The organism is Methylogaea oryzae (genome assembly GCF_019669985.1).
Lineage (GTDB): Bacteria > Pseudomonadota > Gammaproteobacteria > Methylococcales > Methylococcaceae > Methylogaea > Methylogaea oryzae.
The window spans coordinates 2,937,619-3,162,152 of sequence record NZ_AP019782.1 but is presented as its reverse complement, the minus strand read 5'-3'; the positions used below and the strand labels follow the sequence as shown (position 1 = coordinate 3,162,152).

The following is a 224,534-nucleotide window of genomic DNA, read 5'->3' as shown; positions in this document are numbered from 1 at the left end:
CGCAGGCTGCGGAATCTGCCGCTTCCCCGGTTACAATGTCGCCCCGCTGCACTACCCACGATTTTCGAGCTGAACGATGGATGCCACGATTCCCGTTGATTTGACCCTATTCCCCACCACCCTGGACTTGCTGCACGTGAGCCTGGCCGGTTTGTCTTTGCTGCTGCTGTTGATCGTGCCGGCGCTGTTGATGGCGGTGCGCAAGGCCAAGCAGGCGCCGGTGGCGGTGGCCGAGCCGGTGCGCCACGCGCCGCCGCCGGTGATCATCAAGGAGGCCGGTCCCGATGCGGCGCTGCAGCTGCTGGGACTGCTGCAAAGCGAGGCGCGCCTTATCGATTTCCTCCAGGAAGACATCGCCGGCTATGGCGATGCGGATATCGGCGCCGCCGTGCGGGTGGTGCACGAGGGTTGCCGCAAGGTGCTGAAAAGCCACTTCCAACTGGAGCCCATCCGCAGCGAGACCGAAGGCGAGCGGGTGACCTTGCCCAAGGGCTTCGACGCTTCCGCCGTGCGGCTGACCGGTAATATCGTCGGCGAAGCGCCGTTCAGCGGCACCCTGGTGCACCGGGGCTGGCGCGCCGCCGGCGTGTCCCTGCCGAAGATGGCGGAAGGCCATGACCTGAAGATCGTCGCGCCGGCGGAGGTCGAACTGTGACCGAAACCGTCCGTTATGCCGTCGGCATCGACTTGGGCACTACCAACAGCGTGCTGTCCTACGTGGAGCTGGCCGGGGGCGATGCCGAGCCGCGCGTGTTGCCCATTCCGCAGTTGTCCACGCCCGGCGTGGTGGCGGAAAAGCCGCAGCTGCCGTCGTTTTTGTATCAGGCCCACGAGGCGGAGCTGAACCACGCCGATTTGATCCTGCCCTGGACCGGCAAGCCGGCCGCCCTGGCGGGCGAGGTGGCGCGCCATCTGGGGGCGAAGACGCCGATCCGCCTGGTGGCCAGCGCCAAGAGCTGGCTGTGCCATAGCGGCGTGGACTGCCGTTCGGCCTTTCTGCCGGTGCAGGCGCCGGAGGAAGTGGCGCGCATTTCTCCCTTGCAGGCCTCCATCCACTATTTGGAGCATTTGCGCGATGCCTGGGACGCGGCCCATCCGGACGCTTTTTTGTCCGCCCAGCCGCTCACCATCACCGTGCCGGCGTCCTTCGACCCGGCAGCGCGGGAGTTGACCGTGGAAGCCGCCCGCGCCGTGGGCCTGGGCCACGCGGCACTGCTGGAAGAGCCGCAAGCGGCGCTGTACAGCTGGATCGACGCCTGCGGCGATTGGCGCGAACAGGTGAAAATGGGCGACATCATCCTGGTGGTGGACGTGGGCGGCGGCACCACCGACCTGTCCCTTATTGCCGTGGATGAGGAAGACGGCAACCTGGCCCTGAAGCGCATCGCTATCGGCGACCACATCCTGCTGGGCGGCGACAATATGGACCTGGCCCTGGCCTATACCCTCAAGGCCAAGCTGGAAGGGGAGGGCCGTCGCCTGGAGAACTGGCAGGTGCAGGCGCTGACCCACGGTTGCCGCGACGCCAAGGAGAAACTGCTGGCCGACCCCAATCTGGGCGAAGTCGCCGTCGTTGTGCCCAGCCGCGGATCGCAGCTGATCGGCGGCATCCTGCGCACGGCCTTGACCCGCGCGGAAGTCGAAAAGGTGTTGATGGAAGGCTTCTTCCCGCCGGTCGCCATCGATCAAAAACCCCTGGCGCAACCCCGCGCCGGCTTGACCACCCTCAGCTTGCCTTACGCCCACGATGCCCGCATCACCTGCCACTTGGCGGCTTTCCTCAGCCGGCAGGTGGACGCTGCGAATGCCCCCTCTCCCACAAGCGGGAGAGGGGAGCAGCAAGCCCCTCTCCCCACGGGGGAGAGCGAAGCGAGGGGCCGGGGTTGGGGAGAGGGGCGTGGCGATGGCCAACATCGTTTCATCCGCCCCTCCGCCGTCCTCCTCAACGGCGGCGTATTCAAGTCCGGCATGCTGGCCGAGCGCCTCATGGCGGTGCTCAACCGCTGGCTGCAGGCGGACGGCGGCGAGCCGGCCCGGTTGCTGCACGGCGCCGATTTGGACCTGGCGGTGGCGCGCGGCGCCGCTTATTACGGCTACGTGCGCCAGGGCCACGGCGTGCGTATTCGCGGCGGCGCGGCGGCGGCCTATTACGTCGGCGTGGAAAGCGCCATGCCGGCGGTGCCCGGCTTCGCCCCGCCGCTGCAGGCTTTGTGCATCGCACCGTTCGGCATGGAAGAAGGCAGTTCGGCCGCACTGCCGCCCTACGAATTCGGCTTGGTGGTGGGCGAACCGGTGCGCTTCCGCTTCTTCGCCTCCACCACCCGCCGCGAGGATGCCGTCGGCACCTTGCTGGAGCACTGGCGCGACGGCGAGCTGGAGGAACTGGACGAAATCGAAATCGTCCTGCCGCCGGATCAGCGCCGCGCCGGCGAAGTGGTGCCGGTCAACCTGGCGGCCAGCTATACGGAAGTGGGCACCCTGCAAATGGACGCCGTCGCCGTGGGCGGGGAAGGGCGCTGGAAGGTGGAGTTGAGCGTGCGGGGGCAGGAGGTCGCCGGGCGCGGCTAGTTTTCTTTGCGCTCCAAGCGTTTGTACACGTCATCGTCGTTACGCTTGCCGATCAGCGGTATGCGCAGTTCGTCTTCTTGGACGCTGTAAACGATGCGGTACTCGCCGATGTCCACCCGGCGATAGGAATAGCCTTTTAACGGCTGGGAATCGTGAGGTTCCGGGAGCTCCAGCAGCTTGAAGAGCGTGCCGACCACTTGTTTGTACTGCTTGCCGGGCAAGGACTTCAGGAAGTCCAACGCATCGCGTGACAGGTTAAGCTTCAGCATCGCCCGTTCGTTCCCGAAGCTGGCGTAGCGTTTCTTCGGCGCCGGCATAGCCCGAGGCTTCGGCTTTCTTCGCCATCTCGCCCCAGTAACGGTCTTCCAGGGCGCAAAGCCGTTCGTATTCGGCGATGGATAGCAGCACCGCCGACGGACGGCCGGATTTCTCGATGAACACCGGTTCGGTTTTGGCGCTGTCCAGGTATTGTCCCAAGCGTTGCTTGACTTCGGTGGCGGGTACAGTAGACATGGGATGTCCTTCGAAAGAATCTATTTTGTCCATTATAGATATTTTAGATGGGTGGCGGGTAATCTCAGCCCACCCCAGTTCCGAATATAATTAGCCATGCGTTCTCGTTCATCCTTCGACTTCTCCCCCCGCTACCTGGTCGGCATCGACCTAGGCACCACCCACACCGCCGTCGCTTACGCCGATTTGAGCCAGGGCGCCCAACCGGCTGTACAGCTGTTCCCCATCGAGCAGCTGGTCGGTCCCGGCGCCACGGCGCAGCGGCCGTTGCTGCCGTCGGTGCGCTATCACCCGGCGGCGGACGAGCTGTCGGCGCACGATTGCGCTTTGCCTTGGAGTGGCTCCCCTCACCCCAACCCTCTCCCTGAGGGAGAGGGGGAACAAGGCCGCTGCGCTTTTTTTAACGATCCCGTGCCCAACGCCGTGCTGGGCGAGTGGGCTCGCGCCCTGGGCGCCAAGACCCACGGCCGGCTGGTGGCCAGCGCCAAGAGCTGGCTGTCCCACGGCGCCGCCGACCGGGAGTCGGCCATTCTGCCCTGGGGCGCGCCGGAAGAGGTCGCCAAAGTGTCGCCGGTTACGGCCAGCGCCAGCTATCTGGCTCATGTGCGCGCCGACTGGAACCGCCGTTTCCCCGATGCGCCGCTGGAAAAGCAGGACGTGGTGGTGACGGTTCCGGCCTCTTTCGACGAAGCCGCCCGTGCCCTCACGGTGGAAGCCGCCAAGCTGGCCGGCCTGCCGGAACTGCGCTTGCTGGAAGAGCCCATGGCGGTGTGCTACGACTGGCTGTGGACACACAAGGGCGATTTGCGCGCGCAATTGGACGGCGCGCGGCTGATGCTGGTGGTGGACGTGGGCGGCGGCACTTCCGACCTGACCCTGATCCGCGTCGAGCACGGCGGCGGCGAGCCAAAGTTGCTGCGCGTCGGCGTGGGCAACCACCTGATGTTGGGCGGCGACAATATGGACCTGACTCTGGCCCATCTGGCCGAGCAGCGCCTCAAATCCCCCGGCCAGCGCCTGTCGGCGGCGGAGCTGAGCCAGTTGCTGGAGCAGTGCCGCGCAGCCAAGGAACTGCTGCTGTCGGACAACGCTCCGGAGTCGGCCAAAGTCACCCTGTTGGGCGGCGGTTCCCGCCTCATCGGCGGCGCGCGCTCGGTGGAATTCAGCCGTGACGAGGTGCGGGCGCTGGTGCTGGACGGCTTCTTCCCCCTCAGCGCACCGGACGATCTGCCCCAGGCCAAGCGCAGCGGCGTGGTGGAATTCGGCCTGCCCTACGCGGCGGAACCGGCGGTGAGCAAGCACATCGCGGCGTTTCTCCAGCAGCACCGCCAGGCGGCCATCGACGCCTTGGGCGATGCCGACGGCCGGCCCATGGCCGACGCGGTGCTGCTCAACGGCGGCGTGTTCAGAAGCCCCTTGATCGCCGGCCGCGTGCTGGACTTGCTCGACCACTGGACGGCGCAACGCCCCAGGCATCTGGACAATCCCCGCCCCGACTTGGCCGTGGCCTACGGCGCCGTGGCCTATGGTTTGGCGCGGCGCGGCTTCCACGGCAAGATCGGCGGCGGTTCGGCGCGCAGTTATTTTTTGCTGGTGGATGCGGCCCCCTCTCCCGCAAGCGGGAGAGGGGGCGTGCAGGGCGTCTGCTTGTTGCCCAAAGGCAGCGAGGAAGGCGAGGAAGTGTTCCTGGCCGAACGGACTTTCTCCCTGCGCCTGGGCCAGCCGGTGCGGCTCAACCTGGCGGCCACGGTGGAGGACACCGCCTGGCGGCCGGGCGATATCGCCGAGGTGGACGATACCGACAACTTCCGCCGCTTGCCGCCCCTGGCCTTGGCCCTGGACGCGGGCAGCGCCGGCGGCCGCCAGGAGATTCCCGTGCAGCTGGCGGCCGAGTTGACCGAGGTGGGCACGCTGCGCGTGCAGTGCGTCGCCGTGGACGATCCGGCCCGGCGCTGGAAGCTGGAGTTCCAGCTGCGCGGCGACGCCAGCGCCCGTTCCGAACTGGCCGGGCAGCAATTGCACCCCCGCTTTCTTGAGGCCGCCAAACTGGTGGAAACCTGCTACGGATCGGCCAAGAGCGAAGTCTCGCCCAAGGCGGTGAAGTCCCTGCGCGCCGACTTGGAAAAAATCCTCGGCGGCCGCGATGGCTGGGACGGCCCGCTGGCGCGGGAGCTGTTCGGCGCCCTGCTGCAAGGCGCCGGTCGCCGCCGCCGTTCCGCCGACCACGAGCGCGTCTGGCTGAGCCTGACCGGCTACACCCTGCGCCCCGGCTTCGGCTATCCCTTGGACGACTGGCGGGTGGAGCAGCTGTGGCCGCTGTACGGCCAGGGCATCCAGTACGTCAACGAGGCGCAGAACTGGGCCGAATGGTGGATTTTGTGGCGGCGGGTGGCCGGCGGGCTGGACGGTGCCGCCCAGCAAACCCTGTTCGCCGACCTGGCCGACTACATCAATCCCGACACCGCCAAACGCCACCCCATCGCCGGCTGGCTGCCCAAACGCAGCTACGTCAACATGCTGCGGCTGGCGGCTTCCCTGGAACGCCTGCCGGCTGCGCAAAAAGCCCAACTGGGCCAGTGGCTGCTCAAGCGCCTGGAGAAAGCCGGCGAGCCGGAAGAAAGCTGGTGGGCCCTGGGCCGCATCGGCGGTCGCGTGCCGTTCCACGGCAGCGCCCACGAAGTGCTGGCGCGGGATACGGCGGCCGAGTGGCTGGCCGTGCTGCTCAAGCAGGATTGGAAAAAAACGCCGGCCGTGGGCTTTGCCGCGACCCTGATCGCCCGCATGAGCGGCGATCGGGAGCGGGACGTGGACGAGACGGTGCGCGAGCAGGTCGCCGACCGGCTGCGCGAAAGCAAATCGCCCAAGTCCTGGCTGGAAATGGTCACCACGGTGGCGGAACTGGACGCCAGCGACGAGAAGCGCATATTCGGTGAAGATTTGCCGCCGGGGCTGAAGCTGCTCCAGTGAGCCGCGAAACCCTACCCATCGTCTACCAGGACGACCACTTCGTCGCCGTGCACAAGCCTTCGGGCTTGCTGGTGCATCGCACCGTGCTGGATTTCCACGAGCGGCGCTTCGCCCTGCAAATTCTGCGCGACCAGCTGGGGCGCAAGGTCTACCCGGTGCATCGGCTGGACAAGGGGACTTCCGGCTTGTTGCTGTTCGCTTTGAATCCGGATGTGGCGCGCGCCTTGAGCGGCCTGTTCGAAACGCAGCAGGTGCACAAGACCTATCTCGCCGTGGTGCGCGGCCATCCGCCGGAACAGGGGGAGATCGACCATCCGTTGGTGAAGCGGCCGGACGACATGGAGTGGGTGGGCGAGGCGCAGGAATGCGGTGCGCAAGCGGCCCTGACCCGTTACCGCCGGCTCGCCACGGCGGAGCTGCCGTACCCAGTGGACCGTTACCCCAGCAGCCGCTACGCCCTGTTGCAACTGGAGCCGGCCACCGGCCGCCGCCACCAGCTGCGCCGCCACCTCAAGCACATCTCCCACCCCATCATCGGCGACGCCACTTACGGCAAGGGCAAGCACAACCGCTTGTTCCAGGAGCTGTACGGTAGCTCCCGCTTGCTGCTGGCCTGCGTGGCGCTGCGCTTCGCTCATCCGGTCAGCGGCGAGGCGCTGGCGCTGGAGGCGCCTTTGGCGGAGGATTTCGCCGTGGTGGCGCGGGGGCTGGGCTGGTAGGAGCGGCTCTTAGCCGCGATCTTGTTCGAGTTTCCCGGAACCAGCATTTTTGGTCCCCTCTCCCTCCGGGAGAGGGTTAGGGTGAGGGAAAGAAAAAGGTCGCGACTTTTTACCCCCTCATCCCAACCTTCTCCCTGGGGGAGAAGGAGCTCAGTTCTTCCGCAGACTTATTCCGTATACAAAACAATCCCCACCCGCCGGTTCTGGGCGCGACCCTGGGGGGTGGCGTTGTCGGCGCGGGGTTGGGTGTCGGCGCGGCCTGCCGGGGTGACGCGGTTGGCTGCAACGCCCAAGCCGATGAGATGGCGGGTGACGATGCTGGCGCGGGCGGTGGACAGCTCCCAGTTGGAGGGGAATTGGGCGGTGGCGATGGGTTGGTTGTCGGTGTGGCCTTCCACGGTGATGCGGCCTTTGTGTTCCAGCAAAACCGGCCGCAGCTTATCCAGCAGGGTTTTACCCTCGGCGGTCAGCACGGCGCTGGCGGGACGGAACAGGATGGCGTCGTCGATTTCGATCAGCAGCTTTTGCCCGTCCTGCTTCACGCTGACCCGTTCGGCCAAAGAGCCCAGCGCCGCCAGGGGATTGGCCGGGGGCGGCACGGCATCCGCTGCGCTGGGCGCGGCTTCCGCCGGCGGCGTTGTTTCCGCCGAGGCTGGCGCGGGGGCTTCGGCCGCCGGCTCCGCCGCGGCGGCGGTTTCGGCCGAGGTCGGTTCCGCTGCGGCCGAGGCTTCCGCCGCTTGGGCTTCCATGGCGGCTTGCGCGGCGAGGAGAATCTCCGTGGTCGAGAGGGGCTGCGGCTCGAGAAAACCGCTGGCGGCGACGGCGGTAGAATCGGGCGGCGCCGGGATCGACGCGAGGGAGGCTTCGTCGGCGGCGGGTTCCGGCTGCGGGCCGGCCTCGGTTTCCGCCGTCGCCGCTTCCGGCTCGGCCTGGGCGGCTTCGGCCACGGCCGCCGCTTCCGCCGCCGCCCGCCGTTCGGCGACGGTGCGGGCCTTTTCCGTGGCGTACAGCAGCACGAACAAGGCGACCAGCACGGTCATGAAATCCAGGTAGCTCATCAGCCACGGCGTTTCGCTCTCGTGCTCGTCGACCTGGTCGTTATGCCAGGGCGTGTTGAACGCGTGGGGGTCCGCCGGCCGCTTGCTGCCGCGGCTGTCGGGAATTTGGGATCCGCGCGGCGGCACGACGTGTCCTTAGGCTTCCATCGGCTGCTTGGGCGGCAAAGTCGCCTGGAAAGCACTGTTGGGCAGTTCGGTCAGGGCTTCCAGGTATTCGCGGATGATGCCCGGATGGCGGCGGTCGTGCATCATCAGCACCGCTTCCATGAAAGCGAATTCCCAGGCGCGCCGGTGCCGGGCTTGCTGCTCCAAGCGCATGGTGACCGGTTTGACCACCAGGTTGGCCAGGACCAGGCCGTATACCGTGCTCCATAGGGCGAAGCCGACGGCGCTGCCGATTTGCTCGACGAGGGCCTCGTCCAGCTCGTTGAGCATCTGTACCATGCCCAGCAGGGTGCCCACCATGCCGAAGGCCGGGGCCAGCATCATCATGGTGCGCAGGATTTGGATTTCAGCCTGGTCGTGCTCGCGCAGGGCGCCGCTTTTCCATTGCAGTAGGCGAACCAGGTCTTCCCGCGGCGTGCGGTCGAGGATCATTTCGACGCCGCTGCGCAGTATAGGGTCCGTCAGGATCCTGACGCTTTGTTCCGCGGTGTGGATATTGCCCTGCCGGTAGAGGCCGGCGATGTCGAGGAAAAATTCCACGTCGGCGCTTTTGTCTTCCGCCGGTTCCCGCAGCCGGCGCGGCAAGTCGCGCAGCAGGGCTTTGACCGCCGTGGGCGAGCGTCCCAGCACGGTGGCCAGCAGAGTGCCGCCCAGCACCCATAATAAACCGGTGAAGTTGACGTAGTGTCCGTTCAGTTGCAGCCACAACAGCCCCGCGCAAGCGATGGAGGCGCCGGCGATGGCCATGGGGCGGGGGTAGGGGATTTTCATGGTCTGATCCAGATCGGTAGCCTACGCTAACGGTGAGACTTTAGCAGAAAACGTGCCTGTAGTACTCAGTGTTCGGCGCGCCGCGCCGGCGGTTTCGCACTTTGCGAAAGTTTCGGGCGGCGGCGGGCCGGATTTTCTTGGCGCGAAAGCATTCGGGTGTCTGGCCCGTTATTTGCTTGGGGGTGCGGCCGGGCGCGGTTGGCGCACTCGGGCGCGAGATTGATTTGAAGCCGCGCATGCGGGGGAGGTGTGATGGAAAAGCGGTTGTTGGCCGCGCTCATGTGGGCGATGGCGCTGGTTGGAGGCTCGGTCGCCGCCGAGCCGGTCTACAGCTTCGGCGTGGTGCCGCAGCAGGCGGCGGCCGAGTCGGCGCTGCGTTGGACGCCGTTGCTGCGTTATTTGGAACGGCGCTGCGGTGTGGCGCTGCGTTTCAAGACGGCGCCGGATATTCCGGAATTCGAGCGGCGGCTGGCTCAGGGGGAGTACGACTTCGCCTATATGAATCCTTACCACTACGTGGTGCTCGGCCGCAAGCAAGGTTATCGCGCGTTCGCCCGGGAAAAAGGCGTGCGGCTGCAGGGCGTGCTGGTGGTGCGCAAAGACAGCCCAATCCGCGATATCCACGAGCTGGATGGGCTCGAGCTGGCTTTTCCCGCTCCGGCGGCATTCGCCGCCAGCGTGTTGCCGCGCATGCAATTGCAGCAGTTGGGCATTGCTTTCACCCCCCATTTCGTCGCGTCCCACGACTCCGTGTATCTGTCCGTGGTGCGCGGCTTGTACCCGGCCGGCGGCGGCGTCGTGCGCACGCTGAACTCCGCCCCGCCGGACATCCGCGACCAATTGCGGGTGTTGTGGCGCACCGACAGCTACACGCCCCACCCCTTGGTGGCCCATCCGCGCGTGGCGGAAGCGGTGCGGCGCGCACTGGCCAACGCCCTTTACGCCATGGATGCCGATCCGGACGCGGCGGACATCCTGCGCAATTTGTCCATGGCCGGCTGGGAAGCGGGCAAGGACGAGGACTGGGACGATTTGCGCGCGTTGCCGCTGGATGCGGACATGGCGCCCCTGGGGCATTAGCCCGGCCCCGCCAGGCGGCGCGGTAAACGTGTCGCCGATAGCGCGCCATAGTGATCGCGTCTAAGCTTCCGCCTATGAGTTTCCGCCTCAAGACCATCCTGGGCATCGCTTGCATCGAAACGGTGTTGCTGTTGATGCTGTTGCTCAGCAGCCTGGCGTATTTGCGCGAGTCCAACCAGGACGAGTTGCGGCAGCGGACGACGACCGCCACCACCCTGTTCGCCACCGCCACCCGCGACGCGGTGTTGTCCACCGATCTGGCGCGGCTGGAGGAGCTGGTCCAGGATTTCCTGAAAAACCCCGGTGTGTTGTACGTGCGCGTCGCCGACAGCGACCGGGTGTTGGTTCAGGGGGGCGACGACGCGGCGTTGGCCCGGCCGTTCGTAGCGGACGGCGATTTCGACCGGGTCGACGACGGCGTGTTCGACGCCGTGGTGGACATCCGCGTCGGTGCGGAAAACTACGGCCGCGTCGAAGTGGGCATGTCGGTGGCGGCCATCCAGGCGGTGATCGCCGAGGCGCGCAATCGCATCGTGGCCCTGGCCGGTTTGGAAATCGGCTTGGTGGCGCTGTTCTCCTGGCTGCTGGGCAGTTATCTCACGCACCAGCTGCGGGATCTGGAACAGGCCTCCATGGCCGTGGCCCAGGGCGATTTCACGCCCGTGCTGCGGGTGCGCGGCAGGGACGAGTTGGCCCGGGTGGCGCAGGCCTTCAACGGCATGTCGGAGCGCATGGGCAACACCTATCGCCATTTGCAGGTCGCCCTGGCCGAGGCGGAACGGCGCGGCGAGCGCCTGCAGGCGGTGGTGGACTCGGGGCTGGACGGCATCCTGGCGATCGACCAGTACGGCCGCATCACCCTGTTCAGCCGCTCGGCCGAGCGCATTTTCGGCTACGGCGCCGACGAGGTCATGGGCCGCAATGTCAGCATGCTCATGCCGGAGCCTTACCAAAGCGAACACGACGGCTATCTGCGGCGCTATTTGGAGACCCGCGAACGGCACGTCATCGGCGTCGGCCGCGAAGTGGTGGGGCTGCATAAGGACGGCAGCGTTTTCCCCATGGACTTGTCCATCACCGAACTGCTGTCCGCCAACGACCACGGCTTTATCGGCCTGGTGCGCGACATTTCCGAGCGCAGGCGCTTGGAGGAGAGGGTGCGCAGGAACGACATCCGCTATCGGGCCTTGCTCCAGGCCGCCACCGACGGCATCCACGTCCTCGACCGGCACGGCAGGCTGGTCGAGGCCAGCGAATCGTTCTACCGGATGTTGGGCTACCCGCCCGGGACGCCGCTAAGGGTGATGGATTGGGACGACCGCTGGTCCGAGCCGGAGCTGCTTGCCAAGCTGGACGAGCTGTTTCGCCGGCCCGCGGTGTTCGAGACGCGCCACCGCCGCTGCGACGGCCGGATCATGGACGTGGAAATCAATGCCTACGGCGTGATGGTCGGCGAGGAGGCCCTGCTGTTCGCTTCGGCGCGGGACATCACCGTGCGCAAGCAGGCCGAGGCCGAGCTGCTCCAGGCCAGGGAGCAAGCGGAGCAGGCCAGCCGCGCCAAATCGCAATTCCTGGCGGTGATGAGCCATGAAATGCGCACCCCCCTCAATGCCTTGCTCGGCATCCAGGAGCTGCTGGCCGACACCCCGTTGAACGAAAAGCAGCGCAGTTACCTGCAAGTGGCGGGGGGCGCGGGCGCCGCTTTGACCAGCCTGATCGGCGACATTCTGGACTTCACCAAGGTGGAGGCGGGCAAGCTGGAGCTGGAGACGTTGCTGGTGGCGCCCGAGCCCCTGGTGGAAGAGGTGTTCCATTTGGTGGAAGGGGCGGCGGCCGACAAGGGGTTGACGTTGTCCTGCCACCTGGCGCCGGATTTGCCCGCCCACGTGGTCGGCGACCCGACCCGCTTGCGCCAGGTGCTGCTCAACCTGGTGGGCAACGCCATCAAGTTCACCGCCGAAGGCGGCGTTACGGTGCTGGTGGCGCGCGCGCCGGATACGGCCCATGGCCTGCTGCTGTTCGAGGTGGTGGATACCGGCATCGGCATCGCCGAAGAGGTGCAGCCGCGTTTGTTCAACCTGTTCACCCAGGCCGATCCTTCCGATACCCGCAAGTACGGCGGCAGCGGCCTGGGCCTGGCCATCGCCAAGCGGCTGGTGGAGTTGTGGAACGGCAGCATGGGGCTGGAAAGCCAGCCCGGGGGGGGCAGCCGCTTTTGGTTCACCTTCGGCGCTCCGGCCGACGGCATGGCGATACCGCCGCCGCAGGCGCGCGTCGACGCCGCCGTCGCCCAGGCGGCGGGCGCCCTGGTGTTGTTGGTGGAGGACGGCCCCGCCAATCAAGTGGTGCTGTCGGCCATGCTCAGCCAGGGGGGGCACAGCGTGGACGTGGCCGCGTCCGGCGCCGCCGCCGTCGAGGCGGTGCGCGCCAAGCGCTACGACCTGATCGTCATGGACGTGTCCATGCCCGACATGAACGGCATGGAGGCCACCCGCCGCATCCGCCGGCTGGGCAGTCACGGCGCGGACGTGCCCATCGTCGCCATGACCGCCCACGCCGTCAAAGGCTACCGGGAGGAATGCTTGGCGGTGGGCATGAACGACTACGCCACCAAGCCCATCGCCAAGCAGGATTTGCTGGCCCTGGTGGCGAAATGGACCGGTTGCGCCAGGGCGCCCGCGGGCGGGCAGGCCAAGGACGCGCCTGCGTCGGCCGTCGGGTTGGTGGACGAGTCGGTGATTTGGTTGGTGGCGGAGGATGCCGGCATCGACGATGTCGCCGGTTTGGCGCGCATTTTCCTCGACGAACTGGCGCAGCGGCGCGTCGCTATCGCCCAAGCCCTGGCCGGCAAGGACATGGAGGGGCTGCACCATGAAAGCCATTCCCTGAAAAGCGCCGCCGGCACTTTCGGCGCGGTCGCTTTGCAGGGCCTGGCGATGGAAGTGGATGCTTGCTGCAAGCGCGGCGAAGGCTCCGCCGCCCTGGCCGCCGCGGAAAAACTCTTGCCTTGTCTCGACGCTACGTTGGCCGAAATGGAACGGACATTTGCGCCTGGGGCGGGACAAACACCGAGTCCCTCGGCATAAGCCCCTGGCCGGACGGAATTTCCAGCGCCACCACCCGATCGCGTCCGGCCCGCTTGGCCTGGTACAGCGCTTGGTCGGCCTTGGTCAGCAAATCCTGCCAGACGAAGCATCCGACGAGGTCGGGCGCCATGGTGGCCAAGCCGAAACTGGCGGTGACGTGCCCGGTCGTTTCGGAGCGGGCGTGGGGCATGGACAATCGGCCGATGTCCATCCGCAGGCGTTGGGCCAGGGCGATGGCGTCGTCGTGGCTCAGCTCCGGCGTCAGGCAGACGAATTCTTCGCCGCCGAAGCGCGCCACCACGTCGGCGGCCCGGCGCACGCCGGCGGAGAGGCTGGCGGCGATGCTTTTCAGGCACTCGTCCCCGGCTTGATGGCCGTAGTAGTCGTTGTAGGCCTTGAAGTGGTCCACGTCGACCATGATCAGGCTGAGCGGCGAGCCGTTGCGCAGGGCCCGATTCCACTCGGCCTGCGCGCGGGTTTCGAAGTGGCGGCGGTTGGCTATCCCCGTCAGTCCGTCGCTGAGGGCGATTTTCTGCAGCGCGTCGCGGGCCGCCTTCAATTCCAAGTGAACCTGCACGCGGGCGCTGACGATGGCAGAGCGTATGGGCTTGCTGATGAAGTCCACCGCGCCCAAGGCGAAGCCCAGGGCCTCGTCCTCGGCGTCGCGCAGGCCGGTGAAGAAAATGATCGGTATATCGGCGGCGCAATCCATGCGCTTCAGGCGCCGGCAGGTTTCGTAGCCGTCCATGCCCGGCAGCCGCACGTCCAAAAGAATCAAGTCGGGCGGCGAGCGCAGCACCGATTCGATGGCCTGTTCGCCGCTGCCGGCGGTTTCCAGGCGGTAGCGTGACAGTACCCCGGCCATGACCGCCAAAGACGAAGGGGAGTCATCCACTAGCAGAATTCGTTGGGTCGAAGCATCAATAGAATTCATGGGGCGTATCCTGGCAACGGTTCGTTGCAAGCGGTTATCATGGGCCGCCGCTGGGCGCCCGAATTAGGTTTAGCCGGATTCGTGCCAACTGTCTCCTGTCGCCATTCAACGCATCGCGCCATGCTTCCGACCGCCAAACCCACCGTATTGCTTGTCGAGGACAGCGGTTCCTTGGCCGCCGTCTACCAAGGGTACTTGCGCGAGGAGGCCGTGCAGCTGGTACTTAAGGCCAGCGGCGCCGAAGCCATGGCGTTCCTGGCTCTCCACGCCCCCAGCGTGGTGCTGCTGGACCTGAAGCTGCCGGACATGGACGGCATGGACATCCTCAAGCACATTCACGAGCACGGCATGCCGTGCAGCGTGGTCATCATCACCGCCCACGGCTCGGTGGACGTGGCGGTGGACGCCATGCGCTACGGCGCTTTCGATTTCATCGAGAAACCATTCAACGCCAAGCGCTTGCTGGTCACCGTGCGCAACGCCCTGGAGCGGCAAAATCTCAGCCGCCTGGTGGAGACCTATCGGGAAAACTTCGGGCGCGACAGCTACCACGGTTTCCTCGGCGCCTCCCTGGCTATGCAAGCGGTGTACCGCATGATCGACAGCGCCGCGGCCAGCAAGGCCACGGTGTTCATTACCGGAGAAAGCGGCACCGGCAAGGAGGTGTGCGCCGACGCCATCCATAAGCAGAGCCCGCGCAAGGACAAGCCGTTCGTGGCGCTGAACTGCGCCGCCATACCCCGCGACTTGATGGAAAGCGAGATTTTCGGCCACGTCAAAGGCGCTTTCACCGGGGCGGCGGCCGAGCGCAAGGGGGCGGCCGGCCTGGCGGACGGCGGCACGTTGTTTCTGGACGAAATTTGCGAGATGGATATGGATTTGCAAAGCAAACTGCTGCGTTTCATCCAGACCGGCACGTTCCAGAAAGTGGGCGCCAGCCAGGCGGAACAAGCCGATATCCGTTTCGTCTGCGCCACCAATCGCGATCCCTGGGCCGAGGTGCAGGCCGGTCGTTTCCGCGAGGACTTGTTTTACCGCTTGCACGTCATTCCCATCGCCTTGCCGCCGCTGCGGGAGCGGGAACAGGACGTTCTGCTGATCGCGCGCCATTTTTTGCGCGAATACGCCAGGGAGGAGGGCAAGGCGTTCAATCGCTTCGCGCCGGAATGCGAAAACGTGCTGTCGGGCTATGCCTGGCCGGGCAATGTGCGGCAGCTGCTCAACGTGATCCGCAACGTGGTGGTGCTGCACCAGGGGGAGGCGGTGACGCAGGACATGCTGCCGCCGCCTTTGAGCCGGGCGGCGCCGCTCGCTCCCGCCGCCGCCAAGCCGCCGGCCGCGGCGCCGACGCCGCCCGCCGAAGCGCCGGCCATCCAACCCTTATGGCTGCTGGAAAAACAGGCGATCGAACAAGCCATCGCCCGGTGCGACGGCAATATTCCCAAGGCGGCTAGCCTGCTGGAGGTCAGCGCTTCCACCATCTACCGCAAGCTGCAGGCTTGGCAGGGCGGCGCATAGGGAAGGCGCGCGGCGGGATGGCGGTTTGCTCCTGCTCCGTCGCATTTTGCAAAGCGAATTGCATCGTCGCGGCCGCGCGCGGCTGAGTCGCCCCTCTTCATGGCGGCGGTTTGCGCCGTCATCGCGCCAACGGCCGGCTTGGCACTTATGCTGCTAGAGGGGGATATCAGCCGTTGCTTAACTCCCGGGTACGCCACTATGTTTTTACGTCGACAATCGCCGTGCCCGGGGGATAGGCAGCTTCAGGAGCACGTCATGAGCAGCCAAGTCGTACCCCCGTCCAACGTCCCCCAGCACTACGCCAGCCTGCTGGACAACTTGCCCGACATCGCTTGGCTCAAGGACGCCAAGGGGCGTTATCTGGCGGTGAACCGGGCGTTCGCCAAGCTGTACCAGCGCCCGGTCGAGGAAATCCTGGGCAAGACCGATTTCGATTTTTTGCCGCGCCGTCAAGCCACGCTCTATGCCAGGCAGGACGCCCAGGTCATGCGCACCCGGGTGCCCAGCCGCTACGAAGATTACATGCTGGAGGACCGGGATGGCTGGCTGGAGACGGTTTGGCTGGAAACCCAGCTAACGCCGGTGGTGGACGAGGAAGGCACGTGCACCGGCCTTTGCGGCATTACCCGCGACATCAGCCTGCACAAGCAGGATCTCGCCGCCTGCGACGAGCAGAAGGAGCGTTTGCGCTTTTATTTCGATCAGCCGCTGATCGGCATGGCGCTGTTGGCGCCCGGCGGGTTTTGGCTGGACGCCAACGACCGGCTGTGCCAGACCTTGGGTTACGACCGCGCCGGTTTGATGGATACCGAGTGGAAGCAGCTGGTGCACCAGGACGACGCGGCGGCCGACGCGGCGGAGTTCGAACGCCTGTTGCTGGGCGAGGTGGAGAGCTTCCAGGCGGACGAGCGCTTCCGTCGGGCGGACGGCGAGGTCATCTACGGCCACGTGCTGGTGCGCATCGTCCGCAAGCCCGACGGCAGCCCCAATTATTTCTTGGTCATCCTGGAGGACGCCACCGAGCGCAAAGTGGCGGAGGAGCGCCTCGCCCTGGCGGACAACGTGTTCGAGCATGCCGCCGAAGCCATCGTCATCACCGACCGCAACAACCGCATCATGCGCGTCAATCCCGCCTTCACCCGCCTGACCGGCTACACCGCCGAGCAAGCGTTGGGCCGCGACCCCAGCATGCTCAGCTCCGGACGGCACGACACGGCTTTCTACGCCAGGATGTGGGCCATCTTGCTGTCTTCCGGCGAATGGAGCGGCGAGGTGTGGGACCGCCGCCGCGACGGCAGCGTTTATCCCAAATGGATGACCATCAAGGTGGTGTTCGAACCGGGCGGCAAAGAAGTGGCCTATTTCATCGCGGTGTTTTCCGACATCAGCGAGCGGCTGGAGGCGCAGGACATCATCCGCCACCTAGCCTATTACGACGCGCTGACCGATTTGCCCAACCGCTCCCTGTTCGTGGAACGCCTGAACCAGGCGGTGGAACTGGCCGAGCAGCAGGACGAAGGTTTGGCGGTGATGCTTTTCAACATCGACCGCTTCAAGTCCATCAACGACACCATGGGACACCGCATCGGCGACGATTTGCTCAAGCACGTGGGGGCAAGGCTGCGCGACATGCAGAGCCCTGGCAACACGGTGGCGCGCATGGGCGGCGACGAGTTCGCGATTCTGTTGACCGACATCAAGAAAAAGCCGCCGGCGAGTTTGATGTCCCAGCTCCACGCCCAGTTGCAACAGCCGTTCCATGTGGGCGGCTACACCTTCCACCTGGTTTTCAGCGCCGGCATCAGCCTGTACCCCGCGGACGGCGGCAACGCCGAACGCTTGCTGAAAAACGCCGACAGCGCCGTGCACTACGCCAAACAGAAGGGCGGCGGCCAATTCCGCTTTTTCACGCAGCAGATGCAGCGCTTGGCCCTGGAGGCGCTGCACGTGGAGTACGAACTGCGGCTCGCCATGCAGCGGGGCGAACTGGAATTGCATTATCAGCCCCAAGTGGATCTGCGCAGCGGCGAAATGACCGGGGTTGAATCTTTGCTGCGCTGGCGCCATCCGGAAAAAGGCATGATTCCGCCGGCGAAATTCATCCCGGTGGCGGAGGATTCCGGTCTCATCATTCCCATCAGCGAATGGGTGTTGGAGGCCGCTTGCCGCCAGGCGAAGCAGTGGCAGGAGCAGGGCTTGCCGCCTTTTACCGTGGGCGTCAACCTGTCCGCCCGCCAATTCGAGCGGAGCGACCTGCTGGGTTTGGTGGAAAGCGTGCTGGCCAGCACCGGCCTTGCCCCGGAACGGTTGGATCTGGAAATCACCGAAGGCGCTTTGATGGGGGACGTGGAGTCGGCCCGCTATACGCTGACGGCGTTGCGCGCCATGGGCGTCAAGGTGTCGGTGGACGACTTCGGCACCGGTTATTCGTCCCTCGCCTATTTGAAAGCGTTTCCCTTGAGCAAGCTGAAGATAGACCAGTCCTTCGTGCGCAATCTGGAAAACGACGCCAGCAATGCCGCCATCGCCAAAGCGGTGATCTCCCTCTCCCACAGCCTCGGCTTAACCGTGGTGGCGGAAGGGGTGGAAACGCTGCAACAAAAGGAATATCTGTCGGCTTGCGGCTGCAATATCGCCCAGGGTTATTTCTACAGCCGGCCGCTGGAAGCCCATGCGATCGGCGAATTCCTGGCCGACACTTCCCGGCTTGCGCTGGAACCGCCGGAGCGTCCGGCTTCCGTCCGCGTGCCCTTGCTCAGAACCCGCCTCATGTAGCCTCCCGCCGGCCGGTTTCTCCGCCTCCCGCACCGTCCGAGCGGACGGTCGCGGAACCGCTCGCCGCCCCGTTTTTTCGGGGCTAACCCCGCCGCTCCGGCCAGGGTCGGGCCTGCTTGGCCTTGACATCGCCGCGTCGCCCTGTAACTTTGCCAAGTTTAATCGCATGGGCGAGGGGTCCCGGGCGGGACCGCCCCATGGTCGACGTTATCAGCTCGGCAGTTCGGAGGCCAAATTTGAGCGGGTATGTAGAGATCAAATCAAAGCTGGAGGTTATTCAGCTCGTTCGTCAGATGATAAAAAACAAGGGGATGGTCAACGCCTCCCTGGGCCAAGGGAAGGTGAATTTCCCCACGCTGCTGCTTGAGGTGTATCCGGAGGACAACGCCATCGTGGTGGACGGCTCCAGCGACGATTCGATCAACCAGTTGATCGGGCAGAGCCGCGCCGTGTCCTTCAACGGCAGCGTGCGCGGGGTGAACGTGGCGTTTGTTTCCAAGGTGTTGAAGGTCGGCAAGTTCAAGGGAGCGCCGGCGTTTTCCATCGGCATTCCTTCGTCGATCAAGTACTTCCAGGCGAGAAGCAGTTTTCGGGTCAAGACGCAGTCGCAAGCTTCTTGCACCGTGTCGTTGCCCAATATGCGGACCGTGACGATGCTCGTCGACGAAGTGAGCGTGGGCGGGGTGCACCTGATGCTGGACAAGGATGTCGGCCATATTTTCGCTACCCGCCAGGTGTTCAAGAATTGCCAGCTCAACCTGGGCGGCGCGGGCAAGATCGAATGCACGTTGGAGGTGCGCAACGTTCGGCCGGCCGGCGGCAAGTGGACGGGCATCGGCTGCAGTTTCGTCCAGTTGCCGGCCACGGCGGAAGCCGCGCTTTCGCGTTTCATCGCCCAGCAGGAAATCAAATCGCGGGGCAGGCTCTGATCCGGCCGCCGCCCGGCGGCTTTCAAAGATTGGCGATGACGCGGTTGCCGAATTCCGAGCAGGATACCTCGGTCGCGCCCTCCATGAGGCGGGCGAAGTCGTAGGTGACGGTTTTCTGGCCGATGGTTTTCTCCAGCGCCCGGACGATGCGGCCGGCCGCTCCGGTCCAGCCCAGGTGCTCCAGCAGCATGACGCCGGAGAGCAGCACCGAGCCGGGGTTGACCTTGTCCAGGTTCGCGTATTTGGGCGCCGTGCCGTGGGTGGCTTCGAACACCGCGTGACCGGTGAGGTAGTTGATGTTGCCGCCCGGCGCGATGCCGATGCCGCCCACCTGCGCCGCCAGGGCGTCGGACAGGTAGTCGCCGTTGAGGTTGAGGGTGGCGATCACGTCGAACTCCTCCGGCCGGGTCAGCACCTGCTGCAGGGCGATGTCGGCGATGGCGTCCTTCAGCAATACCTGTCCCGGCTCCGGCCGTCCGCCGCAATCGTCCCAGGCGACGATGCGGCCGGCGTATTCCCGCTTGGCCAGGGCGTAGCCCCAGTCGCGGAAAGCGCCTTCGGTGAATTTCATGATGTTGCCCTTGTGCACCAGGGTGACGCTGCGGCGCTGGTGCAGCAGGGCGTAGTCGAAGGCGGCGCGGATCAAGCGCTCCGAGCCTTCCCGCGAGACCGGCTTGACGCCGATGCCGCTGCTGTCCGGGAAGCGGATTTTGTTCACCCCCATCTCGTTTTGCAGGAAGCCGATGAGCTTTTGCGCCTCGGCCGATCCGGCCGGCCATTCCACCCCGGCGTAAATGTCCTCGGTGTTCTCGCGGAAAATCACCATGTCCACTTTTTCCGGCATCTTCACCGGCGACGGCACGCCGTTGAAATAACGCACCGGCCGCAGGCAGACGTACAGGTCGAGCATCTGCCGGATGGCCACGTTGAGGGAGCGGATGCCGCCGCCCACCGGCGTGGTGAGCGGCCCCTTGATGCCCACCAGGTAGGTTTTGAAGGCTTCCAGGGTTTCGTCCGGCAGCCAGGTGTCGAACAGCCGCTTGGCTTTTTCGCCGGCATACACCTCGGTCCAGGCGATTTTCTTGCCGCCGCCGAATTCCTTTTCCACCGCGGCATCCAGCACCCGCACCGCGGCGCGCCAAATGTCCGGGCCGGTGCCGTCGCCTTCGATGAAGGGGACGATGGGGCGGTCCGGCACCTCCAGTATTCCGGCGGCCGTCATGCGGATCGGCGTTGCGTCGGCGGGTACGATAGGCTTGGGTGATGTCATGGCTTATCCTTCCATTCACGTTGCGGCCGGCATTGCCGGCAACGCTACACCGTTCCGCCGGAAATGGCTACAAACGGCGACGGCCGTTTGCCGCGCTTATGATCGCCGTGCGCAGGGCGCCCGCCGGCCGACGATGGGTGCGATAAGCATGGCTTATTTTACGTAAGATTTGTTGTGGTTTAGCCTTATAAGTAACGGCGGATCGTCATCAATCAGGCGGCCGGCGGGGGCAGCACCGGTTTGCCGGCGTCCTGACGATGGGGATGGGCGCTTTTTATGTTCGCGTGGCGAGAGATGGCGTTGATGCCGAGTAAACGTCCGTTCTGGTGGGTGGCTTTGATAGTCGGTCTGACGCTATTCGCCGGGACGGCGTGGGCGACGGCGGCGGAAAAAATCGCTTTGCAACTCAAGTGGTTGCATTCCTTCCAGTTCGCCGGCTATTACGCCGCCGTGGCGCAGGGGTATTACCGGGACGAAGGGCTGGACGTGGAAATCCGCCAGCGGGTTCCCGGCGTCAACAACATCGAGCAGGTGCTGTCGGGCGAGTCTCAATACGGCGTGGCGGATACCGCCCTGCTGCTGGACCGCCTGCAAGGCAAGCCGGTGGTGCTGCTGGCTTCCATTTTCCAACACAATCCGCTGGTTTACATCACCCTGAAAAGTTCGGGCATCGTCAGCCCCTACGAGCTCATCGGCAAACGGGTGATGAGCGACCCTATCGACGACGCGCCGCTGGTCGCCATGTTGCTCGAGGCCGGCATCCGGGCGGACCAGTTCACCCGCTTGGGCAATAGCTTCAACGCCGACGACCTGATCGACGGCAAAACCGACGCCATTTCCGGCTATCTCACCGACCAGGTGGACTATTACAAGCGCAAAGGGGTCGAGATCAACATCATCGACCCGCGCAACTACGGCGTGGATTTCCTCGGCGACAATCTGTTCACCACCGAGCGGGAGCTGCGCCAGCGGCCGCAGCGGGTGGAGCGATTCCGGCGGGCGTCGCTCAAGGGATGGGACTATGCGTTGAAGCATCCGGAGGAAACGATCCGGCTGATTCTGGACAAGTACAATCCCCACGGGCGGCTGACGGCCGAACACCTGGCGTTCGAAGCGCGGGAAACGGCCAAGATGATCCTGCCGGACACGATCCCGTTGGGCCACAGCGACGCCAAGCGTTTCCAGCGGATGGTGGAGGCTTACCAGCGCTTGGGGCTGGCCGGGGAATCGAACCATCTGGCGGGATTCGTTTACGGCCAGACGCAGCCGGCCGAATTGCAGATCAGCGCGGCGGAGAAAGCCTGGCTGCGGGCGCATCCGGTGATACGGGTCGGCATCGACCGGGATTTCGCGCCTTACGAATGGGTGGACGACCAGGGCCGCTATGTCGGCTTGGCGGCGGATTACCTCGCTTTGGTGGAGCAGCGCCTGGGCGTCCGTTTCGACATCGTCAAGGACAAGTCGTGGAAAGAAATCCTCGATATGGCGCGGCGCGGCGAACTGGACATGATCGTCTGCGCGGTGAAAACCCCGGAGCGGGAAAAATACCTGAGTTTTACCGAACCTTATGCCGACACGCCCATGGTCATCATCGACGATGGCCGCGGCGGTTATCTCGGCACGCTGGAACGCTTGGCGGGCAAGCGCGTGGCCGTGGAAAAGGGCTATTTCATCGAGGAGCTGCTGGCCCGCGACCATCCCGAAATTCAGGTGCTCACCGCTCCCAGCGTGCACGAGGCGCTCAATTTGGTCGGCACCGGCCAAGCGGACGCCTATATCGGCGACGCCGCCTCGGCCAACTACGCGGTCAAGCGCGACGGCTTGCTGAACCTGCGCTTGTCCGGGCAGACCGGCTACCACAGTCGGCATAGCATGGCCGCCGTCCGCGCCCATCCCGAATTGGCCGGTTTGCTGGGCAAGGCCTTGGCCGCCCTGTCGCGGGAGGAAAAAGACGCCATCCGCAACCGCTGGATGAGCCTGAAGGCGGAGCCCGGCGTCAGCATGGCGACCATTGCGAAATATGCCGCCGCGGCCCTGGGGCTGTTGCTGCTGATCGGCTACTGGAACCTGCGCTTGCGGCGCGAAATCGTCGAACGCGCCAGGGTGGAGGAAGCGCTGCGTCTGCAGAAAGAGCACCTGCAAGCCATTTTCGATAGCGAGCCGGAGTGCGTGAAGGTGCTGGCGCCGCCGGACGGCCGTTTGCTGCAAATGAACCGGGCCGGTTTGGACATGCTGGAGGTCGACGATATCGACGAGGCGCGGCACCACGGCTTGCTGAACTTTTTGTTGCCTGAATACCGCGAGGCCTACCGCAGCTTCAATCGGCGCGTTTTCGCCGGGGCCAGCGACATGCTGGTATTCCAGATCGAAGGCAAGCGCGGCACGCGCCGCTGGCTGGAGACCCACGCCATGCCACTGTCCGATGGGCATGGCGGCGTCAGCTCCCTGGTGGCGGTGACGCGGGACATCACCGCGCGGCGCCGCATGGAAGAAGAATTGACGCGTTACATGGCGGACTTGGAACTGGCCAAGGAGGCGGCGGAGCAGGCCAGCCTGATGAAAAGCCGCTTCCTGGCCAATATGAGCCACGAGATCCGCACGCCCATGAACGCCATCATCGGCTTCAGCGAACTGGGGTTGGAAAGCTCGCACGACGAAGAGGACCGGGTTTATTTCCGCCACATCCACGTGGCGACGGAGAACCTGTTGGGCATCATCGACGACATCCTGGATTTTTCCAAGATGGAGGCCGGCGAACTGCGCATCGAAGCCGTGTCGTTCCTGCTGAGGGAATTGGTGGCCGGCGCCGCCGCCCTGATCCGGCCGAAGGCGCAGGAAAAGGGGTTGGCGTTGAATGTGGAAATCGCCGACGGCGCGGACGGCATGTTCGTCGGCGATTCGCTGCGCATCCGCCAAGTGCTGGTCAACCTGCTGGGCAACGCGGTCAAGTTCACCGCCCAAGGCGGCGTGGCCTTGCGCGTGGAGCGGCTGGGCACGGCCGACGGCCAGGCCGTATTGCGCTTCGCCGTGCACGACACCGGCATCGGCTTGCGGCAGGACGAAATGGCGCGGCTGTTCCAGCCGTTTTCTCAGGCGGATGCGTCCACCACCCGCCAATACGGCGGCACCGGCCTGGGGTTGGCCATTTGCCGTCAGCTGGTGGCTTTGATGGGGGGCGATATCGGCGTGGAAAGCACGCCCGGCGCCGGCAGTTGTTTCAGTTTCACGGTGCGGGTGGGGCTCGCCGAGGAGGCCTACGCTTCCGAACCCGAGGCGGAGGAAGTGGCGCCGGACGCCGACGTGTTGCGCGGCCGGCGGGTCTTGCTGGTGGAAGACAACGAGGTCAACCAAGTGGTCGCCAGCAAGATTCTGCAGCGGCACGGCATCGAGGTGGAGCTGGCCGGCAACGGTCAAGAGGCCTTGGAAGCCTTGGCGGCGCGGCCCTACGATTGGGTGCTGATGGACGTGCAAATGCCTGTCATGGACGGCCTGGAAGCCTGCCGCCGCATCCGCGCCGACGGCCACTGGCCGGGCTTGCCGGTGATCGCCATGACCGCCCACGCCTTTCCTGAAGAAGTGCAAAACTGCCGCGACGCCGGCATGGACGACCACATCGCCAAGCCGGTGCACGGCGAGCAGTTGTCGAAGCTGCTGGTCAAGTGGCTGAGCGCCTGAGTCGAGCCGTTTAAGCGTCTCCATGCCGTGAGTTGGAGCGGTTCCGCGTTTCTTGTGCCTTCCGTTATTCGTGTCGCGGCATTTCGTGCTGTGACGATATGCCGTAAGCACGCGGGTGCTCCATGTCCCGGGGCTGTTCCTGAGTATCGGTCCAACCCAATGATTTATCCGCAGTTATTTAGTGTTCGAATGATTGGCACGGAGATCGCTATCCACTAAGCAACGCGATGAGTCCCAGCTGTTCCGTTGAGGAAATCGTTTCAACGGCCCGCTTTGCATCATCCGTTTGTTTCGTCGCCAGACGAGTCCGTTCCCCCTTAATGAGGTCATTCTGATGAAACTGAAATACGCTTTTGCGCCGTTGTTGCTGTCTTCTCTTGCCGTTAGCGGCGCGTACGCGGCGGGTGCGCCGATGAGCATCGACTTTACCGAGGTCAAAACACAGTCGGAAAAAGCGCTTGCCAGCGGCAAGCAAGGCAATGCCGAGGCGTTTGCGCAAGCCGCGGAGGAGGCCTTCAAGCAAGCGAAGGAGCAGAACGATAAGCGCTCTTCTCCCGCCATGCAGCGTATCGTCGGCAAACTGAGAGCCGCAGTGAACGAAGCCAAGGCGGGCAAGCTCGCCGAGGGTACTTTAGCGGTGGAAGAGGCGATAGCGAACATGAAACAACCGGCGGCGCCCAAGTTCGGCGGCGGTTCCTAAGGTTACGATACGGCCTTAAGGGCATCGCTTCGCCCTACCTGTTGCGGCATCGATTTTGCCAAAGCGGGTAGGGCGTTTTGCTGTGTGCCGAGTCGGCCGGGAAAGAAGGGGGCTGGTTTTGTGTCAACGCAGCCCCCCAATGCCCCGTAAAGGTTAGGATCGGGCCGGCTACGGGTTAGCGGGGAGCGCTCGCCAAGCTGTTACAATGTCGCGGCAGCCCGCTGCTTCCCCGCCTACTCCGTTCCCCAGGTTAAAACTCCCCCGTGACGACTACCGATTTTTCGACCCTGCCGCTGCCGCCGGCCATGCTGGCCAATCTGCAATCCCTAGACTACCGCACCATGACGCCCATCCAGGCGGAGAGCCTGCCCCACATCCTGCAAGGCAAGGACATGATCGCCCAGGCGAAGACCGGCAGCGGCAAGACTGCCGCTTTCGGCATCGGCCTGCTGTCCCAACTGGACGTGGCGGATTTTTCCGTGCAGGCCCTGGTGCTGTGCCCGACGCGGGAGCTGGCCGACCAGGTGGGCAAGGAAATCCGCCGCCTGGCGCGCTTCACCCACAACGTCAAGCTGCTGTCGTTGTGCGGCGGCGCGCCGCTGGGGCCGCAGTTCGAATCCCTGGAGCACGGCGCCCATATCGTGGTGGGCACGCCGGGACGGGTGCAAAAGCATTTGAGCAAAGGCACGCTGCAACTGGACCGCTTGAAAATCCTCGTGCTGGACGAGGCCGACCGCATGCTGGACATGGGCTTCCACGACGCCATCCTGTCCATCATCGCCACCACCCCCAAGCGCCGCCAGACCCTGCTGTTCTCCGCCACCTATCCCGGCACCATCAAGCAGATGAGCGCCGCCATCCAGCAACAGCCGGTGTCGGTGAGCGTCGAGTCCCTGCACAGCGGCAGCCAGATCGAACAGCTGTTCTACGAAATCGAGCGGGACGCCCGGCCTAAGGCCCTGGCCGCCTTGCTGGCGCACCACAAGCCCGAATCCACCGTGGTGTTCTGCAACACCAAGCAGCAATGCCAGAAAGTGGCGGACGAACTGGACGCCCAGGGCTTTTACGCCCTGGCCCTGCACGGCGACCTGGAGCAGAAAGATCGCGACCAGGTGCTGGTGCGCTTTTCCAACAAAAGCTGCTCGGTGCTGGTGGCGACCGACGTGGCCGCCCGCGGGCTGGACATCAAGGATTTGTCGGCGGTGATCAACTTCGAGCTGTCGCCGGACCCGGAAGTGCACGTCCATCGCATCGGCCGCACCGGCCGCGCCGGCAAGCAAGGCTTGGCCTTGAGCCTGTACTCGGCTTCCGAAGCGCCCAAGGTGAACGCCATCGAGGCCTATCAGAAAAGCCCGGCGGTATCGCAATCGCTGGGCTCGCTGAGCGCCGCCGTCGCCACCGAGTTGCAGCCGCCCATGGTGACGCTGTGCATCGACGGCGGCCGCAAGAATAAAGTCCGTCCCGGCGATATCCTCGGCGCCCTCACCGGCGACGCCGGCATACCCGGCAGCCAGGTGGGCAAGATCGATATTTTCGATTTCAGCGCATACGTGGCGATCGAGCGCTCCATCGCCGACAAGGCGCTGCGCCGCTTGTCGGCGGGCAAAATCAAAGGCCGCAATTTCAAGGTGCGGCGGTTTCGTTAGGCCGCCTTCGTGCTAGACTTGTACGGCAAACAGCACAGGTCTCTCCCATGCGCGTAATAAATTTTTCCGAGGCCCGAAACAACCTCAAGAACGTCATCGATCAGGTCATCGACGATGCCGATTACACCGTGATCGCCCGGCGCGACGCGCCCGACGCAGTCATGATGTCGCTCGACACGTTCAACAGCCTGATGGAGACCGTCCACCTGCTGAAGTCTCCCGCCAATGCCGCCCATCTGGCCCGCTCCATTGAGCAATACCGCCAGGGCAAGTTGACCGAGCAAAATCCGATCGATGCCTAGCCGCATCACCTGGACTTTGGCCGCCCGGGAAGACTACCAATACTGGCAAGGACAGGATCGCAAGACCCTGAAGCGGATCAACGGCCTGATCCAAGACTGCCTGCGCGAACCCTTCGACGGCATCGGCAAGCCGGAGCCCCTCAAGGAAAACCTGTCCGGCTTTTGGTCGCGCCGTATCGATGAAACCCATCGTCTGGTTTATCGAGTCGATGGCGACGATTTGGTCGTTATTGCTTGCCGTTATCGCTACGACTAACCACCATCGGCTACCGGGACCCATTGGCTATATCCCGCCCGCCGAAGCTGAGGCAAACGACTACCGGCAGATTGCCAAGCAAGCCGCCATCGCGGCGTAACTTAAACCCAACTGCCTCCAGGAAGCCGGGGCGGTTCAGGAGGTAGTCCAAAGCTGCGCAAAGGCGCGAAGCGCACCATTCGCGAGCGATGCGCTTTCCTACGTTAAGCTCGTCCGGAGGCCTTGCTGTTAGCGCTCGGCTTTGAGCAACTCGGCGGCAAATTCGATTTGCGCCTTGAATTCCGGCATGGTGGGGATTTTCCAGGTTTTCCTGGTGACGTGCCGCAGCAGGTTGTTCAGCCACGGGCGGTTGGCCTGGGCCTTGCCCAGCTTGATGCGGTGGGTTTGGCCGTCGCTGATGATGGCGAAATCCTCCAGCAATACCTCGATGATTTCCGCTTCGCCGTGCAGCCTGACTTTGGCGTAGGCCTTGCGGCCGTCTAGGTCCAGGTTGAAGTCCAGCAGCTTGGCGATGCCGCGCAGCACCACGTTGGCGCCCAGCAATACCATCGCTTTGGGCGTCCATTTGATCGCCATTTTTATCAAGCCGATTTTGTAGCTCATCGTTGGTCTCGTTTAGTGGTTGGCAAAGATCTGTTGCGTCGCTTCCCTGCCGAACGCGGGAGCGATAAGCCGTGCTCGCGCAGGGTGCGGCGTTGCGGGATATCGCGGAAGCGCGGCCTGGTGTCGATGCCGCCCGGGAGGGAAGGGGCCGCTGTCGCGCGGGGACGGTTGCTCAGTTGATTTTACCCGTTGGCGGAAAAGCGGGCCAGACAAGGCCGGCGCTGGCTCGCGGACGAGGCATTACGACCGGTGGCGCGGATGGCGCTTGCAAAGTCCGGCGCCTCCTCGCGCCCAATGCCGTTGAGCTAAGCCGCCATGCCAGCGGGGGGCGCGTAGCGGGGGGACCGGCATCCCAGTGCCAGGCTGCCGGCAGCGCCCGCCTTTTCACCGTCCATGGTAGGTGATATCGGGGTTTGTCGCTTCCATTTGCCGATGCATCATCTGTTGCTGCCAATACAGCTGTTCAGGGGTGGTAGCGGCCCCCCGGGTGCGCGCAATGCGCTTAGCTTCTTGTTCGATTTGCATTCTCGCTCTGGCGAGTTCTTCCTTGGTCACGGGTTTAACCGTCTGGGCTTGATACGGTTTGACCTCTTGTGCCACGAACGGTTGAACGCCTTGGTCCGAACGCTGTTGCGGAACGCGCTGAGCTTGGTATGGCTGAATCTCTTGGGCTTGGTAAGGTTTTATCTCCTCCGCCTGCACGAACGCGGGCGCAACCAGCAGCAGAATAATCAGGCTTCTCATAAAACAACCCCAATTTTTTAACGAAATCGATCTTGGATATCGCCCCGTCAAAATCGAATAGCGATTTTTCGAGGCACGAGCCGGCAACGATGCTCGGAGGCCGCCGCGCGTCGGCCGGGTTGAGTCGGCGCAACCCGGCAATGGCGCTGAGGCCGCATGCCGGTTCACTTCAGCGGCAAATACACGTCAGTGATCATTTCTTCCTCTCGCACACTCGGCCCGACGTTGACATAGTGGAAGAACATTGGGAAATCCCCAAGCGACTCGCCGCTCCGAGGCAACCACTGCTCGTACAAGTAGGCCGCGGCCTGGTTGTTCGAGCGGGCGCCAACGTCGCGCGCGCGGGCGCATCGGCCGCCGCGAAGTACCTTGTTGGTGATGCCATAGGGATTCTGGCCGACATCTTCTTCAATGGAAAGGCAAAAATCGACGCGATGTTCGGACGGCGGTGTGGTGCGCGGGTCGGTGTAGTGAACGCCATAGCTTCGATACTTCAACGGATCCCGCAAACCATTCTCCAGTTTCCAGGCGACCAGCTTTCGTACAGTGTCGTGCTCGAGCGACGGCGATCCGCGATGCTCAATGGCGGCAACCTTCGTCTCGGGGAATAGGACGATCTGGACATCCATAATGGGCGGCTCTACGTCAATTCCGAAAATTAACTCTGTTTCTATTTTTTCGAGTATCGGTGTCGGCTGGTAGGCTGGGTTGAGTCGGCGAAACCCAGCGATTGGGTAACCTCTCTTGCCGGGTTTTTGCTGTCGCTACGATCCAGCCTAGGGACCGGGCTTTGGCAAAGCCAGGCGCGGTGGCGACGTAAGGATGCACGGCATCGCGAGCCATGCGCTTCCCTTCGTTTAGCGCATCCTGCCCGGCATCCGATTAAAGCGCTGCCTTGTCTCGCTGCAATACTTCCTTCAAATACCGCCCGGTATGCGAGGCGGGATTTTCCGCGATTTGCTCCGGCGTGCCTTCGGCGATGATCAATCCGCCGCCGTCGCCGCCTTCCGGGCCTAGGTCCACGATCCAGTCGGCGGTCTTGATGACGTCCAGGTTGTGCTCGATGACGATCACCGTGTTGCCGTGGTCGCGCAGCTGGTGCAGCACTTGCAGCAGTTGCTGGATGTCGTGGAAGTGCAGGCCGGTGGTGGGTTCGTCGAGGATGTAGAGGGTGTTGCCGGTGTCGCGTTTGGACAGTTCCTTGGCGAGCTTGACGCGCTGCGCTTCGCCGCCGGACAGGGTGACGGCGTTCTGCCCCAGGGTGATGTAGCCCAGGCCCACGTCCATCAGGGTGCGCAGCTTGCGCGCCACGGGCGGGACGGCGGAGTAGAAGGCGAGGGCGTCTTCCACGGTGAGGTCCAGCACTTCGTGGATGGTTTTGCCCTTGTAGCGCACTTCCAGGGTTTCGCGGTTGTAGCGGCGGCCTTTGCACACGTCGCAGTGGACGTAGATGTCCGGCAGGAAGTGCATTTCCACCTTGATGACGCCGTCGCCCTTGCAGGCTTCGCAGCGGCCGCCCTTGACGTTGAAGCTGAAGCGGCCGGGGCCGTAGCCGCGCGATCTGGCTTCCGGCACGGCGGCGAACAGGTCGCGGATCAGAGTGAACAGGCCGGTATAAGTGGCCGGATTCGAGCGCGGCGTGCGGCCGATGGGGCTTTGGTCGATGTCCACCACTTTGTCGAAGTGGTTGAGGCCTTCGATGGCGTCGCAAGGCGCGGGGGAGGCGGAGGCGTTGTTCAGTTCGCGGGCGGCGGCGCAGTACAGCGTGTCGTTGATGAGGGTGGACTTGCCCGAGCCGGACACGCCGGTGATGCAGGTGAGCAGGCCCACCGGGAAGCTGGCGTCAACGTTTTTCAGGTTGTTGCCGTGGGCGTTGCGGATGCGCAGTTGTTTCTTCGGATCGGGCAAGCGCGGCTCGCGGCCCGGCACGTGGATGGACAGCCGCCGCGACAGGTATTGGCCGGTCAGCGAGTCGGCGTGGGCCATGATGTCGCCGGGCGTGCCCTGGGCGACCACCGCGCCGCCGTGCACGCCGGCGCCGGGGCCGATGTCCAGCACGTGGTCGGCGGTGCGGATGGCGTCTTCGTCGTGTTCCACCACGATGACGGTGTTGCCCAGGTCGCGTAGGTGGATGAGGGTGTCCAGCAAACGCTGGTTGTCGCGCTGGTGCAGGCCGATGGAGGGCTCGTCCAGCACGTACATGACCCCCACCAGGCCGGCGCCCACCTGGCTGGCGAGACGAATACGCTGGGCTTCGCCGCCGGAAAGGGTGTCGGCGCTGCGGTCCAGGGTGAGGTAGTCCAGGCCGACGTTCACCAAAAACTGCAAGCGCTCGCGGATTTCCTTGACGATCTTGGCCGCCACTTCGCCGCGCCGGCCGGGCAGGTCCAGTGTGTCGAAGAAGTCCACCGCGCGGCGTATGGGCAGGGCGGTCAGCTCCGGCAGCGTGCGTTCGGTGACGAACACGTGGCGCGCGGCGCGGTTGAGGCGGGCGCCGCCGCATTCCTGGCAGGGCTTGCTGGCGAGATAGCGGGCCAGGTCCTCGCGCACGCTGGCGGAGTCGGTCTCCCGGTAGCGCCGTTCCATATTGGGGATGACGCCTTCGAAAGTGTGGCGCTTCTTTTGGAAGCCGCCGCTCATGGTCGGCACCTTGAAGTCGATGGCCTCCCGGCCGCTGCCGTAGAGGATGACGTCGCGGATGTCCTTGGGGATCAGGCCGAAAGGTTCGTCCGGGTCGAAACGGTAGTGTTCGGCCAGGGACAGGATCAGGTAGTAGTAATAGGCGTTGCGCTTGTCCCAGCCGCGCACGGCGCCGCCGGACAGGCTCAGGTCGTGGCCGGCCACCACCAGGTCGGGGTCGAAAAACTGCTTGATGCCCAGCCCGTCGCAGGTGGGGCAGGCGCCTTTGGGGTTGTTGAAGGAGAAGATGCGCGGCTCCAGCTCGCTCAAGGAATAGCCGCAGTGGGGGCAGGCGTATTTGTCCGAGTAGACGATTTCGATGGGTTCGTCGTCCATGGACACCGCCATGGCCATGCCGTCCGCCAGCTTCAGCGCCGTTTCGAAAGATTCCGCCAGGCGCGTCGCCACGTCCGGGCGGATCTTGAAGCGGTCGATCACCGCTTCGATGGTGTGTTTCTTCTTCAGGTCCAGGGGCGGTGCTTCGTCCAGTTCATACACCTTGCCGTCGATGCGGGCGCGGATGAAGCCCTGGCCGCGCAAATCCTCCAATACCTGCAAGTGCTCGCCCTTGCGCTCGCTCACCACCGGCGCCAGCAGCATCCAGCGCGAATCCTCCGGCTGGCTGAGCATGTGATCCACCATCTGGCTGACGGTCTGCGCCTCCAGCGACACGCCGTGCTCCGGGCAGCGCGGCGTGCCGGTACGGGCGAACAGCAGGCGCAGGTAGTCGTAGATCTCGGTGATGGTGCCGACGGTGGAGCGCGGGTTGTGGGAGGTGGATTTCTGCTCGATGGAAATGGCCGGCGACAGCCCTTCGATGTGGTCCACGTCGGGCTTTTCCATCATGGACAGGAACTGCCGCGCGTAGGCCGACAGGGATTCCACATAGCGGCGCTGGCCTTCGGCGTAGATGGTGTCGAAGGCCAGGGAAGACTTGCCGGAGCCGGACAGGCCGGTGATGACGATGAGCTTGTCCCGGGGCAGGTCCAGGTCGATGTTCTTCAGGTTGTGGGTGCGGGCGCCGCGTATGCTGATAGTGTCCATGGGGGGCCGACGGCAGTGGTGAGTAACCGCGTAATATAAGCGCCCGGCGGGCGGCGATGCAAAGGCGGTTTCGCCGCCGGATCGGACTGCCGCCGGCTGCGGACGGCGCTATGCGGACGCTCGCGGCGACGGTTCTAACGAGGAAAATATGGCTGAAAGCATCAATCTCTATGGCGACCGGCGGCTTGCCGCCGGCGGCCACGGCATCGACGTGGCGTCGCAGCGAGCCGACGACCTGGACTTGATGGCGGTGGAGCAGGTGCGGGCATTGGTGGAGCGGGGGCGCGAGGCGGCGGCCCTGGACGTGGGTTGCGGCCACGGCGGGCAGGCGGCGCGCCTGGCGCGGGCCGGCGCGCGGGTGATCGCCATGGACAGCGGCGATTACCGCGAGCAGGTGGCCGCCTCCATGCGCCGGGCGGGCGTCGAGACTGGCTGGGCGTTCCGCCGCGTCTCCGTCGAGGACCAGCCCGAACTGGGGCCGTTCGACGTGATTGTCTGCCAGCGCATGATCCACTACCTCCGCCACGACGCCGCCCGGCGCGCGCTGCGATGGTTGTTGCGGCAGGCCAAGGACGGGGGACGCTTGTTCCTTTCGTCCTCCGGCATGGATTCCGAACTGGGCGACGGCTACGCCGGCCGGGCTTTTCCGCCGGAATCGCGTTTTTTCCCCTTGGCGCCGGCCATGGCGGAGAAGCATGCCATTCAGCCGCCCGTGTGCTTGTACCGGCAACCGGAGTTGGCGCGCTTGGTGGCGGATGCCGGCTGGCTGGTCGAGCGGGCGTTCCTGTCCGCCTTCGGCAACGTCAAGATCGTCGCGTCGAAGGGCGTGAGCGGTTGAGGCGCCGGCCGGCGCGGCTATTCAATCGGTTCCTGCGCTTCGCGTCCGCCGGGACGGTGTCTGTCCATCACCGCATCCAGCCGGTCGTTGGTGATGTCCGGATTGGCCTGCTGCAAGCAGCTCAGCAAAACCGCCTTGTTGGAATGCACCCGCTCGGCCGTGGGCCGTGTTCCCTGCGGCGCCGGTTTGACGTTGTTGAAACACGCCACGAATTGCTCCGGTGCGATATTGAGCTCGCGGGCCACTTTGTCGACGGGGCGCTTGGGGTCGTTGGGCAGGAAGGCTGGCTCGGCGAGAACGCCGCTCGATAGGCCGACAATGCCGGCGAGCAGGATGATTTCGGTTGTTTTCATGGGATTTCCGTCGATTCGGTAGACCTTTGATGCCAATTTAGCGATGCGCGCCCGGCTGGCAATGGGCCGACTCAGGGCCACGCGCCTTCTTCGCGGCAGTCTTCCACATACAAAACCCCGTTCCTTTGGTCGTTCGGCACATAAACCTGTATCTCGGGCGTTTTGCCGTAGTTTTTCCCGTCGGGGCAGCTGACGCTCTGCGTGGTTCCCAGAACGATTTCCGCGCCGGTTTTGATCCGGCAGCTTATCAAGCGATCCAGCGCGCTCCAGTCCGGGCAGATGGCGTTTTTCGCCCGATAGTCGTCCTTGCCGCCGCTGGGGCGGGCCAAGGCCCACCAGCCGCCGTAGGCCGACCCCGGTCTGCCGCTGTCGTAGACCCGAAATACGGCGACCGGCGCGGTAACGGCGAACGACTTCGCCGCGCACACGCCGCCCTTGCCGGATTGTTGCTGCGCTTTCGCCAATAATCCGTTGTTGTGGGTTTCGGCCAAGCCGGCGATCGTCTCGGGGACTTTGCCGAGACAGGCCGCACCGTCCAGGCCCAGTTCGGCGACGCTGGGTTTGCCGGCGATTTCGGCGCAGCCGGAAACGGCGAGCAGCGCAAGGTAGGCGAGAATTCGGGGGGACGACATAAACTATTCCTTTCAGTCCGTGGCGGTTTGCCGGCGTTAAGCTAGCATTGCGCCCAGCGCCTGTCTGTAGTCCTGGGCTTACAGCTCGCCGGCGGCGTTCGGCCGCCGCCTTGCCGCGTTCCCAACCGTTCCGGTGGCAGGCGTAACCTGCTACCATAAGCGCCATGCGAAGCTGTCGCGGGCTGGCCGTTCGCTTGGCTTCGCCCTCTCCCGCCCCGTCGTTGCATCCACTCGTAATTACGTCGAATGAGTAGCCGCTTGAAACCCGCGCACCGTACGGGCGACGCCATGACCTCCACGGAGTGGCGCGCCAGTCTTAGTTTGGCCGGCATCTACATGCTGCGCATGATGGGCTTGTTCCTGATCCTGCCGGTGTTTTCCCTCTATGCCCGGCAGTTGCCGGACGCCACGCCGTTCCTCATCGGCCTGGCCATCAGCATGTACGGCCTGACCCAGGCCGTTTGCCAAATACCGTTCGGTTTGTGGTCCGACCGGGTGGGGCGCAAAAGCGTCATCACCATCGGCCTGATTCTGTTCGCCGCCGGTTCCGCGGTGGCGGCGGTCAGCGATTCCATCTACGGCATCATCGCCGGCCGCGCCATCCAGGGCGCCGGCGCCATCGCGGCGGTGGTGATGGCCCTGGCGGCGGATTTGACGCGGGAAGAGCACCGCACCAAGGCCATGGCCTTGATCGGCGTGAGCATCGGCATTTCCTTCGCGCTATCCATGGTGGCGGGGCCGGTGCTGTCCGGCTGGGTGGGCATGGGCGGCTTGTTCTGGCTCATCGGCGGTTTGGCTTTGCTGAGCCTGGTCGTATTGCACGTGTTCGTGCCGACGCCGGTGGTGAGCCGTTTCCACCGCGACGCTCAGGCCAATCCGGCCCAGTTCGGCGTGGTGTTCGCCGACCGGGAGCTGTTGCGGCTGGATTTCGGCATCCTGGCCCTGCATTTGATCCTGATGGCGCTGTTCGTGGTGACGCCCGTGGTGTTGCGCGACGCGCTGCACATGGAGAGCGCCAGCCACTGGCAAGTGTATTTGCCGGTGTTCGTCGGCTCCATCTTCACCATGGTGCCCTTGGTGATCGTGGCGGAGAAGCACCGCCGCATGAAGCCGGTGTTCCTGGCCGCCATTGCCTTGCTGGCCATCGCGGCGGCGGGCTTGGCGCTGCTGCCGCCGGAAACGGTGGCGGTGGTGGGCTGTCTTTACCTGTTTTTCACCGGCTTCAACCTGCTGGAAGCGACGCTGCCGTCCCTGGTGTCGAAAATTGCGCCCGCCCATTTGAAAGGCACGGCCATGGGCGTGTATTCCACCTCCCAGTTCCTCGGCGCGTTTTTCGGCGGCACGGGCGGCGGCTGGATATACGGCCGCTTCGGCATCGAATACGTCTACCTGGCCTGCGCGGCGGTGGCCCTGTCATGGCTGCTGGTGGCGGCTTTCATGCGGCCGCCGCGCCATCTGCGCAGCCGGCTGGTGCATCTGGGCGACATCAGCCCGGAGCGGGCGGCAGCCGGCTCCGCCAAGCTGGGCGCCATCGCCGGCGTGGCGGAAGCCGTGGTGGTGGCCGAGGACGGCGTGGCCTATCTGAAGGTGGACGGCGACAAGCTGGACGAAGACGCCTTGCAGGCGGCGGTGGTGGAATTGAGTAAGATATAGGCTTTAGCTGGGAGCGGCTCTTGGCCGCGACGTTCGTGCATCCACACGTCGCGGCTAAGCGCCGCTTCTACGCAGGTACAGACAAGTTGCCGTTTTAAATCACAACGCGGGGAGCAGCATGGCAAAAGGCACACTGAACAAGGTCATCCTCATCGGCAACCTGGGGGCCGATCCGGAAGTCCGTTACATGCCCAACGGCGGCGCCGTGGCCACCCTGCGGGTTGCTACCACGGATGCCTGGAAGGACAAGCAGACCGGCCAACAGCAGGAGCGCACCGAGTGGCACCGGGTGACGTTTTATCAGCGCACCGCCGAGATTTGCGGCGAATACCTGCGCAAGGGCAGCAAGATCTACGTGGAAGGCCAGTTGCGCACTCGCAAGTGGCAGGATAAGGACGGCCAGGATCGTTACACCACCGAAATCGTCGGCGACCAGATGCAGATGCTGGACGGCAAGGGCGGCGGCGGTGGCGGCGGCGGTCGCGAATCGGACGATTACGGCGCGCCGTACAGTCCGCCGCAGCCGCGATCTTCCGGCAACCGTGCGCCCCAGGGCCGTCCGCAAGCGCAAGCTCCGGAGCCCGGCTTCAGCGGCGGCTTGGACGATTTCGACGACGATATCCCATTCTAAGCTGCGGGAAATTCGCAAAAGGCCGCCCAGCGCGGCCTTTTTTGCGGCCGCTTTCCGGCGGCGGAATTGGACTATGGTTAGTTTGCCCCGCGCTCAAGGCCGGTGCCGGTTCTTCGGCGCGTCCCAGCCATTCCCCGCAGGAGAAAACCATGTTCGCTTTCTCGCCCCATTCCGCCCGGCCTTGGCCGGGCGTCTCGATTCTGGCGTTGCTGGCCGTGCTGGCCGGCGGTTGCGCCCAACAGCCGCAGCCGGCGTCCCAGCCGGCTCCGGTGGCGGCCGTTACCGTGGACGGCAAAGTGGCGCTGGCCGCGCTGATGGCGCTGACCGAAAGCCATTTGCAAAAGCTGTCCGACGATTTGCAGGGCTTGGCGGCCGGCGGAACCGGCCGCTGGCCGCAAACCCGCGAGCGCTTGGCGGCCGTGGCGGGGCGCAATGTGGCGGCGGCTTATTGGTTCGCCTGGCCGGACGGCTCCTATGCGACGTTGGACGCCGGCCGCGCGGAAGGCAATTTGGCGGATCGGCCCTATTGGCCCAAGCTCATGGCCGGGCAGGCGGTCATGGGCGATTTGGTGGTGAGCAAGTCCACCGGCAAAAACGTCGCCGTCGTCGCCGTGCCGGTGCGGCGGCGGGATGGCGGCGTGGCGGGCGCGTTCGGCGCTTCGGTTTATTTGGACCGCCTCAGCGAACAGTTGAAACAGGAAATGGGCCTGGACGGCGGCGCCGTGTTCTACGCCGTGGACGGCACGCCCAAGGGCGCTTTGCACCACGACAGCCAGCTCATCTTCACCGAGCCGAAAAAGCTCGGCGCGGAACTGGGGCCGGCGTTCGACGACATGTTGTCCCGCGAGGAAGGCGTGGAAACCTACAGCTTCCACGGCCAAGCCCGCACGGTGCTGTTCCGCAAATCGGCCAAAATCGGCTGGTGGTTCGCCTTTGGGCGGCTTGGGGAAGATAGCCGCTAGGCGATGGGCGAAGACCGTGATTGGTAAGGACGCGCCCGACGGCATCCCGATATTCGGCTGCCGTTTCGGGAAGAAAGCGGTGTTTCACCGCAGCGGTGCGCGTGCTTCCTTCGCGACTGCCCCGCCGGGAATGGCTTGCGCTTGGCCGGCGTCGTATCGGGCCGCGCGTTGGGCGGGTTCGTCGCCCTCTGCTCGACGGGGAAGCCGAGGGCTTTGTCACAAAAACCGTTTCAACGATTCTCCCGATTATTGATCAGTTCCTCCACCACGCCCGGATCGGCCAGCGTGGAGGTGTCGCCCAGTTCCCCCAGGCTGTTGGCCGCCACTTTGCGCAGGATGCGGCGCATGATCTTGCCGGAGCGGGTCTTCGGCAGGCCCGGCGCCCATTGGATCAGGTCGGGGGTGGCGATGGGGCCGATTTCTTCCCGCACGGTGTTGATCAGTTCTTTTTTCAGCGCTTCGCTGGGGGCCACGCCGGTTTTCAGGGTGACATAGGCGTAAATGCCTTGGCCTTTGACGTCGTGCGGGTAGCCTACCACGGCGGCTTCCGCCACGGCGTGGTGCAGCACCAGGGCGCTTTCGATCTCCGCCGTGCCTAATCTGTGGCCGGAGACGTTGAGCACGTCGTCCACCCGTCCCGTGATCCAGTAATAACCGTCCTTGTCGCGGCGCGCGCCGTCGCCGGTGAAGTATTTGCCCTTGTAGGCGGAAAAGTACGTGTCGATGAAACGCTGGTGGTCGCCGTACACGGTGCGGGCCTGGCCCGGCCAAGGCCGGTCGATGCACAACACGCCCTCGGCGGCGCCTTCCAGGGCATTGCCCTGGCCGTCGACGATGGAGGGCACCACGCCGAAGAAGGGCAGGGTGGCCGAGCCCGGCTTGGTGCGGATGGCGCCGGGCAGGGGGGTGATCATGATGCCGCCGGTTTCCGTCTGCCACCAGGTGTCCACCACCGGGCAGCGGGCGTCTCCCACCGTGTGGTAATACCACTCCCAGGCTTCCGGGTTGATGGGTTCGCCCACCGAGCCCAGCAGGCGCAGGCTGGAGCGGTCGGCCTTTTTCACCCAGTCGTCGCCCACGCCCATGAGGGCGCGGATCGCCGTCGGGGCGGTGTAGAAGATGTTGACCCGGTGCTTGTCCACCACCTGCCAGAAGCGCCCGGCGTCGGGGTAGGTGGGCACGCCTTCGAACATCAGCGTGGTGGCGCCGTTGCACAAGGGGCCGTAGACGATGTAGCTATGGCCGGTGACCCAGCCGACGTCGGCGGTGCACCAGTAGATGTCGCCGTCGTGGTAGTCGAAGATGTATTTGTGGCTGATGGCGGCATGCAGCAAATAGCCCGCCGTGGTGTGCAGTACGCCTTTCGGCTTGCCGGTGGACCCGGAGGTGTAGAGGATGAACAGCGGGTCTTCCGCGTCCATGGATTCGGCCGGGCAGTCCGGCGAGGCCTGCGCCATGGCTTCGTGATACCAGACATCGCGGCCGTCGTGCCAGTCCACCGCGGCGCCGGTGTTCTTCACCACCACCATGTGCTTGACGCCGGGGCACTCGGCCAGGGCGGCGTCGGCGTTGGCTTTCAAGGGGATTTGCTTGCCGCCGCGCCGGCTTTGGTCGGCGGTGACCAGGAACCGGCAATCGGCGTCCTGGATGCGGCTGTGCAAGGCTTCGGCGGAGAAGCCGCCGAACACCACCGAGTGGATGGCGCCGATGCGGGCGCAGGCCAGCATGGCTACCGCCGCTTCCGGGATCATGGGCATGTAAATGCAGACGCGGTCGCCCTTGGCCGCGCCGAGCGACTTCAGCGCGTTGGCGAAGCGGCATACTTCTTCGTGCAGCTCGCGGTAGGTGATTTGGCGGTCCATGGCCGGGTCGTCGCCTTCCCAGATAATGGCGACTTGGTCGCCCCGCGCAGCCAGGTGGCGATCCAGGCAGTTGGCCGCCACATTGAGCTTGCCGCCCTCGAACCAGCGGATATGCCCCTTGAAGAAGTCCGATTCCAATACCTTGCCGAACGGTGCGTCCCACTGCAAAAACGCCTGGGCCTGCTCGGCCCAGAAGGCTTCCGGCTCGGCGATGGAGCGCCGGTACATTTCCTCGTAACGGTCGGCGGAAATATGGGCGCGTTGCGCCGTTTGGGGCGGGATGTCGTAGATTTTTTCTTCGTGGGACATGTCGGCTACCGGTCGGGTTAAGCGGCAAGAAGCAACGGGCGCGGCGATCAATCCTCGTGGCGCACGCCCAATTCTTCGTCGATGCGGTCTTCCACCACCTTGTCCAGCCACAGGGACCAGACCTGGTAGGCCAAGACCAGCAGCACGCCGGCGCCGCCGGACCATACCACGATGGCTTCCTGGTCCGTCAGCAGGAACACGGCGGCGAAGCAGCACATCAGCCAGACGAAAATCAGCGTGTTGCGCAGCTTTTCCAGCTTTTGCTCGTTGGCTTCGCTATAGAGCCATTCCAGCTGCTGGCGGCGCTGTTCGCTGTGGCCGGCGGAAGTTTTTTTATTGCGGTTGCGTTTGCTCATGGCTGCCTTATCTTGATTGCAAGGTTGCGGAATACGGGGATTTAAGCAAATCCGGCCGCGCGCGACAAAGTTTAACCGGTTTAGAGAGGCGTTGATGCTCACCCGTTACGACCAAGTGCCGCCCTATGTCACCAAAGACGGCTCGGAAATCCGCGAATTGATGCATCCGTCGCTGCACGCCAGCCGGCAGCAAAGCCTGGCGGAAGCCAGCGTGCCGCCCGGGGCGGCGACCTTGTTGCATCGGCACGGAAAAACCGAAGAGCTGTACCACGTTACCCACGGGCGAGGGCGCATGACCCTGGGCGACGGGCAGTTCGACGTGGGGCCGGGCGACACGGTATGCATTCCGCCCGGCACGCCCCATCGCATCGCCAATGTGGGTAACGAGCCGCTGCGCTTGCTGTGCTGCTGCGCGCCGGCCTACAGCCATGAGGACACGGAATTGCTGGGGGAGCCGTGACGCTTGCGTCCCGACCTGTTGGCGCAAGGCGCTGAGGGGGATTTTCGGCGCCGGGGCGCTCGGCGGCAAAAAGAAGGGCCTCAACCGCTGGCGGCGAGGCCCTTCGTTAGGCGTTACCGGCTTACGGCCGGGGACGAGCGCTTAATCGTCGTCGTCGTGGTGCCGGTGGTGATGATGGTGGTGGCGGAACCCCGGCGGTGCGTAATAGTTTTGCCCGCCCGGGTAGCCGCCGTTGCCGTAATACACCGGATTGTTGTAACCCCGGTTTCCTGTCAGGTTGGTTAGCGCCTGTTGCAGCAGATAAACGGCATTGCCGTTGCCGCCGTATTGAGGCGGCGGCGCCGGGTAGTAAGGGGCGGGACCGCCGCCGTAGTTGTAATAGGCGTTGGCGCCGGGATCGCCGGCGTATCCGGGGCCATACCAATCCGCCTGAGCGCTCAGGCTGAACGCGAACAAAGCCGAACCCACGACGAAATAACGACGCAAGGACGTAGCCATGTGTATACCTAGTCTTCCGGGAAAAGTCCCGACGACAGGCTAGCACGGCGCGAACCGGCGCACCTTGATTCGCATAACACTTTTCGCGGGCGGCTTTATTCGCCTTCGGCTTCGGTTTGCCCGGCGAAACGGCGGGTCAGCGCCGTGTAAACCGTGGCTGGATAGCGCACCAGGGCGGAAACCCGGGCCTTGTCCAGCAGCGAAGCGCCCGTCACCGCCGCCATGTCGAAGACGCAGTAGCCCGCGGCGATGCCGCTGGGGGGATTGGCCTGGGACAAGCCGAACACCGGCATGTGGGTGGCCCAGGCCCAGGTGCCGTAGTGGGTGCCCACCAGTTCCAAATAGGTGGTGATGAAAAACGCCGCCACGTACAGCAGCCGCGCGCCGCCGAACAGGATGAAGCCCACCAGGATTAGGAACAGCGCCGCGCCGCCCACGTCGCCCCGCTCGGCGAACCATACGCCCCAGGTGGCCCAGGCCGCGCCGCTGAGGATGGCGAGGCAGGTGAGCAGGCGCGCATGCCGTCGGAACAGCGCGCTGCGGGCCAGCACCGCCGCCGCCAGATAGATCATGCCGTGGGCCGCCGGCACATAGGCCGGCACGTTGTCGAAACGATAAATGTAGATGTGCCAGTTGGGCGCGAAGTAATACTCGCAAGCCGTCGCCACCAGCATCACCACCACCACCTGCACGCGTATCTCGGCGGGTTCGCCTTTCAGCAGCAGCGCCAGGATGATCCAGGCGCCCGCGCCCAGCAGGTTTTGCAGGGTCAAACTGGCGTCGGAATCGAGGAACAGGCCGATGGCGCCGGCGGCGCAGACAACGGCGGCGATGGCCAAGTCGCGGCGGCTGTGGCTGATGGCCGCCCTTAGGGTTTGAGTTGCGGAAGACATGTAACGAACGATACTCCGATGGTTGCTGCTTGCTGCGGGGCTCAAAACAAATCGATGCGCTCCGGCTTGCCCTTGGGCCAGAGCAGATTGGCCGGCGGTTCCTTCAGTTCGCAACCGGCGTTATAAAACGGTCCTTTCAGTTTCACCCAGCCGGGGCCGGGGGATTTTTGCGCACAGAACGTGCTGCCGTCCACCTTGCTTTGCCAAAGATACCACGGGGCGGATGCCGCGTGGACGGCGGCGGCGAACAGCAGCGACAGGACGAGGAGGGTTTTCATGGCGGTAGTCCGGGAGTGCGTCGATGGGGCGGAAGCGAACCGGTCTTTCCCATTGTAGATCGGCTAGACTGGCCGCCAAGCATGATAGCCCATCTTGCGGGGGCGCCGCCGGGAGCGCGGGCGTCCCGCCCGCCCGCTCGCAGCGCCGAGTTTCCGGCTCCGGTCGGCCACGATGGCCGCGCTCCCTGGGGCGGCCGCATACGGGCCGGATTTGTGGATAGGGGACCCGTTGAAATTCGCTTTGCCACCCAATCTTTTGCTTGAAGCCGGCGCCGCCTTGCTGTTCCTCGGCGCTTTGTCGCAGCAATACCCGCGATTGCCGGACGCCGGCGCCCAGGCGTTGCGGGAGCTGGCCGAGCTCGGCTATCGCGTGCCCGGCGCCGAGCAGCCGTTGCGGGTCTATCCGGCCGCCACCGGCGGCGAATTCAGCGCCCGGCACGGGGCCGGCTGGCGGCCGGGGGCCATTTATTTAAGGCCTTCGCCCCAGGGCGATTTCGGCATGGGCGTTTATTTGCGCCACGAGCTGATGCACGAGGCCAGCTTCCTCACCTGCGGCGGCAAACTGCCGCTGTGGGCGGAGGAGGCGGCGGCCATGGGATTCAGCGGCGAATTGGCGGCGCCGTCCGCCGCGACACCGCCCACAGCCGCGGCGCTGGAGCGCTTGCGGGTTGCCGTGGGCAATGGCTCGTCGCTGGATGACGCCGATCGCCGCGTGCTGGCCGGGCTGATCGCTGCCAGCGGCTGGCCGACGCAGCCCTGCGCCGTGTCCAAATCCGTCGAAAAGCTGTTGGGCGCGCCTTTCGCCGAAGGTTCGGCCCGTTTTTCCTACGTGCTGATGAGCCAGCTGTCCGGGCGCGTGTTGGAATCGGGCGGCGACCTGCACACCCGTTATCCGCCCGGATCCCTGCTGAAAATCCCATACGCCGCCGCTCTGCGCGAGGCTGAGCCAACTGCCTTGGGCGAAGAGTTGGCCGCCAGCGACACGGCCAAGCTGCTGCGGCGCAAAGCGGCCTTCGATTCGGAGCGCTATCGCTTGCTGTTGGCGACGGTGGCGGGCGCGGCGCCGGGGCAGGCCGTTCCGGCCGGGCAATCGGCCCGCGCCGACGAGGTTTTTTGGCGGCGCTACCTGGGCGAGCGCGGCGAGGACGGCGGTTTTCCCTACCAAGCCAGCTTGCCGGAGCTGGCGGCGGCCATGCGGGCCGCCTTGCTGTCCAATCCGGCGGTTTTCGCCGGGCTGGCTCGCAACGGCGTTTCGCCCCTGTCGACCTTGTACCGGGAAGACGCGGCGGACAAGCAGGTGTTGGCCCGCATGCACGCCCTGGCCAAGACCGGCAGCGTGACCGATCCCGCCGGCAAGCCGCTGGTGGGGCATTTGCTGGTGGCTTGGCCGGCGGACAATCCGCTTTACTTGGCCCTGTTCCGCCAGGTGGGCGGCAAAGGCGCCGGCAATCTGCACGCCGCCGCGCCCTATTTGGCCGAATGGGCGCGGCGTTATCCGCCGGCGTTCGCCAAAGTGCGGGTGCGGCTGATGACGCTGCTGCCGCGCTCGGCCTGGGAAATCCGCGACGACTGCCCGGCTTTCGACGGCGTTCCCCTGGACGGCTGGACACCCCGCATCAGCCTGTGCGGACGGTTTCGCCTGGTCTCCTCGGCGCGGGGCAGTCTGTCCGAACGGCTGGTGACCGGCGTGTTGCGGCAAGCGGAGCGGGACGGCGCGACGGTGTTGGAGACGGACGCGGAAACCTATGCCGACGCCGTGCTGGCGGCGGAAGCGGATCGGTTGTCCGGCCAGGCGCGGGCCGCCTTGCGCGCCGTCATCGTCTGGAACGGGACGCACGGCGCCCATCGCCACGGCGACAGCGGCTCCCTGTGCGACCACACCCACTGCATGGTGTTCCAAGGCGCCCCCGCCGACCGAGCGCCGCCGCGGGCCGGCCGCAGCGAGGCCAAGCTACTGGCCCTGCTGGACACTCTGGCCGCCGCGCAAAACCTGGATTGGCTGCCCTTCGCCAAGGGCGGCGACGAACGCTGGCAGCGGCGGCTGCCCACGGCGCAAGCGGTTTCCACCCTCAAAGAATCCCAAGTGCTGGACTTGCGCCGCGAACGCCGCCGCGACGGCGCGGTGTTCGTCCACCTGTGGTACGGCGACAGCGAAGAAGTGCTGCCCTGCGAAACCTTCCGCGCCGCCTTCGCCCTGCCGTCCTGCCCCGACGCCATCCAGCCCGCCGAAGGCGGCGCGGCCTGGCGGCTGGAAGGCGTCGGGGCCGGCCATGGCCTGGGACTCTCCGTCAGCCGCGCCAAAGCGCTGGCCGAGTCGGGAACGGACGCGGCAGGGATTTTGCGGGATGCCTATGGGGCCGGGCGGTCGCCGCTGGTGGTTCCGCCTTGAGACGGCTGCAAGGTGCGCGGCAATGGGGTGGCGGGTTGATACCGTTTTCGCCGCCAAGCGGAAGCCGCATACGACGGTTGATAGGGGCTTCGGGGGTTGAGGGCACCGAAGCCCAGGCGCACCGGTTCCAAATTGTGGCCCGCCAAGTGTCCTGAGTTTGTCTGCCCGCCCTTCACTCGGGCGGTGGTTGTATTCCGCCCCGGCTGCCTCTACAGTTCGTCGCTTTCCATACAGGGAAGGCAGTCCATGTCCCAAGCCACCATGGCGGCGCGCATCGAGCGCCTGCCGTTGTCTTCGTTCCACAACCGCTTCGTCGGCCTGATCGCCCTGGGCGGCTGGTTCGATTTCTACGACATCTTCATGATGGCCTACATCGGCGCGGCCATGCAGCATTCGGGCTTCATCAGCCGCGACGAGTTCGGTCTCATCATCGCCGCCGGGTTTCTCGGCATGTTCGTCGGCACGGTGGTATTCGGCATGGGCAGCGACCGCTTCGGGCGGCGCACGGCGTTCGTCTGGATGCTGCTGATTTATTCCGGCTTCACCCTGCTGGGGGCTTTCGCCCAGGACGCCTGGAGCTTGATCGTGCTGCGCGCCCTGGCCGGGGTGGGCATCGGCGCGGAGCTGGTGGTGATCGACACCTATGTGACGGAAATGGTGCCGAGCCGGGCGCGCGGACGTTACGTGGCGATCACCCAGGTGGTGGGGTTCACCGCCATTCCCATCGTCGCCCTGCTGGCCTCCCTGCTCGTGCCCACCCATTGGCTGCTGGACGGCTGGCGCTGGGTGATGGTGATCGGGTCGCTGGGATCGTTGCTGGTGTGGTACCTGCGGCGCAACCTGCCGGAGTCGCCGCGCTGGCTGGAAATCGCCGGCCGCCACCACGAGGCGGAGTGGACCATGCGGCGCATCGAGGCGAAAGTGGAGAAAGCCATCGGCCGGCCCTTGCCCGACGCGTTGATCCTGCCGGTGCAGCCGGCCCAGGCCATGGCCTGGCGCGAGCTGTGGCGGCCGCCTTACCGCGGCCGCACCCTCATGCTGATGGTGTTCCACTTGTTGCAAACCATCGGCATTTACGGCTTCGCCAACTGGGCGCCGACCTTCCTGCTGGCCCAGGGCAAGGGCTTGGGGCAATCGCTGGAATACGGTTTCTGGATCGCCTTGGTCAGCCCCATCGGCCCGCTGCTGGCAGTGTGGACCACCGAGTATTTCCAGCGGCGCAAGGCCATCGTGGTGTTGGCCCTGTTGATGGCGGCCAGCGGCATGATCTTTCCGTTTTCCGAGTCGGGGGCCATGATCGTCGCCGCCGGGGCGTTGCTGACCACCTTCAGCTATTGGTTTTCCGCCTTGCTGCACGCTTACCAGGCGGAACTGTTCCCCACCCGCGCCAGGGCCACCGGCGTGGGATTCACCTACAGTTGGAGCCGCTTGAGCGCGATGTTTTCCACCCTCATCATCGCCGCGCTGCTGAATCACGGCGGAGTGCTGGCGGTGTTCCTCTTCATGGGCGCGGCCATGGTGGGCGTGGCGCTGGTGGTGGGGTTGTTCGGGCCGAACACCAACGCGGTGGTGCTGGAGGATGTGTCGGGGTAGGCGCTTCAGGCGCGGCGTCCGCGCCGAACGGTGTCCTGGAAGCGGCGTTTTCGGCCCCCTCGTCCTGCGGGAAATGTCGTTAAGTTAGCGCTTGTTGGTGGGTTCCCTCTCCCTGCGGGAGAGGGCAGGGTGAGGGGGCTTACAGGCCGCGGCCTTTTATTCCCCCTCACCCCAACCCTCTCTCGCTGGAGAGGGAGCCGGAGGGCTGAGGGATTAGCCGATCAGGAAAGTCATCTTGATGCCGGCCACTTCCAGCACGTCGTATTCCTTCAGGTGCACGGCGCGGTTGCCGATGAACTCGCCGTTGACGGTGCAGCTGGCCGCGCCTTCCACGTGGCTGATGTAGTAGCCGTCCGGCTTGGCGCTGATGGCGGCCACTTGCACGCCTTTTTTGCCGAACATGGTCACTTCCTTGGTGAAGGTGAACTCCCTGCCGGTGTCCTTGCCGCTGAGTATGGCGACTTTGGCGCGCGGGGGATGGGCCGGTTCTTCCGGCGGGGGCGGGGCCGGTTCGGGTTCCGCCGCCGGTTTGGGCGCGGCGGCGAAGGGGCTGCGGATCATCACGGTGCGGCTGAAGGGGTCGTCTTCTTCATCCGCCGCGGCGGCCGTCCCGCCGACGAATTTCAATTCGTGTTTGCCGATCAACAGCACGTCGCCGTCCTTGAGGGCCTGCTTGCTGATGCGCTGGCCGTTGACGAACGTGCCGTTGGTGCTGTTCAGATCCTCCAGAAACGACTGGTTGTAGAGGGTGTGCAGTACGGCGTGATGGCCGCTGACCGCCAGGTTGTCGATGTGGATGTCGTTGTCCGGTTTGCGGCCGATGGTGACGTGTTCTTTGTTGAGCGGGAATTCGGATAGCTCCTTTCCCTGTAGACTGAGTACCAGTTTCGCCATGTTAATTTCCGCCTCTGCTGAAGAGGTTGCCGAACCATTGGCCCAATTTCCGGTGCCATGGAGTATTCGCGTTGTCGGTGCGGGGCTTCATGGGCCGTGCCAGAATGACTGAAATATTATCCTTGCCGCCGTTTTGTTTTGCCAGGGCGATGAGTTGGGCGACGCATCGCTCCAGATTGGCGCGGTAGGCCTGCAGGGTGCTGAGGATTTCCGTATCGGCCACCATGTCGGTCAGGCCGTCGGAGCAGAGCAGGTACAAATCGCCGGCTTGCACGGTGTCTTCCAGCAAATCGACGTTCACTTCCGCATCCAGTCCCAGGGCTCGGGTGATGGCGTTTTTCATGCCGGCCGCGACCACTTCTTCGTAGCTTTTGAAATAACCGTTGGCGATCAGCTCGTGAGCCAGGGAATGGTCGGTAGTGAGTTGCTTCAGCTCGCCGCCCCGCAGGCGGTAAAGGCGCGAATCGCCCACGTGGGCGGCGCTGATGCGGTCGTTGTGGAAGGCCGCCGCCACGATGGTGGTGCCCATGCCGTGGTAGGCCAGGTTGCCGGCGGCTGTGCGGTGGATGGCGACGTTGGCGTTTTCGATGGCTTGTCGCAGCAGTTCGGCGTCGCGGCCGTACTCGCCGTCGTTGCCCGGCTGGCCCGGCGCTTGTTGCCGCAGGGTGGTGGAGAGCTCGTGCAGGATGGAGCCCACCGCCATGGCGCCGGCCACTTCGCCGGCATTGTGGCCGCCCATGCCGTCCGCTAGCACCGCCAAGCCTATCTGCTCGTTTTTGCCGACGCTGTCTTCGTTGTTGGTGCGTACGCAGCCTACGTCCGTGCCCGTGGCGATTTTTACGCAGTTCCTCAAATTTTTCACTCGTTCGCTCCCTCTAGTGCCTGGCCGCATTGGCGCAGGGCGTTGGCCAGTTCGGCCCCGGTTTGATAGCGCTGGTCGGCGTCCTTATTGAGCGCGCGATCCACCAAATTTTTGAAGCAGGGCGGCAGCTGCGGTTTCACCGCCAGAATGTCGGGGTGGGGTTCGTTGGCGATCTTGAACATGAGAGTGGCCAGGGAATCGCCGCCGAAGGGCAGCTCGCCCGTCGTCAACTGGAAGAACATCACGCCCAGGGAGAACAGGTCGGAACGCCCGTCCACCCGTTTGCCGGATAGCTGTTCCGGCGACATGTAGGATGGCGTGCCCAGCACCGCGCCGGTTTTGGTTTTGCTGGAGTCGGTGATGCGGGCGATGCCGAAATCGGTGATCTTGATGGCGTCGCTGTCCGGATCGTACATCAGGTTGGCCGGTTTGATGTCGCGGTGCACGATGCCGTTGCCATGGGCGTAATCCAGCGCTTCCGCCGCTTGGGTCATCAGCTTGCACAGGGTGGGCAAGGGCAGCAGGTTGTCCTTTTTGGTGTAACGCGCCAAGTCGTGGCCCTTGAGAAATTCCATGGCGATATAGGCCAGGTCGTGTTCGTCGCCGGCATCGTAAATGGTGACGATATGGGGGTGGTTGAGGCGGCCGGCGGTTTCCGCTTCGCGGAAGAAGCGTTCCTTGACCTCCACCAGTTCGTCGGGCTCGAACTCTTGCGACAAGGCCATGGTCTTGATGGCCACCACGCGGTTGATCTTCGGGTCGCGGCCCAGGTAGACCATGCCCATGGCGCCCTTGCCCAGCTCTTTCTCCACCTGGTAGCGGCCCAGCATGGGCTTGGTGGCGCCATCGCCTTCCAGCATCATGGTGCCGCCCAGGCCGGCGTTGGTGCCGCCGCCGCTGCCCAGCATGACGGTTTCTTCCATCTGCTGGGAACGGGAAATGCGCTTTTGCAGGTCGCGGAAATTGGGGTTGTGCTCCGCCATGTACTGGTAGATGGCGCCCGCCTTGTTGAACTGGCGCTTGCGTTCGTAGTCCAGCGCCAAGTTATACAACGGGTCCATGATGGAGTCGTCCAGCGGGCACTTGCGGAACTTCTCGAAGGCCATGTCCAACTGGCCCTGGCCCTGGAACGCCAGGCCCAGCATGCGGTTGGTCTCGGCCGATTCGGCGTCGGCCTTTTCCTTGCCTTTTTCCGTGAGGAAGAAGCGCTTGGTGGTGAGCAAGGCGTGGCCGGCCAGCAACATGACGGTGGGGGCGACCAGTTCCACCCACAGGGATTGGCCCATGAGCAGGAAAATTTCGCCGCCCAGGGCCAAGGCCGCCAAGCCGACGGTGACGCCGGCGGCGGGGCCGGCCGCCAAGCGGGGCAGCAGCAGCGTCAAGTACAGGGCGAAAGCGGCGAACATGCCCAGTTTGGCGAAAGCGCCCCATTCCGGCTTGAGCAGGAAGTGCTCGTTGAGAATGCTGGCGACCGAGTGGGCCAACACCAGCACCGGCGCCATGGAGGCCGCCACCGGCGTGACCGATTGGGTGCCGACGCCGGCGGCGGTGGCGCCGATCAGCACGATCTTGTCCTTGTACTTGCCGGCGGGAATCTTGCCTTTCAGCACGTCGTAGAAAGAGTCCACGGAAAACGCCGGCTTGCCGTCCCGATCCCGGTAGAAGTAGGGGAACATGCGCAGGTTGGCGTCGGTGCCGATGTTGAGCTTGCCCAGGGCAATGCCTTCTCCCAGGCGCAGCTCGATGTCGCCGGGGCCGAGGTTGAGGCTACGGGCGGCGATCATCAGGGATTCGGAGGGAATGTACTGGCCGTAATGGTTCAATGCCAGCAACTCGTTGCGTTTGACGCCGTCCACGTCCAGGGCGTCGATGAGGTGGCCGATGGCGGTGGCCGGCTCGCCCAGCTCGGCGATGGGCGGGATGGCCGCCACGGTGGACAACGGCAGTTGTTCGGCTTGCGCGGCGCCGACGCGGTCCACGCTGCGGGTCAGCAGGTCGCGTTGCACATAGGGGGGCAGGGCGTTGTCGGGCTTGCCCACCGCCTCGCCCAGCACATAGGGCATGCCCAGCACGACGTTGCCGGCGGCGCGCAGCGACTCCGCCAGCTTCTTGTCGGTGTTGAGGGCGTCCTCGGCCTGGGTCAACAGTTGTGAGAAGCGGAAGGCCTCGTCCAGGGCTTTTTGCGGCAGGGCGGATTGGTCGTAAAAGCCGGCGAGGCGGGTCAGCAGGTCGCGGGCCGGCGCGTTGGCCGGCAAGGTCTGCAATTGCCCGCGTACTTCCTCCACCAAGCCGCGCAGGCCATCCACGTCCAGGGGCAGTTGCGTCAGCAGGGCCGATTGCTGGAAGGCGGCGCTCAACTCGCGGATGAAAGGCAGGCCGGCGTCTTGCTGGGGTTCCAGGAAAAAGACCGTGTGGCCGATGACCTTGGGCTTGCCTTCCGACAGCAGCTTGATCATCTCTGCATGGATTTCCCGCGACCAGGGCCAGCGGCCGATGTTGGCGATGCTCTGGTCGTCGATGGCGATGACCGCCACTTTGTCGCCGGGGCTGCGGTCGTTGCTGCGCATGGCGAAGTCGTAGGCGCTGCGCTCCATGGCGTGCATGAACTCGGCGCGGGAGCCGGCCAGGAAGGCGAACAGAATGACCAGCCCCAGAAACCAGTCGCTGCTCCAAAATCGTTTTTTCATGGCAATTCCGTGTGGTTGTAGCGGCGTTGCCGCTAGCGTGCCTTTGTTATGGCGTGGAATGTTAGCCGAATCGGCACCAAATTCGTACGCTATTAACCCATCATTAACCCATCGTCCGTCGTTCAGGCGGTTTTTTGGGGCGAAAGTCCCGATTCCGCCGACGCGTAGCCCCGGGTTTGTCCGGGTTGACAGGGCGCGCGCCTCCCGGCGATGCTGTTTCCCGTCGGCTTTCCGTATCAGCGAGGTGATGTATGAAAATCGTGCGACTTGTGGCGGTATGTCTGTTGGCTTCCCTGTCGAGCGCCTGTGTCTTGACCAAGGTCGCTTCGGTTCCCATGCGGTTGAGCGGCGCCGTGGTTTCCATCGTGCCGGGGGTCGGCAATGCCGCGCACGATGCGATTGATACCGCCGCCGACGGAGTGGACGATTTGCCGATTTGATCGCGGCTGGTGTTGGGCGGAACAAGGCTTGGGCGGCAGCCTAAGCCTTTTCAAGCGGGGCTTTGATTCGGGCGAGCGACGGGCCGGGTTCCGCTTCCCGCGTTACCGGGCCGTCGTTGCCGCGTCGCGGGTGTTTGCCCGCTTTTAGAAGGGCGCGAATCCCTTGACCGGGTCGTAAACGTAGTAGCTCATGCCCGAGGCATCGCAGGATGGAATGCCGACCACGGGAACGGCTTGGTTCTTCGACGAGTAACCCCAACTCAACGCGATGGCGCCGGCGGCGCCGCCTTTGCAGGCTTCCGCGTCGGTTGCGTCCCTGATCGTATTGAAAACCGACTGGTAGCGGTTGAACTCCTTATTCAAGACCGCTAATTCCAGCACCGTCTTTCCGGCGGGGTACAGGCCGTCCTCCGGCTGGGTATCGTACATCGCCGCCAAAAACACATATTGGTCGCTGAACCTGAAAACCTCGCAAGTCCCCATGCGTGCGATGTTATTGAGGCTTTCCGTCGGCTCGAAAATAACCGTTCCGTTGATGCGCACGCCCTTATCGCCGCTTTTAAACGCGCAGGATGCCTTTTTAGGCGGAATGGGGGAAGGAGCGAACTCCGGAACCGGCTCGGCCCGCGCCGAAGAGGCGCAAACCGCCAAAGCCAGAAATGTGTTTCTTATCGCCCGATTCGTCATGCGTTTCCTCCTGAGCTCCGCGGGAGCCCGAATGCGGTGGGGCAGGCCGCCAACGGCCGGTTTCGCGCCTTGGCGTTTTTTTACGATCCGGATAAAAGACGCGGCGTATCAATCCCCGTCATGATCCCGGTCGCGGTGATGGTGACGATGGTGGTGGTGTTGCGGGGCGTAATTGTAACGCGGATAAGTGTAGTAGGCCGACGCGCCGTAGTTGGGGTAGTAGCCATAGCCATAGGAACGATAAGGACGGTTGCCGTAGGGGTACGCGGCGTAAGGGCTATAGCTCACGCAGCCGGCGAGAAGAACGGATACCAGCAGCGTCACAATGCCGGAATGCATTTGACGGGCGATGGTACTCATACAAGGGCCTTTTTCGAGTGGAGACGCCCTAACTATAGGCGATTAGCGTGCCATTTTCCGCATGCCAAGCGGCGCGCGCGTCGCGGGCCGTCCGCCGGCCGTTTCCGCCGTGCACGCTGGTTGAAAAAAACCGCGGCGGGTGAAAATCACCCTTCCCCGGCCGGGCGCGGGGCGGTGTCGCGCACGGCTTCGAGGGACCGCCGGCAGCAGCCTGCTGCGGCGGTCCTCGCACCGCGACTTATTTTGTTTTGTGCGAATGTTGTTTCGCTTGTTTGCTGAGATTGTGGGCGTTTTCGGAAGCCTTATGCGCCTCGGCGGCGTGCTCCTTGGCTTCGGCGTGCTTGCTCTCCCGGTGAGCGGCGGCGGCCGCCTTGTGGTGCTCGGCCGCTTCCTCGTGCTTCTTCGCGGCTTCCTCATGGGTCTGCGCCGCTTTTTCGTGCGCTTCCACGGCTGCTTGCGCCATGGGCGCGACCAACCAGAACAGGGACATTGTCAAACCGAGTAAAAACTTCTTCATGGTTAAACTCCGTACGTTGGTTCGATTGTCGGCTCGGCCGAGCGGAACTCGGCCTAACCGTCGGCAATCATTGACGTTCAACCTTACAAGCGCATGAAGGCGTTGCGGCCGCAGCCGTTTCCGCAGGGGGCGCCTTAGGCTTCGCCGTTCCTGGCGCGTTGCGGCGCGGCGCGGCGCTCCAGCGTTACCGGCGCGGCGCCGTCGATGGCGTCGGCGTGCACGATGCAGCGCGTCACGTCGTCGTGGGAGGGCAGGTCGAACATGGTTCTCAACAACACCTGCTCCAGTATGCCGCGCAGGCCGCGGGCGCCGGTTTCCCGCTCCATGGCCTTGGCGGCGATGCGCTTCAGGGCGTCTTCGGTGAATTCCAGTTCGACGTTTTCGTAGCCGAACAACACCTGGTACTGCTTGGTCAAGGCGTTGCGCGGTTCGGTGAGGATGCTGACCAGGGCGGCTTCGTCCAGGGGTTCCAGCGGCGCAATGATGGGGAAGCGGCCGATGAATTCCGGGATCAGGCCGAAGCGGCGCAGGTCCTCCGGCTCGATTTCCCGCAGCAGGGTTTCCACATCGGCTTTGTCCGTCTCGGCCTGGGGCGCGGCGTGGAAGCCGATGCCGGCGCGGCCGGGCGTCAGGCGTTTCTGCACGTGTTTTTCCAATCCGGGAAAGGCGCCGCCGGCGATGAACAGGATGTTGCGGGTGTCCAGCACCACGTCGTCGCCGCCGCCGGAGCCGCTTTCGCGCTTGCGGCTTTTCGGCGAGATTTTTACCTGGGCGCCCTCCACCAGCCGCAACAGGGCCTGTTGCACGCCTTCGCCGGAAATGTCGCGGGCCAGGGTTTGCAGTTCCGGGCTGCGCGCCAGCTTGTCGATTTCGTCGATGTAGACGATGCCCCATTCGGCGCGGCCGACGTTGCCGTCCGCCACTTCCAACAGGCGCACGAGGATGTTCTCCACGTCGTCGCCCACGTAACCGGCCTGGGTCAGGGTGGTGGCGTCGGCCACCACGAAGGGCACGCCGACGATTTTCGCCAGGGTGGAGGCCAGCAGGGTTTTGCCGGTGCCGGTGGGGCCGATCAGGAGGATGTTGGACTTGCCCAGCTCCACTTCGCCGCGCAGGGGGCCGAAGGCGGTGTCGCCCGAATCGTGCTTGAGGCGCTTATAGTGGTTGTACACCGCCACGGCGAGGATTTCTTTGGCCAAGCCTTGGCCGATGGCGTAGGCGTCCAGCCGTTCCTTGATTTCCGCCGGTTTCGGCAGGGGACCGTGCAGCTCGTTCAGCGCCCGTTTGCGGCCCCAGTTGGTGACCACCTGGTTGGCCAGCAACACGCAGGCTTCGCAGATATAGCCTTCGGCGCCGGCGATAAGGGGTTTGTTGGCCGATTGGTCGACGCCGCAGAAGGAACAGTGGGGGTTGCCGTTGCTCATGGCGCGGTCTCCGGTTGCGGATCGGGTAGGCTGGCGAGCCATTGCTTTTGCCGGCTCTCCTTGAAACGCTGGTTGAGGTGGCGGCGGATGCCCGGCGTGGCGTCGCGCAGGGATACGGTTTGGGCGCGGCGTATCGCGCCGCACCGGACCAGATGGAAACCCATGGGGGATTCCACCGGCCCGCCGATTTCGTTTTCCTTGAGCTCGAACAGCACTTCATCCAGGGCTTGGTACAACTGTCCGCGGGTCACCGGGCCGACCCGTCCCCCTTGCAGCGCGGTGGGGCACTCGGAGTGGCGCTGGGCCAGTTCGGCGAAGCGGTGGGGCTTTTTCGCCAGTTGCAGGGCGATGGCCTGGATGCGCGCCAAGGCGGCGGGACGGGCGTTTTCGGCAAGCATGCCCGCTGTGTCGTCGATAGTGACCAGGATATGGAACGCTTCCCGCGTTTCGCCCACCTGAAAGCGGGGCAGGTGGGCGTGGTAGAAGATGCTGATGTCCACCTCCGAGGCGGTGGGTGCGTCGGCGGCGATTTTTTCCAGCACGCTGTCCACTTTGCACTGGCGGTACAGCGCCAGGCGCAAGCCGTCGCTGTCCAAACCGTTGCGCGCCAGGTCCTCGGCAAAGCCGTCTTGGCTGTCGTAGCGCTCGCGGATTTCCGCCAGCGCCCGGTCCAGTTGTTCGTCCGGCACCATCACCGCAGCGGCTTCCGGAGCGCGCAACACGCGATTTTCCAATTGCTGCTCGCGGCGAGCCTGTTCCAAGGCCTGGTTGCGCTGGGTGTCGTCCAAGGCATCGGGCGCTTTGCCGAACAGCGCCTGGGAGGCCCGCAGCAAGATGTAAGGCAGTTCCGGGCCGATGGTGTCAGGCTGCATGGCTGCTGTCCTCGACTCGATGGGGCGCCAGGGCGGACTCCGGGACTTGCAGCACCTTGGCGGGGAACATGACGTGGTATTGCACGTCCCCCGGCTCGCCGCGCAGCACCTTGATGATCTCGCCCACCGTCCCGACATCCACCAGCACTTTGCCCTTGATCGCCAGTTTGACGCGGCTTTGCACCTTGTCGCGAAATTCGAACCGGCTGGGAACCCAAGGGGCATCGCCGGGGATCAGCTCTTCCTCCCGACAGCCGACGATTTTGTCGATGTCGAGGAAGTGCACCGAATAGATGATCTGGTCCTGTAGGAAAGTGCCCACATTGACCACGTGGCCGATGCTGCCGCGCTTCACCAGCGGCGCACCCACATCCAGGCCGGGATAGGTGCCGTCGTTGCGCACATTGCGGATCACGCGAACTTCTGCGCCGTAATCGTATTGAGGTTTCATAAGGGGCCTGGGGTTGGGGGCAATGTTTAACTTAGGCTCCCTCTCCCGTTGGAGAGGAAGCCGGAGCTTTTGCGTTGTTGGGTTAGGCGTCGATCTTCGCGCCCTGGCCTCCGATCCCTAGCCCCTCCAAAGGCACGAAGGTGGTCTGCGGTTCGTGCATGTGGAACACCTTGAACACTTTTTCGGTCAGCGCGTTCGACTCCACGAAGTCCTGGTAAGCCCTTTGCAGCAGGGTTTTGTGCACTTCGCGGCTGGCGTCTTCCTCTTCCGGCATGGCGGTTTGGCCTTTTGCCAGGTAGTCGTGGAAGCGTTGCAGGATATGCAGCCGGTTGACGTGCACCACGGCCGGGTCGTAGGGCAGCTCGAAGTAGTTGAGAAAATCCTCGGCGGATTCCAATTCTTCCAGATCGTCTTGCAAACTCATGTCGTTACCTCATGATTGGGGTTTATCGTTCCCACGCAGAGCGTGGGAACGATGTGCCTGGGGTTACGTTTCGACGACGGTCAGTCCCCGCGACTGCCGTATCACTTGCAGCAGGGCGCCGGCGCCGAGGCGGTCGTGGTCGTCCAGTTGCGCCAGTTTTTCCAGCAGGGCTTCCCCTTCGTCGCCTTGACCCAGCCGCAGCCGCAGGTAGGCGGACGCTTTAAGGGCCAGCAGGTGGAAGCGCAGCAGGGTCATGGAGCGTTGCGCCGCCAGGCCGATATAGTCCCGGTCCAGCTCGCGCCAATCCCGCGGCAGGTCGAGGCGGGCGCCGCTCACCGCCAGGGCGGCTTCGGCAATGCGCCAGGCGTCGTCGAGGCGGTGCTGGTAGTAATAGAAACGGTACAGCGCCACCAATACCGCCAGGGATTCCGGCGCGGCGCGGTAGGCCTGTTGCAGCGGCCGTTCCGCGCCGCCGTCGCCGTAGTCCCGGGAGGCCTGCGCCAGCAGGGCGGTTACGGCCGGGTCCAGTCCTTCGTCGAAATAAAGGGCTTCGCCCTGGAAATCGAGCAGGTCCATTCAAGCCCCCGCCGCCTGTTTGCGCGGATACAGCGGCGTCGGCTCGCACACGCTTTCCGCTTCGCACTCGTCGCAATCGTGGCCTGGGCCGCGGGCCGCCAGGCGCTGTTCCAGCTCGTCCACCCGCTCCAACAGGCAGGCCAGGGCTTTGCCCACCGGATCGGGGATTTCGTGGTGGTCCAGGTCGATACCGTAAGGGTTCTGCAACTTCAGGCCCTTGCGCTGCACCACCCGGCCGGGAATCCCCACCACCGTGCAGCAGGGCGGTACGTCCTTGACCACCACCGAATTGGCGCCGACGCGCACGTTGTCCCCCAGCACGATGGGGCCGAGGATTTTGGCGCCGGCGCCGACCAAGACGTTGTTGCCCAGGGTGGGATGGCGCTTGGCCTTGTTCCAGGAGGTGCCGCCCAGGGTGACGCCGTGGTACAGCGTCACGTCGTCGCCAATTTCCGCCGTCTCGCCGATCACCACCCCGGCGCCGTGGTCGATGAACAAGCGCCGGCCGATGGTGGCGCCGGGGTGGATGTCCACATGGGTGAGAAAGCGGCCGGCGAACGCCAGCAAGCGCGCGGCAAAGCGCCAATTCGCCCGCCACAGCTTATGGCTTAGGCGATGCCACAGCAGGGCGTGGATGCCGGGGTAGGTGAGCAGGGTTTCCGCCAGGCCTCGGGCGGCCGGGTCCCGTTCGAACACGCAACCCACGTCTTCCCGCCATTGCCGCCATAGCCCGCCGAGCCCGCCGAGCCCGTTCATGGCGCCAGACTCCACGCGGTATGGCCGGGAACGGGCAGGGACGGCACGGTGTAGAACGGCGCGAAATCCGTTGCCTTGCCGTGAGCCTGGCGGCCCGCGCCGTTGTGGCTGGCGGTGGAATCGCTGACGGTTTTGGCCGGTTTGGACGGTTTACGTTGGCTCATGGTGCACCCCCTGTTGGGTTTGGGTCGTAAAAGCTGCCGGAATCGGGTCAGGCAGCGACGGCAAGCCGGTGTGAAGCAACCTCCTGTGGCCGTTCGCCGAGCACCGTCTCGGCTTGGGCTGGGCTGGACGAGTGTTGCGGCAGGGTGCGGTACAAGTCCGCCAGCTCCCTGTCGTCGGGCGAGCGGCGCTCGCGCACCGCGAATTGGCGCACTTCCGCCAGCAAGCGGTCGGCCTGGCGCTTTTCCAGGGCGATGCCCAGTTGCGCGTAAGCCTGGATCACCCCTTGGCGGCCGGAGTGCTTGCCCAGTACCAGGGTATGGCGGCGGCCCACCGCGGCGGGGTCCACCCCCTGGTAATTGGCCGGATCTTTCAGCAGGCCGTCCACGTGGATGCCGGCTTCGTGGCTGAAGACTCGCTTGCCCACCAGGCTTTTGCGCCAGCCCAGCGGTTCGCCGGAAGCGTTTTCCACCAGGGCCGACAGGGCCGGGAACTTCTTCAGGTCCACGCCGGTTTCGATGCGGTAGAGCTGGCGCAGGCCCAGCACCACTTCCTCCAGGGCGGCGTTGCCGGCCCGTTCGCCCAGGCCGTTGACGGTGGTGTTGAGGTGGGTCGCGCCGGCCAGGGCCGCCGCCAGGGTGTTGGCGGTGGCGAGGCCTAAGTCGTCGTGGGCGTGCATTTCGATTTCCACGTCCAGCCCGTCGCGCAGTCGGCTGATGGCGGCGTGCACGCCGAAGGGCTCCATGATGCCTACCGTGTCGGCATAGCGGATGCGCCGCGCACCGGCCGCCTGGGCGGTTTGCGCCGCTTGCAGCAGGAAGTCCGGATCGGCGCGGGAGGCGTCTTCGAACCCCACCCCCACTTGCAGGCCCAGGTCGCGGGCTTGCGCTACGCAGCGGCGGATGTTGGCCAGCACCCAGCGGCGATCTTTGCCCAGCTTGCGCTGGATTTGCTGGTCCGATGCCGGCACGGAAAGGTCCGCCATGGGAACCCCCAGGCCGGCGCACTGCTGGATGTCCTCGCTCTTCATGCGCGCCCACACCAAGAGCCGCGCCGGCAGCTTGAGGCTGGCCAGGATGCGGATGCTTTCCCGTTCTTCCGCCCCCATGGCCGGAATGCCCACCTCCAACTCCGGCACCCCCAGCTTGGCCAGCCGCGTGGCGATGTCGATCTTTTCCTCCAGGGAAAAAGCCACCCCGGCGGACTGCTCGCCGTCGCGCAGGGTGGTGTCGTCGATTACGACGGTTCGCATGGCATTCATGGCTTTTCCTCGTAGGGTGCGCATCGCGCACCGTGGGCGGTAGCGTTGCGCGGTGCGCAACTCTACATCGATCATGCGTATACCGGCGCGAACGCCTTCTCCGGGTCCGCCACCGGGCCGTTTTCGCCCCAGTAGGGCGAGAGCTTGCGCAATTGGGCGATCAGCGGCGGCACGGCGGCGATCACCCGGTCGATTTCTTCCGTGGTGTTGTAGCGCGACAGCGAAAAACGGATCGTGCCGTGCGCCGCCGTGTAGGGAATGTCCATGGCGCGCATGACGTGGGACGGCTCCAGCGATCCCGAGGTGCAGGCCGAGCCGGACGATGCCGCGATGCCCTGCTTGTTGAGCAGCATAAGGATCGCTTCGCCTTCCACGTACTCGAAAGCGATGTTGGCGGTGTTGGGCAGGCGGTTGTCCGGGTCGCCGGTGACGAAAGCGTGGGGCACCGCCGCCAGGATGCCTGCCTCCAGCCGGTCGCGCAGGGCTTTGACGTGGGTGTTCTCGTAGGTCATGTGCTGCATGGCTTGTTCGCAGGCCACGCCCAGGCCGACGATGGAGGCGGCGTTTTCCGTGCCGGCGCGGCGTCCCCGTTCCTGGTGGCCGCCGCGCAGCAAGGGCCGGAAGCGGCTGCCGCGCTTGAGGTACAGCACGCCGATGCCTTTCGGCGCGTGCAGCTTGTGCCCGGACAGGCTGAGCATGTCGATTTTGGTGGCTTTGAGGTCCATGGCCACCTTGCCCACCGCCTGTACCGCGTCGGTGTGGAATTGCACGCCGGCGGCGTTGGCCAGCTCGGCCATTTCCACCACCGGGAACAGGGTGCCGGTTTCGTTGTTGGCCCACATCACCGAGACGATGGCGACGTTGGGGGTCAGCAGGCTCCGGTATTCCTCCATATCCAGCCGGCCCTTGCCGTCCACCTTCAGGTAGTGGACGGTGTAGTCCTCTTTCTCCAGTTGCTTGCACAGGTTCAGCACCGCCGGGTGTTCCACCGTGGTGGTGATGATTTCCTTGCGGTTGGGATAGCACTTCAGCGCCGACAGGATGGCGGTGTTGTCCGATTCCGTGCCGCAGGCGGTGAAGATGATTTCCGAATCGTGCTGTGCGCCCAGCAGCGCCTGGATTTGCCGGCGCGCCTTGGCGATGCCCTTGGCCACGCCGTCGGCGTAGCGGTGGATGGAAGACGGGTTGCCGAACTGCTCGGTGAAATAGGGCAGCATGGCGTCCACGACGGCCAGGTCGCAGGCGGTGGTGGCATTGTTGTCGAGATAGATGTCGGCCATGGCTGGCGCTCCTGTGAATTGTTCGGTTGGCAACGACTGCTTCAGTGGCGTTTTTCTGGTTCCCTCTCCCCGAGGGAGAGGGGTAGGGTGAGGGATAGTCCGAAGGCCTTGGCTTTTGCCCCCCTCATCCCAACCTTCTCCCTGAGGGAGAAGGAGCCGAAATGTCCTCAGTGGCCGCCTGCAGCGTGCGCCGGGGCGGCTTGGGCCATTTGGCCGGCCGGCACCACGCGGATGAATTCGCCCAAATCCTCCATCAGGCGCTGTTGGATGCCGCTCACCGTCATGGACGCCATCTGGCAGCCGGAGCAGGCGCCGGTCATGTTGACGTAGACGGTGTTGCCGTCCACTTCCACCACTTCCACGTCGCCGCCGTCGCGGCGCAGGGTCGGTCGGATCGATTCGATCACCTGCTCGATGCGGCGCATGCGCTGGAAGTTGGTCAACTTGCCGGGCGCCTGGGCGGCCAGGGGCAGCGGTTCCGGCTCCGGCGCCAGCATCGGCGCCGCGTCCGGGTCGTAGGTTTCGCCCCGTTCCGCCAGCACCCGGGCCAGCACTTCCTCGATGCCTTCGTGGCAAGCGGCGCAGCCGCCGCCGGCCTTGGTGTAGTTGGTCACTTCCTGCAAAGTGCGCAGGTTGTTGGTCCGGATGGTGTCTTCGATGAGTTTTTCGTCCACGGCGAAGCATTTGCAGATCAAGGCGCCTTCTTCGTGGTCGTCCTTCCACTCTTCGCCCCGGTAGTTGGCGATGGCGGCCTGCAAGGCTTCGCGGCCCATGACCGAGCAGTGCATTTTTTCCGGCGGCAACCCGCCCAGGTATTCGGCGATGTCCTGGTTGGTGACCTTGAGCGCTTCGTCCACCGTTTTGCCCTTGATGATCTCGGTAAGCGCCGAGGAAGAGGCGATGGCCGAGCCGCAGCCGAAGGTCTGGAAGCCGGCGTCTTCGATGATGTCGGTGTCCGGGTTCACCTTGAGGCTCAGGCGCAGGGCGTCGCCGCAGCTGATGGAGCCCACATCGCCCACGGCGTTGGCTTCCGCCACCGCACCCGCGTTGCGTGGGTTGTAGAAATGCTCTTTGACGGTTTCGGAATAGTCCCACATGGTTGTGCCCTCGAATTGAAAAGTTGGCATTGGCCCGTAACGGTGGCCTGCTCCCCTCTACCCCGGCAGGGAGAGGGGCTTATTCCGCCTCATGCCGAAAAGGATTTGCCGCAGGAGCAGTTGTTCTTGGCGTTAGGGTTGGTGAACTTGAAGCCGGAGCCTTCCAGGCTGTCGACGAAATCCACCACCATGCCTTCCACCATGGGCAGGCTGGCCGGATCGACGATGACCTTGACGCCGCCGCTGTCGATGACGGTGTCTTCGGGAGCGGCGGCGGCTTCCAGCTTGATGCCGTATTGGAAGCCGGAACAGCCGCCGCCGGTGACGCTGATGCGCAAGCCTTCCACGGGAGAGGCGGCGCCGGCGACGAAACGGCTGACGGCTTTTACGGCGCTGTCGGTGAGAGTCAACATAACGGTCTCCTGGTTGGATGGCACTGTTCTTGTTAACCCCTAACGCAACCGCCGTGCCATCTTCGCCATGTTGGCAAGTTATTGAATTCAATCGGCTTTACGGATGAGCGGCAGCGGGTGGCCGAGGCCAGGTCGCAACAAAAGCGGCGGGCTTGTAGGGTTTGCGACAACCAAGGGGAGACAAAGCGATGTTGACGGTGGAAGATTTGCAAGAAGGCGACGTGGTGTACGCCCGCGCGGACCTCTATAACGACGGCGGCATCGCCGAATTGGAAGAGGGCGCCTTGCTGGCGCCGGCCGGCGCGCGGGGCGTTATCGTGCGCAAGGGGCATCTGGAGGAGGAACCCGGACGCAGCGTATTCCTGGTGCGCTTCGAGGACGGCGCGCGAGAGCTGGGGCCGCCCCTGGGCTGCTGGGCGGAGGAACTGCGGGCCGACGCCGCGGTCGTGCAATGAGCGCCGTATTCGCGCGCCTGGGGGCGGGGCGGGCCGAAGCGGCGTCGCCATCCTTTTTCGGAGAGCCGATGAACGAAGACATGAGCGCCGCCGCGCAGGCGGTGCGCGACTACCACCGGCGCAGCAAGCATCATCTGGACCGCTACGCCGCCGGGCCGGGCTTCATGGATTGGGACACCCAGCCGGAGCCGTTCCGGAGCTGGGAAGGCGCCGAGCAAACGCCGTTGCCCTTGAGCGGGGACGGCGTGGCGACCCCCTATGCCGACTTGTTCCGCCCCGCCGCCGTGGCCGCCGCGCCCTTGGACCTGGACGGCCTGGGCGCGTTGCTGCAACTGTCTTTCGGCTTGTCCGCCTGGAAGCAGTCCGGCACGGACCGCTGGGCGCTGCGCTGCAATCCGTCCAGCGGCAATCTGCATCCGACCGAGGTTTACCTGGCGGCGGCAGGGGTGCCGCGATTGGCCGACGGCGTTTACCACTACAACAGCTACGGCCATGTCTTGGAGCGGCGCTGCGCGGCAAGCCTGTCGGGATCGGGCGTGCTGCTGGGATTGTCGTCGGTCCATTGGCGGGAAGCGTGGAAATACGGCGAGCGCGCCTTCCGTTATTGCCAGCACGACGTGGGCCATGCCCTGGCGGCCTTGCGCTACGCGGCGGCGGCCCTGGGCTGGCGCGTGCGTTTGCTGGACCACTGGAGCGACGACGAGATCGCCGCGCTGCTGGGATTGGACCGCGACGAGGATTTCGCCGGCGCGGAAAAAGAATTCCCCGATTTGCTCTGCGGCATCGAGCCCGGCGAGGCTTCCGGTTTCGAAACGGCCCCCGCCGCTTGGGTGGAGGCGGTGCGCGCCGGTCGCTGGCAGGGGCGGGCCAATCGCCTCAGCTCGCGCCACAGCCACCACTGGCCGGCCATCGACGTGGTCGCCCTGGCCGCCGCCAAGCCGCGCACGCCGCTGCAGCCGCGCCGCACGCCCGCCAATCAGCCGCTGTTGCCGATTTCCTGCGAGGAGCGCGCGGCGGACATCATCCGGCAGCGCCGCAGCGCCCAGTCTTTCGACGGCGTCACCTCCATCACCGCCAAGTCCTTGTTCCGCCTGTTGGATGCCGCGTTGCCGCGCGCCAAGGCGCCGCCGTTCGATTGCTGGCCTTGGACGCCCCGGCTGCACTTGGTTTTGTTCGTGCATCGGGTGGTCGGCTTGGCGCCGGGGCTGTACGTGTCGTGCCGCACCGCCGGCGCGGTGAGCCTGTTGCGGCATGCGTTCAAGCCCGGGCTGGAATGGGCGCCCGTGGAGGAAGCGCCGGCTCGGTTGCGCTTGTACCGGTTGGCGCGGGCCGATGCGCGCAAGGCGGCGCGTACGTTGTCCTGCCATCAGGACATCGCCGCCGACAGCGCCTTCAGCCTAGGCATGCTGGCCGAGTTCGACGCCGCCCTGGACGAGGGGCCGTGGGCCTATCGCCGGCTGTTTTGGGAAAGCGGCCTGATCGGCCAGGCGCTGTATCTGGAGGCCGAAGCGGCCGGCGTGCGCGGCACCGGCATCGGCTGCTTTTTCGACGACGCGCTGCACGAAACCCTGGGTATCGCCGGCACGGCGCTGCAAAGCCTCTACCACTTCACCGTGGGCGCGCCGCTGATCGACGAACGCTTGCGGACTCGGCCGCCTTACGAGCACCTGCAGCGGTAGCTGAGCCGTCCATGTCGCACTCCCTGCTCGTCCGGCCGGCTCAAGCGCGCCACGTTCCCGCCCTGCTGGAGCTGCTGGACGCGCTGTTCCGCTTGGAAAGCGACTTCGCTTTCGACGCCGGCAAAGCCGAGCGCGGCTTGCGTATGCTGCTGGGGCAGGACGACGCCTTGGCGCTGGCCGCCGAGGCGCGGGGCAGGGTCGTCGGCTTGTGCACGGTGCAAACGGTGATTTCCACCGCCGAAGGCGGGCCGGTGGGCTGGGTTGAGGACGTGGTGGTGGCTGAGGATTGGCGCGGCCGGGGCGTCGGCCGGCGCTTGTTGGCCGAGGCCGAACGCTGGGCCGCCGAGCGCGGCTTGACCCGGTTGCAGCTGCTCGCCGACGGGGACAACCGCGCGGCCTTGGATTTTTACGACCGTCTGGGCTGGGGGGCGACCCGCCTGGTTTGCCGGCGGCGAACGCTATGACCGCGCCGAGGCGGCGTTTCAGCCCCCCAGAATCGACGCATAGGCCCGCCGCAGCAATTCCATTTCCGCCGGGTGGCGGCCGCGCAGAGCGGTCAGGGGCAGAAAGCTGGCGCCTTTTTCGCCCATCAGGGCGCGGGGCGGGTCCATGGTGGTGAAATGGGCTAGATAGACGGCGACGGGACCGGGCGGGGTGTCTACCAGCACGCGGAATTCCGCGTCGATTTCCAGCAGGCCCATCGCCAGGCCCAGCTCGCCGCTCAGCTCCTTCAGCAAAGCGGCCGGGTGGGGCAGGAGGCCGCTAAGGCCCCGCTCGTCGTCTTCCTCCGCCACGCTGGACAAGGCCGGCAGGGGGCCGGGGGCGAGGACGCTGCCGTGGGCGTGGTCCAGGAACAGCGTGCGGGCGCTGGTGGCCTGCTTGTGGTACAGCAAGACGCGGCGATTATCCATCGGCCGCTTTCCGCTGTTCCGGCGGCAAGCGCGGCCACAACGCGTGGGCGCAGGTGTCCAGCCGCGACAGCTTCAGGCCGACGGACTCCCGCTGGGCCAGCTGCGGAAAGCGCTGGTTGATGGGGTGGTGGGCGTACCATTGCTCCATGGCGCGGTTGAGGCGGTCTTTTTCCGCCGCCACCTGGGAAATGTGCCGCCGCAGCCATTCCCACGTGGCGGTGCCGTCGAGCCGCGCGACGCGATAGCGCACGGCCTGGTCGAAAAGCCGCACGCCGCCGCCTTCCGCCACCACTTGCCGCAGGGCGGAGGGATCGACCACTTCGATGCCGGCCAGGTAGTCCACGCCGAAATGGTGGAATTCCGCCAGCCAAGGCAGGGTGGGGCCCATCAGCACCACGGTGGCGTGGCGGGACAAGCTCATCAGGCGCGGAAAAGTCTTGTTGGGTATGGAGCTGGCGGTGAGGAACACCCATTCCGCGTCGGGCAGCACCCATTCCGCCGCCGGGTCGGGGAGATCGCCGGCGCCGGGCCGCCGCTCCAGCACCGTCAGGTCGACGCCGTGCCGTTCGCTCCAGCGGTCCAGGCCGGGGTAGCGGCCCACCACGACCACGCGCCGGCCGGCCAGCTGCGGCAGGAAATGGTCGAATACCCGCAGATTGTTGTCGCCGTTCGCCAACGGTTCCAGCAGTTCGCTGTGGGGCAGGCTGGCGCGCAGCCCCAAGGCGGCGTTGCAGGCGGCCATGCCGACGGCCGCGTGTTGCGGATCCCATTCCTTGACCCAGGCCGCCAGCTCGCGCAAAGGCCGGCCGGCCAGGGTGCCGGGCCAGGGCAGGGTGCGGGTGATCTCGTCCGGACTCATGGACATGCCCTGCACCAGGCCGGCTTCGCACAGGGTCCAGACCCGGCCCAGCGTCAGTTGCGTGGCGGTGGCTGTGGCCCCGCAGTAGTCCAGCAGCAGGTCGTAGACTTCTCTCGGATCGGTATAGGCGTGCATGGCGTTCACGGCATGGGTAGGAGTTTGGCTTCGCTCTTCACGGTGTCGCCCCGGCCCCAGGCCACCACGCCTTCCACGAACCAGCGCGGGTCCTTGGGGTGGGGGCGCACCACGTCGAATTCGGCGAAAAAGCTGTCGTCGCTGTTGAACTGGATCTGGCCCATTTTTTTTCCCGCGCCGTCGCGCAGCTCGATGCGCCGGTTGCCGGCGCCGGTGTAGGGATCGGTGACCGAATCGACGCCGGTCATCGCCGAGACGGGCATGAACAGGTCGCCGGGCAGAAAGCCCAGCTTATGGATTTCCAGGGCCAGGCTTTGGGTGATGCGTTGCAGCGTGGGGTCGGTATGCATGTCAGCCGTCCTCCTCGACGGCGTCGGCCAGTTGGCGGACGACCGAGGCGCCGGAGCGGTCTTCCGGGTCCAGCGCCAGCAGCAGGGCGAGGATATCCTCGGCCGCCGCCGCTTCGTTGCGGCGCAGTTTGATGAACGCCAAGGCCTTGAGGGTGAACAGGTAAAAATGGCCGGCGCCGCCCGCCTCGTAGGGATGCCGTTCGCCGGCCGGCTCGCGCAGGCCTAGGCGGCAGGCGAAGCCTCCCTGGCGGGCGGCTTCCCGCAGGGCGCGCCGCGCGGCGTCCTCCGCCTGGGCCAGCGAGCGCCGGTTGGCGTAGTACTTGTACAAGGCGAAGTGCGCCGGCAGGCAGTCGGGGAAGCGTGCCGCGGCGTTCAGCAACAAGCGCTCGGCCTCGGCCGGATCGCTGTGGCGCAGCGCCACCGCCCGTTGCAGCAGGGCGTCGACGGCAGCCGGCAGCCCCGGCGCGAACAGCACGGCCGGCTCCCGCCAGGGAACGACGCTGTCGCCGTTCATGGCGCCGCCGATTCCCGTCCGGCCGCCAGGCGCGCGCAGCCGTTGAACTGGCCGGCGGCCAAGCCGGCCGGACGGCGGCTTTGCAGGATGCGCCAGACGGTGGTGCGGCCGGCCTTGGCCAAGCGAGGGAAACCCGCGCCCACGGCGTGTTCCGCCACGTGGCGGGCCAGCACGCGCAGGGACCAGCGGTCCATGTCCAGGCCGTGGTCGCAGGGGTTGGCCCGGGCCAGCCCGATCACCCAGTCCTTGGCGTCCTCCAGAATTTCCGGTTTTTTGGTGGTGAAACTGGGATTGAGCGGTTGCTCGATGCCAGCCGCCAGGGCGGTGTCGATGCATTTGTAGATGGTCGGGCAGGATACGCCCACCTGGCGGCGGATGTCGGCGATGGAGCAGCCGTCGGCGTATTTCAGCAATATTTTGGCCCGTTTCACCTGCCGTTCCGGCGCCGTGGTGGAGCGGCTCAGCTCGGTCAGCATGCGCCGATGGATTTTCGACAGGATCAGCGGCGGGCGCTGGGTTCTATTCGCCATGTTTATCTCCGGCGTGGAAAACGAGGGGCGGGCTAGCCCCAGACGTGGGGCGGCGTTTGCAGCCGGGCCACCGGCTCGTTCCCCAACAGGTGTTGTTCGACGATCTCCTTCACGTCGGTTTTACTCACCGGTCCGTACATGACGCCTTCCGGGTAGACCAGCACGCTGGGGCCGTTGCCGCAGGGGCCCAGGCAGCCGGTGCTGGTCACGGCGATGCGGTCGAACAGGTTGCGTGCCTGGACTTCCGCCAGGAATTCGCCCAGCACCTCGTCGCCGGCCTGGCTCATGCAGGAGCCGCGCGGGTGGCCTTCCGGGCGGCGTTGGACGCAGACGAATACGTGTTTTTGCGGTTTGGGCATGGGTGGCTCCGGGGGCTGTCGATGATCGGGGGGCTCACGCCGCCAGCGGCGTATGGGTGAAGCATTTCTTCGGGCACACCTTGGAACAGGCTTCGCAGCCGATGCAGTCCTTGGCGTTGGCGATGCTCATCACCATGGTGTTGTCCTCGTCCAGGTCTTCGTATTCGTCGAAGTCCGCGCCCAGGGCTTCCTCCCGCTCCACCAGGTTCAGCACGTCGCGGGGGCACACCTTGTAGCAGCGGCCGCAGCCGATGCAGTGGGCCTGGTTGAGTTTTTCGACGAAGGCCGGGGTCCAGGCGCTGCCGCCGGCGGTTTGGCCCGTGATGTATGCGCTCATGTTCTCGGTTCCTGGGGGTTCAGGCGGCGGCCTTTTTGGCGGCTTTCAGCCTGTCGTTGGCTTCCGCCCACTTTTGGCAGGCGTCGTAGGTGCTCTGGGCGATTTCCGGGATGTCGCGGTAGCCGGCCGGCAGGCTGTCTTCCACCAGGTCGTGCAGCTTGGAGGCCCACTCGCTGGCGATGCGTTTGGCTTTGGCGACTTCCTTTTCCATTTGTTGCAGTTCTTCGGGGGACATATCGATCGCTCCTGTTCGTTGGGTTACGGCCTGCGGCCTAACCCAACCTACGATTAGGCGTTGGCCACTTCCGGGAATTGCCCGATCAGTCCCTGCGCCTTTTCCAGCACTTTGCCGGCTTCCTCGTTGAGCTTGGCCAGGCTGGCGAAGCCGAAGCGGTGCACGTCGCGCAGGGTCTTGTCCGCCACGATCAGCTTGCCGACGATGATGAAGGCGCGGCCGAAGCCTTCGTGGGTCAGGTTGATCACCGGCACCGCCATCAGGCCCGACCGCTTTTCGATGAGGGTGGCCAGGGCGTTGTAATAGGCCTTGACGCGGGCCATGGTGATTTCGTCGGGATCGCCGACGATGGGGATGGCCTGCTTGCGCTCCTTGGTCAGCACGTAGGGATCGATGACCTGGGCGTCGGGCCAGTCCTTCTGCGTGTCGTAGGTGTCCAGGGCGCGCATTTGCTTGACCAGTTCGGCGACGATGTCCGATTGCAGTTCGGTATCGTCTGCTTGGACGACGAGGGCGGCGTTGGGCATGGGGTTATCTCCTAGGTTGCGATGAATGTGTAGGGTGGGATGGACGCGCAACGCGCTGAGCTTCGCCCTTATCAAAGGGCTTGCGCGAGTCGTAACCCACCGATTGGCCGCCGGCTTCACTCCTCCCACCCCTCCGCCTCCATGCGGGCGAAGCGGGAAGGGTCGGCGCCGTTTTGGCGGGCGATGGCCTTGGCCAGCCAGGCGGAAGGGCCGGTTTTCAATTCGTTCTGGAAGTCCTCGATCAAGTCGGCGATGAGGCTGTCGCGATTGACCTTCACCGGCTGGATGCCGGCGGCCATGATCTGGCGGATGGCCGAGGCGCCCACGGCTTCGCAATAGACGGCGGCGCAGCCGTCCAGCAAGTCGATCTTCACCGACAGCTTGTCTTCGTTGCCGTCCTGGGCCAGTTCGCCGAACTGGGCCGCTTCCAGCAGTTCCGACGATTCCATGTCCACGGCGTAGACGGCGAAAGTGCGCGCCGAACCGAAATGCTGGTTGACGTGCTGCATGTCGGAAGTGGCGAACGCGATTTTCAAACGGGTGCTCATGGCGGCTTCGTCCTGGCTGATGTCACAAATGCGCATGCGTCGGACCATGGACATGGCGGCGGCTCTCCAACGGGGTTGAACGGGCTTCGGTGTCCGGCTTCTGGGCATAGAGGGAGCGGTAAACCGGCACGGCGTGGCGGCTGTGGTCGCCGACGGCCAGGTTGGCCAGGTCGAACAGGGCCTGGCGCGCGCCGCGGTAGCCGATCCAGGTTTTCTGGTAGCCGCCCAGCAGGTCGTACAACGGGAAGCCGCAGCGCAGGATCGGCAGGCCCAGCCGCTCGGCGGTGGGCACGGCGTGGGAGTTGCCGACGACCAGTTCCGCGCCTTGCTCGCCGGCCAGCAGTTCCAGGTCTTCCAGGTCGCCGATCTTGACGCGCGACAGGCCGGAGGCGGCCAGGGCCGGGCCGTTGCCGGCGGCCACCGCCGCCACCACCTCTGCACCCATCTCCCGCACCAAACAGGCCATGGCGGCCAGTTGGTCCGGATCGGCGGCGATGGCGACGCGCAGCTGGCCCAGCATGAAATGGGTGTCCACCATGGCGTCCTGCAATTGGGCGCGCTGGCGTTCGATTTTGTGCGGCACCGGGCGCTCGCCGATGTCCGCCAAGGCCATGACCAGGGCGTCGTTGGCGGCCAGGCCCAGCAAGTGGTCGAAATAACGGCTGGGCACGCCGGTGCGCTGTTCCAACAACTGGCCGGCTTTGCGCAAAGAGGCGCCCACCACCAGGGTGGCGCGGGCATCGCCCAGGGTGGCCAGCTCTTCCAGCGGCGTGCCGCCCACGGTGGTGGGGCTGAAGTCGGCATCCGTCAAGTGCCCGTCCAGCGAGTCGGCGATGTCCGGCAGCACCAGGGGCTTCAGCTCGAAACTCTCCAGCAACTCTTTCAGCGCTTCCAGGTCGCCCGGGGTGAGGAAGGAGCCGGCCAGCACGTTGACCTGGCGCGGGCGCTTGCCCGGCTTGGTGCCGGCCGCGGCCGGTTCGGGCACCAGGGTGTCGAGGATGGCTTCTACCGTGGCGGCATAGCCGGTTTCCAAGCAGCCGGCGAAGTCCGGCGTGTTCACCGCCACCACGGCGGTGCCGGCCAGTTCGGGGTAGCGTTCGCGGAAGTCCTTGACGCAGCGCTTCACGTCGGTGCCCTGGGTTTCCGACAGGCCGGTGGTGAGCACGGTGATCAAGTCCGGTTTGGATTTTTCCGCGATGGTCTTGACGCCCTCGACGACGTTGTCGTCGGCGCCCATGACCGAGCTGACCTGGTCCATGGCGGTGGTCTGCAGCGGAATCGGCTCGCGGAAATGGCGCACGAAGTACACCTTGGCGAAAGCGGTGCAGCCTTGCGAGCCGTGCAGCATGGGGATGGCCTTGTGGAAACCCAGGGTCGCCAGGGAGCCGCCCACCGGCTGGCTGGCCTTCAGGGGATTCACCGACAGGGCTTTATTGCGCTTGAGGATTTCCGCCATGGCTGTTGCACGTTTCGCTTGCTCGCTATGTCGCTGCATATGCGAGCAGCGTGCCAAGCGTGCGCCCGCGCAATGCAAGGGGTTGCGCGGCGCGGCCTTTGTCGCGAATGCGACAAGCCGCCGGCTTTTGCCGTTTCAGCGACAGAGCGGTTTCGCGCCTGCTGCGGCGATTGACAGCGGTCGGCCGATGGGCGGCTAATGAGGCGCGTCCCTAGTGCATAGCGAGGTAGCGGTCATGAACAGGTTGTTTTTTCTCTGCGGACTGATCGGCTGGGCGGCCGTCGCCCAGGCGGAAGGCGGCACAGGCCGAACCTTCGTGGCGACCGTCGATGGAAACGGCGTCCAGCGGGTGGAAGTCGTCGGCGGCGACTATTACTTCGAACCCAACCACATCGTCGTCAAGGCCGGCGTGCCGGTGGAGCTGGTGGTGCGCAAGGAGTCCGGCTTCACGCCGCATACCTTTGTCATGGACGCGCCGTCCGCCGGGATGCGCTTCAACGTCGATCTGGGGGAGCCCCGGGCGGTGCGTTTCACTCCCTCCAAGCCCGGCGTCTACGGGTTTTATTGCGACAAGCAGTTGCTGTTCTTCGAGAGCCACCGGGAGAAAGGCATGGAGGGCACATTGGAAGTGCTGGAGTGATCGGCTAGGCGGGCGCGCCGCGCTGGCAGAACTATTGCTTGTCCTCCGTTGTCGAGCCGCCGGCGAGTCGTGATGGTGCCGCGCGACCCTTTATGGGGCGCGGCTTTCGCCCTTCACGCCTTGGCCGCGGCTTTTGCGGCAAATCCGACAACGGGCTTCGGGAGCGTGATGTTTCAACGAAATTCCACAACGGCGGCGCGCGAACGCCTGTCGCCGATTCCGGGAGTCCTCGCCTATTCCCCTGCAGCGCGGCTTTGCCGCTATCGCGGAAACGCCGGCCGGGATCACGTGTTCTCGCTGTCCCCTCCGGTGTCGGCCCGGCGCGCCGCCTGGCCGGCGGCGAGGGGCGCGCGCCGTATCGCCATGCTTCCACCACAACCACGGAGACGCCATGAAAACCGAAGACAAAATCCGCCGGCAAATCGCCGAGAACCCGGTGATCCTTTACATGAAAGGCGTGCCGGAGGCGCCGCAGTGCGGCTTTTCCGCCAAGGCTTCGGCGCTGCTGAAGGAAACCGGCGTCGGCTTCGCCTACGTCGACGTGCTGAGCGCGCCGTTCATCCGCGAAGCCCTGCCGAAAGTGTCCCATTGGCCGACTTTTCCCCAGTTGTTCGTGGCGGGCGAATTGGTGGGCGGCAGCGACATCGTCGAGGAGTTGGCCCAGCAAGGCCGGCTGCAGCCCCTGTTGGCGCAGGCGGCGGTCAAACCGGCGGAGGCTTAAGGCCATGGATGTCGCCGACGTGCGGAACCTGATCGAGGCGGCCTTGCCGGACTGCCGGGTGGCGGTGGAGGGCGAGGGCTGCAATTTTTCCTGCGTGGTGGTGAGCCCCGGCTTCCAGGCCTTGGGTTCCTTGCAGAGGCAGCGGCTGGTGCTGGCGGCGCTGCAAGCGCCCCTGGCCAGCGGCGCGCTGCACGCGATCACCGTCAAGGCTTATACGCCGGAGGAATGGGAGCCTTTGCGCAGCGCCGCGGCGGCGGAATTGGTGCGGTTGCAATGAGCGCGCTCGGGGAAGCGGGCCGGTGTCGGAACTAGGCGAGGATTGCACCCCCCAAGCCGATTGCGGCGCGTGTCCCTACCGGCAAAGCTTGCTGGCCGATACCCGCTGCCGGCCGGGCGACGTGTGCGTGCGGGCCATGAGCGGCCGGCAGATCGACCGCTTTTTCCGGCGCAATCCGGAGCTGGCGGATCGTTACCTGGCCGACGATTTCTGGGAGCGGCGCGCCATCGCCGTGCGTTACGCCTCCCCGGCGGCCATAGCCCCGCTTGCGCGCGACGTCGACGAGGCGGTGCGCCGTGCCGTGGCTTACCGTCTGGCACCGGAGGCTTTGGTCCGGATGATGGCGGACGACGACCGCGAGGTGCGCATCACCGTGGCCGACCGACTGCCGCCGGACAAGCTGGAGGCCATGGCGGCCGACGCCGATTACATGGTGCGCGTCTACGTGGCGCGGCGCTTGCCGGCGGGCCGGCTGTTCCGCCTGATTTGCGATCCCGACAGCCAGGTGCGCAAGGAGGTCGCCAAGCGCCTGCCGGAGCCCAGCCTGGCTTTCATGGCCCACGACGAGGATATGCAGGTGCGGCGCATCGTCGCCGAACGCATGGACGGGGAGGCGGCGGCGCTGTTGTTGCGGGATCCCGAATGGCTGATCCGCTACATCGCCGTCGGCAAAGCGCCCCTGGAGGCGGTAAAGGGGGTGCTGGACGATCCGGTGGCCGATGTGCGGGAGGCGGCGCTGGAACGGCTGGCGGAGCGGGAGGGCGCCGCGAATGGCCCCAACGGGCCGGCGTAACCGGGCCGTCGGCCGTATTTGCCTGTAGTATTAATATCGTCTAATGTATTAAACATCCACCCGCACCGAGGCTGGACGGCGCGGGTCGCGCTTTTCCTCCCCGGCTTCCTCCACCCCGACATCCGCGTTTCCGGACGCTTCGCCTTGATGCGACGGCCGGTTCGAGCGCCGATCAGACATTTCGAGGTTTCATCACGGTGTTTGGCTTTTCCAAGACTTCGCAGGCGATACAACAACTACTCGAGGCGGCCCTGGACATGGAGGAGGAGCGCTTCAAGCGGCTCGCCCAGGCCCACCCGGCCGAGGCGAAGTTGTTGGAGAACGTGCTGCGCGTCATCAATCAGGCCAACGTGCGTCTGATCGACGTGGCGGATTTCGCCACGGAAACCGTGTCGGTCATCGCCAAAGAGCAGATCACCGGCCACGACTTCTACCAGCAGCTCAACGACGTGGCGGAGAACACCCACAGCATCATGGCGGCCATCGAGGAAATGTCCGTCACCGCCAACGAAATCGCCCGCAACGCCGCCCAGGCGGCGACCGCCGCCGAGCAGAGCCAGCAGGCCACCCAGCAAAGCTTCGACAGCGTGCAGCAACTCGTGTCGCAAATGGAAAGCCTGACCCAGGCCATACGGATGACGGGCCAGGACATCAACCGCTTTGTGCAGGACGTGCGCAGCATCGGCGAGTTCACCGCCCGGGTGCGCAACATCGCCGACCAGACCAACTTGCTGGCCTTGAACGCCGCCATCGAAGCGGCCCGCGCCGGGGAATACGGCCGAGGTTTCGCCGTGGTGGCGGACGAGATCCGCAAGCTGGCCGCCGTGTCCGGCGATGCCGCCCAGGAAATCGACAAAGTGGCCGCTTCCGTCGACCAGCAATCGGTGCACGTGGTGGAGCAGGTGGGCACGGCGGAACAACGGCTACAGCAAAGCCAGGGCATGCTGGCCGATATGCGCTCGCTGTTGTCGTCGGCCAGCGACGCGGCGCGCGAATCCAGCGACCGGGTGGGCAGCATCGCCGTGGCCGCCGAGGAACAGAGCCACGTCAGCGCGGACATGGCCTCCAACGCTGCCAGCCTGTCGGCCAGCATGGACAACGTGCGCGCGCTGTATCAAGGGATTTTGCACACCATGGACCATTTGGTGCAGCTGGGCGGTTCGCAGCTGAACCTGCTGGCCCAGTGGCAGACGCCGGCCATGCTGACCACGGTCGCCAAGGGCGACCACGCCTTATGGGTGAACAAGGTCAACAAAGCGTTGATCGCCCACGACACCACCATCAACCCGAACGAATTGACCGATCACCACGCCTGCCGGCTGGGCAAATGGTACGACGGCCCGGGCATGGAGCGCTTCGGCGCCATGGCCGATTTCAAGGAGTTGCTGCCTATCCACGAAAAGGTTCACGTGACCGGCAAGCGCATCGTCGAGGCGGTGCGGCAGGGCCGCTCGGGCGAAGCCAGAACCATGGCGGCGGAACTGGAGGTTTTGTCGAGCGATGTGAAAAAGCAGCTCGACAAGCTGAACGCCGACATTTGGGGGCAGCGCCACGCCAAGGGCTGATCCCCGGCGCGCGCCTAGCCCTATGCCGGTTTAGACCGCTCCCACCCGCGCTTCCTTCTTCACCGCCACCGCCTGGGACACGGCGGCGGCGTAGTCGAAGGCCGGATAGGCTTTCAAATCCTTCTTCACGGCGTCGCAGACGGTGATGACCTTGTCTTCGGCGCTTTGGCCCTTGAAGTCGCCTTTTTCCAGACCGAGCAGCTCCAGCAGCTCGTTCCACACGGTGTTTTCCCCTTCCAACAGGGGAATCATGGTGTATTCGACGCCCTGGTATTCCACCCGCATGGGCTTGGCGATGTTCTCCACGAACAGCACGGCGGGGGCGTCGGCGGCGATGTCCTTGCCGTATTTGTCGGCGAACAGGGGCAGGGACTCGATTTTCTCCATGAAGCCGCTGACGAAGGTCAGCTTGTCGGCGGTGGCCAGCAGGGCCACTTGCTTGACCACCGAGTGGGGCGGCTTGCGCCGGCCCAGGGCATCGGCGATTTCGCCTTCTTCCAGCACCAGGTCGCCGCGGTAGGCTTCCAGGCCGGCCTGGGTGGTGGCGCCTTTCAGGTTGGCGTTGAACAGCAGTTGGTCGTGTTCGTAGCGGTTGAGCAGCATGGATTGTCTCCTGTGGGTTGGGAAAAGGTGGGGTGCGCACTGCGCACCGTTTCGCAGAGGTTGCGGTGCGCAATGCGCACCCTACGTCAGGCGGCGGCGGCTTTTTTCCACGGCGCCGGCGCGCGCACCGCCGGCCACACCGGGCTTTCGATGGTCAGCGCCAGCTGCCGCACCAGTTCCAGCATGCCCTGGTAGCCGGCATAGCCGAATTCGCGCTCCTGGTTGATGTCCAGGAAGGGAATCTTGGCTTTCAGCGCGGTGTACATGTTGCGGCCGCCGGCGATGAGGATGTCGGCCCGGTAGTCGCGGACGATGCTGAGTAGCGCTTTGGGCGAGCCGTCCTCGATCACCTGGGTGTCCGGCCCCATCAGCTCGCGGATGCGGGCCTTGTCTTCCTCGGTGGACTTCTTGGTGCCGGTGGCGACCACCACCATGCCCAAATCCTGCAAGGCGGAAATCACCGACCAGCTTTTCACGCCGCCGGTGAACAGCAGCACGCGCTTGCCGGCCAACCGCTCGCGCCAGGGCGCCAGTTCGGCGCGGATGCGGGCTTCCTCGCGGGCGATGAGGGTCTCGGTGCGGCGGGTCAAATCGGGGTCATCGATGACGCGGGCGAAGTCGCGCAGGGCCTGGCTGGTGTCGGTGATGCCGTAGAAGCTGCCTTCGAACCAGGGCGTGCCGAACTCTTTCTCCAGCTTGCGCGCCACGTTGATCATGGCCTTGGAGCACACCATCATGTTCACCTCGGCGCGGTGCATGGTCTGCACTTCGCGGAAACGGGCGTCGCCCGACAGGGTGCACAAGACGCGCAGGCCCAGTTCGTCCAGCAGCGGCAGCACGTGCCAGAACTCGCCGGCGATGTTGTATTCGCCCACCAGGTTGACGTCGTGCACGGTGATGCCGGGACGGGCGGATTCGGCTGGCAGCGGGTCCGGTTCGCGGGTGCCCACCACGTACTTGACCATGGCTTCGCCGGCGATGCGATTCCCTAAGTTCTTGGTGCCGTAGAAGCCGGCGCAGTCCACCGGCACCACCGGCACGCCGCAGCGTTCCTCGGCGGCTTTGCAGATGGCTTCGATGTCGTCGCCGATGAGGGCCGGCACGCAGGTGTTGTAGACGAATACCGCCGGCGGGTTGTAAGTGTCCACCGCCTGTTTGATGGCGTGGAACAAGCGCTTTTCCGCGCGGCCCATGACGATGTCCTGTTCGGTCAGGTCGGTGGTCATGCCGATGCGGTACAGCATGGCGCCGGACGAGCGCGTGCCGCGGTTGTCCCAGGACGACCCGGCGCAGGCGATGGGGCCGTGGACGATGTGGGCCACGTCCGCGATGGGCAGCAGGGCGATCTGCGCGCCGTCGAAAGCGCAGCCGCCGGCGGTGGCGCCCGGCTTGGGCTTGGCGCAGCCGGACTTTTCCTTCTTGTTGTGCTCGCAGGCCGGTTCGTTGAGCAGTTCGGCGATGTCTTTATTGGACTTCATGGTCAGCACCCGCATGGCGGTTGGCGTTTATCGCCTCCATGCAAGCGCCGGGCCACGGCTCCGGCCCTTGCGCCGCGCCGCTTTGCCGCCGGAACGGTTTGTCGCGAATGCGACAAATGGAAGGGTTTGGCCAGTCGGCGACAGCGCGTTTTTGTACAGGCGGGCTTCGCCCGCGGTGGTCCGGGGAAGAGGGAAGGGCATGGGATGGGCGCGGGCTTTGTGCCAATGCCGACAGCGCAAATCCCACCGCCTGTTGCGTTCCGTACACGGCTGCAAGGTGCGATTCGCCGTTAAAACAGTGGCTTAGGCGTCTGGCACGGCCTGTGCTGAACAGCCGTTAACGCTTATCCACCGACGAGGACGCCACCATGGAACTCCCTGTGCTCAACGCCGAACCCGCCGTGAAGAAAGGCGGCTGCAGCGCCTCTTCCTGCGGCTCCACCGACGACCAGATGAACCACCTGCCGGACCACATCCGCGAGAAGGTGCAGAACCATCCCTGCTATTCGGAAGACGCCCACCACTATTTCGCCCGCATGCACGTGGCGGTGGCGCCGGCCTGCAATATCCAGTGCCACTACTGCAACCGCAAGTACGACTGCGCCAACGAATCGCGCCCCGGCGTGGTGTCCGAGCTGTATACGCCGGAACAGGCGGTGCGCAAGGTCAAGGCGGTGGCCGCCACCATCCCGCAGATGACCGTGCTGGGCATCGCCGGTCCCGGCGATCCCCTGGCCAATCCGGAGCGCACCTTCGCCACCTTCCGCATGCTGTCCGAGCAGGCGCCGGACATCAAGCTGTGCGTGTCCACCAACGGCCTGGCCCTGCCCGAATCGGTGGAAGAGCTGTCCAAGCACAACATCGACCACGTCACCATCACCATCAACACGGTGGACCCGGACATCGGCGCGGAAATCTATCCCTGGGTGTTCTGGAAGAACCAGCGCATCAAGGGCCGGGCCGGCGCGGAAATCCTCATCGAGCAGCAGCAGCGCGGCCTGGAGATGCTCAGCGAGCGCGGCATCCTCACCAAGATCAACTCGGTGATGATTCCCGGCATCAACGACAAGCACCTGGTGGAAGTCAGCAAGATCGTCAAAGGCAAGGGCGCCTTTTTGCACAACGTCATGCCGCTGATCGCCGAAGCCGAGCACGGCACGTTCTACGGCGTCATGGGCCAGCGCGGCCCCAACGCCGAGGAGTTGCAGGAGCTGCAAGACGCCTGCGCCGGCGACATGAACATGATGCGCCACTGCCGCCAGTGCCGCGCCGACGCCGTGGGCCTGCTGGGCGAAGACCGCGGCGCCGAGTTCACCCTGGACAAGATCGAAGCCATGGACATCGACTACGAAGAGGCCATGAAGAAGCGCCAGGCGATCCAGTCCGCCATCCTGGAGGAAATGACCGCCAAGCGCGTGGAAAAGCAGGAAACCCTGGTGCAGTTGCAAGTGGAGTCCGCCGCCCTGGACACCCCACCGGCCCTATTCGCCGTCGCCACCCAAGGCCAGGGCGTCATCAACCAGCACTTCGGCCACGCCAAGGAATTCCTCATCTACGAGGCCTCCCCGCAAGGCGTGCGCTTCATCATGCACCGCAAGGTGGAGCAATACTGTTCGGGGGATGACACCTGCGGCGAAGCGGAATCCGCCCTGGACCTGTCCATCCGCACCCTCAAGGACTGCGCCGCCGTGTTGTGCTCCAAGATCGGCTACGGCCCGTGGGAGAAGCTGGAAGAAGCCGGCATCATCCCCAACGGCGAACACGCCATGGAAGCCATCGAACCGGCGGTGATGGCGGTCTACAAAGAGTTGGCCGAATCCGGCCGCCTGGTGGACAAGAAGCGGGAGGCTATGCGGGCGGTGGGTTAGCCCGTAGGGTGGGCGGCCGACAGGCTGCCCACCGCAGAGCCGTCACAAACCAAAGCCGGGTTCGCCAGCAATTGGCGGGGCCGGCTTTTTTGTGCGTCCACCCGGCCGACGAGTGGACATGACCAAGTTGGTGGCGCATCATGACTCTACTTGACCAAGTACGAAGATGTCCCATGAAAACAGCCAACGTAGCCGAAGCCAAAGCGCATTTTTCCGCCTTGCTGGCCGATGTGGAAGGGGGCGAGGAAGTCGTCATCATGCGCCGCGGCAAACCCGTCGCCCGGATCGTGCCCGAACCGGCCAGCCTACCTCAGTCCTATGGCCTTGCGGAACTGCGCGCCTTCGTTGAGGCCAAGCCATGCCGTGCCGGCCTGTCCGTGGCGGACATGCGCGAGCAGGACCTGTTGTGATCTATTTCGACACCTCGGCCCTGGGCGCCTTGTTTTTCGGCGAACCGACCGCGCCCACCATCTTGCAGTGCCTGGAATCGCTGGATGACGGCGAGCTGTGCACTTCCGCCTGGACGCTGGCCGAAATGGCCAGCGTCGGTGCGATCAAGGAACGCACCAGGGCTATCGATGCCGTGGAGCGGGCGGAAGGATTAGCCGCTTTCCACCGCTTCGTTGCCGGTGCACTGACGCTGATCGAAGTCGAACCCACCGACTTCCGCACCGCGGCGGTACTGCTGGACACTCCCCATTTGGCCTTGCGTGCGGGCGACGCCTTGCATCTGGCCGTCGCCCGCCGCTGGCGAGCAGCCCTGGCGACCTTGGATGTCCGCCAGTCTCAGGCGGCCGAACATTATGGCCTGGAGCTTTTTCCGCTTACGTCCTGATGGTCACGTGGAGATGTAGGACGTGCCGACGAAGGAGGCGCATCGATCACGATTCGGTGCGCTTCGTTCCTCAGCGCACCCTATGCGAGCTGATGCCATAAGCCTGGGTGTCAACTAGCATCCGGCGTATTACGCTACGCTATGCGCCCTACAATTAAATCCGGCTTACAAGTTACTTTTTCTCGCCCTGAACGCGTCTGATTCCTAGGCCATCAATGTAAAGGCTAGCAATACCATAGTCGTAAGTTTCCCCTCTTTTTTTCTCTTCAAGAAAACCCACATCCTGGATCTTTTTCACAAAAGATTCGAATGTTGGGTAAATGCCTTTACATGTACCCTCCCATACACGTCGTAATTCATCACGTTTGAATTGAGATCTCAGTGCATTGCTGTGTTCAATTTCCTCGAGAAATAATTTCAAGTCCGGGTATTCGTTCTTGAGCTCGTTTACCCTGGCTCGTGATGCTTCTGTAAGTCCTGCCTGCATTGCTCTAGGGCTGAGAAGCCTATCCTTGGGGGTTGGTTTGTGTCTTCCTCTAAGCTCTTCTTCTTTAGCTGCATTCAGGAGTACGGTAAGTGATCGCGGATAAGTGTTGTCAGCAGCGTCCGTCATGCGGTTATATACCCACCGAGCAGCAAAAGCGTTTTTCTTTTTTTCTTGGTTTAGGCCCCAAAGAGGAGCTAAAGCCTTGCGAAGCTCTTCTTCATTGGCTGTATCTACCTCTGAATCTGTTAAAGGGAAGTCGCGTAATGCCAGTGCTTTAAATTCAGCTGAGCCTCCGGTAGCTAATCGGTACGCAAGCCGAAGGAAATCATCGATTTTCCATTGCAATGCCAGAGTTCTCGCTTCGCCAAAGTGACTTTTGTTCGTGAAGACAAGTTTGTTCCATATGTCCTCCCTCAAGAAAATTTTGAAGCGAATATTGTGTAAATCTCTGTTATTGGAGTCATAGGCAAGTCGCAGTAATCCGCCAAGGGCGTCTGCTTGCCATTCGCTCATCTCCTTTATATCTTGGTCTAGGTCATCATATAGCAACCAAAGTTTTTTGCCCGCCTTACCGAGAGCTGTATTAATATCAGTCATAAGATCACGGCACTGGCTGTCAAGAGTGGTGTCGAGTAGCTGCAACAGCGCCTTTGTATGCGAGGAACGCCAGTCAGCGATGGATTCTTCGGCGGGAAACGAGGATTGAAGATGCTTCTGGAGCTCCCTTAGTTCCTTGTTTCTTAGTGCGGATTTTAGTAATGCTTGGTGGGGTGAGGCAAACACCCGAACAATGGCATACGCGCGCCAGAATGAAAGCCAATCATTTTTGGTTTTATTAATCTCCCTCTGGATGGTTTCAAATTCTGTTGTTGTTGGTCGAAATCTCATGCCTGTAGCTGGGCCGTGGCCGGGAAGTATATCGACGTTTTCTAGCTTTCCCTTTGCACGCTTGCTCGCATTTTCTTTATGCTCTACAAATAAATGAAATAATGTTGACTTTCCTGTGCCTTTCCGCCCCCGAACGACCCATCGAGCGTCATCTAGAAATTTTTCAAAGTCGGATGTTTTTTGAAAGAAAAGCTCAAAATATTCAGCGGCAACTTCCTTGGCGTTTCGCTCAGGAAACTTTAGTGATTCGATGACGTTCCAGCGATCAAATTGTTGGAATGTGGCTTCGACCTTTTCGTTTGTTTCGGTGTTTCTCAAAAGGTTGGCAAGTCGAGCATAATCGGGCATGGCCCCCTCGACGGGATACCTAAGCGCACAAGCTATATTCGGATTGTAGGGAACTCTAACGGGTAATCGTTCCTCGGTCGGTTCGTCGTCAGGTAGCTCATCTTCAGTGAGTTGTTTATCGTCCATTCCACCCAATGATGGAAGGAATCGCGCTACCAGTTCGAGTCCGATAGGGCCTTCCGGCACTGGGGACAGAACTAAGTGGGTTTTTAGGTTGCTTAGCTGGGTCAGTGTGTTGTGTACGAATCGTATCCCTTCCGCATTCTGTTGGCTTGGGTAAAGTACGAAGAATGCTTCATCCGCAAGGCGAAGTAGCGATAACCCTCCCCAATCACCGAGTCCTGTGCGAGCGTCAATGAGCATGACGTCAGGTTCGATTTGCTCAACCAGCTCTTTTTCGAATAACGACCAAGCGTCATCAGGGCGGGCAAGAATGTCTTGAACCGAGAGCGCATTTAGGCGCCGCACAAAGTTCGAATTAATGGCACCTGCAGGGACGACATGTATTTGTGCGCGAGATATTGGGTCTTCGACAGCATAAGAGATAGCGAGTTGCTGTTCGCGACCAACTTCAACAAGACAGGTTTCCAGTCCTTCACCTGTTTCTTGATTAAATGGGCGGAGCTGCCGTTCCCATAGATAATCGACAAGTCCTGCTTGAATCTCGGTTCCATCGGGACGGGGTAGTACTGTATGTAGGCCCGGTGCCTCGACATCCATATCCACGACTACAACGCGCTCACCGCTACGCGCCAAGTGGAATGCTGTGTGTACTAAGGCGGTAGTCCGGCCCACTCCGCCTTTATAGGAGTAAAAGACTACACGACGAGGTCTATGTGGCGGTCGGGAACCGTCTAATGCTTGTTTTCCCCCTTCAACCATCGATACGGCTTCTTCCCAAGTAGCAGGAGAACGTGTGTCTCCTTGCTGTAGAGAAATACCTCTCTCTTCTGCCTCATCTGGAGTATATAACTCGACAATTCCTGGGCGAAGGCCCGCTTTTTTCAATAACGGCTCGATATTCGCAAGGCGCTCGGAATACGACTGGCCAGCGAATGAGTTATCGAGTATTGTGAGAATGGCGGTCATGCCAGCCCCGACGTCAAGTTCGTATCGACCGGGAAAACATTCGTCAAGCCGCCCGCGGAGAAATCTCACATCATTTGTCATAATATCGTCTCGTTTTTTGTCAACCAGCCGAGGACATATTTGAAGCTCTTGTTCCACTCGGCCATAATATCATCGTCCAGGTCATTTGCTGCGTAACGGAGTTCGATAAAGTCAGTCGCTATTGCGCCGGCCGGGTGCATTACTCGGTTTAAGTGCTGCAAGAACTGGGGGTCGGTTTGTGCCTTTTTATAGACATCCGACATTAACTTAAGTGTTGAGCCAAGGCTATGGCCTGGTCTAGGAATAGGTTGCTTGGTCTTGGGGTCTCTGGGGCGGTTGCTAAGTTGGTTCCATGACGTAATATTATGGTACCGCAATACGAGGGACTTTAAACGGCATTCGACAGAAACTCCTCCAAGGTGTACTGCTGCTATAGTTCGGTGAGGTGGTACTTGCAGTAGGGTTTCGACATCCAAAAGACGTGCCCTGTGGGCGCCAGAATAGTCTTCCAAACTCAGGCTCCTAGGTTGATCAGGATATTAAAAGTAGCGTATACACTGGGCCTTACTCGTGTATGCGTGTAAGGCAATAATCGTCACCTGTCGAAATCTGTGAAAGTTCAGCAGGGCCGCAGGGTGCGGTGAGTCGGCGAACCGCACCGTTCGCGATTGACGCGGTTCGCTACCGGTTACCACATCCTACATTTGGAAACTCCGGAAAACAAAGGCTTCCGCGTGTAGTAGATTGAGGCCAGTAAAGCGGCAGCCTTAACCCGCCGAAATCCGCGAGATTTCAGCAGTGTGGTGTTCACGCCGCCATCGGTTCAATTTTCGGCCGCGGCTGCTGTGCCGCCCGCCACAAATCCCATTGCACTTGGTTTTCTAACCAGGATTCGGCCGTGGTGCCGGTCCACTCCGCAACGCGGAGCACCCACCGCTGTCATCGCCGCGCGGCCGTTCGCCAGCCGGGAAAGTTGCACGAGCGATACCTGCAATTGGCGGGCGGCTTCTCCCACCGTCATGCCGGGTGGAATGAACTCCCGCAATACCTCGCCGGGATGGGCCGGGATGCGCATTCTCGTTATGCCAGTGCGCGGCCAGATCGCCTTTGAGTGGACGCAGTGGGCAGGATGGGTTATCCGGCCTTGCCGCTCTTGGTGTTGCCTTGGATGAATCCGGCAATGGTGCCGGTAAGCGTTGTCCCCAGCGTTACGCCGGCCAACCAGTCCTTGCCAAGCCACGCCAAAAAGCCGGCCAATGCAAAGCCGCTGAAGATCAGGCCGAATGCCATCCAGTGGGAGCGCTGGTTGTCGGCCTTCAGGGCCTGCAATGCAGCGAATTGGATGTCGCGCGTGTGTTTGGAATCTTCCTCGAAGACGCGGAGTATGCGTTCCGGAAGGCTGCTGGAGCAGGCTTAGATATGGGCTTGGGTAGTCGCTTTTTTCTTGCCATGGGCTTCCTGTCCAACGGTGGCGGTGGCTTTTTCCAGACGCTCGCCAATGGCTGTCCACGTTTCCAACATCATCCCTTCCGCGCCTTGCTGCGGGACAAAGCGGCTGTAGTCGCTGTTCGGAAGAAGCGAGAATACGCTGGCGACGGCGTTTTTTGGGGAACGTTTGAGGCTGCTCATGCGGTCAGTATAGAGATAGGCCTTGCTAAGTTAAAGTCATCGGGCGTGAATGCCCTTCATGTACGCCACGCGGAGCGCCCACCGCCGTCATCGCCGCGCGGCCGTTTAGCAGCCGGGAAAGTTGCACGCGTGACACCTGCAATCGGTGGGCTGCTTCTCCCACCGCAATACCTCGCCGGCATGGGCCGGGGTTGCGCATGCGTGTCATGGCAGCCTCTGGTGGTAATCCTGATAGCTCGTAGGGTGCGGTGAGTCTGCGAGTCGCACCGTTCGCGATTCGATAAGCCTGGGTAGGTTCCGCGAGTACGCGGAGTTTTCGATGCGGTTTGCTATCCGCTCGCCACATCCCGCATTTCTGTTGCGCCGGATTCGGCGGGTTGCGGTTTTTGCCGAACCCGCCTTGCGCGTTGGGAAACGCCTATATTAAGTCGGCTTATTTCCAGCCGGCTTCTTTTTCGCAAGCGGCCATTTCAGCCGGATGGGATTTTTCCCATTGGCTAATGGATTTTGTTTCGTTTTCCGACATTTTGTTATTCATGCAGCTGCAGTATGCATTGACGACTTCTGCGGCAACTTTGGCGTCGGCGTTGTCTTGCAGGCATTGGGCAATCCACTTTACGTCGTCGGCGCCCGCATTGGCGCCGGCGCTGGCGACGAGGGACACTGCGGCGAAGGCGGCAAACGCGATAGATTTTAGTTTCATACTTTCCTCGGAATCGTTCTTTTTATAGGTTCAAGGCAAGGCCGTTATCGTTATTGAAGTAGGCTTTGCATTGGGTTGTAGACATGGGGTTCGATGTCGCAAAAACCGGCATGCCGCGGGTAAGCGTAGTCGGCGTGTTCGGAAAGCGCTAGTGGACAGCGTCTTGTAAACAGGGGGCCCTTGTCGCTACGATTCCAACCGCCGACAAACGATGGAAGCGGCGGGTTTCTCGACCCGGTTTGTTCCTATGCGCGTATCATCGAGCGCGCAGGAGGCGGGAGGCAGGCATGACGCAGCGTTCAAGTTCCGAGGGAAGCCGGGATTACACCGCCGTGGTGTATTTCCACGGCATGGGTAGCCAGAAGCGCTACGAGGAGGTCAGCCGGCTGATCGATGCGTTGGATCATTACGGTCACGGCCTTTCGGCGGCGCGGCTCGGCGATATCCACGCGAAGTCCGAAACGTCCCGCATCGGCCAGGACGATTGCACCTACATCGAGGCGATATGCCAACACCAGGCGGTCGGCGGTTTTCGCCGCGACCGTTTCCGCTTCTACGAGGCCTATTGGGCTCCGGCCGCGGCCGGCGGGGTTCCGGTGCGGGAGGTGCTGCGTTGGATGTTGGGGCGCATTCCCAACCCGTTGTTGTCCGCCACGGCGCCGTGGCGGTTGCGCGCCCGGCTGCGCACCGCGTATTTGTTTTCCCTTTGGCGCCGGCTGGACCGGTCCGGCCGCAATCCCTACAACCGCAATACCTTGCGCCGATTGCTGGACAGCTACCAGGCTTTCGAGGCGCCGGAGCAATGGCGCGCTTATCCCCGGGGGCGCTTTTGCGAGTTCGTGGAGTCGCTGCGGCGGCGTTATCCCATGGATGCCTCCGCCGTCGCGTTGGCGCGGGCGTGGCGTTCCCACTATCGGCGCTGCGAAGCGCTTAACCAGTTCGTGCTGCTGAGCTTGGGGCTGGCTATGGGCGTGGCGGCGCTGCTGGCTTTGAGCGGGCTGTCCGGCCTGTATCGCTGGTACGCGGGGGCGTCGCTCGGTTTGGTGGAATGGCTGGATTGGCGCCGCGCGGACGGATGGGAGAGCGTCTTGGCCGTGCTCGCCGGGCTTGGCTCCTTCACCGGCATCGGCTCGTTCCTGAGCAATTACATGGGGGACGTGCAGCTGTGGACCACGTACGAGGAGACCGAGGAAAAACATCGCAAACGGCGGGATATCCTCGAGGTGGGCGTGTCTACGTTTCGGCACGTTTTGTCCGATGCGTGCTGCAAGCGGGTGGTGGTGGTGGCCCATAGCCTGGGTTCCAGCGTGGCTTGCGACGCTTTGCTGCACCTGGGGCGCTACAACCGGGCGCGCGCGCCGGCCGATCGGTTGCCGCTGGAAAAACTGGACCAGTTCGTCACCTTGGGCAGCCCGGTGGACAAGGTGCATTATTTTTTCGAAAGCGAGGCCGGCCGCTATCATCGCTACAACCGCGTCAAGGAGGAGGTGCGCGGCGACTTGGGGCATGCGCCTTTTACCGCCAGGGGCAAGCCGCAAATCCACTGGATCAATATTTGGGATCGAGCGGACATCATCAGCGGCCCGCTGGAATCCCCCAATGACCTGCGCATGAAGGCCTTGCCGGTGGATAACCTGGAGGTGTCCAGCTTGCGTTTTCCCGCGCCGGGGGGCAGTCACTCGGCGTATTTCGGCAACGCAACGGTGGTGGGGCTGCTGTTCCGCGCCATATTCGACCAGGCTTATTCCTATCGCGATCCTCCCTTGGCGGCCGGCCGGCCCGATTTCAAGGCGCTGGGCGTCGGGCGGGGAGGCGGCAGGGCTTATACGGCGCCGCTGCAAGCGCTCATGCTGCTGTTGCCTTGGATGGGGGCAGCCTACCTGTTGGCCGCCGGGCAGGATTCCAGCGCCGCCCCCTGGCTGGGCGGGACGGGCTTGGCGTTGCTGGCGGCGTTGGCGGGGCTGTCGCTGTTGGCGCGAAAACCCTAGCGCGGGGGATGGCGATCGGATTCGTGGAAAAGCCGCCCGGCTCCTCGGTTAAACTTTCCGCCGCGAATTTCCGTTAACCCAGGACAGCCGATGATGAAAGCAGGCCCGAAAACCTTCATGCTCTTGACCGCGCTGGCCGCAGCGCAAACCGATGCCTTGGCCGGAGCGGACCATCCCGCCCTCAGCGCCGCCGACGAAGCCTATTCCGCCGAACGGTACGAGGAAGCCGCCCGCTTGTACCGCCGCGACGCCGAGTTCGGCCTCGTCGCCGCCCAGGTGAATTTGGCATTCCTCTACATGGACGGGCAGGGCGTCGCGCAGGATTACAAGCAGGCGGCGCTGTGGTTCGGTCGCGCCGCCGAGCGCGGCAACCGGGAGGCGCAGCAGAACCTGGGGGTGTTGTGCCGGGACGGCAAGGGCGTGGCGCAGGATTATGTGGAAGCGTACAAATGGTTCCTCGTCGCCGGCGCGGCGAGCGACGCGGTGGCGCTGGAAAAGCGGATGGCGCCGGACCAGGTGGCCGACGCCAAGCGGCGGGCGGACGCTTGGCGCGCCAAATTCGCGCCGGGCCAGGGGAGCTGATTTAAGTTTCGATTAGTCCGGCAGTGGTATAAAGCGGGCGGTTCCCTCGCGACGGCGCTTTTTCCATGTCGACACCGACCTTTGTTGCATCGCTGCTCGCCGCGTTGTGGCTGCTGTCGGCCGCGGCGGGCGCCCGGGCCGGCGTTCCTCCGCCCCTTGAGCTGGGGCAGGGCGAGCGCGTTTTGGTGCTGGCACCCCATCCCGACGACGAAACCCTGAGCGCGGCCGGACTGATGCACCAGGTTTTGCAGCGGCAGGGCAGCGCCCGGGTGGTGATCGTCACCGCCGGCGACGCTTACGTGGAAGGCGTGGAACGGGACACGGGCAAGCGCCATCCGCATGCCGCCGACTTCCTCAAATACGGCGAAACGCGGCTGGAAGAGGCCCGACGCGCCGTCCAGGTGTTGGGCGAAGGCGCTGTGCGGCTGGATTTGCTGGGGTTTTCCGACGGCGCCCTCTATCCCATGCTGGTTTCCCACTGGCGGCGCGTCCACCCGGAAAAATCCGAATTCACCGGCTTCGATCACGTGCCGTACCCGGAAGCGGAAGACGAGGGCATGGTCCAGGACGGCGAAGACCTGCGCAGGCAGCTGCTGGCGATTTTGCGCGACACCGATCCCACCTTGATCGTTTTCCCCGACGTGATGGAAAACGACTCCGACCACGCCGCTTTGGGCATGTTCGCCTTGCTGGCGATCAGCGATTGGTTGTCCATGCCCGGCCATCCGCCGCCGCAGCCCAGGCTGCTGGCTTATTTGATCCACTGGCAGAACCATTGGCCGCCCGGCTCAAGCGCCGACCGGCCGGTAGATTTGAGCAGCCAGCCGCTGTACTTGCCCGACGACCTGCCCTTGCGCGGGCATCGCCGCGCTTGCTTGCCGTTGGGGGCATTGGACAAAGAGCTGAAGTGGGACGCCCTGGCGCGCTACGCCACCCAGCAACGGGTGATGGGCGCCTTCCTCGCCGCATTCGTTCGCGGCACCGAGTGCTTTTCGGTGCTGAAAAGCCGGGACAGCCGGGGCATCAAGAACGTGATCAAGCAGTGGCAGCACGTGCGAAAAGCATTCGACTCCCATCCCCTCCGCCGCCGCACGATCGGCGCGGCCCGCTAGCCCCGCCGCCGGCCAACGGGCCGGCTGTTCTTCATCCCTTGCCTTCCTTGTCGCATTCCCGACAGCGCCGTCTTTCCCGATTGTCGCATTCTCCACACGTCCCATAGCCTGCAAGTCATTGACTCGTCTAGGTTTTGCACCTGGCATCGCCTGTGCTTAGTCCTGTCTGAAAGGCCGGACAGCTTGGTCCGCCTCGGGTTTCCCATGGGGGCTACATGGCATTGCAAATCAACCAACTGTGCGTGAACTGCTGGGCTTGCGAGCCGCTGTGTCCCAACACGGCCATCTACGAAGCCAAGCCCCACTTTCTCATCGACCCGATGAAGTGCACGGAATGCGCCGGGGACCACGACGATCCCCAGTGCGCGGCCATTTGCCCCATCGAAGGGGCCATCGTGGACGACTTCGGCGTGGCGCTGAATCCGCCCGGCTCGCTCACCGGCATTCCGCCCGAGCGCATGGCCCGGGCCATGGCGGAACTGCGTTCCCACTAGGAAGCCGCCCATGGCCACCGTGCTGTTCTGGGAAAAGCCCGGCTGCGTCAACAACGCCCGCCAAAAGCGGCTGTTGCAAGAGGCCGGCCATACTGTGCTGGCGCGCGACCTGCTGGCGGAGCCTTGGACGGCGCAATCCCTGCGGCCGTTTTTCGGCCGCTTGCCGGTGGCGGACTGGTTCAACCGGGCGGCGCCCGGGGTGAAAGACGGTTCGGTGTTGCCGGAATGCCTGGATGAAGAGACCGCCCTGGCCTTGATGGTGAGCCAGCCGCTGCTGATCCGCCGGCCGTTGATGCAGGTCGGCGATCAGCGCCGCACGGGCTTTGTGCCGGAAACGGTGGCGGCCTGGATCGGCCTGCGTCCGGCGGCCGCGCCCAGGGGCGATTTGGAGTCCTGCCCGAAAGGACACGCCGAAACCGCCGGGGGCTGCCCATGAGCGCCGCCGCCCAGCCCATGCCGGCCGGCATCGGCGCCGTGCCTTTGTCGGAGCGGGTGCACTGGGTCGGCGCCCTCGATCCGGGACTGCGCACCTTCGACATCATCCTCAAGACCGCCAACGGCACCACCTACAACGCCTACACGGTGCGCGGCAGCGCAGGCGTGGCGGTGATCGACACGGTGAAGGACGGCTTCGCCGCCGACTTTTTCCGCCGCCTGGAGACGGTCTGCGACTACGGCGAGATCAAGGCGGTGGTGCTCAACCACTTGGAGCCGGACCACTCCGGTGCCTTGCCGGAGCTGTTGCGCCGCGCGCCCCAGGCGCGGCTTTACGTATCGTTTCAGGCCCAGTTGGTGTTGAAGGGCCTCATCAAGCGGGACGGCCTGGAATATACCGCGGTGACCACCGGCGACAGCGTTTCCCTGGGGGACCGCAGCCTGCAATTCCTGCACACGCCGTTCTTGCACTGGCCGGACACCCAATGCAGTTATCTGCCGGAGGAGGGCACGCTGTTTTCCGGCGACCTGTTCGGTTGCCATTACTGCGACGCCCGCTTGTTCAACGACCGGGTGGGCGATTTCCGCTTTTCCTTCGAATACTACTACGCCCACATCATGCGGCCGTTCAAAGCCCATGTGCTGAAGGCGTTGCGCCTGATCGAACCCTTGCCGCTGTCGGTCATCGCCCCGGCCCATGGCCCCATCCTGCGCGACCAGCCCGAGCGCTACGCGCAGCGCTACCGCGAGCTGTCCACGCCGCGCTTGCAGAACGAGATGGGGGCGGACGAACGCTCGCTTTTGATCTTTTACATCAGTTCCTACGGCAACACCGCCCGCATGGCCGAGGCCGTGTACGAGGGCGCTCAGGAGGTGGCGGGCGTGCGGGTGTCCCTGCACGACCTAGAGGCTTGCGACACCGCTTCCATGGTGGACCTGATCGAGGAGGCCGACGGTCTGGCGCTGGGCTCGCCCACCATCAACGGCGATGCCGTCAAGCCGGTGTGGGATTTGCTCTCGTCCCTCGCCGTCATCGATTTGAAAGGCAAGACCGGCGCCGCCTTCGGCTCCTACGGCTGGAGCGGCGAAGCGGTGCGGCTCATCGAGGAGCGCTTGCGCGGCCTCAAGTTGCAAGTGCCGGTGGCGGGGTTGAGGCTCAAGCTGATTCCCACCGACGGCGAGCTGGAGCAATGCCGCGCCTACGGCCGGCAATTGGCCCGCGCCCTAGCCGGGCCGCAGGTTGCGGGCGTCGGAACCCTGGCCCAGGCAAGCGCATAACCCATTCCATCACAACGAGGAGAGCACCATGGCTAAAGCCACCATCACGTTCGAAGACATCAACGTCACCGTCACCGTGCCGGCCGGCACCCGCGTCATCGAAATATCGGAGAAGGTCGGTGCCGGCATCACTTACGGCTGCCGGGAAGGCGACTGCGGCACCTGCATCATGCAGGTCACGGAGGGATGGAACAACCTCAGTGAGCCGTCGGTGCTGGAGGACAAGATCCTGCGCGACAACTACGCCGGCAAGCACAACCGCCTAGCCTGCCAGGCCCAGGTGCTGGGCGGCAAGATTTCCGTGAAACCCGCCTGAACCAGGCCAGCGATCCAGAGGAGCAAGACATGGCGAACATTACTTTCAGCAACCCGGACTACAAGGACAAAACCGTCTATGCCGTCGCCGGCAGCCATACCCAGACCATTCTCAAGCTGGCGCTGGAAAACAAGATCCCCATCAACTTCAACTGCCAGGACGGCGAGTGCGGCACTTGTTTGGTGAAAGTCACCAGCCTGGACAAAAAGACCCGCATGGGCGGCCCGCTCACCGAAAAGGAAAAGAGCATCCTGGTGCAATTGAACAAGCTCACCAAGGAGGCGGTGGACAAAATGGCGGTGGACGATTTGCCCAGCGATTGGCGCCTGGCCTGCCAGGTGATCGTGCGCGACGAAGATGTGCTGGTCGAATACTAAGCCGGCCTTTCGCGTGCACGTGCCGCGCCGCGAGACGGTGTATGCCGACCTCAAGGCGCGCGCCCCGGCGGACGACCCCAACGGCCACTGGCTGTCCCAGCTTTATGCCAGCTGGATGGCCGGGGAGGGGGGCTTGCCCCACTACCTGGGTTTGGAGCCGGAAACATTCTGGGCCCTGACCGATTGGTATTTCCCCGGCGCCCGCATCAACGGCGTGGCGCCGTCCGGCCAGCATGCCGACTACAGCCGCATGCTGGAACGGGACGACCTGCGCCGTCAGCTGCTGGGTCACGCAGCCCGGCCGGAGGCGACGGAGCTGCCCTGGCTGGCCGACATCCTGGTGGCCGGCTGCATGGGGGGCGACCATTTGTGGCAGGACCTGGGATTTTGGTCCCGCGCCGATCTGTCCGGCTTCATCGCCCACAATTTTCCAAGCCTGGCGGCCCTGAACAGCCGCGACATGAAGTGGAAAAAGTTTCTCTACAAGCAATTGTGCGAGGCGGAAGGCATTTACGTGTGCCGCGCGCCCAGTTGCGAAGTGTGCATCGACTACCCCAAGTGCTTTGGGCCGGAAGAGTGAGGCCGAGACGGCGACGTGCACGGCATTCGCACACCTCCGGTTCCCTCTCCCTAGGCGAGAAGGCGCTGAAAGCCTCGCTCCCGCATTCATTTTGAACATTAACCGGAGAACCCCATGTCCGAATTCGCCGAAATCATCGCCGGCATCCAAGCCGGCAGCGTCGTCCCCTACATCGGTCCCGGCGCCGTGGCCGACGCCCGCCACGCCGTCACCGGCCAGCCCATGCCGGCCGACAGCCACAGCCTGATCCTGGCCATGAACAACGGCCAGCCCATGGCGCCCAAACTCATGTACGAATTCCCCCGTGCCGCCATGAATCTGGAGCTGAAGCGCGGCCGCAGTTTCATCGAGCGCTTCCTCACGGAAACCTACAGCGCCCGCTACAGCCGCGCCGCCGTGCACGACTGGATCAAGGCGATCAAGCCGCGCTATGTCATCGACATCAACCGCGACACCCAGTTGCAGGATTCCTACGCCGACACGCCCTACACCCTCATCGTCGGCATCGCCCGCGTCGGCGGCACGGATTACCGCTTCAAGCTCTACCACTACGACGGCAGCGCTTACACCGAAGTCGTCCAGGAGCAGGTGGATGCCAGCCTGCCCATCCTGTTCAAGCCCATGGGCACGCCCCGGCCGGAACCGTCCTTCATCGCCTCGGACGCCGACTACGTGGACTACATCACCGAGCTGATGGGCGGTTTCGCCATCCCGTCCTTCCTCAAGGAACACCGCAAGGGCAAGCGATATTTGTTCATCGGCGTGCCCATGAACCGCGATACGGAACGCATGGTGCTCAGCGACATCGTCTACGGCGCCGCCGAACCCAAGGGCTGGGTGCTCAATCCTTCCCCCACCGAGAAGGAACGCGGCTTCTGCAACAAGCTGGGCCTGTCCATCATCCACGCCGACGCGGCCGATCTGTTGTCCCAGGTGGAAAAGAGCCGCACCGCGGCCTAATTCATGGAAGACGGGAAGCGGTCAAAGGAGTATTCGACATGTTCGTACCGGCAGATGCCCAACCCCGCCCACCGGCGCCCGCCCATTGGCGGCACGGCGAGCTCGTCAAAACCGACATCGGCAGAGGCGACGTGGTCGTCGCCCACGGCAGCGAGCGTTTGATGTACGTCTACGAAGTGCTCGACGGGCGCGGCGGATCGGGCTATTTGTGCGTCTGGTTCGAGGGGGGACGGTTGGCCGAATCGGTATTCGGCGGCCAAAGCTTGCGGCGGGCCAGCGGCGTTTAAACCGCCTTCCCGCTCCATTTACCTCACCTTTCCCTATCCCCAGAAATCATGGCCTTCCGGTCCCCTCTCCCCCAGGGAGAGGGCTAGGGTGAGGGAGTTAAATGGCTGTGGCTGTTATCACCCCTCACCCCAACCCTCTCCCTAGGGGAGAGGGAGCCGGAAAATTTATCGTTCCCACGCTCTGCGTGGGAACGCCGCCCGGGACGCTCTGCGTCCCGCAACGCCGCCTGCTGGGGCGATAAAACCGGATCAGCGGAAGCCGACGGCTGGCGTGCCGATTCGTTACCTGACGCAGAGCGTCCAAGGATGCGTTCCCACGCGGAGCGTGGGAACGATAGACGGTAGCGCTCAGTCCTCGCGCTCGACGCGGCGGCGCCGCACGGTTTTGGGGTCGGCGACGATGGGGCGGTAGATCTCCACCCGGTCGCCGTCGTTGAGAGCGGCGTCCAGCTTGGCGAATTTGCCGAACACGCCCACTTTCTGGCTTTCCAGGTCGATTTCCGGAAAGCGCTCCAGGATGCCCGACTGGCGGATGGCCTGTTCCACCGAACTGCCGTCCGGCACTTCCAGGCGCAGCCACAGTTGCCGGTCGCTGTCGGCGTAGCAAATGCCCACGTTCATGGCGCCTCCTCCACCGGGGTGAGCGTGGGTTGGGCCGGCACAGCGGATTGCAGGCGGCGTTCGAGCAGCCGTTTTCCCGCCAGCAAAAAGCCCAACATGATGAAGCCGCCGGGGGGCAGGGCCATGAGCAAAAAGCCGCGGTAGCCGTTGATCAGCTTCACTTCCAGAAAGGAAAATCCCTCGCCCAGCAGCAGGGCGGCGTTGGCGAACAAGGTGCCGGCGCCGGCGATTTCCCGCGCCGCGCCCAGCGCCACCAGGGCCAGGGTGAAGCCGAGGCCCATCATCACGCCGTCCAGCACCGCCGCCGCCGGCGCCTGGCGGAAGGCGAAGGATTCGGCCCGGCCGAGGATGCCGCAGTTGGTGACGATGAGGGGAATGAACAGGCCCAGCACTTTGTACAGCTCGTGCAGCCAAGCGTTCATCACCATGTCCACCAGGGTGACGACCAGGGCGATGAGCAGCACGAACACGGGGATGCGGATTTCCGGCGGAATCGCCACCCGGCCGAAGGCGATCAGGCCGTTGGTGGCGGCCAGCACGGCGGTGGTGGCCAGGCCCATGCCGAGGCCGTTGGTGGCGGTGCCGGTGACGGCCAGCAGCGGGCACAGGGCGATGTTCTGGCTGAACACCATGTTGTTGTCCCACAGGCCGTCGCGGACGATTTTGCGGTATTCGGGGGTCATGGTTTGGCTCCAATCGTTCGGATGCAACATCCGTAGGGTGGGCGAGCGACAGCTTGCCCACCGGTCTGCGCTGTTTGGTGGGCAACCCGCGGTCGCCCACCCTACCTAGGGGATGCCCAAAATTGCATCCCTATGCCGCCGGAAAAACTCCAGCCCGCCCTGGATGCGCTTCACCACCGCGCGCGGCGTGATGGTGGCCCCGGCGAACTGGTCGAAATCGCCGCCGTCTTTTTTCACCTGCCAGCGGGTGCCTTCCAGGGCGCGGCCGTCGAAGGCCTTGATCCAGTCGGACTTGGCCGTTTCGATTTTGTCGCCCAGGCCCGGCGTTTCGGCGTGGGCGATGACGCGTACGCCCAGTACACGGCCTTCGGTATCCACGCCCAGGATCAGGGCGATGTTGCCGGAATAGCCGTCCGGCGCCACCAGGCGGAAGGCGGCGCCGGTGACGCGGCCGTCCTTGCGGGCCAGGTAGACCTCGGTGTCGGCGGCGCCGGTTTCCTCCCCGGCGGATGAGAGGTGCGCTACGTCGTGCAGCGGTTGGTTGTCGTAAATGTCCTCCGGCAGCACCTGCTCCAGGGAGGCCTGCATGTCCTCGTCCAGGCGGGCGGCGATGGAGCCGGCCGTGCTCAGGTCGCCCAGGCCGAGGATCAGCGCGGCGGCGCAGGCCAGCCCCGCCAGCAGCAGGCCCTGGTAGTGCAACAGGGTGCGCAGGCGCTCGTAGTCGGCGTTTTCCAGCAGCTCCATGAGCCGGCCGAATTTCTCGCCCAGTTGGCGCAAGCTAGCGGCGGTCATGGCGGCTGTTCTCCAATTCCAACGGCCGGCCCTTGCGGTCGCGGCCGTAGATGCGCGGTTTGACGTAGTAGTCGATCAAGGGCGTGGCGGCGTTCATCAGCAGCACGGCGAATCCTGCCCCTTCCGGGTAGCCGCCGAAAGTGCGGATGACATAGATCAACAGGCCGCAGCCGGCGCCGAAAATCAGTTGCCCGGTGCGGCTGTTGGGCGAGGTGACGTAATCGGTGGCGATGAAGAACGCGGTCAGCATGACGCCGCCGGAAGCCAGGTGGAACAGCGGGCCGGGATAGCGCTCGCCGTTGGCCAGATGGGCGAAGGCGGCCAGGACGAACACCGTGCCTAGCAGCGACACGGGGATGTGCCAGGTAATGACCTTCCGATGCAGCAGCCAGACGCCGCCGGCCAGGATCAGCAGCTCGGAAGTTTCTCCCAGGCTGCCGCCGGTGTAGCCGATCAGCGCCGGGATCAGGCTGAAATGCTCCGCCAAGGTTTCCGCCGGACTATGGCCCTGAGTCAGGCCGGTTTTCATCAGCCCGATGGCCGTCGCGCCGCCGTAGGCGTCGATGGGGGCATGGCCGAACACGATGCGGAAGCTTTCCAGCAGGCCCGGACTGTGTGGGAACAACAGCGGTGCCGGTTCCACCCACTGGGTCATTTCCAGGGGAAAAGACACCAGCAGGGTCACGCGCGCCAGCATGGCCGGGTTGAACAGGTTTTGGCCCAGGCCGCCGTAGACGTGCTTGCCCAGGGCGATGGCGATGAAAGCGCCGAAGCAGCCGATCCACCAGGGTGCCCAGGGCGGCAGGCTCAGCGCCAGCAGCCAGCCGCTCAGCAGCGCCGAGCCGTCCCACAGGGTGGGGCGCAGCGGCTTGCCGGCCAATTTCAGGCTCAGCGCTTCGAAGGCCAGGGCCGAAGTCAACGTCACGATCAGCAACAATAGCGCCGGCCAGCCGAAGATCAGCAGGCCAAAGCCGGTGGCGGGGGCCAGGGCCAGCATCACCAGCCGCATCAAATCGCCGACGCCGCCCTCGGCGCGGGCGAAGGGGCCGCTTTGCAGGTTGCGGGTGTTCATGGCAACCCCCTGGGAGCCCTGGGAGCGCGGGCATCCTGCCCGCCCGCTTGCCGCAGGCAAGCGTTTTCCGGCCGCCGGCTCGCGCCGACGAGGGCGGGCAGGATGCCCGCGCTCCCAGGGGCAAGTCGGCTCACGCACGCGATAAGCCGGTTGCGGGAACGCATTCTCAACCAAATTCCAAGGGTGCTTATCACGCCTCCTCCTCCGCCATGGCCGCCGCCTGGGCCGCCTTGATGCGATCCAACCGGGCCTGGCGGTCTTCCACCAGGCGCTTGATTTGTTGCGACTTGTGCTGGGCTTGCTGGCGCGCCACCAGTTCGCTTTGGGCGTAGCGGAAGTAGTGCACCAGGGGAATCTTCGACGGGCAGACGTAGCTGCACGAGCCGCAGTTGATGCAGTCCTTCAATCCATAGCCCACCGCACCGTCCAGCTGGCCGGCCTTGATGCGCGACGCCATTTCCAGCGGCAGCAGGCCCACCGGGCAGGCCGACACGCAGCGCGAGCAGCGGATGCAGGGCTGGGCCTCGGCGGCCGGTTCCGCCGCCAGGGCCAACACGCCGCAAGTGCCTTTCACCACCGGCACGTCGGCGTGGGGCAGGGCGTCGCCCATCATGGGGCCGCCCATGAGCAGGCGCTGGGTCTGGTCGGGCCGCCAGCCGCAGTAACGTAACAGCTCGCCCATGAGGGTGCCGATGGGCACTTCCAGATTGACCGGGTTGTCTACGGCCCGGCCGCTGACGGTGACGATGCGGCTCACCAGCGGCCGGCCCAGACGCACGGCCTGGTGCACGGCGTAGGCGGTGGCGACGTTGTGCATGAGTACGCCCACGTCGGTGGCGCGGCCGTCGGCCGGCACTTCCAGGCCGGTGAGGTAGCCGATCAGTTGCTTGTCCCAGCCCATGGGGTAGTGGGTGGGCACCTGGTGCACTTCGATTTCCGGGAAAGCTTGCGCCGCTTTCGCCATGGCCGCGTAGGCGTTCGGCTTGTTGTCTTCAATGCCCACCTTGGCTTTGCCGCATTGCAGGCCGTGCAGCATGATGCGGACGCCGTCCACCACCTGCTCGGCCCGCTCCCGCATCAGGCGGTCGTCGCAGGTGAGGTAGGGCTCGCACTCGCCGCCGTTGACGAGCAGTGTGTGGATTTTGCTGCGCCGTCCCAGGTTGAGCTTGACCGCCGACGGGAACGCCGCGCCGCCCATGCCCACCACGCCGGCGGCGCCCACCCGCAGGGCGATTTCCTCGGGCGGCAGGGCGAAAGGATCTTCCGGGACATTCAGTTCCGCCCACAGGTCTTTGCCGTCCGGCTCCAGAACCAGGGTCGGCGTGGGCAGGGCGGACGGATGGGGCGCCGGCCATTCGGTGATGTCCACCACCGTGCCGGAAGTGGGCGCGTGGATGGGGGCGGAAATATTGCCCTGGCTGTAGGCCAGCAGTTGTCCCTTGAGCACCGTGTCGCCCACTTTCACGCAGGGTTCCGCCGGCTGGCCGACGTGCTGCTGCAAAGGCAGGAACAGCTTTTTCGGTAGGGGGAAACCGCCGTCGATGGGCTTGCCGGCGGTCAGCGACTTGTGGCCGTCGGGATGCACGCCGCCGCGGATGCGCTTTTCGCCGCCGAGGAGTTTGGTGAGGGAGATCAGGTTGAGCATGGCTGTTTCCCCTTAAGTGCGATCCACATGAGGAAGGCTTAGCTGCGACCCCGTTAGTTTGAGTTGCAGATCAGCGTCACCCCGGCAGGGAATGCCGGGGTCCACGGCCATGGATGGTGCACAACTGTGGCCGGTAACATCCCTGTTCCTGGATTCCGGCATTCCCTGCCGGAATGACGGATTCGAAGCAACGATTGAGCGAATCATGGTCGATTGCCTCACGCCGCCGCCAACCGCGGCTTGGGCCAGCGCCAGTTGCGCAGGGTGACTTTCACCGGATGCAGTTGCAGGCACTCCGTGGGGCAGATGTCCACGCACTTGCCGCAGCCGATGCAGGCATCCGCCACCACCGCGTGGATTTGCTTGGGGGCGCCGACTATCGCATCCGTCGGACAGGCCTTGAAGCAGCGGGTGCAGCCGATGCAGTTGCTTTCATCCACTCGCGCCAGCAGCGGGGCGGCTTCTTCCATGCCGCCCATGTCCAGATCCACGTTGAGCTTGGCGGCCAGCTGTTCCGCCAGGGCCTTGCCGCCGGGCGGGCACAGGGTGACGGCGGCTTCGCCGCCAGCCAGGGCTTCCGCCGCCGGCCGGCAGCCGGGATAGCCGCACTGGCCGCATTGGGAGCCGGGCAGCAGCGCTTCGATTTCGTCCGCCAGGGGATCGCCTTCCACTTTCAGGAAGCGCGAGGCGGCGCCCAGCAGATAACCGAGTCCCAGGCCCAGCAGGGTCAGCGCGACGATGGCGAACAGGATGTACATGGCCGCCTCCTTACTTCACGTTTAGCCCGGCAAAGCCCATGAAGGCCAGGGACAGGATGCCGGCGGTGATGAAAGCGATGGGGGTGCCGGAGAAAGCCTCCGGTACCGCCATCAGGGTGAGCCGTTCGCGGATGCCGGCGAACAGCACCATGACCAGGGTGAAGCCCAGGGCGGAGCCTGCGCCGAACAGTAGGCTCTGGATGAAGCCGTATTGCTGCTGCACGTTGAGCAGGGCCACGCCCAGCACGGCGCAGTTGGTGGTGATGAGCGGCAGGAAAATGCCCAGCGCCTGGTACAGCAGGGGGCTGGTCTTGCGCACCACCATTTCGGTGAACTGCACTACGGCGGCGATCACCAGGATGAAAGTGAGGATGCGCAAAAAGCCCAGGCCCAGGGGTTGCAGCAGGTAGCGTTCCAGCGCCCAGCTGGCGACCGCCGTCAGGGTGAGCACGAAGGTGGTGGCGAAGCCCATGCCCAAGGCCGAGTCGATTTTCTTGGACACGCCCATGAACGGGCAAAGGCCGAGGAATTTCACCAGCACCACGTTGTTCACCAGTACGGCGCCCAGCAGCAGCATGAGGTATTCCTGCATGGTCGAGATTCCTGTTCGTGACTGAATTCGTTGGGTTGGGGCCTCCGTGCCCCGGAGCGTCCTTGCTCCCTCGGGGAGCATTCCGCATCGATTCGACCAGGTGAAAGCAGGACCCATGCCATGAGCCCTATTCCTCGCGGCGCGCGGCGCGCGTCGCTCAACGCGCTACGTTCGCCGTGTCGCACTTGAGGCAAAAGGCTTGCCCATGCGCGCCGTTGTCGGAAAGGCGACAAGCGATTCGGCGATGGCGACGGCTTTGGGCCGATGGCCCGCCCCTTGCATCGGCGCTAGGCAATGAGGCGGGACAGATCGCCGTTACGGCGCTGGAAGCCCGGCTCTGTCGGGTTTGTTGCATCGGGCGTTAATTCAGGGGATCGCATGAAAGAACCAACGCAGGGCGAACGCACCAAAGGGGAGCGGCAGGCCGATACGGCCGATTGCGCCGGCATCGCCGAGTCCTTCGGTTTGCCCCCCTGCTTATTCGTGCAGGCGGTGGAGCAATCGCCGCTGGCCATTTCCATTACCGACGCCAAGGCCAACATCCTTTACGTCAATCCGGCCTTTTGCCAAGTGACCGGCTACGGCGCCGAAGAAGCGGTGGGACGCAACGAATCCATGTTGTCCGACCGGCGCACGCCGCAGCACGTTTACGAGGACCTATGGGAAACCTTGATGAGCCGCCAGGTGTGGCGCGGCCGGCTGATCAACCGCCACCGGGACGGCAAGCCTTATTTGGCCGACCTCACCATCGCGCCGGTGCGCGACGAGGCCGGCAAGGGCCTCCATTACCTGGGCATCCACCGGGACGTGACCGAACTGCACGGCCTGGAGCAGACCGTGCGCAACCAGAAGGTGCTGATCGAAGCGGTCATCGATTCCTTGCCCATGGCGGCGGTGCTGCTGGACGAGGAGGATAAGGTGGTGCTGGACAACAACGCCTATAAGGCCCTAGTCAGCGATCTGGGGGCTCGCGAGCCGGTGCGGCTGTTCCTGGAGCGCTTGCGCGGCGACGACTGGGACAAGCTGCGCCATGCCGGCCAGGCTTTCCGCGACCGGGAGGTGCGCGTCGAACCCAGCGGCGGCCGGCCGAGCCGCTGGTATGCCTGCGCCGGCACCTGGTTCGTCAACGGCGACGACAGCGTCGGCGCCTTTTTCCGCCGCCAGAAGCAAACCTATTTGTTGCTGGTGCTGAGCGACATCAGCCGGATCAAGCGCCAGCAGGAATCCCTGCGCCTCAGCGCCATCAAGGCCATCACCGCCGAGGAGGAAAAGCTCGGCAGCCTGCGGGAAACCCTGTCCGCCGCCATTCACCAGATGCAGGGGCCGATGAACATGCTGGCGGCGGTGAAGGGCATGCTGGAACGGCGCGGCGATCCCGCGAACCAGTTCAACGGATTAGGCGGCGTCATCGACGTGCTGCGGCAGGTGCTGGAGCAGGGCGAGCGTTCCGTCGCCACCTTGTCCGCTTGCCTGCCGGAAAGCGACGGCGGCGCTTTCGCCGTGGTGGACCTGAACCAAGTGCTGGTAGACGTGATCCAGTTGGAGACGCAGCGGCTGCTGGCTGGCGGCATCGTGGTGGACTGGAATCCCGCGGCGCAAACGCCGCGGGTGCTGGGCGCGGAAAACCGCCTGCGCTCCCTGTTCAAGCAATTGCTGGACAACGCCATCGAAGCCATGAACCGCGCCGGCGGGAAACCGCGGGAGCTGCGTCTGGGAACCGCGGTGGACGGCGACGTGGTGCGCGCCTGGGTGGAGGACAGCGGTTCCGGCATCGCGCCGGAGCTGGCCGTCAAAGTGTTCGAGCCGTTTTTCACCACCAAGCAGGGCGGCCGGCGGGCCGGCATGGGGCTGGCTTTGGCCCAGGACGTGGTGAACCAGCACGGCGGCATGATCCGCGTCGATCCGGATTACGACCGGGGTTGCCGCATGGAGTTGCGCTTTTCCCTGGCGGGGGCTCAAACATTAACCGAGACGGCGATTTCCCATGGCTGAGCGCAACGCTTTAGTGGAAAAAGAACTGGACGCCCTCTATCGGGTCAGCCAAGTGTTGAGCAGCGCCCAGGAATTGAAGCGCAAGCTGCACGGCGTATTGGACGAGCTGCACGACCACGCCGACATGCGCTGCGGCATGATCGCGCTGCGCGATCCGGACAGCGACGCCCTGTCGGTATGCACGGTACGGCGCGACGACGGCGCCGACAATCCCCGCGAAGCGATTCGCTACGAAGCGGGCGAAGGCGTCATGGGCACGGTGCTGGACGCCGGCCACACCGTGGTGGTGGAGCGCATCGCCGACGAGCCGCGTTTCCTCGGCCGCATGGGCCTGTACGAACCGGAGCTGCCTTTCATCGGCGCGCCGATCCGCTACGGCAACGACGAACTGGTGGGCGTGCTGGCGGCCCAGCCTTTGGACGCCCAGCTGCTGGGCGAGCGAGCGCGCTTCCTGGAAATGGTCGCCAACCTCATCGCCCAGAGCGTCGGCGCCCTGCGCGGCCTGGAGCAGCGCCAGCAGGCCCTGGTGAGCGAAAACGACCATCTGCGCCAAAGCCTGCGCAAGAACTACGGCCTGGACAACATCGTCGGCCACACCCCGGCCATGCATAAAGTGTTCGAGCTGGTGCGGCAGGTGGCGAAATGGAACACCACCGTGCTGATCCGCGGCGAGTCCGGCACCGGCAAGGAGCTGATCGCCAACGCCATCCACTACAACTCGGCCCGCGCCTCCGGCCCCTTCGTCAAGCTCAACTGCGCCGCCTTGCCGGACAACCTGCTGGAGTCGGAACTGTTCGGCCACGAAAAAGGCGCCTTCAGCGGTGCGCTCAGCCAGCGCAAGGGCCGCTTCGAAGCGGCCAACAACGGCACGCTGTTTCTGGACGAAATCGGCGAAGTGTCGCCCGCCTTCCAGGCCAAGCTGCTGCGCGTGCTGCAGGAAGGCGAATTCGAGCGGGTGGGCAGCAGCCACACGCTGAAGGTGAACGTGCGCGTCATCGCCGCCACCAACCGCAACCTGGAAGACGAAGTGGCCGAGGGCAATTTCCGCGAGGACTTGTTCTATCGCCTCAACGTGATGCCTATCTACACCCCGGCCCTGCGCGAACGCCTGGAAGACATACCGGCCCTGGCGAAATTTCTGCTGGAGCGCATTTCCAAGCAACAGGGCGGACGCAAACTGGAACTGAAGGAAAGCGCCGCCCGCATGCTGCTGCGCCACGACTGGCCGGGCAACGTGCGCGAACTGGAAAACACCCTGGAACGCGCCGCCATCCTCAGCCCCGACGGCGTCATCGACCAACTGGTGATGGCGCAAACCGGTCTGGAGGAAGCCATGCCGCTACGCCCCGTCTCGGCGGTGGCCGACATCGATTACACCGACGAATCCATCGACGAACGGGAAAGGGTCATCGCCGCCCTGGAACGTTGCGGCTGGGTGCAGGCCAAGGCCGCGAGATTGCTCAACATGACGCCAAGGCAGATCGCCTATCGGGTGAGGATTTTGAATATTCCGATCAAGCAGATTTGAGGAAGGTGCGAGGCGATAGCCGTATTGCGCCGAATGTAGAGTGTTCATGCGGCGCAATACGCGGAGGACCGCTATTGCGCCCTATGTCAAATGCGGGTTACGAGTTGCAATGTAAAAGCCCCGGCGGGACAATCCCGCCGGGGCTTTTGAGGTTCACGGATTATGCGCTGAATCGGCGGGGGCGGTGTGTGTTCGCCTCAACAAAGGGTGAGGCCTTACAGCAACTTCACCAGCGTGGCCACGGCGCCCACGGCCACCACCATCAAGCCGCCCAGTTTGATGACCATGCGTTGCTCCATTTCGCGCATGTCGCGGCGCAGCAACTCGACTTCCCGCCCCAGGTCTTCTTTTGTGACCAAGTCCTTCAAGTTCACTTCCAGCACCTCGGCCAGGGCCTCGGCTTCCGCTTCGGCCTGGGCGGGCAGGATACCGGCGTCCTTCAGCCGCTTGGCGAACTTCAATGTATCGAATGCGATGGTTGCCATGGGTGTTCCTCCTGCTTTCAGTCTACCACGGACGTAAAGAGGCATTGGCGCTTCCAATTCGTAGCCATGCGGGGTGCGCACCGCTTTATCCCTCCCGGCTGCGGCCTTTGTTTTTCTTGCTGCGGTACATGGCGGTGTCGGCGTGGTGTACGAGGGACGGGGCGTCGATACCGTCGTCCGGATAGATGCTTACGCCGGCGCTGACGCCGATGGTGATGTCGTGGCCGTCGATGCGGCAGGGAGCGCAGATCGAGTCGACGGTTTTTTTCAGTACGTTGTCGACGGATTGCCGGTCGCTGATTTCGTCCAGCAGGATGACGAATTCGTCGCCGCCCAGGCGCGTGACGGTGTCCGCGCCGCGGACGTTCATGCTCAGCCGGGCGGCCACTTCCTGCAGGAGCTTGTCGCCCACCTCGTGGCCGTAGCGATCGTTGACCGGCTTGAAGTCGTTGAGGTCGAAAAACAGCACGGCGAACCGGCGCCGATGGCGCGCGGCGTGTTTGATGGCTTGCGTGATGCGATCGTTGAACAACACGCGGTTGGGCAGGCCGGTCAGCGTGTCGTGATGGGCCAGATGGCGGAGCTGTTCTTCTTCCGCCTTGCGTTCGGAAATGTCCGAGAGTATGGCCACGTAATGGCTTATTTGGCCGGCGGCGTCTTTCACCGCGCTGATGCTGGCCCTCACCGGCAGCAATGTGCCGTTTTTCATGCGGTCGACGATATCCCCCTGCCAATGGCCGTTTTCCTGGAGGGAATGCCGCATGTCCTGGTATTGCTTGGCCGTGGTATAGCCGGATTGCAGGATTTTCGGCGTTTTTCCTTTCAGCTCCTCCTCGTCGTAGCCGGTCATGCCGCATAGGGCGCGATTGGCGGACACGATGCGCATGGCCGGGTCGGTGATGAGGATGCCGTCGTTGCTGGCGGCGAAAACCGTCGCGGCCAGTTTCAATTGTTCCTTGGATTTTTTGCGCTCGCTCAAATCCATGATGAAGGCGACGCCTTGCTCTTGGTCGTTGTCGAGCAAGGATGCGCCGACATAGATCGGAACGAGGTGGCCGTCCTTGTGGGTTACGGCTTTTTCGTAGGGTTCGCAGCGGCCGTGGAGCGCCAGTTCCTCGACGGCTTGCGCATCCCTGGGGCGGAATTCGTCCGGGGTTATCTTGCGCCAGTCGATTTTCTTTTCCGTCAGGTCCGAGCGGCTGTAGCCGATCATGTCCAGGAAGATGTCGTTGGCTTCGTCGATCAGGCCGTTCATCCGCCAGGAGACGATGCCGATGGTGTTGGAGTCTTTGAGGCTGCGGAAGCGCGACTCGCTGGCGATGAGCTCGCGCTCCGATTTGGCGATCCTGCGGATGATCTGGTGGCTGACGTAAATGGCGATGCCGACGAAAACCCCCAGCATCGCCACGCTCACCGTCCATACGGCGGCCCTGACCCAGCGCGCGCCTTCGCCCAGGGTGGTGGAAAAGCCGTTTTCCAATTGGAGCAGTTCGTCGTTGAGGACTTGCAGCCGGGCCCGCAAGGCGGCGACGCGTTCCGGCCGGCCTCCCGTCGCGACGATTTCCTGTCTGAGTTCCCGTCCCGTCGCAACCAGGCTTTCGATGGCGTGGTCGGCGCTGCGCCAAATGGCGATGGCGTCGCGCATGTAGGAAACGTTCTGGAAGTTGAGGAAAAACCAGATCATCGATCCCACGTCGTTGGGGTCGTTGTTGCCTTGCAGGAAGCCTTGATAGGCGGCGGCTTCGTCGGGCGGGTTTTCGTCCAGCGCCAGCCTGGCTTGCCTGTCGCCCAGGGTGACTTGCACCGAGTTTTGGTGGGCGAGGAAGTCGGATTCCAAGTGGCTGTAGGAATAGCGCTCCAGATAGAGCACCGCGTCCTTTTGCGCCTTGGCCCACAAACCTTCGCCGCGAACGTAGGCGCGCACGCCGTCGAAAATGTTCGCCTGCAAGTAAATCGCGCTTTCCATGAGTATGGAAATCACCACGAACAGCGAAACGATGAAGATGACTTTTCCCCGGCTGGAAAAATCCGGCGTATTGGCGGGGGCGGTTCTTGAGCGGGGTAGGTCCATCTCTGATGGCGGATTGGCGGTAATGAATCGTTGTTGTCGGTCGTTCCAATCGTTGGCCGCGAACGGCGGCTCTGTTTGGGATGGGCGTGGCATGCGAACGAAGATCGCTCCGCACGCGGGAATGCGGAGTCGTCGGCAAGGCCGTTCCGGACGGCTCGGCGCGGGACGCTCAGTGGAATCGTTGCCCGCTGGAATCTTAAACCCTACGGTTGCGGTAGGTAAATACCGGGGCGTTTGCTGGCGGGGGAGGCGGTCGGAGCCGCAGGGGGCGGGGCCGTGACCGGTTTCACGCCGCGCTGGGCGAACCGTGGGGCGGAATTTCCATGAAATTTGTGTCGTTAAGGCAACAGCCGCTCCGGGCTATGTCGCCTTTGCAACGAGTCGGCCGGTTACGTTTCTATGAAAAAACTAGCGAAAAATCATTGGCTTGCGTTGCTATTGTGGATTGGCACCGCCTTTGCAAAAGGACATTCGGACCGTTCCACAATCCACCGAATCCAATCGCACTCTAGGAGGAACCCATGGCCAAATTACGTCAATGCGCCATTTACGGCAAAGGCGGTATCGGCAAGTCTACCACCACGCAAAACCTGGTGGCCGCACTGGCCGAAGCCGGCAAGAAAGTCATGATCGTCGGCTGCGACCCGAAGGCCGACTCCACCCGTTTGATCCTGCACGCCAAGGCGCAGAACTCCATCATGCAAATGGCCGCCGACGCGGGCAGCGTGGAGGACCTGGAGCTGGAAGACGTGCTCAAGGTCGGCTACGGCAACGTCAAATGCGTGGAATCCGGCGGCCCTGAGCCGGGCGTCGGCTGCGCCGGCCGCGGCGTGATCACCGCCATCAACTTCCTGGAAGAAGAAGGCGCCTACGAGGAAGACCTGGACTTCGTGTTCTACGACGTACTGGGCGACGTGGTGTGCGGCGGTTTCGCCATGCCCATCCGCGAAAACAAGGCCCAGGAAATCTACATCGTCTGCTCCGGCGAAATGATGGCCATGTACGCCGCCAACAACATCGCCAAGGGCATCGTGAAGTACGCCAACTCCGGCGGCGTGCGTCTGGCCGGCCTGATCTGCAACTCCCGCCAGTGCGCCCGCGAAGACGAGCTCATCATGGAGCTGGCCCGCCGTTTGGGCACCCAGATGATCCACTTCGTGCCGCGCGACAACGTGGTACAGCGCGCCGAAATCCGCCGCATGACGGTGATCGAGTATGAGCCGGCCGCCAAGCAGGCCGACGAGTACCGCTCCCTGGCCAGCAAGATCATCGACAACAAAAACCTGGTCATCCCGACGCCCATCACCATGGACGAGCTGGAAGACCTGTTGATGGAATTCGGCATCATGGAAGAAGTGGACGAAAGCATCGTCGGCAAGTCGGCGGCCGACGAGGCCGTGGCGGCTTAAAGCCGCGCCTGGACCGGCGGGGCTACGGCTCCGCCGCCGGCAAAGGGACCGGGGTGTGCGGATTGGCTCCCCCGGCCTGAATCCGATTCCATTAGGAGAAACATCATGGCAGCTTTAACCCGCGAGGAAACCGAAGCCCTCATCCAGGAGGTGCTGGAGGTTTATCCCGAAAAAGCCAAGAAAGACCGCGCCAAGCACTTGGCGGTCAACGACCCCTCGGTCGAAAAGTCCAGCAAGTGCATCACTTCCAACCGCAAGTCCTTGCCGGGCGTGATGACCATCCGCGGTTGCGCCTACGCCGGTTCCAAGGGCGTGGTGTGGGGTCCCATCAAGGACATGATCCACATCTCCCACGGCCCGGTGGGCTGCGGCCAGTACTCCCGCGCCGGCCGCCGCAACTATTACATCGGCACCACCGGCGTGAACACCTTCGTCACCATGAACTTCACCTCGGACTTCCAGGAGAAGGACATCGTGTTCGGCGGCGACAAGAAGCTGGCCAAGCTGATCACTGAAGTGGAACAGCTGTTCCCGCTGCACAAAGGCATTTCCGTGCAGTCCGAATGCCCCATCGGCCTCATCGGCGACGACATCGAAGCCGTGTCCAAGAAGGCCGCCAAGGAAATCGAAAAGCCGGTGGTGCCGGTGCGCTGCGAAGGCTTCCGCGGCGTGTCCCAATCCTTGGGCCATCACATCGCCAACGACGCGGTGCGCGACTGGGTGCTGGGCAACCGCGACGGCGACGAGAGCTTCGAAACCACCCCCTATGACGTGGCGGTGATCGGCGACTACAACATCGGCGGCGACGCCTGGGCTTCCCGCACCCTGCTGGAAGAAATGGGCCTGCGCGTGGTGGCGCAGTGGTCCGGCGACGGCACGCTGTCGGAAATCGAGCTGACGCCGAAAGTGAAGCTCAACCTCATCCACTGCTACCGGTCGATGAACTACATCGCCCGCCACATGGAGGAGAAGTATTCGATTCCCTGGATCGAATACAACTTCTTCGGCCCCACCAAGATCGCCGAATCCCTGCGCAAAATCGCTGCGCACTTCGACGACAAGATCAAGGAAGGCGCCGAAAAGGTCATCGCCCGCTACACCGCGGAATACGAAGCGGTCATCGCCAAGTACAAGCCGCGTTTGCAGGGCAAGAAAGTCATGCTCTACATCGGCGGCCTGCGTCCGCGCCACGTGATCGGCGCCTACGAAGACCTGGGTATGGAAGTGGTCGGCACGGGCTACGAATTCGCCCACAACGACGACTATGACCGCACCATCAAGGAAATGGGCAATGCCACGTTGCTCTATGACGACGTGACCGGCTACGAATTCGAAGAGTTCGTGAAAAAGATCCAGCCGGACCTGATCGGCTCGGGCATCAAGGAAAAGTACATCTTCCAGAAGATGGGCGTGCCGTTCCGCCAGATGCACAGCTGGGACTACTCCGGCCCGTACCACGGCTACGACGGCTTCGCCATCTTCGCCCGCGATATGGACATGACCATCAACAATCCGTGCTGGAAGCAGATCAGCGCCCCTTGGAAAAAGGCGGCGACCGAAGCGACCGCGCAGCGGGTGGCGGCGGGAGCGTGATCGCAATGTAGGGTGGGTTTCAAGCAGCCTTAATTATTCCGCTTTGCGGCGGCTGTGGCGCGTTTCAGGATAGCGTTGAGTTGCAAAAGGAGTTTTCCGCGCGCCGTAACCCACCGGCCGGCGCCGAATGGTGGGTTACGGCGCGCGCCAAGGCCATGAGTGAATTGGAGCTTGGCGCCTGGCGCACCTAACCCACCCTACGAGTGACGTGTTCGGCGGTGCCGACACCGAATCAACCCTTGTTGCGTCGTCCACGGATTAGTGGCGCGCAAAGGAGCATTACCATGAGTCAGTCAGTCGAGAACATCAAACCCAGCTATCCGCTGTTCCGCGACCAGGAATACAAAGACAACCTGGCGGAGAAGCGGGCGCTGTACGAAGAGCGTCATCCGGACGAGAAAATCGAAGAAGTGTTCCAGTGGACCACTTCCAAGGAATACCAGGAGCTCAACTTCCAGCGCGAAGCGCTCACCGTCAACCCGGCCAAGGCCTGCCAACCCCTGGGCGCCGTGCTGTGCTCCTTGGGCTTCGAGAAGACCTTGCCCTATGTGCACGGTTCGCAAGGCTGCGTGGCCTATTTCCGCACCTACTTCAACCGCCACTTCAAGGAGCCCGTCTCCTGCGTGTCCGACTCCATGACGGAAGACGCGGCGGTGTTCGGCGGCCAGAAGAACATGTTCGACGGGCTGGCCAACGCCAAGGCCATGTACAAGCCGGACATGATCGCGGTGTCCACCACCTGCATGGCGGAAGTGATCGGCGACGACCTCAACGCCTTCATCAACAACTCGAAGAAGGAAGGGCACATCCCCGACGACTACCCGGTGCCCTTCGCTCACACGCCCAGCTTCGTCGGCAGCCATACCACCGGCTGGGACAATATGTTCGAAGGCATCGCCCGCTACTTCACCCTCAACCACATGGAGGACAAGGCGCCGGGCAAGAACGGCAAGCTCAACCTGGTGCCGGGCTTCGAGACCTATCTGGGCAACTACCGCGTCATGCACCGCATGCTCAACGAAATGGGCGTGGAACATACCCTGCTGAGCGACCCTACGGAAGTGCTGGACACCCCGGCCGACGGCCAGTTCCGCATGTATGCCGGCGGCACGACCATGGACGAGATCAAGGACGCGCCCAACGCCATCACCACGGTGTTGTTGCAGCCCTGGCATTTGGAGAAGACTAAGAAGTTCGTGGAAGGCACTTGGAATCACGACATTCCCAAGCTCAACATCCCCATGGGCCTGGAATGGACCGACGAATTCCTGATGAAGGTATCGGAACTGACCGGCAAGCCGATTCCCGCTTCCCTGGAAGTGGAGCGCGGCCGCTTGGTTGACGCCATGACCGACTCCCACGCCTGGCTGCACGGCAAGAAATTCGCCCTGTGGGGCGATCCGGACTTCGTTATGGGCATGGTCAAGTTCCTGCTGGAACTGGGCGCGGAGCCGACCCACATCCTTTGCCACAACGCCAACAAGCGTTGGAAGAAGGCGGTGGAGAAGATCCTGGAAGAATCGCCCTACGGCGTGAACGGCAAGGTGTACTTGGGCAACGACCTGTGGCACATGCGCTCCCTGGTGTTCACCGACAAGCCGGATTTCATGATCGGCAACAGCTACGGCAAGTTCATCCAGCGCGACACGCTGTACAAGGGCGCAGAGTTCGAGGTGCCGCTGATCCGCATCGGCTTCCCGATCTTCGACCGCCACCACCTGCATCGCATGACCACCCTGGGCTACGAGGGCGCGTTCTACATCCTCACCACCCTGGTCAACGCCGTGCTGGAACGCCTGGACGACGAAACCCGCGGCATGGGCACCACGGACTACAACTACGACCTCGTGAGGTAGTTCCATCCTCGTCCCCTCTCCCCCAGGGAGAGGGATAGGGTGAGGGGTGTTAAGCGGCCTTTTCCTTATGGCTAGAAACGCTTTGTTTAGCCACGGCTGTTTGATCTCCCTCGCCCCAACCGGCTACGCCCCCCTCGCTTCGCTCTCCCCACAGGGAGAGGGACTTTTCGGAAGGAGAACCTCATGCCCGAAGTCATGATTCGCAAAGACGCCAGCGACAAGCTGATCTTCTACATCCCGAAGAAGGATTTGGAAGAAACCATCGAATCGCTGGAATTCGACAGCGCCGACCAGTGGGGCGGCAACGTCACCTTGGGCGACGGCCAACGGTTCTTCATCGAGCCCCTGCCGGCACCGCCCAAATTGCCCATTACCCTGCGCGCCAAGCGCGCCGCTACGGAGGATTGAACCATGGCCATGTATATCGTTGCCGAAGAATGCATTTCCTGCGGCGATTGCGAACCGGTCTGCCCGACTTCGTCCATCACCGAAGGCAAGGTGACTTTCAAAATCGACAAGGCCTCTTGCACGGAGTGCGAGGGCGTCTACAAGAAGCCCAAGTGCGTGGAAGTCTGCCCTGTGGACGGCTGCATCCTGCATTTGGCGGCTTGAGCCGTTTTTCCGAACCCCACTCCCGCTGGCGGGAGTGGGGTAGGGGATAGGGTGGCTTACCGGAACCGGATACAGCCGCCGTCTGTCCCAACGCAAATTTCGGAGGTGTCCCATGTCCGCCCAAGAACCCCTGTCCCGCGATCTGGCCCTGCGCATCGGCTTGGCCGCGCGGGTATTGCCCGACGTGAATCCCCGGCAGTTGCTGGATTTGCTCATCGAAAAACTGGGCGCGCCCCTCACGGCGGAAAAGCTGGCCCAGGTGACCGTCACCCAGCTAAAAACCGGCTTCGCCAGCCCCGACGGCGAAGAAGACACCGAACACGTGGAAACCATCGCCATCCCCCAATACAAGGAAGCGGTACGCATCCTGTGGGGCGAAGCCGACGATGCCGATTTGCCGCCGATCCAGGCCTATGCCGAGGGCGAGATGCCCGGTTCGGTGCGCGTGGCGGTGGCGTCCAACGTCGGCGAGGAAGCCGACGGCCATTTCGGCTCCTGTCTGCGCTTCCTGGTGTACCAAGTCAGCCGCGACGAAAGCCGCTTGATCGACCTGCGCTCCACGGTGGGCGCCGACCAATCCGACGACCGCAACGCCTATCGCGCCAACCTGATCAAGGACTGCCAGGTGCTGTACGTGGTGTCGGTGGGCGGGCCGGCCGCCGCCAAGGTGGTCAAGGCCGGCATTTATCCCATCAAGCTCAACCAGGAAGAGCCGGCGCCCCAGGTCATCGCCAAGCTGCAAACGGTGCTGGCCGGCTCGCCGCCGCCCTGGCTGGCGAAAATCATGGGCGCGACGCCCGAGCAGCGGGTGCGCTTCGCCGCGGAGGCCGAGGAGGACGCCGCATGATCGCCGACGAATTGCTGCGGTCCGTGGCCGATCGGGTGGAAAGCGCCGGCCCCGGCGAAGCGGTGCTGGCCGAACTGCGCGGCACATACCCCGGCGTGCATTTCTCCTATTGCATGGACGACGACGTGGGCGGCGTCGAGCCGGTTTTACGGAAGCAGTCGTTCAATCTATATCTGGTCGACGGCCGGGATCACTGCCTGAAGCTGACCGGCGATGCCGCAGCGGCCACCGGTTTGCTGGTGGCCGAGTTGGTCGACGAGGCGTGAGGACGGCGGCCATGACCATGACTGCAACCATATTAGACGGCCAGCAAGTCGCTCGCCTTTGTCGGGAAACGGCGCCCGGTGCCGACGACAGCCTGTTGATCGAGCGATTGCAGCAGGCGCAACCGGACAGTCCGGTGCAATTGGCGCGGGTTGGCCATGAATGGTACCGCCTTGGCGGTGTCATCGACCGGGACGGCAAGCGGCTGGCCCACGATTTGATGGAGTGGTCGGAGCGCGCGTTTTTGGAATGCGGCCAGAATCTGCAAACCCTGGTGCGCCATTGCCGGGAACAGCGCCTGGTGGCCACCCTGCAACGGGGGATGACTTTGTATATCACGGTGCGTACCGGCGATCGCGCCCAGGACTTCGTGCAAATCGAGGTCGATCGCACCCAAGAGCTGGCCGACCGGTATGTGGTGGATCCGCAGGAGGCGCCCGGCGATTTGGAAGAATTGGTGGATCCCTTGGAGCCGGCTCGGGTCACACCCTATGCGGTGGCGCCGCCCCGTTACACCTACCGGCGCAAGACCGATGTGGCGCTGTTTCTTGCCGAGCTGGCGGTGCACCGAGCCGACCCCCATCCGGTCCAGCGTTTCATCGACGACTGGAACCGCTCCAGCGCAGGCCAGAGCGGCACGGCGTTTTGCCGGCAATGGACTTTGCGTCTTTCCCAACTCGTCGGCCGCCATAACGAACGCATCATGAACGTGGAAGTGGTGGCGACCAGCGAGACCGGGCCGGCCCATCTCAACGACGTGGCGCCGGTCAGGGGCAAGGCGCTAGCCAGTTTGCTGAGCCGCTTCGACGCCGACGCGGGGTATCCGTTCGCCTGGTTCTTCCACATGCTGAAAGGCTGCGGCGTGTCTCCCCACATCGGCGACGCGGTCGTGCGCGACCTCGGTCGCGATTATGCCTATCTGCCGGCCAAAGATGCCCAGGTGCTCACGGATTGGGCGTCGGCTCCCTACTTCGCTTGATCGAAGGGCCCGTGCGGACGTGCTTAGGAATGCCGGCCGGGCGGCCGTTAGCCGCCGTGCCGGCTAAGGGGTAGGCGCTTTGCTTGACCCCTTCGTCTTTATCGGGAGAGCAAATCGCAAGACGGGCTCCCCCGCGTTTTCCCCGTATGCCTGGGAACGCCCCATGGGCGCGATTCACTGATGCTCTTTTTCCGCCAGTTTCGTGTCCCAATTGAACAGTTCCGGCACGGTTCTCACCATGGACCAATGGCTGAGGCCGGCGCGCCAGACCAAGTCCACCGGGCGTAATTCACCTTTCTGGATGAATTCCATAACGTTCAAGGCGCTAAGCGGCCCGTGCTTTTTTCCGTTCTTCATGCAATACCACAACAACTCCTCCTTGTTGTCGGACGCGGCCTCCGAGGCGTCGCCATTTGTTTGGGAAGGCTCGGCGTTGGCGGCTGCAGCGGCGGCGAGTTCGCCCAAGCCCTTGAAGCGTCTGTCGGTTTCAGCCACCCAGCGGCCGAGGGCTTTGGATATCTCCTCCGGTTCTATAGCCATATAAGTGGCCTTGTTGCGATGGACATCCTGCAACACTTGCAACAGCTGATATTTGGCCTCTTCAATGGCGCCGATCGTTTTTTGGGAGAGTTTCAGGCGCACCATGGCGTCGGCGTCGTGAGGCGCCAGCTTGTCGGCGGACAATTCCGATTCGTTGACGATCCGCTCCACGGCGGAAAGGCCGTTGGCGACTTTTTCCAGCGCGCGGTGGGCGCGCGATGGGGGATCGATGCTTTGCCAGCGCGCCAAAGCATCGTTGACCACATCGATCAGCCCGTAGATCGCGGCGTTGTCCGATGCCTGCACGGCATCGTCGCTGCCGATGCCGGCAAGCACTTTAGCCATCGTGTCGAGCACGGCCGGATCGAGCTTGCCGATATTGGCGTTCAGCACCGTCGTTAAATGGTATTGGGATTTGTGCTGCGCAACGCTTGCGATCAATTCGGCGGAGGCTGCGACTCTTCCCAATTCGCCCAGTTTTTTGTCGGTCAGGCCCTGCGGATAGCCGCTTCCGTCGATGCGCTCATGATGTTGGCGTACGGCGGCTAAAACATGCGGCGACAAGCCCTGCACATCCTTGAGTATCGTGTAGCTCAGCGTGGGATGGGTATAAATTTGGCGCCAATCGGACCAACTTAGCTTGCCTTCCCGGTCCAACAGATGGGGGGACAGGAACATCGAGCCGATGTCGTGGAACAAGCCCACGTACATCAGGTTTACCAGCTCGGAAAACGGCATGCGATGCAACGTGCCGATGTATGTGCAGATCAACGTCACTTCCAAGCTGTGCGTGTAGAGCTCCGGAAGCCGTTTCGACATTATCGTGAGGAGGTTGAGCAGCGGCAGCGGTAGCGTTACCCGGTTGAGGCACTCCAGCGCTACCTGCTGTCCCTGCGGCGTGCGCTCGAAAAGACGCGCGCCGGGGGATTGGTCCATGGCCTTTTGCATGTGCAGCCGTATGGCGGCCATCGTCAACGGTTCCATAAAGCGGATGCAGGCGTAAATCGGCTTTTTGAGCTGAGCTTGCGACAGTTTCTGTAGTTTTTGCGGTTCGAGCAGCTCGTTGCGATCCAGCAGTTTTTTCCCGTTACTGTCCTGAATTTCCTCGACGGTGTGGATGCTGTCCTTCTGGGAAACCGCTTTTAGATGCGCTAAGAAAAAATTTTGATTCGTTAAGTCCATGCTGAAAACTCCTCCTGTCTCACGCTTACTTTCTTCGTCGGAACATAATCTAATTCGGCGGGGCGGGCATCCGCCGCCCAAGCCAGGGGGGGACGCCGTTAGCTATCAATAATCGCGCCAAGCAGCGCTCCATGCAAGAGTATTCAATAAAATCAGCATGTTACGAGCTGTGGCGTGGCGGCGAAAAGCTTTGTGGAAAGCCGGTTCGGGGTCCGACCCTCCCGAAACGGCTTCAAAACACGACGCAAAATGGGAATGATACCGCCTCCGCGCGCGGCAAGGGGCAGCGCCGGCACGCCCGGACGAAGCGCTCGGCCGCTCTTATTTGTATTTCTTGGCGAAACCGACCATCAAATCGACCACAGCCATTTTGTTGTTAATGGCGATTTGCTTGTCGAGTTTTCCGTTGAAAATGTCGATAAATCCGGGGAGTTCGTCCGGCGAGCAAGTGTCGAGATTTCTAAAGCCCATGCTCCAATCCGGAAAGTCCCTGCGGATGATTTCATGTTCAAACAGCTTTACGTTGCCGGTGTTTCTCTCGTCGCGGCAGATCGCATCGTATATTTCATGCACGTCCTTGCTATCCCCCTCAAGCACTTGCATATACGTGGCGTTATTATATAGAAGCATTCCGGTAATATTTTGACGTCGATTCCTTTCCCTGGATTGCTCGAGAAGCTTGATGAGGTCGGTTTCGCTCGGCCAGCTCGTGGCGGAGCTGATGTAGAGAAGATGAATCATGGGTAACGCCCCCTGAATAGAAGTGTGAACATGCTGGATTAGCCGAACATGGCGTTTTTCCGCGGTGCTTGATCGTCCGAGGGGGTTCCGCAACCCTTCGTACTGGGTACGGCGCGTCTTGTGGTTGAGTTTTCCGGAGATCCGTCTCGCCGTCGCCGTTCAAGAGGGTAAGACATGGCCGTTCGGCCAAAGTTGGGCGCGTTAGCCAAAAAAAAGGCTTAGCCGAAGCTAAGCCTTTGATTGTATGGGGTGAGCGACGGGGCTTGAACCCGCGACAACCGGAATCACAATCCGGTACTCTACCAACTGAGCTACGCCCACCATTGAAACTGAAACCGCCGCGAAGCGGAATAACTGCTAGAAATCTTGCCATTAATGGCGCGCTTGGCAGGGCTCGAACCTGCGACCCTCGGCTTAGAAGGCCGATGCTCTATCCGGCTGAGCTACAAGCGCATCTTGGTCGGGGTAGAGGGATTCGAACCCCCGACATCCTGGTCCCAAACCAGGCGCGCTACCAGACTGCGCTACACCCCGATCGATTAACCGCTCCGCCGCGAGATGATCTTCGAAGCAGCGGAATTCTAGCCGGATTTTTCTATAAGGTCAACGCGGCGGCGTTAAAGCTTGCTTTTTACCAGGGCATAGATTTCTGCGGTGGCGTCTTCGTTGACGGTCAGGATCGCTTCCAGTTCCGCCACGCGCTGTTCCACGAAATCCTTGTCCCGGATGGTTCCGGTGTTGATATAAACGTTGAGCGCGGCGGATTTGAGCGCGGCGTATGCGGCCATGACGGCCACGCCGGCGTCGGTAACGACGTTGCGGTTGCCTTGTTCCGCCGCGATGCGGCTGAGGGCGATGGCTTCGGCGCACGCGCGGGCGCATTCCATGGGCACGTCGGTGGCTTGCTTGAGGGCGGCCTGGATGGCGGCGCTGCGGGCCGCCTTCTGTTCGTCGCTGTCCTTGGGCAGGCCGTAGGCGGCCATGACTTTGTCGAATACCTCCACATCGGCCCGTACCATGTCGGCGAGCTTGGCCCGCAGGGCTTCCGTCCGCTGCAGCAGGGCGCGCATGTCGGCGTCCACCGCTTCGTAGCCTTTTTTGCCGATGGTGAGGTTGCACACCATGCTCACCAAGGCGGCGCCCATGGCGCCCATCACCGCTGCCGCGCTGCCGCCGCCGGGCGTGGAGGACTTGCTGGCCAGTTCGTCCAAAAAGGTTTGGACCGGCTTGTCTTTGATCATCCGATTACCTCTCGAGCCAGTGTGTGAAAGATGCGGTAAAACCGGCCATTGTAAAGCATTGAAAGGGGACGGCCCAAGGCCGCGCCGTTTGGCGGGCGTGGCGGCGGTTGCCGCTCCATGGCCGTTAGGCTACTTTATAGCGTTTTTCGTCCCGCGTTTGCGCGGGCTTCCCTTTTACCGCAACTCGGCTTAGCGCGCCTTTCCATGAAGAAACTTCTGTTCCAGCTCGACACCGATTCGTTCGCTTCCGTCTTCGATACCGTGGTGGCCTACGACGGGGGGGCCGATCACGTCATCGGCCATGCCAATGTGACCCCGGAAAACGTTACTCCATTGGTGGAGGGCGCTATTTTTACCCGGCCGCCCAAGGAGAAAAAGAATACCGCCCTGTTTGTCGGCGGCAGCGACTTGGCGGCGGGGCAGGCCCTGTTCCAGGCGGTGCGCAAGCAATTTTTCGCCGATTTTCGCGTATCCGTGATGCTGGACAGTAACGGCAGCAACACCACCGCGGCGGCGGGGGTGGCCAAGCTGGCCGCCAGCGGCGCCATCGCGGGCAAGAAGGCCGTGGTGTTGGCCGGTACCGGGCCTGTGGGGCAACGTGCGGCGGTGATGTTGGCCAAGGAAGGGGCGCGGGTGGCTGTCACCTCCCGGCAAATGGCTCGCGCCGTGAAAGCTTGCGAGGACATGCGGGTCCGGTTCGGCGTGACGCTGACGCCGCTGGAAGCGGTCGACAACGAAGCGCGCGCCGCCGCCATCGCCGACGCCCAGATCGTTTTCGCCTGCGGCGCCGCCGGCGTGTTGTTGCTGGAAGAGCAGCATTGGAAAGATAACCCCCATCTGGAGATGCTGGCCGACGCCAACGCGACGCCGCCCTTGGGGATCGCCGGCATGGAGATGTTCGATCGGGGCGCCGAACGTCACGGCAAAATCTGTTGGGGCGCTATCGGCTTCGGCACCCTGAAACTGGCGGTGCACCGGGCTTGCATCGGCAAATTGTTCGAATCCAACGACCAAGTGTTCGACGCCGAGGAAATTTTCGCCTTGGCCAAGAGCATGGCTTAAACCTAACCTCTCCACGGCTTGCCGACGTTCGCCGCGGCAAGTCCGTTCCGCTTTTCCGCCAACGTTGCCGCCAGGCTCGGCTCGTCTATCCGTTTTGCGTCTTTGGGACGTGCGGGCATAAAAAAGCCGGCTTGGAAGCCGGCTTGATGGAGGAGAGGGCGGTTACTGCGCTGCCTTCAGGTGCGTGACCGCGTCCTTGGCGTGGCCTGTGGCGACGTCCGCATGACCCATTTTCCCGTGTTCGATAGCGGCTTTCAGGTGGGTGATGCCTTGTTCCAGGTGCGGATTGGCTTTTTCCTTTTGGCCGGCTTCGGCGTGTTTCAGCGCTTCTTCCGCGTGTTGGGTCAGCACGTCGGCGTGCTTGGCTTCGCCGTGGGTGACCGCCGCGTTGGCGTGTTCCAGCGCCTGGGCGGCGTGGCTGGCTTCGGCCGCTTGGGCGGCGCCGTAGGCGCCGAATAACAGGCTGGCTGCGAGAGCAATGACTTTCACTTGCATAACAATCTCCTTGCCTTTTCGTTGATTGCGGCATCCGTCTGCCCATCGGCCTAGGAGTGCCGCGCTTCTGAGTATTGCAGACCAAAGGGGGTTGTCAAGGCGAGGCGGCGCGGCCGGCAAATGGTTGCCAGGGGCGGCGGTAAGTATTGCCGGTTTTGCGGGGCGCCCAGCGTCATCGGGCCGGTTTTGAGGGAGGGCTCTTCCTGGATATTGCCGCGTTGTAGCGCCTGTTGGCGGGTTTTCGGAATATTGGCCCGAGTCTTGCTCCTGTCATGTCAGGCTGCGGTTGCAGCGTGAATCAGGCGGCAATGAAGAGCATGTCGGCCGAATCTTCGGTTTAAATTAGGAGTTAAGACCATGTCCGTAATCAACACCAACATGATGTCCTTGAATACTCGCCGCAACCTGGAGAAATCCGAGGCGAGTCTGTCCACGACAATGGAACGGCTGTCTTCCGGTTTGCGGGTCAACAGCGCTAAGGACGATGCTGCCGGCTTGGCCATCGCTTCCCGCCTGTCGTCGCAGATTAACGGTATGAACGTCGCCATGCGCAACGCCAACGACGGCATCTCCATGGCGCAGACGGCGGAAGGCGCCATGAGCAACCTCGGCGATATGCTGCAACGCATGCGCGATCTGGGCATCCAGTCCATGAACGGCAGCAACGCCTCCGGCGACCGCAACAACCTGAACACCGAATTTAAGCAGCTGGCGTCGGAACTGCAGCGCGTCATCAATTCCACCACCTTCAACGGCAACGCCATCCTCAACGGCAAGGCGTACAGCACGACTTCCGTGGTGGTGTTCCAGGTGGGCGCCGACGCCTTGGCCAACAACAAGATTTCCATTCGCATGAGCAACCTGTCGGCTGGCGCGATGAAATCGGTATTCTCCGGCGGCACCATCTCCCGCGTTTCCGCCGCCAGCGGTTACGTCAAGGCCATCGACAACGCCATTACCCAGGTAACCACGCTGCGGGCCAAATTGGGTGCCGTACAGAACCGCTTGACCAACACGATCAACGGCTTGCGCATCACGACGGAAAACCAGTCGGCCGCGCGCTCCCGCATCATGGACGCGGATTTCGCGGCGGAAACGTCGAACTTGAGCCGCTCGCAGATCCTGCAGCAGGCCGGTACGGCGATGCTGTCCCAGGCGAACTCGGCGCCGCAGCAGGTACTCAAGCTGTTGCAGTAAACCTGGATCGGCGGTCGCGGCACTCGACCGCATCCACGGTTGCGATAAAAAAACGCCGGCACTGCCGGCGTTTTTTATTGCTTCGACGGCGGTGTTTTAGCGAAAAGGCTTGCGGCGTTGCGACGCGCGTTTCTTCAAGGACGGCGGCTGTTTCCGGTCAACGGTTGGCCGGACACCGCCGCCGGGGCGCGCAAGCGAGTGTGTCTGCGCGAGGTTTGCCTTGGCGTGGAAGGCTATCGGCGGGAACATCGCACGACTTTGGCCGGCGAGTATGCCCAGGACGGTTTCGCGCTGCCGCCTGCGCGAGGCTAGAGGGTGGAGCGAAGGGGCTGGGGGCGCTCAATCGAAGCCTTGCGACCGCCCGCTTTGCAGCGGTTGGAGCCGTCTTCGGCAGGCAATAAAAAACGCCGGCGATGCCGGCGTTTTACGGGGTGGTAGGTTTACTGGCGGCTTGCGGGAAGCCTGCGCCATTCCGCTCAGCGGCCGCTTTCCAGCGCGGCGATGCGTTTTTCCAGGGGCGGGTGGCTCATGAACAGCTCCATCCAGCCGTTGGCACCGCCACGGATGCCGAAGGCGGCGAATTCCGTCGGCATTTCCGCCGGCTCGTGGGCCTTTTGCAGGGCGCGCAAAGCGGAAATCATTTTTGCGCGGCCGGCCAGGTTGGCGCCGCCGGCGTCGGCGCGGAATTCGCGCCAGCGGGAGAACCACATGACGATCATGCTGGCGAGAATGCCCAAGACGATCTGCGCCACCATTTGCGTGATGTAGTAGGCCGGGCCGAAGCCGCTGGATTCCTCGTTGTCGGAACGGAACAGGGTGCGGTCCACCACATAGCCGGCCACGGTGGCGAGGAAGTAGACGAAGGTGTTCACCACGCCCTGGATCAAGGTCATGGTCACCATGTCGCCGTTGGCCACGTGGGAAATTTCATGGCCCAGCACGGCTTCCACCTCGGACTGGCTCATGTTGTGCAGCAAGCCGGTGCTCACCGCCACCAGGGCGTTGTCGCGGCTGGCGCCGGTGGCGAAGGCGTTGGGTTCGTGGGCGTCGAACATGCCCACTTCCGGCATGCCGATGCCGGCCTGCTTGGACAGGCGCTGTACCGTTTCCACCAGCCATGCTTCGGTGGCGTTGCTCGGCCTTTCGATGACGTAGACGCCCATGGAGCGCTTGGCCATCCATTTGGAAATGAACAGGGAAATGAACGATCCGGTCATGCCCATGAAGGCCGACACGATAAGCAAATGGGTCAGGTTGAGGGGGACGCCTTTTTGCTGCAGTAGCGCGCCCAATCCCAGCAAATGGAACAGGATGCTGACGACCGCCATGATGGCGATGTTGGTCAAGAGAAATAACAGTATGCGCATGGAACGTTTTTCCTTCCGGGTTGCGGGTGCACTAGTATATGGGGCTTCCCCGCCTGGAAATCAAGTTGAGCGGTCTCGGCGGCCGAGCATCCGCCAGGGCGGCGGTGGGATAAATACCGTAACCGGCTGAGGAGTGAATATGGGTAGGACGATACAGGCCATGGCGATGCTTCTGGCTTTTGCTTGGATAGCGCCGGCCACGGCCGCGCACTTGGACGGCGAGGTGATCGTCGGCGGAGACGCCGCCGTGGAGCGGGCCGTTTTACCCAAAGGCTTCCGGCTTTCCCTTTACACCGGCCAAACCCCCGAGGCCCGCTCCTTGGCTTTGGGGGACGACGGCACTGTTTACGTGGGCAGCCGGGAACTCGGCAAGGTGTACGCCGTGCGCGACACCGACGGCGACGGCCGCGGCGATCAAGTGACCGTTATCGCCTCCGGCCTCAATTTGCCCAACGGCGTGGCTTTTTACCAGGGGGCGCTGTATGTGGCCGAGGTGCACCGCATTATCCGTTTCGACCGCATCGCTTCCCGGTTGGACCATCCCCCGAGGCCGGCGGTGGTGTACGACGGCCTGCCGCGCGATGCGCTGCACGGCTCCCGCTATCTGCGGGTGGGGCCGGACGGCAAGCTGTATCTGGGCATCGGCGTGCCGTGTAACGTTTGCCAGCCGGCGCGGGAGATTTACGGCACCCTGGCCCGATTGAACCGTGACGGCAGCCGTTTTGAAATCGTTGCCCGCGGCATACGCAATACGGTGGGATTCGACTGGCAGCCGGGTACCGGCCAGTTGTATTTCACCGACAACGGCCGCGACTTGCTGGGCGACGATTCGCCGCCGGAGGAGTTGAACCGTTTGGATCGGCCCGGCTTGCACTTCGGTTTCCCCCATTGCCATGGCGGCGATGTGGCCGATCCTCAGTTCGGCAAGGAGCAGGCTTGCGACGGGTTCGCCGCGCCGGTGTGGCGTTTTCCCGCCCACGTGGCGCCCCTGGGGATGCGCTTTTACACCGGCAAGCAGTTTCCGGCGGAGTATCGCGAGCAGTTGTTCGTCGCTCAGCACGGTTCGTGGAACCGCAGTACGCCCTTGGGCTACCGGGTCGTGCTGGTGCGTTTCGAGAAAAACCAGCCGGTGGCCGACCAAGTGTTTATCGACGGTTGGTTGACCCCCAACGGAAAAGTCCTGGCGCGGCCGGTGGATATCCTGCAAATGCCGGACGGTTCGCTGCTGGTGTCCGACGAAATGAACGGCGCCCTTTACCGGATCAGCTACGCCGATTAAACGGCGCGTTCAGCGCTCGCGCTGCCGCAGCAGCCAGCGCCGTTTTTCCAGGATGGCGTCGGTTTCCTGGTCCAATGCCGCCAGGGCTTCGTCCTGGGTCATTTTGCCGCGCGCCGCTTGTTCGGCGTAGTAGGCGATCTTGCTGGCGATGCGTTCCCACTCCGGCACTTGCGGCGCGGCGCGCATATGCGGCAGCTGCCGGCGGAAAGCCTCCAGGGTAGGGTCGGTGGCCAGGGCCGGGTCGGCCCAGCTGTCGCGGCGCGGCGGCAGGTCGCCGGTCAATTGGTAAAAGCGGATTTGCTGTTGCGGCTGGGACAGGTATTCCAGCACGGCCCAGGCGGCATCGGGGTGTTGGGCTTGGCGACTGATCGCCAGGCTGGCGCCGCCGGCCAGGGACAAGCCCGGCTCGTCGCCTTCCCGCGCCGGCAGGGGAGCGGTCGCCCAGCGCGATTGCATGGCCGGCGGCAGGCGGCGGCGCAGTTCTCCCACGTTCCACGGGCCGCTGACGAAGGCGGCGAAATAACCGCGGGCGAATTCCTGATGGGTGTTGGAGATTTGGCTGCTGCTTTGCGCCGGAGCCAAGTGTCGTTGATAAAGCGACACGTAGAAACCGAAGGCGCGGCGGAAGGCGTCGCTGCGGAAGTTGCCGTAACGGCCGCCGTCGCGCAGCAATTCGGCGTTTTCCTGCCAAGCCAGGGCCGTCGGCAGTTCCCATTCGTTCATGGGCAGCAACAAGGCGTACTCGGCGCGTTTGCCTGCCTGGACTTTGCCCAGGGCTTTCAGCCATTGCTGCCAAGTGGCCGGCACCTGGCCGACGCCGGCTTTTTCCAATAGGTCCGTGCGGTAGAACAACACGCGGGTGTCCACGTACCAGGGCAGGCCGTACAGCTCCCCATCCAGGCGATTGGCGTCCAGGGCGGCCGGATAGTAATCGTCCGGCGGTAGGGACGAGGCCGCCAGCCGCCGGTCCAAGGGCTGCAGCGCGCCGATGGCGACGAATTCCGCCAGCCAGGTGCCGCCCAGTTGCACCACGTCGGGCATATTGCCGCCGGCATAGGCGGTGAGCAGCTTTTCGTGGGCGGCGCTCCAGGGGATCTGCTGGACTTTGACTTTGATGCCGGGATGGGCCGACTCGAATTCCGGCAGCAATTGCTGCACCACCTCGCCTTCCCGGCCCATGGCCCACAACACGACGGTTTCCACGTCGGAGGCGGTGCCGCCGCAGCCGGTCAGGGCCAGTGCGGCCAGTAGAGGAATCGGCCGGAGCCAATGGAAAAGTAGCATGGGGCTGGCGGAATTAAGGGAAAGAAGCGGCCGGTCAATCATATAATGTTACGCCGGCTTAGCCCACGAAATGAATCGTCGGTTTGCGTCCCGCGCCGCGCCGGTTGCCGAATGGGGTTGACGCAGGGGCGCTCGCCTCGCTTTTGGCGTCGCCGTTTCGGGCAAGCCCCGCACCGTCGCTAGGCGCGTATTGAATTTGCTGCACTATTAAGAGGTTATATGTCGAATAGGTTTGGGCGTCCGGGTAAATTTTCCGCGATGTTGACGGTGGGTCTATTGGCGCTGGCTACTCATCCCGCGGTGGTCGTGGCGGATCACATGGGGCCTCCGCCGCGCCCGATCAAGGACAATTGGCAGTTGGAAGTGGGCGGCAAGGACCTTCAGGCTAGGCTCAAGGAACGACTGGTGGGTTGGCCCACCACGGCGCTGGTCAAGGGTTCCGAGTTGCCCAAGGACGGCCAGGCTTTCTTGCAGCGGGTGGCGGCGGATACGTGGCGCGGCTTGGCGGCCTTGACCGACAAGGAGAACGGCTTGCCGCTGGACACGGTGAATTTCAGCGACGCCAGCGTCGACCCCTCCCGGTCCCTGGTGGGCGATTACACCAGCCCCACCAATATCGGCATGCGTTTCGTTTCCCTGGGCGCCGCCATGGACCTGAAATTGATCGACCGGCGCCAGGCCTTGGCCGCGGCGGAAAAAATCGTTTCCACCCTGGAGCGCCTGGAACGCCACGAAGGCTTTTTCTACAACTATTACGACACCACCACCCTGGAGCGTAGCAGCCATTTCGTGTCCTTCGTGGATTCGGCCTGGCTCACCGCCGGCCTGATGGCGGCGCGGCAGACTTTTCCCGAATTGGCGCAGCGTTGCAGCCAGTTGATCGACCAGGGCAATTACCGCTTCTTCTACGACGAGAACCTGCGCCACATGCGCCAGGGCTATGAGGCGGACCACAAGCATCTCACCGACCAACACTACGGGGTGATGTTCACCGAAGCGCGGTTGGGCAGCCTGCTGGCCATCGGCAAGGGGGACGTGCCGGCCGAACACTGGTTCGCCATGCACCGCACCCTGCCGGAAGACCACACCTGGCAGGCGCAGACGCCTATCGGCCGCCATCCCAAGAATTTCGACGGCTTGGAAACCCGCGGCGGCCGCTACCGCTACAAGGATTGGGAGTTCGTGCCCTCTTGGGGCGGCAGCATGTTCGAGGCGTTGATGCCGCGCTTGGTGGTGGACGAAGGCAAGCTGGCGCCCAACAGCCTGGGCCGCAACGGCGCGATCCACACCGAGATCCAGCGCCGCTACGCCCTGGAGGAGCTGAAATACCCGGTGTGGGGCATGTCTCCCTCCGCTACGCCGGGCGGTCCGTACCACGAATACGGCGCCAAGATGTTGGGCGTGTCCGGCTACCAGCCCGGCGTGGTGACGCCCCACGCGGCGGCCCTGGCCCTGCTCACCGAGCCCAAGCAAGCCACCGCCAACCTCATGGAACTGGCGCGGCGCTACCCGGTTTACGGCGAATACGGCTTTTACGACGCCGTCGATCCCAACACCGGCAAAGTGGCCTACCAGCAGCTCACCTTGGACCAGAGCATGATGTTCCTCGCCATCGCCAACCATTTGAGCGGCGGCAAGGTGCACAAGCGCTTTACTTCCGACCCGATCATGCAGAAGGTGCTGCCGCTGATCCGCAAGGAAAACTTCTTCGATTAAGGCTGGCGATGCCGGCGTCCTGTCTCGCGGTGCGGCTTCGGCCGCGCCGCCCGGCGCTCGACGCAACCTAGAACGGTGTAACTGACATGTCCGACGTAGTGTTTAGCGGAGTGGACAAGGTTTACGGCGACGTGCGCGCCTTGAACCAATTGGATTTGACCATCGAGGAAGGCGAGTTGCTGGTGTGCGTCGGCTCGTCCGGCTGCGGCAAATCCACCTTGCTGCGTTTGATCGCCGGCCTGGAACAGCCCAGCGCCGGCGACATCGCCATCGGCGGCCAATCGGTGAACGGCGTGCCGCCGCAGCAGCGCAACGTGGCCATGGTGTTTCAGGATTACGCGCTCTATCCCCACATGACCGTGCGGGAGAACCTGGAGTTCCCGCTGAAGATGCACGGCCTGGACCGGCCGGAAATCGACCGGCGGGTGCAGCGGGCGGCGGAGCAGGTGCACATGGAGGAACTGCTGGAGCGGCTGCCCAAGCAGCTTTCCGGCGGCCAGCGCCAGCGCGCCGCCATGGGGCGGGCCTTGGTGCGCAAGCCGGCGGTGTTCCTGTTGGACGAGCCGCTCTCCAACCTGGACGCCAAGCTGCGCGTCAACGTGCGGGCGGAAATCGCCGAGCTGCAAGCCGAGCTGGGCACCACCATGGCCTACGTGACCCACGACCAAGTGGAGGCCATGACGCTGGGGCGGCGTGTGGCCGTGTTCCATCAGGGGCGGCTGGAGCAGGTGGCGGACCCGCAAACCCTGTATCGCAAGCCGGCCAATGTGTTCGTCGCCGGCTTCATCGGCAACCCGCCTATGAACCTCCTGCCGGCGCAGCCGTCCGGCGAAGGCGAGTTCCTGGTGGGAGAGCAGCGCGTGCGCTGCGGCGGCTCGCCGGAATTGCTGCGGCGCACCGCCACGCTCGGCGTCCGGCCGGAGCAGCTGTGTTTGTGCCGCAGCGACAGCGAGCCGGGGCTGGCCGGGCAGGTGGACAATATCGAGCACCTGGGCCACGAGACGCTGTTGTACGTGCGTTTGGGGCATGATCCGGCGGCGCTGGCCGTGGCGCGTTTGCAGGGCATGCAGCCTTTCGTCAAGGGCGAGCGGGTGCGTCTGGCTTTTGAACAACAAAATCTGCATTTCTTCGACGCGGACGGCAAGGCGATTTTCAACCCATGACCGATAGCAGCAGCATCCGTTTCCCCGACGGCTTCCTTTGGGGCGCGGCCACTTCGGCCTACCAAGTCGAAGGTTCGCCTTTGGCCGACGGCGCCGGGCCGAGCAATTGGCACCATTTCTCCCATCAGCCGGACGCCATCGCCGACGGCGGCACCGGCGACGTGGCCTGCGACCATTACCGCCGCTACGAGGAGGACGTGGCCCTGATGCGGCAGCTTGGCCTCCAGGCCTACCGCTTCAGCGTTTCCTGGAGCCGCATCCTGCCGGAAGGGCGGGGACGCATCAATCCGGCCGGCCTCGACTTTTACCGGCGTTTGCTGGACCGGCTGCTGGAAGCGGGCATCCAGCCCTGCGCCACGTTGTTCCACTGGGATTTGCCCCAAGCGCTGCAAGAGCAGGGCGGCTGGGCCAACCGCGACAGCGCCAACTGGTTCGCCGATTACGCCCATATCCTGTTCCGCGAACTGGGCGACAAAGTGCCGCTGTGGGCCACCCTTAACGAGCCTTGGGTGGTGGTTAACGACGGCTACATGCACGGCGTCCACGCGCCGGGTCATCGTTCCCTGGACGAGGCGCCCTGGGTTGCCCACAACCTGCTGCGCGCCCACGCCCTGGGCGTGCAGGCGTTCCGCGCCGACGGCCAGGGTCAGATCGGCCTGGTGGTGAACCTGGAGCCGAAATACGCCGCCTCGGTCGGCCCGGACGACGCCGCCGCCATGAGCCGCGCCCACGCCTACATGAACCGCTGGTTCCTCGACGGCGTCATGCTGGGCTCCTACCCGGACGAGCTGGCGGAAATGTTCGGCCAACACTGGCCCCGTTTCGACCTGGCCGACATGGCCTTGCTGCTGGAGCCGTTCGATTTTCTCGGCATCAACTACTACACCCGCAGCGTCAACCGCGACGCGCCGCAAAACCCGCCGCCCCACGCCGAGTCCGTGCGCCAGGAAGGCGCCGAATACACCGAAATGGGCTGGGAGGTGTTCCCCGAAGGCCTGACCCGCACCCTGCAATGGGTCAAGCAGCGCTACGGCGATCCGCCCATTTACATCACCGAAAACGGCGCGGCTTTCGCCGATCCGCCCGCCCACAACGGCCGCGTCGCCGATCCGCGCCGGGTGGAATACCTGCGCGGCCACCTGCGGGCGGCCCACGAGGCCATCCGCTTGGGCGTGAACCTGAAAGGCTATTTCGCCTGGTCGCTGCTGGACAATTTCGAATGGTCGCTGGGGTATGCCAAGACTTTCGGCTTGGTCCAGGTGGATTTTTCCAGCCAGCGCCGTACCATCAAGGACAGCGGTTATTTTTACCGCGATGTCATCGCCCGTAACGGGCTGTAAACCGAACGAAGCAAAAACGGGAGTCGAATCAGCCGATGTCCGATTGGATCGATGTTTGCCCGGCGGCCGATCTGCCGCCGGGAGGCCGTGCCCTGGTGGATGTGGACGGCACGCCGGTGGCGGTGTTCAACCTGGAAGGCGAGTATTACGCCATCCACGACGTGTGCAGCCACGACGGCGCGGAAATCGCCAGCGGCTGCCTGGAGGGCGACGAGATCGTCTGCCCGCGCCACGGCGCGCGCTTTTGCATCCGCACCGGCGCGGTGACCAAGCCGCCGGCCTACGAGGACATCGCCGTCTTTCCGGTGCGGCTGGAAGGCGGCGCGGTGCAGGTGCGGGACGACCGCTGGGATTAAGCTGTGCGGCGGTGTGCGGACCGCGGGTCGCAGCCCTTTGACATGGGATAACGGAACGATGATGCGCTTACTGTCGGCGGTGCTCGTGGGTTTGGCGGTGATGTTGGCCGGTTGCGGCCCCATCTACCACACCGATTACCAAATGCTGCCGGCCGCCAGCGCCGAGGGCCGCATGTGCGGCAACAGCTGCCTGTCGTCCCAGCAGAGCTGCGTCCAGTCTTGCCGTTCGCAGAGCCAAAGCTGCGAGGCCATGGCCCGCCTGGAGTCGCAGAACGACTATTTGAGCTACGTCAACGAGCAACAGCGCAAAGGCAAGCCGGTCAAGAAAAGCCAGTCGGATTTCACCCACTACGGCAACTGCAGCGACAGCAGTTGCGTGGAACGCTGCGAATCAGACTACCGCGCCTGCCACACCAACTGCGGCGGGCGGGTGATTCCGCACACCTATTGCACCGCCTTCTGCGACTAGGCGGACGCCCTTCGCCGCCGGGAGCGCGGCCATCCTGGCCGCAAGCGCGCCGCAGGCGCGGATAGCCGTCGGCTGGCTCCGCCGCGAGCGGGCAGGATGCCCGCGCCCCCGGAGGTTACGCCTTGTCGGCTTTGCCCACGTGCAGCCCGCACTCCTTCTTGCCGCCGTCCTCCCACCACCAGCGGCCTTCCCGCTCGTGCTGGTTGGGCAGGATGGGGCGGGTGCAGGGTTCGCAGCCGATGCTGGTGTAGCCGCGGCGGTGCAGGGCGTTGTAGGGCACGTCGTAGGCTTCGATGTGGTCCCACACTTGGCGCGAAGTCCAGCCGGCCAGGGGGTTGAACTTCACCAGCGCGTGCTCCGGCGTGGAGAAGGCCGGGTCGAGCTGGACCTCGGGTAAATCCTGGCGGGTGTCGACGCTCTGGTCGCGGCGCTGGCCGGTGATCCACGCGTCCAGGCCGGCCAAGGCCCGCTTTAGCGGCTCGACTTTGCGCAGGCGGCAGCATTCGCTGTGGCCGTCGTCGTAAAAGCTGTAAAGGCCTTTTTCCCGCACCATGGCTTCCACCCCGGCCGGATCGGGGAACATCACCCGCAGGCGGATGGGATAACGCTTGCGCACTTCCTCCAGCAGCCGGTAGGTTTCGCCGTGCAACCGGCCGGTGTCCAAGGTGAACACCTGGATGTCCTGGCGGATGGCGCAGGCCAGGTCTATCACCGCCACGTCCTCGGCGCCGCTGAAGGAAATGGCGATATTGTCGAAGCGCTCCAGGGCGGCTCTCAGTACGGCGCGCGGCTTGGCGCCGGCTAGTTGTTGTTGCAGTTGTTGCAGTTCGTCGGCGTTCATTGCTTTCTCTTAGCTTTGCGCGAAGTAGCGTTGCAGGAATTCGTCGAAGGAAATCGCGTCGCTGGCTTCGATGCGTTGTTGCTCGGCCAGGGACTGCTCCGCTTGCCGGCGGAACGCGGCCTCCCGTTCGGCGGTCATGGGGTCGGCGCGGTATTGCTCGGCGTGCCCGCGCGACAAGCGCTGGGCGAAGGCGCCGAAGCAATCGCCGGAGCCGCGCATTTGCTCCAGCACCTGGGCCGAAGGCGTCAGCTCCGCGTCGCGGATTTTGTCCCTCTGTTGCGCCAGGCTGGCCGAATAGGGCCGCTCCGGCCGGCCTTGATCCAGCAAGTCGCAAATGCCGGCCATGGACGCGGCGATTTCCTCCGCCCAGGCTTGCAGGCCCAGGGGCGCGCCGTCGCGCCGCAATTGCAGGCCCGGCTGCCGGCCGGACACCGCCACCGCCTGCATATTGGCGTTGGCGGCGACGCGCTCCTCTTCGCTGAACGGCACGCTGGGCTCCAGCAGGCAATACAGCATGAAGGCTTCGAGGAAGCGCAGCTCCGTCAGGTCGATGCCGGCCGGGTGGAACGGGCTGAGGTCCACCGAGCGCAGCTCCACATAACGGATGCCGCGCTTTTTCAGCGCCAGGGTGGGCTTTTCGCCGGACAGGGTGATTTGCTTCGGCCGCACCGAGTTGTAGTACTCGTTTTCGATTTGCAGCACGTTGGCGTTGAGCTGACGGTACTCGCCGCCCACCTTCACGCCGATGCGTTCGTAGTCCGGGCTGGGCGTGGCGATGGCGCGGCTGAGGGTGTCCACGTACTCGGCCAGGCTGTTGAAGGAAATGCGCAAGCCCGCCTGGTTGTTGTTCTTGTAGCCGATGTCGCTCATGCGCAGCGAGGTGGCGTAGGGCTTGTACAGCGTGCAGTCGTCGAATTGCTCGAACTGGTCGACCAAGCTTTCCCGGCCGGTGAAAAACTCCCGGCAAATGCCCGGCGAGGCGCCGAACAGATACAGCACCAGCCAGCCGTGGCGCAGGATATTGCGGATCATGCCGAAATAGGCGTCCGCGATGAATGCCTGCGCCGGCCGCGTGTCGCCGGCCAGCTCCTGCAGCACCGGCCACAGCTTTTCCGGCACCGAGTAATTGAAATGGATGCCGGCGATGGCCTGCATGGTGCGGCCGTAGCGGTAGGCCAGCCCCAGCCGGTAGACGTATTTCATGCGGCCGATGTTGGAATCGCCGTAACGGGCGATGGGAATGCTGTCGTCGCCGTCGATGCCGCAGGGCATGCTGCTGCCCAACAGGATTTCGCCGTCCAGGTTGGCGTGGACGAACCGGTGCACGTCGTCCAGATAGGCCAGGGTGTCGGCCGGATCCTGGAACGGCGGGGTGATCAGCTCCAGCAGGGCCTCGGAGTAATCGGTGGTGATTTCCGGATGGGTCAGGGCCGAGCCCAGGGCCAGGGGGTGCGGCGTCCGGGCGATCATGCCGTCCGGCCCGATGCGCAGGCTTTCCTTTTCCAGTCCTTTAAGGCCGGCGCTTAACAGGGCCTGCTGTCCGCCCTCGGCCAGCCGGCCGAGCAGGGTATTGATCGCTGCACTCAAATTGGGAATCCTTCGGTGTAGCCGGAACGGCTATGGCCCGCGCCGAAGGGCGGGCAAGAAGCGGGCATTATAGGTGGAAGGGCGACATAGGCGCTAGCCGGGGCGGGGAGAACCGGCGCGACCCATCCGCCGTGTTGTCCCCGCCCCGATTTCGGCCGACGCGGCGATATTCCCGGCAACGCCGGATGCGAAGGAAACGCTGCCGACTATTGGTGCCTCCTTTCGTGGGCCGCGCTTGCCGGTAACTAGAAGTGGAATTAAATGTGGCGACATTAAGCCGGTACTCTATGGCAGTCTAGGTTGCGTTTCATTTTTTGGCGGGCGGCATATGATTGGCAAAAAATACAAGGTACCCGCCGAGTTGTGGGAAAAGCTGGCGCCGGGCAAATCCCATCATACCTATGTTGGCGATATCCAGTTGAAGGACGGCACGGTTTACCGGACGTTTTATTTCGATTTCACCGGCGAAATCCTGGGCGAGGTGGTGGGAGGCCAGGACGGTATTTCCATGGCGAATGTGGATTTCGACGACAGGGAGATTGTTGCGGTGCGTCGTTTTCGCAAGGCGGATCTGGAAGATCGTTCCGCCCGCCATAGCCGGTTTTATATGTTCTACCGGCGAATTTACGGCTTTTTCAGGAAATGGCGCTGCCGGCTGCTGCGCAAGCGGCGATGATCGAGGCGGCGGCATTTGCTGCGCCGTACCATGGCGCGGATTTTTAAAAGAGGGGTAATACGTTGATTTATCAGGGCGGTTGTCATTGCGGTGCGATTCGATTCGAGGTCGATGCACCGGAGGCGGTGGAGGTGGAGGATTGCAATTGTTCCATTTGCCGCATGACGGGGTTTTTGCATTTGATCGTGCCGAAGTCGAAGTTCCTGCTCCTATCGGGCGAGGACGCCATCGCCACTTACCGCTTCAATACCGGGGTGGCGCAGCATACCTTCTGTAAGGTGTGCGGCATCAAGCCTTTTTACATTCCCCGTTCCAATCCGGACGGCGTGGATGTGAACCTGCGGTGCTTAATGAGTCCACCGGAATCGGTAAAAGTGGTGGATTTCGACGGGGAGAATTGGGAGCTTAATGCTCAGAGGTTGGCACATAAAAGCCAATAGCAGTGCGTTCCGTCAACAGGCCGCGCCATTGTTCAGCTTTTAGGCGGTGTTGGCGCCGGTCTGTCGTGGCTGGGCTTTAAAGCAACTTTACCAGCGTGGCGATTACGGCTGCTTGAGCGATCAACGCACCGGTCATCCATTTGATTAGGTCGACTTTGAGGTCGCGTGTTTCTTTGTGTAATTCGGCGCGTAAGTCCGCGACGGCCAATTTGATGTCATCCTTGGTGGCGAGTTCAAGCGCGCTGGATTGCAGGGCTTCGGTTAGTGCTTCGACTTCCGCCTTGGCTTGCGCGTGTGGGACACCGGCCGCCGTGAGGTGCTCGACGAATTTGAGAGTATCGAATGTGATGGCAGCCATGGCCAAATTCCTCATGAGCGTGTGTACGAACTTTCCGAAGGCATTGTAGCGCAGCGATAGGTAATGTTGCGTCGTGATCGGTTGCCCTTCATGGCAGGGTCTTCAGCCATTGTCCCAGCTCCTGGACTGCCCGTTCCACCGCCGCGGCGTAGGCGGTGACGGCGCCTTTGGCGTCGGGGCTGGGGCAGGGTAGGGCGTAGCGAAACGGGCGTTCGTCGACGGGTTTGCCGTCGGCGGTTTCGGCGCTCGCTTGGAGATGGAGCACGACGCGGGCGGCGGCGGGGCTGTCGAACACTTGTTCGAAGTCGGTCAGCGTCAACCGCAGCCGGTAGGGCGTGTCCGCCGCGGCGGCGCGCAGGCGTTGCGCCAGCAGGGCCGGGGGCGGGGCCAGCCAGGCGTCCAGGGCGTAGGCGCGCACCAGGGTGGGGTCGTCGTGCAGCAGGCGGTAACGCAGGCGGTCGCTGCGCAGCCAGGGCGGCGCGTCTACGGCGACGGCGTTGGCGGCGGCGCCCGCCGATGCCGGCGCCGGGCCGAAGTCGTGCAGCGACGGCGCCGGCGGGCGGGCGGGGTAGAGGCTGCAGGCGGCCAGGACGATGGGGAATACCGTGGCGGCCAAAAGCGTTCTTGCGGAGGTTTTTCCCTTCCCTGTACTCATCGGGTTTCCTTGTAGCCCGGTTCGCCGGGGCCGGGCGCGGCCACCGGCGGGCCTAGCAGCAGCGCTTGCGGGTCTTGGTCTATTTGGGCGGAGAGTTTTTTCACCTGGGCGGCGGCGGTTTGCAGTTCTTCCAGGGTGGCGTTGAGGCGCGGCAGGGTGGTTTTCGCCAAGCCGTCGCCGGCGTCGCCGAGGCCGCGCAGGCGTTGCACCGTGTCGCGCATGTCGCCGGCCAGTTGGTCGATGCTGCCCAGGACGCGGCGCGCGTCGCCGCTGACGGCGGGCAGTTCCGCCAGGGTTCGGTCCAGGCGGCCGGTGACCGCTTCCAGGTTGCGCAGGATCTGGCCCAGGCGGTCACGGTTGTCGTCGCCCAGCACGTCGTTGACGCGGGCCATCAGTTGCTGCGCCTGGCCGAGCAGGTCTTGGCCGGAGTTGGTCAGCATGTCCACCAGCGACGGGCGCAGCGGGATCACGGCCGGGTTTTTCCGGCTGGTCGGCAGGGGCTGCGCCGCGCCCGCGTCGTTGTCCAACTCGATTTGCGCCAGGCCGGTCAGGGGTTGCAGGCGCAGCCGCGCGAAGGTGGCGGTGCTGATGGGGATGCCTTTGTTCAGTTCCACCAGGACTTGAATGGTGCGTGAGTCGAGCGGGTCGAAGCCCATGCCGGCGACTTTGCCGGCGGCCACGCCGCGGTAGTAGACGGTGGATTCGGGCTTGAGGCCGGATACGGCGCTTTGGGTGGTGACCATGTAGGTATCTTTCTTTTCGCCGTATTGGCCCAGCCACCAGGCGACCAGCACCAGGGCGCCGCCCAGGATCAGCACGAACAGGCCGGTCAGGAGGGCGTAGGATTCGCGGCCCATGTCAGGCTTCCCCTTTAAAAGTGCGCTGGGCGCGTTTGCCGTGGAAATACCGCCGTACGAACGGGTGCCGGCTGGCGCGTATCTCTTCCAGCGTGCCGGCCGCCACCAGGCGGCGGTCGGCCAGCACCGCCAGCTGGGTGCATAAGTCGCTCAAGGTGTGCAAATCGTGGCTGATCATGACGACGGTAAAGCCCAGTTCCTGATGCAGTTCGCCCAACAGGGAGACGAATTCGTCGCTGAGGATGGGGTCCAGGCCGGAGGTGGGCTCGTCCAAAAACAACAGTTCCGGTTCCATTATCAAGGCGCGCGCCAAGGCGACGCGCCGCACCATGCCGCCGGACAGTTCCGCCGGCATCAGCGTGGCGTCCTCGGCTTTCAGCCCCACCATGGACAGTTTCATGCTTACCAGGTCGCGAATCAAGGCTTCGTCCAGGCAGCGCAGCTCGCGCAGGGGAAAGGCGATGTTGTCGAACACGCTCAAGGCGCTGAACAGGGCGCCGCTTTGGAACAGCACGCCGAAGCGGTTGCGCAATTGCTGGCGGCGTGCGCGGCCCGCCTGGTGCAGGGCCTCGCCGAACACGTAGACCTGGCCTTGCGTCGGCGTTTGCAGGCCGATCATTTCGCGCATGAGCACGGTTTTGCCGCTGCCGGAAATGCCCACCAGGCCCAGGATGCCGCCCCGCTGCAGGCTGAGGCTGATGTCCTCGTGGATGACCGTGTCGCCGAAGCGCGTCCACACGTGCTCCACGCGGATGATGGCGTCGCTCATTGCAGGCCCAGGCCGACGTTGCGGAACAGGATGGCGAACACGGCGTCCACCAGGATCACCAGGGTGATGGAAGCCACCACCGAGTTGGTGGTCTCGTTGCCCAGGCTTTCCGTGTCCGGCTTGATGCGCAGGCCGAAATGGCAGGCCACCAGGGCGATGAGCAGGCCGAAGACGGCGCCTTTGCCGAGGCCGATGGCGAAATTGGCCACCGGCACGGAGGTAGGCAGTTTCTGCACGAATTGCTGCAGGCCGATGTCCAGTTCCAGCTTGGCGGTCATGGCGCCGCCCAGCAGGCCGAGGATGTCGGTCCACACCACCAGCAGGGGCAGGGCGATAATCAGGGCGACGACCTTGGGCAGGATGATGCGCAGGGATTGGGAAATGCCCATGGCGGCCAGCACGTCCAGCTCCTGGGTGATGCGCATGACGCCGATGCGCGCCGTCATGGCGGAGCCGGAGCGGCCCGCCACCAAGATGGCCGCCAGCAGGGGGCCCAGTTCGCGGATGATGCTCATGCCGAGGATGTTGACGATGTAGATTTGCGCGCCCAGGGTTTGCAGTTGCAGGGCCGACAAATAGCTGACCACCAAACCGATGAGAAATCCGACCAGGGCGGTAATGCCCAGCGCCCGTCCGCCGGTTTCGTGGATGGTGGCGGAAATCTCCCGCCAGGGGATGTCGCCGGGATGGCGGAACAAATAGGCCATGTCCAGCAGCAACTGGCCGAGCAGGGTGGTCCATGATAGGACGTGGTCGAAGAAGCGGTGCAGGATGCCGGCCAAGCGCTTTAGCCAGGGGAGCGGCCGGCGCGGCGGCGGCAGGGCGCGGATGGCGCGTTGTTGCCAGCGCTGGAATTGCCGGCGGTGCTCAGGGAGGAGGCGTATGCGCGCGGGCAGCTTTTCGCCCCAGGATTGCCACAGGATGAATGCGCCGGCGCTGTCCAGCGCCTCGACGTCGCCCAAGTCCCATGTCAGGCCGCCGTCCGCGGCGTAACCGTCCAGCTGCCGCCGCAAGTCCGGGGCCAGAGCGAGGCCGCGCAGGTTCCACAAGCCTCGCAGCGTGACGAGGCGGCCGCTTTCGTCGGGGCGGACGTCGATACGGGGCCGATGGTTGGCTGCGGTGGATTCGGGCGGCATGGGCGGGAGGAATGGGGCCTGGACGCGGAGATGGATGCTAGAGGGAAATGGCCGGGCCTTCCAGCGTTTTCGATGCGTACATTTTCTGATCGGCGCGTTGCAACAGCGTTTCCACGCGCTCGAAGTTTTTCGGGCCGGTTTCCGCGACGCCGATGCTCAACGACACGTTGGGGTGTTGGCCGGCCAGCTCTGCCAGGACGCGTTCGCAGTAGTTGTTTGCGGCGGCCAGCGAGGTGTTGGGCAGGATCACGCAGAATTCGTCGCCGCCGTGGCGGGTGACGAAATCGGTTTCCCTGGCGCAATGCGTCAAAGCGCTGGCGACGCCCTGCAGCACCTGGTCGCCGGCCAGGTGGCCTTGCGTATCGTTGATGCATTTGAATTTGTCCACGTCCACGAAAACCAGGCTAAGGGGAATGGCTTCCCGTTCGGCCCGCTTCAGTTCGCGGCGCAGGGCGCAATGCAGCGTGCGATGGTTGTATAGGCCGGTGAGGCTGTCGTGGGTGGACAGCCGCTCCAGTTCCTGGGTGCGTTCCGCGACCTTGGCTTCCAGCCCCAGGGCATAGGTTTCCGCGCGCTGCACCGCCACTTCCACTTCGGCCACGAGGCTGCGGATGTAGGTATCGAACACCAGGGTGACGTCGAAATGCAGGATTTTTCGCAACGCCTGCAGCGTCGCCAGGGTGACCGCCTGGTTCTGGCTGTGGGCGGCGATGTATTTCCACAGGATGTCGCTCAGCGTGTCTATGCCGGACAAATACAGCTTGGGTTTCACGCCGATGCGCTTATGCACCAGGCCGATGCGCAAACGGTCGTTGATGTATTCCATGTCGATGACGCCGCTGAACAAGTTGGACACGTAGCCGCATTGGGCCATGCGCAGGCGGCGCATGGTGTCCAGGTCGCCGATCAGCAAGGCGATTTCGTCGATTTGGGTCTGCCGTTCGTAGAATTCGTCGACGATGGCTTCCAGGTTGTTGTCGATGGCCTGTTTGGCCGAGTAGAGCAGGTGCAGGTCGCCGTCGGTCAGCCCCAGCAGCTTGCGCCTGCGGGCGATGGAGATATCCGTTATGCGCATTTGTTCCGACAGGGTTCTCTCGGTGGCTCTCATGGGCGCGCTTCCAAGTCGGTTCTCGATGATGGCTTTTCGGCAAGGATAGGTGCCGCGCCGGCGTAGAACAAGGCGTGAGCCCGGGTTTGTCTGTGAGCTAGTCGATGAAAATGGCCGCTAAAACTTGCTTTGACCACCCCTGTGAGGGTAAGGTTATCGATGTTCCAACTAGTTCCAGGTTCGACAACGCATGGCGAAATCGCCCCTGCATTCCTCCAATAACGATTTAACGGTCGGCGCTTCCAACCCCGGCCTCTCCCGCCGCAAGTTCCTCGGGACGCTGGCGGCCGGTATTGCGGGTTCTCTGCTGCTCTCTCCCGAAGAGGTGTACGCCAAGGCTTTTGGTGAAAGGCGCCAGTTGTCCTTTCTGAATTTGCACACCAACGAGCAGTTCAAAGTGGTGTGCTGCCCGGATCGTCGTCCGGACGCCACGACCCTGCATCGTTTCAACGAGTTTCTCCGCGATCACCGCACCGATCAGATCCATACCATGGACGCGGGGTTGCTGGACATTCTCACCGCCGTTACCGCGCTCACCAATTCGCGGGGCACGGTGCAAGTGGTGTGCGGCTATCGTTCGCCCGAGACCAACGCCTTTCTGCATCAGCGCGGCGTGGGCGTGGCGGAAAACAGCCTGCACATGGTCGGCAAGGCCATCGACATCCGGCTGAGCGACGTGAGCAGCAAGATGATCCAGCGCGCCGGCATCGCCCTGCAGCGGGGCGGCGTGGGGTATTACCGCCAATCGGATTTCGTTCACTTGGATACCGGCCGCTTCCGTACCTGGTAGCGCCGTTTTTCCCGGCAATCGCGGGGCTGAATCCTCCTACACCGTAGGAAGGTTTCAGCCCCGCCGCTTTTAGAGCAGCTTCAGCAGTTTGGTGTCCTGCCCGTAGATATCGGGGTAAAACTGCACTTGGCCTTGTTCGTCGGCCAGGGCCGTGGTGTAGAAGATATACACGGGAACCGCCGCCCCCAGGCGCAGGGTGAAGGATTTGTCTCCCTTCATGGAGCTTTCGATGCGTTCCTTGTCCCAGCCGTCCTGCTTCTTCAGCACGAATTCAGCCAGGCTCGCCGGGTCTTCCACGCGGATGCAGCCATGGCTGAAATCCCGCCGCGTGCGTAAAAACAGCCGCTGTTGCGGCGTGCCGTGCAGGTAGACGCTGTTCATATTGGGAAACACGAATTTGATCGGTCCCAGGGCGTTCTTGGCGCCGGGCCGCTGCCGCAAGCGCAGCTTGCCGCCGTACACCGCTTCGATGTTTTCCGCGCTGGCCTCCAGCGCGCCGCCTTCGGCCGCGCCATAGGCGTCGACGATTTCCATGTCGTTCTTTTCGATGTAGCCGCCGTCCCGCTCGATCAGCGGCACCAGTTCTTTGCGCGCGATGCTGTAAGGCACGTTCCAGTAGGGGCGGAATACCAGGTACAGCATGTCGGCCTGGAACACCGGCGTGTTGCGGGTGTCGATGGCTTGGCCGACGATGACGTTCATGCCGATGTCGGGCTTGGCCAGGTTAGGCGAGCCGGTGCTGAAGCCGTACAACCGGAACGAAGGCACGTTGACCACCAGGAAAGTGCCGTCGTGCTTGTCCGGCAGCCAGCGCAGCCGCTCCATGCCCAGGCGCAGTTGATCCAGCCGGTTGGCGGGGGTCATGTTCAGCTGCAGCAGGGTTTGGCCGCCGACCACGGCGTCGGGTTCCAGGCCATGGTGGGTTTGAAAACGGCGCACGGCGTCGGCGGTGGCCTCGTCGTACAGGTTGGCGTCGGCCGGCGGCTGGCCTTGCGGCAAATAGCCGTTGGCTTGCAGCAGGGCGCGCAAGGCCGGCACGCTGTCGCGCGTCTCTCCGGGGCGCAGGCCTTTCTTGGCCGGAGGTATCGGCGTGAACGCCGGGGTTTGCGCCGCTAGGGCGCGATATTGCCGCAATGCCGTCTTCAGGGTGCGATAGACCGCCGTGTCCGGTTCCAGCCGGTTCAATGCTTGGGCCGGCTCGGCGCTTTTCGACCATTCTTCCAGCAATGCCGTCCAGTCCAGCGGCGCCTTGGCCTGCAGCGCTATGCCCAGCTTGGCCTGGGCGGCGGCGTCGACCCGCCCCCGGTGCAGGTGATCGCCGAAGCGCATCAGCGCGCGGCTCAGGGCAATGTCGAAGGCGGTCCAGTTGGCGGCGGCGGAGGGCTTAGCCGCCAGCCAGGCTTGCAAGCGCGGGCCGTCGTAGTCGGCGGGCGTCAAACCTTGTTCATCGGCGTGCAGCAGGGCGTCCGTCAGGGCCAGCGCCTGGCTGGTCGGGGCGCCGCCGCGGCTCCACAGCGGTTGGAAGGCGCGCGCTTCGTAGAGTCGCCGCAGTTCGGCGGTAAACGGCGCGGCCGGGGCCCTTTCCAGGGTTTCCCGTAGCGGCAGGGATTGGGGGGCGTCTAGGTCGGATTCGGCGGTGGTGCCGTTGGCTCCGGCCATGGGCGGCAGGGCTAAGCCGAACAGCAGGGTTATGAGCAGTAGCGGGCGCAAGGCGGTATCCTGGTCCATGAGGGCTGATCGTGTTGGTGGAAAGGGTAGTCGAAAAAAACCGTGGCGTATGGTTCAGCGGTCGACGGCTGCGTCCCGCAGCCAGGCGGCGGCTCCGGCGCCGGCAACCCGGCCGCTGGCGAAGCAGGCGGTGAGCAGGTAGCCGCCGGTGGGCGCCTCCCAGTCCAGCATTTCGCCGGCACAGAACACGCCGGGCAGGGCGCGGATCATCAACCGTTCGTCCAAAGCCTCGAACGCCACGCCGCCCGCGGTGCTGATGGCTTCGTCGATGGGGCGGGGGGCGATCAGTTTCAGCGGCAGCGCCTTGATGCCCTGGGCCAGGCGCTCGGGATCGGCGTAGGCTTCGGCGGGCAGCAGTTCGCGCAACAGGGCCGCTTTGGCGCCTTCGATGCCGGCGCGGCGCTGCAAGTGGTTGGCCATGGACAGCTTGCCCTGCGGTTGCGACAAGCCGTCAATCAGCCGCTGCAGGTCGCGGTCCGGCGCCAGGTCCAGGTGAATCAAGGCAAAGCCTTGGGCGGCGATTTGCTCGCGCAAGGGGGCCGATACGGCGTAAACGAGGCTGCCCTCCACGCCGTTGGCGGTGACGACGAACTCCCCCTGACGGCGCGCCGGCTCGCCGTTTTCGTCCGTATAGGTCAGGGCCACGGGCTTGACCGGCCGGCCGGCGTGGCGTTCGCGCATATGCTCGCTCCAGCCGGTGTCGAAGCCGCAATTGGCCGGCCGCAGCGCTTCCACCCGCACGCCGCGCTGGGCCAGCAGCGGCGCCCAGGCGCCGTTGGAACCCAGCCGCGCCCAGCTGCCGCCGCCCATGGCCAGCACCAGGGCGTCGGCGTGGGCCGTGTGCATGCCTTGCGGCGTGGCGAAGCGCAGGGCGCCGTTTTCCTCCCAGCCGCGCCAGCTGTGCCGGGCGTGGATATTCACGCCGGCTTGGCGCAGGCGGTGCAGCCACGCGCGCAGCAGCGGCGCGGACTTCATTTCGCTGGGAAACACCCGCCCGGAGCTGCCGACGAAAGTGTCCACCCCCAGGCTGGCGGCCCATTGGCGCAAGTCGTCCGGGCCGAACTGCGCCAGCAGCGGCTCGATGCACTCGCGGCGCGAGCCGTAGCGCGCCAGGAACGGCTCCAGCGGCTCGGAATGGGTCAGGTTCAAGCCGCCCTTGCCCGCCAGCAAAAATTTACGCCCGACGGAGGCCATGGCGTCGTAGAGATCGACGCGCATTCCGGCTTCTACGGCGGCTTCCGCCGCCATGAGTCCGGCGGGGCCACCGCCGACGATGGCGATTGCTGAAAGGGATCGGTTATCGGAGGGCATGGGTTATTCGGCGCCGGTTAGGGGGCTGTGGGTCGGTACGGGCGGCGTCTAGCGGCGGCCCGCGTTTTCGGCATAGAGCTTGTCCACCAGCGCCTTGAACCAATGGGGCCGGGCCAGCACGATGTAGAACCCCAGCAGGGAGGTGGTCGGTATCGGACCGATGCCGAGGATGGCGAGCACGCTCAGGGCGATAAGGCACTTGCCGCGGGTGGTCATGGCGGGCGGCGCGCTATGCCTCGGAGTCGTCTTCGAAGCCGCCGTCGGCTGCTGCAGGGCGATCCTCGTCGCGCTCTTCTTGGGGCGGCGGCGACGCTTCCGCGCCCGGCGGCGTTTCGGCTTGCAACAGCGCCACTGCGGCGGCGGTATCGGTCGCTTCATCGGCGCAAATGGCTTCGATTTCCCGCAGGTCGTCGATCAAGCTGGCGTAGTCCTCCATGGTGAGGATCACGGCGGTGCGCTGGCCGTTGGCGTCGGTGATGAATTGCGCATTCATTGTGAAGCTTCCTGTGTGTGCATACGGCCCCCACTTGCGGGCGGCTTGGGCTTGCGGATGGCGATTATTACGCCCTTGGCCGCTTTGCCGCAACCACGGCGGTTGCGGATCAGCCCCGCTCGACGGGGGGAGGGGTGTCGTCCGCAGCAAACGAAACCAGCACCTTGTCCACCCGGTTGCCGTCCATGTCGACCACTTCGAAGCGCAGGTTTTCATGGTGGAAGTGATCCGCCGCCTTCGGCACCCGTCCCAGTTGCGACATGACGAAGCCGCCCAGGGTGTGGAATTCGTCGGAGTCCTCGCCGGGGAATTCGTCCAGGTCGAACAGCTTTTTCAGCTTGTTCAGGGCGATGGCGCCGTCGATCAGCCAGGAGCCGTCTTCCCGTCGCACTATCTCCGGCTTGTCGACCGACTCCGGCGTGGGGATGTCGCCGACGATGGCTTCCATGACATCCTGCAGGGTCACCAGGCCCTCGATTTCGCCGTATTCGTCCACCACCAGGGCCATGTGTACCTGGCTGCGCTTGAATACCTCCAGCAGCTGCGTCAGCGACAGGGTCAGGGGGGCGTAAATCGGCTGCTTGACGGCGGAGATCAGGTTGAGGGACTCGCCGTTCAGGACCCGGTTCAAAATATCCTTGGCCTGCACCATGCCGACGACGTGTTCGAACCGCCCCCGGCATACCGGGAAGCGGGAGTAGCTGCTACGGGCGAGCTTGGCGCGCACCGCCTCCGCGGGCTCGTTTACGTCGAGGAAAACGATGTCGTTGCGCGGCGTCATGATGGATTCGATCTTCCGATCGTGCAGGTGGAAGATGTTGGCGATCCATTCGTGTTCGGTGTGCTCGAACACGCCTTCCTCCGCGCCTTGTTCCATCAAGACCTTGATTTCTTCCTCGGTGATGGACGGCTCCGGCCGGTGTTTCCCGCCCACCAATCGCAGGATCAGCTCGGTGGAAACGCTCAGCAGCTTGACCAGGGGGTAGGCCGACACCGCCAGCAGGCGCATGGGTTTGGCCATGAACGACGCGATGCGCTCCGGCCTGCGCATGGCCAGCCGCTTCGGCACCAGTTCGCCGACGATGAGGGAGACGTAGGTAATGGCCAGCACCATGCACACCAGGGACAGCGGCTTGGCGTAGGGCGACAGTTCCGGTACGGTCGCGAAATAGGTTTGCAGCTTTTCGGCGATGGCGCTTTCGCCGAAAGCGCCGTTGAGTATGCCGATGAGGGTGATGCCCACTTGGATGGTAGAAAGGAACTGGGTCGGGTCCTGCGCCAGCGCCAGGGCCGCCTTGGCGCCGGAATTGCCCTCTTCGGCCCAGTGCTGCAGCCGGCTTTTGCGGGCCGACACGACGGCGATCTCCGACATGGCGAACACGCCGTTGAGCAGGATGAGTATGGCGATCAGCAGGATGTCCATGGCGGTTACGCTTGCCCGTCCATCAGCCGCCCTTGGCCGCCGCCGCTTGCTTCAGCTTCATCAAGGCGTACACCGTTTCCAAATGCGGCGCCGCCGCTCCGACTTCCTGTCCGGCGCGCACGGCGTTGCCGAGGATGGCCTCGGTTTCCAGCGGCCGGCCGGCTTCGAAATCCACCAGCATGCTGGTTTTGTAGGGCGGCATTTTCAGCGTGCTATGGATGCTTTTGTCGACGAGCGTTTCCGGCAGGGGATGGCCCACGGCGGCGGCGATGGCGCAAACCTCCTGCATCAGGGTGCGGATGAAGGCTTCCTGGTGGGCGAGGATGTCGCCGGTGTTGAGGCCGCACAGTACGGACACCGGGTTGAAGGCGGCGTTCCACACGCACTTCTGCCAGCGGGCGGTGCCGATATTGTCGGTGGCGACGCATTTCACGCCGGCTGCTTGGTACGCCTCGGCCAGCAAGCGGGTTTTCTCCGACACGCCGTGGGGATAGGACCCCAGCGACAGGTTGCCGTAGGCCTCGTGGTGGATGCGGCCGGGGGCGATGCGGGTGACGCCGATGAAGGCCAGGCCGCTGATGATTTCGTTGTCCGGAAAGGCTTCGGCCACTTCCCGCTCCACGTCGATGCCGTTGGACACCAGCACGATGGCCGTTTCGGGGCCGACGGCGTCCCGCAGCAGACCGATGCGGTCCGCGCCTTCCACCACCTTGATGCACAGCATGACGTAGTCGGGCTTGATGGCGGCGCCGCTTTCCGGGTCCACCAACTCCGCCGCATGGCGCACCACCTGCTTGGGCTGGAAGTGGAAATCGCCTTCCGTGGTGCTGAGGTGGATGCCGTGGTCGCGCACGTGGTCGTAGTCGGAACGGGCCAGCATGGAGACTTCGGCGCCGGATTGGGCCAGTTTGAAGCCGAAATAGCTGCCGACGGCGCCGGTGCCGATGACGAGAACTTTCATTGCGGGTTTTCCAAGTAGGTTTTCAGGAAAGGGATGGTCAGTTTACGCTGCGCCGCCAAGGTTGCGTGGTCCAGTCGCTCCAGCAGTCGCCACAGGGACGCCAGGTCGCGGGGGCAATGGGCCAGCAGGTATTGCCCCACCGCCGGGGTGATTTCCATGCCCAACTGGCGGGCCCGTCCGCTTACGGCCGCCAGCTTGTCGTCGTCGTCCAAGGGGTGCAGCCGCAGGGTGAGCCCCCAGGCCAGGCGCGAACGCAGATCCGGCAAGTCCACGGCGATCCCCGCCGGGGCCGCGTCGGCGGCGGCGACCAAGCGCTTGCCGCCGTCGCGCAGGCGGTTGAAGAGGTGGAACAGGGCTTGTTCCCAGGCGGCGTCGCCGGCCACCGCCTGGATGTCGTCCAGGCACAGCACATCCATCTGCTCCATGCCTTCCAGCAACGCCGGCCCATACCGGCGCAGTTCCGCCAGGGGCAAATAGGCGCTGCGCCTATCCGTCGCTTCCGCCGCCTGGCAGCAGGCGTTGAGCAAGTGCGTCTTGCCCAGTCCCGTTTCGCCCCACAAATACACCAGCGCTTCGCCGCCGCCCTCGGCGCAGTGCCGCAAGGCCGCCAGCGCCGCGCCGTTGGGGCCGGCCACGTAGGCGGCGAAGCTTTGCTCCGGGTTGACGTGCAGTTGCAGCGGGATTTGGCGGGGCACGGAGGAAGCGGTTCAGCCTGCCGCTTGCGGGCGCGCTTGCTTGAGCGCTTGGGCCATGAGGGCCAGGCGTTTGCCGAAGGCCTTGCACAGCTGCTTTTCTTCGTCGCTCAGCTGATCGCTGCCGGACACGGCCAAGCGGCTGGGGCCGTAGGGCGTGCCGCCGGTGGTGGTTTTCTGCAGGGCCTGCTCCTGGCTGGGCAGGCCGACGATCACCATGCCCAGGTGCAGCAAGGGCACCATCATGCTGAGCAGGGTGGATTCCTGGCCGCCGTGCATGGAGCCGGTGGAGGTGAACACGCCGGCCGGCTTGCCCGCCAGGGCGCCGGAAAACCACAGGCTGCTGGCGTTGTCGATGAAATACTTCATGGGGGCGGCCATGTTGCCGAAATGGGTGGGGCTGCCCAGAGCCAGGCCGTCGCAGTTCTTCATGTCGTCCAGGGTGCAGTACGGCGCACCTTCGTCGGGAACGGCCGGGGCGGTGGCTTCGCATACGGAAGATACGGGCGGCACGGTGCGCAGCTTGGCCTGGCAGCCGGGCACTTCTTCCACGCCGCGGGCGATCATGTTGGCCAGTTCGCTGGTGCCGCCGTAGCGGCTGTAATAGACGATGAGAATGTCGGTCATGAAGCTTTTCGATGGTTGATAAAACGGACGTAGGAGCGGCCCGTGGCCGCGACGTTCTCCCCGAGAGCCGTCGCGGCCACGGGCCGCTCCTACCAGGATGACTAGAGGATCGCCAGCACGTTTTCCGGCGGCCGGCCCACGGCGGCCTTGCCGTTGGCCAGTACGATGGGACGCTCGATGAGCACCGGGTTTTGCACCATGGCGTCGACGAGCGCGGCGCGGCTCAGGCCGGGGTCGTCCAGCTTCAGCTCGGCGTAAGGCGCTTCCTTCTTGCGCATCAGCTGGCGCGGCTCTTGTCCCAGCTTGGCCAGGATGCTCTCCAATTCTGCCGCACTGGGCGGGGTTTTCAGGTATTCGATCACCTGGGGTTCGATGCCTTTGTCCTGCAGCAGCTTCAAGGTCTCCCGCGATTTGCTGCAGCGCGGGTTGTGGTAGATGGTGACGGACATGGTCGGTTCTCTTTGGGTTGGGGCGCCGAAAAAACGGATGGGGGCTGGTGCGGCGGATGCGCCGGCCCGGCGCGTTCCGCATTTTTCGGCCGGCGGTAAGTTTGCCTGCTGCCGATATTATCTTGCGGAACCGCCGGGCAAGTCCATCGCGCGCTTGCCGCAAGCGCCTTAACGCCAACGCCGGGGGCGGCCGTGCCCAAGCGGTTTCGCCGCCGGGTTTGGGATGGCCCTCGTATCGCGGGTTGCCCGAGTGGGCGGTATTGGAACGAAGGCTTTCTGTTGTGTAAGTCTGGGATTACAGGAAGTTCCGCCAAGGCTTGCAGACGATGGCGAAGGGGGACGCATAATTAGGACACCCCGCTGCCGGGTATGGCTTCGTTTCGATTAAAAGCACACCATGATGAATCAGTCTAAATGCAACCAATCGCCGATTCGTATCGTTCCAACGATTTTTTCGCGCCTTCCCCTGTCGCTGGATTTGCGCTGGCAGCCGGCCGACGGCGTGCCGGTATGGGGCGCTCATGGCCTGGAGGTGCGTTTTAAGCCTAATCCGCTCAACGGCATTGCGCTGGATGATGTCGATTTTATTTTGGAGCACTTTCATTTTCACCGCCCCAGCGAACACTATCGCGCCGACGTCCAATTCGATGCGGAATTGCACATCGTGCACAAAACCGGCGATGGGCGCAAAGCCGCGGTTATCGCCGTGTTTTTAACCGTCTCGGATCAGGCGGACGACGCCGTCGACCTGAGTTTCTTCGAGGCGTTGGCGGAACGAACCGGCGACAACGCCAGCGTTCCGTTGAATCCCCGAGGCTGGTTGCCGCCACGCACCGCCAGCGCCATCCGTTACGAGGGCTCCCTTACGACCGGCGACCACGAGGAAATCGTTTCCTGGGTTGTTTTGGGCGAATTACGCATTACCAGTGCCCAATACCGTCTGATTTTCGGCGAAACCAAGCCCCATGCCCGTGAGCTTCAGGACTTGAATCGGCGGTATGTCGTCGAGTTTCCTTGGGCTCCGAACGCCCCGTAAAACGTCGGGATAGTTTTACGGGGACGAGGCCGCGCTGCATTCCCGGGGCTATGGGGCAGCGTGTCCTCCGTTCGCGCCGCCAAACGATTCGACAGATTTGGTAAGCCCTGCGGCGATAAGGCGGCTCGGCCTAGCCGTTTCACCGCCGTCGCGATCCAGGCGCCCCCTTGCGCAAAAATGCCCGGATCCAGTCGAAGATCGCGAAGGGAATAAATATGAAGATCACCAAGGCATACACCCAGGCGATGGGTGCCGCCAATGCCATGCCGGTGATTTGCAGCCACGCCAGGTCTTGCCAACGGCCTATCCCGAACAAAACCACGCCAACCAAACCCGGCACAGCGAATTTTTGCATGATGCGGGAAATGGCGAACGGCGCAGCCAAAAGGTTTTTTATTTTTGCGGAGAGCGGCATGGGCTTGGTGCTGGAGGCGTCCTGTGCGGCAGCGCTTGGATTCGGCAATAGCATGCCGTCATAGGCGCGGCGTCATCAAGGCGAAATGGTCTCGGCGCGTTCTTGTCGCCTTACCCTGATCGGGAAATGAAAGGCGTTTAGGAGGATAGGAATTTCCCGGTGGCTAGGGCAGGCTTTCGAGCACTGTCCGATGGGGCGGCGCGTCGCCTCGGTAAGGGAAATATCCGTTTCGTTCGCCGCGGCTCATCTCTGCAACAGCGCCCGGATGGCCTTGGTCGCCGGCTGCGCATGCGCCGTGCCGACGGTGCGAAGTGGCCGGTGCAATGCCGTATAATCTCGCCCATTCTCCCAATCCTCTGCCTGATCTATGCACTTGCCCGATTTTTCGACCACCCACGTGCTGGTGGTTGGCGACGTGATGTTGGACCGCTATTGGCACGGCGCCGCCACGCGAATTTCACCGGAAGCGCCCGTCCCCGTGGTGCACGTCAACGGCGCCGAGGAGCGCCCCGGCGGCGCCGGCAACGTGGCCTTGAACGTGGCCGCCCTGGGCGGCAAGGCGACCTTGCTGGCCTATTGCGGCCAGGACGAGGCGGCCGACTCCCTCACCGCCCTGCTGGAAGCGGCGGGCGTGCGCTGCTTGATGGAAAAGTCCCACGAGCGGGGCACCATCACCAAGCTGCGCGTCATCAGCCGCCAGCAGCAGCTGATTCGGCTGGATTTCGAGGACGGTTTCCACGGCCTCAACCACGACCCGTTGCTGCGGCGTTTCGCCGAGGCGTTGCGGGATGCCGATGCGGTGGTGCTGTCCGACTACGGCAAGGGTACGCTGAACGTGGTCGGGCAGATGATGATCATCATGGCCCGCGCCGCCGGTAAGCCGGTCTTGGTGGATCCCAAGGGACGGGATTTCTCCCGTTACAAGGGCGCCACCATCATCACGCCCAACATGGGCGAGTTCGAGGCGGTGGTGGGCGTTTGCGCCGACGACGAACAGCTGGTGGAGAAAGGCGCGGCCTTGATCGCCGACTTGGCGTTGGACGCCTTGCTGGTGACCCGCGGCGAGCAGGGCATGACCTTGCTGCGCCAGGCGGGCGATTCCCTGCACCTGCCCACCCACGCCAAGGAGGTGTACGACGTGACCGGCGCCGGCGACACGGTGATCGCGGTATTGGCGGCGGTGCTGGCCTCCGGCCGTTCCTTGCCGGAAGCCACCGCCCTGGCCAATATGGCGGCCGGCGTGGTGGTGGGCAAGCTGGGCACCGCTTCCGTGGCGCCGGAAGAGCTGGAATACGCCTTCAAGGGCCCGCGCGCCCACCGCCGCGGCGTGCTGGGACTGGACGAGCTGGTGGACGTGCTGGAGCAGGCGCGCCAGGACGGCGAGTGCATCGTTGCTACCAACGGTTGTTTCGATATTCTCCATGCCGGCCACGTGCAGTACCTGCAACAGGCCAAGGAACTGGGCGAACGGCTGGTGGTGCTGGTCAACAGCGATGCGTCGGTGGCGCGACTGAAAGGTCCGGAGCGTCCCATCAATCCCCTGCCGCAGCGCATGGCCATGCTGGCCGCCCTGGAGTGCGTGGACTGGGTGGTGGCGTTCGACGACGACACGCCGCGCGACGCCATCTGCAAGATCCTGCCGGACGTGTTGGTGAAAGGCGGCGACTACACCGACGTGTCGCAGATCGCCGGGGCCGACTGCGTCATCGCCAACGGCGGCGAGGTGCGTTTGCTCGATTTCGTGGAAGGCTTTTCCACCACCGGCATCATAGACAGTATCCGCAAGCCGCCGACGCAGTCGGTGTAGCCTTATGGATAAGATGGACAGTTTCAAGGTTCCGCCGCATTCGTTGCAGGCGGAGCAGTCCGTATTGGGCGGCCTGATGCTGGACAACCAGGCTTGGGACAACGTGTCCGGCCGGGTGGGGGAAGAGGATTTCTACCGCAAGGAACATAAGCTCATCTTCCGCGCCATCGCCGAGCTGGCGGCCAAGGATCAGCCTTTCGACGTGATCACGCTGTCGGAAGCGCTGAGCCAGATCGGCGAGCTGGAGGACGCCGGCGGCGTGGGCTATCTGGGCGCCATCGCCAAGGAAACTCCCAGCGCCGCCAATATCGTCGCCTATGCCGACATCGTGCGGGAGCGCTCGGTGCTGCGGCAGTTGATCCACGTCGGCACGGACATCGCCAATTCCGGTTTCCAACCGGAAGGCAAGCCGGTGTCGGAATTGCTGGAACAGGCCGAACAGCAGGTGTTTCGTATCGCCGAGCAACGCCAGCGCGGTACCAGCGGCTTCCAGCCCATCAAAAGCCTGTTGGCCGGCGCCATCGACCGCATCGAAACGCTGTTCCAGCAGGAAGGCAACATCACCGGGCTGAGCACCGGCTTCAACGATTTGGACGACATGACCTCCGGTTTGCAGCCGTCGGACTTGATTATCGTCGCCGGCCGACCGTCCATGGGCAAAACCACCTTCGCCATGAACCTGGCGGAAAACGTCGCCATCAAGAGCCAGATGCCGGTGGCCGTATTCAGCATGGAAATGCCCGGCGAGCAGTTGGCCTTGCGCATGATGTCGTCCCTGGGAAGGGTGGACCAGCACCGGGTGCGTACCGGCAAGCTGGAGGACGACGAGTGGCCGCGGCTGACTTCGGCCATCAACCTGCTGGCCGAAACCAAGCTGTTCATCGACGACACGGCGGCCATGAGCCCCACCGAGGTGCGCTCTCGCGCCCGCCGCCTGATGCGCGAGCACGGCCAGCTGGGCTTGATCGTGCTCGACTACTTGCAGCTCATGCGCTCCTCCGGCGCGGCGGAAAGCCGCGTGGCGGAAATTTCCGAGATTTCCCGCTCGCTCAAGGCCCTGGCCAAGGAGCTGAACGTGCCGGTGATCGCCCTGTCGCAGCTCAACCGCAACCTGGAACAGCGCCCCAACAAGCGGCCGGTAATGTCCGACCTGCGCGAATCCGGCTCCATCGAACAGGACGCCGACATCATCGTCTTCATTTACCGCGACGAGGTGTACCACGAGGACAGCGCCGACAAGGGCAGCGCGGAAATCATCATCGCCAAGCAGCGTAACGGCCCCATCGGCACGGTGCGGCTGACTTTCCTTGGCCAGTACACCAAGTTCGAGAACTTCATTTCCAACGCGTATTCGGACGAAGGCTATCTATGATGCCCGCGGCTTATGCCGTAGTGGACGCGGACGCCCTGCGCCACAACCTGGCGCGGGTGCGGCAGTTCGCCCCGGCTTCCAAAGTGATGGCGGTGGTGAAGGCCAACGGCTACGGCCACGGCCTGTTGCGGGTGGCCGACGCCTTGCGCGAGGCGGACGGTTTCGCCGTGGCGCGGGTGCAGGAGGGCATTGCCCTGCGCGAAGCCGGTTTCCGTCAGCGCATCGCCGTGCTGCAAGGCTATGTCGACGGCGAGGAACTGGCGGCCCACGTGGCCTACGAACTGGAACCGGTCATCCATTCCCCGGAGCAGATTTACCTGCTGGAGCGGGAGCCGTTGCCGACGCCCATCCTGCCCTGGCTCAAACTGGATTCGGGCATGCACCGGCTGGGCGTTTCCCAGGAAGAGTTTCCCATCTGTTTGCGCCATTTGCGCCGCTGTCCCTGGGTGCAACAGCCCATCGGCCTCATGACCCACCTGAGCAACGCCGATCTGACGGCGGACGAGTCTACGCCGGAGCAGGTCGGCTTGTTCCGCGCCTGCGTGGCCCACGCCGCCGAATACACCAGCATCGCCAACTCCGCCGCCATCATGGCCTGGCCGGTGACTCGCGCCGATTGGGTGCGGCCCGGCATCATGCTGTACGGCGTGTCGCCTTTCGAGGGCCGCTGCGGCGAGGAGGAGGGCTTGAAGCCGGTGATGACGCTGCGTTCGCGCCTGATTTCGGTGAAGTGGCTGCGCAAGGGCGACCGGGTCGGTTACGCCGGCGATTGGGTGTGCGAGCAGGACACTCGTTTAGGGATAGCCGCCATCGGCTACGGCGACGGCTATCCGCGCCACGCCCCCAGCGGTACGCCGGTGCTGGTGCGCGGACAGCGGGTCGGCCTGGCGGGACGGGTGTCCATGGACATGATCACGCTGGACTTGAGCAACTGCCCCGACGCGCGGGTGGGCGATCCGGTCACCCTGTGGGGCGACGGCCTGCCGGTGGAGGAAATCGCCGCCCATGCCGAGACGATTCCCTACACGCTGCTGTGCAACGTGACGCAACGGGTGAGGATTTTGGAGAAGGACGCCGCTGGATCGGCGGCATAAAAAAACCGGCGCTGGCGCCGGTTTTTTTGTGCCCGATGGCCTCGCTATCCGTTCAAGGCCTGTCGTCGGCGGTTTCCTTCTTCGCCGGCATCAGGTCGGCGCGGGACACGCCCAGCCACATGACGATGGGGCTGGCCACCAGCACCGACGAGTAGATGCCGAACACGATGCCGATGGTCAGCGCCAGGGCGAAGTTGTGCAGCGCCTCGCCGCCGAAGAAGAACATGGCCAGCACCATCAGCTGCGTCATGGAGTGGGTGATGATGGTGCGGGACATGGTGGCGGTGATGGCGTTGTCGATCACCTCGGCCACGCCGGCCTTGCGCATTTTGCGGAAGTTCTCGCGCACCCGGTCGAACACCACCACCGATTCGTTCACCGAGTAGCCCAGGATTGCCAGGATGCCGGCCAGCACGGTGAGGGTGAATTCCCACTGGAAGAAGGCGAACATGCCCAGGATGATGACGATGTCGTGCATGTTGGCGATGATGGCCGCCACGGCGAAACGCCATTCGAAGCGCAGCGCCAGGTAGCCCATGATGCCGGCGGCCACCAGCAGCAGCGCCAGGGTGCCGCTTTCGTACAGTTCCTTGCCCACCTGCGGGCCGACGAATTCCACCCGGCGCAGTTCGGCGGAAGCGTCCTGCGCCTTGATGGCGGCGAACACTTTCTCGCTCAGCTGGGCGCTGCTGATGTCGGCCTTGATGGGCAGGCGGATCAGCACGTCCTTGGAGCTGCCGAAGTTCTGCACCGAGGATTCGGCCAGTTTTTGCTCTTCCAGGATGGCGCGCACGGCGTCCAGGTTGGCCGTCTGCCCGTAGGTGACTTCCACCAGGGTGCCGCCGGTGAAGTCGACGCCCAGGTTGAGGCCCTTGAAGCCCAGCGCCAGGACGGCGAGGATGAAGGTGATGAGCGAGATGGAGGTGGTGAGCCTCCCGTAGCTCATGAACGGGATGTCTTTTTTGATCTTGAAAAATTCCACAGCGATAGCCTCCCTTAGATAGCCAGATTAGCCAGCTTGCGCTGACGGCCGTAGGCCTGGTTGACCAGCGCCCGCGATACCAGCACGGCGCTGAACATGGAGGTGAGAATGCCGATGCACAACACCACCGCGAAGCCGCGCACCGGACCCGAGCCCAGCATGAACAGGGCGAAGCCGGCGATCAGCGTGGTGACGTTGGAGTCGAAAATGGTGTCGAAGGCGCGCTCGTAGCCGGCGGCGATGCAGGCCTGGGGCGTATTGCCCTTGCGCAGCTCCTCGCGGATGCGCTCGTTGATGAGCACGTTGGCGTCGATGGCCATGCCCACCGTCAAGGCGATACCGGCCATGCCGGGCAGGGTCAGCGTCGCTTGCATCAGCGACAGCGCCGCCACCAGCAGCAATACGTTGGAAGCCAGGGCGACGATGGAGAAGGCGCCGAATACGCGGTAGTACATCACCATGAACAAGGTGATGGCGATGAAGCCGTACACGTTGGAGTGGAAGCCCTTGTCGATGTTTTCCTTGCCCATGCTGGGGCCGACGGTGCGTTCCTCGACGATGTCCACCGGTGCCACCAGGGCGCCGGCGCGCAGCAACAGGGCCAAGTCGCGGGCTTCGTTGGTGCTGTCCAGGCCGGTGATCTGGAAGCGGTTGCTGAAGCGGTCGCGGATGGTGGCGACGTTGATGACCTCTTCCACCTTGCGCTTGCTGGTGACCTTCTGGCCGTCCACCACCTTGGTTTCGCTCTTGTTCTCGATGTACACCACGGCCATCGGCTTGCCGATGTTCTCGCGGGTCACGTCGGCCATTTTCTTGGCACCCGAGCTGTTGAGGGTGACGTAGACCGCCGCCGCGCCGCTGTTCTGGTCTAGGCCGGAGGAGGCGTCGGTGATCTGGTCGCCGGTGAGGATGATCTGCGACTTGAGGAGAATGGGACGGCCGGAGCGGTCCTTGTACAAGCGGGTGCCCACTGGCGCGTGCTCCTGGATGGCTTTCTGCACGTCGTGCTCGGTGTCGCCCAGGCGGAATTCCAGGGTGGCGGTGGCGCCGAGGATTTCCTTGGCGCGGGCGGTGTCCTGCACGCCGGGCAGCTGCACGACGATGCGTTCTTCGCCCTGCTGCTGGATCACCGGCTCGGCCACGCCCAGTTCGTTGACGCGGTTGCGCAGGGTGGTGATGTTCTGCGCCACGGCGAATTTGCGGATTTCGCGCTTTTCCGCTTCGCTGACGCGGGCTTCCACCGCCGCTTCTTCGCCGCCGGCGTTTTTCACCACCAGGGCGCGCAGCTCCTTGTCGATCAAGTCCTGCGCCTGCTTGGCGGCGTCCTGGCCTTCGAAGACCACGCGGATGACGCCTTTATTGCGCGTGACGCCCTTGTAGCGAATTTTGTTGTTGCGCAGCAGGGTGCGAATGTCTTCCAGGTAGCGCTCTTCCGCCTGCTGCAGGGCGGCGTCCATGTCCACCTGCAAGAGGAAGTGCACGCCGCCGCGCAAGTCCAGGCCCAGATACATGGGCTTGGCGCCCAGGGCGCTCAGCCAGCCCGGGGTCGTCGGCGCCAGGTTGAGCGCCACGGTGTAGCTTTCGCCCATGCCGGTGCGCAGCACGTCGGCCGCCTTCAGCTGGGCGTCTGTGTCGGCGAAACGGACCAGGACGCGGCTTTCGCTCAGCTCAACCTTTTTCGGTTGTAGGCCGGCCGTGGAAAGTTTGTTGGTCACCTCGATCACCGTGCTGCCGTCCGCCTTGTGGTTGCGCAGCGGCGACAGCTGCACCGACGGGTCTTCCCCGTACAGGTTGGGCAATGCGTACAGCCCGCCCATGACGATGGTGAGCAGGATGAGGAGGTTTTTCCACAGCGGATAGCGGTTGAGTATCATGACTTAGGGGGCCCGCGTCTGGTCAGTCTGTTTTTATTATTTGTTCAAGCTTTTGTAGGTGCCCTTGGGCATCAAGCTGGCGATGGCGTGCTTTTGCACCTGGATCTGGACGTTGTCGGCGATTTCCAGCTTGACGAAGCTGTCGTCGATGTCCACCACCCGGCCCAGCACGCCGCCAGCGGTGACCACGTCGGTTCCCTTGTTCAGGGCGTCCACCATTTTCTTATGATCTTTCTGGCGGCGTTGCTGCGGGCGGATGAACAGGAAGTAGAACACCAGCAGGATGGCGACCGGGAAAATCAGGCCGGCCATGCCGGGTTCTTGCGCGGCTGCGCCGCCGGCTGCGGCACCTTCGGCCAATGCATCGGAAATCAGGAAAGACATGGTTTTATTGACCTCTTCAAACGGCAAAGCCGCAATTATTACACATCCGCCCCGGCGGCGCATTGTTGCCCCCGGCGCCGGTGGAACTCGGCGACGAAGCCCGCCAGCCGGTTTTCTTCGATGGCCGAACGCAGGCCGGCCATCAGCTCTTGATAGTAATAAAGGTTATGGATGGTGTTGAGGCGCGCGCCGAGGATTTCGCCGCAACGATCCAGGTGGCGCAGGTAGGAGCGGGTGTAGTTGCGGCAGGTGTAACAGCCGCATTCCTCGTCCAGCGGGGATAAGTCGTCCTGGTAGCGGGCGTTGCGGATGCGGATGTCGCCGTTGCGGGTGAACAGATGGCCGTTGCGGGCGTTGCGGGTGGGCATGACGCAGTCGAACATGTCCAGGCCGCGCTGCACCGCATCGACGATGTCCTCCGGCGTGCCCACGCCCATCAGGTAGCGCGGCTTGTCCTGGGGCATGGTCGGCATGAGGCCTTCCAGCACGGCGTGGCGTTCTTCCTTGGGCTCGCCCACCGACAATCCGCCGATGGCGTAGCCGTCGAAGCCGATTTCCGTCAAGCCCGCCAGGGATTCCCGCCGCAAATGGCCGTACATGCCGCCCTGGACGATGCCGAACAGGGCGTTGGGGCTGTCGCCGTGGGCGGTCTTGCTGCGCGCCGCCCAGCGCAGGGACAGCTCCATGCTCTGTCTGGCCTGGTCTTCCGTGGCGGGGTAGGGCGTGCATTCGTCGAAGATCATGACGATGTCGGAATTCAAATCCCGCTGCACCGCCATGGACTCCTCCGGCCCCATGAACACCGGGCTGCCGTCGATGGGCGAGCGGAATTTCACACCCTGCTCGGTGATCTTGCGCATGTCGCCCAGGCTGAACACCTGGAAACCGCCGGAGTCGGTGAGGATGGGGCCGTCCCAATGCATGAAGCCGTGCAGTCCGCCGTGGGCGCGCATGATCTCCATGCCGGGCCTAAGCCACAGGTGGAAGGTGTTGCCGAGGATGATCTGCGCGCCCAGGCCGGTGAGCTCCTCCGGCGTCATGGCCTTCACCGTGCCGTAAGTGCCCACCGGCATGAAGGCCGGCGTGTCCACCACGCCGCGGCCGAATTGCAAACGGCCGCGCCGCGCGGCGCCGTCGGTGTGACTGATGTTGAATTTCATGGGGATTAAGGGGATCGGTTGATGGTCGAAATCATGTGTTGGGCGCGCTCGTGGCGAGCCGACGCCTCGGTTCATTACATGCGGAAGCCGGCATCGGCTATTGCCAAGTCCGGCTAAGCAATTGATCGAGTGCCTGGAGGATGGCCTCGCCTTCTTCCGCCAGCGAGGCCACCCACGGACCCAGTTGCTCTTTCGGAATAGAGACGATTTCCAGCGGATGCAGCACGACTTCGCTGTTTTCGATGGTGAAACTCGGGTTGAAGCCCCCATCGCTGACGGCTCCCAGCAACGCCTTGTCGGCCAGCGGCACCACCACGCGGCGCCGATAGCCGTCGTACATGGACGATTGGACGACGACCACGTAAGGAATCGTCTCTCGATGGCGGCCGGTGTTGCGGTGAACGTCGAACTGCGCCATTAGAGGGTGGAATACTCGTCGGCAAAAGACCCATGCTTATCCTCGAAAGCGTTCCATAGCGCCACGGTGGCCTCCACTTGCAGCGAGCGCTCCCGGCGCCGCTGCTGCTCACGTTCGACGAACTCGGTCAGCAGCGCTTCGACCACACCGGACAGGTTGTCGGTCAGTTGCCGGGCACTTTGCACCACGTTTTCGCTGAGTGTCAGGTTGACGGCCCGTTTGCGGGCCGGTGAGCGCGTCGCTGTTTTCATGGGGCACCTCTGGTGCGCATTGTATGCGCATCGTCCGTTTTGCGCGAGATGGCGAGGCTCTGGCCCTGAGATATGGGGGGTGATGCAAACGTTTTCGACTCAGCGGGGAGCGAAGTCGGCCGACCGGTTATTCGGGATGCCGTGGCGGTGGCGCGACGAAAGAGAGCCGAACAGGGGCAAAGAGACGATTTTGTTTCGCTTGGAGGCTGTGCGGGAGCGCGGCGAGCCCGCGCCGCGCCGCCAGCCAGGCCGATGGCATCGATATTAACTCGTTGCCTGATACCGGAGCCGCAGCGGCGGGCGGTCAACGCCGCCGCGCACTCGATTTATATCTGTTGACGTCCCCGCCCGATGCCGTGGTAGGTGATTCCCATCCGTTCCATCTGTTCCGGATCGTACAGGTTGCGGCCGTCGAAAATCACCGGCTGTTTCAGTGCCGCCTTGAGGGCGTCGAAATCCGGGCTGCGGAATACTTTCCATTCGGTGACGATGGCCAGGGCGTCGGCGCCTTGAATGGCCGCCATGGGCGTGTCGCACAGGGTCAGGTCCGAGCGCTCGCCATAGATGCGGCGGGTTTCTTCCATGGCGACCGGGTCGTGGGCCTGGACTTTGGCGCCGGCTTGCCACAGGGCTTCCATGAGGGTGCGGCTGGAGGCTTCGCGCATGTCGTCGGTGTTGGGCTTGAAGGCCAAGCCCCAGACGGCGACGGTTTTGCCTTGCAGATTGCCGCCGAAGTGGCGGTTGATCTTGTCGAACAGGCGGGTTTTTTGGCGATCGTTGACGCCTTCAACCGCTTGCAGCAACTGGGCTTCGTAACCCACGTCGCGGGCGGTGCGTTCCAGGGCTTTGACGTCCTTGGGGAAGCAGGAGCCGCCGTAACCGCAGCCGGGATAAATGAAGTGGTAGCCGATGCGCGGGTCGGAGCCTATCCCTAAGCGCACGTTTTCGATGTCGGCGCCGAGCTTTTCCGCCAGGTTGGCCAGCTCGTTCATGAAGCTGATCTTGGTCGCCAGCATGGCGTTGGCGGCGTATTTGGTCAGCTCCGCCGAACGGATGTCCATGCACACCAGGCGATCGTGGTTGCGGTTGAAGGGGGCGTAGAGGGCGCGCAGCAACTCGGTGGTGCGGGGGTTGTCGGTGCCGATGACGACGCGGTCCGGCTTCATGAAGTCTTCGATGGCGGCGCCTTCCTTGAGGAACTCCGGGTTGGACACCACGTCGAATTGCAGCGTCGAGCCGCGCTGATCCAGGGCCGCCTGCACCTTGGCCCGCACTTTGTCCGCCGTGCCCACCGGCACGGTGCTCTTGTTGATCACCACCCGGTAGTCGTTCATGCGCTCGCCGATGCTGTTGGCGACGGCCAGCACGTATTGCAGGTCGGCGGAGCCGTCTTCGTCCGGCGGCGTGCCGACCGCGATGAATTGGAACAGGCCGTGGGCCACGCCCAGGTCGATGTCGGTGGTGAACTTGAGCCGGCCGGCGGCCATGTTGCTGGCGATCAGGTCATCCAGGCCCGGTTCGTGGATGGGCACTTCGCCGGCGTTGAGACGGTCGATTTTGCCTTGGTCGATGTCTACGCAGACGACGTTGTTGCCCACGTCGGCCAAGCAGGCGCCGGTGACCAGGCCCACGTAGCCGGAGCCGAATACTGTTACTTTCATGATGGCTGCTTCAAGTAGTTGCTTTAAATCGGGATGTTCGCTGTTCCGCCGGAGCGGGGGACGTTGATCCCCCTAACTTAATGGATGTTCATAACGCGAAGCAAGATGCGCCCGGCGGCTTGCCGTCCGGCGCCGGCGGTTTTATGCCCTGTTGTAACGCAGGTTTTCCGTCAGGTGCGGCCGGATGGTTTCGATCATGGCATGGTGCAGCTTGGGGCCGCCCGCGACGAGGCTGCCGGTTTCCATGTAACGGTCGCCGCCTTCCAGGTCGGTGACCACGCCGCCGGCTTCCTGGATCAGCAGCACGCCGGCCGCCATGTCCCAGGGCAGCAGGCCGATTTCCCAAAAGCCGTCCAGCCAGCCGGCGGCCACGTAGGCCAGGTCCAGGGCGGCGGAGCCGGGGCGGCGGATGCCGGCCGTATCTTTGATGAGGTCTTTCAGCATGCCCAGGTAGGCGTCCAGATAACTCTGGTCCTTGAAGGGCAGGCCGGTGCCCAGCAGGGCGCCTTTGAGGCCCTTTTGCGGGGTGACGCGCAGCTTGCGGTTGTTCAGCTTGGCGCCGCCGCCGCGCACGGCGGTGAACAGGTCTTGGCGGTTGGGATCGTAAATCACCGCCCGTTCCAGCTTGCCCCGGTGCTGCAAAGCGATGGAGACGGCGAATTGCGGGAAGCCGTGCAGAAAGTTGGTGGTGCCGTCCAGCGGGTCGATGATCCAGACGTAGTCGTCCTTATCGGCGGTGCGGCCGTGGTCGCCGCCTTCCTCGCCTAAAAACCGGTGGGCGGGATAGGCTTTGGACAGGATGTGGACGATTTCCTGTTCAGCCGCCTTGTCCACGTCGCTGACGAAATCGTTGCGGGTTTTTTGCGTAACGGTGTAGCTATCGTACTTGCCGAGGGAGCGCGTGATGATGTCGCCCGCGGCCCTGGCGGCGCGGACGGCGATGTTGATCATGGGATCCATGCGGTTCCTGGGGAGGGAGAAAAACTACGGAAGAATAGCAGAGGTTTGCTAGAATTCGCCAGCTTGCAGAACTGGGAGGATAAGGCTTGGCGCTAGCGAACATCCGTATCGTGATGGTGGAGACCAGTCATCCGGGCAATATCGGCGCCGCCGCGCGGGCCATGAAAAACATGGGCTTGAGCGATTTGTGCCTGGTGCGGCCGAGGGACTTTCCCAGCGCGGAGGCCACCGCTCGCGCTTCCGGCGCGGACGACGTGTTGTCCGCGGCGCAGGTGTGCGACTCCTTGGAGCAGGCCATCGCCGATTGCCAGTTGGTGGTGGGCGCCAGCGCGCGGGATCGCTGGGTGACGTGGCCCGAGCTGACGGCCCGCGCTTGCGCGGAAACCCTGTGGCCCCAACTTGAAACCAGCCGCATCGCCATCGTCTTCGGCCGGGAGCACTCCGGCTTGACCAACAGCGAGCTGGACTTGTGTCAGTACCTGTTGCGCATCCCCTGCAACAGCGAATTCAGCTCGCTCAACGTGGGCGCGGCGGTACAGGTGGTGGCGTACGAGTTTTTCCAGGCGGCCACGGCGGAAGCGCGCGCCGCGGCATCCCTGTCCGATCCCGCCAGCGGCGAGGAGATGGAGTCCTTTTTCCGCCATCTTCGGCAAACCTTGTTCGACATCGGCTTTTTCCACGCCACCAAGTCGGGGCCTTCCTTGATGCGCCGCCTACGCCGCTTGTTCCACCGGGCGCGGCTGGAGAAAAAGGAGGTGCATATGCTGCGCGGCATACTCAGCCAGATGCAGATCCGCCTCGAACGTCTGAATGCGGAATGACCGGCAGGCAGTTTGATTCAAATGAAGAACCTATTTCAGTGGCTTAAGCAAGAAACCGACTGCATTTTCGAGCGCGACCCGGCGGCCCAGTCGCTGCTGGAGGTGGTGACCACCTATCCGGGGTTCCACGCGATGCTGTTGCACCGGGTCAGTCACCGCTTGTGGCGAGGCGGTTGGCACTGGCCGGCACGTTTTTTGGCGTTTTTGGCGCGCTGGTTCACCGGCATCGAGATCCATCCCGGCGCGCGTATCGGCCGAGGCTTCTTTATCGACCACGGCATGGGGGTGGTGATCGGCGAAACGGCCGAGATCGGCGACGGTTGCACCCTTTATCACGGCGTCACGCTGGGCGGCACCAGCTGGAATAAGGGCAAGCGCCACCCCACCCTGGGCAACGGCGTGGTGATCGGCGCCGGCGCCAAGGTGCTGGGCCCCATCAACATCGGCGACGGCGCCCGTATCGGCTCCAACTCGGTGGTGCTCAAGGACGTGCCCGCCGGGGCGACGGTGGTCGGTATTCCCGCCCACGTGGTCGATCGCAAGCGCAGCGCGGATCAGGCCAAGCGGGAGGCTTTCGCCGCCCGCATCGGCTTCGACGCCTACGGCACCACCGCCGATATGCAGGATCCGGTGGACCGCGCCCTGCACCGCATGTTGGACCACATCCACGCCCAGGACGAGCAGTTGAAGTGCATGCGCCAAGCGCTCAAAGCCTTGGGGGCGCAGATGGACGTGGGGCCGCTGCCGGGATTGGCCGATTGCGGACTTGACGAAGCGGACGAGAGTGACGGTCAATAAATTGATTAATTTGGTAGGGTATGTATAGTTATAGCCCGTCACTGCCGTTGGGAGAGTCCGTTCGTGAAATTGACGACCAAAGGTCGCTATGCCGTCACCGCCATGCTGGATTTGGCGTTCCATAGCGACAAAAAGCCGGTAACGTTGACCGATATCGCCAAGCGTCAAAACATTTCACTGTCCTATCTGGAGCAGTTGTTCGCCCGCTTGCGCCGCGCCGGTATGGTGGAAGGGGTGCGCGGCCCCGGCGGCGGTTACCAACTGAGCCGGGGAGCCGGCGAAATCAGCGTGGCGGACATCATCGCCGCGGTGGACGAAACCATGGATTCCACCCGCTGCGGCGGCAAGGGCAATTGCCAGAACAGCCAGCCTTGTCTGACCCACGAGCTGTGGATGGGCTTGAGCGAGCAGATCCGCCAGTATTTGGACGGTATCAGCCTGCGGGATTTGATTGATCGCCACGGCGTGCGCCAAGTGGCCGACCGTCAAGACCGCCAAGTTTCCCACTACATGGATTTGATGATCCACCGCGACTCCACCGCCTGACCGGGCCGGTCGGCGCTTCATGCTTTACCTGGACCATAACGCCGCCACGCCTTTAGACGAAAGGGTGCGGGAGGCGATGGAGCCGTTCCTCGGCCGTTTTTACGGTAATCCGTCCAGCCTTTATCGCTTGGGCCGCTTGAGTCGCGATGCGGTGGAGGCGGCGCGGGAGCAGGTGGCCGCCCTGGCTGGCGCGATTCCTTCCCAAGTGATTTTCACCAGCGGCGGCACCGAGGCCAATAACTTGGCTTTGAAGGGCTTGGCCCACGCCCTGCGAGGACGGACCGTGGCGGTGGGCGCCGGCGAGCATCCGTCGGTGCTGGAGCCGATCCGCGCCTTGGCCGGGGACGGCGTCGCCCGGCATGTCATCGGCGTGGCGGCCGACGGCAAAACGGACCGCGCCTGCTTGGCGGCATTGCCGGCCGATACCGCCCTGGTTTCCTTGATGTGGGCCAACAACGAAACCGGCGTGATCCAGGACATTCCCGCTTTGATGCCGGCGCTGCGCGACCAAGGGCTGTGGCTGCACAGCGACGGCGTGCAGGCGGCGGGCAAGATTCCTCTGGACTTTGCCGCTTCCGGTCTGCACATGTTGAGCTTGTCCTCCCACAAAATCTACGGCCCGAAAGGCGCGGGAGCCCTCGTCGCCGACCGGGCGCTGCCGCTGCAACCCTTGCTGTACGGCGGCGGCCAGGAGCGGGATTTGCGCTCCGGCACGGAAAACGTGCCCGCCATCGTCGGCTTCGGCAAGGCGGCGGAATTGGCGCGGAGGGAGATGGAGGAGCGGGCGCGGCATGCGCTGCAATTGCGCCAAAGCTTGGAGGCGGCGCTCGGCGCGATGCCGGACGTAACCGTCTTCGCCGCCGGCAGCCCGCGTTTGCCCAACACCGTGCAATTCAGCGTGGCGGGCATGGACGGCGAAGCGCTGGTGATGGCCCTCGATCGCCAGGGCGTGGCGGTGTCCAGCGGTTCCGCCTGTGCCGGCGGCGCGGCCGAACCCAGCCATGTGCTGCTGTCCATGGGGGTCGAGCCCGACACGGCGCGCGGCGCGGTGCGGGTCAGCTTTGGCGCCGGCAACGGTGCGGACGACGTGGAGCGCTTCATTGCCGCCTTGAAAAAGGCCCGCACGGCCTACATTTAGCCAATACTTTTCTTCCGGAGTTTGCCATGACCGTACAGATCACCGAAAAAGCCGCTCGCCAGATCGAAAAGCAGCTGGCTAAGCGCGGGGGCGGCCTGGGCTTGCGCCTGGGCGTGCGTAAAAGCGGCTGCTCAGGTTTTGCCTATGCGCTGGATTTCGCCGACGAGATGGCGGCGGACGAGCAGGTGTTCGAGCAGCACGGCGTCAAGGTGCTGGTGCGGACCGAGGACCTGCCGGTGTTGGAAGGCATCGAGCTGGATTACACCCGCGAAGGCATCGGCGAGGCCTTCCGCTTCAACAATCCCAACGTCAAGGCGACCTGCGGTTGCGGCGAGAGCTTCGCCGTCTGAGCGGCGCCGTCGCGGCCGGCTGAGTTTTACGCGCGGTTGTTTCGGGCGGCGCGGCCCGTTACACTACGCGTTTAATTTTCCCCGCCGTGCGCGGCTCGCGCGTCCGGCATCCCACCTCAACCCATTCTTTACGGAGCACGTAGCTAATATGGCGATCGAACGCACTTTGTCCATCATCAAGCCGGACGCGGTAGCCAAAAATGTCATCGGCGAGATCTATTCCCGCTTTGAAAAGGCCGGCCTGCGCATTGTCGCCGCCAAGATGGCCCACCTCTCCCGCGAGCAGGCGGAAGGTTTCTACGCCGTGCATCGCGAGCGCCCCTTCTTCAACGACCTGGTCAGCTTCATGATCTCCGGTCCGGTGATGATCCAGGCGCTGGAAGGTGAAAACGCTATCGCCAAGCACCGCGACATCATGGGCGCCACCAACCCGGCCCAGGCCGCTCCCGGCACCATCCGCGCCGATTTCGCCCAGAGCATCGACGAAAACGCCGTGCACGGCTCCGACGGTGCCGACACCGCCGCGCAGGAAATCGCTTACTTCTTCGCTGCGAATGAACTCTGCCCCCGCACCCGTTAATACGAGCGCAAGCAAAGTCAATCTGCTCGATTTCGACCTGAAGGGCCTGCAGGCCTTTTTGGTCGAGATCGGCGAAAAGCCGTTTCGCGCCCAGCAGATCCTGCAATGGATACACCAGCGCGGGCTGGACGATTTCGATGAAATGTCCAACCTGAGCAAGGCTTTGCGGGCCCGGCTGGCGGAAATGGCGGAAATCCGCGCGCCGGAAATCGTTTTCGAACAGAAATCCGGCGACGGCACCCGCAAATGGGTGTTGCAGCTGGACGACGGCAACCGCATCGAAACCGTCTTCATCCCCGAGGAAGGGCGCGGCACCTTGTGCGTGTCGTCCCAGGTAGGCTGCGCCCTGGAGTGCAGCTTCTGCTCCACCGCCCGCCAGGGCTTCAACCGCAACCTCACCGCCGCCGAAATCATCGGCCAGGTGTGGACGGCCCAGCGGCGTTTGGGCGACGAAGCGCGGCTGACCAACGTGGTGTTGATGGGCATGGGCGAGCCTCTGCTCAACTTCAACAACGTGGTGACCGCCCTCAACCTGATGCTGGACGACTTCGCCTACTGCATGTCCAAGCGGCGGGTGACCTTGAGCACCTCCGGCGTGGTGCCGGCGTTGGACCGGCTGGCCGAAGTGACCGACGTGGCTTTGGCCGTGTCCCTGCACGCCACCGACGACGCCTTGCGCGACGAGCTGGTGCCCATCAACAAGAAGTACCCCATCCGCGAGCTGCTGGAAGCCTGCAAGCGCTACGTCGGCCAGGAAGGCCGCCGCAAGGTGACTTTCGAATACGTGCTGCTGGACGGCGTCAACGACACGCCGGCCCACGCCAGGGCTTTGGTGCGGCTGCTCAGCAAAGTGCCGTCCAAGATCAACCTGATTCCGTTCAACCCCTTCCCCAATTCCGGCTACCGCTGTTCGACACCGGAGGCTATCTCCCGTTTCCAGAACATCCTGGCGGCGGCCGGCTTCACCACCATCATCCGCCGCACCCGCGGCGACGACATCGACGCGGCCTGCGGCCAGTTGGTGGGCAAGGTGGAAGACCGCAGCCGCCGCACCTGGCGGTTGCAACAGGTGGACGCCGCGTGATGATGCGAACTTTGCTTTTGTTGTCGGTCTTGATCGTCGCCGGTTGCGGCCTGTGGAGCGACAAAAGCGAAGAGCGCCGCCGCTCGTCGGACCTCTATGTGCGCAAAGGGGTGGCCTATTTGGAGGCCGGGCGTTACGAAAACGCCCGCGCCGATTTGGAGAAGGCGCTGGATTTGTCTTCGCGCAACAGCGAGGCGCATAACGCCTTGGGCGTGTTGTTCGAACGCCTCGACAAGCAGGACGAAGCCCGCTTCCATTTCAAAAAAGCCGTCGGCCTGGACGAGAATAATTACGGCGCGTTGAACAATTACAGCCGCTTCCTGTGCAGCCACGGTAGCTACGAAGAGGGTATCGAGTCCTTGCAGCAGGTGATCGCCAGCAAGGTCTATTCGCAGCCCTGGCTAGCCCTGACCAATCAGGGCATTTGCTACAAGTCGGCCGGAAAAATCGACGAGGCGGAGCGGGCTTTGCGCAGCGCCTTGGAAAGCGGCCCCGACTTCGCTCCCGCGTTGTTGGAAATGGCGCGCATCGCTTTCGACAAGAAAGACTACCTAAAGGCGCGCGCCTTCCTGCAGCGTTATGCCGGCTCGGCCCAACACACGGCGGAGACCCTGTGGCTGGCCATCCGTACGGAGGACGCGCTGGGCAATCCGGCTTCCGTGCGCGGCTACCTGGTCCAGTTGCGCGAGCGCTTCCCCGATTCCCCGGAAACGGCCGAAGCCAAAAAGACCTACGCGATCCGTTGACCGGTTCGCTCCGGTTGCCCGGCGCTTTATTCCGGTCGCGGACCCATTACACTTTCGGTGAACATGAGCAATAAGATTCAAGCAATTCGCGGCATGCACGACATCCTGCCGGACCAGTCGCCGCGCTGGCAGTGGGTGGAAAGCGTGATGCGCGATATCCTCGGCGGCTACGGCTACCAGGAGATCCGCACCCCCATCGTCGAGAAAACCGAGCTGTTTTCCCGCTCCATCGGGGAAGTGACCGACATCGTCGAAAAAGAGATGTACACCTTCGACGACCGCAACGGCGATTCCCTCACCCTGCGTCCGGAAGGCACCGCCGGTTGTTTGCGCGCCTGCATCGAGCACGGCCTGCTGTTCAACCAGATCCAGCGCCTGTGGTACGCCGGCCCTATGTTCCGCCACGAACGGCCACAGAAAGGCCGCTACCGCCAGTTCCAGCAAGTGGGGGTGGAAGCCTACGGCATGGCGGGTCCCGACATCGACGTGGAACTGATCCTGTTGACCCTGCGCCTGTGGCGCAAGCTGGGCATCGCCGACAAGCTGGAGCTGCAGATCAACACCCTCGGCACCGCCCAGGAGCGTCTGGCCTACCGCGACAAGCTGGTGGAATATTTCCGCGCCCACTACGACCAATTGGACGAGGACAGCCGCCGCCGCCTGGAAGGCAATCCCCTGCGTATCCTGGACAGCAAGAACCCCGACCTGAAGCCGGTGATCGCCGGTGCGCCGGTCCTGGCGGATTACTTGGGCGAAGAGTCCTCGGCCCATTTTCAAGGCCTGACCTCCGCCCTGGACCGGGCCGGCGTGGCCTACACCGTCAATCCGCGCCTGGTGCGCGGCCTGGACTATTACAGCCGCACGGTGTTCGAGTGGGTGACCCAGGAACTGGGCTCCCAGGGCACGGTATGCGCCGGCGGCCGCTACGATGGCTTGATCGAGCAACTGGGCGAGCGCGCCTCCCACGCCATCGGCTTCGCCTTGGGCATGGAGCGCCTCATCGCCTTGCTGGAAAACACCCCCCTGCCGGTGGACGGCGCGCCCCACGCCTACGTGATCCGCGTCGGCGAGGCGGCCGACCAATTCGCCATGTTGACGGCCGAGGCCTTGCGCGACGCTTTGCCCGGTATCAAACTGGTGCTCAACTGCGGCGGCGGCAGCTTCAAGAGCCAGTTCAAGCGGGCCGACAAGAGCGGTGCGCTGTACGCCTTGATCGTCGGCGACGACGAGGCCGCCCAAGGCGTCGTCAGCATCAAGGCATTGCGGGAAGAGGGCGAGCAGGTCAGCCTGTCGCAACAAGACGCCGCCGCCTATTTGTCCGAGCGCCTCGCTTCACTATTAAAGCCAAAAGGTTAGCCATGGAAATCTATCATTCCGAAGAAGAACAATTAGAAGCCATCAAGCGCTGGTGGAAGGAAAACGGCCCGTCGGCCATCGTCGGCGTCGCCATCGGCGCGGCGCTTATCCTCGGCTACAACCTTTGGCAGGACCATCGCCGCGGCCAGTCGGAGCAGGCCTCCGCGTTGTACCAGGAAATGGTCAAGGCCACGGAGTCCAAGCAAATCGAAAGCGCCGAGAAGCTCAACGAGCGCATTGCGCAGAATTACGACGGCACCGTTTACGCTACCTTCGCCCGTCTGGCCCAAGCCAAGCTCAAGGCGGACGGCGGCGACATGGCGGCGGCGCGGCGCATGCTAGAGGCCGTGCTGTCCTCGTCGGTGGAAGACAAGTTCAAGCATATCGCCCGCATCCGCTTGGGCCAGGTGCTGCTGGAAGTCAACGAAGCACCGGCGGCGCTGGACTTGGTGGAAAAAGCCCAAGCCAAGGGCTTCGGCGCTTTCGAACGGGATTACGAGCTGCTCAAGGGCGATATTTACAGCGCCTTGAATCGCCGCGACGAGGCCCGCGTGGCTTACCAGGCCGCGCAGCGGTTGGGCGCGGCATCGGCCGCCCTGGAAATGAAGCTGGATGAGTTCGGCGGCGCCCAGGAGCCGGCGCACTGATGAGTCGCCACGCCCTCGTGCCTCGCATTCCTGTCGCCCGGGCCCTGTTGCGGGGGGCGCTGTTGGCGTCGCTGTTGCCGCTGGCCGGTTGCGCCCAGCTCCAAGCGGTGAACGAGGGCTTCAACAGCCTGACGGAATACATCACCGGCAAGGACAATGCCGCGCCGCCGACGCCGTTGCAGGAAATCAAGGAAGAAGTCGCCGTGGAGGTGGTTTGGAAAGACACCGTCGGCGAGGGATACGATGGGCATTCACTCAACTTGATTCCGGCATTGGACGGCGATCGTCTCTACGTCGCCAGCCACGACGGCCACGTGGAGGCGCGGGACAAAAACACCGGCCAAGTGCTGTGGGCGGTCGATACGGGATATCCGTTTTCCGGCGGCATCGGCGTCGGCCCCGGTCACTTGTTGATCGGCACCGACAACGCCGACATGGTGGCGCTGAGCGCGACGGACGGCGCGCTGCAATGGCAGGCCACGGTGTCCAGCGAGGTGCTGTCCATTCCCAAAGAGGATAAAGGCTTCGTGGTGATCCGCTGCACCGACGGCCGTTTATACGGTCTGGACGCCGCTACGGGTGGGCGCCGCTGGTATTTCGAGCGTCCGGTGCCGGCCCTGTCCCTGCGCATCATGGGCGGCCCGGCCGTGGCGGGCGGCTTGGTGGTGGACGGTTACGCCGGCGGCAAGCTGGTGGCGCTGAAGCTGGAAGACGGCCAGGTGCAGTGGGAAACCATGGTGGCCCATCCGCGTGGACGTTCGGAGATCGAGCGTCTGGTGGACCTGGGCGGCGAACCGGCGGTGCAAAGCGACATGCTTTATCTGGCGGGATTCAACGGCGGCTTGGCGGCGGTATCCATGGCCGGCGGCGAAGTGCAGTGGCGTATCGAAACCGTTTCCGGCGACACCGGGCCGGTGGTGTCGGGGCGCTCGCTGTATCTCACCGACGACGACAGCGACGTTTGGCGCTTCGAAACCAATATCGGCGGCGATATGTGGCGGCAGGGCGATTTGCACCAGCGGCGCCTGACGGTGCCGGCGGTGTTCCAAAACCTCGTCGTAGTCGGCGATTTCGAAGGTTATGTGCATTTCTTGTCCCAGGAGGACGGTCACATCATGGGACGCATCCAGGTGGGCAAGGAACCCTTTGCCCCGAAATTGGTGGCCGACGACGCTCACGTTTACGCGTACAGTAAAGACGGCACGCTAGCCGCGCTGCGGGTGCACTGACCATGTTGCCCGTCGTCGCCCTAGTCGGACGCCCCAACGTGGGCAAATCCACCCTGTTCAATTACCTCACCCGCAGCAAGGACGCCCTGGTGGCGGACTTTCCGGGGCTTACCCGCGACCGTAAATACGGCCAGGCGCGCCGGGGCGAAAAGCCGTTCCTGCTGGTGGACACCGGCGGCATCGTCGAAGAAGCCTGCGACGAAACCGGCCGCAAGACCGCCGAAGGCATAGACGAAGCGGCCATGCGCCAGGTGGACCTGGCGCTGGAAGAAGCCGACCTGGTGCTGTTCCTGGTGGACGCCCGCGAAGGGTTGAACGCTTCGGACGAAGCCATCGCCCGCCGCCTGCGCCGCATCGCCAAGCCCATCCTGTTGGTGGCCAACAAAATCGACGGCATCAACGCCAGCCTCGCCACGGCGGAATTCCACGCCCTGGCCCTGGGCGATCCCCTCTGGCTGGCGGCCGCCCACGGCACCGGCGCGGACAAGCTGCTGGGGGAAATCGAAGCCCTGTTGCCGGAAACCGTGGAGGAGCCGGAGGGCAAAGCGCCGGACGGTATCCGCATCGCCGTGGTGGGCCGCCCCAACGTGGGCAAGTCCACCCTGGTCAACCGCATCCTCGGCGAGGAGCGGGTGGTGGTGTTCGACCAGCCCGGCACCACCCGCGACAGCATCTACATTCCCTTCGAGCGCAACGACAAGCCCTACACCCTCATCGACACCGCCGGCGTCAGGCGCCGCTCGCGGGTGGACGAGGCGGTGGAAAAATTCAGCATCATCAAGACGCTGCAAGCCATCGACCGGGCCCACGTGGTCATCTACCTGATCGACGCCAGCGAAGGTGTTACCGACCAGGACGCCAGCCTGCTTGGCCAGGTGCTGGACGCCGGCCGGGCGCTCATCATCGGCCTCAACAAATGGGACGGCTTGAGCGCCGACCAGCGCCAGACCGTGCGCCGGCAAATGGACCTGCGCCTGGCCTTCGTCGAATTCGCCGAGCGCCACTGCATCTCCGCCCTGCACGGCAGCGGCGTGGGCGTGTTGTTCGATCGGGTGGACGAGATCTACGCCGCCGGCAACCGCAACCTGTCCACGCCGCTGTTGACCAAGTTGGTGCTGGAGGCCCAGGAGGCCCACCAGCCGCCCCTGGTGCAAGGTCGCCGCATCAAGCTGAAATACGCCCATCAGGGAGGCACCAATCCGCCCACGGTCATTATTCACGGCAACCAAACCGAGAGCCTGGCCGAGTCCTACCGGCGCTATTTGGTCAACTTCCTGCGGCAAAAGCTGCGCCTGCAAGGCACGCCGTTGCGACTGGAGTTCCGTTCCAGCACCAATCCGTTCAAAGACCGGCCCAATCCCTTGAGCGAAAGCCAAATCCGCAAAAAACGGCGCTTGATGCGGCATGTTAAAAAGCGCGGCTGAGGTTGTTTGCCTCATCCCACGAGCGGTTAAATCAAGCCGGCGCCGAAAGCGCCGGCTTTTTTGCTGGCAAGCCCGCGCTATTGCGTCGCGCCGGCTAGCCGCCTACGATGCGACTTGCCGAAGGCGGCTGCCGTGCCGCCATCGGCGCAGTCATCGCGTCGTGTTTATCCAATCCCACCGTATCGCCGCTTGCCGAGGTTTCCCATGCAGAACGGACTGTCCATCCAAATCAAAATTCTCGCCAGCATCATCACCATTTCGCTGGCGTCCCTGGTTTGCGTGACATGGCAGTCGGCGAGCAGCGAGAAGGACGTGGTGTCCCGTTTGGTTGAACAGCGCGTGCTGGACACGGCGCGGGCCTATTTCGACGGCCTGAACACCATGATGCTCACCGGCGCCATGGGCCAAAGCGGCGTCTTGCGCGACAAAACCCTGGCCCATCCCGGCATTACCGACGTGCGCCTGATCCGGGGCAAGGCCATCGCCGACGCTCACGGCGCCGGGGCCCCCTGGCAAAGCGTGGCTGACGACCTGGATCGGCGCGCCTTGGCCGGCGAGGCCATGACGATACGGGGCAACGACGCTCGGGGCCGGACGATTACCGTCCTGGAGCCGATCAGGGCTACCGCCGATTTTCGCGGCACCAATTGCTTGGGCTGCCACAACGTGAAGGAGAACACCGTGCTGGGCGCGGTGCGCGTCACTTATTCCCTGGCGGCGCTGGATGAGGAAATCCACAGCAAAATCCTGGCGACGGCCGGCATCAACCTGGTGCTGCTGGCGTTGGGCATGACGCTCATCGCTTGGCTGATGCGGCGCATCGTCGTGACGCCCCTGGTCCGCATGAGCGAAACCATGCGCGCCATCGAGAAGAACGCCGATCTGGCGCAACGGCTGGACGCGGACAGCGGCGATGAAATCGGCGTATTGGCTGCGGCTTTCAACGGCATGTTGGCGAATTTTTCCCTGAGCTTGGTCAAGGTGGCGGAAGCGGCCGGGGAACTGAACCGGGAAATCGGCAAAATTTCCACCGTCGCCGGCCAGACCACCGCGGCGGCGTTGGAGCAGCGCGCGGAAACCTCGGCGGTCATCCATGCCATCGGCGAACTGGAAGCCACGGTGAACGATGTGCGCAGCGGCGCCGACAACGCGGCGGCGGCCTCCGTCGAGGCGGACGGCGCGGCGTCGGAAGGCGCGAAGGCCATTAAGGAGGCCATCGACGGCATCTACGGCTTGGTGGGGGATATTGAAAACGCTTCGGAAGTGATCAAGCAGCTGGATGACAAGAGCAAGGGCGTCAGTTCCGTGCTGGACGTTATCCGAGGCATCGCCGAGCAAACCAATTTGCTGGCGTTGAACGCCGCAATCGAAGCGGCCAGGGCGGGAGAATACGGCCGCGGCTTTGCCGTGGTGGCCGACGAGGTGCGGACCCTCGCCACCCGTTCCCACGAATCCACCGAGGAAATCAAGAAGATCGTCGATCAGTTGCAGGTGGAGGCGAGGAAAGCCGTGGCCGTGATGGCCCGCGCCAAGGAAATCGCCGAGCAGCGCAGCGAGCAAGTGCGCAGCACCGACCAGGTGTTGGTCCTGATCGCCGACCGGGTGGCGGATATCCGCCGGCTCAACGCCCAAATGGCCGGCGCCGCCGACGAACAAAGCGCCGTGGCGCAGCACGTCAACCAAAGCATCGGCAACATCAGCCAATTGGCCGAACGCACGGCGATGGACGCCGAGCAGACCAACGCGTTTATCGGCAATCTGGTGGGGTTGGCGCAGGGGCTGGAACGCTTGGTCGGACGCTTTAAGCGCTGACCCGCGCCGCCGTTTTCCCATTCGGGCGCGGCCGCGTTGGCCGGCGCCGACCGCCATAAAAACAGGAAGCCTCCCATGCGCAAACCGCTCGCCGCCGCTCTGATTTTATCCCTGGCCGTGACGGCCGGCTGCACGGCGTCGCGGCCCGGCGCCGCGCCCGCCGGCGGCTTCCGCATTCTGCAAATCAACGATACCTACAAAATCGAAGGCCTGGAAAACGGCCGCATCGGCGGCTTGGCGCGGCTGCGCACGCTGCGCAAACGGCTGGAGGCGCAGGGCCAGCCGGTGTTGGTGCTGCATGCCGGCGATTTGCTGTTTCCGTCGGTGATGAGCAAATACCTCAAAGGCGGCCCCATGGTGAAAATGCTCAACCTGCTCGATGGGGACGCCGCCGGCTTCGATTCCAACTTGTTGGTCGCCTTGGGCAACCACGAGTTCGACGACAAGGATCCGGGCGTGTTGCTGGGCAGGATGGCCCAGTCGGACTTCCACTGGCTGGCGTCCAACGTGCGTTACCGCACCAGCGTTGAAGCGCCCGGCGAAGCGTTCGGCCAACGGGTGGAGCGGGTCAAGGACGGCGTGGTGCGGGACTTGAACGGCATCAAGGTGGGCTTGTTCAGCCTCACCCTGGACGTCACCCAGCCCGAGTATGCGGTCTACCGCTATCGGCCGGAAGCCGAGCGGCGCGCGCTGGTCGAGGAGTCTATCGCCAACCTGCGGCGGCAGGGCGCGCAGGTGATCATCGCGCTCACGCACCAGGATTTGGACGACGATATTTGGTTGGCGCGGGAATTCCCCGCCATTCACCTCATCGCGGGCGGTCACGAGCATTTCCACATCCAGCAGCGGGTGGGGAACACCTGGATCACCAAGGCTGACGCCGATATCCGCAGCGCCATGGTCCACGAGGTGAACGTGGCCGCCGACGGCGCGGTGAGCGTGGCGCCGCGCCGGGTGGAATTGGGCGACGACGTTGCTCCCGATCCGTCGTTGTCGGACGCCGTGCAGGCGCAGTTGGACGAGTTGGTGAAGTCCGTGCGCAAGGCCGGCGGCGAGGATTTGACTCGGGAGGTGGGGCGAACCGCCTATTTGCTGGAAGGGGAGGAAACTTCCGTGCGCGGCCGGGAAACCGCGTTGGGCAATTTTCTGGCCGACGTGATCCGCCAGCGTATGGGCACGGACATCGCCTGGGTCAACGGCGGCTCCATACGCATCAACGACAATATTCCGCCGGGCCCCATCACCAACTATCACGTCGCCGGCATTTTCTACTACGACAACGATCTGGTCGCCATGGAGTTGACCGGGGCGCAAATCCTCGATGTGTTGCGCAATTCGGTGTCCAAGGTCCATCGGGGCGACGGCCGTTTTTTGCACGTGTCCGGCCTGCGTTTTCGCTATCACGCGGACGGCGCGGAACCCCCGTCGTATCGCATCGAAGCGGAGGACGTGGCGGTGTCGGGCAAGGGCGGCAAGACATACGCGCCGCTGCAACCGGGCAAAACCTACCGCGTCGCCACCAGCGAGTTTCTGTGGGCGCGCGGCGTCGAGGACGGCTATGCGCTGTTCGCCGCCGGCAAGGGCGGCACCAGTCCCCGGCGCATAGACTCGGGCAAAGCGGTTAGCCAACGCCAAGCTTTCCTGGACGCCGTCGCCCGTTTACCCAACCGCACGGTGACCAGCCAAGTGGAAGGCCGTATCGTGCGTGTCGATAAGTAATATTGATTACATGGCCGCAATACCTTAGGTTTATCATTATGTAATAGGCTGAATCCCTGGATTTTGGCCGATTTCCGGCGCAGACGGGATATTGGCGCGTGAAGCGCGTCACAAAACCGATTCCGCACGGCCATATCGCGGCTTTTTTCGCAACACCCCTGGGAGCGCCGTTGGGCATCACGCCGGGGTGGCTATCTAACCCATTGTTTACGAATGGAAAATCGCTACGTTAAGGGTGCGCTGATGGGGTCGCGGCGGTTGGCGCGTCGTGGGACGTCGATCGCCGATAATGTGGCATCGGTTTTGCTGTATCCAGCTTAAGTCTTTGCTTGTCCTGGGGAAGTCCTACGTGGGTAGGGGGAACGTTATAGAAAGCAGCCTGCTTGGATGTTCGGCGCCTTCCGTTATTGCCCGCCCGCAGCGTCCGCTCAAGGCGAGCTCCAGGCCGTCGCTGCTCGCCATGCTCGTGGTGCCGGCCCTGCTGCTGTCGACCGGTTGCGCCCTCAAGCGCAGCCGTTACGACGTGCCCACCGCGCCCCTGCCGGAACAATTCAAGCAGGCGGCCAAACCCCAGGCGGGGCAAGGCGCGCCGCCCAAAGACGAACGGTCGGCGGCCGCCGCGCCGGTGGCGGCCATGCTGGACCAATGGTGGCGCGCCCTCGGCAGCGACGAGCTGAACCGCCTTGTCGATCAGGCCCTGGCCAACAATCAGGATCTGCGCATCGCCGTGCTGCGCATCGCCCAGGCCCAGGCCCGCGCCGATCAAGCCTACGCGCAGCAATTCCCGGTGATCACCGCGCCGATGCAAGGGCATCACGACTCTCCCTCCAACGGCATCAACTCGGCGACGGGATTCGGCACCGCCAAGGATCGCCAATACGTGCAGGGCGGCGCTCGCGGCGATTGGCGCGTCGATCTGTGGGGAGAGCTCAGCGCCCAGTCCGATTCCGCGGAAATGCAAATGTGGCGCGCGACCTATCAGCGCGACGATACCCGCCGCACCCTGATCGCCAGCGTGGCCAGCCAGTATGTGGAATACCTTTCCCTGAACGATCGCCTCCGCGTCGCCCACGAAACGGAAGCCGCCTTGCAGGCCCTGCTCGACGCCGTCAGCGCGCGTTTGGCGGTGGGCGACGCCACCGTCATCGAGCTGGAGCAGCAACGCGCCGCCGTGCTGGTCGTTCAGGCGACGATCCCCGGCTTGGAATTGCAGCGGGAAAACGCGGTCAACGCCTTGGCGCTGTTGCTCGGGGTCACGCCGAGTTCGCTGGCCCTGTCCGACCACGGCATCGACTCGCTGTCCTTTCCCGGCGTGGCGGCGGATGTGCCGGCCAGCCTGCTGCTGCGGCGGCCCGACGTGCGGGTGGTGGAGGCGCGCCTGTTGTCGGCGGATGCGGACGTCGACGTGGCGCGCGCCCGCGTGTTACCGCCCCTCGACCTGAACGCGCAGTCCGGGTGGGGCATCCTGGCCTTGGGGCACTTGGTGACGCCCTACGGCGCCATTTACAACCTGGCCGCCACCTTGACGGCGACGATTTTCGACAACGGCAAGCGCACCCAGGAAGTGGCGTTCGCGCGGGCTCTGCATGAAGAGTTGGTGGAAACCTATATGCGCGTCATCTACACCGCCGTGCGCGAAACGGAAGACGCGCTGGCCAATGTACACAACAACGGCAAGCGGCTGGAGGCCCAGCAATTGGCCACCGAGGCGGCGTTGCGCGCCTGGCAGGCCAGCCAGGACTCCTTCGGCGTCGGCGACCTGGATTTTTTGACGCTGCTCGATACCGAACGCACTTATCACCGCAATCTGGACGAGTATCACCGCGTCCGCATGGAGCGTTATCGAGGCGTGATCGCCTTGTTTAACGCGCTGGGCGGCGGCGTGCCGCAGGGCGGCGCCTTGCCGGGCGACGGGGATCGTCCCCATGGCGCCGTCGCCGCTTCCGCCTCGGCGGCGCCCGCGGCCGGCATCGACTGGAGCGAGCCGGTGGACGACGAGGAATACTGGTTGGTGGAGCTGGCGGGGTTGCAGGACCGCAGCGGCGTGAGCCACGCCTGGCAGGATTTGCAGCAACGTTTCCCGCAATTGATGGCGGGCCGGGTGCTGTTGCCGCGCTTGCAGGGGCGGGTGGAACAGGACGAGCAGGAGCGCGCCGCTTGGTACCGGCTGTTCGTGTCCCGTTTCGCCGACGCCGAGCAAGCCGCCGCCTTCTGTCGGGAATTGAACGGCAAGCTGGTACGCTGCCGGGTGGTGTCCTCCAGCGCCGACGAGTTCAGCGATGCGCTGGCCGACAAGCCGCCGCAGCCATCGCCGCTTGCCGATCCGCCGCGACAGGCGCCCGCGCAATCCGCCGCGGCGGCTCCGGCGCCGGCCGACAGCGGCGCGGCGCAGCCGTCGCAAGACGCCGAGCAAACACTATCCGGCCAAGCCGAACCGTCCGGCCACGAGCGCAAGCGGCGCCGCTCCAGGCATTCGCGCCGGAATCGCCAAGCGGACAGCGTGGACGCGGCGGGCGTCGGTTCGGCGGAGGCGTTGCCGCAATCGGCGGCGCTGTCCATGCCGCCGCCTTCCGAGCAAGCGGTCGCGCCGGACGCGGGCGATCCCTTGCCGTTGCCGGAAAGCGCCGATGGGACGGCGGCGGTTGAGGCGGAACCGTCGGCCCATCGGCACAAGCGCGGCAGGTCCAAGCACAAGCGCCATCGGCGGGGGGGCGCGTCGTGAGCACGGGCCGCGAGCCGTTTGACGGGCTTGCCATGGCGAACGCCCTGAGCCGGGCGGGCGACCAGCCCGAGCTGAGCCCGCGCCAGCGGCAAATTCTGGAATTGCTGAAAGCCGGCAAGGTGAACAAGGAAATCGCCAACGAATTGGGCATCGGCTTGGGCACGGTCAAGCAGCACGTGGTGGCGTTGTTCAAAAAACTCCACGTGCGCAACCGCACCATGGCCGTGTCCCAAGGGCTGAATTTGGCGGCCGAAGCGCCGACCGAGCGTCCTCCCGTGATCGACGGCCTGCTGGAGCGGCGGCCTTGCGTGGTGTTGAGCCTCGGCTTGCCCGGCAACGCGTCCCCGGACGCCGTGGGTTTGCTGCACAAAACGCTTTCGGCGTTTGCTTTCGAGCACGACGCCCTGTTCCTGGCGCGCAAGGACAACGCCGGCGACTTGATTTTCGGCTTGCAGCGCGCCACGGAGCAGGACGTGTACAAGGCCCTGCGCGCCGCCGGCACGGCGTTCGACGCGCTGGCCGAATGCGCCGAGGCGCGCGCCGGCTTGCGCGGCGGACTGACGGCGGGGCTCGCCATTGCCAGCATGCACCGGCGCGGCGGTTGGTCCGGGGAGGCGGTCGCGAGCAGCGTGATCGCCCAGTCGCGGGATCTGGCGGACGGCGCGGCGCCCGGTCGGATCGTGCTGGGCGCGGCGGCGGAGAATCTCCTGCGGGTGCTGGGGCCCGGCGCCACCGGCTTCACCCTGTCCGCCTTGTCCTTCGAGGCGGTGGAGCGGTTGCCGTGGCCGGCCGGCGGCGGCGAGCCGCCCCTGGCCGGCAGGGACGAGGAGCTGGCCTGCCTGGAAGACCTGTTGGCCGAAGCGGCCCAGGGCCATGGCCGGCTGGTTTATATCGAGGGCGAAACCGGCATGGGCAAGTCGCGCTTGTGCCGCCACGTGGCGGAGCGCTGCCGTTCGCTCGGCGGCGAGGCGCAGCATTTCGTTTGCCAGCCGGAGAGCCGGCTGAGCGGCTTGTACCGCTTTCCCGACGGCATCCCCTGCGGGCCGCAGACCTTGTCGCGCAGCCTAGCCGCCGCGCCCCGCCGCCCTCCGTCTGCGGTGATCGTGGACGACGGCCACCTGCTGGCGGCGGACGCCCTGGCCCGGCTGACCGAGCAGGCCGCCCGGGCCCAGGGCAAGCTGGTGGTCGTGACCGCCCGCAAATTCCCCAAATCGGCGGCGCGGCCCAGCGCTCAGTTCAAGCTGGGGCGTTTGCCCCTGGAGGCCATGGAGGCGCTGGTGGCGCAACTGCCCTGTTCGCAGGACGCCGACCAAGCGGCGTCCGTGGCGCGGCAAGCCGCCGGCGTGCCGTTGTTCGCCGTGGAATTGGCCCGCCACCGCGGGGAGGGCGCTTTGCCGTTGGCCTTGCGCGTGGTGATCGGCGCCCGCATGGATAGCCTGGGCCTGGACCGCGTTCTGTTGCGCCAGTTGGCTCGCGCGGCGACGCCTTGCGGCGAGGCCGAAATCGCCGCCGCCTTGCGGGAAACGCCGGAGGCCTTGCGCTACGCCATCGAGCAGGCGGCGGCCGGGGGCGTGTTGTCGCGGGACGAGCAGGGCGGCTTGAGTTTCGCCCACCCTTTGCTGCGGTTGGCGGTGGAGCAGTCCGGAGTCGAATGATGGCGTGGCCGCGTTTCCCGTTGCAGTCGTTCCGCGATTCGCCTCTGTTGGACGTGTTCCGCTCGCCGGAGCTGCGGCGCGTGCTGCCGGTGCTGGCCCTGGCGGCCTTGTTGTACAACGTCCTCGGTTTGGCGCTGCCCATGGCAATCCTGCAAATCATGGATCGCGTGGTGCTCAACCAATCCATGGAAACCTTGGCCATCCTCGCTATCGGCGCCGTTTTCGCCCTGGTGATGGAGGAAATCCTGCGCGAGGTGAACGGCGTGGTGACCGGTTGGCTGGGCGCCCGTTTCGAGCACAAGGCCAGCGTGGAAGCCCTCGACCGGCTCATGCGCGTGTCCTTGCAGCGCTTGCAGCAGGAGGAGTCGGGGGCTCACGCCGAGCGCATCGCCGCCACGGCCAGGGTGGCCGAGTTCTATTCCGGCCAGGCGCTGCTGGTGCTGTTCGACATCCCGTTCGTGCTGATCTTTCTCGCCATGATCTACACCATCGGCGGTTGGCTGGTGCTGGTGCCCGGGACGCTGCTGAGCATTTTCATTTACGCCATCGCCCGCTTCGGCGCCTGGTTGCAGCGCCATGTGGAAAACCGCCATATCGCCAACGACCGGCGCCACAATTTCCTGGTGGAGGTGTTGTCCGGCATCCATTCGGTGAAGACCATGGCCATGGAGGCGCAGATGGAGCGCCGCCACGAGCGCTTGCAGGCGGCCAACGCCGAAATGAGCCAGACCATGTCCTACGGCAGCGCCATGGCCTCCGCCATGGGGACGCTGTTTTCCCAGATCATGATCGTCGGCATCGTGTTCGCCGGCGCCTTGGGCGTGCTGGCGGGACAGATGACGCCCGGCGGACTGGCCGCCTGCATGTTGCTGGCCGTGCGCTCCCTGCAGCCGCTGCGGCGCGGTTTGACCATCTGGTCCCGTTACCAGTCCTTCGTGGCGGCCCAGGCCCGCCTCAAGGAAATTGCCGATATGCCCCTGGTGGACGACCCGGCCAAGCCGGCCCTGCCGCCGGTGCGCGGCGGATTGGAGTTGCGCAACGTGACCTTGCGGCGCAAAGCGGGAGCGCCGATTTTCGACGACCTCTGCTTGACCATACGCGCCGGCGAATGCATCGCCATCCAAGGGGACAGCGGCAGCGGCAAGTCGAGCCTGATGTCGTTGTTGAACGGCATGAATCAGCCGGACGAGGGGCTAGTCCTGGCGGACGGCCATAGCTTGAGCGAGTTTTGCGCCGACAGCGTGCAACGGGAAATCGGCCTGTTGCCACAGACGGGGGCGTTGATCGCCGGCACGCTGTTGGACAACATGACCATGTTCGAGGACGACCGGAAAGAGATCGCCCTGGGCATCGCCGCGCAGCTGGGACTGGATCGCTTGGTGGCCGGCATGAAGCTGGGTTATGAAACGCCGCTGGGGGAGGCCAGTTCCGAAAGCTTGCCGACCGGCGTTCGGCAAATCATCGCCATCGCTCGCGTGCTGGCGAAAAATCCCAGCGTCATCCTGTTCGACGAGGCCAACAACTCCCTGGACATGGAAGGCGACCAGCGTTTGCTGGAGTACGTGAAGCAGCTCAAGGGCCGTTGCACCGTCGTGCTCATCACCCACCGCCCTTCCTGGCACAAACTCGCCGACCGCACCCTGCGCATCGCCGACGGCAAGCTGGTGGAGGGATTCGCCGCCGCTTCGTTCGCCGCCGCCAATACGGAAAACGCCGGGTCTGCCGTCAGGGATAGGCCGCCCCCCGCGGACGATTTTTCCACCATCATCCGCGAGCACTACGACGAAGAGTCGGACCTGTCCCTGTGCGTCTCGCCGCTGTTGCGCGCCATCGGCTGGCAAGGCGGCGCCAGGCAGCTGATGGTGGCCATGCCGCATATGCAACGCAGCCTGGACATTTCCGGCCTGTGCGCCACCATGGCCAATTTGGGCATGCCGCCCTACGATTTCGCCGGCACCCTGGCGGGGCTCGATCCCCGCCTGATGCCCTGCTTGTTCGTTCCCGAGAAGGCGCCGGCCAAGGTCGTCCTGGAGCGGTTGCCGGACGGACGCGTGCGCTGTTTCGACAGCGGCGTGGCCGGCGAGACGGCGCTGCCGGCCGACGCCGGTCCCGGACGGGTTTATGTTTTCAAGGAGCAGGAGAAGGTTACCGTCCTCTCGCGCCATGAAACCAATTTTTTCGGCGCTTTGCTGCGGCGCTTCCGCCGCCACATCGTCCTGGCTTTCGTCCTGACCGTGCTAAACACCGTGTTCGCCTTGGCTCCGCCGTTGTTCGTCCGTAGCGTCTACGATCGGATTTTGCCGGCGGGTGACGTGCGCATGGAGACTTACCTGCTGTTCGGCGTATTGATCGTGCTGGCCATGGATTTCCACGTGCGCAGCCTGCGCGGGCGGGTGATCGCCCACACCGGCGGACGGGCCGACTATATCGTCGGGACCAGCGTGTTCAGCCGGGTGATCAACTTGCCGGCCAGCGCTACCGGCAACGTGTCGGTGCGCCGCCAAGTGGGGCGTTTGCGCAATTTCGAAAGCATGCGCGATTTTTTCCTCGGCCCCCTGGCGGTGATCGCCTTCGACATGCCCGCCAACCTGCTGATGGTGGCTGCCATCGGCGCGATCAACCCCTGGGCGCTGCTGGCGGTGCTCGGCTCGGGCCTGGTGTTTTTCCTGCTGGGCCTGGCCACCCGGGGCGTCAGCGAGCGGGCCATCGCCCGATCGTCCCAGGCCTCTAGCTTGCGCGCGGAATTTCTCGACGAAGCGCTGACGCAGATGAACGCCGTCCGCGGCACCGGCAGCCGCGCTATCTGGGTGGAGCGCTACCGCGACTTGAGCGGCAAGGCGGTCATGGCCAACTATCTCGACGCCCAGGTGCATTCGCGCCTCAGCGGTTCCGCCCAAGTGGTGGGCAGCTTGTCCGGGTTTTCGGTGCTGGTGGTGTCCGCGCTCAGTTCGATACAAGGCGGAATCAGCAGCGGAACCATGATGGCCACCATGATGCTGGTGTGGCGTTTGATCAGTCCCATGCAGAATCTTTTTCTGGCCGCCACGTCCATGGTGAAGATCCGCTCCAGCATGCAGCAGGTGCAAAACCTGATGCGCTTGGCCATCGAAGGGGACGGCGGGGTGCACCAGACCATTCGTCCGGCTTCCCTGGGCGCTATCGGCTTTTCCCGCGTCTCCTTCCGTTATATGCACGACGCCGACCCCACCCTGCTGGGGGTGAATTTCAACGTCGAGCCCGGCCAGGTGGTGGTGATCGCCGGTCCCAACGGCTCGGGCAAGTCGACCGTCCTCAAGCTGCTGATCCGGGCTTTCGTGCCGCAGGCGGGCACCATCCGCCTGGACGGCGTGGACATCCGCCAGCTGACGGTGGCCGACCTGCGCGCCCGCATCAGCTACATGCCGCAGGTGTGCGATATTTTCTACGGCACCATCAGCCAGAATTTGCGCCTGGCCCATCCTTCCGCCACCGAGGCCGAAGTGCAATGGGCCGCGGAAATGGCCGGTTTGCGGACGGAAATCGAGTCCATGCCGCGCGGTTTCGCCACGCGCATTTCCAATAGCCAATCGGAATTGCTGCCCAACGGTTTCCGCCAGCGGCTGGCGCTGGCGCGGGCGGTGCTCAAGCCGGCGCCGGTGGTGATCATGGACGAGCCCGGCACCGGCATGGACGAGGCCGGCGAACAGGCGTTGCAGCGCTGCATCGAATGGTTGCGCGGGCGCTCGACTTTGTTGATCGTTTCCCACCGCCCCGCCCACATGCGCTTGGCCGATATTACGATTTACCTGGAACGCGGTTCCGTCGCGGCCATGGGCCCTTTCGACAGCATCAAGGGAAGGTTGATTCCCGGGACGCCAAAATAATGCGTAAACAGCCCCCTCCACTGGATACTCCGGACGCCGCGGAAAATTCGCCCATTCGCCTGGGCAGCCGTCAGCGCCACTTGCTGGCGGACAGCGTGCACATCGAAGAGGAGTTCATCCCCGACTTCATCCGCCCCATGCTGGGCTTGGGCGCGGTGATCGTCGTGCTGTTTTTCCTCTGGGCCAGCCTGACTCACGTTACCGAGGTGGCGAGGGCGCCCGGGGAGGTCATTCCTATCGGCAAAAGCAAGACGGTGCAGCACTTGGACGGCGGCGTGGTGCAGGAAATCCTGGCCGAGGAGCGCATGCTGGTGCAGGAAGGCCAGGTGCTGCTGCGCCTGGACGGCAGCCAGGCCCAGGCGGAGCTGCGCCAGACGGCGGCGCGCCTGGTCGCCCTCAAGCTGCGCGCCGAGCGGCTCAGCGCCTTCGCCGACGGGCGCGAGCCGGATTTCCGCTCCTTGGCGGGGCCATACGCCGATTTGCTGGCGGACCAGGTGACGATTTACCGCAACCAGATCGCCACGCGCGACTCCACCCTGTCCATACTCGATCGCCAGATCGAGCAGCGTAAACAGCGTATCGCCCAATCGCAGACCGCTTTGGCCGCCGCCAAGCAGCACCAGGCGCTGACCGGGGAAATGGTGCGCATGCGCGAAGACCTGGCCGCCCGCCAGTTGGTCAAGCGCACCGTCCTGCTGGAAACGCTGCGGGCCAAAGTGACGGCGGACAGCGAGGTAACCCGCATCCGGGAGGATATCGGCGTTTCCCAGCAGGAATTGGCGGAAACCCTCAACCGCCGCGAGGACACCATCAACCAATTGCGCCACGACGCCCTCAACGAAATGGGCTCGGTGCGCGCCCAAATCGCCGAGGTGGAGGAGTCCATCCAGCACCTCAAGGCCAAGGTGCATCGTTTGGTCATCACCGCTCCCCATCGCGGCTACGTGCAGGACCTGAAGGTGCTCACCCTGGGGCAGGTGATCCAGCCGGGCGCGGTGCTGATGCAGATCGTGCCCGACGACATGCCCCTGGAGGCGGAAATCCACATCCAGCCCAAGGACATCGGTTACGTCAGAGCGGACCAGCGGGTGAATCTCAAGGTGCTCAGTTTCGATTACTCCCGCTACGGTTTCGCCACCGGCGTCTTGAAGCGCGTGGCCGCTTCCAGCACCACCGACGACAGCAACCAAACCTTTTATCGCGGCTGGGTGACGCTGGATCATCCCTACGTCGGCAAAACCCCCGGCCGCAACCTGCTGCAACCGGGCATGGGGGTGGAGGCGGAAATCCTCACCGGCGAGAAGACCGTGTTGGCCTACCTTTCCAAGCCCGTCATCGACGTGGTCACGCGCTCTTTCCACGAGCGCTAACGCTAAGGATCATCCATGGGCGTCATCAAGAAAGTTCTCTATCGCGGCAACATCCTCGGCAAACCGCGCCACCGCAATTTCTTCCTCGACATGGAAGAAAACATCCATATCCATTACCGCGATCTGCGCATCGAGCTGAGCCGGGGCGAGTTCGAGGATTTCGCCGACACTTTCGCCAAGCAGTCCGGGGAATTGCTCGGGATCATCCGGGAAAAGAATTACCAGGACGGCAAGCTGGCCAACGCCAACCAGGACGACGTGCGCATTTGGACCGAGTCGCGCCTGAAGCACGAGGTCAAGTACCACCCGCAGCGCTTCTCCCTGGAGGAATGCGGCGACGGCTACCACTTCCACTACCGCAATTACAAAATCCTCATCGACAAGGACGAGTTCCGCCAGATCGCCCGCCTGTTCGCTGCGGTGGATGTGGACGGGCCTTACGCCTCTAGTTACGAAGAGGTGATGGAGCTGCTGGACGCCAACGAAGTGGACTATCTGCTGGATGCGGGCAATGTGCCGGGTGAAGTGCTGGGCATCGCCGTGGCGCAATACCACATCCCCAAAATCCGCGACATTTTCCAGTACATCGGCTTTGCCGTGGAAAAAGACGAAGCCGTCGAAAAACGCTACCAAGGCCCGCGCTTGAGCGTGATCGTGCGCCCCGACCCGCAGCGCACGGCGCAGGATTACCGGCGGCTGCGCGGCGCCAAATCGGCGACGCGCCTGGCGGATTACCTGGCCCAGTTCGGCAAGGCCATGGACGTGGACGAGCTGAACCAGCTGAAGTGCCAAGCGCTGGACTTCTATTTTGCCGTCAACGCCGGCGAAGCGCGCCAGGTGGATACGGACCCGCAAACTTGGCTTTACGCGCCGGCCAACCGCCAGGTGATCTTTCCCTACAACCCGTCGGCTGAAACCGGCAAGGCCAGCGCCGACAAGCTCTACCGCGCCTGGTCGGCGTTGCTGAACGGCACGCAGCTGGGGTTCGTCAAGCCGCACAAGCAGGTGTTGCCCGCCCCCGAGCAGGCGGCGCTGGCGAAGCAGGTGCGGGAGGCGCTGATGCGGGACGTGGCGGCTTACGCCGCGGTGGACAAGATCCATTTGATGGGGTCGGCCTTGCGCGGCGACATGGGGCGCTACAGCGCTCCCTTTGTCCACAGCAAGCTGGCCAAGCTGGGTTCCGACGTCGACATCCTGGTGGAAATCGACCCCGAGCGGGAGGACGATATTCCCGCCGCCTGGGATTTTTACGTGGCGGAAGCCTCCAACCGTTGCGCCATCTACCACGTCGGCCAGATTCCCCTGGCCGCGGGCGCCGACGAATGGAAAAGCCGTTATCCGCACATTCCTTTCATCCATCATTTGCTGGATGCCTACGTGTATTTCCCTTCCAGGGGGCATCGGGAGGAAAAAGACGCTTTCCTCGCCAAATTCAAGGCGCAGCTGTTCTACGACCGGGCGCGGGACGGCATCGTCTACCGCGGGGAGGAGGAGCAGCGCATCGGCCAGCGGCTGGCGGCGTTGCACGGTTTCCGGCAGGTGGCGGTGGAATCGATGAAAGTGTCCACCGAAAACGCCTTGTACAAGGTTTTCGCCGACGGCCAAGCCTGGGTGCTCAAGCTGTTCAAAGTGTCCGGCAATTACGCCAGCAACCGGGTGGCCGAACATACGGTTTACGAGGAAAAGCTGGTGGCGCAGCTCAAGGAGCGCGGCATTCCCACCGCCGGTATCCGCCATGTGCCGGAGGGCGTCGAGGGTTATGTCGAGGGGTTCCCGGCGCTATTGTTCGAGCGCATTCCCGGCAAGGTGCAGCAGCGCCCGGACTATGCCCTGGAGCGCATCGCTCCCGCTTTGGCGAACGTCCATCGCGTGCAGATGGAGCGCCCCCTGGCGTTGGACACGTCGTTTCCCTACGACGACACCTGCATGATGTGGCTGAAGGCCTTCGAGAACTACCAAAAGAACAGCGGGCATTCCCCGGAAGTGGCGAAAGCCTTTGCCGCCCTGGCTCCGGTGGCGATGCACTGCTTTCCCGGCGAAAACCGCGCCCGCTGGTTCGCCCGCAGCGCCGCGCTGCACAACCATGGCGACGTCACGCCCAAGAACGTCATCGTGGCCGACAGCGGCGAGCCGCGTTTTTTCGATTTCAACAACGCTTTTTACGGCCCGCGCATGGCGGACGTGGTGGACGGCGCGTTCGAGTTTTCCCTGGCGGAGAAATACATCCACTTGGCCGACTTCGCCCGCTTCGACGCTTTCATCGGCCACTACGCCGAGCGTAGCCCGCTGACGGCGGAAGAGCGGGAAGACCTGCCTCACTGGATCGGTCTGGTGGGCCTCATCAAGTTCACCAAGGAAATCCGCGTGCTGTTGGATCGCCCGCAGCAAAGCCTGCGCTGCAAGCGCGCCTTGGCCATCGCCGAATTCACCCTGTCGCGCGCGGCGACCACGTGAGCCGGCCGGTTTGGATAGCGCTGTTGGCGGCGTCGTGGCTGGGCGTCGCGGACGCGGAAACCATCGGCCTGCGCTTCGTCGTCAGCGACCGTCTGGCCCAATCCGCCGCCCAGCGTGGCGCGACCGAAGCGAAGCTGGCCGGCTATACGGAGCAGTTGAACGCCTACCTGCACGACAGCCAGGTCGAATTGGCGGCGGAAATCGTGCAGATCGAGTTCGCTCCCATCGCCAATCGGGACGCCCTGGCCGTTCTGGCCGACATGGAAGGGGAGCGCGGCGGTTTCGAAGCGTTGTTCGCCAAAGCCGACGAATTCGGCGCGGATTACACCTTCGCCGTGTTGGACGACTTGATGCTGCACGGCAAGCGGGGCTGCGGCCGGGGCTACGCCGTCAACAAAACCGTGGCGGAGATCGCCGACACCCGCCGCGCTTTCGCCGTGCTGGACATCGCCTGCGGCGCCCACACCCTGGCTCACGAGCTGGGGCATTTGCTGGGATTGAATCACGGCGCCCTGGTGGACGCCTGTCTGCCCGGCAAAGGGCACAGCACCGCCTTGACCCCCTACGCCAACGGTTACGCCCAGGGCGTGTGCGACAAGCAACCCCAGCCGGGCGAGTTCGGCACCATCATGGTGGGCGGCTTCATGCAGGAGATCAATGGCGACGGCCATTCCAGCCTGCCGTTGTTTTCCAATCCGCGCTTGCGCGATCCCCGCTGCGGTTCGCAAGGCGTCTGCGGCGACGCGGCAAGCGCCGACGCGGCGCGGGCCATGAACGAGCACCGGCGTTATTACGCCGCCCACGAAGAGCCTGACGCGCACGCGCTGCGCTACGGCAACCGGGGCCTGGCGCAATGCCTGGCCGACCGCTACCGGGGCAAGGAAATCGACGAACTGGAAGAGTTGCGCTGCCCGGCCATGGGCATCGAGTCCCTCGCCGGTTTGGAGCGCTTGACCGCCTTGAAACGCATCGACCTGTCGGCCAACCCCATTGTCGACGCCGCGCCGTTGCTGGCCCTGGATGCGAGCCGGGTCGAATGGATCGATGTGTCGGGCGCCAGGATCGATGCCGCATCGTGGAGCGAACTGCAGCGGCGCTTCGAGGGCAAGCTTAAGCCGCCCTAGCGCGACCTATAACTTCTGGATGTCTGGCGTTAAGCCCGCGGCGTGACTACGATCACCCTATAGCAATCCGCATAGGCGACGGGAGAAGGTCATGGCCGAAGAAAACGAAAACCCCAACGGCGGCGCCGGCGCGCAAGCGGCGGACGGTCAGCAGCAAGAAGCCCAGTTGTTCGACGATTTGACCGTGCTTTCCCGCGGCGAGGAAGGCGACCAGTCCAATCGCGGGGAAACGGTCGGCGGAACGCCCGAGCAAGTCGAAGGCAGCGGCAACGAGAACCTGCAAACCGACGTGCGCGGCGAGGGCGCCATATTGCGGGATAACCTGGGCGAAGGCGCCTCCGGACGGGGGGCGGCGGAGGCCAGGGACGAAGTCGGCAACGGCGTCGACGTGGCGCCCCAGAATACCTCCAGCGACGGCGGCCAGGGGGCGGTGCCGGGGGTATCCACGCCGCTCAGCGAAGCGACGCTGGGTTTCGAGCAGGAGCCGTCGCCCAGGAGCGAGGAGCCGGCCGGGGCGACGCCCCAGCCGCAGGCGGCTCATGCCGCCGCCGCCGGCGACGAAGGCATAGGCCACGGCAACGGCGGAGAGGCCGGCACGCCGACCACGCCGACAAGTCCCACCACGCCGACAACGGCGACGACCAGCACGACGCCGACGACGGCCACTTCGCCCACGTCCCCGACGGCCGCCACCAGTGCGACGTCTCCCACCAGTCCCACGTCGCCGACGAGCGCCACCACGCCCACCATGGCCGGCCAAGCCAGCCACGCGACCCAGGCCACCCAGCAGGCGACGCATCCGACTTCGCCGACGACCGCCACCAGCCCCACGTCGCCGACCAGCGCGACGAATGCGGCGTCGCCCACGAGTCCCAGCAGCGCCACGTCGCCGAGCAGCGCGACCAACGGCGGGTCGCCGACAAGCCCCAGCAGCGCCACGTCGCCGAGCAGTCCGACCAACGGCGGGTCGCCGACGAGTCCCAGCAGCGCCACGTCGCCGACCAGCGCGACCAACGGCGGGTCGCCGACGAGCCCCAGCAGCGCCACGTCGCCGAGCAGTGCGACCAACGGCGGGTCGCCGACAAGCCCCAGCAGCGCCACGTCGCCGACCAGCGCAACCAACGGCGGGTCGCCGACGAGCCCCAGTAGCGCCACGTCGCCGACTAGCGCGACCAACGGCGGGTCTCCGACGAGCCCCAGCAGTGCCACCTCGCCGACCAGCGCCGCCCATGGGCCGAGCGGCGGCCATCAGGGTGGTGACGACAAGGACGGCAATAAGCACGGCGATACCAGCGCGAAATCGCCCACCGACGGCTCCGGCGGCGGGGGCAAGGACGGCGGTAAGGATCATGGCGACAAAGGTCATGGAGACAAGGACGGCAATAGCCACGACGGCAAGGACGGCAACAGTCACGACAACAGCAGCGCGAAGTCGCCGGGCAGCCATTCGAGCGGCGGCCAACAGGATCACGAAGACAAAGATCACGACGGCAAGGGTGGCAACAGCCACGACGACAGCAGCGCGAAGTCGCCGACCAGCGACGGTTCGGCCCAAACCGGCAGCCACGCCAACAACGGCTACGGCAACGGCGACCAGGACGCGCCGGGCAACTCCGGCGGCAACAACAACGCGGAAAACGCCGGCAGTGGAGACAGTTCCTCCAAGGGCAACGACGGCGGCGGCAGCCATGCCAACAACGGCTACGGCAACGGCGACCAGGACGCCCCCGGCAATTCCGGCGGCAACAACAACGCGGAAAACGCCGGCAGCGGGGACAGTTCCTCCAAGGGCAACGACGGCGGCGGCAGCCATGCCAACAACGGCTACGGCAACGGCGACCAGGACGCGCCGGGCAATTCCGGCGGCAACAACAACGCGGAAAACGCCGGCAGCGAGGACAGTTCCGCGAAAGGCAATGACGGCCAGGGCGGCGACGCTTCGGCCGGCGCGGGCACCGCCGGAACGGCCGATCACACCATCGACGGCGTCGACAGCGGCAAAGGCGCCAACGACAACCTGACCGGGACCGACGGCAACGACCTGATCGACGGCAAAGGCGGCAACGACACGATCGAAGGTGGCGCCGGCAACGATCAGATCTATGGCGGCGGCGGCAACGATACCTTGGACGGGGGCGCGGGCAACGATTGGATGCACGGCGATGCCGGCAACGACACCCTGCATGGCGGCGACGGCAACGACACGCTGTACGGGTCGGACGGCAACGACCAGATGTACGGCGACGCCGGCAGCGACCTTTTCGTCTTCGGCGACTTCCAGGGGCAAGCCGCGGTCGACGGCGGCGCCGGCGGCGGTTGGACCGACGTGATCGAGGTGGACATGGTGGGCGGGCCCGGCGGCCACGGCGGCTGGACGCTGGAAATCGACGGCCAGCAGGTGGCGGACGGCTCCGCTCACGGCTCCATCGAAGGCCATGACATGTCCGGCTCCATCGACACCGGCCACGGCACCATCGATTTCGATAATATCGACAAAATCGAGTGGTAAGGCCCTAGCCGTCGCGACCGTGAAAGCGGGATACCCTTGGCGGGGTATCCCGCTTTTTTATTGCCGAAGGCACGGTCCGGCGCAACGCCGGCCGGCCGTTCCTCGAGCCGGGGCGTTTACCGGCGACGGTGCATTCGGTTAACCTCTTGCCGCAATAAGGCAAATCCAAGGCGGATGCGACACCATGACCGAATCGAAACAACAGCCCCTGGTGAGTTGCGAATGGTTGCAGGGCAATCTGCAACGCGGCGACGTGGCCGTGCTGGACGCGTCCTTCTTCCTTCCGGCGGAAAAGCGCGATCCCGCCGCCGAATACCGGCAATGCCACATTCCCGGCGCGCGGTTTTTCGACATCGACGCCGTGGCCGACCACGCGACGGCCTTGCCGCACATGTTGCCCGGCCCGTCCGAGTTCGCCGAAGCGGTGGGCAAGCTCGGCATCGGCAACGACACCCTGGTGGTGGCTTACGACAACAACCGCTTCATGGCCTCGGCGCGGGCCTGGTGGATGTTCCGCGTGTTCGGCCACGAGCGGGTGGCGGTGCTGGACGGCGGCGTGCAGCGCTGGCAGGCGCTGGGGATGCCGGTGGACGCCGCGGACGTCGTGCCTGAGCCGCGGCGTTTCCAGGCCGGCTTTCGCCCCGAGCTGGTTCGCGATCTGGCGCAAATGCGCCGCCTAGCGGAAAGCGGCGATTGCCAACTGGTGGATGCCCGTTCCGCCGGCCGCTTCGAAGGCCGCGATCCCGAGCCGCGCCCCGGCCTCAAATCGGGCCATATCCCCGGCAGCCGCAGCCTGCCTTTCGCCGAGTTGGTGGACGCCGAGACTCGCTTGATGTTGCCTTTGGAGGAAGTCCGTCGCCGATTCGGCCAAGCCGGCATCGATCCGGCGAGGCCGGTGGCGGCCACCTGCGGCACCGGCGTCACCGCCGCGATCCTGGCGTTGGCCCTGTACCGCTTGGGTCGCGAGGACGTGGCCGTGTACGACGGTTCCTGGAGCGAGTGGGGCGCGTTGCCCGATGTGCCTGTGGCGACCGGCGCTGCGTGAGCTGTGCGGGGATCGGCGTTTGCCGACCGTCGCAACCCCTATAATCGGCTGCATTCCGAGCTTTTGAACCTGGAGCGAACTCGATGGAATTCAAAGATTACCTGCGGACCCTGGTGACCAAGGACGGTTCCGACATTTACATCGCCGTGGGTGCGCCGCCGGCGGCCAAGTTCCAGGGCCGGCTGACCCCCATCGACAACGTGGTGCTCAAGCCGGAAGACACCAAGCGCATGGCTTACGACTTGATGTCGCCGGAGCAGCAGCGCGACTTCGAGCACAAGCCGGAAATGAACCTGGCCATCAGCGAGCCGGGCATCGGCCGCTTCCGCGTCAACATCTTCAAGCAGCGCAATTGCGTCGGCATGGTGATCCGCAACATCAAGACCGACATCCCGCAGGCGGACAACCTGGGCCTGCCGCCGATCCTGAAGCAGGTCATCATGGAGAAGCGCGGCCTGATCCTGTTCGTGGGCGGCACCGGCTCCGGCAAGTCCACCTCCCTGGCGGCCCTGATCGACTACCGCAACAGCAATTCCGGCGGCCACATCATCACCATCGAGGACCCCATCGAATACGTCCATCCGCACAAGAAGTCCATCGTCACCCAGCGCGAGGTGGGGGTGGACACGGACACTTTCGAGGACGCCCTGAAAAACACCCTGCGCCAGGCGCCGGACGTGATCCTCATCGGCGAAATCCGCGCCCGCGAAACCATGGAACACGCCATCGCCTTCGCCGAAACCGGCCACTTGTGCCTGTCCACCCTGCACGCCAACAACGCCAACCAGGCCCTGGACCGCATCATCAACTTCTTCCCGGAAGAGCGCCGCAACCAGCTGTTGCTGGATTTGTCCTTGAACCTCAAGGCTTTCGTGTCGCAGCGCCTGGTGCCCACGGTGGACGGCAAACGCGTGGCCGCCATCGAAATCCTGCTGGGCACGCCCTTGGTGGCGGACACCATCCGCAAGGGCGAGGTGCACATGGTGAAGGAAGTAATGGAAAAGTCGGAAAACCTCGGCATGCAGACTTTCGACACGGCCCTGTTCAACCTGTACAAGGAAGGCCGCATCACCCTGGACGAGGCCCTGCGCAACTCCGACTCGCCCAACAACCTGCGCTTGAAAATCAACCTCAGCGAGGAAACCCGCGACACCGCCCGCCGGGAAAGCGGCCTCAGCGATCAAGCCGGCTCGGCCTCCCTGGAGCTCATCCACGACGATTGATCGTGAGGCTTCGCGTCCGCCCGGCTTGTCCGGCGGCCTCGGGATATTGCAAACGACACAGACATGACGGTCAACGGATGAGCGTGTATCCGGCTTTAGGTCGCCGCGGAGAACGCAACACTTGGATTTATCGCGGCTATCGGGCGCCACTGAAGCCGGTGTTGGCAGCGTTGGCTTGTTTGGCCGCGTTGCAGGCGATCAGCTATTTTTCTTCGCCGCTGTACGTGGTTGCCGGCATCGCCGGATACGCGCCTCTGCACACTTCCCTGGAAGCGATCGCCATCCTCATCTCGGCGCTGGTTTTCGCCGTGGGCTGGGGCGTGCACGACGAGGACCATCCCGGCAATCTCACGCTGTTGGCCTGCGTTTTCCTGGGCGTGGCGTTGCTCGATTACATGCATGCCCTGTCTTTCCCCGGCATGCCGGATTTCGTCACGGCCAACAATCCGGAAAAGGCCATCAACTTTTGGCTGCTGTCCCGGCTGTTGGCGGTTCTGGGGCTGCTGGCCGTGGCGCTGCTGCCGTGGCGGCCGCTGCGTTCCCCGTGGCTGCGCTGGGCGATCCTGGCGGCGGTGTTGTCGCTGGCGGGGGCGGCCGGTTGGGTCGGCGTGGTCCACGAGGATTGGCTTCCCCGCACTTTCGTTCCCGGCCAGGGGCTGACGCCTTTCAAAATTCGCTGCGAGTACGCGCTGGTCGCCCTGTATGCCGCCGCCGCCCTGGGATTTCTGCGCCAAATGCGCAAGCCGCAGCCGTACGACGTGGTGAGCCTGTTCGGCGCCACCAGCGTGATGGCGCTGGGGGAAGTGTTTTTCATTCTTTATTCCGACGTTTCCGATCTGTTCAATTTTTTGGGCCATGTTTATAAAGCCATTGCCCACGGCTTCATCTACCAAGGCGTTTTTATCGTCGGCGTCCGCGCGCCCTACCAGCGCTTGCGCGAGTCGCGCAACCTGCTGCAAACCGTCCTCGACACCATTCCCCTGCGGGTGTTCTGGAAGGATCGCGAATCCCGATATTTGGGGTGCAACGCGATATTCGCCCGGGACGCCGGCGCGGCCGGCCCGTCCGAGGTGATCGGAAAGCTGGACCGGCAATTGGCATGGCGCGGCAAGGCGGAGCTGTTGCGCGCCGACGATCGGGCGGTGATGGAGTCGCGGCGGCCGCGCTTGGGCTACGAAGAGTCCCTCAACACCGCGGAAGGCAAGCACGTGTGGTTGTCCACCTCGAAAGTGCCGCTGCAGGATTTGCACGGCGAGATCATCGGCGTGCTCGGCGTCTACGACGACATCACCGAACGCAAATTGGCGGAAGAATCCACCCGCCTGGCCGCCCTGGTCTATCAAAGCAGCAGCGAGGCGATGACGGTAACCGACGCCGACAACACCTTCATCAGCGTCAACCCCGCCTTTACCGCGTTGACCGGTTATACGCTGTCCGAAGTCGTCGGCAGAAATCCCCACATCCTCAGCTCCGGTTACCACGACCAGGCTTTCTATGACGCCATGTGGCATGCGCTGGACACCACCGGCCATTGGCAAGGCGAAATCTGGGACCGGCGCAAGAACGGCGAGCTGTATGCCAAGTGGCTCACGGTCAACACCATATACAACGACGACGGCTCGGTGCATCGGCGCGTCGCTTTGTTTTCCGACATTACCGGGATCAAGCGCGCCAACGAATTGTTGTGGCGGCAGGCCAATTTCGACGCCCTGACCGGCCTGCCCAATCGCAGCATGTTTCGCGATCGCTTGTTCGAGGAAATCAAGAAGGCGCGTCGCGCCGGCTTGCCCATGGCGCTGATGCTCATCGACCTGGACAGCTTCAAGGAGGTCAACGACACCCTGGGGCACGACAAGGGCGACATGTTGCTGAAGGAAGCGTCGCGACGCCTGAGCGGCTGCGTGCGCGAATCCGACTTGGTGGCGCGCCTGGGAGGGGACGAGTTCACCGTGATCCTGAGTCAATTGGAGGATGCCGCTTGCGTCGAGCGCGTGGCCTTGGACATCCTGCGGCAGTTGTCCGACCCGATATCCTTGGGTAGCGAAACCGCCTACGTGTCCGCCAGCATCGGCATTACGCTGTATCCCGACGATGCGACCGAGGTGGATACGCTGCTGAAGAATGCCGACCAGGCCATGTACGCCGCCAAGAACCAGGGCCGCAGCCGCTACAGCTATTTCTCGCCCTCCATGCAGGAAGCGGCGCAGGCGCGGATGCGATTGGTCAACGATTTGCGCGGCGCCGTGGCCGGCGATCAATTCTGCGTGCATTACCAGCCCATCGTGCAACTGGCGACGGGCGCCATCCACAAAGCCGAGGCGCTGATCCGCTGGCAGCATCCCGTGCGCGGCCTGGTCAATCCGGCCGAATTCATTCCCATCGCCGAGGACACCGGCATGATCGTGGATATCGGCAACTGGGTGTTCCGCGAGGCGGCGCGCCAGGCGGCGCGATGGCGCGCGCTGCACCACGCGGAGTTCCAGATCAGCGTCAACAAGTCCCCGGTCCAGTTCCACCGTGTCGGCCATGACTACGCGGCATGGCTGGCGTACCTGCAAGAGCTGGGTTTGCCCGGGCAAAACGTCGTGGTGGAAATCACCGAAGGGCTGTTGATGGACAACAGCAGCGCCGTGACCGGGCAGCTGCTGGCTTTCCGCGACGCCGGTATCCAGGTGGCGCTGGACGATTTCGGCACCGGCTATTCGGCGTTGTCCTATTTGCAGAAATTCGACATCGACTATCTGAAAATCGACCGCGCTTTCGTGCACGATTTGGCGCCGGATTCCAGCAACACGGCGTTGTGCGAAGCCATCATCGTTATGGCCCACAAACTGGGGATTAAAGTGGTCGCCGAAGGCGTGGAGACGGAGCAGCAGCGCAGCCTGCTGGCCGCCGCCGGCTGCGATTACGGGCAGGGCTATTTGTTTTCCCGGCCGGTTCCGGCCGATGAGTTCGAGGCTTTGCTGCAACTCTCGCCGTAGCGGCCGCGCGCCGGCGGGGCGATCGACGGGATTGGCCGGGATCTTTTTCGCCCGCGCTAGTCCCTGTCTTCCGGGCGCCGCGGCCGCGCCACGACGCACTCGATGGCTTTGGGCAGCTCCTCCATAACCTGGGCGTGGAGGGCGAGGCGTTCCTCTTGATGGTGTTCCCGCGGCAAGTGCTTTTCCACAAAACGCGTCACGTACTTGGCGGGGACGCGGTTGAGGGTGATGGCGGCGATATCCAGCAGCATGTCCATATTGTTTCCCCAGTCCGGCCGGTCGCGTTCGATGATCTTGTAAAGCTCGCGGAAAACCAGCTCCTCGCTCAGGTTTTCCAGCTCCTCGTTGCCGAACAGATTTTTATAATGCATGGATGTTTGCCTTTGGCGGATGCGGCCGGCCCGTCGCCGTGCGGCTCGCTCTACGCCACGGAGCCGGCCGAAATGCTTCGGCTGCCATTGTACCGATAATCGCGCTCACTCGGCGCGGGGCGGCTTTTTCCCCGGGGACTCGGCCGGCGCAAGCCCGAGGCTTTTTTGCCAGGATATCGCCAAATATCGTAAGATTTCGCTCTTTTAGGCCGAGAGCCCGAGGCTTCGGCTTGCAGCCGATTTACCGATACATCCCGTTACCAGACCCCAACCACGGAAACCTTCATGGCCGCCTCCAAGCGTTACACCGGACTCATCGAACACTACCGCGCCCGCCTGCCGGTGAGCGACACCACCCGCCTCATCAGTTTGGGCGAAGGCAACACGCCTTTGATCCGCTTGGAGAACATTCCGCGCCTGGTGGGCAAGGACGTGGAGATTTTCGTGAAGTACGAGGGGCTCAACCCCACCGGTTCCTTCAAGGACCGCGGCATGACCATGGCGGTGACCAAGGCGGTGGAAGAGGGCAGCCGTGCCATCATCTGCGCCTCCACCGGCAATACCTCGGCCGCCGCCGCCGCCTATGCGGTGCGTGCCGGCATCACCGCTTTCGTGCTGATTCCCGACGGCAAGATCGCCATGGGCAAGCTGGCCCAGGCCATGATGTACGGCGCGGTCATCATCCAGATTCGCGGCAACTTCGACGAAGGCATGCGCTTGGTGAAGGAAGTGGCCGACCACGCGCCGGTGACCATCGTCAACTCCATCAACCCGTTCCGCATCGAAGGCCAGAAGACCGCCGCTTTCGAAATCGTCGACGAACTGGGCGACGCTCCCGACTACCACTGTCTGCCGGTGGGCAATGCCGGCAACATCACCGCTTACTGGAAGGGCTACAGCGAGTACGCGGCGGACGGCATCGCCAAAAAGCGGCCGGTGATGGTGGGTTACCAGGCGGCCGGTTCCGCCCCATTCGTGCTGGGCCACATGGTGGACAACCCGGAAACCGTCGCCACCGCCATCCGCATCGGCCACCCGCAGAGCTGGGACAAGGCCTGGACCGTGCAGAAGGAGTCCGCCGGCTGGTTCGACAAGTTCAGCGACGCCGATATCCTGGCGGCGCAGAAGATGTTGTCGGAGCACGAAGGCGTGTTCTGCGAGCCGGCTTCCGCCACCTCCCTGGCCGGCGCCTTGGCCGACTTGAAGTCCGGCAAGATCCCCGAAGGCAGTCGCATCGTCTGCACCCTCACCGGCAACGGCCTGAAAGATCCCGACACCGCCATCGGCCAGTGCACCGCCAAGCCGGTGACGGTGGACGCGCAGCTGGACGCCGTCAAGGCCGCTATCCTGGCGGGCCTATAGCGCTTCCCGTGACGCCGCCGGCTAAAAGCAAGCGCATCGTCCGCCGCCCGGTGGACGATGGCGGCGGCCGTTTTTCCGACCTCCATCCCGTCATCCGGCGCATCTACCTGGCGCGCCATATCGGTTCGCCGGACGATCTGGACCGTTCCCTAGAAAGTTTGCCGCCGCCGCAAGCGCTGTCCGGCATGGACGCCATGGCGGGATTGCTGGCCGAGGCGGTGATGGACGACCGGCGCTTGCTGGTGGTGGCCGATTTCGACGCCGACGGCGCCACCGCTTGCGCCGTGGCGGTGCGGGGGCTGCGCCTGCTGGGCGCTAGGCAGGTGGATTACCTGGTGCCCAACCGCTTCGAATTCGGCTACGGCCTCACGCCGGAAATCGTCGCCATCGCCGCCGAACGCAAACCCGACTACATCATCACCGTGGACAACGGCATCGCCAGTCTGGAGGGCGTGGCGGCGGCCCGGCAAGCGGGGATCGGCGTGCTGGTCACCGACCACCACCTGCCTGGCGCGGAGTTGCCCGAGGCCGATGCCATCGTCAACCCCAACCTGCCGGGCGACGCCTTCCCCAGCAAGGCCCTGGCCGGGGTGGGCGTGATGTTTTACGTGCTCATCGCTGTGCGGGCGCGCTTGCGGGACGCCGGCTGGTTTAACCAAAAGAGTATGGCCGCGCCCAATCTGGCGTGTCTTCTGGATTTGGTGGCCCTGGGCACGGTGGCGGACGTGGTGCAGCTGGACCGCATCAACCGGGTGCTGGTGCACCAGGGCGTGCAGCGCATCCGCGCCGGCAAGGCTCATGCCGGCGTGCTGGCTTTGCTGGAAACGGCCAAGCGCAACCCCGCCCAGTTGCGCGCCGCGGACCTGGGCTTCGCCGTGGCGCCGCGCCTCAACGCCGCCGGCCGTTTGGAAGACATGGCCTTGGGTATCGAATGCCTGTTGACCGACGACGCCGAGGCGGCGCGCGACATGGCGGGCCGTCTGGACGCGCTCAACCTTGAGCGGCGTACCATCGAGGACAAAATGAAGGCCGAAGCCTTCCAGCTGATGAAGCAGGGCGATTGGCTGAAGGGCGCTGGCGAGCAGCCGGTGGTGTGCCTGTTCGACGAAGGCTGGCACCAGGGCGTGATCGGCATCCTCGCCTCCCGCATCAAAGAGCGCCTGCATCGGCCGGTGATTGCTTTCGCCCCCAGCGGCGATAACGAGATCAAGGGCTCGGCTCGGTCCGTGGCCGGCATTCACATCCGCGATTTGCTGAGCGACGTGGCGGCGGCCTATCCGGGCCTGCTGCAAAAATTCGGCGGCCACGCCATGGCGGCGGGGCTGACGTTGCGCCGCAGCGATTACCCCGTTTTCGTGGAAGCCTTGGCGCAAGTGGCGGCGCGCCAGCTGCAAGGCTGGCAGGCCGAGGATACGGTCTACACCGACGGAGCCTTGGAGCACGGCGATTTCTTGCTGCAATTCGCCGAGCAATTGCAGGCGGCCGGGCCTTGGGGGCAAGGGTTTCCCGAACCCTGTTTCGACGGCGTGTTCGACGTGGAGCAGGTGCGCGTGATGGCGGAGAAGCATCTGCGCTTCGTATTGGCTTTGCCCGGATCCGGGCGGCGGGTGGACGGGGTGGCGTTCCATGTGGACGACCCCGGCCAGTGGCTGGGCTGCGAGCGCGTGCGCTTGGCTTATCGCCTGGACGTCAACGAATATCGCAACGCCCGCAGCCTACAATTGCTGGTGGATTATCTGGAGCCTTGCTGACGGTCTTCGATGGACCGCAGCTTTTTATTGGTGCTGGTGAGCTTGTTGAGCATGTCGTCCCAGGATTGGTACTGGGCGAACTTGCCGTCCCGCGCCGCGATCTTGGCGTTCACTTCTTTTTTCGCCAGTTCGATCACTTCTTCCGGTTTGAGGCCGCCGACGGCGTCCAAAAACGCCTTCTCGCCGCCCTCGGCGGTTTTGATTTCTTCCAGTATGCCAAAGGCGAAATCGAACACCATGCGCTCTTCCGGAGCCAGGTGCTTTTTTACTTTGACGGCCGATTTGTAGGCCGATTTACGCGAGCCGCCGCTGACTTCGCGGTCGCCGCCAGTGACGACGGGCAGGATGTAGATCACGGCCAGAACCGCCATGATGGCATAGAGGACTTTCATGGTGTTGCTCCAAAATCGAGGACGGCGGGCATTATAGCCCAGACTTTTGCGGGGGAAGGCGGCTGCGTTCCCGGCGGTTAGGATAAATAATGCCTTAGTGCTTTACCAGGAAATAAATCAGGACTAGAATGGTCCGCAATAGCAATCCGGGCAGCCTTCGTGATACGCATCAGCAAATTGACCGACTATGCCTTCATCGTCCTCGGCCATATGGCCAGGGGACGGGCCGAAGTTTACGCGGCGGCGGAGCTGGCGGACGGCACCGGCATCGCCATGCCCACGGTGAGCAAAGTGCTCAAGTCCTTGACCCGCGCCGGCGTCGTGCGCTCGTCGCGCGGCGCCCACGGCGGCTATGCGCTGAGCCGCCCGGCCGAAGAAACCTCCGTCGCCACCGTGATCTATGCTTTGGAAGGCCCCATCGCCATCACTGAATGCGGCGTCGACGACCACCGTTGCAACCAATCGGACTCCTGTCATGCCCAGGGCAATTGGAGCGTGATCAACCGGGCCATTCGCAACGCCCTCGAATCCGTGTCCTTGGCGGAGTTGAGCAGGCCCGTCGCAGCAGAAGAAATCTCCATCCCCTTGCACCGCGTGGCGCGCCGCCGCCCCGCCGAATTAGCCGAGTAAAGCCATGGCCGCTACCGCCGACACCATCGAAAAACTCATCAGCCAAGAATACAAGCAGGGCTTCGTCACCGACCTGGAGGCGGATACCTTTCCGCCCGGCCTCAACGAGGACGTGATCCGCGCCCTGTCCGCCAAGAAACAGGAGCCGGAATGGCTGCTGGAATGGCGCTTGGAGGCCTACCGCCATTGGCTGACTATGGCCGAACCGACCTGGGCGCAGGTGCAGTACGCGCCCATCGACTACCAGGCCATCAGCTACTACTCCGCGCCGAAAAAAGCCCAGGGTCCGAAAAGCCTGGACGAAGTGGATCCCAAGCTGCTGGAAACCTACGAAAAACTCGGCGTGCCCCTGCACGAGCGGGCCAAGCTGGCCGGCGTGGCGGTGGACGCGGTGTTCGATTCCGTGTCGGTGGCCACCACTTTTCGCGAAAAGCTGGCGGAGGCCGGCGTGCTGTTCTGCCCCATTTCCGAAGCGGTGCGCGAATACCCGGAACTGGTGAAACAGTACCTGGGCTCGGTGGTGCCCACCGGCGACAATTTCTACGCGGCGCTCAATTCCGCCGTGTTCACCGACGGCTCCTTCGTCTACATCCCCAAGGGCGTGCGCTGCCCGATGGAGCTTTCGACTTACTTCCGCATCAACGCCGCCAACACCGGCCAGTTCGAGCGCACCCTCATCATCGCCGACGAAGGCAGCCACGTCAGCTACCTGGAAGGCTGCACCGCCCCCATGCGCGACGAAAACCAGCTGCACGCCGCGGTGGTGGAGCTGGTGGCCATGGACAACGCCCAGATCAAGTATTCCACCGTGCAGAACTGGTATCCCGGCGACGAGGAAGGCCGCGGCGGCATCTACAACTTCGTCACCAAGCGCGGCGAGTGCCGCGGCGCCAACTCGAAGATTTCCTGGACCCAGGTGGAAACCGGCTCGGCCATCACCTGGAAGTATCCCAGCTGTGTGTTGAAGGGAGACAACTCGGTGGGCGAGTTCTACTCGGTGGCCCTCACCAACCACCGCCAGCAGGCCGATACCGGGACCAAGATGATCCACATCGGCAAGAACACCCGCAGCACCATCGTCTCCAAGGGCATTTCCGCCGGCCGTGCGCAGAACACCTACCGCGGCCTGGTGAAAGTGCTGAAGAGCGCTGAGAACGCCCGAAACCATACCCAGTGCGATTCCCTGCTGATCGGCGATAAGTGCGGCGCCCACACTTTCCCCTACGTGGAGGTGAAGCAGCCCAGCGCCACCGTGGAGCACGAAGCCACCACCGCCAAGATCAGCGCCGACCAGCTGTTCTTCTGCCAGCAGCGCGGGCTGTCCACCGAGGACGCGGTGGGCATGATCGTCAACGGCTTCTGCAAGGAAGTGTTCAAGGAGCTGCCCATGGAATTCGCCGTGGAAGCGCAGAACCTGTTGGGCGTGAGCCTGGAAGGCAGCGTGGGATGACGTTGGGATAAGAAAACGCGACGCACAGCGTCCAGGGCAGCATTCCCACGGAAGAGCGTGGGAACGATCACAAGTGACCGTACAGTTCTAAAGACACCACCATGTTGAAAATCGAAAACCTCCAAGCCCGCGTCGACGACAAATCCATTCTCAAGGGCATCAACCTCACGGTTAAGCCCGGCGAGGTGCACGCCATCATGGGGCCCAACGGTTCCGGCAAAAGCACCCTGTCCAACGTGCTGGCCGGGCGGGATGCCTATGAAGTGACCGGCGGCAGCGTGGAGTTCAACGGCAAGAACCTGCTGGAACTGGCGCCGGAAGAGCGCGCCCGCGAAGGGGTGTTCCTGGCGTTCCAGTACCCGGTGGAAATCCCCGGCGTCAGCAACATCTATCTGCTGAAAGCCGCCCTCAACGCCGTGCGCAAGCACCAGGGGCTGCCGCCGGTGGACGCCATGGACTTCCTCAAGATCATCAAGGAGAAGGTCAAGCTGGTGGAAATGGACGAGCGCTTCCTCTACCGGGCGGTGAACGAAGGCTTTTCCGGCGGCGAAAAGAAGCGCAACGAAATCCTGCAAATGGCGGTGCTCGAGCCCAAGCTGTGCATCCTCGACGAGACCGACTCGGGGCTGGACATCGACGCGTTGAAAATCGTATCAGATGGGGTCAATTCGCTGCGCTCGCCGGAACGCTCCTTCATCCTGGTGACCCACTACCAGCGCCTGCTGGACTACATCAAGCCCGATTACGTGCACGTGCTGGCCCACGGCCGCATCGTCAAGTCCGGTGGGCCGGAACTGGCCCTGGAGCTGGAAGAGCAGGGCTACGGCTGGGTGGAACAGCAAATCCTCGCGGGAGCCTGACATGGCCGCAGCGGATTACGTCAACAGTTTCGAATCCCTGGCGCCCAGCCTGCCGGGCCAAGGTTTGGCTTGGCTGCAACAGCTGCGCAGCGAGGCCCTCGCGCGCTTCTCCGCCGGCGGCTTCCCCTCGCCGCGCGAGGAAGAGTGGAAGTACACCAATGTGGCGGCAATTGAGCGCAAGCGATTTGTGCCGGTTGCCGCCGCCGTTTCAGTGTCCGAGCCGCAAGGACTGGCCGAATGGCTGCTGCCGGATGCCTATCGCATGGTGTTCGTGGACGGCCGTTGGCAGGCCGGGCTTTCCTCGCTGCCGGTCGAGGCGGGCGGCTTGGCGGCACTGCTGGAAGCGGAACCCTCCCGCGTCGAATCCTTGCTGGGCGGGGCTCTGCAAGGCGAGTCCCACGGCTTCATCCACTTCAATACCGCCTGGTTCAGCGATGGCGCCGTGCTGCACCTGCCCGCCGGCTGCAAGCTGGACAAGCCGCTGCAACTCCTGTTCCACGGCGCAACGGCCGACGCCATGGCGGTGCTGCGCAACCTCATCGTGCTGGAAGCCGGCGCCGAGGCCGAAATCGTCGAAACCTACACCGGCACGGCCGATGCCGCTTACCTTACGGCTGCCGTCAACGAGATCGTTCTGGGCGAGGGCGCCAAGCTGACCCTCACCAAGCTGCAAAGCGAGGCGGCCAAGTCGTTCCACTTCGGCGGCAACTACGTGCGCCAGGCCAAGACTTCGCTATTCGAGCACCACAGCTTCGCTTTCGGCGGCCTGCTGGCCCGCACCGAGGTCCACGCCAGCCTGTCCCAGGGCTGCGACTGCCAGCTCAACGGCCTGTTCCTGGCCCAGGGCCAACAACATCTGGACAACCACCTCCGCGTCGATCACCGCCAGCCGGACGCCGTCAGCCGCGAAAGCTACAAGGGCATCCTGGACGGCCGCGCCCGCGGCGTGTTCCAGGGCCGGGTGGTGGTGCACGAGCAGGCCCAGCACAGCGACGCGGCCATGAGCAACCGCAACCTGCTGTTGTCGCAAGACGCGGAAATCGACACCAAGCCGCAGTTGGAAATCTACGCCGACGACGTGAAATGCGCCCACGGCGTCACCATCGGCCAGTTGGACGAGGAGTCCATCTTCTTCCTCAAGGCGCGCGGCCTGGACGAAACCGAAGCGCGGGCGCTGTTGACCTTCGCCTTCGCCAACGAGCGGGTGGACGCCGTCGCCAACGATGCCCTGCGCCGGCAAATTCGCCAACAACTGGTGACGCGGTTTGCCGGCGCTACCGTCGAAAGGGACTGGCTTTGACCGCCGAGCCGGTGATTAACACCCGCCCGCCTTATTACGCGGTGATTTTCACTTCGGTGCGCACCGAAGGGGACAACGACTATGCGGCGACCGCCGCACGGGTGCTGGAGCTGGCTCGGCAACAACCGGGCTTTCTCGGCGTGGAAAACGCCCGCAGCGAACTGGGCCTGTCGGTTTCCTATTGGGGCAGCCTGGAAGCCATCGACGCTTGGCGCGAACAGATCGACCACGCCCAGGCCAAGTCGAAAGCGGGCGACTGGTACAGCGGTTACCGAGTAAGAATTTGCAAAGTGGAGCAAGAATATGGCCGTTGAATCCGGCAACTACGACGTGCAAGCGCTGCGCCGCGACTTCCCCATCCTCGACCAATCGGTGCACGGCAAGCCGCTGGTGTACTTGGACAACGCCGCCACCACGCAAAAACCGCTGGCGGTGATCGAGGCGGTGGAGCGCTATTACCGGCAGGACAACGCCAACGTGCACCGCGGCGTGCACACCCTCAGCCAGCGCGCCACCGACGCCCACGAAAAAGCCCGTGCTACGGTGCAACGCTTCCTCAACGCCAAGAGCGACAAAGAAATCGTCTTCGTGCGCGGCGCCACCGAGGCCATCAACCTGGTGGCGCAGACATACGGCCGCGCCAACCTCAAGGCCGGCGACGAAGTGCTCATCACCGCCATGGAGCACCACGCCAACATCGTGCCCTGGCAGATGCTGAGGGAACAGCTCGGCATCGTACTGAAAGTGGCGCCCATGAACGAGGCGGGCGAGCTGCTGATGGATGAGTTCGCGGCGCTGCTCACGCCCAAGGTCAAGCTGGCGGCCCTCAGCCACATGTCCAACGCCCTGGGCACGGTCAATCCGGTCAAGCGCATGGTGGAGCTGGCCCACGCCCAGGGCATTCCGGTGCTGCTGGACGGCGCCCAGGCGGTGCCCCACGCCGTGGTCGACGTGCAGGAACTGGACTGCGATTTCTACGTGTTCTCCGGCCACAAACTGTACGCCCCCACCGGCATCGGCGTACTGTACGGCAAACAGGCGCTGCTGGAAGCCATGCCGCCCTATCAAGGCGGCGGAGACATGATTCGCCGCGTTACCTTCGACAAAACCGAATACGCCGGCCTGCCGTTCAAGTTCGAAGCCGGCACGCCCCACATCGCCGGGGCCATCGGCTTGGGCGCGGCCATCGACTACCTGGAAGGCATCGGCATGGCCGCCGTCGCCGCCCACGAGCACGCCTTGCTGGCCTACGCCACGGAAAAAGCGCTGGAGATTCCCGGCCTGCGATTGATCGGCACGGCCCAGGACAAAGGCGGCATCCTGTCCTTCGTGCTGGAGCGCATCCATCCCCACGACATCGGCACCATCCTCGACCACTGCGGCATCGCTTGCCGCGCCGGCCACCACTGCGCCATGCCGGTGATGGACTTTTTCCGCGTGCCGGCCACCACGCGGGCCTCCTTCGCCCTGTACAATACATTCGAAGAAGTGGACGCCCTGATGGACGGCATCCGCGAAGTGATTAAGGTATTCGGCTGATGCTCGACGAACTGCGCGACTTGTACCAAGAAGTGGTCTTCGACCACAATCGCAACCCCCGCAACTTCCGCGTGATGGAAGACGCCAACCGCACGGTGGACGGCTTCAATCCCTTGTGCGGCGACCGCATCACCCTGTATGCGAAAGTCGAGGACGGCGTCGTCACCGACGTGAGCTTCCAGGGCCAAGGCTGCGCCATTTCCACCGCCTCGGCGTCCTTGATGACCGAGATCGTCAAGGGCAAGACGGAAGCGGAAGCCGAACAGTTGTTCGAGGTGTTCCACCGCATCACCACCGGCCAGGACGACGCCTTCAACATCGAGGAACTGGGCAAGCTGGCGGTGCTGGCCGGCGTGCGGGCCTATCCGGCCCGCGTCAAGTGCGCCACCCTAGCTTGGCATTCCCTGCAGGCGGCGTTGAAGAACCAGACGTCGGTGACGACCGAGTAAGGCGGAACACGGCAGCGGTTTCGCCCTACAAGTCAGGCATACTGCCCCGCGCACCAGCCGGACGACCAGGCCCACTGGAAGTTGTAGCCGCCCAGCCAGCCGGTGATGTCCAATACCTCGCCGACGAAATACAGCCCCGGCACGTCGCGGCTTTCCATGGTTTTCGAGGACACCGCGGCACAGTCCACACCGCCCAAGGTGACTTCCGCCGTGCGGTAGCCTTCCGTGCCGTTGGGCTTCACCCGCCACTGCTGCAAAGCCGCCGCCACATCCAGCAAATCCTGGCGCGACAGGTGCTGCAGCGGTTTTTCCGCCAGCGCGTCGTCCAGCAGGGCGGCGATCAGTCGTTTCGGCAGATGCCCGCTCAACACCGTTTTCAGGGCCGCGTTCGGCCTTTCCTCTCGCGCCCGTTGCAGCTCGCCCGCCAGGTCGGTTCCCGGCAGCAAATCGATCTCCACCGCCTCGCCCGGCTGCCAGTAGGACGATATCTGCAGGATAGCCGGCCCGCTCAGGCCCCTATGGGTGAACAGCAGGTTCTCGCGGAAGGCCTGGCGCGGATTCTCCACCACGCTGTCCACGGCGATGCCGGACAAGGGCGCCAGTTTCTCCTTGTCGGGGGGATGCAGGGTGAACGGCACTAGCCCCGCCCGCGTCGGCCACACCTGGATACCGAACTGCTCGGCGATGCGGTAGCCGAAAGGGCTGGCGCCCATGGTGGGAATGGACAGGCCGCCGCTGGCGATCACCAGCGACTGGCAATCAAGGTTGCCGATGCTGGTTTTGAGCTGAAAGCCGCCTTCCGGCCGCCGGGCAACGGCATCGAGGCGGGTGTTGAGGCGGATCGTCACGCCGGCCGCATCGCACTCGGCCAGCAGCATATTGAGGATGTCCTTGGCGCTGTCGTCGCAGAATAGCTGGCCGTGCGCCCGCTCGTGATAGGGGATGCGGTGTTTCTGCACCAGGGCGATGAAGTCCCACTGGGTAAAGCGGCTGAGAGCCGATTTGCAGAAGTGCGGGTTGTGGGACAGGTAGTTTTCCGCCCCCACGCTCAGATTGGTGAAATTGCAGCGGCCGCCGCCGGACATGAGGATCTTTTTGCCGGCCTTGTTGGCGTGGTCCAACACCAGCACTTTGCGGCCGCGTTTGCCGGCCTCCATGGCGCACATCAGGCCGGAGGCGCCGGCGCCGATGATGATGACGTCGGGAGTCATGGCTGGTGTCGGCACGGGTTAGCGGTACACGTCACGGCGGTGGCCTACCTTGACGACTTCGACCACGACTTCCGCGTCCGCCACGGTGTACAGGATGCGGTAGTTTCCCTGCCGCAAACGGTAGCGCTCTTGTGCGGAAAGTTTTTCCGCGCCAGCGGGGCGAGGATCGTTTTGCAGGGCTTCGATGCGCGCCAGGATGCGCCGTACATCCGCCGGCGGGATGTCGCGCAAGTCCTTCGCCACAGAGGGCCTGATCCTCAACTCATAGCGTGCCATCGGCCTTGAGCTTGGCCAGGAAGACTTCGTAGCTGACGGTGGGTTCCTCGGCCCGTTCGGCAAAGGCGGCCAAGTCTTCCTCGTCTTCGCGCAAAGCGGCGCGGATGGCATCGTTGACGATCTCGGACATGCTGCGGTGGGCGCTGGCGGCTTTGAGGCGTAGCGCCTGGTGCAGGGCAGGTTCGATATAGAGGGTGGAGCGTATGGCCTCGCTGCTCATGGTGCGTCTCCAAAACGTTGTGGCGTTTTGCCATTATAGCGGTGCGGCGAGACGCATGTCGGCTGTGCGCAAAATGCCTCGAATTCCTACCCTGTTACTTGCCCTTGATCTTATCCAGCACGTCCAAATCCGACAGCTCGTTCCCCACCCACAGCCGCACCTTCTTGGCGCCGACGCTCATGGCCAGTTCGAACAGCGCGCGGTCTTCGATTTCCGACAGGCCGCCCTCCAGCAATTCCAAGGGATGCACGATCATGGCCGGCATGGGCGCCCACCACCGTACGGCGTCCAATTGGGCCATGCCTTGCCTCAGGCATTTTTCCGCCCTGGTGTAATTGCCCACCAGCATCCGCGGCGAGGTGAAAGGATCCGCCGCTTCCACCGTGACTTCCTTGTTTAGCGGGATATGCCGCAAATGCATGCGATTTTTGGTGATACGAACATAAATGACGGCATTGAATAATTCGGCGAGCATGGCGTTTTCCTGCGGGTTGTTCACTGATTCCGGTTCAGGATGGCGGTAAAGTCGTCGGCCGTGATGGAAACGGCCTTGCCGAATCCGCCGATAAACCTTACCGAGCGGACGGCGATGGCGAACAGCGAGAAGTCGGCGAATTGGAACATGTCCTCGGCGTAAGGAAACCGTTCCAGATAAACCCGTCTGGCGCCTTCATAGCCCGTCGCTTCAGCGGGGCAGGGCTGGGCCGTCCCCTGGATGCTGGCGCGGGGCAGGGCGTGTACCGGTTCTCCGGGCACGGGAGTCGCGGCGACCATCAGGCCGACCTCCGGGTGAGCCAGCATGTCCTGGGTGTGGGACGCCAAGCGGCTGACGTGGATGACCAAGCCGTCCCTGGTGGGAAGCAACGCGAAAGGAACTAGGGATACGGCGGGTTGTCCGTGGTGCAGGGTGCCCAGTGCGGCGGTTCGCTCGCTTTCGATCAGGGTTTTCAAAGGGGAAAAATCCATGGCGCGGTTTTCCGGAGCAGGAGGGCGGTGCCCTCGACGAGGCAATTATAATGCCGGTCGAGGACCGATATGAAAACGGTCCGTTGACTGCGCGGTCGGCTTTGTGGGGCTATGTTTGAATACGGCGGTGTGTGGCGCGCTGCGCTGTTTAATGGATTTTTGGCAGGGACCGCTGGGGTTTTTATGTGCGGATAAATAAGTTTTTTCTGGGTGTTTTTATATGCTTGAAACTCGCGGTGCTATCGATACTATCAGCCTGATGTTGCTGGATAGCAATATCGTCAACGATCTCACGCCGGCGGAGCTGAAGCTGGCCGCCGGCTATTTTAGCGTACGCAATCTGGAAAAAAGATCGGTGATTTTCAAAGAGGGCGATGCCGGTACTTTCATGTGCCTCGTTTGCGCCGGCACGGTCGGCATATCCAAATCCAAGCATATAGAGCAAGACGACGAATCGCTGAAACTCGCCCTGTTGCATAAGGGAAGAACGTTTGGCGAAATGGCCGTTCTCGACGGCGAGCGGCGTTCCGCCACGTGTACCGCCATTACCGACTGCACTTTGCTGGTGCTTTCGAAAGAGTCCATTGACAAAATGATTGTCGAAGCGCCCCGGGTCGCCGCGAAACTCATTCGCTCGATGGCGGTATTGCTCTCCAGACGGCTGCGCATGACCACGGGAAAATTGGCGGAGCACGATTTATAGGGGCACAGGCGCGGTGAGTCGGCAATCGCTTTGTTCGAGTGCAAACACACCGTGGATCGACGCCCCCAAGGGGCGGCGGGCGCTGTCTGTGGCCGTTGCGCGGCTTTATTCCGGGGTTTTGCCGCTGCTTGCCGGCTGCTGGGCAAAGCCTTGCAGCGTCGCCTTGAGGTCGGCGATGGTTTGCGCCAGTTCGTTGTTGCTCAGGACGTCGACGGCGGAGCGGGCTTCCAGCGGGCCGAGGTTGCTGATGGTGTTGGAAGCCTTGGCGACGATGGTAATGCCCAGTTCGTTCATGGCCTGCTGATTGGCCACGGCGTTCTGCTGCGACAGATTGATGTTGGCGATAGTGTTGGAGTAAGCCAGGTTGGATAGCATTGCGGGCTGTTCGGCGATGGATTTGAGGTTGCCGATAGCGACGGCTTGGGTTACTTCTTGGGATACATCCACGGTACTTCTCCTTTGTGGTTGATGGTCCTGGTTTGGAGCGGTTTTGCCGCTGGGGGACGTCTATAGCCGCCCGGGGGGTTGCATGGGGACTATGAGGTTTGCTTCGCTTGTTCCTGTAGGCCGCTCACGCATTTCAATATTTCCTTGATTCCCCCGACCAGCTGTTGGGTTCCGGCCGGGTCGGCGGAAACGTCGAGTTTGTCGATGATCGCTACGCATTTGGCGACCACGGCGAGTTGAATCAGATTCAAGGCCTGTTGTTGGCTCAGCGCGATCTGCTGCTGCATATTCCGGTTGAATATCTCTTGCGCTAAGGCCAGGTTGGCGAGTACCGCCGGCTGCTCGCCGATGGATTCGGCGTTGGCAGTGGCGATTGCCTGTACGATTTCGTTTGGAAGGGAATTGGAATCCGCCATGTTCTACTCCTTGTCTCGATGGGGTCCTTTGGTAGCGGCCGGCGGGGGATAGGTAGCCGGCCTTCTCCATCGTACACCGATTGCTTTTAACCGGCCATATCCAACGCCAGCGCTTCCGCCACCTTGATGCCGTCCACCGCGGCCGAGAGGATGCCGCCGGCATAGCCGGCGCCTTCGCCGGCCGGATACAGGCCGCGGGTGTTGAGGCTCTGGAAATCCTCGCCGCGCTTGATGCGCACCGGCGAGGAGGTGCGGGTTTCAACGCCCGTAAGGACGGCGTCGTGCATGGCGTAGCCTTTGATCTGCTTGTCGAAGGCGGGCAGGGCTTCGCGGATGGCTGCGATGGCATAGTCGGGCAGGGCGGTGGCAAGGTCAGTCGGGTGCACGCCGGGGGTGTAGGAGGGCTGTACCGAGCCGAATTGGGTCGACGGCCGGCCGGCGAGGAAGTCGCCCACCAGCTGTCCCGGCGCTTGGTAGTTTTCGCCGCCCAGCTTGTAGGCTTGCTCTTCCCAGCGGCGTTGCAGTTCGATGCCGGCCAGGGGAGAGCCGGGGTAGTCTTCCGGGGTGATGCCGACGACGATGCCGCTGTTGGCGTTGCGCTCGTTGCGGGAGTATTGGCTCATGCCGTTGGTGACGACCCGGCCGGGTTCGGAGGCGGCCGCCACCACCGTGCCGCCGGGGCACATGCAGAAGCTGTAGACGCTGCGGCCGTTTTTGCAGTGATGCACCAGCTTGTAGTCGGCGGCGCCCAGCAGGGGATGGCCGGCGCGGTCGCCGAAGCGGCAGCGGTCGATGAGGGATTGCGGGTGCTCGATGCGGAAGCCGATGGAGAAGGGCTTGGCTTCCATGTAGACGCCGCGCTGGTGCAGGGCCTGGAAGGTATCGCGGGCGCTGTGGCCCACCGCCAGCACCACGTGCCGCGTGGCGATGGTTTCGCCGCCGGCCAATATGACGCCGCGCAGCTGGCCGTCCTCGATGTCGAAATCCTCCACCTTGCTTTGGAAGCGGATTTCCGCGCCCAGGGACTCCATGGTGGCGCGCATGTGTTCCACCATGCCCACCAGGCGGAAGGTGCCGATGTGGGGCTTGCTGATGTAGAGGATTTCTTCGGGCGCGCCGGCTTTGACGAATTCGGTCAGCACCTTGCGGCCCAGCTGGCGCGGGTCCTTGATGCCGCTGTGCAGCTTGCCGTCGGAGAAGGTGCCGGCGCCGCCTTCGCCGAATTGCACGTTGGATTCCGGATTGAGCACGCCCTGGCGCCACAGGCCGAAGGTGTCCTTGGTCCGCTCGCGCACCGCCTTGCCGCGCTCCAGGATGATGGGCTTAAAGCCCATTTCCGCCAGCAGGAGCCCGGCCAACAGGCCGCAGGGGCCGGTGCCGATCACCACCGGGCGCTCCTGCAAGCCTTGCGGGGCGTGGGCGACGGGACGATAGCTGTCGTCCGGCTTGGGGCCGAGGTGTTTGTCGTGGGCCAGACGGCGCAGCACTTCCGCTTCGTTCTTCACTTCCACGTCCAGGGAGTACACCAGGTGGATGTCGCTCTTGCGGCGGGCGTCGTAGCCGCGCCGGGCGATGCTGTAGCCGAGCAGGTCGCTGTCGGGGATGCCCAGCCGGGCGAGGACGGACGCGCGCAGGGCGCTTTCCGGGTGGTCCAGGGGAAGTTTGAGTTCGGTCAGTCGCAACATGCGCGGGCATCCGGGGAAAACGTGCGGCCGGCTATTTTACGGGGAATGGGCGGCTATTGTCGTAGTGGCGTGCCCTATAGTTCGTCGCCCATGCCATGAGAAGTTACGATGGAGCTTCCGGCTCCCTCTCCCTTGCAGGGAGAGGGTTGGGGTGAGGGTGGGAAAATGCCCGGGCTTGTTACTCCCCTCTCCCCTGAGGGGAGAGGGGACCGAACAGAGCGGGCTAGCCTGACGGCGTTGCCCTCGGTCTCTCTCCTTAGTGGGAGGGAGGTCGTGTAGCGGCAAGGCTTGTCAATCGACGACGATTCGACGATTATGGAACTATGGAAACAAAAGCCGCCGTCAAAGCCCTCGCCGCCCTGGCCCAGGAAACCCGCCTGTCTTTGTTCCGCCTGCTGGTGCAGGCCGGGGAGGGCGGCGTTCCAGCCGGGGAAATCGCCAAGTCCCTGGCCGTGCCCAACGCCACTTTGTCCTTCCACGTGAAGGAACTGGTCAACGCCGGCTTGGTCGTTGCGCGCCAGGAAGGGCGCTACATCTATTACGCGGCCGATTACGCGGCCATGAACGCCGTGGTCGCCTTCCTTACGGAAAACTGCTGCGGCGGGCAGCCCTGCGGCCCGGCGGACTGCTGCGCCGCGCCGAATCCACCTGAATCCATCAACGACGAGACTTCTCCATGAGCGACAAAACCTACAACGTGCTGTTCCTCTGCACCGGCAATTCCGCCCGCAGCATCCTGGCGGAATGCCTGTTGAACCGCCTGGGCCAGGGGCGTTTCCGCGCCTACAGCGCCGGCAGCAAGCCGCTGGGGCGGGTCAATCCGTTCGCCGTCGAGCTGCTGCAGCAAGAGGGCTATGCGGTGGACGGTCTGCGCAGCAAAAGCTGGGACGAGTTTTCCGGGCCCGACGCGCCGCACATGGACTTCATCTTCACCGCCTGCGGCAACGCTGCCGGGGAAACCTGCCCGGTGTGGCCGGGCCATCCGGCCAGCGCCCACTGGGGCATCGCCGATCCGGCCGGGGACGACGACGAGGCCAAGCGGGCGGCCTTCCGCCAGGCTTACGAGCGGCTGCATGCCCGCATCGCGCGCTTCGTCGCCCTGCCGCTGGAAAGCCTGGACGCTGCGGCATTGAAGGCGGAGCTGGACGCCATCGGTCGGATGGAGGGCCGGCAATGAGCGACGCGCGCCCGGCCATGGGTTTTTTCGAGCGCTACCTCACCCTGTGGGTGTTCCTCTGCATCGCCGCCGGCATCGGCCTGGGGCGCGTCTTCCCGGCCGCCTTCCAGGCTTTGGGTGGCATGGAGCTGGCCCACGTCAATCTGCCGGTGGGATTGCTGATCTGGGTGATGATCGTGCCCATGCTGTTGAAGATCGACTTCGGCGCCCTGCACCAGGTCAAGGCCCATTGGCGCGGCATCGTCGTGACGCTGTTGATCAACTGGGCGGTGAAGCCGTTTTCCATGGCTTTGCTCGGCTGGCTGTTCGTGCGCCAGGTGTTCGCGCCTTACTTGCCGGCGGAGCAACTGGACAGCTACGTCGCCGGCCTGATCCTGTTGGCTGCCGCGCCCTGCACCGCCATGGTGTTCGTCTGGAGCCAGCTGTGCCGGGGCGATGCCTATTTCACCCTGTCCCAGGTGGCGCTGAACGACGCCATCATGGTGGTGGCTTTCGCCCCCATCGTTGGCCTGCTGCTGGGGCTGTCGGACATCGTCGTGCCGTGGGACACGCTGCTGGTGTCGGTGGGCGCTTACGTGCTGGTGCCGGTGTTGATCGCCCAGGCTTGGCGCAAGCGGCTTTTGGGCCGCGGCGAGGCGGCGTTCCAATCGGCCATGGCCAAGATCCAGCCCTGGTCCATCCTGGCGCTGTTGACCACCTTGGTATTGCTGTTCGCCTTCCAGGGCGATGCGATCCTGACGGATCCCTGGGTCATCGCCATGCTGGCCGTGCCCATCGCCATCCAGGTGTTCTTCAATTCGGGACTGGCCTATCTGCTCAACCGGCTGTGGGGCGTGGAGCACAGCATCGCCGGCCCGTCCTGTTTGATCGGCGCCAGCAATTTCTTCGAACTGGCGGTGGCCGCCGCCATCAGCCTGTTCGGCTTCCAGTCCGGCGCGGCCCTGGCGACGGTGGTGGGGGTGCTGGTGGAGGTGCCGCTGATGCTGGCGGTGGTGTGGGTGGTTAACGCCAGCGCCGCCTGGTATCGGCGTTAAGAACTAGACGGCCACGCTGTCCGTCGCCGCTTCGCGCACGATGGCTTGCACCCGCGTTCCCAGTTCGACCGGGTCGGACGTGGGTTCCATGCAGACCGAGAGGTGTCCCTGCCCGGTGGGCATGACGAATTGGAAAAAATTGCCGTAGCGGACGATCAGGTAGTCCAGCCCGCCGCAATCGATGGCGCCTCTCTGCCCGGTCAGGAACAGTAAGGTGGGATTGACCAGCAATTCTTCGTAGCGGTCGCTGTCGTCGCTGCTGGCGTTGGGCAATTCCGCTTTGCAGCGGGATTGCAACTGCCCGTTTTGATAGAGGGCGACGTAGCGGATGGCGGGGGAAATGGCGAATATGCGGTCGATCATGTTCGCTCGAATAGCGGCTTGCCGGTCTGATTTGGCGCGCAACGGCAAAACCAAGCTTTTGAAGGGTGCGAACAGCATCCGCTCCGGAAATCTGGGGCAGGCTAGGCGGCACGGACTGGAATTTCGAATGTGGTTAGGAGCGGCTTGCCGTATGAAGCCACCGGAAATTCTTCCAGATATAACTCCGTGGCTTCTTGTAGATTGGCAAGCGCCTCCTCGATCGACTCGCCCTGAGTGCTCGTGCCGGTTTCCGGGTTGAGCGCCACAAAGCCGCCCTCCTGAGCGGGAATAAGAACGGCCGTGAATTGCATGGCTGTCTCCTAGGGGCTACACAGAATTAACCCAACACGCCCTTATCGAACAGCAAGCCCAGCACGTCGTCCGCGCTCTGCCCGTCGGCGGCGACGGCAATGTCCGCCGCTGCTGCTTGTGCCGGCAAAGTCGCCAAGCAGATGAGCCCGGCGCGGTTCAGCTGTGCGGCGATGAGGCCGGCGTGGGGCGCCAGTTCCGGCTGGTCCAGCACGGTGGCGGCGTGGCCCAGGTCGAACAGCTTGCGTTCCACGGCATAGGCCAGTTCGCCCGCCTGGGCGCCGCTCAGCCAGACGGTGACGGCTTTTTGGCCGAAGCGGGCGGCTCGCTCCTCCACGGATACCGGCGCAAGGGAGCCTTCGCCTTCCGCCTTGGCGACGATCATGCCGGCGCCGACGGTGACGTTGCTCAAGCGATCGATGACGATGAAGGCGCCGGTGCCCTTGCTGCGGCTATAGGGGTCGAAGGCGATGGGGGCAGTGAGGGCCACTTCCACCAGGGCGATTTCGTTCAGTTGCAGCTGATCGGCGCCGGATTCCTCCAGGGTGTTGACGTCGATGCGGTGCAGGATGCTCGCCACCGAACCCGGTACGCTCTTGGTGGCCTGCTTGACGATGTACTGCTTGCCCGGCGCCATGGGCGCTTCGGTCATCCACACCAGGTTGGCGAGGAAGCGATTGCCGGTTTCCGGCGCGTTGTCCGGCCGTACCAGCATGTCGCCGCGACTGACGTCCACTTCGTCTTCCAAGGTCAAAGTAACGGCCTGGGGCGGGAAGGCCCGCTCCAGCTCGCCCTCGTAGGTGACGATGGACTTGACCCGGCTGGTCTTGCGCGACGGCAGCACCATGATGGGGTCGCCCTTGCGCACCACGCCGGAGGCGATGGTGCCGGAGAAGCCGCGGAAGTCCAGGTTGGGCCGGTTGACGTATTGCACCGGGAAGCGGAAGTCGTCGAAATTGCGGTCGCTGGCGATTTCGATGTTTTCCAGGATGTCCAGCAGCGGCCGGTCCTTGTACCAGGGCGTGGCGGCGCTGAGCTGCACCACGTTGTCGCCGTTGAGGGCCGACATGGGGATGAAATGGATGTCGTGCACGTCCAGCTTGGCGGCGATGGTCAGGTATTCGTCGCGGATGCGGTTGAAGACGTTTTCGTCGAAGCCCACCAGGTCCATTTTGTTGATGGCCACCAGCACGTGCTTGATGCCCAGCAGCGACACGATGAAGCTGTGGCGGCGGGTTTGCGTCTGCACGCCGTGGCGGGCGTCGATGAGGATGATGGCCAGGTCGCAGGTGGAGGCGCCGGTGGCCATGTTGCGGGTGTACTGCTCGTGCCCGGGGGTGTCGGCGATGATGAACTTGCGCTTGGCGGTGGAGAAGTAGCGGTAGGCCACGTCGATGGTGATGCCTTGCTCGCGCTCCGCCTGCAGGCCGTCCACCAAGAGGGCCAGGTCCAGTTCGCCGCCGGTGGTGCCGGACTTGACGCTGTCTTTTTGCACCGCCGCCAGTTGGTCCTCGTAGATCATCTTCGAGTCGTACAGTAGGCGCCCGATGAGGGTGCTTTTGCCGTCGTCCACGCTGCCGCAAGTGAGGAAGCGCAGCAGTTCTTTGCGTTCGTGCTGGGCCAAATAGGCGTGGATGTCGGTGGCGATGAGGTCGGATTGGTGGGACATCGGCGGTTCGGTATGCGGTTGTGTTTGGGGTTTGCTGGGGCGAAACTATACCACAAAGCGGCGCCGGCCTTGGCCTGCGCGGCGCGACTCAGCGACGGGGTGGCGTATGAATACGGTGGTCCAGCAACGGCGGCGAAACTTCACTTACGGCGACTATCGGCACTGGCCGGAGGACGAGCGCTGGGAGCTGATCGACGGTGAGGCGTTCAATATGAGCCCGGCGCCGTCGCGGCAGCATCAGGACGTGGTGGTGGAAATGCTGCGGCAAACCGCCAACTTCCTACAAGGCAAGCCGTGCCGGCCCTACGTGGCGCCTTTCGACGTGCGCCTGCCCAAAGCCGGCGAAGCCGACGACGCCGTGAATACCGTGGTGCAGCCGGACTTGGCGGTGGTCTGCGATGCCGCCAAGCTGGACCAGGCCGGTTGCCGCGGCGCGCCCGACTGGGTGGTGGAAGTGATTTCGCCCCATACGGCAGCCAAGGACCACGTCCGCAAGCGCGAGCTGTACGAACGCCACGGGGTAAAGGAATACTGGTTGGTGCATCCCCTGGACCGGGTGGTGACTCGCTACGTGCTGGCCAATGGGCGCTATGCCCAGCCGCTCATCGAGGAGGCGGTCGGCCGCACGGCGGTGGCTTGCCTGCCGGGGCTGGAAATCGATTGGGAATTCCTCAATCCGCCGGACGATACCCGTCCGGGGCCGGCGGGGTGAGTGCGGCGGCCGTTCGCCGTGGCTTAGTTGCCCAAGGGTGCTAGAATGCGCGCCCTGTGAAGTTCAACCATCCGCGAAGACAGGAACAGCATGAGCCTTATCACCATCGAGCATAATCCCAGCGACGAACGCCTGAAAGAACTCGGCGTGGCCAACTGGGAAATCTGGGAAAAAGAAGTTTCCAAATTCCCCATCGATTTCGACGAAACCGAAACCGCCTACATCCTGGAAGGCGAAATCCTCGTCACGCCCAAGGGCGGCGAGCCGGTGCGCATCGTGCCGGGCGACCTGGTGCAGTTCCACGCCGGCCTGGACAGCGATTGGGAAGTGGTGAAGCCGCTGCGCAAGCACTACAGCTACGATTGATCGCATTTTTCCTAGCGCTGAACACAAAAAAGGCATCCGAGGATGCCTTTTTTGTTGCTCGACGATAATCCGTCGGGCTAGAAGTAGCCTTCCATCTTCTTCTGTTCCATGGAGCCGGCCTGGTCGTGGTCGATCATGCGGCCCTGGCGTTCGGACGTGGTGGTGAGCAGCATTTCCTGGATGATTTCCGGCAGCGTCGTCGCCGTGGATTCCACCGCGCCGGTCAAGGGGTAGCAGCCCAGGGTGCGGAAGCGCACCATCTTCATTTCCGGCGTTTCACCGGGCTCCAGCGGCATGCGCTCGTCGTCCACCATAATCCAGGTGCCTTCGCGCTGGACCACCGGCCGCTCTTTGGCGAAGTAGAGGGGCACGATGGGGATGTTTTCCAGGTAGATGTATTGCCAGATGTCCAGCTCGGTCCAGTTGGACAGGGGGAAGACGCGGATGGACTCGCCCTTGTTGATCTTGCCGTTGAACAGGTTCCACAGTTCCGGGCGCTGGTTTTTCGGATCCCAGCGGTGGTTCTTGTCGCGGAAGGAGTAGACGCGCTCCTTGGCGCGGGATTTCTCCTCGTCGCGGCGGGCGCCGCCGAAAGCCGCGTCGAACTGGTATTTGTCCAGGGCCTGCTTCAAGCCCTCGGTCTTCATGATGTCGGTGTGCTTCTTGCTGCCGTGGGTGAAGGGGCCGATGCCTTGCGCGACGCCTTCCGGGTTGACGTGGACGATGAGGTCCAGGCCCAGGTTCTTGGCGTGCCGGTCGCGGAACTCGATCATCTCGCGGAACTTCCAGGTGGTGTCCACGTGCATGAGCGGGAAGGGTGGCTTGCCCGGATGGAAGGCCTTCATGGCCAAGTGCAGCATCACCGCCGAGTCCTTGCCGATGGAATAGAGCATCACCGGGCGTTCAAATTCGGCCGCCACTTCGCGGATGATGTGGATGCTTTCCGCTTCCAGTTGCTTGAGGTGCGTCAGTTGGTATTCGTTCATGGAATGTATTGCTGCGAAGGAGCCGCCCGGCGCGGTTTGGCCGGATTTTAACAAAAATAAGGGGTTCTGGGCAGCGCGGGCCATGGCGTTGTTTGTTGAAAGTCATTATCATTTGGATGGCCTCTTTCGCAACACCACCTTCGAGCTTCCCTTGCCAAACATGATTCCCCGACCCGCCTCCCTCCGCCGCGTGACCTTAGCCATCGCGGTTTTCGCCTTGCCGCTGTTTTCCCCCTTCAGCGCGGCTGAGGTAAGAACCTATTACATCGCCGCCGAGGACGTGTTGTGGGATTACGCGCCGTCCTATCCGGACAACGTCATGCACGGCATGGAATTCAACGACAAGGAAAAAGTGTTCGTGGAAGGCAACGAGAAGGACCGCGTCGGCCATCGCTATTACAAATCCCATTTCGTCGAATACACCGACGCCCGTTTCGACACGCCCAAGGCGCGCGGTCCGGAGTGGGAGCACCTGGGCATCCTGGGGCCAGTGATCCGCGCCAACGTCGGCGACACCATCAAGGTGGTGCTGAAGAACAAAACCGCCAAGGTTCCCGTCTCCCTGCATCCCCACGGCGTGTTTTACCGCAAGGACAGCGAAGGCACCCACTACAACGACGGCACCAAAGGCGCCGACAGCGCCGACGACCAACTGGCGCCGGGGCAAATGTACACCTACACCTGGGAAGTGCCGGAGCGGGCCGGCCCCGCCGCCGAGGACCCCAGCTCCATCGTCTGGTTGTACCACTCCCACGTGGACGAAACCGCCGACACCAACACCGGCCTGGTCGGTCCCATCATCATTTCCCGCAAGGGCGAATGGGACGGCAAAGGCAAGCTGCGCGGCATCGACCGGGAATTCGTCGTGCTGTTCAGCGTATTCGACGAGAACAAAAGCCTGCTGTTGGAAAAGAACATGGAAGAGTTCGCCCCGCGCATCGACCCGGAAGACGCCGGCTTCCAGGAAAGCAACCGCATGCACGCCATGAACGGCTACGTCTACGGCAACCTGCCGGGGCTGGTGATGAAGGAAGGGGAAAAAGTGCGCTGGTACCAGCTGGCCCTGGGCACCGAAGTGGACTTGCACACCCCCCATTGGCACGGCAACACCCTCACCAGCGACGGCCATCGCGTCGACGTGCTCAACCTGCTGCCCGCCACCCACGCCACCGTGGACATGGCGCCGGACAACCCCGGCGTGTGGATGTACCACTGCCACGTCAACGACCACATCGAGGCGGGCATGATGGCGAGTTATACGGTGTTGCCGAAAGCGGCCAAGGCGGGCGCCAAGCCGGCCGCCAAACGGTAGCCGGCGTAGGTTGGGGTGAGTCCGCGAACCCCAACGCCTGGACGCAGCGCCTCGGTGTTGGGCTTCCTATCGTCAGCCCAACCTACCGCGCTAATACTCCCGGAAAGTAGGGTGGGCGGCCGATAGGTTGCCCACCGCAGCGTATGACGTACGTCCGCCATGTGGTGGGCAAGCTAGCGCTCGCCCACCCTACCTGACTGCGTCCACTCGCTAAGATCGGCCGGGTGTTCGATGGTGGCGGTCTGGGAGTCCCACTCGTAGCAGCCGGAGGTCTGGGTGAAAACGTCGTAGGCCGCCTCCTCGGGCTTGTCGTAACTGGCCAGCAGTTCGTCGCCGATATACAGGTCATGCCGCCCATCGTCGCTGGGGCGAATGGAGAACTGGCCGAAGGGGGTTGGGTAAGTCCAGATCACGGGAGAAATCCTCTTTACATACACGTAGTCGAGGCAGTATCGCAGGTTTTGCTGCTCCCACGCTGCGTGTTCCTCGTTAACAACCCGTTCAAGTCATCGCTCGCTTCACAGCGTTCGCGTCCCGCCACTGACTGGCCGGGGCCGTGGCGCTTATCTCTTTCCCACTTGCGGGAAAGGGGTAGGGGCAATGCCGTTTAGTTAAGCTCCTTTTCCCCCAGGGAAAAGGTTGGGATGAGGGGGGGGGCAAAAAACCGCGGCCTTTTTATTCCCCTTTATTCCCCCCGACCCTCTCCCGCTGGAGGGGGGAGCCGGAGTTTTCGCTGGGAGTCGGCCGACGGAACATACCTGTGCTGACGGCCAACTGGCCGAATCCCTGCGGCCGCCCTTCGGGTTATTCCTGCCGAAAACTCCGGTGCTCGGCGCGGCAAAAGGGGGGGCTTCGTGACTAGAGCACAGGGCGGTAGCGTTCTCGCGCAATCTGCCGTTTCGCGGATTTCGGCGGGTTACGGCTGTGGCCTAACCCGCTCTATATGCTGCCGATTCAATGCACGAATCGTGTAGTTCAATCGAGTGAGGGAAGGTGAGGCACGATGTAGCCTAACGTTCTGCTTGAGCCGCGGCTTCCCCTGAAGCGTAGCGGAAGGGTAAGCCGTCGGACTCGAAGCGGTTGTTGTGTGCGCAATTCATTGTGGCAGCGCTCCAGTGGGGCCCTACACCTTGACCATCTCTTTAAAGTGATCGGAATACCCTGTCTTTTCGAAAACTAGCCGAAGGCCTTCTTTGAAGGTGCCATAGTTGAACTCCTTCATATCGATGATATTCTGCCCTAGCGAATGCGATTCTCTATTAATGTAGCGGCAGAATGCTTGAAATTTCGCATCCCGTAGCTCTGGCATGAGGAATACGTTGTTTAGGTCTTTCTTTCTCACGAAGTTAAAAAAGTATTCGACGATATTGCGCATGCAGTTGGCGATGAGCGCCGGCGGTTGTTCGGGGTCATTGACTACCGACCAATATGCCTGGTAGTCATTCTGAATCTCTTCGTATTTCATTTCCTGAATACTGCTACCAGCCGCAGATTTAGTGATTCGGAAGAGCTTCTGCGTCTCCTTTCTCCGTGCGTGGTTGGGATAGGTTAGCTCATAGAAGAAATACAGACTGTGTGTCAGCACGAACACTTGACTGAAACGCCCCTCCCCAAAGAACACAGACCGTATTAGCTGTCCCACATTAAAGACGAATACATGGGAAAGACTCGATATTGGGTCATCTATCACAGCTATACGCTGAGCATGCGTATCCTCTGGGCTAGACTTTCCCTTGCATAGTTCGCAGAAGTACAAGAAACTGATCATCATTTTCTCGCCTTCGCTGAGCGTATGAAAAGCGTGCTCCGACTCGCCTGCGCGAACGACTCGATATAACCTCTCTGCGTGCTTGGAAATACTGAGGCCATCAATCCCGATGTCTACCAAGCCGGCATTGATTGCGTCCACTGCTTCATCCGTGTTCACAGTTTCCTTTTGAGCCAGCGCAATCTCTCTCTTAGCATCGGTAATGTTGACCCCTATTTTGGTAATTTCCTCATCTGCTTCTTTCAACTTCTTTTTGGCAACCTCGTGATCGACCTCAAACCGAGTCATCGTCTGATCATATTGCCACCGCATAAGCCCCCAAAATTCGTCCTTAAGGGCAATGAGCGCAGACGCTCGATTTTTTAGGCGCTCATTGTAGTCGTCAACAGCCTCGTTTATCGTGGCAACCTCACGATTGAAGTCTGTAATCAAACCGCTGGAATCTGCGAGAGTTTCTGGTGCCTTTGGGTTTTTTAGCTTTTTCTCAATCTTTTCGAGATTGCTGCGCAGGGTGTCACTAACCGCCTGATACTTGATGGATAGGGGCGCCACGTGTTCGCGCGCGAACGGATTTTCAGTATAGCTTTTTACATCTTGCAACTGTCCGATTGCGGAAACGTATCTCGCTTTGAAGGTTTCCAGCTGTTCCATTTGCTTCTGATAGGTGTCGTCGAAATATCCTTGAATGCCCTTAATGAATTTCGACGTAATCGTTCTCTCCTGGCAAAAAGGGCACGCCTCACCGCTTTCCTGAATTTTCTTCGGTAGGAAACCAAGCCCCTGCTTTACCCAGTTCGAATTTCCAAGCTCCTCTATCAGTGCGGCTACTTCACTGTCCGCGTTACCAAGAATTGTTCTGCCAAAGATGGCATCGGATTCGATTTCACCAGCTATGAATGTGAGGATTGGAATCTGTTGCTGCAGCTGGGCGGCATCCCCTTTAATGGCGTCCACTTCTTTGCGAAGCGCCTTAATGTCCCTTTTCGGCTCGCGCTCTGGCTTTGGTATCGTTTGGAGATGGGAAAATAGTTTGTCCTTTTGTCCTTTCAGACCCTCAAGACAATACTCAAGCACCCGATCGCCTCCAGAGTATTGCGCCTTAATATTCCAAACCTCATCTACGGCTTGTTGCTTTTGTGTTGCGAACGTTTTGGCCACCTGTTCTCTGGCGGCTTGCTTTTCCTGTAATGATTGCGTTAGATCATCACAGCGTTTCGTCGCCTTGGCAATTTTCTCCTCAGCATTCTTATTCTCTTTTGATAGACTAAAAATCCCCTTGAGGCTATTGGCAACAAAGAAGTTGTCTTGAATGAATCTTTGGTTGTAAACCAATACGGGCTCTGTTTGAGCAGGCACCTTATGGCATTGAGCGAAGCGCGCGTCATCTGGGGCGTAGAGAAAGTTGGATATTGTTGACTTTCCAACACCGTTCAGGCCGTAGATCAAGTTGATCTTCTTGTCTGTCACGAGAGATGCGGGCTGCTTGAAGCTCGCAACTGCATCCATGTGAATCTCGGTAATCACGCGTAGTCCCCTCTAGCGCAAAAGCACACAACAGTTGATTAAACAGAAACTTGTATAGCGGTGCTAAACGGATTCTGTTGAGCACGCCACCTGAGCGTCGTCGTCCATGGTGTAGGCTTTCGCACAGGGGGCGTTCGTTGAAGAAGGACAATATCCGAAGGCTGAAAACGAGTAAAGCGGCTCCAGGCGGTGATACCAAATGGTTTGGTGGTTGCTTGTGCGTCCGCCTTGCTTTACGTTAGCCGGCCCACGGAGAGCCCTGATGCCGCCACTAGACCACCCCGACGATTTGGAAAACGCCCTGTTCCGCAAAATCTCCCGTCGTTTGCTGCCCTTCCTGTTCCTGCTGTACGTGGTCGCTTACCTGGACCGGGTCAATATCGGTTTCGCCAAGTTGCAGATGAATGCCGATTTGGGGTTCAGCGATACGGTTTACGGGGTGGGGGCGGGGGTGTTTTTTCTGGGGTATTTCCTGTTCGAGGTGCCCAGCGGGTTGATTTTGCATCGGGTCGGGGCGCGGCGTTGGATTGCCCGGGTCGTGGCGATGTGGGGCCTGATTTCCGCCGCGACGTTGTGGGTGGACACGCCCGCTTCGTTTTATGCCCTGCGCTTTTTGCTGGGGCTGGGGGAGGCGGGGTTTTTCCCTGGCATTATTTATTACTTGACCCTGTGGTATCCCTCGGCCCGGCGGGCGCAGACGGTGGCCGTGTTCATGGCGGCCGTGCCGGTGGCGGGGGTGTTGGGCGGGCCGTTGTCCGGTTGGGTGATGACGGCCTTGGACGGGGCGCAGGGCTTGCGCGGTTGGCAGTGGCTGTTCCTGGCGGAGGGGTTGCCGGCGGTGCTGTTGGGGCTATTCACCTGGTTTTGGCTGGACGACGGGCCGGCGCATGCGCGTTGGTTGACGCGTGAGGAAAAAGCCCGGTTGCTGGCGTGCTTGGCGCGGGACGAGGACGGCGCGGCGCGGCACACGGCCTTCGGCGCGGCCGTCAAGTCGCCGCGGGTGTGGGCGCTGGCGTTGCTGTATTTCCTGCTGGTGGTGGGGCTGTACGGCATTTCTTTCTGGATGCCGCAGATCGTCCACGATTTGGACCGGGGCAGCTATGCCGCCACCGGGCTGCTCAGCGCCATTCCGTACCTGGCGGCGGCGTTGGGCATGGTGTGGCTGGGGAGGAGCTCCGACCGGCGCGGCGAGCGCCGTTGGCATCTGGCCGGTTGCGCCTTGGCCGGCGCGCTGGGTTTCGCCGCGACCATGGTTTGGGCGGATTCTTTGGCGGGCTCGCTGGCGGCTTTGTCGGTGGCGGCCCTGGGCGTAACGGCGGCGGTGGCGGTGTTCTGGCCCTTGCCCACGGCCATGCTGTCCGGCCGCGCCGCCGCCGGCGGCATCGCCCTGATCAATTCCCTGGGCAATTTGGGCGGTTACGCCAGCCCGGCGGCGCTGGGCTGGCTAAAGGACTTGACCGGCTGCATGGCCTCCGGCTTGCTGCTGCTGGCGGCGGCGTTATTGGGCGCGGCTTGGCTGGTGCTGGGTTTGACGCGGGGGCGGCGTTAAGGTGGCCCGCAGGGCTCCGGCTCCCTCTCCCGCGGGGAGAGGGAACCCGCCAACGAGCGCTAACTTAACGGCATTGGGGCTGTGCTGAAGCCTTATTGGTCGCAGTTGGGCCGGCGCCCGGCGGCCAAGGCTTGCTGTTGCAAGGCGGTCGCCTGCGGCAGGCGTTGCTGCAGGGCTTGGATGCGGGTGCCGTGGGAGGGGTGGGTGGAGAGGAACTCCACCGGCTGGGCGCCGCCGGCTTTGTCCATGTTGATCCACAGGTTGATGGATTGGGCCGGATCGAACCCCGCCTGGGCCATGGTGTCCAGGCCCACCAGGTCGGCTTCCGATTCCTGCAGCCGGTTGTAGGGCATCAGCACACCGTATTTCGCGCCCAAGCCGAGCACGCCCAGCACGGTGCGGCCGGCTTGGCTGCTGGGGTCGCCGGCGGCGGCCAGCAGATTGATGCCTTGTTGCATGGCAAACTCCTGGGAAGCGCGCTCGTTGGCGTGGTTGGCCTGCACGTGGGCGATTTCGTGGCCTAGCACGGTGGCCAGCTGGTGCTGGTTTTGCGCCACCTTCAGCAAGCCTTTATGCACGCCGATCTTGCCGCCGGGGAGGGCGAAAGCGTTGGGGGTGGGATCGTCGAATACCCGTATTTCCCATTGGCCGGCCTGGGCCCCGAGCAGCTGGCGGGCGACGCATTCTACGTAGTGGTTGACGGCCGCGCTCCGATCCACCGGGGTGGAGCTTTTCTTTTGCTCGAAGGCTTGTATGCCCATGGCGTTCAACTGCTGGCCGGACAGCAGCATCAATTGGTTGCGCCCCAGCGGCGAGGTGGCGCAGGCCGTGACGAGCAAGGCGGTCAAGGCGATGGCGGACGGCAGGGTTTTGGACGGTTTGCGGTAAGTCATGCGGTGTTCCTTCGGGGGTTAGGTCCAATTGGGGCAGGCGACGCCGGTGCCGCCCAGCCCGCAATAACCGTCGGGATTTTTCGCCAGGTATTGCTGGTGTTCGTCCTCGGCGTAATAAAACGGCGGCGCCGCTTCGATTTGCGTGGTAATGGGGCCTTTGCCGGCGCGGTTCAAGGCGGCTTGATAGGCGTCGCGGCTGGCCAGGGCCAAGCGCTGCTGCCTTTCGCCGTAGGTGAAAATGCAGGAGCGGTATTGGGTGCCGATGTCGTTGCCCTGGCGCATGCCCTGGGTGGGATCGTGGCTTTCCCAGAATACCCGCAGCAGTTCCCCGTAGTCGATGTGTTCGGGGTGGAACACCACCAGCACCACTTCGGCGTGGCCGGTGCGGCCGCTGCACAATTCGGCGTAAGTGGGGTTGGGGGTGTGGCCGCCGGCGTAACCGACGGCGGTGGCGTGGACGCCTTCCAATCGCCAGTAGCGCCGCTCCGCTCCCCAAAAACAGCCCAGGCCGAACAGCGCCCGTTCCAGTTCGGGCGGGAACGGCGGCTGGACGGCGTTGCCGTTGACGAAGTGGCGGGGCGACACCGGCATGGGCCGGTCGCGGCCGGGCAGCGCTTCTTGCGGTGTGGGCAGGGTGGTTTGCTTGCCGAAAGCCATGGATGCACCGGGTAGTGAACGTGTCAGGCCCAGTATAATAGCCAACCTTTTTTTCCTACGATGGCAATATGAGCGACTCCGACAGCCTGCACCGTTTTTTGTTCGAAGATATCGGCGTGCGCGGCGAACTGGTGCAACTGGACGCCAGTTGGCAAGCCGTGCTGGCGCGCCACGAATATCCCGACGCCGTGCGTCGCCAATTGGGCCAAGCGCTGGCGGCGGCGTCTCTGCTGTCGGCCACGATCAAGTTTCAAGGTTCGCTGATTTTGCAGGCGCAGGGCAGCGGCCCGCTGACGACGTTGGTGGCCCAGGCGACCCACCAGCGCAGCCTGCGCGGCTTGGCCCGCTGGCAGGGGGAAGTGCCGACGGGCGATCTGCGGACCACGTTCGGCGACGGCCGCTTGGTGCTGACCATCCAGAATCAGGGCGCCGACCCTTACCAAGGCATAGTCGCCCTGGACGGCGCGAATCTAGCCGATGCCTTGCGCGGCTATTTCGAGCAATCGGAGCAGCTGCGCACCCGCTTGTGGCTGTGCGCCGACGGCGAGCGGGCGGTGGGGTTGCTGTTGCAGGAACTGCCCGCCAGTTCCCGCGAGGCCGACGACTGGGAGCGGGTGGCGTTGCTGGCGGAGACGGTTACCGAGCGGGAGCTGTTGCAGTTGCCGGCGGAAACCTTGCTGTATCGTTTGTTCAACGAGGAAAAAGTCCGCCTGTTTCCGCCGGAGGGAGTCACGTTCCGCTGCGGCTGCTCGCGCGAGCGCATCGAAACGGTGCTGCGCAGCCTGGGGCGGGACGAAGTGGAGTCGCTGCTGGCGGAACAGGGCCACGTGCTGGTGGACTGCGAGTTCTGCAATCGGCACTACCGCTTCGATGCGGTGGATGTGGAACGGCTGCTGCGGGACGACGCGCCGGCGGCGGTGTCGCCGACGCGGCATTAAACGTTTCCCGGCAAGCCCTTGCTCCCGCCGGAGAGAAGGCGGGAGCAGGGGGCGGAAAGTCGCCGACCTTTTATTTCCCTCACCCCAACCCTCTACCTGGGGGAGAGGGAGCCGCGTTACCGAGCTACCGAGATTGCGTCCGGTCAGGAGTAATGCAGCAACGAATGGACGAAGTACTTGTCCAGCTTGTCGCGTCCGGCCAGGAAATCCAGCTCCACCACGAAAGCGCAGCCGGCTACCTGGGCGCCGAGTTTTTCCACCAGTTCGCAGCTGGCCAGGGCCGTGCCGCCGGTGGCCAGCAAGTCGTCGATCAGCAGCACTTTGTCGCCCGCTTGCAGGGCGTCGCGGTGCACTTCCAGGCTGGCGGAGCCGTATTCCAAATCGTA

At 63.9% G+C, this 224,534-nt stretch carries 224 protein-coding genes and 3 tRNA genes (1 of these 227 running past the window's edge); 111 read left to right on the top strand and 116 right to left on the bottom strand.

Annotated features, from left to right (window positions below):
• The first annotated feature begins 76 nt into the window (after positions 1–76).
• Together K5607_RS13940 and K5607_RS13935 are read left to right on the top strand one after the other, a co-directional pair.
• A complete protein-coding gene (locus K5607_RS13940; RefSeq protein WP_221047374.1) occupies positions 77–655 on the top strand; it encodes a DUF2760 domain-containing protein in 579 nt (192 codons plus the stop codon).
• Complete coding sequence (locus tag K5607_RS13935) at positions 652–2,568, top strand: Hsp70 family protein (RefSeq protein WP_221047373.1); 1,917 nt, start codon at positions 652–654, stop codon at positions 2,566–2,568. The genes K5607_RS13940 and K5607_RS13935 overlap by 4 nt, the downstream gene beginning before the upstream one ends.
• Here K5607_RS13935 and K5607_RS13930 read toward each other — a convergent pair.
• Positions 2,565–2,837, bottom strand: a complete 273-nt coding sequence (locus K5607_RS13930; RefSeq protein WP_054774954.1) for a type II toxin-antitoxin system RelE family toxin — start codon at positions 2,835–2,837, stop codon at positions 2,565–2,567. The two genes, K5607_RS13935 and K5607_RS13930, sit on opposite strands and share 4 nt — an antisense overlap.
• Positions 2,824–3,081 (bottom strand): type II toxin-antitoxin system Phd/YefM family antitoxin, encoded by a 258-nt coding sequence (locus K5607_RS13925; protein ID WP_054774953.1) that lies wholly within the window; start codon positions 3,079–3,081, stop codon positions 2,824–2,826. The genes K5607_RS13930 and K5607_RS13925 overlap by 14 nt, the downstream gene beginning before the upstream one ends.
• 96 nt (positions 3,082–3,177) lie before the next feature.
• Between K5607_RS13925 and K5607_RS13920 the strand changes: the two genes are divergently transcribed.
• A complete protein-coding gene (locus K5607_RS13920) occupies positions 3,178–6,048 on the top strand; it encodes an Hsp70 family protein (RefSeq protein ID WP_221047372.1) in 2,871 nt (956 codons plus the stop codon).
• The gene (locus K5607_RS13915; protein WP_054774882.1) at positions 6,045–6,767 is read left to right on the top strand and encodes a pseudouridine synthase; all 723 of its coding nucleotides are present in this window, start codon (positions 6,045–6,047) and stop codon (positions 6,765–6,767) included. Before K5607_RS13920 ends, K5607_RS13915 begins: the two co-directional genes overlap by 4 nt.
• Before the next feature lie 167 nt (positions 6,768–6,934).
• Here the strand turns inward: K5607_RS13915 and K5607_RS13910 are convergent, their stop codons facing one another.
• Positions 6,935–7,951 (bottom strand): OmpA family protein, encoded by a 1,017-nt coding sequence (locus tag K5607_RS13910; protein ID WP_221047371.1) that lies wholly within the window; start codon positions 7,949–7,951, stop codon positions 6,935–6,937.
• 9 nt (positions 7,952–7,960) lie between these two features.
• Positions 7,961–8,761, bottom strand: coding sequence for a motility protein A (locus tag K5607_RS13905; RefSeq protein WP_221047370.1), 801 nt, complete (start codon positions 8,759–8,761; stop codon positions 7,961–7,963).
• Between the two features lie 252 nt (positions 8,762–9,013).
• Here K5607_RS13905 and K5607_RS13900 point away from each other — a divergent pair, with 252 nt between their 5' ends.
• Together K5607_RS13900 and K5607_RS13895 are read left to right on the top strand one after the other, a co-directional pair.
• A complete protein-coding gene (locus K5607_RS13900; protein WP_221047369.1) occupies positions 9,014–9,841 on the top strand; it encodes a phosphate/phosphite/phosphonate ABC transporter substrate-binding protein in 828 nt (275 codons plus the stop codon).
• Positions 9,842–9,915: 74 nt separating this feature from the next.
• Positions 9,916–12,927, top strand: coding sequence for a PAS domain S-box protein (locus K5607_RS13895; RefSeq protein ID WP_221047368.1), 3,012 nt, complete (start codon positions 9,916–9,918; stop codon positions 12,925–12,927).
• On the opposite strand, the gene K5607_RS13890 is transcribed toward K5607_RS13895, so the two are convergent.
• Complete coding sequence (locus K5607_RS13890) at positions 12,860–13,861, bottom strand: diguanylate cyclase (protein WP_082411740.1); 1,002 nt, start codon at positions 13,859–13,861, stop codon at positions 12,860–12,862. The two genes, K5607_RS13895 and K5607_RS13890, sit on opposite strands and share 68 nt — an antisense overlap.
• Before the next feature lie 120 nt (positions 13,862–13,981).
• Here K5607_RS13890 and K5607_RS13885 point away from each other — a divergent pair, with 120 nt between their 5' ends.
• The 3 genes from K5607_RS13885 (at position 13,982) to K5607_RS13875 (ending at position 19,083) form a co-directional block, all read left to right on the top strand.
• The gene (locus tag K5607_RS13885; protein ID WP_221047367.1) at positions 13,982–15,379 is read left to right on the top strand and encodes a sigma-54-dependent transcriptional regulator; all 1,398 of its coding nucleotides are present in this window, start codon (positions 13,982–13,984) and stop codon (positions 15,377–15,379) included.
• 255 nt (positions 15,380–15,634) lie between these two features.
• A complete protein-coding gene (locus K5607_RS13880) occupies positions 15,635–18,154 on the top strand; it encodes a sensor domain-containing protein (RefSeq protein ID WP_221047366.1) in 2,520 nt (839 codons plus the stop codon).
• A 197-nt stretch (positions 18,155–18,351) separates the two neighbouring features.
• Positions 18,352–19,083: a flagellar brake protein gene (locus K5607_RS13875; protein ID WP_082411386.1), complete on the top strand. Its 732-nt coding sequence runs from the start codon at positions 18,352–18,354 to the stop codon at positions 19,081–19,083.
• A 22-nt stretch (positions 19,084–19,105) separates the two neighbouring features.
• On the opposite strand, the gene icd is transcribed toward K5607_RS13875, so the two are convergent.
• Positions 19,106–20,353: an NADP-dependent isocitrate dehydrogenase gene (gene icd / locus K5607_RS13870; protein ID WP_221047365.1), complete on the bottom strand. Its 1,248-nt coding sequence runs from the start codon at positions 20,351–20,353 to the stop codon at positions 19,106–19,108.
• Between the two features lie 303 nt (positions 20,354–20,656).
• Between icd and K5607_RS13865 the strand changes: the two genes are divergently transcribed.
• From K5607_RS13865 to K5607_RS13845, 5 genes are all read left to right on the top strand, one after another.
• On the top strand, positions 20,657–24,028 hold the full coding sequence (locus K5607_RS13865; RefSeq protein ID WP_221047364.1) for an ABC transporter substrate-binding protein: 3,372 nt from the start codon (positions 20,657–20,659) through the stop codon (positions 24,026–24,028).
• 334 nt (positions 24,029–24,362) lie between these two features.
• Complete coding sequence (gene smbP, locus K5607_RS13860) at positions 24,363–24,728, top strand: small metal-binding protein SmbP (protein ID WP_082411384.1); 366 nt, start codon at positions 24,363–24,365, stop codon at positions 24,726–24,728.
• Between the two features lie 263 nt (positions 24,729–24,991).
• Complete coding sequence (gene dbpA, locus K5607_RS13855; RefSeq protein ID WP_054772997.1) at positions 24,992–26,374, top strand: ATP-dependent RNA helicase DbpA; 1,383 nt, start codon at positions 24,992–24,994, stop codon at positions 26,372–26,374.
• 47 nt (positions 26,375–26,421) lie between these two features.
• A complete protein-coding gene (locus K5607_RS13850) occupies positions 26,422–26,676 on the top strand; it encodes a type II toxin-antitoxin system Phd/YefM family antitoxin (protein WP_221047363.1) in 255 nt (84 codons plus the stop codon).
• Positions 26,669–26,932 (top strand): Txe/YoeB family addiction module toxin, encoded by a 264-nt coding sequence (locus K5607_RS13845; protein WP_054772996.1) that lies wholly within the window; start codon positions 26,669–26,671, stop codon positions 26,930–26,932. The genes K5607_RS13850 and K5607_RS13845 overlap by 8 nt, the downstream gene beginning before the upstream one ends.
• Before the next feature lie 228 nt (positions 26,933–27,160).
• On the opposite strand, the gene K5607_RS13840 is transcribed toward K5607_RS13845, so the two are convergent.
• The 4 genes from K5607_RS13840 to uvrA all read right to left on the bottom strand — a co-directional run bounded on the left by K5607_RS13840 (position 27,161) and on the right by uvrA (position 32,002).
• Complete coding sequence (locus tag K5607_RS13840) at positions 27,161–27,535, bottom strand: hypothetical protein (protein ID WP_054772995.1); 375 nt, start codon at positions 27,533–27,535, stop codon at positions 27,161–27,163.
• A gap of 384 nt (positions 27,536–27,919) precedes the next feature.
• Complete coding sequence (locus K5607_RS13835; protein ID WP_054772994.1) at positions 27,920–28,279, bottom strand: hypothetical protein; 360 nt, start codon at positions 28,277–28,279, stop codon at positions 27,920–27,922.
• Between the two features lie 164 nt (positions 28,280–28,443).
• Positions 28,444–28,908, bottom strand: coding sequence for an AraC family transcriptional regulator (locus tag K5607_RS13830; protein WP_054772993.1), 465 nt, complete (start codon positions 28,906–28,908; stop codon positions 28,444–28,446).
• Between the two features lie 253 nt (positions 28,909–29,161).
• The gene (gene uvrA / locus K5607_RS13825; RefSeq protein WP_221047362.1) at positions 29,162–32,002 is read right to left on the bottom strand and encodes an excinuclease ABC subunit UvrA; all 2,841 of its coding nucleotides are present in this window, start codon (positions 32,000–32,002) and stop codon (positions 29,162–29,164) included.
• A gap of 148 nt (positions 32,003–32,150) precedes the next feature.
• On the opposite strand from uvrA, the gene K5607_RS13820 reads away from it, so the two are divergent.
• Complete coding sequence (locus K5607_RS13820; protein WP_221047361.1) at positions 32,151–32,840, top strand: class I SAM-dependent methyltransferase; 690 nt, start codon at positions 32,151–32,153, stop codon at positions 32,838–32,840.
• A 17-nt stretch (positions 32,841–32,857) separates the two neighbouring features.
• Here K5607_RS13820 and K5607_RS13815 read toward each other — a convergent pair whose 3' ends face one another.
• Together K5607_RS13815 and K5607_RS13810 are read right to left on the bottom strand one after the other, a co-directional pair.
• Positions 32,858–33,193: a hypothetical protein gene (locus K5607_RS13815; RefSeq protein ID WP_054774580.1), complete on the bottom strand. Its 336-nt coding sequence runs from the start codon at positions 33,191–33,193 to the stop codon at positions 32,858–32,860.
• Positions 33,194–33,264: 71 nt separating this feature from the next.
• Positions 33,265–33,825, bottom strand: a complete 561-nt coding sequence (locus K5607_RS13810; protein WP_054774581.1) for a hypothetical protein — start codon at positions 33,823–33,825, stop codon at positions 33,265–33,267.
• 288 nt (positions 33,826–34,113) lie between these two features.
• Here K5607_RS13810 and K5607_RS13805 point away from each other — a divergent pair, with 288 nt between their 5' ends.
• The 3 genes from K5607_RS13805 (at position 34,114) to K5607_RS13795 (ending at position 37,071) form a co-directional block, all read left to right on the top strand.
• On the top strand, positions 34,114–35,478 hold the full coding sequence (locus tag K5607_RS13805) for an MFS transporter (RefSeq protein ID WP_221047360.1): 1,365 nt from the start codon (positions 34,114–34,116) through the stop codon (positions 35,476–35,478).
• 118 nt (positions 35,479–35,596) lie between these two features.
• Positions 35,597–36,109 carry a single-stranded DNA-binding protein gene (ssb, locus tag K5607_RS13800; RefSeq protein ID WP_054775044.1) on the top strand — a complete coding sequence of 171 codons (513 nt, stop codon included), beginning with the start codon at positions 35,597–35,599 and terminating at the stop codon, positions 36,107–36,109.
• A gap of 149 nt (positions 36,110–36,258) precedes the next feature.
• Positions 36,259–37,071, top strand: a complete 813-nt coding sequence (locus K5607_RS13795; RefSeq protein ID WP_221047359.1) for a PDC sensor domain-containing protein — start codon at positions 36,259–36,261, stop codon at positions 37,069–37,071.
• A gap of 230 nt (positions 37,072–37,301) precedes the next feature.
• Here K5607_RS13795 and acs read toward each other — a convergent pair whose 3' ends face one another.
• A complete protein-coding gene (acs, locus tag K5607_RS13790; protein ID WP_221047358.1) occupies positions 37,302–39,242 on the bottom strand; it encodes an acetate--CoA ligase in 1,941 nt (646 codons plus the stop codon).
• Between the two features lie 47 nt (positions 39,243–39,289).
• Complete coding sequence (locus tag K5607_RS13785; protein ID WP_221047357.1) at positions 39,290–39,598, bottom strand: hypothetical protein; 309 nt, start codon at positions 39,596–39,598, stop codon at positions 39,290–39,292.
• A gap of 94 nt (positions 39,599–39,692) precedes the next feature.
• Between K5607_RS13785 and K5607_RS13780 the strand changes: the two genes are divergently transcribed.
• On the top strand, positions 39,693–40,058 hold the full coding sequence (locus K5607_RS13780) for a cupin domain-containing protein (protein WP_054774255.1): 366 nt from the start codon (positions 39,693–39,695) through the stop codon (positions 40,056–40,058).
• Between the two features lie 141 nt (positions 40,059–40,199).
• On the opposite strand, the gene K5607_RS13775 is transcribed toward K5607_RS13780, so the two are convergent.
• The 3 genes from K5607_RS13775 to K5607_RS13765 all read right to left on the bottom strand — a co-directional run bounded on the left by K5607_RS13775 (position 40,200) and on the right by K5607_RS13765 (position 41,727).
• Positions 40,200–40,556 (bottom strand): hypothetical protein, encoded by a 357-nt coding sequence (locus K5607_RS13775; RefSeq protein ID WP_054774254.1) that lies wholly within the window; start codon positions 40,554–40,556, stop codon positions 40,200–40,202.
• 95 nt (positions 40,557–40,651) lie between these two features.
• Complete coding sequence (locus K5607_RS13770) at positions 40,652–41,449, bottom strand: hypothetical protein (protein WP_221047356.1); 798 nt, start codon at positions 41,447–41,449, stop codon at positions 40,652–40,654.
• A gap of 41 nt (positions 41,450–41,490) precedes the next feature.
• Positions 41,491–41,727, bottom strand: a complete 237-nt coding sequence (locus K5607_RS13765) for a hypothetical protein (protein WP_054775085.1) — start codon at positions 41,725–41,727, stop codon at positions 41,491–41,493.
• 256 nt (positions 41,728–41,983) lie between these two features.
• On the opposite strand from K5607_RS13765, the gene K5607_RS13760 reads away from it, so the two are divergent.
• A complete protein-coding gene (locus K5607_RS13760; protein WP_246598865.1) occupies positions 41,984–44,116 on the top strand; it encodes a hypothetical protein in 2,133 nt (710 codons plus the stop codon).
• Between the two features lie 246 nt (positions 44,117–44,362).
• Entirely contained in the window at positions 44,363–45,709 is a 1,347-nt protein-coding gene (locus K5607_RS13755) for an MFS transporter (RefSeq protein WP_221047355.1), read from the top strand.
• A gap of 213 nt (positions 45,710–45,922) precedes the next feature.
• Here K5607_RS13755 and K5607_RS13750 read toward each other — a convergent pair whose 3' ends face one another.
• The 3 genes from K5607_RS13750 to K5607_RS13740 are packed head-to-tail and all read right to left on the bottom strand — an operon-like array spanning position 45,923 to position 50,152.
• Positions 45,923–46,603, bottom strand: a complete 681-nt coding sequence (locus tag K5607_RS13750) for an FHA domain-containing protein (RefSeq protein WP_221047354.1) — start codon at positions 46,601–46,603, stop codon at positions 45,923–45,925.
• Position 46,604: 1 nt separating this feature from the next.
• Positions 46,605–47,465, bottom strand: a complete 861-nt coding sequence (locus K5607_RS13745; RefSeq protein ID WP_054774654.1) for a Stp1/IreP family PP2C-type Ser/Thr phosphatase — start codon at positions 47,463–47,465, stop codon at positions 46,605–46,607.
• The gene (locus K5607_RS13740) at positions 47,462–50,152 is read right to left on the bottom strand and encodes a CHASE2 domain-containing serine/threonine-protein kinase (RefSeq protein ID WP_221047353.1); all 2,691 of its coding nucleotides are present in this window, start codon (positions 50,150–50,152) and stop codon (positions 47,462–47,464) included. Before K5607_RS13740 ends, K5607_RS13745 begins: the two co-directional genes overlap by 4 nt.
• 251 nt (positions 50,153–50,403) lie before the next feature.
• Here K5607_RS13740 and K5607_RS13735 point away from each other — a divergent pair, with 251 nt between their 5' ends.
• Positions 50,404–50,592: a DUF6726 family protein gene (locus K5607_RS13735; RefSeq protein ID WP_173586098.1), complete on the top strand. Its 189-nt coding sequence runs from the start codon at positions 50,404–50,406 to the stop codon at positions 50,590–50,592.
• A gap of 144 nt (positions 50,593–50,736) precedes the next feature.
• Here K5607_RS13735 and K5607_RS13730 read toward each other — a convergent pair whose 3' ends face one another.
• From K5607_RS13730 to K5607_RS13665, 14 genes are all read right to left on the bottom strand, one after another.
• Positions 50,737–51,135 carry a hypothetical protein gene (locus K5607_RS13730; RefSeq protein WP_156302915.1) on the bottom strand — a complete coding sequence of 133 codons (399 nt, stop codon included), beginning with the start codon at positions 51,133–51,135 and terminating at the stop codon, positions 50,737–50,739.
• Between the two features lie 252 nt (positions 51,136–51,387).
• Positions 51,388–51,639, bottom strand: a complete 252-nt coding sequence (locus K5607_RS13725; RefSeq protein WP_054774717.1) for a hypothetical protein — start codon at positions 51,637–51,639, stop codon at positions 51,388–51,390.
• Positions 51,640–51,877: 238 nt separating this feature from the next.
• Entirely contained in the window at positions 51,878–52,156 is a 279-nt protein-coding gene (locus K5607_RS13720; protein WP_176569428.1) for a hypothetical protein, read from the bottom strand.
• A 134-nt stretch (positions 52,157–52,290) separates the two neighbouring features.
• On the bottom strand, positions 52,291–53,580 hold the full coding sequence (clpX, locus tag K5607_RS13715; RefSeq protein ID WP_221047352.1) for an ATP-dependent Clp protease ATP-binding subunit ClpX: 1,290 nt from the start codon (positions 53,578–53,580) through the stop codon (positions 52,291–52,293).
• The gene (gene nifM, locus K5607_RS13710) at positions 53,577–54,452 is read right to left on the bottom strand and encodes a nitrogen fixation protein NifM (protein WP_054773739.1); all 876 of its coding nucleotides are present in this window, start codon (positions 54,450–54,452) and stop codon (positions 53,577–53,579) included. The genes clpX and nifM overlap by 4 nt, the downstream gene beginning before the upstream one ends.
• Complete coding sequence (locus K5607_RS13705) at positions 54,442–54,903, bottom strand: nitrogen fixation protein NifZ (RefSeq protein WP_054773740.1); 462 nt, start codon at positions 54,901–54,903, stop codon at positions 54,442–54,444. The genes nifM and K5607_RS13705 overlap by 11 nt, the downstream gene beginning before the upstream one ends.
• 82 nt (positions 54,904–54,985) lie before the next feature.
• Positions 54,986–55,327, bottom strand: a complete 342-nt coding sequence (nifW, locus tag K5607_RS13700) for a nitrogenase-stabilizing/protective protein NifW (protein ID WP_054773741.1) — start codon at positions 55,325–55,327, stop codon at positions 54,986–54,988.
• 63 nt (positions 55,328–55,390) lie between these two features.
• Positions 55,391–55,903, bottom strand: a complete 513-nt coding sequence (locus K5607_RS13695) for a hypothetical protein (RefSeq protein WP_054773742.1) — start codon at positions 55,901–55,903, stop codon at positions 55,391–55,393.
• The gene (gene cysE / locus K5607_RS13690) at positions 55,904–56,659 is read right to left on the bottom strand and encodes a serine O-acetyltransferase (RefSeq protein WP_221047351.1); all 756 of its coding nucleotides are present in this window, start codon (positions 56,657–56,659) and stop codon (positions 55,904–55,906) included. It abuts the gene before it with no gap.
• Positions 56,656–56,823, bottom strand: a complete 168-nt coding sequence (locus K5607_RS13685) for a hypothetical protein (protein WP_156302503.1) — start codon at positions 56,821–56,823, stop codon at positions 56,656–56,658. The genes cysE (K5607_RS13690) and K5607_RS13685 overlap by 4 nt, the downstream gene beginning before the upstream one ends.
• Before the next feature lie 47 nt (positions 56,824–56,870).
• A complete protein-coding gene (gene nifV / locus K5607_RS13680; RefSeq protein ID WP_221047350.1) occupies positions 56,871–58,082 on the bottom strand; it encodes a homocitrate synthase in 1,212 nt (403 codons plus the stop codon).
• Between the two features lie 71 nt (positions 58,083–58,153).
• The gene (gene nifS / locus K5607_RS13675) at positions 58,154–59,362 is read right to left on the bottom strand and encodes a cysteine desulfurase NifS (protein WP_221047349.1); all 1,209 of its coding nucleotides are present in this window, start codon (positions 59,360–59,362) and stop codon (positions 58,154–58,156) included.
• A gap of 167 nt (positions 59,363–59,529) precedes the next feature.
• Entirely contained in the window at positions 59,530–60,459 is a 930-nt protein-coding gene (gene nifU, locus K5607_RS13670; protein ID WP_221047348.1) for a Fe-S cluster assembly protein NifU, read from the bottom strand.
• A gap of 89 nt (positions 60,460–60,548) precedes the next feature.
• Positions 60,549–60,872: a HesB/IscA family protein gene (locus K5607_RS13665; protein ID WP_221047347.1), complete on the bottom strand. Its 324-nt coding sequence runs from the start codon at positions 60,870–60,872 to the stop codon at positions 60,549–60,551.
• Positions 60,873–61,060: 188 nt separating this feature from the next.
• Between K5607_RS13665 and K5607_RS13660 the strand changes: the two genes are divergently transcribed.
• Genes K5607_RS13660 through K5607_RS13650 form a run of 3 tightly spaced genes read left to right on the top strand, consistent with a single transcriptional unit; the run spans position 61,061 to position 63,470 of the window.
• Complete coding sequence (locus K5607_RS13660) at positions 61,061–61,327, top strand: nitrogen fixation protein NifZ (RefSeq protein WP_343222918.1); 267 nt, start codon at positions 61,061–61,063, stop codon at positions 61,325–61,327.
• Positions 61,324–63,006, top strand: coding sequence for a SagB/ThcOx family dehydrogenase (locus K5607_RS13655; RefSeq protein WP_343222917.1), 1,683 nt, complete (start codon positions 61,324–61,326; stop codon positions 63,004–63,006). The genes K5607_RS13660 and K5607_RS13655 overlap by 4 nt, the downstream gene beginning before the upstream one ends.
• A gap of 11 nt (positions 63,007–63,017) precedes the next feature.
• The gene (locus K5607_RS13650) at positions 63,018–63,470 is read left to right on the top strand and encodes a GNAT family N-acetyltransferase (protein WP_221047346.1); all 453 of its coding nucleotides are present in this window, start codon (positions 63,018–63,020) and stop codon (positions 63,468–63,470) included.
• An 18-nt stretch (positions 63,471–63,488) separates the two neighbouring features.
• On the opposite strand, the gene K5607_RS13645 is transcribed toward K5607_RS13650, so the two are convergent.
• The 11 genes from K5607_RS13645 to nifN all read right to left on the bottom strand — a co-directional run bounded on the left by K5607_RS13645 (position 63,489) and on the right by nifN (position 69,767).
• A complete protein-coding gene (locus K5607_RS13645) occupies positions 63,489–63,917 on the bottom strand; it encodes a hypothetical protein (protein ID WP_221047345.1) in 429 nt (142 codons plus the stop codon).
• The gene (locus tag K5607_RS13640; RefSeq protein ID WP_221047344.1) at positions 63,910–64,911 is read right to left on the bottom strand and encodes a DUF364 domain-containing protein; all 1,002 of its coding nucleotides are present in this window, start codon (positions 64,909–64,911) and stop codon (positions 63,910–63,912) included. The genes K5607_RS13645 and K5607_RS13640 overlap by 8 nt, the downstream gene beginning before the upstream one ends.
• A gap of 5 nt (positions 64,912–64,916) precedes the next feature.
• Entirely contained in the window at positions 64,917–65,261 is a 345-nt protein-coding gene (locus tag K5607_RS13635) for a hypothetical protein (RefSeq protein ID WP_221047343.1), read from the bottom strand.
• 1 nt (position 65,262) lies between these two features.
• Positions 65,263–65,775, bottom strand: coding sequence for a hypothetical protein (locus K5607_RS13630; protein ID WP_221047342.1), 513 nt, complete (start codon positions 65,773–65,775; stop codon positions 65,263–65,265).
• Complete coding sequence (locus K5607_RS13625; RefSeq protein WP_221047341.1) at positions 65,772–66,305, bottom strand: hypothetical protein; 534 nt, start codon at positions 66,303–66,305, stop codon at positions 65,772–65,774. The genes K5607_RS13630 and K5607_RS13625 overlap by 4 nt, the downstream gene beginning before the upstream one ends.
• A 32-nt stretch (positions 66,306–66,337) precedes the next feature.
• Positions 66,338–66,664 (bottom strand): (2Fe-2S) ferredoxin domain-containing protein, encoded by a 327-nt coding sequence (locus K5607_RS13620; protein WP_054774617.1) that lies wholly within the window; start codon positions 66,662–66,664, stop codon positions 66,338–66,340.
• A 34-nt stretch (positions 66,665–66,698) separates the two neighbouring features.
• The gene (fdxB, locus tag K5607_RS13615) at positions 66,699–67,001 is read right to left on the bottom strand and encodes a ferredoxin III, nif-specific (protein WP_054774618.1); all 303 of its coding nucleotides are present in this window, start codon (positions 66,999–67,001) and stop codon (positions 66,699–66,701) included.
• A 19-nt stretch (positions 67,002–67,020) separates the two neighbouring features.
• Positions 67,021–67,236, bottom strand: coding sequence for a CCE_0567 family metalloprotein (locus tag K5607_RS13610; RefSeq protein ID WP_054774619.1), 216 nt, complete (start codon positions 67,234–67,236; stop codon positions 67,021–67,023).
• A 53-nt stretch (positions 67,237–67,289) separates the two neighbouring features.
• Positions 67,290–67,763: a NifX-associated nitrogen fixation protein gene (locus K5607_RS13605; protein WP_221047340.1), complete on the bottom strand. Its 474-nt coding sequence runs from the start codon at positions 67,761–67,763 to the stop codon at positions 67,290–67,292.
• A gap of 116 nt (positions 67,764–67,879) precedes the next feature.
• Entirely contained in the window at positions 67,880–68,365 is a 486-nt protein-coding gene (nifX, locus tag K5607_RS13600) for a nitrogen fixation protein NifX (protein ID WP_246598864.1), read from the bottom strand.
• Positions 68,334–69,767 (bottom strand): nitrogenase iron-molybdenum cofactor biosynthesis protein NifN, encoded by a 1,434-nt coding sequence (gene nifN, locus K5607_RS13595; RefSeq protein WP_221047339.1) that lies wholly within the window; start codon positions 69,765–69,767, stop codon positions 68,334–68,336. Before nifN ends, nifX begins: the two co-directional genes overlap by 32 nt.
• 235 nt (positions 69,768–70,002) lie before the next feature.
• Between nifN and K5607_RS13590 the strand changes: the two genes are divergently transcribed.
• From K5607_RS13590 to K5607_RS13570, 5 genes are all read left to right on the top strand, one after another.
• On the top strand, positions 70,003–70,407 hold the full coding sequence (locus K5607_RS13590; protein WP_221047338.1) for a cupredoxin domain-containing protein: 405 nt from the start codon (positions 70,003–70,005) through the stop codon (positions 70,405–70,407).
• A gap of 391 nt (positions 70,408–70,798) precedes the next feature.
• Entirely contained in the window at positions 70,799–71,128 is a 330-nt protein-coding gene (grxD, locus tag K5607_RS13585; protein WP_221047337.1) for a Grx4 family monothiol glutaredoxin, read from the top strand.
• A 4-nt stretch (positions 71,129–71,132) separates the two neighbouring features.
• Positions 71,133–71,405, top strand: coding sequence for a BolA family protein (locus K5607_RS13580; RefSeq protein WP_221047336.1), 273 nt, complete (start codon positions 71,133–71,135; stop codon positions 71,403–71,405).
• Between the two features lie 22 nt (positions 71,406–71,427).
• A complete protein-coding gene (locus K5607_RS13575) occupies positions 71,428–72,198 on the top strand; it encodes a 4Fe4S-binding leucine-rich repeat protein (RefSeq protein WP_221047335.1) in 771 nt (256 codons plus the stop codon).
• Positions 72,199–72,395: 197 nt separating this feature from the next.
• A complete protein-coding gene (locus K5607_RS13570) occupies positions 72,396–73,763 on the top strand; it encodes a methyl-accepting chemotaxis protein (protein ID WP_221047334.1) in 1,368 nt (455 codons plus the stop codon).
• Positions 73,764–73,793: 30 nt separating this feature from the next.
• Here the strand turns inward: K5607_RS13570 and K5607_RS13565 are convergent, their stop codons facing one another.
• Positions 73,794–74,366, bottom strand: a complete 573-nt coding sequence (locus tag K5607_RS13565) for a hypothetical protein (protein WP_221047333.1) — start codon at positions 74,364–74,366, stop codon at positions 73,794–73,796.
• A gap of 86 nt (positions 74,367–74,452) precedes the next feature.
• Positions 74,453–75,844: a nitrogenase iron-molybdenum cofactor biosynthesis protein NifE gene (gene nifE / locus K5607_RS13560; RefSeq protein WP_221047332.1), complete on the bottom strand. Its 1,392-nt coding sequence runs from the start codon at positions 75,842–75,844 to the stop codon at positions 74,453–74,455.
• 368 nt (positions 75,845–76,212) lie between these two features.
• Between nifE and nifB the strand changes: the two genes are divergently transcribed.
• From nifB to K5607_RS13545, 3 genes are all read left to right on the top strand, one after another.
• Positions 76,213–77,712, top strand: a complete 1,500-nt coding sequence (gene nifB, locus K5607_RS13555) for a nitrogenase cofactor biosynthesis protein NifB (protein ID WP_054773356.1) — start codon at positions 76,213–76,215, stop codon at positions 77,710–77,712.
• A gap of 173 nt (positions 77,713–77,885) precedes the next feature.
• Entirely contained in the window at positions 77,886–78,122 is a 237-nt protein-coding gene (locus tag K5607_RS13550; RefSeq protein WP_054773355.1) for a type II toxin-antitoxin system Phd/YefM family antitoxin, read from the top strand.
• The gene (locus tag K5607_RS13545) at positions 78,119–78,547 is read left to right on the top strand and encodes a type II toxin-antitoxin system VapC family toxin (protein ID WP_221047331.1); all 429 of its coding nucleotides are present in this window, start codon (positions 78,119–78,121) and stop codon (positions 78,545–78,547) included. Before K5607_RS13550 ends, K5607_RS13545 begins: the two co-directional genes overlap by 4 nt.
• A 172-nt stretch (positions 78,548–78,719) precedes the next feature.
• Here the strand turns inward: K5607_RS13545 and K5607_RS13540 are convergent, their stop codons facing one another.
• From K5607_RS13540 to K5607_RS13515, 6 genes are all read right to left on the bottom strand, one after another.
• Entirely contained in the window at positions 78,720–81,359 is a 2,640-nt protein-coding gene (locus tag K5607_RS13540) for a tyrosine-protein kinase family protein (RefSeq protein WP_221047330.1), read from the bottom strand.
• A gap of 77 nt (positions 81,360–81,436) precedes the next feature.
• A complete protein-coding gene (locus K5607_RS13535; protein WP_054773352.1) occupies positions 81,437–81,643 on the bottom strand; it encodes a hypothetical protein in 207 nt (68 codons plus the stop codon).
• A 560-nt stretch (positions 81,644–82,203) separates the two neighbouring features.
• Positions 82,204–82,455, bottom strand: coding sequence for a helix-turn-helix transcriptional regulator (locus tag K5607_RS13530; protein ID WP_246598863.1), 252 nt, complete (start codon positions 82,453–82,455; stop codon positions 82,204–82,206).
• Between the two features lie 59 nt (positions 82,456–82,514).
• Positions 82,515–82,709: a hypothetical protein gene (locus tag K5607_RS13525; RefSeq protein ID WP_054773351.1), complete on the bottom strand. Its 195-nt coding sequence runs from the start codon at positions 82,707–82,709 to the stop codon at positions 82,515–82,517.
• A gap of 84 nt (positions 82,710–82,793) precedes the next feature.
• Positions 82,794–83,009 (bottom strand): hypothetical protein, encoded by a 216-nt coding sequence (locus K5607_RS13520; protein WP_054773350.1) that lies wholly within the window; start codon positions 83,007–83,009, stop codon positions 82,794–82,796.
• A 433-nt stretch (positions 83,010–83,442) separates the two neighbouring features.
• Positions 83,443–83,712: a hypothetical protein gene (locus tag K5607_RS13515; RefSeq protein ID WP_054773349.1), complete on the bottom strand. Its 270-nt coding sequence runs from the start codon at positions 83,710–83,712 to the stop codon at positions 83,443–83,445.
• A 287-nt stretch (positions 83,713–83,999) separates the two neighbouring features.
• Here K5607_RS13515 and K5607_RS13510 point away from each other — a divergent pair, with 287 nt between their 5' ends.
• The 11 genes from K5607_RS13510 (at position 84,000) to K5607_RS13460 (ending at position 92,121) form a co-directional block, all read left to right on the top strand.
• A complete protein-coding gene (locus K5607_RS13510; protein WP_221047329.1) occupies positions 84,000–85,700 on the top strand; it encodes a hypothetical protein in 1,701 nt (566 codons plus the stop codon).
• A 90-nt stretch (positions 85,701–85,790) separates the two neighbouring features.
• Positions 85,791–86,282, top strand: a complete 492-nt coding sequence (locus K5607_RS13505; RefSeq protein WP_221047328.1) for a tetratricopeptide repeat protein — start codon at positions 85,791–85,793, stop codon at positions 86,280–86,282.
• A 65-nt stretch (positions 86,283–86,347) separates the two neighbouring features.
• Positions 86,348–87,394: a PIG-L deacetylase family protein gene (locus tag K5607_RS13500; RefSeq protein ID WP_221047327.1), complete on the top strand. Its 1,047-nt coding sequence runs from the start codon at positions 86,348–86,350 to the stop codon at positions 87,392–87,394.
• 215 nt (positions 87,395–87,609) lie between these two features.
• Entirely contained in the window at positions 87,610–87,888 is a 279-nt protein-coding gene (locus tag K5607_RS13495; protein WP_054774817.1) for a 4Fe-4S dicluster domain-containing protein, read from the top strand.
• Between the two features lie 10 nt (positions 87,889–87,898).
• Entirely contained in the window at positions 87,899–88,324 is a 426-nt protein-coding gene (locus K5607_RS13490; RefSeq protein ID WP_221047326.1) for an ArsC/Spx/MgsR family protein, read from the top strand.
• Positions 88,321–89,601, top strand: a complete 1,281-nt coding sequence (locus K5607_RS13485; RefSeq protein WP_221047325.1) for an FprA family A-type flavoprotein — start codon at positions 88,321–88,323, stop codon at positions 89,599–89,601. The genes K5607_RS13490 and K5607_RS13485 overlap by 4 nt, the downstream gene beginning before the upstream one ends.
• Positions 89,602–89,629: 28 nt before the next feature.
• On the top strand, positions 89,630–89,917 hold the full coding sequence (locus K5607_RS13480; protein WP_221047324.1) for a 2Fe-2S iron-sulfur cluster-binding protein: 288 nt from the start codon (positions 89,630–89,632) through the stop codon (positions 89,915–89,917).
• A 29-nt stretch (positions 89,918–89,946) separates the two neighbouring features.
• A complete protein-coding gene (locus K5607_RS13475) occupies positions 89,947–90,294 on the top strand; it encodes a 2Fe-2S iron-sulfur cluster-binding protein (RefSeq protein ID WP_221047323.1) in 348 nt (115 codons plus the stop codon).
• Between the two features lie 13 nt (positions 90,295–90,307).
• On the top strand, positions 90,308–90,874 hold the full coding sequence (locus K5607_RS13470; RefSeq protein WP_343222914.1) for a nitrogen fixation protein NifQ: 567 nt from the start codon (positions 90,308–90,310) through the stop codon (positions 90,872–90,874).
• A 114-nt stretch (positions 90,875–90,988) separates the two neighbouring features.
• Complete coding sequence (locus tag K5607_RS13465) at positions 90,989–91,834, top strand: SIR2 family protein (RefSeq protein WP_054774347.1); 846 nt, start codon at positions 90,989–90,991, stop codon at positions 91,832–91,834.
• Positions 91,835–91,872: 38 nt separating this feature from the next.
• Positions 91,873–92,121 (top strand): hypothetical protein, encoded by a 249-nt coding sequence (locus tag K5607_RS13460; RefSeq protein WP_054774346.1) that lies wholly within the window; start codon positions 91,873–91,875, stop codon positions 92,119–92,121.
• A gap of 348 nt (positions 92,122–92,469) precedes the next feature.
• Here the strand turns inward: K5607_RS13460 and K5607_RS13455 are convergent, their stop codons facing one another.
• The 7 genes from K5607_RS13455 to rsxA form a co-directional block, all read right to left on the bottom strand.
• Positions 92,470–92,742 carry an RnfH family protein gene (locus tag K5607_RS13455; RefSeq protein ID WP_054775083.1) on the bottom strand — a complete coding sequence of 91 codons (273 nt, stop codon included), beginning with the start codon at positions 92,740–92,742 and terminating at the stop codon, positions 92,470–92,472.
• The gene (locus K5607_RS13450; RefSeq protein WP_221047321.1) at positions 92,739–93,425 is read right to left on the bottom strand and encodes an electron transport complex subunit E; all 687 of its coding nucleotides are present in this window, start codon (positions 93,423–93,425) and stop codon (positions 92,739–92,741) included. Before K5607_RS13450 ends, K5607_RS13455 begins: the two co-directional genes overlap by 4 nt.
• Positions 93,426–93,530: 105 nt before the next feature.
• Positions 93,531–94,217 carry an electron transport complex subunit RsxG gene (gene rsxG / locus K5607_RS13445; RefSeq protein WP_221047320.1) on the bottom strand — a complete coding sequence of 229 codons (687 nt, stop codon included), beginning with the start codon at positions 94,215–94,217 and terminating at the stop codon, positions 93,531–93,533.
• On the bottom strand, positions 94,204–95,289 hold the full coding sequence (locus K5607_RS13440) for an RnfABCDGE type electron transport complex subunit D (protein ID WP_221047319.1): 1,086 nt from the start codon (positions 95,287–95,289) through the stop codon (positions 94,204–94,206). Before K5607_RS13440 ends, rsxG begins: the two co-directional genes overlap by 14 nt.
• A 190-nt stretch (positions 95,290–95,479) precedes the next feature.
• A complete protein-coding gene (gene rsxC, locus K5607_RS13435; protein ID WP_221047318.1) occupies positions 95,480–96,934 on the bottom strand; it encodes an electron transport complex subunit RsxC in 1,455 nt (484 codons plus the stop codon).
• A gap of 218 nt (positions 96,935–97,152) precedes the next feature.
• Positions 97,153–97,692: an electron transport complex subunit RsxB gene (rsxB, locus tag K5607_RS13430; protein ID WP_221047317.1), complete on the bottom strand. Its 540-nt coding sequence runs from the start codon at positions 97,690–97,692 to the stop codon at positions 97,153–97,155.
• A gap of 10 nt (positions 97,693–97,702) precedes the next feature.
• Positions 97,703–98,284 (bottom strand): electron transport complex subunit RsxA, encoded by a 582-nt coding sequence (gene rsxA, locus K5607_RS13425; protein ID WP_054772836.1) that lies wholly within the window; start codon positions 98,282–98,284, stop codon positions 97,703–97,705.
• A 378-nt stretch (positions 98,285–98,662) separates the two neighbouring features.
• Between rsxA and nifL the strand changes: the two genes are divergently transcribed.
• Both nifL and nifA read left to right on the top strand, forming a co-directional pair.
• Positions 98,663–100,276: a nitrogen fixation negative regulator NifL gene (gene nifL / locus K5607_RS13420; protein ID WP_082411351.1), complete on the top strand. Its 1,614-nt coding sequence runs from the start codon at positions 98,663–98,665 to the stop codon at positions 100,274–100,276.
• Entirely contained in the window at positions 100,269–101,804 is a 1,536-nt protein-coding gene (nifA, locus tag K5607_RS13415) for a nif-specific transcriptional activator NifA (RefSeq protein ID WP_221047316.1), read from the top strand. The genes nifL and nifA overlap by 8 nt, the downstream gene beginning before the upstream one ends.
• A gap of 215 nt (positions 101,805–102,019) precedes the next feature.
• Here nifA and K5607_RS13410 read toward each other — a convergent pair whose 3' ends face one another.
• Both K5607_RS13410 and K5607_RS13405 read right to left on the bottom strand, forming a co-directional pair.
• Entirely contained in the window at positions 102,020–102,289 is a 270-nt protein-coding gene (locus K5607_RS13410; protein ID WP_054772837.1) for a DUF1640 domain-containing protein, read from the bottom strand.
• A gap of 85 nt (positions 102,290–102,374) precedes the next feature.
• Positions 102,375–104,360: a sensor domain-containing diguanylate cyclase gene (locus tag K5607_RS13405; RefSeq protein ID WP_221047315.1), complete on the bottom strand. Its 1,986-nt coding sequence runs from the start codon at positions 104,358–104,360 to the stop codon at positions 102,375–102,377.
• Between the two features lie 521 nt (positions 104,361–104,881).
• Between K5607_RS13405 and nifH the strand changes: the two genes are divergently transcribed.
• The 8 genes from nifH (at position 104,882) to K5607_RS13365 (ending at position 111,920) form a co-directional block, all read left to right on the top strand.
• Positions 104,882–105,769 (top strand): nitrogenase iron protein, encoded by an 888-nt coding sequence (gene nifH / locus K5607_RS13400; protein WP_054772838.1) that lies wholly within the window; start codon positions 104,882–104,884, stop codon positions 105,767–105,769.
• A 105-nt stretch (positions 105,770–105,874) separates the two neighbouring features.
• Positions 105,875–107,362, top strand: coding sequence for a nitrogenase molybdenum-iron protein alpha chain (gene nifD / locus K5607_RS13395; RefSeq protein ID WP_054772839.1), 1,488 nt, complete (start codon positions 105,875–105,877; stop codon positions 107,360–107,362).
• 284 nt (positions 107,363–107,646) lie between these two features.
• Positions 107,647–109,218 (top strand): nitrogenase molybdenum-iron protein subunit beta, encoded by a 1,572-nt coding sequence (nifK, locus tag K5607_RS13390; RefSeq protein WP_221047314.1) that lies wholly within the window; start codon positions 107,647–107,649, stop codon positions 109,216–109,218.
• Positions 109,219–109,401: 183 nt separating this feature from the next.
• Positions 109,402–109,626: a putative nitrogen fixation protein NifT gene (gene nifT, locus K5607_RS13385; RefSeq protein ID WP_054772840.1), complete on the top strand. Its 225-nt coding sequence runs from the start codon at positions 109,402–109,404 to the stop codon at positions 109,624–109,626.
• Positions 109,627–109,629: 3 nt separating this feature from the next.
• Positions 109,630–109,830, top strand: coding sequence for a 4Fe-4S dicluster domain-containing protein (locus K5607_RS13380; RefSeq protein ID WP_054772841.1), 201 nt, complete (start codon positions 109,630–109,632; stop codon positions 109,828–109,830).
• Positions 109,831–109,942: 112 nt separating this feature from the next.
• Positions 109,943–110,677 carry a dinitrogenase iron-molybdenum cofactor biosynthesis protein gene (locus K5607_RS13375; protein ID WP_054772842.1) on the top strand — a complete coding sequence of 245 codons (735 nt, stop codon included), beginning with the start codon at positions 109,943–109,945 and terminating at the stop codon, positions 110,675–110,677.
• Complete coding sequence (locus K5607_RS13370; RefSeq protein ID WP_054772843.1) at positions 110,674–110,943, top strand: DUF6129 family protein; 270 nt, start codon at positions 110,674–110,676, stop codon at positions 110,941–110,943. The genes K5607_RS13375 and K5607_RS13370 overlap by 4 nt, the downstream gene beginning before the upstream one ends.
• Positions 110,944–110,954: 11 nt before the next feature.
• The gene (locus K5607_RS13365; protein WP_054772844.1) at positions 110,955–111,920 is read left to right on the top strand and encodes a hypothetical protein; all 966 of its coding nucleotides are present in this window, start codon (positions 110,955–110,957) and stop codon (positions 111,918–111,920) included.
• Positions 111,921–112,094: 174 nt separating this feature from the next.
• On the opposite strand, the gene K5607_RS13360 is transcribed toward K5607_RS13365, so the two are convergent.
• The 6 genes from K5607_RS13360 to fchA all read right to left on the bottom strand — a co-directional run bounded on the left by K5607_RS13360 (position 112,095) and on the right by fchA (position 115,624).
• Entirely contained in the window at positions 112,095–113,723 is a 1,629-nt protein-coding gene (locus K5607_RS13360) for an HD domain-containing phosphohydrolase (protein ID WP_221047313.1), read from the bottom strand.
• 240 nt (positions 113,724–113,963) lie between these two features.
• Complete coding sequence (locus K5607_RS13355; RefSeq protein WP_054772846.1) at positions 113,964–114,383, bottom strand: BLUF domain-containing protein; 420 nt, start codon at positions 114,381–114,383, stop codon at positions 113,964–113,966.
• 245 nt (positions 114,384–114,628) lie between these two features.
• Positions 114,629–114,704: transfer RNA gene (locus tag K5607_RS13350), tRNA-His, on the bottom strand.
• Positions 114,705–114,759: 55 nt separating this feature from the next.
• Positions 114,760–114,836 (bottom strand) — tRNA-Arg (locus K5607_RS13345).
• 4 nt (positions 114,837–114,840) lie between these two features.
• Positions 114,841–114,917 (bottom strand) — tRNA-Pro (locus tag K5607_RS13340).
• Positions 114,918–115,000: 83 nt separating this feature from the next.
• A complete protein-coding gene (gene fchA / locus K5607_RS13335; protein WP_221047312.1) occupies positions 115,001–115,624 on the bottom strand; it encodes a methenyltetrahydrofolate cyclohydrolase in 624 nt (207 codons plus the stop codon).
• Between the two features lie 204 nt (positions 115,625–115,828).
• Between fchA and K5607_RS13330 the strand changes: the two genes are divergently transcribed.
• A complete protein-coding gene (locus K5607_RS13330) occupies positions 115,829–116,686 on the top strand; it encodes an NADP-dependent methylenetetrahydromethanopterin/methylenetetrahydrofolate dehydrogenase (RefSeq protein ID WP_221047311.1) in 858 nt (285 codons plus the stop codon).
• A 162-nt stretch (positions 116,687–116,848) separates the two neighbouring features.
• On the opposite strand, the gene smbP (K5607_RS13325) is transcribed toward K5607_RS13330, so the two are convergent.
• Positions 116,849–117,181: a small metal-binding protein SmbP gene (gene smbP / locus K5607_RS13325; protein WP_054774092.1), complete on the bottom strand. Its 333-nt coding sequence runs from the start codon at positions 117,179–117,181 to the stop codon at positions 116,849–116,851.
• Between the two features lie 357 nt (positions 117,182–117,538).
• Here smbP (K5607_RS13325) and K5607_RS13320 point away from each other — a divergent pair, with 357 nt between their 5' ends.
• A complete protein-coding gene (locus K5607_RS13320) occupies positions 117,539–118,378 on the top strand; it encodes a flagellin N-terminal helical domain-containing protein (protein ID WP_221047310.1) in 840 nt (279 codons plus the stop codon).
• Positions 118,379–118,854: 476 nt separating this feature from the next.
• On the opposite strand, the gene htpX is transcribed toward K5607_RS13320, so the two are convergent.
• Positions 118,855–119,745 (bottom strand): protease HtpX, encoded by an 891-nt coding sequence (gene htpX, locus K5607_RS13315; protein WP_221047309.1) that lies wholly within the window; start codon positions 119,743–119,745, stop codon positions 118,855–118,857.
• Positions 119,746–119,884: 139 nt separating this feature from the next.
• Between htpX and K5607_RS13310 the strand changes: the two genes are divergently transcribed.
• A complete protein-coding gene (locus K5607_RS13310; RefSeq protein WP_054774094.1) occupies positions 119,885–121,024 on the top strand; it encodes a PQQ-dependent sugar dehydrogenase in 1,140 nt (379 codons plus the stop codon).
• A 9-nt stretch (positions 121,025–121,033) separates the two neighbouring features.
• Here the strand turns inward: K5607_RS13310 and K5607_RS13305 are convergent, their stop codons facing one another.
• Positions 121,034–122,308, bottom strand: coding sequence for a sugar ABC transporter substrate-binding protein (locus tag K5607_RS13305; RefSeq protein ID WP_221047308.1), 1,275 nt, complete (start codon positions 122,306–122,308; stop codon positions 121,034–121,036).
• 219 nt (positions 122,309–122,527) lie between these two features.
• Between K5607_RS13305 and K5607_RS13300 the strand changes: the two genes are divergently transcribed.
• From K5607_RS13300 to K5607_RS13280, 5 genes are all read left to right on the top strand, one after another.
• Positions 122,528–124,024, top strand: coding sequence for a glucoamylase family protein (locus K5607_RS13300; RefSeq protein ID WP_082411729.1), 1,497 nt, complete (start codon positions 122,528–122,530; stop codon positions 124,022–124,024).
• 86 nt (positions 124,025–124,110) lie between these two features.
• Positions 124,111–125,187, top strand: coding sequence for an ABC transporter ATP-binding protein (locus K5607_RS13295; RefSeq protein ID WP_221047307.1), 1,077 nt, complete (start codon positions 124,111–124,113; stop codon positions 125,185–125,187).
• Positions 125,184–126,527 carry a GH1 family beta-glucosidase gene (locus K5607_RS13290; RefSeq protein WP_054774693.1) on the top strand — a complete coding sequence of 448 codons (1,344 nt, stop codon included), beginning with the start codon at positions 125,184–125,186 and terminating at the stop codon, positions 126,525–126,527. The genes K5607_RS13295 and K5607_RS13290 overlap by 4 nt, the downstream gene beginning before the upstream one ends.
• 35 nt (positions 126,528–126,562) lie before the next feature.
• The gene (locus K5607_RS13285) at positions 126,563–126,883 is read left to right on the top strand and encodes a non-heme iron oxygenase ferredoxin subunit (RefSeq protein ID WP_221047306.1); all 321 of its coding nucleotides are present in this window, start codon (positions 126,563–126,565) and stop codon (positions 126,881–126,883) included.
• 58 nt (positions 126,884–126,941) lie between these two features.
• Positions 126,942–127,352: a hypothetical protein gene (locus K5607_RS13280; RefSeq protein ID WP_221047305.1), complete on the top strand. Its 411-nt coding sequence runs from the start codon at positions 126,942–126,944 to the stop codon at positions 127,350–127,352.
• 115 nt (positions 127,353–127,467) lie between these two features.
• On the opposite strand, the gene K5607_RS13275 is transcribed toward K5607_RS13280, so the two are convergent.
• Positions 127,468–128,193 carry a phosphoadenylyl-sulfate reductase gene (locus K5607_RS13275; protein ID WP_054775016.1) on the bottom strand — a complete coding sequence of 242 codons (726 nt, stop codon included), beginning with the start codon at positions 128,191–128,193 and terminating at the stop codon, positions 127,468–127,470.
• A 9-nt stretch (positions 128,194–128,202) separates the two neighbouring features.
• A complete protein-coding gene (gene gshA, locus K5607_RS13270; protein WP_221047304.1) occupies positions 128,203–129,780 on the bottom strand; it encodes a glutamate--cysteine ligase in 1,578 nt (525 codons plus the stop codon).
• Between the two features lie 328 nt (positions 129,781–130,108).
• On the opposite strand from gshA, the gene K5607_RS13265 reads away from it, so the two are divergent.
• The gene (locus tag K5607_RS13265; RefSeq protein WP_054774566.1) at positions 130,109–130,456 is read left to right on the top strand and encodes a hypothetical protein; all 348 of its coding nucleotides are present in this window, start codon (positions 130,109–130,111) and stop codon (positions 130,454–130,456) included.
• Positions 130,457–130,518: 62 nt separating this feature from the next.
• Positions 130,519–130,896 carry a GFA family protein gene (locus K5607_RS13260; RefSeq protein ID WP_054774567.1) on the top strand — a complete coding sequence of 126 codons (378 nt, stop codon included), beginning with the start codon at positions 130,519–130,521 and terminating at the stop codon, positions 130,894–130,896.
• Between the two features lie 76 nt (positions 130,897–130,972).
• Here K5607_RS13260 and K5607_RS13255 read toward each other — a convergent pair whose 3' ends face one another.
• From K5607_RS13255 to K5607_RS13230, 6 genes are all read right to left on the bottom strand, one after another.
• On the bottom strand, positions 130,973–131,254 hold the full coding sequence (locus tag K5607_RS13255; protein WP_054774569.1) for a CCDC90 family protein: 282 nt from the start codon (positions 131,252–131,254) through the stop codon (positions 130,973–130,975).
• Positions 131,255–131,342: 88 nt separating this feature from the next.
• Entirely contained in the window at positions 131,343–131,909 is a 567-nt protein-coding gene (locus K5607_RS13250) for an ABC-type transport auxiliary lipoprotein family protein (RefSeq protein WP_221047303.1), read from the bottom strand.
• Positions 131,906–132,766 (bottom strand): MlaD family protein, encoded by an 861-nt coding sequence (locus tag K5607_RS13245; protein WP_221047302.1) that lies wholly within the window; start codon positions 132,764–132,766, stop codon positions 131,906–131,908. Before K5607_RS13245 ends, K5607_RS13250 begins: the two co-directional genes overlap by 4 nt.
• A 1-nt stretch (position 132,767) precedes the next feature.
• Positions 132,768–133,535: an ABC transporter ATP-binding protein gene (locus tag K5607_RS13240; RefSeq protein ID WP_221047301.1), complete on the bottom strand. Its 768-nt coding sequence runs from the start codon at positions 133,533–133,535 to the stop codon at positions 132,768–132,770.
• Positions 133,532–134,671, bottom strand: coding sequence for an MlaE family ABC transporter permease (locus K5607_RS13235; RefSeq protein ID WP_054773968.1), 1,140 nt, complete (start codon positions 134,669–134,671; stop codon positions 133,532–133,534). The genes K5607_RS13240 and K5607_RS13235 overlap by 4 nt, the downstream gene beginning before the upstream one ends.
• A 37-nt stretch (positions 134,672–134,708) precedes the next feature.
• Entirely contained in the window at positions 134,709–135,779 is a 1,071-nt protein-coding gene (locus K5607_RS13230) for a GGDEF domain-containing protein (RefSeq protein ID WP_221047300.1), read from the bottom strand.
• 190 nt (positions 135,780–135,969) lie between these two features.
• On the opposite strand from K5607_RS13230, the gene K5607_RS13225 reads away from it, so the two are divergent.
• Positions 135,970–136,569, top strand: coding sequence for a YcbK family protein (locus tag K5607_RS13225; RefSeq protein WP_054773971.1), 600 nt, complete (start codon positions 135,970–135,972; stop codon positions 136,567–136,569).
• 69 nt (positions 136,570–136,638) lie between these two features.
• On the opposite strand, the gene K5607_RS13220 is transcribed toward K5607_RS13225, so the two are convergent.
• The 9 genes from K5607_RS13220 to arsC all read right to left on the bottom strand — a co-directional run bounded on the left by K5607_RS13220 (position 136,639) and on the right by arsC (position 144,253).
• Entirely contained in the window at positions 136,639–138,297 is a 1,659-nt protein-coding gene (locus K5607_RS13220) for a L,D-transpeptidase family protein (protein ID WP_221047299.1), read from the bottom strand.
• A 54-nt stretch (positions 138,298–138,351) separates the two neighbouring features.
• Positions 138,352–139,608 carry a TIGR03862 family flavoprotein gene (locus K5607_RS13215; protein ID WP_221047298.1) on the bottom strand — a complete coding sequence of 419 codons (1,257 nt, stop codon included), beginning with the start codon at positions 139,606–139,608 and terminating at the stop codon, positions 138,352–138,354.
• 48 nt (positions 139,609–139,656) lie between these two features.
• Positions 139,657–139,824: a hypothetical protein gene (locus K5607_RS13210; protein WP_221047297.1), complete on the bottom strand. Its 168-nt coding sequence runs from the start codon at positions 139,822–139,824 to the stop codon at positions 139,657–139,659.
• A 13-nt stretch (positions 139,825–139,837) separates the two neighbouring features.
• Positions 139,838–140,101, bottom strand: coding sequence for a hypothetical protein (locus tag K5607_RS13205; protein WP_221047296.1), 264 nt, complete (start codon positions 140,099–140,101; stop codon positions 139,838–139,840).
• 109 nt (positions 140,102–140,210) lie between these two features.
• Positions 140,211–141,524, bottom strand: a complete 1,314-nt coding sequence (locus tag K5607_RS13200; RefSeq protein ID WP_221047295.1) for a hemolysin family protein — start codon at positions 141,522–141,524, stop codon at positions 140,211–140,213.
• A gap of 22 nt (positions 141,525–141,546) precedes the next feature.
• Positions 141,547–142,485, bottom strand: coding sequence for a ketopantoate reductase family protein (locus tag K5607_RS13195; protein WP_221047294.1), 939 nt, complete (start codon positions 142,483–142,485; stop codon positions 141,547–141,549).
• Positions 142,482–143,180 carry a DnaA regulatory inactivator Hda gene (hda, locus tag K5607_RS13190; RefSeq protein WP_221047293.1) on the bottom strand — a complete coding sequence of 233 codons (699 nt, stop codon included), beginning with the start codon at positions 143,178–143,180 and terminating at the stop codon, positions 142,482–142,484. Before hda ends, K5607_RS13195 begins: the two co-directional genes overlap by 4 nt.
• 12 nt (positions 143,181–143,192) lie before the next feature.
• Positions 143,193–143,804 carry an NAD(P)H:quinone oxidoreductase gene (wrbA, locus tag K5607_RS13185; protein WP_221047292.1) on the bottom strand — a complete coding sequence of 204 codons (612 nt, stop codon included), beginning with the start codon at positions 143,802–143,804 and terminating at the stop codon, positions 143,193–143,195.
• 101 nt (positions 143,805–143,905) lie between these two features.
• Positions 143,906–144,253, bottom strand: a complete 348-nt coding sequence (gene arsC, locus K5607_RS13180; protein ID WP_054774526.1) for an arsenate reductase (glutaredoxin) — start codon at positions 144,251–144,253, stop codon at positions 143,906–143,908.
• 400 nt (positions 144,254–144,653) lie between these two features.
• Here arsC and K5607_RS13175 point away from each other — a divergent pair, with 400 nt between their 5' ends.
• On the top strand, positions 144,654–145,289 hold the full coding sequence (locus K5607_RS13175) for a carbonic anhydrase family protein (protein WP_221047291.1): 636 nt from the start codon (positions 144,654–144,656) through the stop codon (positions 145,287–145,289).
• A gap of 139 nt (positions 145,290–145,428) precedes the next feature.
• Here the strand turns inward: K5607_RS13175 and K5607_RS13170 are convergent, their stop codons facing one another.
• The gene (locus K5607_RS13170; RefSeq protein WP_054774524.1) at positions 145,429–145,758 is read right to left on the bottom strand and encodes a hypothetical protein; all 330 of its coding nucleotides are present in this window, start codon (positions 145,756–145,758) and stop codon (positions 145,429–145,431) included.
• Positions 145,759–146,071: 313 nt separating this feature from the next.
• Between K5607_RS13170 and hldE the strand changes: the two genes are divergently transcribed.
• From hldE to alr, 3 genes are read left to right on the top strand one after another with little or no spacing between them, the layout of a single operon-like run.
• Entirely contained in the window at positions 146,072–147,511 is a 1,440-nt protein-coding gene (gene hldE / locus K5607_RS13165; RefSeq protein WP_221047290.1) for a bifunctional D-glycero-beta-D-manno-heptose-7-phosphate kinase/D-glycero-beta-D-manno-heptose 1-phosphate adenylyltransferase HldE, read from the top strand.
• Positions 147,512–147,515: 4 nt separating this feature from the next.
• Complete coding sequence (gene dnaB, locus K5607_RS13160) at positions 147,516–148,883, top strand: replicative DNA helicase (RefSeq protein ID WP_221047289.1); 1,368 nt, start codon at positions 147,516–147,518, stop codon at positions 148,881–148,883.
• Positions 148,880–149,977 carry an alanine racemase gene (alr, locus tag K5607_RS13155; protein ID WP_054773077.1) on the top strand — a complete coding sequence of 366 codons (1,098 nt, stop codon included), beginning with the start codon at positions 148,880–148,882 and terminating at the stop codon, positions 149,975–149,977. Before dnaB ends, alr begins: the two co-directional genes overlap by 4 nt.
• Positions 149,978–150,029: 52 nt before the next feature.
• Here alr and secF read toward each other — a convergent pair whose 3' ends face one another.
• From secF to K5607_RS13115, 8 genes are all read right to left on the bottom strand, one after another.
• Positions 150,030–150,959, bottom strand: a complete 930-nt coding sequence (gene secF / locus K5607_RS13150; RefSeq protein ID WP_221047288.1) for a protein translocase subunit SecF — start codon at positions 150,957–150,959, stop codon at positions 150,030–150,032.
• 14 nt (positions 150,960–150,973) lie between these two features.
• Positions 150,974–152,830 (bottom strand): protein translocase subunit SecD, encoded by a 1,857-nt coding sequence (gene secD / locus K5607_RS13145; protein ID WP_221048944.1) that lies wholly within the window; start codon positions 152,828–152,830, stop codon positions 150,974–150,976.
• Positions 152,831–152,869: 39 nt separating this feature from the next.
• Positions 152,870–153,217 (bottom strand): preprotein translocase subunit YajC, encoded by a 348-nt coding sequence (gene yajC, locus K5607_RS13140; protein ID WP_054773079.1) that lies wholly within the window; start codon positions 153,215–153,217, stop codon positions 152,870–152,872.
• A gap of 38 nt (positions 153,218–153,255) precedes the next feature.
• Complete coding sequence (gene tgt, locus K5607_RS13135; RefSeq protein WP_221047287.1) at positions 153,256–154,377, bottom strand: tRNA guanosine(34) transglycosylase Tgt; 1,122 nt, start codon at positions 154,375–154,377, stop codon at positions 153,256–153,258.
• 97 nt (positions 154,378–154,474) lie between these two features.
• A complete protein-coding gene (locus tag K5607_RS13130; protein ID WP_054773076.1) occupies positions 154,475–154,795 on the bottom strand; it encodes a CcdB family protein in 321 nt (106 codons plus the stop codon).
• Entirely contained in the window at positions 154,795–155,046 is a 252-nt protein-coding gene (locus K5607_RS13125; protein WP_054773075.1) for a type II toxin-antitoxin system CcdA family antitoxin, read from the bottom strand. Before K5607_RS13125 ends, K5607_RS13130 begins: the two co-directional genes overlap by 1 nt.
• A gap of 326 nt (positions 155,047–155,372) precedes the next feature.
• Positions 155,373–156,707 (bottom strand): UDP-glucose dehydrogenase family protein, encoded by a 1,335-nt coding sequence (locus K5607_RS13120; protein ID WP_221047286.1) that lies wholly within the window; start codon positions 156,705–156,707, stop codon positions 155,373–155,375.
• A 141-nt stretch (positions 156,708–156,848) separates the two neighbouring features.
• Positions 156,849–157,667: an inositol monophosphatase family protein gene (locus K5607_RS13115; protein ID WP_221047285.1), complete on the bottom strand. Its 819-nt coding sequence runs from the start codon at positions 157,665–157,667 to the stop codon at positions 156,849–156,851.
• Positions 157,668–157,753: 86 nt separating this feature from the next.
• Between K5607_RS13115 and K5607_RS13110 the strand changes: the two genes are divergently transcribed.
• The 24 genes from K5607_RS13110 (at position 157,754) to K5607_RS12995 (ending at position 192,863) form a co-directional block, all read left to right on the top strand.
• Positions 157,754–158,488, top strand: coding sequence for an RNA methyltransferase (locus K5607_RS13110; RefSeq protein WP_281427706.1), 735 nt, complete (start codon positions 157,754–157,756; stop codon positions 158,486–158,488).
• 21 nt (positions 158,489–158,509) lie between these two features.
• A complete protein-coding gene (gene cysE / locus K5607_RS13105; protein WP_221047284.1) occupies positions 158,510–159,286 on the top strand; it encodes a serine O-acetyltransferase in 777 nt (258 codons plus the stop codon).
• Positions 159,287–159,349: 63 nt separating this feature from the next.
• Entirely contained in the window at positions 159,350–159,832 is a 483-nt protein-coding gene (iscR, locus tag K5607_RS13100; protein ID WP_054773074.1) for a Fe-S cluster assembly transcriptional regulator IscR, read from the top strand.
• A gap of 19 nt (positions 159,833–159,851) precedes the next feature.
• The gene (locus tag K5607_RS13095; protein WP_221047283.1) at positions 159,852–160,970 is read left to right on the top strand and encodes a cysteine desulfurase family protein; all 1,119 of its coding nucleotides are present in this window, start codon (positions 159,852–159,854) and stop codon (positions 160,968–160,970) included.
• A gap of 26 nt (positions 160,971–160,996) precedes the next feature.
• Positions 160,997–161,320: a HesB/IscA family protein gene (locus K5607_RS13090; protein ID WP_054773496.1), complete on the top strand. Its 324-nt coding sequence runs from the start codon at positions 160,997–160,999 to the stop codon at positions 161,318–161,320.
• Between the two features lie 148 nt (positions 161,321–161,468).
• The gene (ndk, locus tag K5607_RS13085; RefSeq protein WP_054773497.1) at positions 161,469–161,900 is read left to right on the top strand and encodes a nucleoside-diphosphate kinase; all 432 of its coding nucleotides are present in this window, start codon (positions 161,469–161,471) and stop codon (positions 161,898–161,900) included.
• A complete protein-coding gene (gene rlmN / locus K5607_RS13080) occupies positions 161,875–162,984 on the top strand; it encodes a dual-specificity RNA methyltransferase RlmN (protein ID WP_221047282.1) in 1,110 nt (369 codons plus the stop codon). The genes ndk and rlmN overlap by 26 nt, the downstream gene beginning before the upstream one ends.
• Complete coding sequence (pilW, locus tag K5607_RS13075) at positions 162,984–163,730, top strand: type IV pilus biogenesis/stability protein PilW (RefSeq protein WP_054773498.1); 747 nt, start codon at positions 162,984–162,986, stop codon at positions 163,728–163,730. The genes rlmN and pilW overlap by 1 nt, the downstream gene beginning before the upstream one ends.
• A gap of 63 nt (positions 163,731–163,793) precedes the next feature.
• Complete coding sequence (gene hisS / locus K5607_RS13070; protein ID WP_221047281.1) at positions 163,794–165,086, top strand: histidine--tRNA ligase; 1,293 nt, start codon at positions 163,794–163,796, stop codon at positions 165,084–165,086.
• A 2-nt stretch (positions 165,087–165,088) separates the two neighbouring features.
• Complete coding sequence (locus tag K5607_RS13065; protein WP_054773499.1) at positions 165,089–165,733, top strand: YfgM family protein; 645 nt, start codon at positions 165,089–165,091, stop codon at positions 165,731–165,733.
• Positions 165,733–166,962, top strand: coding sequence for an outer membrane protein assembly factor BamB (bamB, locus tag K5607_RS13060; RefSeq protein WP_221047280.1), 1,230 nt, complete (start codon positions 165,733–165,735; stop codon positions 166,960–166,962). Before K5607_RS13065 ends, bamB begins: the two co-directional genes overlap by 1 nt.
• Before the next feature lie 2 nt (positions 166,963–166,964).
• Complete coding sequence (der, locus tag K5607_RS13055; RefSeq protein ID WP_054773501.1) at positions 166,965–168,386, top strand: ribosome biogenesis GTPase Der; 1,422 nt, start codon at positions 166,965–166,967, stop codon at positions 168,384–168,386.
• 204 nt (positions 168,387–168,590) lie between these two features.
• The gene (locus tag K5607_RS13050; RefSeq protein ID WP_221047279.1) at positions 168,591–170,198 is read left to right on the top strand and encodes a methyl-accepting chemotaxis protein; all 1,608 of its coding nucleotides are present in this window, start codon (positions 168,591–168,593) and stop codon (positions 170,196–170,198) included.
• A gap of 75 nt (positions 170,199–170,273) precedes the next feature.
• The gene (locus K5607_RS13045) at positions 170,274–171,917 is read left to right on the top strand and encodes a bifunctional metallophosphatase/5'-nucleotidase (RefSeq protein ID WP_221047278.1); all 1,644 of its coding nucleotides are present in this window, start codon (positions 170,274–170,276) and stop codon (positions 171,915–171,917) included.
• A gap of 460 nt (positions 171,918–172,377) precedes the next feature.
• Positions 172,378–174,639 carry an efflux transporter outer membrane subunit gene (locus tag K5607_RS13040; RefSeq protein WP_221047277.1) on the top strand — a complete coding sequence of 754 codons (2,262 nt, stop codon included), beginning with the start codon at positions 172,378–172,380 and terminating at the stop codon, positions 174,637–174,639.
• Between the two features lie 32 nt (positions 174,640–174,671).
• A complete protein-coding gene (locus tag K5607_RS13035; protein ID WP_221047276.1) occupies positions 174,672–176,294 on the top strand; it encodes a helix-turn-helix domain-containing protein in 1,623 nt (540 codons plus the stop codon).
• Positions 176,294–180,157 carry a peptidase domain-containing ABC transporter gene (locus K5607_RS13030; RefSeq protein ID WP_221047275.1) on the top strand — a complete coding sequence of 1,288 codons (3,864 nt, stop codon included), beginning with the start codon at positions 176,294–176,296 and terminating at the stop codon, positions 180,155–180,157. The genes K5607_RS13035 and K5607_RS13030 overlap by 1 nt, the downstream gene beginning before the upstream one ends.
• Positions 180,157–181,527, top strand: a complete 1,371-nt coding sequence (locus K5607_RS13025; protein WP_221047274.1) for an HlyD family type I secretion periplasmic adaptor subunit — start codon at positions 180,157–180,159, stop codon at positions 181,525–181,527. The genes K5607_RS13030 and K5607_RS13025 overlap by 1 nt, the downstream gene beginning before the upstream one ends.
• 15 nt (positions 181,528–181,542) lie before the next feature.
• Positions 181,543–183,981, top strand: coding sequence for a phosphotransferase (locus tag K5607_RS13020; RefSeq protein WP_221047273.1), 2,439 nt, complete (start codon positions 181,543–181,545; stop codon positions 183,979–183,981).
• Complete coding sequence (locus tag K5607_RS13015) at positions 183,978–185,105, top strand: zinc metalloprotease (RefSeq protein WP_221047272.1); 1,128 nt, start codon at positions 183,978–183,980, stop codon at positions 185,103–185,105. Before K5607_RS13020 ends, K5607_RS13015 begins: the two co-directional genes overlap by 4 nt.
• 91 nt (positions 185,106–185,196) lie before the next feature.
• Positions 185,197–187,614 carry a calcium-binding protein gene (locus tag K5607_RS13010; protein WP_221047271.1) on the top strand — a complete coding sequence of 806 codons (2,418 nt, stop codon included), beginning with the start codon at positions 185,197–185,199 and terminating at the stop codon, positions 187,612–187,614.
• A gap of 184 nt (positions 187,615–187,798) precedes the next feature.
• The gene (gene sseA, locus K5607_RS13005) at positions 187,799–188,659 is read left to right on the top strand and encodes a 3-mercaptopyruvate sulfurtransferase (protein ID WP_221047270.1); all 861 of its coding nucleotides are present in this window, start codon (positions 187,799–187,801) and stop codon (positions 188,657–188,659) included.
• A gap of 83 nt (positions 188,660–188,742) precedes the next feature.
• Positions 188,743–189,882, top strand: coding sequence for a PilT/PilU family type 4a pilus ATPase (locus K5607_RS13000; RefSeq protein WP_221047269.1), 1,140 nt, complete (start codon positions 188,743–188,745; stop codon positions 189,880–189,882).
• Between the two features lie 158 nt (positions 189,883–190,040).
• Entirely contained in the window at positions 190,041–192,863 is a 2,823-nt protein-coding gene (locus K5607_RS12995) for a bifunctional diguanylate cyclase/phosphodiesterase (protein WP_246598862.1), read from the top strand.
• Positions 192,864–192,919: 56 nt separating this feature from the next.
• Here the strand turns inward: K5607_RS12995 and K5607_RS12990 are convergent, their stop codons facing one another.
• Complete coding sequence (locus K5607_RS12990) at positions 192,920–193,234, bottom strand: late competence development ComFB family protein (RefSeq protein WP_054773773.1); 315 nt, start codon at positions 193,232–193,234, stop codon at positions 192,920–192,922.
• Between the two features lie 285 nt (positions 193,235–193,519).
• Here K5607_RS12990 and thrC point away from each other — a divergent pair, with 285 nt between their 5' ends.
• Both thrC and recJ read left to right on the top strand, forming a co-directional pair.
• Positions 193,520–194,596 (top strand): threonine synthase, encoded by a 1,077-nt coding sequence (gene thrC, locus K5607_RS12985; protein WP_221047268.1) that lies wholly within the window; start codon positions 193,520–193,522, stop codon positions 194,594–194,596.
• Positions 194,597–194,604: 8 nt separating this feature from the next.
• Positions 194,605–196,347 carry a single-stranded-DNA-specific exonuclease RecJ gene (recJ, locus tag K5607_RS12980; protein ID WP_221047267.1) on the top strand — a complete coding sequence of 581 codons (1,743 nt, stop codon included), beginning with the start codon at positions 194,605–194,607 and terminating at the stop codon, positions 196,345–196,347.
• Here recJ and K5607_RS12975 read toward each other — a convergent pair.
• Positions 196,329–196,739, bottom strand: coding sequence for a hypothetical protein (locus tag K5607_RS12975; RefSeq protein ID WP_221047266.1), 411 nt, complete (start codon positions 196,737–196,739; stop codon positions 196,329–196,331). The two genes, recJ and K5607_RS12975, sit on opposite strands and share 19 nt — an antisense overlap.
• Positions 196,740–196,898: 159 nt before the next feature.
• Here K5607_RS12975 and K5607_RS12970 point away from each other — a divergent pair, with 159 nt between their 5' ends.
• The 7 genes from K5607_RS12970 (at position 196,899) to sufU (ending at position 202,967) form a co-directional block, all read left to right on the top strand.
• A complete protein-coding gene (locus K5607_RS12970) occupies positions 196,899–197,369 on the top strand; it encodes an SUF system Fe-S cluster assembly regulator (protein ID WP_221047265.1) in 471 nt (156 codons plus the stop codon).
• Between the two features lie 4 nt (positions 197,370–197,373).
• Positions 197,374–198,819 (top strand): Fe-S cluster assembly protein SufB, encoded by a 1,446-nt coding sequence (gene sufB / locus K5607_RS12965; RefSeq protein ID WP_221047264.1) that lies wholly within the window; start codon positions 197,374–197,376, stop codon positions 198,817–198,819.
• A gap of 101 nt (positions 198,820–198,920) precedes the next feature.
• Positions 198,921–199,679: a Fe-S cluster assembly ATPase SufC gene (gene sufC / locus K5607_RS12960; RefSeq protein ID WP_221047263.1), complete on the top strand. Its 759-nt coding sequence runs from the start codon at positions 198,921–198,923 to the stop codon at positions 199,677–199,679.
• A 1-nt stretch (position 199,680) separates the two neighbouring features.
• On the top strand, positions 199,681–200,979 hold the full coding sequence (gene sufD, locus K5607_RS12955) for a Fe-S cluster assembly protein SufD (RefSeq protein ID WP_054773030.1): 1,299 nt from the start codon (positions 199,681–199,683) through the stop codon (positions 200,977–200,979).
• Positions 200,976–201,293: an antibiotic biosynthesis monooxygenase family protein gene (locus tag K5607_RS12950; protein ID WP_221047262.1), complete on the top strand. Its 318-nt coding sequence runs from the start codon at positions 200,976–200,978 to the stop codon at positions 201,291–201,293. The genes sufD and K5607_RS12950 overlap by 4 nt, the downstream gene beginning before the upstream one ends.
• Complete coding sequence (locus K5607_RS12945) at positions 201,283–202,518, top strand: cysteine desulfurase (RefSeq protein ID WP_054773031.1); 1,236 nt, start codon at positions 201,283–201,285, stop codon at positions 202,516–202,518. Before K5607_RS12950 ends, K5607_RS12945 begins: the two co-directional genes overlap by 11 nt.
• A complete protein-coding gene (gene sufU / locus K5607_RS12940; protein ID WP_054773032.1) occupies positions 202,518–202,967 on the top strand; it encodes a Fe-S cluster assembly sulfur transfer protein SufU in 450 nt (149 codons plus the stop codon). The genes K5607_RS12945 and sufU overlap by 1 nt, the downstream gene beginning before the upstream one ends.
• Positions 202,968–202,999: 32 nt before the next feature.
• Here the strand turns inward: sufU and K5607_RS12935 are convergent, their stop codons facing one another.
• The 5 genes from K5607_RS12935 to K5607_RS12915 all read right to left on the bottom strand — a co-directional run bounded on the left by K5607_RS12935 (position 203,000) and on the right by K5607_RS12915 (position 205,640).
• On the bottom strand, positions 203,000–204,178 hold the full coding sequence (locus K5607_RS12935; protein ID WP_221047261.1) for a BaiN/RdsA family NAD(P)/FAD-dependent oxidoreductase: 1,179 nt from the start codon (positions 204,176–204,178) through the stop codon (positions 203,000–203,002).
• 18 nt (positions 204,179–204,196) lie between these two features.
• Entirely contained in the window at positions 204,197–204,454 is a 258-nt protein-coding gene (locus tag K5607_RS12930) for a type II toxin-antitoxin system RelE family toxin (protein WP_054773033.1), read from the bottom strand.
• Positions 204,441–204,674: a hypothetical protein gene (locus K5607_RS12925; protein WP_054773034.1), complete on the bottom strand. Its 234-nt coding sequence runs from the start codon at positions 204,672–204,674 to the stop codon at positions 204,441–204,443. Before K5607_RS12925 ends, K5607_RS12930 begins: the two co-directional genes overlap by 14 nt.
• Positions 204,675–204,768: 94 nt before the next feature.
• Positions 204,769–205,149: a hypothetical protein gene (locus K5607_RS12920; RefSeq protein WP_221047260.1), complete on the bottom strand. Its 381-nt coding sequence runs from the start codon at positions 205,147–205,149 to the stop codon at positions 204,769–204,771.
• 20 nt (positions 205,150–205,169) lie between these two features.
• On the bottom strand, positions 205,170–205,640 hold the full coding sequence (locus K5607_RS12915; protein WP_054773036.1) for a HugZ family pyridoxamine 5'-phosphate oxidase: 471 nt from the start codon (positions 205,638–205,640) through the stop codon (positions 205,170–205,172).
• 220 nt (positions 205,641–205,860) lie between these two features.
• Between K5607_RS12915 and K5607_RS12910 the strand changes: the two genes are divergently transcribed.
• A complete protein-coding gene (locus K5607_RS12910; protein ID WP_221047259.1) occupies positions 205,861–206,343 on the top strand; it encodes a Crp/Fnr family transcriptional regulator in 483 nt (160 codons plus the stop codon).
• A 105-nt stretch (positions 206,344–206,448) separates the two neighbouring features.
• Here K5607_RS12910 and K5607_RS12905 read toward each other — a convergent pair whose 3' ends face one another.
• From K5607_RS12905 to K5607_RS12895, 3 genes are all read right to left on the bottom strand, one after another.
• Positions 206,449–206,790, bottom strand: a complete 342-nt coding sequence (locus K5607_RS12905; protein WP_054773037.1) for a RebB family R body protein — start codon at positions 206,788–206,790, stop codon at positions 206,449–206,451.
• Positions 206,791–206,879: 89 nt separating this feature from the next.
• Positions 206,880–207,206, bottom strand: coding sequence for a hypothetical protein (locus tag K5607_RS12900; RefSeq protein ID WP_054773038.1), 327 nt, complete (start codon positions 207,204–207,206; stop codon positions 206,880–206,882).
• 86 nt (positions 207,207–207,292) lie between these two features.
• A complete protein-coding gene (locus K5607_RS12895) occupies positions 207,293–208,891 on the bottom strand; it encodes an NAD(P)/FAD-dependent oxidoreductase (protein WP_221047258.1) in 1,599 nt (532 codons plus the stop codon).
• A 323-nt stretch (positions 208,892–209,214) separates the two neighbouring features.
• Between K5607_RS12895 and K5607_RS12890 the strand changes: the two genes are divergently transcribed.
• Genes K5607_RS12890 through arsB form a run of 3 tightly spaced genes read left to right on the top strand, consistent with a single transcriptional unit; the run spans position 209,215 to position 211,102 of the window.
• Complete coding sequence (locus K5607_RS12890; protein WP_221047257.1) at positions 209,215–209,571, top strand: ArsR/SmtB family transcription factor; 357 nt, start codon at positions 209,215–209,217, stop codon at positions 209,569–209,571.
• Positions 209,568–210,068 carry an arsenate reductase ArsC gene (locus K5607_RS12885; RefSeq protein ID WP_221047256.1) on the top strand — a complete coding sequence of 167 codons (501 nt, stop codon included), beginning with the start codon at positions 209,568–209,570 and terminating at the stop codon, positions 210,066–210,068. Before K5607_RS12890 ends, K5607_RS12885 begins: the two co-directional genes overlap by 4 nt.
• Positions 210,065–211,102: an ACR3 family arsenite efflux transporter gene (gene arsB / locus K5607_RS12880; RefSeq protein WP_054773292.1), complete on the top strand. Its 1,038-nt coding sequence runs from the start codon at positions 210,065–210,067 to the stop codon at positions 211,100–211,102. Before K5607_RS12885 ends, arsB begins: the two co-directional genes overlap by 4 nt.
• 3 nt (positions 211,103–211,105) lie before the next feature.
• On the opposite strand, the gene K5607_RS12875 is transcribed toward arsB, so the two are convergent.
• From K5607_RS12875 to cysN, 3 genes are all read right to left on the bottom strand, one after another.
• Positions 211,106–211,465, bottom strand: coding sequence for a hypothetical protein (locus K5607_RS12875; RefSeq protein WP_054773300.1), 360 nt, complete (start codon positions 211,463–211,465; stop codon positions 211,106–211,108).
• A gap of 101 nt (positions 211,466–211,566) precedes the next feature.
• Entirely contained in the window at positions 211,567–211,776 is a 210-nt protein-coding gene (locus tag K5607_RS12870) for a type II toxin-antitoxin system HicB family antitoxin (RefSeq protein WP_054773293.1), read from the bottom strand.
• A 26-nt stretch (positions 211,777–211,802) separates the two neighbouring features.
• Positions 211,803–213,443 (bottom strand): sulfate adenylyltransferase subunit CysN, encoded by a 1,641-nt coding sequence (gene cysN, locus K5607_RS12865; protein ID WP_054773294.1) that lies wholly within the window; start codon positions 213,441–213,443, stop codon positions 211,803–211,805.
• Positions 213,444–213,549: 106 nt separating this feature from the next.
• Here cysN and K5607_RS12860 point away from each other — a divergent pair, with 106 nt between their 5' ends.
• Both K5607_RS12860 and K5607_RS12855 read left to right on the top strand, forming a co-directional pair.
• Positions 213,550–214,155: a Uma2 family endonuclease gene (locus K5607_RS12860; protein ID WP_221047255.1), complete on the top strand. Its 606-nt coding sequence runs from the start codon at positions 213,550–213,552 to the stop codon at positions 214,153–214,155.
• A 90-nt stretch (positions 214,156–214,245) separates the two neighbouring features.
• On the top strand, positions 214,246–214,521 hold the full coding sequence (locus tag K5607_RS12855; protein ID WP_054773295.1) for a cupin domain-containing protein: 276 nt from the start codon (positions 214,246–214,248) through the stop codon (positions 214,519–214,521).
• 77 nt (positions 214,522–214,598) lie between these two features.
• Here the strand turns inward: K5607_RS12855 and cysD are convergent, their stop codons facing one another.
• The gene (gene cysD / locus K5607_RS12850) at positions 214,599–215,507 is read right to left on the bottom strand and encodes a sulfate adenylyltransferase subunit CysD (RefSeq protein ID WP_054773301.1); all 909 of its coding nucleotides are present in this window, start codon (positions 215,505–215,507) and stop codon (positions 214,599–214,601) included.
• A gap of 160 nt (positions 215,508–215,667) precedes the next feature.
• On the opposite strand from cysD, the gene K5607_RS12845 reads away from it, so the two are divergent.
• Positions 215,668–216,819, top strand: coding sequence for a multicopper oxidase domain-containing protein (locus K5607_RS12845; protein ID WP_221047254.1), 1,152 nt, complete (start codon positions 215,668–215,670; stop codon positions 216,817–216,819).
• 173 nt (positions 216,820–216,992) lie between these two features.
• On the opposite strand, the gene K5607_RS12840 is transcribed toward K5607_RS12845, so the two are convergent.
• The gene (locus tag K5607_RS12840) at positions 216,993–217,232 is read right to left on the bottom strand and encodes a hypothetical protein (RefSeq protein WP_156302374.1); all 240 of its coding nucleotides are present in this window, start codon (positions 217,230–217,232) and stop codon (positions 216,993–216,995) included.
• A gap of 710 nt (positions 217,233–217,942) precedes the next feature.
• Positions 217,943–220,111, bottom strand: coding sequence for an AAA family ATPase (locus tag K5607_RS12835; RefSeq protein WP_221047253.1), 2,169 nt, complete (start codon positions 220,109–220,111; stop codon positions 217,943–217,945).
• Between the two features lie 262 nt (positions 220,112–220,373).
• Between K5607_RS12835 and K5607_RS12830 the strand changes: the two genes are divergently transcribed.
• A complete protein-coding gene (locus K5607_RS12830) occupies positions 220,374–221,660 on the top strand; it encodes an MFS transporter (RefSeq protein WP_221047252.1) in 1,287 nt (428 codons plus the stop codon).
• A 92-nt stretch (positions 221,661–221,752) separates the two neighbouring features.
• On the opposite strand, the gene K5607_RS12825 is transcribed toward K5607_RS12830, so the two are convergent.
• The gene (locus K5607_RS12825) at positions 221,753–222,553 is read right to left on the bottom strand and encodes a M48 family metallopeptidase (protein ID WP_054774422.1); all 801 of its coding nucleotides are present in this window, start codon (positions 222,551–222,553) and stop codon (positions 221,753–221,755) included.
• 18 nt (positions 222,554–222,571) lie between these two features.
• Entirely contained in the window at positions 222,572–223,210 is a 639-nt protein-coding gene (msrA, locus tag K5607_RS12820; RefSeq protein WP_054774421.1) for a peptide-methionine (S)-S-oxide reductase MsrA, read from the bottom strand.
• 68 nt (positions 223,211–223,278) lie between these two features.
• Here msrA and hslO point away from each other — a divergent pair, with 68 nt between their 5' ends.
• Positions 223,279–224,148: an Hsp33 family molecular chaperone HslO gene (gene hslO / locus K5607_RS12815; RefSeq protein ID WP_221047251.1), complete on the top strand. Its 870-nt coding sequence runs from the start codon at positions 223,279–223,281 to the stop codon at positions 224,146–224,148.
• A gap of 143 nt (positions 224,149–224,291) precedes the next feature.
• On the opposite strand, the gene K5607_RS12810 is transcribed toward hslO, so the two are convergent.
• Positions 224,292–224,534: the 3' portion of an adenine phosphoribosyltransferase gene (locus K5607_RS12810; protein WP_054774420.1), read on the bottom strand. 276 nt of this gene lie beyond the right edge of the window; the window shows 243 of its 519 coding nt (coding positions 277–519); the start codon falls outside the window, past its right edge; the stop codon is at positions 224,292–224,294.

Coding starts and splice junctions, on each gene's coding strand:
- K5607_RS13940 (WP_221047374.1), top strand. CDS start 77: ATGGATGCCACGATTCCCGTTGATTTGACCCTATTCCCCACCACCCTG.
- K5607_RS13930 (WP_054774954.1), bottom strand. CDS start 2,837: ATGCTGAAGCTTAACCTGTCACGCGATGCGTTGGACTTCCTGAAGTCC.
- K5607_RS13925 (WP_054774953.1), bottom strand. CDS start 3,081: ATGTCTACTGTACCCGCCACCGAAGTCAAGCAACGCTTGGGACAATAC.
- K5607_RS13920 (WP_221047372.1), top strand. CDS start 3,178: ATGCGTTCTCGTTCATCCTTCGACTTCTCCCCCCGCTACCTGGTCGGC.
- K5607_RS13905 (WP_221047370.1), bottom strand. CDS start 8,761: ATGAAAATCCCCTACCCCCGCCCCATGGCCATCGCCGGCGCCTCCATC.
- K5607_RS13900 (WP_221047369.1), top strand. CDS start 9,014: ATGGAAAAGCGGTTGTTGGCCGCGCTCATGTGGGCGATGGCGCTGGTT.
- K5607_RS13895 (WP_221047368.1), top strand. CDS start 9,916: ATGAGTTTCCGCCTCAAGACCATCCTGGGCATCGCTTGCATCGAAACG.
- K5607_RS13890 (WP_082411740.1), bottom strand. CDS start 13,861: ATGAATTCTATTGATGCTTCGACCCAACGAATTCTGCTAGTGGATGAC.
- K5607_RS13885 (WP_221047367.1), top strand. CDS start 13,982: ATGCTTCCGACCGCCAAACCCACCGTATTGCTTGTCGAGGACAGCGGT.
- K5607_RS13880 (WP_221047366.1), top strand. CDS start 15,635: ATGAGCAGCCAAGTCGTACCCCCGTCCAACGTCCCCCAGCACTACGCC.
- K5607_RS13875 (WP_082411386.1), top strand. CDS start 18,352: ATGGTCGACGTTATCAGCTCGGCAGTTCGGAGGCCAAATTTGAGCGGG.
- icd (WP_221047365.1), bottom strand. CDS start 20,353: ATGACATCACCCAAGCCTATCGTACCCGCCGACGCAACGCCGATCCGC.
- K5607_RS13865 (WP_221047364.1), top strand. CDS start 20,657: ATGCCGAGTAAACGTCCGTTCTGGTGGGTGGCTTTGATAGTCGGTCTG.
- smbP (WP_082411384.1), top strand. CDS start 24,363: ATGAAACTGAAATACGCTTTTGCGCCGTTGTTGCTGTCTTCTCTTGCC.
- K5607_RS13850 (WP_221047363.1), top strand. CDS start 26,422: ATGCGCGTAATAAATTTTTCCGAGGCCCGAAACAACCTCAAGAACGTC.
- K5607_RS13845 (WP_054772996.1), top strand. CDS start 26,669: ATGCCTAGCCGCATCACCTGGACTTTGGCCGCCCGGGAAGACTACCAA.
- K5607_RS13840 (WP_054772995.1), bottom strand. CDS start 27,535: ATGAGCTACAAAATCGGCTTGATAAAAATGGCGATCAAATGGACGCCC.
- K5607_RS13835 (WP_054772994.1), bottom strand. CDS start 28,279: ATGAGAAGCCTGATTATTCTGCTGCTGGTTGCGCCCGCGTTCGTGCAG.
- K5607_RS13830 (WP_054772993.1), bottom strand. CDS start 28,908: ATGGATGTCCAGATCGTCCTATTCCCCGAGACGAAGGTTGCCGCCATT.
- uvrA (WP_221047362.1), bottom strand. CDS start 32,002: ATGGACACTATCAGCATACGCGGCGCCCGCACCCACAACCTGAAGAAC.
- K5607_RS13820 (WP_221047361.1), top strand. CDS start 32,151: ATGGCTGAAAGCATCAATCTCTATGGCGACCGGCGGCTTGCCGCCGGC.
- K5607_RS13815 (WP_054774580.1), bottom strand. CDS start 33,193: ATGAAAACAACCGAAATCATCCTGCTCGCCGGCATTGTCGGCCTATCG.
- K5607_RS13810 (WP_054774581.1), bottom strand. CDS start 33,825: ATGTCGTCCCCCCGAATTCTCGCCTACCTTGCGCTGCTCGCCGTTTCC.
- K5607_RS13805 (WP_221047360.1), top strand. CDS start 34,114: ATGACCTCCACGGAGTGGCGCGCCAGTCTTAGTTTGGCCGGCATCTAC.
- ssb (WP_054775044.1), top strand. CDS start 35,597: ATGGCAAAAGGCACACTGAACAAGGTCATCCTCATCGGCAACCTGGGG.
- K5607_RS13795 (WP_221047359.1), top strand. CDS start 36,259: ATGTTCGCTTTCTCGCCCCATTCCGCCCGGCCTTGGCCGGGCGTCTCG.
- acs (WP_221047358.1), bottom strand. CDS start 39,242: ATGTCCCACGAAGAAAAAATCTACGACATCCCGCCCCAAACGGCGCAA.
- K5607_RS13785 (WP_221047357.1), bottom strand. CDS start 39,598: ATGAGCAAACGCAACCGCAATAAAAAAACTTCCGCCGGCCACAGCGAA.
- K5607_RS13780 (WP_054774255.1), top strand. CDS start 39,693: ATGCTCACCCGTTACGACCAAGTGCCGCCCTATGTCACCAAAGACGGC.
- K5607_RS13775 (WP_054774254.1), bottom strand. CDS start 40,556: ATGGCTACGTCCTTGCGTCGTTATTTCGTCGTGGGTTCGGCTTTGTTC.
- K5607_RS13770 (WP_221047356.1), bottom strand. CDS start 41,449: ATGTCTTCCGCAACTCAAACCCTAAGGGCGGCCATCAGCCACAGCCGC.
- K5607_RS13765 (WP_054775085.1), bottom strand. CDS start 41,727: ATGAAAACCCTCCTCGTCCTGTCGCTGCTGTTCGCCGCCGCCGTCCAC.
- K5607_RS13755 (WP_221047355.1), top strand. CDS start 44,363: ATGTCCCAAGCCACCATGGCGGCGCGCATCGAGCGCCTGCCGTTGTCT.
- K5607_RS13750 (WP_221047354.1), bottom strand. CDS start 46,603: ATGGCGAAACTGGTACTCAGTCTACAGGGAAAGGAGCTATCCGAATTC.
- K5607_RS13740 (WP_221047353.1), bottom strand. CDS start 50,152: ATGAAAAAACGATTTTGGAGCAGCGACTGGTTTCTGGGGCTGGTCATT.
- K5607_RS13735 (WP_173586098.1), top strand. CDS start 50,404: ATGAAAATCGTGCGACTTGTGGCGGTATGTCTGTTGGCTTCCCTGTCG.
- K5607_RS13725 (WP_054774717.1), bottom strand. CDS start 51,639: ATGAGTACCATCGCCCGTCAAATGCATTCCGGCATTGTGACGCTGCTG.
- K5607_RS13720 (WP_176569428.1), bottom strand. CDS start 52,156: ATGAAGAAGTTTTTACTCGGTTTGACAATGTCCCTGTTCTGGTTGGTC.
- clpX (WP_221047352.1), bottom strand. CDS start 53,580: ATGAGCAACGGCAACCCCCACTGTTCCTTCTGCGGCGTCGACCAATCG.
- nifM (WP_054773739.1), bottom strand. CDS start 54,452: ATGCAGCCTGACACCATCGGCCCGGAACTGCCTTACATCTTGCTGCGG.
- K5607_RS13705 (WP_054773740.1), bottom strand. CDS start 54,903: ATGAAACCTCAATACGATTACGGCGCAGAAGTTCGCGTGATCCGCAAT.
- nifW (WP_054773741.1), bottom strand. CDS start 55,327: ATGAGTTTGCAAGACGATCTGGAAGAATTGGAATCCGCCGAGGATTTT.
- K5607_RS13695 (WP_054773742.1), bottom strand. CDS start 55,903: ATGGACCTGCTCGATTTCCAGGGCGAAGCCCTTTATTTCGACGAAGGA.
- cysE (WP_221047351.1), bottom strand. CDS start 56,659: ATGAACGGGCTCGGCGGGCTCGGCGGGCTATGGCGGCAATGGCGGGAA.
- K5607_RS13685 (WP_156302503.1), bottom strand. CDS start 56,823: ATGAGCCAACGTAAACCGTCCAAACCGGCCAAAACCGTCAGCGATTCC.
- nifV (WP_221047350.1), bottom strand. CDS start 58,082: ATGAATGCCATGCGAACCGTCGTAATCGACGACACCACCCTGCGCGAC.
- nifS (WP_221047349.1), bottom strand. CDS start 59,362: ATGGCCGACATCTATCTCGACAACAATGCCACCACCGCCTGCGACCTG.
- nifU (WP_221047348.1), bottom strand. CDS start 60,459: ATGTGGGACTATTCCGAAACCGTCAAAGAGCATTTCTACAACCCACGC.
- K5607_RS13665 (WP_221047347.1), bottom strand. CDS start 60,872: ATGTTGACTCTCACCGACAGCGCCGTAAAAGCCGTCAGCCGTTTCGTC.
- K5607_RS13660 (WP_343222918.1), top strand. CDS start 61,061: ATGTTGACGGTGGAAGATTTGCAAGAAGGCGACGTGGTGTACGCCCGC.
- K5607_RS13655 (WP_343222917.1), top strand. CDS start 61,324: ATGAGCGCCGTATTCGCGCGCCTGGGGGCGGGGCGGGCCGAAGCGGCG.
- K5607_RS13650 (WP_221047346.1), top strand. CDS start 63,018: ATGTCGCACTCCCTGCTCGTCCGGCCGGCTCAAGCGCGCCACGTTCCC.
- K5607_RS13645 (WP_221047345.1), bottom strand. CDS start 63,917: ATGGATAATCGCCGCGTCTTGCTGTACCACAAGCAGGCCACCAGCGCC.
- K5607_RS13640 (WP_221047344.1), bottom strand. CDS start 64,911: ATGCACGCCTATACCGATCCGAGAGAAGTCTACGACCTGCTGCTGGAC.
- K5607_RS13635 (WP_221047343.1), bottom strand. CDS start 65,261: ATGCATACCGACCCCACGCTGCAACGCATCACCCAAAGCCTGGCCCTG.
- K5607_RS13630 (WP_221047342.1), bottom strand. CDS start 65,775: ATGAACGGCGACAGCGTCGTTCCCTGGCGGGAGCCGGCCGTGCTGTTC.
- K5607_RS13625 (WP_221047341.1), bottom strand. CDS start 66,305: ATGGCGAATAGAACCCAGCGCCCGCCGCTGATCCTGTCGAAAATCCAT.
- K5607_RS13620 (WP_054774617.1), bottom strand. CDS start 66,664: ATGCCCAAACCGCAAAAACACGTATTCGTCTGCGTCCAACGCCGCCCG.
- fdxB (WP_054774618.1), bottom strand. CDS start 67,001: ATGAGCGCATACATCACGGGCCAAACCGCCGGCGGCAGCGCCTGGACC.
- K5607_RS13610 (WP_054774619.1), bottom strand. CDS start 67,236: ATGTCCCCCGAAGAACTGCAACAAATGGAAAAGGAAGTCGCCAAAGCC.
- K5607_RS13605 (WP_221047340.1), bottom strand. CDS start 67,763: ATGCCCAACGCCGCCCTCGTCGTCCAAGCAGACGATACCGAACTGCAA.
- nifX (WP_246598864.1), bottom strand. CDS start 68,365: ATGTCCATGGTCCGACGCATGCGCATTTGTGACATCAGCCAGGACGAA.
- nifN (WP_221047339.1), bottom strand. CDS start 69,767: ATGGCGGAAATCCTCAAGCGCAATAAAGCCCTGTCGGTGAATCCCCTG.
- K5607_RS13590 (WP_221047338.1), top strand. CDS start 70,003: ATGAACAGGTTGTTTTTTCTCTGCGGACTGATCGGCTGGGCGGCCGTC.
- grxD (WP_221047337.1), top strand. CDS start 70,799: ATGAAAACCGAAGACAAAATCCGCCGGCAAATCGCCGAGAACCCGGTG.
- K5607_RS13580 (WP_221047336.1), top strand. CDS start 71,133: ATGGATGTCGCCGACGTGCGGAACCTGATCGAGGCGGCCTTGCCGGAC.
- K5607_RS13565 (WP_221047333.1), bottom strand. CDS start 74,366: ATGCTGCTCAACCGCTACGAACACGACCAACTGCTGTTCAACGCCAAC.
- nifE (WP_221047332.1), bottom strand. CDS start 75,844: ATGAAGTCCAATAAAGACATCGCCGAACTGCTCAACGAACCGGCCTGC.
- nifB (WP_054773356.1), top strand. CDS start 76,213: ATGGAACTCCCTGTGCTCAACGCCGAACCCGCCGTGAAGAAAGGCGGC.
- K5607_RS13550 (WP_054773355.1), top strand. CDS start 77,886: ATGAAAACAGCCAACGTAGCCGAAGCCAAAGCGCATTTTTCCGCCTTG.
- K5607_RS13540 (WP_221047330.1), bottom strand. CDS start 81,359: ATGACCGCCATTCTCACAATACTCGATAACTCATTCGCTGGCCAGTCG.
- K5607_RS13535 (WP_054773352.1), bottom strand. CDS start 81,643: ATGTCGGATGTCTATAAAAAGGCACAAACCGACCCCCAGTTCTTGCAG.
- K5607_RS13530 (WP_246598863.1), bottom strand. CDS start 82,455: ATGCGCATCCCGGCCCATCCCGGCGAGGTATTGCGGGAGTTCATTCCA.
- K5607_RS13520 (WP_054773350.1), bottom strand. CDS start 83,009: ATGAGCAGCCTCAAACGTTCCCCAAAAAACGCCGTCGCCAGCGTATTC.
- K5607_RS13515 (WP_054773349.1), bottom strand. CDS start 83,712: ATGAAACTAAAATCTATCGCGTTTGCCGCCTTCGCCGCAGTGTCCCTC.
- K5607_RS13510 (WP_221047329.1), top strand. CDS start 84,000: ATGACGCAGCGTTCAAGTTCCGAGGGAAGCCGGGATTACACCGCCGTG.
- K5607_RS13505 (WP_221047328.1), top strand. CDS start 85,791: ATGATGAAAGCAGGCCCGAAAACCTTCATGCTCTTGACCGCGCTGGCC.
- K5607_RS13500 (WP_221047327.1), top strand. CDS start 86,348: ATGTCGACACCGACCTTTGTTGCATCGCTGCTCGCCGCGTTGTGGCTG.
- K5607_RS13495 (WP_054774817.1), top strand. CDS start 87,610: ATGGCATTGCAAATCAACCAACTGTGCGTGAACTGCTGGGCTTGCGAG.
- K5607_RS13490 (WP_221047326.1), top strand. CDS start 87,899: ATGGCCACCGTGCTGTTCTGGGAAAAGCCCGGCTGCGTCAACAACGCC.
- K5607_RS13485 (WP_221047325.1), top strand. CDS start 88,321: ATGAGCGCCGCCGCCCAGCCCATGCCGGCCGGCATCGGCGCCGTGCCT.
- K5607_RS13480 (WP_221047324.1), top strand. CDS start 89,630: ATGGCTAAAGCCACCATCACGTTCGAAGACATCAACGTCACCGTCACC.
- K5607_RS13475 (WP_221047323.1), top strand. CDS start 89,947: ATGGCGAACATTACTTTCAGCAACCCGGACTACAAGGACAAAACCGTC.
- K5607_RS13465 (WP_054774347.1), top strand. CDS start 90,989: ATGTCCGAATTCGCCGAAATCATCGCCGGCATCCAAGCCGGCAGCGTC.
- K5607_RS13460 (WP_054774346.1), top strand. CDS start 91,873: ATGTTCGTACCGGCAGATGCCCAACCCCGCCCACCGGCGCCCGCCCAT.
- K5607_RS13455 (WP_054775083.1), bottom strand. CDS start 92,742: ATGAACGTGGGCATTTGCTACGCCGACAGCGACCGGCAACTGTGGCTG.
- K5607_RS13450 (WP_221047321.1), bottom strand. CDS start 93,425: ATGACCCCCGAATACCGCAAAATCGTCCGCGACGGCCTGTGGGACAAC.
- rsxG (WP_221047320.1), bottom strand. CDS start 94,217: ATGACCGCCGCTAGCTTGCGCCAACTGGGCGAGAAATTCGGCCGGCTC.
- K5607_RS13440 (WP_221047319.1), bottom strand. CDS start 95,289: ATGAACACCCGCAACCTGCAAAGCGGCCCCTTCGCCCGCGCCGAGGGC.
- rsxC (WP_221047318.1), bottom strand. CDS start 96,934: ATGCTCAACCTGATCTCCCTCACCAAACTCCTCGGCGGCGAAAAGCGC.
- rsxB (WP_221047317.1), bottom strand. CDS start 97,692: ATGTACATCCTGTTCGCCATCGTCGCGCTGACCCTGCTGGGCCTGGGA.
- rsxA (WP_054772836.1), bottom strand. CDS start 98,284: ATGCAGGAATACCTCATGCTGCTGCTGGGCGCCGTACTGGTGAACAAC.
- nifL (WP_082411351.1), top strand. CDS start 98,663: ATGAAAGAACCAACGCAGGGCGAACGCACCAAAGGGGAGCGGCAGGCC.
- nifA (WP_221047316.1), top strand. CDS start 100,269: ATGGCTGAGCGCAACGCTTTAGTGGAAAAAGAACTGGACGCCCTCTAT.
- K5607_RS13410 (WP_054772837.1), bottom strand. CDS start 102,289: ATGGCAACCATCGCATTCGATACATTGAAGTTCGCCAAGCGGCTGAAG.
- K5607_RS13405 (WP_221047315.1), bottom strand. CDS start 104,360: ATGGACCTACCCCGCTCAAGAACCGCCCCCGCCAATACGCCGGATTTT.
- nifH (WP_054772838.1), top strand. CDS start 104,882: ATGGCCAAATTACGTCAATGCGCCATTTACGGCAAAGGCGGTATCGGC.
- nifD (WP_054772839.1), top strand. CDS start 105,875: ATGGCAGCTTTAACCCGCGAGGAAACCGAAGCCCTCATCCAGGAGGTG.
- nifK (WP_221047314.1), top strand. CDS start 107,647: ATGAGTCAGTCAGTCGAGAACATCAAACCCAGCTATCCGCTGTTCCGC.
- nifT (WP_054772840.1), top strand. CDS start 109,402: ATGCCCGAAGTCATGATTCGCAAAGACGCCAGCGACAAGCTGATCTTC.
- K5607_RS13380 (WP_054772841.1), top strand. CDS start 109,630: ATGGCCATGTATATCGTTGCCGAAGAATGCATTTCCTGCGGCGATTGC.
- K5607_RS13375 (WP_054772842.1), top strand. CDS start 109,943: ATGTCCGCCCAAGAACCCCTGTCCCGCGATCTGGCCCTGCGCATCGGC.
- K5607_RS13370 (WP_054772843.1), top strand. CDS start 110,674: ATGATCGCCGACGAATTGCTGCGGTCCGTGGCCGATCGGGTGGAAAGC.
- K5607_RS13365 (WP_054772844.1), top strand. CDS start 110,955: ATGACCATGACTGCAACCATATTAGACGGCCAGCAAGTCGCTCGCCTT.
- K5607_RS13355 (WP_054772846.1), bottom strand. CDS start 114,383: ATGATTCATCTTCTCTACATCAGCTCCGCCACGAGCTGGCCGAGCGAA.
- fchA (WP_221047312.1), bottom strand. CDS start 115,624: ATGATCAAAGACAAGCCGGTCCAAACCTTTTTGGACGAACTGGCCAGC.
- K5607_RS13330 (WP_221047311.1), top strand. CDS start 115,829: ATGAAGAAACTTCTGTTCCAGCTCGACACCGATTCGTTCGCTTCCGTC.
- smbP (WP_054774092.1), bottom strand. CDS start 117,181: ATGCAAGTGAAAGTCATTGCTCTCGCAGCCAGCCTGTTATTCGGCGCC.
- K5607_RS13320 (WP_221047310.1), top strand. CDS start 117,539: ATGTCCGTAATCAACACCAACATGATGTCCTTGAATACTCGCCGCAAC.
- htpX (WP_221047309.1), bottom strand. CDS start 119,745: ATGCGCATACTGTTATTTCTCTTGACCAACATCGCCATCATGGCGGTC.
- K5607_RS13310 (WP_054774094.1), top strand. CDS start 119,885: ATGGGTAGGACGATACAGGCCATGGCGATGCTTCTGGCTTTTGCTTGG.
- K5607_RS13305 (WP_221047308.1), bottom strand. CDS start 122,308: ATGCTACTTTTCCATTGGCTCCGGCCGATTCCTCTACTGGCCGCACTG.
- K5607_RS13300 (WP_082411729.1), top strand. CDS start 122,528: ATGTCGAATAGGTTTGGGCGTCCGGGTAAATTTTCCGCGATGTTGACG.
- K5607_RS13295 (WP_221047307.1), top strand. CDS start 124,111: ATGTCCGACGTAGTGTTTAGCGGAGTGGACAAGGTTTACGGCGACGTG.
- K5607_RS13290 (WP_054774693.1), top strand. CDS start 125,184: ATGACCGATAGCAGCAGCATCCGTTTCCCCGACGGCTTCCTTTGGGGC.
- K5607_RS13285 (WP_221047306.1), top strand. CDS start 126,563: ATGTCCGATTGGATCGATGTTTGCCCGGCGGCCGATCTGCCGCCGGGA.
- K5607_RS13280 (WP_221047305.1), top strand. CDS start 126,942: ATGATGCGCTTACTGTCGGCGGTGCTCGTGGGTTTGGCGGTGATGTTG.
- K5607_RS13275 (WP_054775016.1), bottom strand. CDS start 128,193: ATGAACGCCGACGAACTGCAACAACTGCAACAACAACTAGCCGGCGCC.
- K5607_RS13265 (WP_054774566.1), top strand. CDS start 130,109: ATGATTGGCAAAAAATACAAGGTACCCGCCGAGTTGTGGGAAAAGCTG.
- K5607_RS13255 (WP_054774569.1), bottom strand. CDS start 131,254: ATGGCTGCCATCACATTCGATACTCTCAAATTCGTCGAGCACCTCACG.
- K5607_RS13250 (WP_221047303.1), bottom strand. CDS start 131,909: ATGAGTACAGGGAAGGGAAAAACCTCCGCAAGAACGCTTTTGGCCGCC.
- K5607_RS13245 (WP_221047302.1), bottom strand. CDS start 132,766: ATGGGCCGCGAATCCTACGCCCTCCTGACCGGCCTGTTCGTGCTGATC.
- K5607_RS13240 (WP_221047301.1), bottom strand. CDS start 133,535: ATGAGCGACGCCATCATCCGCGTGGAGCACGTGTGGACGCGCTTCGGC.
- K5607_RS13235 (WP_054773968.1), bottom strand. CDS start 134,671: ATGCCGCCCGAATCCACCGCAGCCAACCATCGGCCCCGTATCGACGTC.
- K5607_RS13230 (WP_221047300.1), bottom strand. CDS start 135,779: ATGAGAGCCACCGAGAGAACCCTGTCGGAACAAATGCGCATAACGGAT.
- K5607_RS13225 (WP_054773971.1), top strand. CDS start 135,970: ATGGCGAAATCGCCCCTGCATTCCTCCAATAACGATTTAACGGTCGGC.
- K5607_RS13220 (WP_221047299.1), bottom strand. CDS start 138,297: ATGGACCAGGATACCGCCTTGCGCCCGCTACTGCTCATAACCCTGCTG.
- K5607_RS13215 (WP_221047298.1), bottom strand. CDS start 139,608: ATGCCCTCCGATAACCGATCCCTTTCAGCAATCGCCATCGTCGGCGGT.
- K5607_RS13210 (WP_221047297.1), bottom strand. CDS start 139,824: ATGACCACCCGCGGCAAGTGCCTTATCGCCCTGAGCGTGCTCGCCATC.
- K5607_RS13205 (WP_221047296.1), bottom strand. CDS start 140,101: ATGAATGCGCAATTCATCACCGACGCCAACGGCCAGCGCACCGCCGTG.
- K5607_RS13200 (WP_221047295.1), bottom strand. CDS start 141,524: ATGGACATCCTGCTGATCGCCATACTCATCCTGCTCAACGGCGTGTTC.
- K5607_RS13195 (WP_221047294.1), bottom strand. CDS start 142,485: ATGAAAGTTCTCGTCATCGGCACCGGCGCCGTCGGCAGCTATTTCGGC.
- wrbA (WP_221047292.1), bottom strand. CDS start 143,804: ATGACCGACATTCTCATCGTCTATTACAGCCGCTACGGCGGCACCAGC.
- arsC (WP_054774526.1), bottom strand. CDS start 144,253: ATGTCCGTCACCATCTACCACAACCCGCGCTGCAGCAAATCGCGGGAG.
- K5607_RS13175 (WP_221047291.1), top strand. CDS start 144,654: ATGAATCAGTCTAAATGCAACCAATCGCCGATTCGTATCGTTCCAACG.
- K5607_RS13170 (WP_054774524.1), bottom strand. CDS start 145,758: ATGCTATTGCCGAATCCAAGCGCTGCCGCACAGGACGCCTCCAGCACC.
- hldE (WP_221047290.1), top strand. CDS start 146,072: ATGCACTTGCCCGATTTTTCGACCACCCACGTGCTGGTGGTTGGCGAC.
- dnaB (WP_221047289.1), top strand. CDS start 147,516: ATGGATAAGATGGACAGTTTCAAGGTTCCGCCGCATTCGTTGCAGGCG.
- alr (WP_054773077.1), top strand. CDS start 148,880: ATGATGCCCGCGGCTTATGCCGTAGTGGACGCGGACGCCCTGCGCCAC.
- yajC (WP_054773079.1), bottom strand. CDS start 153,217: ATGTCTTTCCTGATTTCCGATGCATTGGCCGAAGGTGCCGCAGCCGGC.
- tgt (WP_221047287.1), bottom strand. CDS start 154,377: ATGAAATTCAACATCAGTCACACCGACGGCGCCGCGCGGCGCGGCCGT.
- K5607_RS13130 (WP_054773076.1), bottom strand. CDS start 154,795: ATGGCGCAGTTCGACGTTCACCGCAACACCGGCCGCCATCGAGAGACG.
- K5607_RS13125 (WP_054773075.1), bottom strand. CDS start 155,046: ATGAAAACAGCGACGCGCTCACCGGCCCGCAAACGGGCCGTCAACCTG.
- K5607_RS13120 (WP_221047286.1), bottom strand. CDS start 156,707: ATGAAAGTAACAGTATTCGGCTCCGGCTACGTGGGCCTGGTCACCGGC.
- K5607_RS13115 (WP_221047285.1), bottom strand. CDS start 157,667: ATGGATCCCATGATCAACATCGCCGTCCGCGCCGCCAGGGCCGCGGGC.
- cysE (WP_221047284.1), top strand. CDS start 158,510: ATGAAGAACCTATTTCAGTGGCTTAAGCAAGAAACCGACTGCATTTTC.
- K5607_RS13095 (WP_221047283.1), top strand. CDS start 159,852: ATGCTTTACCTGGACCATAACGCCGCCACGCCTTTAGACGAAAGGGTG.
- K5607_RS13090 (WP_054773496.1), top strand. CDS start 160,997: ATGACCGTACAGATCACCGAAAAAGCCGCTCGCCAGATCGAAAAGCAG.
- ndk (WP_054773497.1), top strand. CDS start 161,469: ATGGCGATCGAACGCACTTTGTCCATCATCAAGCCGGACGCGGTAGCC.
- rlmN (WP_221047282.1), top strand. CDS start 161,875: ATGAACTCTGCCCCCGCACCCGTTAATACGAGCGCAAGCAAAGTCAAT.
- pilW (WP_054773498.1), top strand. CDS start 162,984: ATGATGCGAACTTTGCTTTTGTTGTCGGTCTTGATCGTCGCCGGTTGC.
- hisS (WP_221047281.1), top strand. CDS start 163,794: ATGAGCAATAAGATTCAAGCAATTCGCGGCATGCACGACATCCTGCCG.
- K5607_RS13065 (WP_054773499.1), top strand. CDS start 165,089: ATGGAAATCTATCATTCCGAAGAAGAACAATTAGAAGCCATCAAGCGC.
- bamB (WP_221047280.1), top strand. CDS start 165,733: ATGAGTCGCCACGCCCTCGTGCCTCGCATTCCTGTCGCCCGGGCCCTG.
- der (WP_054773501.1), top strand. CDS start 166,965: ATGTTGCCCGTCGTCGCCCTAGTCGGACGCCCCAACGTGGGCAAATCC.
- K5607_RS13050 (WP_221047279.1), top strand. CDS start 168,591: ATGCAGAACGGACTGTCCATCCAAATCAAAATTCTCGCCAGCATCATC.
- K5607_RS13045 (WP_221047278.1), top strand. CDS start 170,274: ATGCGCAAACCGCTCGCCGCCGCTCTGATTTTATCCCTGGCCGTGACG.
- K5607_RS13040 (WP_221047277.1), top strand. CDS start 172,378: ATGCTCGTGGTGCCGGCCCTGCTGCTGTCGACCGGTTGCGCCCTCAAG.
- K5607_RS13035 (WP_221047276.1), top strand. CDS start 174,672: ATGGCGAACGCCCTGAGCCGGGCGGGCGACCAGCCCGAGCTGAGCCCG.
- K5607_RS13030 (WP_221047275.1), top strand. CDS start 176,294: ATGGCGTGGCCGCGTTTCCCGTTGCAGTCGTTCCGCGATTCGCCTCTG.
- K5607_RS13025 (WP_221047274.1), top strand. CDS start 180,157: ATGCGTAAACAGCCCCCTCCACTGGATACTCCGGACGCCGCGGAAAAT.
- K5607_RS13020 (WP_221047273.1), top strand. CDS start 181,543: ATGGGCGTCATCAAGAAAGTTCTCTATCGCGGCAACATCCTCGGCAAA.
- K5607_RS13010 (WP_221047271.1), top strand. CDS start 185,197: ATGGCCGAAGAAAACGAAAACCCCAACGGCGGCGCCGGCGCGCAAGCG.
- sseA (WP_221047270.1), top strand. CDS start 187,799: ATGACCGAATCGAAACAACAGCCCCTGGTGAGTTGCGAATGGTTGCAG.
- K5607_RS13000 (WP_221047269.1), top strand. CDS start 188,743: ATGGAATTCAAAGATTACCTGCGGACCCTGGTGACCAAGGACGGTTCC.
- K5607_RS12990 (WP_054773773.1), bottom strand. CDS start 193,234: ATGCATTATAAAAATCTGTTCGGCAACGAGGAGCTGGAAAACCTGAGC.
- thrC (WP_221047268.1), top strand. CDS start 193,520: ATGGCCGCCTCCAAGCGTTACACCGGACTCATCGAACACTACCGCGCC.
- K5607_RS12975 (WP_221047266.1), bottom strand. CDS start 196,739: ATGAAAGTCCTCTATGCCATCATGGCGGTTCTGGCCGTGATCTACATC.
- sufB (WP_221047264.1), top strand. CDS start 197,374: ATGGCCGCTACCGCCGACACCATCGAAAAACTCATCAGCCAAGAATAC.
- sufC (WP_221047263.1), top strand. CDS start 198,921: ATGTTGAAAATCGAAAACCTCCAAGCCCGCGTCGACGACAAATCCATT.
- sufD (WP_054773030.1), top strand. CDS start 199,681: ATGGCCGCAGCGGATTACGTCAACAGTTTCGAATCCCTGGCGCCCAGC.
- K5607_RS12945 (WP_054773031.1), top strand. CDS start 201,283: ATGGCCGTTGAATCCGGCAACTACGACGTGCAAGCGCTGCGCCGCGAC.
- sufU (WP_054773032.1), top strand. CDS start 202,518: ATGCTCGACGAACTGCGCGACTTGTACCAAGAAGTGGTCTTCGACCAC.
- K5607_RS12935 (WP_221047261.1), bottom strand. CDS start 204,178: ATGACTCCCGACGTCATCATCATCGGCGCCGGCGCCTCCGGCCTGATG.
- K5607_RS12930 (WP_054773033.1), bottom strand. CDS start 204,454: ATGGCACGCTATGAGTTGAGGATCAGGCCCTCTGTGGCGAAGGACTTG.
- K5607_RS12925 (WP_054773034.1), bottom strand. CDS start 204,674: ATGAGCAGCGAGGCCATACGCTCCACCCTCTATATCGAACCTGCCCTG.
- K5607_RS12920 (WP_221047260.1), bottom strand. CDS start 205,149: ATGCTCGCCGAATTATTCAATGCCGTCATTTATGTTCGTATCACCAAA.
- K5607_RS12915 (WP_054773036.1), bottom strand. CDS start 205,640: ATGGATTTTTCCCCTTTGAAAACCCTGATCGAAAGCGAGCGAACCGCC.
- K5607_RS12910 (WP_221047259.1), top strand. CDS start 205,861: ATGCTTGAAACTCGCGGTGCTATCGATACTATCAGCCTGATGTTGCTG.
- K5607_RS12900 (WP_054773038.1), bottom strand. CDS start 207,206: ATGGCGGATTCCAATTCCCTTCCAAACGAAATCGTACAGGCAATCGCC.
- K5607_RS12895 (WP_221047258.1), bottom strand. CDS start 208,891: ATGTTGCGACTGACCGAACTCAAACTTCCCCTGGACCACCCGGAAAGC.
- K5607_RS12890 (WP_221047257.1), top strand. CDS start 209,215: ATGGAAACAAAAGCCGCCGTCAAAGCCCTCGCCGCCCTGGCCCAGGAA.
- K5607_RS12885 (WP_221047256.1), top strand. CDS start 209,568: ATGAGCGACAAAACCTACAACGTGCTGTTCCTCTGCACCGGCAATTCC.
- arsB (WP_054773292.1), top strand. CDS start 210,065: ATGAGCGACGCGCGCCCGGCCATGGGTTTTTTCGAGCGCTACCTCACC.
- K5607_RS12875 (WP_054773300.1), bottom strand. CDS start 211,465: ATGATCGACCGCATATTCGCCATTTCCCCCGCCATCCGCTACGTCGCC.
- K5607_RS12870 (WP_054773293.1), bottom strand. CDS start 211,776: ATGCAATTCACGGCCGTTCTTATTCCCGCTCAGGAGGGCGGCTTTGTG.
- cysN (WP_054773294.1), bottom strand. CDS start 213,443: ATGTCCCACCAATCCGACCTCATCGCCACCGACATCCACGCCTATTTG.
- K5607_RS12860 (WP_221047255.1), top strand. CDS start 213,550: ATGAATACGGTGGTCCAGCAACGGCGGCGAAACTTCACTTACGGCGAC.
- K5607_RS12855 (WP_054773295.1), top strand. CDS start 214,246: ATGAGCCTTATCACCATCGAGCATAATCCCAGCGACGAACGCCTGAAA.
- cysD (WP_054773301.1), bottom strand. CDS start 215,507: ATGAACGAATACCAACTGACGCACCTCAAGCAACTGGAAGCGGAAAGC.
- K5607_RS12845 (WP_221047254.1), top strand. CDS start 215,668: ATGATTCCCCGACCCGCCTCCCTCCGCCGCGTGACCTTAGCCATCGCG.
- K5607_RS12830 (WP_221047252.1), top strand. CDS start 220,374: ATGCCGCCACTAGACCACCCCGACGATTTGGAAAACGCCCTGTTCCGC.
- K5607_RS12825 (WP_054774422.1), bottom strand. CDS start 222,553: ATGACTTACCGCAAACCGTCCAAAACCCTGCCGTCCGCCATCGCCTTG.
- msrA (WP_054774421.1), bottom strand. CDS start 223,210: ATGGCTTTCGGCAAGCAAACCACCCTGCCCACACCGCAAGAAGCGCTG.
- hslO (WP_221047251.1), top strand. CDS start 223,279: ATGAGCGACTCCGACAGCCTGCACCGTTTTTTGTTCGAAGATATCGGC.